Raw genomic sequence first — 227,964 nt, 5'->3', positions numbered from 1 at the left:
CCAGGGAGTCGAGGAAGTGCTCCGGGTCGGTGATGGTCTTCTCGGTCGCGGCGGGCATGCCCGTACGGCCGAGGAGCGCGCGGACCTCCTCCGGCGGGTGGTTGGCCAGCAGGGCCTTGCCGACGCCGGTGGAGTGCGGCAGCACGCGGCGGCCGACCTCGGTGAACATCCGCACCGCGTGCCGGGACGGGACCTGCGCGACGTAGACGATCTCGTCCCCGTCGAGGAGGGCCATGTTGGCGGTCTCGCCGGTCTCCTCCACGAGACGGGCCAGGAACGGCCGGGCCCAGGTGCCCAGCAGGCGGGAGGCGCTCTCGCCGAGCCGGATCAGGCGCGGGCCGAGGGCGTACCGGCGGTTGGGCTGCTGGCGGACGTAGCCGCAGGCGACCAGCGTGCGCATCAGGCGGTGGATGGTGGGCAGCGGCAGGCCGCTGCTGGCCGAGAGCTCGCTCAGGCCCACCTCGCCGCCGGCGTCGGCCATCCGCTCCAGGAGGTCGAAGGCGCGCTCGAGGGACTGGACCCCGCCGCTGGCGCCTGCAGGCTTGGCATGGGCGGCGGAGGTGCTGGCGCTGGACGGCGGCACGTCGCGTTCCTTTCGGGGCGGGTCGGATCGGTCTCGGCTCTTCATCCTTGCGGGCGCCGGGCCCGACCGGAGCAGCCTACCGGTCACACCGCGCAGGTACACCGCCTATCGCACAGTCGTTCCCGCCGGTCAGCGCCCGTATGTCCCAAGGTGCCACCTCCTTGCCGCAGATCTCTTGACGGTGCCAGTGGCCGTAGCTACGTTCTGCTGCGCGAAACCTACTGTCCATTCTGTGGAATCCTCCAAATCGTTGGAGCGTCATGCGCATTCTCGTCATGAACCCGAACACCACGGCTTCCATGACCGCTTCGATCCGCGCCACCGCCACCGCGGTCGCCGCGCCGGGCACCGAGATCCTCGCCACCGAACCCCTCTGGGGGCCGGAGTCCATCGAAGGCCACTTCGAGGGCTACCTCAGCGCCGCCGCCGTCCTGGACCGGCTCGCCACCCTGGACACCCCGTTCGACGCGCTGGTCATGGCCGGCTTCGGCGAACCCGGTCGGGAGGGCGCCCAGGAACTGCTGGACGTCCCCGTCCTGGACATCACCGAGTGCGCCGCACAGATGGCGCTGATGCTCGGCCACTCCTACGGCATCGTCACCACCCTCGACCGTGCCGTGCCGCAGATCAGGGACCGGCTGCTGACCGCCGGGCTGCTCCAGCGCTGTGCCGGGGTCCGCGGCACCGGGCTCGGGGTGCTGGAGTTGGAGGAGGACCCGGAGCGCACCGTCGAGGTGATCCTTCGGACCGCCCGCGCGGTGGTCCGCGACGGTGCGGAGGTCATCTGCCTGGGGTGCGGCGGGATGGCCGGACTCCAGGAGCGGGTCGCCGCGGAACTCGGGGTGCCCGTCGTGGACGGCGTCGCCGCCGCGGTGAAGTTCGCGGAGGCGGTGGTCGGCCTCGGCCTGACCACCAGTGCGCAGCGCAGCTTCGCCCCGCCCCGCCCCAAGGCCATCGGCTCCTGGCCGCTCAGCCGCCACCTCGCGCGGAGCGCGGCGGGGGAGCGGTCCCGCATGCACGATTCCGCACGTCACACCGACTTTTCCAGTGAAACGTCAGGCATCTGACGACTGATGCCTAAGCTCCACCCGACCTGCCTGGGAGGACTCATGAGCACATCCCCGCAGCACCGTCCGGGACCGCCGGACCCGAGGCTCTTCAACGAAGACCTCGCACCGGCGGCGAAGCGCACCTGGGGCACGTACAGCATCTTCGCGCTGTGGATGTCCGACACCCACGCGATCAGCAACTACGCCTTCGCCGCCAGCCTCTTCGTGCTGGGGCTGCCGGCCTGGGAGGTGTTCCTCGCCCTGCTGGTCGGCATCACGATCGTCTACTGGCTGATGAACCGGATGGGACACGCCGGGCACCGCACCGGCGTCCCCTACCCGGTGCTCGCCCGGGCGAGCTGGGGCGTCTACGGCGCCAACATCCCGGCGCTGTTGCGCGCGGTGATGGCGGTGGCCTGGTACGGCATCCAGACCTGGCTGGCCTCCACGGCCGTGGTGCTGCTGACGTTGCAGATCGCACCCGGTCTGGACGCGTACAACCACAACTCGGTGCTGGGGCTGTCCACCCTGGGGTGGATCGCCTTCATGGTGATGTGGGGGCTGCAGGCCGCGCTGCTGACCCGCGGCATGGAGTTCATCCGCAAGGTCCAGGACTTCGCGACCGGGCCGGTGGTCTGGCTGGTGGTGCTGGCGCTGGCGGTGTACCTCGTCATCGCGGCGCACGGCGACATCTCGCTGACCCGCAGCCTGACCGGGCTCAGCGGCACCGCGCAGGTCCGGCAGAGCCTGATCGCGGTCAGCCTGACCGTGGCCACCTTCTTGACCCTGGTCCTCAACTACGCCGACTTCGCCCGCTTCACCCCCGACCACCGCTCCTACCGGCGGGGCAACCTCGTCGGGCTGCCGGTGAACTTCACCGCCTTCGCGGTGGTCGCCGTCCTCGTCACCGCCGGCACCATCGCGGTCTTCGGTGAGGCGATCTACGACCCGGTGAAGGTGATCCAGAAGATCGACAACCCGGTGGTCACCGTCATCGGCGCGCTGGCCTTCATCGTCGCCACCATCGGCATCAACGTCGTGGCCAACTTCGTCTCGCCCGCCTACGACTTCGCCAACCTGCTGCCGAAGTACCTGGACTTCAAGCGCGGCGGCATGATCACCGCGGTGCTCGCGGTGCTGGTCATGCCCTGGAAGCTGTACTCCTCGGCGCTGGTGATCCAGTACTTCCTGGGTGCGCTGGGGGCCTTCCTCGGCCCGCTGGTGGCGATCCTGCTCGTCGACTACTACCTGGTGCGACGGGGGCGGATCGACGTCGATGCGCTGTTTTCGGCCGATGCCGCCGGGGTCTACTTCTACCGCCGGGGCTACAACCCGAAGGCCGTGATCGCCTTCCTGCCGGCGGCCGCGGTCTCCGCCTCGCTGGCGCTGATACCGGCCTTCGACGCCGTGGCGCCGTTCTCCTGGATCTTCGGCATGGGGATCTCGGGGCTGCTCTACGCCTTCGTCTCGCGGCGTGAGCGGGCCGCGGCCGGTGCCGGGCCGATTCCGCAGGACATCCTCGCGTCGCAGGTCAGGGGCGAGATGGTCGCGTCGGTCGAGGAGCCGGAGCGGTCCGGTGCGATCGCCGGGCCGGCCGCCGCATCGGGGTCTTGACGGGCCGCGGTCCTGAGTGAAGACTCATTCAACAGACTGTTGAATTCCGTATACCAGTGGTCCACTCCGACATTCCGGGGTGCTGGAGAATCCGCGCCGGCGGCGGCACGGCCCGCGTCCGTCGTGCCCCGCAGGCGCCGGCCCGCGACCATGAAACAACGATATGGGAGGTACTGGGTGTCCGAAATAGAGCTGGTGCTGCGTTCCACGCGCGTCGTCACCCCGGAGGGGACGCGGGCCGCGTCCGTCACCGTCCAGGACGGGAAGATCGTCGCGGTCCTGCCGCACGACGCCGAGGCCCCGGCCGGCGCCCGAGTGGAGGACTTCGGCGACGACGTCCTGCTGCCCGGCCTGGTGGACACCCACGTGCACGTCAACGACCCCGGTCGCACCGAATGGGAGGGCTTCTGGACGGCCACCCGCGCGGCCGCCGCCGGCGGCATCACCACGCTCGTGGACATGCCGCTCAACAGCCTCCCGCCGACCACCACCGTCGACAACCTCGACACCAAGCGCGCGGTCGCCCGCAGCAAGGCCCACATCGACGTCGGCTTCTGGGGCGGTGCCATCCCCGGCAACGTCAAGGACCTGCGCCCGCTCCACGAGGCCGGCGTCTTCGGCTTCAAATGCTTCCTGTCGCCCTCCGGCGTCGACGAGTTCCCGCAGGTCGACCAGGAGCAGCTGGCGGCGGCGCTCGGCGAGATCGCGGCCTTCGACGGCCTGCTGATCGTGCACGCCGAGGACCCCGGCCACCTGGACGCCGCCCCCGAGCCGCACGGCCCCAAGTACGCCGACTTCCTCGCCTCCCGCCCCCGGGTCTCCGAGAACGACGCCATCGCCGGCCTGATCGAACTCGCCCGGAAGCTGGACGCCCGGGTGCACGTGCTGCACCTGTCCTCCAGCGACGCCCTGCCGACGATCGCCGCCGCCCGCGCCGACGGCGTCAAGATCACCGTCGAGACCTGCCCGCACTTCCTGACCCTGACCGCCGAGGAGATCCCGGACGGCGCCACGGAGTTCAAGTGCTGCCCGCCGATCCGCGAGGCCGGCAACCAGGACGCGCTGTGGCAGGGCCTGGCCGACGGCACCATCGACTGCATCGTCTCCGACCACTCGCCGTCCACCACCGACCTGAAGACCCCCGACTTCGGAACGGCCTGGGGCGGCATCTCCTCCCTCCAGCTCGGCCTGCCGGCCATCTGGACCGCCGCCCGGGAGCGCGGCCATAGCCTGGAGGACGTGGTCCGTTGGATGTCCGCCGCCCCGGCGGAGCTGGTCGGCCTCGGCAGCAAGGGCGGCATCGCGCCCGGCCGGGACGCCGACTTCGCAGTGCTGTCACCCGACGCGACCTTCACCGTCGACCCCGCCGAACTCCAGCACCGCAACAAGATCACCGCGTACGCCGGAAAGACCCTCTACGGCGTCGTCCGCTCCACCTGGCTGCGCGGCCGGAAGATCAACGACGGCGCCACCCTCGCCGAGCCCACCGGCGAGCTCCTCGAAAGGCCGCGCGCATGACCACCGGCGAGCTCCCGCGCTACACCGGGGACGCCAGCCCCTACGGAGGCGGCGACCCCTACGCCGACTACCGGACCCCGGGCCCGGCCGGCTTCCCCTTCTCCCACCTGCCCGACCTCGCCGACCGGCGGCTCGGCGCCGGAGTGCTCGCCGCCAACGACGAGTTCTTCGCCGAACGGGAGAACCTCCTCAAGCCCGACGCCGCCCACTTCGACCCCGAGGCGTTCGGCCACAAGGGCAAGGTCATGGACGGGTGGGAGACCCGCCGGCGCCGCGGCACCGACGGCGAACACCCCTTCCCGACCGAGGAGGACCACGACTGGGCCCTGATCCGGCTCGGCGCCCCCGGCGTGATCCGCGGCATCGTCGTCGACACCGCGCACTTCCGCGGCAACTACCCGCAGTCCGTCAGCGTCGAGGGCACCTGCGTGGAAGGCTCGCCGTCGCCCGCCGAACTCCTCGGCGCCGGCACCACGTGGACCCCGCTGGTCCACCGCACCGCCATCGGCGGGCACGCCGCCAACGGCTTCGCCGTCCACGTCGAGCAGCGCTTCACCCACCTGCGGCTCAACCAGCACCCCGACGGCGGCGTCGCCCGCCTACGGGTCCACGGCGAGGTCGTCCCGGCGCCCCGCTGGCTGGCCACCCTCGGCACCTTCGACCTCGCCGCCCTGGAGAACGGCGGCCAGGTCGAGGACGCCTCGGACCGCTTCTACTCCTCGCCCACCAACACCATCCAGCCGGGCCGGTCCCGCAAGATGGACGACGGCTGGGAGACCCGGCGGCGCCGCGGCACCGGCAACGACTGGGTCCGCTACCGCCTCACCGAGCAGTCCGCGATCCGCGCGGTGGAGATCGACACCGGCTACCTCAAGGGCAACGCGGCCGGCTGGGCGGCGCTGTCCGGACGCGACGGCGAACAGGGCGACTGGGTCGAACTACTGCCCCGCACCCGGCTCCAGCCCGACACCGTCCACCGCTTCCTCCTGGACGACGCGCCGGCCGTGACCCACGTCCGGTTGGACATCTTCCCCGACGGCGGAATCGCCCGACTCCGGCTGCACGGCTCGCTCACCGACGACGGCGCGGCCCGACTCACCACCCGCCACCGGGAACTCGGCGGCTGACGGTTCGCTGCGCGCTTGGTTGGGCTTCCCACGTTGTCGGCTTTCCCGCCGTGCGGGTTGCTGTTGTTTGCGCCTGCGGCGCGGGGCGGGTCCGCTGCGCGGGGCGGGTCCGCTGCGCGGGGCTGTTAGGGCGCGGTGACGGGTCTGCGGGGTTGGGGGTTGCCGGACTGCTGCGCTTTACGTCCGGCAACCCCCAACCCCGCAGACCCGTCCCCTCCCGTGGGTGGGTGGGAAAGAGGGAGGGTGGGGGTCTGGGTGGGTGGGCTGCTGCGGGTTCGGTGCGGTGGTGCGGGCCGAGGATGAGCAGCGTGGCCGGGTCGGGCCGGTGCGGCGGAGCCGTGACGGGCACGGCCCTGTCATGACCGACGGATGACCGGCACCACACCATCTACCTCAAGTCCCACCCACCCGTCTTTCCCCCACCTTCAACGGGAGGGGGCGGGCCGGAGGGGGTGGTGTGCAGGACGTAAAGCGCAGCAGTCCTGCACACCACCCCCTCCGGCCCGTCACCGGCACCCAACAGCCCCGCGCAGCGGACAACGCCCGCGCCGCAGGCGCAAACAGCAACCCCCACGGCGGGACAGCCGACCACGTACGTCAAAGCCCCGCGCAGCGGCAACGCGCCGCAGGCGCAACGGCAAAACCCCTACGGCGGGACGGCCGACCACGTGGGAAGAAGCCCCGCGCAGCGGCAACGCGCAGCGGCACCGTTAACGACCGCCCCGTCCCGCCAACGCGTCCGCGACGAAGGTGTCCAGTACTCCGTCGCCGACCACGACCGGGATCCGCTTGCCCTTCAGGTCCACGTAGACGTACGACTTCGCTTTGGTCACCAATTCCGGGATGTGGGCGCGTAGTTGCCGGGCCTTGGCCGTGTCGCCCGACCGGTCCGCCTCGATGAGACGTAGGGCGTCGCGCGCCGCGACCGCCCAGGCGTGGGTGGCGTCCAGCCATGGCGTCGCCTCTCGGGCGAAGCCGCGGTCCGGGAGGCGGTCGCGCAGCACGCCCGGGGCGTCCTGGAGGTCGTGCAGCACCGCGTCCAGCCGCCGGGCGTCGCCGCTCTTGCGGAACCGGTCGAGGGCGGCGGACAGTTCGGGCGCCTGCTTCGGGTTGATCGCCGAGGTGTAGTTGACGTCGGCGAAGGCCCGCAGGGCGCGGGCGGCCCGGGCGTCGCCGCCGGCCAGTTCCTCGATGGCCGTGCTCCAGGAGTCCCGTGCGTCGTAGGCCCGGTCGTTCCAGGCGTAGTCGGCGACGGTGGCCAGCGCCAGCTTGGACGCCGAGGGCTGGATCATCGGGTTGGCGGTGATCCCGGCCAGCCGGCCCGGGACGCCCGGTGCCCGCCCGTTGTACGGCCCGAGCATCAGCCGCTTGCTGACGTAGTCGTTGACGGGGTAGTTGTCCCAGAGCAGGATCGGGTGGCCGAAGAGCTCCCGGGCCTGTTGGGCCTGTGCGGCGGTCATGGTGGGTGCGATGACGCCCACGCCCGTCCACTCCACCAGCACGTTGGCGTCCAGCTTGGTGGCGAGCGCTGCCTTGTACGGCGTGGCCTTGAGGTCGTAGTACTCGGTCGGCACCATCTGGAGCGGCCGGGCGCCCGGGTGGCGGGCGATGAACGCGCGGTTGACCTGGTTGAGCAGTTGGGCCTGCGCGGTGCCGGCCGCTGCGCCGCCGGTCCCGAACTTCTCCTTGTCCGCGGCGCAGTTCCACTTGGTGTAGCTGATGTCGTCCAGCGGCACCGCGAAGGTCCGTACCCCGATGTCCCACAGGGTCGCGAACTTGGCGGTCAGTGCCTTGACGTCGGCGGCCGAGCTGTAGCAGACGGACAGTCCTGGGGAGAGGGCGTAGGTGAACTCCACGTGCCGGGCCCGGGCCCGGTCCACCAGCTCCTTGATCCGGTCCAACTGGTGCGCGGGGTAGCGGTCGCGCCATTTCTCCCGCAGGTAGGCGTCGTCCTTGGGGGAGTAGACGTAGATGTTCATCTTGTGCCGGGCGGCGAAGTCGAGTTGGTCGAGGCGGGCGGTGTGCGACCACGGCGTGCCGTAGAAGCCCTCGATGACGCCGCGCAGCGGGGTCGCCGGCCAGTCCCGTACGACGGCGCCGGGCACCCGGGCGCCCGGGCGGTCCCGGTGTGGCAGCAAGTGGGCCAGCGTCTGTGCGGCGTAGTAGGTGCCGGTGGCGTCCTTGCCGGCCAGGGCGATCCGACCGCGGCCGACGGCCAGCGCGTAGCCCTCGGCGGGGAGGCCGGCGGTGCCGCGGGCCCCCAACGCCGTCAGGGCGCGCGCCGCACCCGGCCCGTCCACGTAGACGGTCAGCCGCCCGGCCTGCGGGGCGACCCGGTCGGTTCGTACGACGCGCTGGGCACCCGCGGCCTTCAGGGACGTGGTCACCAGCGCCAGCGCCGGGGCGTCGGTCTTCGGCCCGGCGACGAGGGTCACGGTGCCGGTGACGGTGAGGTGGTCGGAGCGGTCGTGGACGGACTGCGGGGCGGGGGAGAGGGTGGCGGTGGCGGGTCTGGCCCGGGAGCCGTCGGCCCCTCGGGCCGGCGCGGCGCCGGACGGCCCGGCCATGCCCGCCAGGGGGATCACGGCGAGGGTCACGGCGAGGCCGGTGACGGCCGCGGTGCGCGTACGGTGCATCCTTCGGTCCTCCTCGGTGCAGCGAGGTTCACGGACGAGTCTGGTGCGTGCGTCGCGCCGCGGGTGCGCTGCCGGGCGCGCGTCGGGCAGGGTGTGGCAGCAGGGTTCACCCGATCGCGGGGGTGGGGCAAGGGGGCCCGGCCCGGCGCGGCCTAGGTCGTTTCTGATGGCTCTTGGACGGTGTCGCGGAGCCAGATGACGATTGCTGTGACGGTGAGGGTGCCGTTGAAGATGTAGTCGCGTTTGTCGTACCTGCTGGCCGCTGCGCGGTGCTGCTTCCACTTGCTGACGCAGCGCTCGACGGCACTGCGGCGGCGGTACTGCGTCTTGTCGAAGGCCGGAGGACGTCCGCCGGCCTGGCCCTTGCGCCGGCGGTTGGCCCGCTGATCCTCGGGCTGGGCGATGGTCGCCTTGATTCCCCGCCGTCGCAGGTAGGCACGGTTGTCGTAGCTGGAGTACGCCTTGTCACCGCGGACACGATCCGGACGACTGCGGGGCCGACCCGACCCACGCCGTCGGATCCGCAGCCCCTCCAACACAGGGATGAACATGGGACTGTCGCCTCGCTGGCCTGGAGAGGTCTGCCAGGTCAAAGGGCGAGCCCGGTCATCGGCCAGCAGATGGACCTTGCTGGTCAGTCCGCCTCGTGAGCGCCCCAGCGCCTCACGCCCCTCTGCGTCCACACGCGCACCGCCCCCTTTTGCGGAAAGTCCCGCGGTGGCCGACGGCGCGCACCGGCCGCGTGCTGGTGGGCCCGGCAGGACGTGGAATCGATGTTCACCGCCCACTCCCGCCGGCGCTGCACGCCTTCCTTCTCTACGTCCTCGGCCAGGGTCCCGTCGGGGTCGGTGGCGTCTGCCTCGATCTGTAACTCGGTCAGGATGTGCTGCCAGGTTCCGTCAGCTGACCAGCGGCGATGTCGTTCGTAGACGGTCTGCCAAGGGCCGTACCGCTCCGGCAGGTCCGGCCAGGGAACACCGGTACGAGCCCTGAACAGCACCCCGTTGATCACTGTGCGGTGATCGGCCCACTGCCCACCAGGCCTGCCATTGGCGGGCAGTAAACCTTCGATCTTCTGCCACTGCGCGTCCGTGAGCTCATGTCGCCGCACCATACGACGCAACTGCCCAGCCAGAGCACTGATCCACCACCCCAGCAAGAGCCATCAGAAACGACCTAGCGGGACTTGGCGACGAGGACCAGCACGCTCATGAAGGCGAGCAGCACGTGGGTGGCGACGACGTAGATGAAGACCCGCACGTACAGACCGCGCGGCGGCTTGTTCTCGACGTAGCGACGGGGGGCCGCGGCGTCGGACGCGGCTCCGGCGGTCGGGGGCGTGGCGGGGTCGGGGGTGGTGTGGTCGGGCACGGCGGACGGTCCTTCCCTTCCGAAAACGGTGGACGGCGGGTGACGGCTCGGGCGGGGTCAGCCGCCGCGACGGTGCGGGGTGCGGTCGCCCAGGCACAGCTCGGCCGCGCCGCTCTGCAGCAGGGTGTGCACGAACAACAGTTCCGTCCCGCCGCGGGCGGCTGCGGCCAGCCGGTGCGGGGTGAGCGAGTCGAAGTGCGCGGCGTCGCCCGGCTCCAGTACGTGCACCGCCTCGCCGAGCGTGAGCCGCAGCCGTCCGGTGAGGACGTAGAGCCACTCCTCGCCGGGGTGCACCCGCACCAGGTCGCCCTGCGCCCGCTCCGGCACGTGCACCCTCAGTGCCTGCATGGCGCGACCGGCCCCGCCGACGGTCCGGTACGTCCAACCGCCGGCCTCCGAGGGCTCGGCGCGGGCGGCCCGCACGATCGGGTCGTGCTCCGGGGCGGTCTCGCCGAGCAGGTCGGATACCGTGGTTCCGTATGTCCGCGCCAGGGCCAGCAGCATCGGCAGCGACGGTTGCCGCTGACCGGTCTCCAGCCGGGACAGGTGTGCGGGCGACAGGCCCACCCGCCGGGCCGCGGTCTCCAGCGTCAGTGCGCTGTGCCGCCGCAGCTCGCGCAGGCGCGGTGCGACGGCGGTCGACAACTCCTCCGGGGCGGGGTCGGAGGGCGGGTCGGGGAGCTCGGTCATGCTTCCGGTATAGCCAGCGTTCGCCTCAGAGGCAAAAGTTTTGCCTCTGAGGCAAATCCGCCCAGAAGGCCGGCCGGGCCCGCTACTGGACGTCCTGCGGGTACCAGCGCAGTTCGACGGTGTTGCCGTCCGGGTCGGCGACGTAGATCGACTGTGCGTCGCCGCGGGCGCCGTAGCGGCCCACCGGGCCCTCCAGCATGGTGAAGGCGCCGGAGTCGATGACTTCCTGCCAGTCCAGCGGATCGACGACCAGACAGATGTGGTCCACGTTGGTGCCGGCCCGGTCGCCGGTGACCAGGTCGATGATGGTGGTCGGGGTCACCCGGACCGACGGGAACGGGGCCTCGCCGGCCCGCCAGGCGTCCACCCGGACCGGCTCCAGGCCGAGCGGCCCGCAGTAGAACTCCAGGGAGCGTTCGATGTCCTGCACCGTGAGGACGAGGTGGTCGAAGTCCTTGACGCGCATGGGGGTTCCTCCTGTGGGTTTGGCTTTGGGTTTGGGTGTTGTGGGTTTGGGTGTGGGTGTCGGTGTGGCTCGGGGGTGGTGGGGGCGTGGGTGGTGAGGGGGGCGGGGGGTGGTTGGCGTCGGGGTGGTGGCGGCGGAACATTCAGGGCGTCTTGGGGTGACCCTGCGGGGTCCGTGTGAACTCCCGGGAAACATCGGCTCCTTGGGATTGACAGGGCCATGTCTACGCGCGTCATGCTGGTTCGCATGAGAATCCCCCCACGGATGACCAGGATCGGCGCCGCCGGCGCCCTCGCATCGGCCCTTCTCCTCGGTGGCACGGCGGTCGCCGCGACGCCCGCCGCCCCGACGCACCACGCCGCGGTCCACACGGCGACCGTCCACGTCAAGTCGGTCGGCAGCGTCTGCTATTCCAAGCTGCCGTCCCAGGCGCACGACACCCTGGACCTGATCGACAAGGGTGGCCCCTTCCCGTACCCGAAGGACGGCACCGTCTTCGACAACCGCGAGGGCATCCTGCCGTCCCAGAAGTCCGGCTACTACCACGAGTACACCGTGGTCACGCCGGGCTCGCCGGACCGTGGCGCCCGGCGCATCGTCGCCGGTCAGAAGCAGCAGGAGGACTACTACACCGCCGACCACTACGCCACCTTCAACCTCGTCAACTTCGGCTGCTGAGCCGACGGACGACCCAGCCGCACGAGCGGCGCACACGGCGGCCGGGGTGCCCATGCACCCCGGCCGCCGTCGTGCTCCCCCGAAAACCCCGGTCCCACCTGCCACTCGCCCCTCTCCTTCGCCCATTCTCGGCAGAAGGGGCGCACGGGGGCGCACCCCGAGAGAGGATTGTCAGTGGTTGCCGGTAGCGTTTCGGTAGAAACGAGGAACGGGCGGGCATCGGCGGCAAAGGGGCCATGAGTGGTCGGCCGGCGTGGCGCGCCCCGGATGGTGCTGGGTCAGTCATGAGCCGCCTCGCCGCGGCGCGGGCGTCGGAGCAGAAGGAAGGACGGCGAACTGCCGTGTATCGCTGGGAGATCACCCGGGCCGCACTGGCGCAGCGCGTTTTCGCCATCGTCCGCAGCAAGACCTACGACGAGGCGAGCGCCACCGCCGACACCCTGCTGTCGGCCGGCATCACGAGCCTGGAGATATCCCTCACCACGCCCTTCGCGCTGGAGGCGGTCACCACCCTCTCCCGCGAGTTGGGGGACGACGCGGTCATCGGCGCCGGCACCGTCCTCGACGCCGCATCGGCCCGGATGGCGGTCGACGCCGGCGCCCGCTTCCTGGTCTCGCCGAGCCTGGACGCCTCGGTGATCAGCGCCGGCCACCGCTACGGCGTCCCGGTCTTCGCCGGGGTCTCCACCCCCACCGAGATCGTGCGCGGCCTGGAGCTCGGCGCGGACGCGCTCAAGCTGTTCCCGGCCGCCGGCCACCACCCCTCCTGGGTCAGCGACGTCCGCGCGGCCCTGCCACAGGCCCCGTTGGTGCCGACCGGCGGGGTGACCACCGAGACCGCACCGGAGTGGATAGCCGCCGGCGCCGTCGCCGTGGGCATGGGCTCGGCCCTGTCGGAGGGCGACCGCGAGACGGTAGCCAAGCGCGCAGCGGACCTCCTGGCGCGGCTCGCCGACGCGGTGCCGGAGCAGCCGGGCCAGGCCGGCGCGCTGGACCCGTACGGGGCCTGAGCGGGCGGGACCGGCGGGGGCCCGGGCGCGGCCCGAGCGGGCGTCGTCGGGGCGTCCCAGGGGCCGGTCGGGGGCTTCACCGGGCGGCCGGGCTCTGCCACCCTGAGCGCTCCGCCCACCTGATCAGGAGTCAGCCCACGATGAAGCGCGCCGCGACCCTCCCCGCCCTGGCCTGTCTGCTCGTCGCCACCGCCGCTGCCCCGGCGGCCTCCTCCGCCCCGACCGCCGGCAGCGCCGCCGCGGCCGCCGCCCAGCGGGACCGGCGGCCGGCCACGCTCCTGGACGAGGTCCCGCGCCGCGGCGTGCTGCGGGTCTGCACCACCGGCGACTACCGCCCCTTCAGCTACCGCGACCCCGCCACCGGCGACTACCGCGGCGTGGACGTCGACATGGCCCGGGACCTCGCCAAGAGCCTGGACGCCACGCCCCGTTACGTCCCCACGACCTGGTCCGGGTTGGTCGGCGACCTGACCGCCGGCCGCTGCGACATCGGCATGGGCGGCGTCTCGATCACCCTGGCCCGGGCCCGCTCGGTGGCCTTCAGCGAGCCGACCCGCACCGACGGCAAGACCCCGATCGTCCGCTGCGCCGACCAGGACGCGTACCGCACCCTGGAGCAGATCGACCGGCCCGGCGTCCGGGTCGTGGTCAACCCCGGTGGCACCAACGAGCAGTTCGCCCGCGCCCACGTCAAGCGGGCCACCCTCACCGTGCACCCGGACAACACCACGATCTTCGACGAGATCATCGCCGGCCGCCAGGACGTGATGATGACCGACGCCAGCGAGACCCGCTACCAGGCCAAGATCCACCCCGAGCTCTGCGCGGTCCACCCGGACCAGCCGTTCACCTTCTCCGAGAAGGCGTACGCCCTGCCCCGCGGCGACGCCCAGTTCACCGCGTACGTCAACCAGTGGGTCCACCTGGCCACCCACGACGGGACGTACCGCAGGTACGAGGACGCCTGGATGAAGTAGCCCGGCGGCGACCGGCCGACGCGGCCGAAGCTCCCGGTTGGCGGGGCGTCACGCGGCGGGCCGGGCCTGCCGGACCGCTTCGAGGACGTCGCGCAGCACGGTGCGGTGGTCGTCCGCGCGCCAGGCCAGCGCCAACCGGCTGGGGGGCAGGCCGCTCACGGGCCGGGTGACCACCCCGGGGCGGCGGTAGATCGTGGCGTTCCCGGCGGCCAGCAGCACCACGCCCAGCCCCTCCGCCACCGCCTCGAACGTCTCGTCCGCACCGGCCACCACGGCCCCGACCCGCACCAGCCGGCCACCCCGCTCGGACACCGCGAGCCAGTGGTCGCGCAGCGCGCCCGCGCTCTCCGGCAGCGCGAGGAACGGCTCGTCGAGCAGTTCGGCGAACGGTATCTCGGCCGCGTCCGCGAGCCGGTGCCCGGCCGGGAGCGCCACCCAGCGCGGTTCGGTGGCCACCACCTCGACGGCGAGCGCCTCCTGACCCGGACACGGCAGCCACAGCAGCGCCAGGTCGGCGGTGCCGTCGGCGAGCCCGGCGGTGCCGTCGTCCCAGGTGATCTGCCGCACCCGAATACGCCAGTTGGGGCGGCGCTCGGCGAACCGGGCCCGGATGGCGGGGAGGAGACCGCGACCCACACTGGTGGAGACCCCCAGGGTCAGCTCGGCGGCCTCGGCCGCCGCCGCGTCGCTCACCGCCCGCTGGGCCTCGTCCCAGAGGCCGACCAGTTCCCGGGCCCTCGGCAGCAGCGCGGTGCCGGCCGCGGTCAGCGTCACGGTGCGCCGGTCGCGGTGGAACAGCCGGACCCGCAGGCCCTCCTCCAGCTGGCGGATCTGCTTGCTCAGCGCCGGCTGCGAGACGAAGAGCCGCTCCGCGGCCCGGGTGAAGTGCAACTCCTCGGCGGTGGCGAGGAAGTAGCGAAGATCGCGGATGTGGGCGTCCATAACCCCTGGTTATCAGAAAGGGTCTTGGACGGGGCACGGGAGGCGGCGGCACGATCGCCCCATGGACTCCTCATCGCCGCACCAACTGCCCGCCCGCAAGCCACCGTTGGGACGCCGGTCGGTGTCCGCGCCGCCGTCGGCGGGGTCCGGTGCCGCCGGCGGCGACAGCCGTTGGGGCCGGCTCGTCGCCACCGTCGTGGTCACCGTCGGCGCCGTCACCCCGGGCCTGATGGTGCCCGCCCTCGCGGCCCCCGTGCCGGGCGCGCCGCCGCTGTCCGCCACCGCCTACGGCGCCGCCGTCACCTGCTTCTTCGCCTGCACCGCCGCGGGCGCCCCGCTCGCCCGCCGGATCGTGCCGCGGATGCCCGTGCGGGCCGTGCTCGGTGCCGTCGGGCTGCTGACGGTCGGGGTCTTCGCCGGTCTGGCGGTGGCCGGGCGGGCGTGGCAGCTGTGCCTGTTGCTCGCCCTGGCCGGCCTCGGCAACGCCTTCACCCAGCCGGTCGCGGCCCGGGTGATCGCCGCCGACGTCGCGCCCGGGCGGCACTCCTTCGCCGGCGGCCTCTTCGGCGCCTCGCTCGGCGCCGGACCGTTCCTGCCGGGGCTGTTGGTGACGCTGGTGGGCGCGCCGTACGGGTGGCGGCCCGCGCTGTGGACCGCGGCCGGCCTGGCCCTGCTGACGCTGGTCGCGGCGGCGCTGGCCCGCCCGGCGGCGGGTGGCCAGGCCGTGCCCGAGCAGGGGCGCGCGGTGACCGCCGCGGGGGCCCCGGCCGCCGTCGCCGCCCCCGCGCCGCGCACCGTGGGCCGGGTCGTGGTCGCCTGGAGCGCCGCCGCGGCCCTGGCGACCATCGGCAACAACGTCGGCGCCGCGTACTTCATCCAGATCGGTTCCGCCTCCGGGTTCTCCGCGGCGACCGCCGGGACGCTGCAGATGGTCGCCAGCGTGCTGGGCATCGCGGTGCGCCTCGGCTCGGGCGGACTGGCGGACCGGGCACCGCACCGGATCCCGCGGACCGTCGCCGTGATGATGCTCACCGGCACCGTCGGGCTCGCGGTGATCGTCGTCGGCACCCCGGTGGCGTTCGTGGCCGGCGCGCTGCTCGCGGTGGCCGGCGGCTGGGGCTGGACCGGCCTGTTGCTGGCCGCCACCATGCGGCTGCTGCCGGGGGAGAGCGCCCGGGCCGGGGCGGCGATGCAGGGCGGGCTGTTCGCGGGCGCGGCCGTCGGCCCGCTGTCGTTCGGGGTGCTCTCCGGTCACCTCGGCATCCCGACGACGGTCGGCATCGCCGCCGTCGGCCCGCTGCTGGGCGCGCTGCTGCTGGGCGTCGGCATCCGCGCCCTGGCGAAGGACGGGGCGGGACGGGCCGCCCCGGCCGCCCCGCCCGCGTCGGCGGCCGTCCGGGCGGACGAGGCCCGGTGACGGTGCCCGCCTGCCCGTGACCGGCCGGCCACGTCCGCACCCCCACCCCCCGACCGACTGCCCGCCCGCCACCGCCTCCAGGAGCACCCCGTGCCGTCCTCCGCCGCCAGCACACCCGCCCCCTCCGCCGCCCCGACCGCACGCATCGCCCTCGTCACCGGCGCCACCCGGGGCATCGGCCGCGAGGTGAGTCGCCAACTGGCCGAGCGCGGCCACACCGTGCTGCTCACCGGCCGTGACCCGGACGCCGTCCGACGGGCGGCCGACGAACTGCGGGCCGCCGCCGGCACCGCGGACGTCCGCCCGCTCCCGCTGGACGTCACCGACGACAGCAGCGTCGCCCGTGCCGCGGCCCGGGTCACCGCGGCGTTCGGCCGGCTGGACGTCCTGATCAACAACGCCGCGATCACCTACGACACCTGGCAGCGGGCCGTCACCGCCGACCTGGCGGTGGTGCGCGAGGCGGCCGAGACCAATCTGTACGGGCCCTGGCGGATGGCCACCGCCTTCGCCCCGCTGCTGCGCGCCTCGGCCCACCCCCGGCTGGTCAACGTCTCCAGCGAGGCCGCCGCGCTGACGAACATGGGCGGCGGCACCCCCGCGTACACCGCCTCCAAGGCCGCGCTGAACGCGCTGACCCGGATGCTCGCCGCCGAGCTGCGCGCGGACGGCGTGCTGGTCAACGCGGTCTGCCCGGGCTGGGTGGCCACCGACATGGGAGGGCCGGGCGGCCGACCGGTGGCGGCGGGCGCGGCGAGCGTCCTGCACGCGGCGACGCTGCCCGACGACGGACCCACCGGCGGTTTCTTCCGCGACGGCCGCCCGCTGCCCTGGTAGGCCGGCGTCCTCACGGCCCCCGCACGGCCCGGCCACGCCGGGGAGATCCCGTCCTTCGAGACGCCCGACCGCCCTTGTCCGGACAATGTGACCTGAAGACTTCCCGTCATCTGTGCGGACGGTTACGCTCGCGAGCGTGGGGAAACGCGATGCAGATGCCGCGGGCGCCGAGGGCCCCGTCCAGTTCAGCGTGGACCGGAACAGTCCGGTGCCGCTGTATTTCCAGCTGTCGCAGCAGTTGGAGGCCGCGATCGAGGACGGCCGGTTGGCCCCCGGCAGCCTGCTCGGCAACGAGATCGAACTGGCCGGTCGGCTCGGCCTGTCCCGGCCCACGGTGCGCCAGGCCATCCAGTCACTGGTCGACAAGGGCTTGTTGGTCCGCCGCCGCGGCATCGGCACCCAGGTCGTGCACAGCCAGGTCAAGCGCCCGCTGGAACTCAGCAGCCTCTACGACGACCTGGAGGCGGCCGGGCAGAAGCCGGCCACCCGCGTCCTGCTGAACACCACCACCGCGGCGGACGCCGAGGTCGCCGCCGCCCTGGGGATCGCCGAGGGCACCGAGGTCGCCCTGGTCGAGCGGCTCCGGCTGACCCACGGCGAACCGGTCGCCCACCTGCGCAACCACCTTCCGGTCGGGCTGTTGAAGCTGGCGACCGCCGACTTGGAGGAGACCGGTCTGTACCGCCTGATGCGGGCCGCCGGGATCACGCTGCACAGCGCCCGCCAGGCGGTCGGCGCCCGCGCGGCGACCGCCGAGGAGGCCGCCCGGCTCGACGAACCCGAAGGCGCGCCGCTGCTCACGATGGAGCGCACGACCTTCGACGACACCGGTCGCGCGGTGGAGTTCGGCTCGCACGTCTACCGGGCGACCCGCTACGCCTTCGAGTTCCAACTGCTCGTGCGGCCGTAGCCGCGCGGTGTCGGTCGGGCGGCGTGCGACCGTAGGGTGCCGGGGGCGGAACGCGCGCCGACCCTCTCGTCAGAATGTTCTGACAAACCATTGACGCGGCTCGACGCGCGCCGCTAGAACTCCTCCAGCCGCAATCCGGCGGCGGGGGAGCGAAGGCGGTCCACCATGATCTGCGTCAGCACGGCCCGGCCCGGGAGCGGTCGGCCGGGCACCCTGCGAGCCCTTATCACCCGGTGCACCTCGGCCGGGGCCAGGACCCCATGAAACGGTACAGAACGCCGGTAACGGATACTTGCAAGGTTGCCCGGTCCGGCCGCCGGCCGGCGCCGCGGCGACACCAGACAGAGCCGGGACAGCGGCTAGAGCGGGAAAGGCAAGTCCTCGTGGCAAGGGTTCGAAGAAGAGGACGCGTCGTGGGCGCCGTGCTGGCGGCGGTGCTCGGCGCCTCCCTGGCGGGGTGCAGCAGCACCGGCGGCAAGCGTGCCGAGGAGGAGCGCGCCGCGCAGACCGCGGGCGGGAGGGCCGCCGTGCACACGCCCCGGTGGACCTTCGCGATGGTCACCCACTCGGGAGACGGCGACACCTTCTGGGACATCGTGCAGAACGGCGCCGAGCAGGCCGCCGTCAAGGACAACATCAACTTCGTCTACGCGCACGACAAGGAGGCCCAGCGGCAGAGCCAGCTCGTGCAGTCCTACATCGACCAGAAGGTCGACGGGCTGATCGTCTCGCTGGCCAAGCCGGACGCGATGAAGGACGTGGTCCTCAAGGCCGAGAAGGCCGGCATCCCGGTGATCACGGTGAACTCCGGCGCCGAGGAGTCCAAGGCGTTCGGCGCGCTCACCCACGTCGGGCAGGACGAGACGGTGGCCGGCGAGGCGGTCGGCGAGGAGCTGACCAAGCGCGGCAAGAAGAAGGCCCTGTGCGTCCTGCACGAGCAGGGCAACGTCGGTCACGAGCAGCGCTGCGACGGTGCCGCGAAGACCTTCAAGGGACAGTTCCAGAAGCTCTACGTCGACGGCACCAACATGCCCGACGTCCAGGCGTCCATCGAGTCCAAGCTCCAGGCGGACCCGGACATCGACGCCGTGGTCACCCTCGGCGCACCGTTCGCCCCCACCGCCGCCAAGGCCAAGGAGCAGGCCGGCAGCAAGGCCGAGGTCGACACCTTCGACCTCAACGCGCAGGTCGCGGGCGGACTGGAGGACGGCTCGCTGGGCTTCGCCGTCGACCAGCAGCCCTACCTCCAGGGGTACCAGGCGGTCGACCTGCTGTGGCTGTACAAGTACAACGCCGACGTCCTCGGCGGCGGCAAGCCGGTGTTCACCGGACCCCAGGTGATCACCAAGAAGGACGCCGCCGCGCTCCAGGAGTACACGAAGCGGGGGACCCGATGAGCACGGCCGACGCGCCGACCCGGCAGCCCGCGCCGTCCGGCGGCGCGGGCGACGAGCGGCTGCTGCACCGTTCCCTGGCCCGCCGGCTGATGGGCCGCCCCGAGCTGGGGTCGGTGGTCGGCGCCCTCGCGGTCTTCGTCTTCTTCTCGCTGATCGCCGAACCGTTCCTGCGGCCGGCCAGCCTCTCCACGGTCCTGTACGCCTCCTCGACGATCGGCATCATGGCCGTGCCGGTGGCGCTGCTGATGATCGGCGGGGAGTTCGACCTGTCGGCCGGCGTGATGGTGGTCAGCTCGGCGCTGATCTCGTCGATGTTCAGCTACCAGATGACCGCCAACACCTGGGTCGGCGTCGGGGTGTCGCTGCTGGTCACCCTCGCCATCGGGGTCCTGAACGGGGTGCTGCTGACCCGGACGAAGCTGCCCAGCTTCGTGATCACCCTGGGCACCTTCTTCATGCTCACCGGCCTCAACCTGGGCTTCACCAAACTGGTCAGCGGCACCGTCTCGACCAAGTCGATCGCCGACATGGAGGGCTTCGACTCCGCCCGCGCGGTCTTCGCCTCGCACCTGGACCTCGGCGGCGTCGACATCCAGATCACCATCGTGTGGTGGCTGGCGCTGGTGGCCGTCGCCACCTGGATCCTGCTGCGGACCCGGGCCGGCAACTGGATCTTCGCGGTGGGCGGCAACGCCGACGCGGCCCGGGCGGTCGGCGTCCCGGTCACCCGCACCAAGATCGGCCTCTACATGGGCGTCGCGTTCGCCGCCTGGATCTCGGGCCAGCACCTGCTGTTCTCGTACGACGCGATCCAGTCCGGCGACGGCGTCGGCAACGAGTTCCTGTACATCATCGCGGCGGCGGTCGGCGGCTGTCTGATGACCGGCGGCTTCGGCTCGGCGATCGGCGCCGCGGTCGGCGCGTTCATCTTCGGCATGGCCAGCAAGGGCATCGTCTACGCGCAGTGGAACCCGGACTGGTACAAGTTCTTCCTGGGCGCGATGCTGCTGCTCGCCACGCTCCTGAACGCCTGGGTCCGCAAGCGGGCGGAGGACAAGTCATGACGGCGCTGGTCGAACTCGACGACGTCAGCAAGTTCTACGGCAACGTCAAGGCGCTGACGGGTGTGTCGCTGGAGGTGCACGCGGGCGAGATCACCTGCGTCCTCGGTGACAACGGCGCCGGCAAGTCCACCCTCATCAAGATCATCGCGGGGCTGCACCGGCACGACGCCGGCGCCTTCCGCATCGAGGGCGAAGAGGCCCGGCTCGGCTCCCCGAGGGAGGCCCTGGACCGCGGCATCGCCACGGTCTACCAGGACCTGGCCGTGGTGCCGCTGATGCCGGTGTGGCGGAACTTCTTCCTCGGCTCCGAGCCGAGGACCGGCGTCGGTCCGTTCCGCCGGCTCGACGTGCGCACCATGCGCGAGACCACCCGCGCCGAGCTGCTGCGGATGGGCATCGACCTGCGCGACGTCGACCAGCCCATCGGCACCCTCTCCGGAGGCGAACGACAGTGCGTCGCCATCGCCCGCGCGGTCTACTTCGGTGCCAAGGTCCTCGTCCTGGACGAGCCGACCGCGGCGCTCGGCGTGAAGCAGTCCGGGGTGGTGCTCAAGTACGTCGCGGCCGCCCGGGACGCCGGCCTCGGGGTGGTGTTGATCACCCACAACCCGCACCACGCCTACCTGGTCGGCGACCGCTTCGTCCTGCTCAAACGCGGCACGATGGCCGGCAGCCACCTGAAGTCGGAGATCGCGCTGGAGGAGCTGACCCGCCAAATGGCGGGCGGCAGCGAGCTGGAACAGCTCAGCCACGAACTGGCCCGCACCGGCCCGACGGAGTTCCCCGGCGGTCACCGGCCCGAGTGAACCCGCGCCGCGCCCCGCACCGGCCCCCGGCCGCAGAGCCGTCCGGCGCCCCGCACCGCGGTGCGCCGGACGGTGCGGTTGATGCACAATCGCAGCGGACCATCCACCGAGGCCCCTGGCCTCCCCGACACCCGCAGGGACGAGACGACTCTTGCGCGCACGCAGCCGTCGAGACCGTAACGGCAGCCGCCCCGGCTGTCCCGGCCGCCGTACCGGCGACGAGGTCCGGGGGGTGATCCGATGAGCATGTACCGGGACCGGGCGCACCGCGGGAGCGCCCGCGCCACCGTCCTGCGCACCGTCGGGGCCAGAGAGCGCCGCTCCCACCTGACCGCCCCCCGGGTGCCCACCGTCGGCATCGACATCGGCGGCACCAAGGTGATGGCCGGCGTGGTCGACGCCGACGGCACCATCTTGGAGAAGGTCCGCACCGAGACGCCGGACAAGTCCAAGAGCCCCAAGGTCGTCGAGGACACCATCACCGAGCTGGTTTTGGACCTCTCCGACCGGCACGATGTGCACGCGGTCGGCATCGGCGCGGCCGGCTGGGTCGACGCCGACCGCTCCCGGGTGCTCTTCGCCCCGCACCTGAACTGGCGCAACGAGCCGCTGCGCGACCGGCTCGCCGGCCGGCTGGCGGTTCCGGTGATGGTCGACAACGACGCCAACACCGCGGCCTGGGCGGAGTGGCGGTTCGGCGCCGGCCGCGGCCAGGACCACCTCGTCATGATCACGCTCGGCACCGGCATCGGCGGCGCCATCCTGGAGGACGGCGCCGTCAAGCGCGGCAAGTACGGGGTGGCGGGCGAGTTCGGCCACATGCAGGTGGTCCCCGGCGGGCACCGCTGCCCGTGCGGCAACCGCGGCTGCTGGGAGCAGTACAGCTCCGGCAACGCCCTGGTCCGCGAGGCCCGGGAGCTGGCCGCCGCCGACTCCCCGGTCGCCTACAACATCATCGAGCGGGTCGGCGGACGGGTCGGTGACATCACCGGGCCGCTGATCACCGAGCTGGCCCGGGAGGGCGACGCGATGTGCGTCGAACTCCTCCAGGACATCGGCCAGTGGCTCGGCGTCGGCATCGCCAACCTCGCCGCCGCCCTCGACCCGTCCTGCTTCGTCATCGGCGGTGGCGTCAGCGCCGCCGACGACCTGCTGATCGGCCCGGCCCGGGACGCCTTCCGACGCCACCTCACCGGCCGCGGCTACCGCCCCGAGGCCACCCTCACCAAGGCCCAGCTGGGCCCCGAGGCCGGCATGGTCGGCGCCGCCGACCTGGCCCGCCTGGTGGCCCGCCGCTTCCGGCGCGCCAACCGCCGCCGCGTGGAGCGCTACGAGCGCTACGAACGGTCCGGCCGCCGATGACCGAACCGGACCCCGCCGCCATGCCCGACGAGCACCACCCCACCACCGCGCCCCGCCCCCGGCCGCGTCGGCCCCTGTTGATGGCGCTGGTCATCTTCCTGCTGATCACGATCCCGGCCGGCTACTTCGTCATCTCGGCCGTGCAGAGCCGGGACAGCGGCGAGGACAAGGAGTCCGAGGCCGCCGCCAGCGGCCTGACCAACGCCTTCCCCTCCAAGCTCCAGCAGCGGATCTACGACGTCCCGGTGCCCATCGGCTCCACCCCGGTCTACTACTACGAGACCAACTCCTGGCAGACCAGTTCGCTGTTCGTGCAGTTCCGGACCAACGACTGGGGCCTTGCGAAGTACCTCGCGGCCGTCGGCACCAGCACCGCCGCCCTCAAGAAGGGCGCGGTCCCGATCTCCCCGGAGCAGGCCGCCAAGGTCGGTTGGGACTTCAGCGCCAACTGGCCCTGGCGGGGCGCCACGGTCAACCGCCCGGCGCCGCAGCCGTCCCAGCGCATCGTGGTCAGCGACGACGAGCCGGGGCACCCGGTCGTTTACACCGTTTCGACCGTGCACTTCTGATCTGTTCCCCCCCGCTTCCTTACCCGGGTGTCAGGACCGCGTCACGGCGTCGGTTAGCGTGGTCGGGTGAGCGAGAAGACCCTGCAGCACCGGATCGACGGTCCCGACGGCGCCCCCGTCCTCGTCCTGGGGGCTGCCCTCGGGACGACCTGGCACATGTGGGACCGGCAGATCCCCGACCTGACCCGCCAGTGGCGCGTGATCCGTTTCGACCTGCCCGGGCACGGTGGATCCCCCGCGCACGCGGCGAGTTCCATCGCCGAACTCGCCGACCGGCTCGTCGCCACCCTCGACGCCCTGGGCGTGGAGCGGTTCGGCTACGCGGGCTGCGACATCGGCGGTGCCGTCGGCGCCCAGCTCGCTCTCACCCGTCCGCACCGCGTGACCTCCCTCGCGCTGGTGTCCTCCTCGCCGCGCTACGGCACCGCCGACGCCTGGCGCCAGCGCGGCGTGGTGATCCGCACCAACGGACTCGACCCGATCGCCCGCACCGCGCCCGAGCACTGGTTCACCCCGGGCTTCGCCGGCGCCCAGACGGCCATCGTGGAATGGGCCGTCCAGATGGTGCGGACCACCGACCCCGGCTGCTACATCGCGGCCTGCGAGGCGCTGGCCGCGTACGACGTGCGGTCCTCCCTGGGTCGGGTGGGCGTGCCCACCCTCGTCGTCGTCGGTGCGGAGGACCAGGTCACGCCGACCACCGACGCCCGCACCCTGGTCGCCGGCATACCGGACGCCAGCCTGGCGCTGATCCCGGGCACCTCGCACCTGGCGCCCGTCGAGCAGCCCGCCGCCGTCAGCGAACTCCTGATCCGCCACTTCAGCACCGCCTGGCACGACAAGCCCGGCCCGCCCGCGCTCGGCGCGGCCGCCCCCAAGCCGCAGATCGCGCCGCCGATGCCGACCCACGCCCCGCCCGCCATCGAGTCCGGAACGTCGCAGCCCGCCCAGGTCAGGGGCGGCACGTACGAGCAGGGCGTCAAGGTCCGGCGCGAGGTGCTCGGCGACGCCCACGTGGACCGTGTGGAGGCCGGCACCGACGACTTCAACGCCGACTTCCACGACTTCATCACCCGCTACGCCTGGGGCGAGACCTGGACCCGGCCCGGCCTGGACCGGCGCACCCGCAGTGTCATCACCCTCACCGCGCTGGTCGCCCGCGGCCATCGCGAGGAGCTCGCGCTGCACACCCGCGCCGCCCTCCGCAACGGCCTCACGCCCGCGGAGATCCGCGAGATCCTGCTGCACACCGCGGTCTACTGCGGCGTCCCGGCGGCCAACTCCGCCTTCGCGGTGGCCCAGAAGGTGATACAGGAGGAGACGACGCCGGAGGCGTGAGGCCCCGGCGGGGTTCCGCAGCGGGGCCGGGCGGTTGTCCACAGGTCGGCCGGCAGGCCGTCCCCGCGCGGCAAGATGACCTTCATGGAACTCACCAAGAAGACCCACGCCTGCGTCCGGATCGAGAAGGCCGGGCGCACGCTGGTCATCGACCCCGGGGTGTTCAGCGAGGAGGACGCGGCCGTCGGCGCGGACGCGATCCTGGTGACGCACGAGCACCCGGACCACTTCCACGAGGACCGCCTGCGCCGGGCCATGGAGGCCGATCCGGCGACCGAGATCTGGACCCTGGCCAGCGTCGCCGAGCAGATCGCGGCGGCCTTCCCCGGCCGGGTGCACACCGTCGGCGAGGGCGACGCCTTCACCGCCGCCGGTTTCGACGTCGAGGTGCACGGCCAGCTGCACGCCGTGATCCACCCGGACATCCCGCGCATCACCAACGTCGGATTCCTGCTGGACGGCACCGTCTTCCACCCCGGCGACGCGCTGACCGTCCCCGAGGGCCGCACCGTCGACACCCTCCTGCTCCCGGTCCACGCGCCGTGGAACAAGGTCGCCGAGATCATCGACTACGTCCGCGAGGTCGCCCCGCGCCGGGCCATCGACATCCACGACAGCCTCCTTCAGGACCACGCCCGCCCGATCTACGACTCGTTGATCGGCGCGCTGGGCGGGACCGACCACGGCCGCCTCGCCCCGGGCGCCCGCTCGGCGGTGGGCTGACCGTCAGTGCCGCGCGGTAGGTTTACGGACATGCGCATCGCGACCTGGAACGTCAATTCGATCACCGCCCGCCTCCCCAGGCTGCTGACCTGGCTGGAGCAGTCCGGCACGGACGTGCTGTGCGTCCAGGAGACCAAGTGCTCCGACGAGCAGTTCCCCTACGCCGAGCTCCGCGAGCTCGGCTACGAAGCCGCGGTCAACGCCACCGGCCGGTGGAACGGCGTCGCGCTGCTCTCCAAGGTCGGCCTGACGGACGTGGTCACGGGGCTGCCCGGCGGCCCGGAGTACGAGGGCGTGCAGGAGCCCCGCGCCGTGTCGGCGACCTGCGGCGCGGCCCGGGTCTGGTCGGTCTACGTGCCCAACGGCCGCGAGGTCGACCACGCGCACTACGCCTACAAGCTCGGCTGGTTCGAGGCGCTGAAGACGGCGGTCGCCGAGGACGCGGCGGGCGGCCGCCCGTTCGCGGTCCTCGGTGACTTCAACGTCGCGCCCACCGACGACGACGTCTGGGACCCGGCCGTCTTCGAGGGCCTCACCCACGTCACGCCGGCCGAGCGCGCCGCCCTGGCCGCGCTGCGCGAGGCCGGCCTGTCGGACGTGGTGCCCCGCCCGCTGAAGTACGACCGGCCGTACACCTACTGGGACTACCGCCAGCTGGCCTTCCCCAAGAACCGCGGGATGCGCATCGACCTCGTCTACGGCAACGCCCCCTTCGCCAAGGCCGTCTCGGACGCCTACGTCGACCGCGAGGAGCGCAAGGGCAAGGGCGCCTCGGACCACGCACCCGTGGTGGTCGACCTCGACGTCTGAGCCGGCCGTCCTCCCCGGCGCGCACCGGGGAGGCGTGCGGCGGAGGCGTGCGGGGCACCGGGGCGGCCCCGCAACCGTGCCGCGCGCCTGTGGCCGCGGCGCGGGGGCGGGTGGGACCCTCGCAGCATGAACCTGTCTTTCCTGGACAAGTGGCGAAGGCGCACCGGCGCGGGGGGCTCGGTGCCGCTCGCCGAGTCGGTGCGTGCGGATCCCGAGAGCGTCGTCGAGCTGCTCTCCGAATGCGAGCTGCTACGCGACCAGGCGGCCACCGCCGGCGTCGAACTCGACGACTCCGCACGGTCGTTGGAGGAGCTCGACCAGCTCCAGCCGGTCTGGCGGGACGACCCCGAGGTGCTGCCCTGGCTCGGCAACGACGCCGGGCTCTACCTCGGCACGGTCCTGGTGCGCACGGTGCGCGGCGCGGTCTGGCATGTCTGGCCGGACGGCCAACCGGTGGTGCGGCTGCCCTCCGGCCGGGAGCTCGACGTGGTGGCCGCCGGGCACTCCTGGGCCGACGACGGCGCCCCCGAACTCTCCCAGGTCTACGCCGAGGTCGCGGAGGGCTGACGCACCGGTCCGCGCGTCGCCGCCGTCCGGGGCGGGGGCCGGCGGGTCAGACCCGCCAGGCGCCGTCCCGCATCAGCTCCCGGCCGGCCAGTTCGTTCTCCTCGCGCCAGACCAGCAGCCGGTGCGGGGTGAAGCGGAGGAAGACCCACGCCTCGCGGCCGCGGGGGTTCCAGCCGAGCTTGGTCGCCAGGGCGTCCGCCGCGTCCTGCGGCAGTGCGGCGTTGGCCAGCACCTCGACGGTGCAGTCGGCGAGCACCACGTCCCGGGTGGTCCCCACCGCCACCCGGCTCTCGCCGCGGGCCGCGAGGTTGCGGACGGTGGCGTTGGTGCGCTTGGTGGACATCACCAGGCGTTCGCGGTGCCAGACGAACGACAGCGGCACCAGGGTGGGCGCGCCGTCGGGGGAGGCGGACGAGACCCAGGCGTCCTCTTCGGCGGCCAGCAGCCGCAGGGCGTCCTTCTTGCGTTGCCCGGCGTCGCGGGGCGGGGGGAGCGAGCGCATGGCGGGGAGCGTAACCGGGCGAGTCCGCCGGGCGCTTCGGGCGCGAGCCGTAGGGCGGCGGTCGTAGGTCGCGACCGCCGCCGCGCCGCTCAGTCGCGGACCGGCACCGAGACGTACGAGGGGTCCTCCGCCGGGGAGGAGAACGTCAGTCGGGCGCCGGCGGGGTTCTGGGAGATGTAGAGCGGGTCGACGGTGTCCACGACCACGGCGAGCCGGTGTCCGGCGGGCACGTCGTAGGCGGTGGCGGAGAGGTCCAGGTCCGTGCCGAACGGCCGGCCCGGGGTCTTGTCGTGGAAGGTGAACGGCGCGTGGGTGACCAGCTTGCCCAGGCCCAGCGGGCCGACGTCGTAGAGGTAGGCGATGGCGGTGCCGCTGGCGGCGGTGGGGGTCACGGTGGTGTGCAGGCGGGTGGTGCCGCGCACCCGTTGGCCGCTCTCGTAGGGCGCGGACTGCCAGACGGCGGCGGCCGAGCGCGGCAGCAGCGGGATCGATGCCATCGGCGGCAGCCGGAGGAACTGGTCCAGCATGCTGGAGAGGAAGATCAGGCCGCCGTCGGCGCCGGAGTCGATCCCGGTGCGGATGCGCTGGGTGTTGTCCAGGGCGATCCGGCGGTGTGCGGAGGGGACGTCCTGCCAGCTCTTGTAGCCCTCGTAGGCGCCGGTGGAACGGGACTTGAGCAGGACCGGGGACTCGCGGTCGATGCCGTTGTCGACGTCGCGGAGGTAGTGGTCGAACCAGCGCTGGGCGTCGTTCCAGGTGTCGTTGGGCAGTCCGAGCAGCCCCAGGCCCTCGGCGGTGGCGTGGTCGCCGGGGCGGAACTCCAGTCGCTTGGGGCCCTTGAGCTTCTCGAAGAACGCCGCGTACTGGTCGGGCGGGAAGAGGGAGTCGCCCCAGGCGTTGCCGAGCAGGATCGCGGCGCCGTTGGCGTTGATCCGGTCCAGGTAGGTGGCGGGGGAGCGCTTCCGGCCCCACGCGATCATGTCCTTTTCCTTGGCCATGTTGGCGGTGAGGAAGTCCTTGAGGATCTGCTGGAGTTCGGGGCTGGGGCGTCCGGTCAGCGCGCCGGCGCCGCCGAGCATCGCCGCCGCCTGGAGGTGCGGGGTGCGTCCCCCGTAGATCGAGCCGATGAGGTCGGCCCAGCCGCTGAGCGCCGCGACCGCCTTGATCCGCTTGTCGGACGCGGCGGCCAGCAGGCTGATCCCGGCGCCGTAGGAGACGCCGGCCATCCCGACCTCGTGCGGGTCGGCGGGGGTGTGTGCCAGCGCCCAGTCGATGACCTTGGAGGCGTCGGCGACGTCCTGCGGGCCGGCGGTCTCTATCTGGCCGCCGGACTGCCAGAAGCCGCGCGAGTTGTAGCCGACGACGACGTAGCCGGTGGCGGCCAGTTTGCGGGCCTGCGCGAGGTATTCGACCTGCGGCATCGCCCAGCTGGTGGGCAGCACGATCAGCGGGTGGCGCCGGTCGCCGTCGGCGCCGGCCGGGGTGAAGACGTTCGCCTTGAGGGTGATCCCGCCCGCGCCGGTGATGTCGACGAACCGCAGGGTGGGGGAGGCGCCGGCGGCCGACGGCGCGGAGGCGTCGGGGCGGGCGGGGGCCGGTGCGGCGCTCGCCGGGGCACCGGTGAGGACCGTGGTGGCGAGCACCGTCGCGCAGACGGTGCCGATCGCGGCGCGCAGAGTGGTGCGGGAGGGCGTCATCTTCTGCTCCAGATCTCGACGCGAGCCGCGCGGGACGCTGTCCCAAGGGCCCGGGGGACAGGAGGGGCGCCCGGCGGCTCGATGTGACTGGAGAGTAAGGTCCACCGCTTACCTCTGGTAACCCGTCGGTAGGTTACGGCTGGGTAACGTCGTTGTGCGGCCGGTGAGTTCGAGCTGGCCCCGAGCGTTGGAAGAGGACACGGTGCGGGACGAGGCGCGAGGGAAAGGCCGGGCGGGCATGGCGAACGAGGAGGAGGTGCCGGTGCCCGGCGCGGTGGCGACCCCGTTCGACGCCGGTGAGCGGCGGGCCTGGGCCGGACGGGCCGCGGCCTACGCGCCCGGTTTCGGCCGGCTGTGCGCCTACACGGTGCCGCGCCTGCTGGACGCCGCCGGCGTCGGCGACGGCACGCGGGTGCTGGACGTCGGCACCGGCACCGGCACCGCCGCGGCGGCGGCCTGCGCCCGCGGCGCCCGGGTGACCGCCGTGGACGCCGAACCCGACATGGTGCGCACCGCCGCTGCCGCCGCCCCCACGGCCACGGTCCAGCTCGCCACCCTCCCCCAACTCCCCTTCCCGGACGCCACGTTCGACGCGGTCGTCGGCAACTTCGTCCTCAACCACGTCGGGCGGCCCCGGACCGCCCTCGCGGAACTGCGCCGGGTGACCCGGCCGGGCGGCCGGATCGCGCTGACCGTCTGGGCCGCACCGCCCGCGGCGGGCCAGGCGCTCCTCGGCCGCGCGGTGCGGGCCGCCGGCGTGCCCCGGCCGCCGGACGCCCCCGCCCTCGCTCCCGAGGACGACTTCCCGCGCACCGCGGACGGCTTCGCCACGCTGCTGCGCACCGCCGGCCCGCTGTCCGCGGTCGAGTGCGCCGTGGTGTCCTGGGAGCACCGCACCACGCTGGCGGAGTGGTGGCACGGGCCGGCCGCCGGCGTGGCGACCATCGGCCGGGTCGTCGCCTCCCGGGGGCCCGCCGCCACCGAGCGGATCAGGCGCCACTTCGTCGCGCTGGCGGCCGAGTTCACCGCACCGGACGGCCAACTGGTGCTGCCGCACGCGGCGTTGCTGGCGTCCGGGCGGGTCGCGCCGTAGTCGGCGTGCCGGCCGTCCGCCGGGGCCCGCGGCGCCCCGGGGCGGGCTTCAGTCCTGTGGGGCGGCCGGGGTCGGCAGCGCTGACAGGAACTCCGCCAGCGCCGCGTTGAACTCCTCCGGGCGCTCCAGGTTCGGCATGTGGCCGGCGTCCTCAATGATGGTCAGGCGGGCCTCGGGCACCGCATCGTGGATCACCCGCGCGTCCGCGACCGGCGTGAACTCGTCCGCCGCGCCCACCACGACCAGGGTCGGCACGGTGACCCGCGGCAACAGCCCGGTGTAGTCCGGGCGTTCGGCCCGACCGCGCAGGGCCGCCGCCGCGCCTTCGGGGGAGGCGCCCCGCATCATGCCCAGGACGTGTGCGGCGACCGCCGGCAGCGCGGTGACGTTGGCCGGCGCGATCATCTTGGACAGCACCTCGTGCGCGTAGCCGTCCATGCCCTCCGCGAGCAGGCGTTCCGCGGTCCGCAGCCGTACCGCCCGGTCCTCCGCGGTGTCGGCCGCCGCGAAGGTGTCGGCGAGCAGCAGCGCCCGGATCCGCTCCGGGAACTGCCGGTAGCACTCCATGACGATCTGCCCGCCCATGGACAGTCCGCCCAGGACGCACCGCTCGATGCCGAGGTGGTCGAGCAGGGTGGCGACGTCCCCGGCGAAGGTCTCCAGCGGGGTCTTGCCGGGCACCACCGAACTGCCGCCGTAGCCGCGGAGGTCCGGTGCGATCACCCGCATCCCGGCGCGGCTGAAGTGCGCGGTCTGCGGGCGCCACATCGAGCGGTCGAAGGGGTGCCCGTGGAGGAGCACCAGCGGTTCGCCGCTGCCCTCGTCCTCGTACTCCACCGTGATTCCACCACATTGCACCGATGCCATGACACGCCTCTCCTAGCCGCATCACCTGCGGCCTTCTGCATAGGGAGTTGACGCACCGATGCTATGAGGGGCATTGTCTCGACACAATAGGATCAATGCACTCGGTGCAATGTTGGGGAGGGCGTGCGCATGACGGCGGACGACTACCGGGCCATCGCCGACGAATTCGCCGCGGCCATCGCCGCCGGCCGGCTCCGACCGGGGGACCGGCTGCCGCCGCTGCGCCGGTTCGCCCAACGGCGGCGGATCGCCGACTCGACCGCGGCCCGCGTCTACCGCGAACTGGGCCGCCGCGGCCTGACGGTGGGCGAGGTCGGCCGCGGCACCTTCGTCCGCACGGCACCGCCGGCGACCGAGCCGGCGCTCGCCGAACCCGGCGGCCACCGCATCGACCTGGAGCTCAACTTCCCCGTCCTGCCCGGCCAGCCCGCACTCCTCGCGCGCAGCCTCGGCACGCTGCTCCAGCAGGACGACGCGCTGGCCGCGGCGCTGATCCCGGCCGGCGCCGCCGGCACCCCGGCCGCCCGGGAGCTGGCCGCCGCCCACCTGGCCCGGGCCGGCTGGGCCCCCGACGCCCGCCGGTTGCTCTTCGCCGGCAGCGGCCGCCAGGCGCTCGCCGCCGCCTTCGCCACCCTGGTCCCGCCCGGTGAACGCCTCGGCGTCGAAGCGCTCACCTTCCCCGTCGTCAAGGGCATCGCGACCCGCCTCGGCATCACCCTCGTCCCGCTGGCCATGGACGCGCACGGCGTCACCCCCGACGCCGTGCGCGCCGCCGCCCCGCTGCGCGCGGTCTACCTCCAGCCCGCCCTGCACAACCCGCTCGGCATCACCATGCCGGCCGCCCGCCGCGCCGAGCTCGCCTCGACGGTGCGCGCGCTGGACGTGTCCGTGGTGGAGGACGCCGTCTACGCCTTCCTGCGCCCCGACCTGCCGCCGTTCGCCGCCCTCGCGCCGGAGCGCACGGTGCTCGTCGACAGCCTCTCCAAGCGGCTCGCCCCCGGGCTGACCCTCGGCTTCCTGGTGCCTCCCGATCACGGCGCCGCCCCGGACTTCGCGGCCGCGCTCCGCTCCGGCGCCTGGACGGCCGCCGGTTTCGCGCTACAGGCGGCGGTCCGCTGGCTGGGCGACGGCACGGCCGCCGCCGTCGAAGCGGACAAGCGGGCCGACGCGGCGGCCCGCCAACGGATCGCCGCGGACCGCCTCGCCGGGCAGCGGCTCCGCGCCGACCCGCGCTCCTACCACTGCTGGTGGGAGCTGCCCGAGCCGTGGCGGGCCGACACCTTCGTGGCCGCGGCGGCCCGGCACGGCATCGCGGTCACCCCGTCCGGCGCCTTCGCCGCCGGCCCCGGCCACGTCCCCAACGCGGTCCGGCTGGCGCTGGCCTCCCCGCCCGTCGACGTCCTGGCCGACGCCCTCGACGTGCTGGCCGGGCTGGCCCGCCGGACCCCGGAGGACGCGACGCCGGAGTAGTCGCAGCCCTCGCTGAAAGCCGACTTCCTCGCGGAGGGGCAGTGTTGACGGTGTCACGGTTCGGAGGTCGCCTCCGTGCCGTCCGGGCGGTCGACGTGCGCCATGGCTTCGTTCAGCCGCTCCGGCACCTCGGGCTCTCTCCTTCCGGTCGTTCACGCCGGGGAAGGACCGCTGTGCCGGACCCGACAATCGGTGCCCCCTACGGTCGGGTGGTCAGGGGCGCCCCGACGGCGGGACCTCCTCGCCGGGCCGGACCGGACCCGGCGGCGTGCCGTCGCCGAACGGCCGGCCGCCCAACTCCTCGCGGTGGTGCGGGGTCAGCCAACCGGACAGGTCCGGACCGAGTGGGACGATGCCGGTGGGGTTGATGCCGGTGTGCACCCGGTAGTAGTGCTGCTTGATGTGGTGGAAGTCCACCGTGTCGCCGAATCCGGGGGTCTGGAAGAGGTCCTTGGCGTACGCCCACAGCACCGGGTCCTCGGCCAGCTTGAACCGGTTGCACTTGAAGTGGCCGTGGTAGACGGGGTCGAAGCGGACCAGCGTGGTGAACAGGCGGACGTCCGCCTCGGTGAGCGTGTCCCCGACCAGGTAGCGCCGGTCGGACAGCCGGTCGGCGAGCCGGTCCAACCGCGCGAAGAGCGCGCCGAACGCCTCGTCGTACTCGCCCTGGCCGGTGGCGAATCCGGCCCGGTACACGCCGTTGTTGACGTCCCGGTAGACGTCCGCCATCACCGCGTCGATCTCCGCGCGGTGGGCTTGTGGATAGAGGTCGGGCGCACCGGGCCGGTGCAGCGCCGTCCACTCGGTCGCGAAGTCCAGCGTGAGCTGCTGGAAGTCGTTGGTGACGAGCTGCCCGCTGGGGACGTCGACGAGCGCGGGGACGCTGACGCCGCCGGGGTAGTCGCGCTCGCGGGCGTCGTACGCCTCGCTGAGGAAGCGGATGCCGAGGACCGGGTCGCGCCCGTCGGCGTCGAGGGTGAAGCGCCAGCTGCGGTCGTCCTGGAGCGGGTCGACGACGGCGAGCGACACGGCGTCTTCGAGGCCGAGCAGCCGTCGGGAGATCACCGCGCGGCTCGCCCAGGGGCAGGCGCGGCTGACCACCAGCCGATAGCGGCCGGCCGCCACCGGCCAGCCGTCGCGGCCGTCGGCGGTGACCCGGTCGGCGAAGTGGCTCCGGGAGCGCGTGAAGGGCCGGTGGCCGTACGCGGGGTTGCCGGCGTCGGCGGGAGCGGGGTCGGGGGCGGGCATCGCCGGGTCCTTCCGTAGGGGGCCATGGGGTGGCGTCCCCCCATGACTTCCGCCCCGACGGGGGATTCTCCCGGTGCGTCAGCCGCCCGGCGCACGGTGAATCCTGAGGGAATGTCCGGAGCCCCGCGGAATGCGAAAGCGCCAACTCACCGGTAATTGACGGGATTCACCTATCATCGCCCGATGATCAAGAAGGCAATAGGTGTGGCCCTCGCCGGTGTCGCGTTGCTGGCGCCGACGACGGCCACCGCACAGGAGCAGCATCCGGCCGCCGCGTCCCGCCCCGGCGGCACCGACTGGCAGCGGGTCGGGGACGGCATCACGGCCGGCATCAGCGGCCTGGCGATCGAGGGTCGGCACGGCGCCGCGATCGACGCCGTCGGCGTCCGCGACAACAAGAAGCCGGACCAGAACCGGCTGGTGGCGATAGGTCTGCGCCCCGACGCCGGACCGCAGGTGCAGCCGCTCGACTGGGTCGGCGACCTGCCGGTGGACCTGGAGGCGATCGACGCGGTCCCCGGTCGCCCGCACGAGTTCGTGGCGCTGGCCAGCAGCGGCACCGCCTACCGCGTCGTCCGGGAGGGCGACACCGCGCGGGTGCTCGGCACGTTCCAGCTGCCCGGCATTTCGCCGGACGCCAATTACGAGGGTTTCGCGCTCTTCGTCAGCCACGGGAAAACCGTCGCGGTGTGGGCGGACCGTGGCCAGGACGACCGTCCGGCGACGTTGTCGGCGGCCGTGTGGAATACGGCGGACAACTCCTTCGAAAAGCCGGTCTCGGCGGAATTCCGGGCGCCCTATCCGACGGCTGACGTCCGGCACGTCTCGGACGTGAAGGTCGCCGCGGACGGCCGGTTGACCGTGTCGTCGGCGTCCGACCCGGGGGACGACGGCCCGTTCGCCTCCGCGCTGTACGACGCCGGACGGGTCGGCGTCACCGCGGACGGCCGGGTCCGGCTGACGGTGTCCGAGCGTCCGCGGCGCCTGGCGACGGTCGTCGGCCACAAGGTCGAGGCGCTGGCCTGTCTGCCCGGCTCCCGCAGCGGCGTCCTCGGCTCGGACGACGAGAACGCCGGGGGCTCGGTCGCGGTGGCGGCGTTCTGCCGCCCGTGACGGCGCCGGGCCGCCGGTGAGGCGACCCGTACCGGTGGTCACGTCCGTGCCGTCCCACGGTCGTGCCCCCGTCCGGGCCCCGCGGCCCCTGTGCCGGCAGGTCCGGGCGGCTCAGCCCAGCCGGGTCAGGTCGGGCCGCAGCCGGTGCCAGACCGGATGCCGGATCCGGCCCGCCGAGGTCCAGCCGCTGATGGTGATCTCGGCCACCAGCCGGGGTTCCGTCCAGTGCACCCCCGTCTGGTCCACGGGGTTGACGAACGGCGAGCGGTCCAGCGGGATCACGCCGAGGTAGCTCGCCAGTTCCCGTCGCTCGGCGTCGGACAGGCCCGACCCGACGGCGCCCACGAACCGCAGCCCACCCGGTTCCACCACGCCCGCCAGTACCGACCCGGGCAGCCCGCCGAGCGCCCCGTGCCCCTCCGTCCAGCCGCCGATGACGACGTCCAGCGTCTCCACGTGCTTGGTCTTGACCCAGTCGGGCGAGCGCACCCCGGGGAGGTAAGGCGAGGACAACCGCTTGGCCACCACGCCTTCCAGGCCGCCGCGCAGCGCCGCCTGCCACGCCCGGTCGCCGTGGCCGGCCAGGTACCCCGGCACCGACCAGTTGGGGCCGGCCAGCCCGAGGCCCTCCAACACCGCCCGCCGCGCGTGGTACGGCGCGTCCACCAGCGGCCCGGCCAGGTACATCACGTCGAACAGCACCAGCTGCGCCGGCACCTCCATCGCCAGCCGGGCGGTGCGGCGCGGGTTGAGCACGCCCATCCGACGCTGCAACAGCCCGAAGTCCGGCCGCCCGGACGGGTCCAGCACCACCACCTCGCCGTCCAGCACGGCGGGGCGCCCGCGCAACTGCTGCCCGAGCGGTCCCAGCTCCGGGTAGGTGGTGGTGGCGTCGTTGCCGGCCCGGGTGACCAGCCGGACGGTGCCGTCGCCCGGCGCGTTGACCAGGCACCGGGCCCCGTCCCACTTGGCTTCGAACGCCCAGTCGACCTGCTCGTGCTCGGGCGGCAGCGGCCCGAGCACGGCCAGCATCGGCCGGATCACGGGATACGGGGGCGGGGCCGCGCCGCCGCCCCCGGGGGTCGGGGCCATACTCCGATGATCGGCGGCCCCGCTGGTCCCCGCAGGGCGGGCCGCGGCCGTTCGGCCCGCGGTCAGCGCGGTGGCACCCCGGACCGTCCGACCGGTTCCGCGGGCCGCGGGGGCTCGGGGCGCGGTGACTCCACCGGCCCGGGGGCCCGGGCCGGCACGGCCCGCGCCAGCCACCACGGCGTCCACCAGGCCCGCCGCCCCAGCAGCGCCAGCAGCGCCGGCACCAGCACCAGCCGCACCACCGTCGCGTCGAGCAGCACGCCCACCGCCAGACCCAGCCCGAGCATCCGCACCGCCACGTCGTCGCTCAGCACGAAGGCGGCGAAGACGCCCGCCGTCACCAGCGCGGCACCGGCGAGGACCGCCGGGGCGGGGGAGCGGCCCGGGGGCGGGTCCGCGTGCCGCGGCCGGCCGGGGCGGACCGGGGAGAGCGCGAGGAGCGCGGAGCCCGTGCTCACTCCGGCGAGGACCGCGCACAACGTCACCGGGACGTGCCCCTCCACCGGAACGGGCCCGGCGACGCCCAGCACCGGGCCGCCCCAGCCCCACTGGAAGACGGCCACCACCACCCCCACGGACGCCGCGAGCGTCAGCCCGGTGCACACCGCGGCCTGCACCGCAATCAGCACGCCCCGGCACAGCAGCAGGACGTTCAGGAACGCCAGGCCGACCAGCACCACGATGATCAGCGGCTGCCGGGCGGCGAGCAGGGCCACGAAGTCGACCCGCGCCGCGGTGGCGCCCGTGACGTAGCCGTGCGCCTCGTACCCGCGGACCGCCCGCGGCAGCACGGAGTCCCTCAGCCGCCGGGTGAGCGCGGTGGTCGCCGCGTCCTGCGGGTCCGTCAGCGGTTGGGCGGTGGCGGAGAGCACCGCGCCGTCCGGGGACGGCCGCAGCGGGGTGACCGTGGCGGTGCCGGGGATCCGCCCGAGGACGCGCCGGGCCTGGTCCGCGAGCGCCGGGCGGTCCGCCTCCGGCACCGCGGTGCGGTCGATGACCAGCGTCAGCGGCCCGTTCGCGCCGGGGCCGAACGCGGCGGCCATCAGGTCGTGCGCCCGGCGGCCGGTGGACGACGGCGGGTCCGCGCCCTCGTCGACGTGCCCCGGCCGCAGCGACCACGCCGGGACCGCGAGCACCGCGAGCACCAGCACCGCGCCCACCAGGTACGGCCACGGGTGGTGCGCCGCCCGGCGTGGGCCGGGTGCCGGGACCCCCGCGGCGCCCGGACGGGGCACCCGGAACCGTTCGATCCGCCGGCCCAGCAGCCCGAGCAGGGCGGGTACCAGGGTCAGCGCCGTGAGGACCGCGGTGACGACGGCGAGCGCCGCGGCGACGCCCACCCCGGTGAGGAACCCGATGCCGGCCAGCGGCAGCCCGGCCAGCGCGAGCAGCACCGTGCCCCCGCAGCGCAGTACCGTCCGGCCGCTGCTCGCCACCGCCCGCCCCGCGGCGACCGCCGCCGGCGCGCCGTCCGCCAGGTACTGCCGGTGACGGGCGATCAGGAGCAGCGCGGCGTCGATCCCGACGCCGAGGCCGAGCATGGTGGCCACCGCGGGGGAGCGGGTGGCGAAGGGGAAGGCGGCGCCGAGCAGCCCCAGGCAGCCCAGTCCGCCGACCACGCCGATCAACGCGGTCAGCAGCGGCACCCCGGCGGCCAGGGCGCTGCCGCACCCGGCCAGCAGCACCAGCAGCGCCACCGCGCACCCGACCAGTTCGCCCGGCCGGTCGTCGCCGGCCGGCCGTGCCAGGTCGCCGAGCACCCCGCCGTACTCGACGCGGACGCCCGCGGCGCGCAGCGGTGCCACCGCCCGGTCCACGCCGGCCAGGACGTCCGTCCCCAGGTCGGCGGGGGTGTCGCGGAGGTGGAGCGTGAGGTAGCCGGTCCGGCCGTCGGCGGTCAGTGGCCCGGTGTGCGCCGGGCCGGGCGGCGGGGCTGCGGGCCGGGCGCCGGGCGGTGGCAGCGGGCTCTGCGCGGACCGCACCGCCGGCAGCCGGGCCAGCGCCGCCCGGGCGTTCGTGATCCGGTCGGCGACCTCGGTCAGCGGTCGGTCGGCGTGCAGTACCACCTGGCCGGTGTCCCCGCCGGCGGTCGGGTGGTGGGCGGTGAGGACCGCGCGGCCCCGGGTGGACTGGGCGCCGGGGAGCCAGAAGTCGTCGGCGTACCGCCCGCCGCACGTCCGCTGGAGCACCTGGACCGCGGCCAGTCCCACCAGCCACAGCACGACGACGACCACGGCGTGCCGGGCACACCACTCCCCGAGGCGTCGCAGTGCGCCCTCGGGACGCCGGCGGTCCGGCGCTTTCGGTGACGACATGCCTCGCATTCAAGGCGCGTTCGGCCGCGGCGGCATGCGGGGGGAGCGAGACGGGTGGTGCGGCCGCGGGCGTACGGGGCGGGGCGCCGCCGTACCGGGGCACGGGGGGGGAGGGGGAAGCCCCGGCCGGACGGGGGAACCCAGCCGGGGCTGCTCGTGGGGCGCGGCCCATGGGGCACGCCGCCAATTGAACGATAAACCATTCTTCGGCGTTCCGACGCCCCGGGTGACCACGCTCACGCCCGCCCCGTCAGGGGCTGACCGCCAGCACGAGGTACGCCGCGAACAGCGTCAGGTGGACGCTGCCCTGGAGCACGGTGGCCCGGCCGGGCACGACCGTCAGGGTGCCGACGGTGACGGTGAGCGCCAGCAGCACCATGTGGCTGGCGCCCAGGCCCAGCACGAGCGGGCCCTTGAGCCAGATGGTGGCCAGCGCGACCGCGGGGATCGTCAGGCCGATGCTGGCCATCGCCGAGCCCAGGCCGAGGTTGATGCTGGTCTGCATCCGGTCCCGGCGGGCCGCCCGGACCGCCGCGATGGTCTCCGGCAGCAGCACCAGCAGCGCGATCACCACGCCCACCACCGACGACGGCAGGCCCGCCGAGGCCACCCCGGTCTCGATGGTGGGCGAGACCGCCTTGGCCAGCCCGACCACCGCGACCAACGCCAGCACCAACAGTCCCAGACTGCTCAGTGCGGCCCTGAGGGACGGCGGGTCGGCGTGGTCCTCGGTGTCGATCACCTCGCCGGCCGTGGTGAGCGGCAGGAAGTAGTCCCGGTGCCGGATGGTCTGGGTGGTGACGAACAGGCCGTACAGCGCCAGCGCCGCGAGCGCCGCGAAGACCAGCTGCGGACCGGAGAACTGCGGCCCGGGCGTCGTGGTGGTGAAGGACGGCAGCACCAGGCTCAGTCCGGCCAGCGTGGCGACCGAGGCCAGCTCCGCCCCGGTGCCCTCGGCGTTGAAGACCGCCACCCGCCGCTTGAGCGCGCCGATCAGGAGGCAGAGCCCGACGATGCCGTTACAGGTGATCATGACGGCGGCGAAGACCGTGTCCCGCGCCAGCCCGGCGCTCTTCTCCCCGCCGTCGACCATCAACGTGACGATCAGCGCCACCTCGATGATGGTCACCGCGACCGCCAGCACCAGCGACCCGAACGGCTCGCCCACCCGGTGCGCGATCACCTCCGCGTGATGGACCGCGGCCAGCACCGCCGCGGCCAGGAACAGCGACACCACGCCCACCAGCGCGCTGGGCAGCGTCCGGCCCCAGATGAAAGCGAGCAGCACCACCGCCAGGACCGGCAGCACACCGGTCCAGTGCACCAAGGGCGTTCGCGGCCGGGGAGTCATGCCCCGAGCTTGGCAGAGAAGCCGGACCCCCGCCCGTCGGTGAAGCCGCCTCAGGCCGTCGCCCGGTGCTGCCCCTTGGTCTCCGGCGGAGCCAGCGCCGCCTTGCTGACATCGGCCACCAGCTCCACCACATCGGGCCCGTACGCCTGCGAGTTGACGACCTTCAGCAGCAGCGCGAACTGCCCGTCCGCGCCGTACCGGCGGGCCAGCCGGGACCGGTTGCGGACCAGGTGGCGCACCGCCGCCCGGTGGGTGACCGGCCGCTGACCGGCCGCCAGGAACACCGGCCGACCGCCCTCCCCGGCCGTCAGCCGGGCCAGCAGTACGTGCTCCACCGCCCCCGGCTCCACCCGGTACGCCGTCCCGCCGATGGTGAGGGTGCCCCGGCCGGCGCCGGTCGCGTCACCCGGGTGGACCGCGACGCCCGGCAGCAGGTTCGCCATGTGGGCCGCCAGCCGGCGGTGCGCGGTCGGGTCGCCGACGCAGAACTCGGTCCGCGCCCCGAAGCCCTGGAGCCCGGTGTCGTGCGGGGCGACCTCCGGGTGCGCACCGCAGTTCTCGACCACCGAGGCCAGCCCCAGCAGCGCCAGCGCGTCGTGCCGCGGGATGCTCCACTGGGCCGCGGCGCTGTCCCGGTGGGTGACCAGGACGCACTCGGAGCCGTCGGGCAGCCCGAAGAAGTCCTGTTCGCGGGCGTGCTTCCGGCGGGCCACCGCAGAGGGTCCGGCCCAGCCGGCGGCCAGCCCCACCAGGAGGGCGACCGCCGCGGTCAGGAGCAGCAGGGTGTCGTTCATGGCGGGCGAGCGTAGCGGCTGTCGGGCGGGTGTTCGAGGCCGGCCCGCCGGTCCGCGCCGCTTGCCCGGAACCGTCCCGAATCGGCGGGAGCGTACGCCTTCGGCCCCGAACCGTCCCCGCGTCCGCGCCGCCCCGAACGGCGCAGCCGCACCCTGAAGCACCCCCTGTCGGCACGGTGTTGGCCCCGGTAGGCTCCGGCCCCTGCCGCCCCCCATCGCGCAGCCCTTGGAGGAATTCCAGGTATGTCGAACGCCCGACGTCTCACCGTCCTGGGAGTCGCGGCCGCACTGGCCGGTTCCCTGATGGCCGTCCCGGCCGCCGCCCGGACCGCGGCACCCCGCCCCGGCCCCGCCGCCGAACACGCCGAACACGCCGAATACGCCGAAGACACAGCCGCCCCCGCCAAGACCCCGGTCGCCGTCGGCTACGGCGGAGCGGTCTCCAGCGTCGACGCGGACGCCTCGGCCGCCGGCATCGAGGTGCTCCGCAAGGGCGGCAACGCGGTCGACGCCGCGGTCGCCACCGCCGCCGCCCTCGGCGTCACGGAGCCCTACTCCGCCGGCGTCGGAGGCGGCGGCTACTTCGTCTACTACGACGCCAAGTCCAAGACCGTCCGCACCCTCGACGGCCGCGAGACCGCCCCCCGCTCCGCCACCAAGGCCCTCTTCCTGGAGAACGGCAAGCCGATACCGTTCGACGACGCGGTCACCAGCGGACTCAGCATCGGCACCCCCGGCACCCCCGCCACCTGGGACAGCGCCCTCAAGAAGTGGGGCAGTCGCTCCCTGGCGCAGGTGCTCCAGCCGGCCGAGAAGATCGCCGCGAACGGCTTCACCGTCGACGCGACCTTCCGCCAGCAGACCGCCGACAACGAGGCGCGGTTCCGCGACTTCCCGGCCACCGCCGACCTCTTCCTGCCCGGCGGCAAGCTCCCCGTCGTCGGCTCGACCCTGAAGAACCCCGATCTGGCCCGCACCTACCGCGAGTTGGGGCAGCAGGGCGTCGGCGCGCTCTACCGCGGCGACATCGGCCGGGACATCGTCCGCACCGTCCAGCAGCCCCCCGTCCGCTCCGGCGCCACCCGCAAGGTCCGGCCCGGCGACCTGACCGCCGCCGACCTGCGCGCCTACCGCACGCTCAGCCACCGCCCGACCCACACCACCTACCGCGGCCTGGACGTCTACGGCATCGCCCCGTCGTCCTCCGGCGGCACCAGCGTCGCCGAAGCCCTCAACATCCTGGAGAGGAGCGACCTCTCGCACCTGTCCGAGGCGCAGTTCCTGCACCGCTACATCGAGGCCAGCCGGATCGCCTTCGCCGACCGCGGCCGCTGGGTCGGCGACCCGGCCTACGAGAACGTCCCCGTCAAGGGCCTCACCTCCAAGCGGTTCGCCGCCTCCCGGGAGTGCCTGATCCACGACGACAAGGCGCTCACCAGCCCGCTCGCGCCCGGCGACCCGCGCCACCCGACGCCCTGCGGCACCACCGGCAAGGCCGCGCCGACGACGTACGAGGGCGAGAACACCACCCACCTCACCGCCGCCGACAAGTGGGGCAACGTCGTCGCCTACACCCTCACCATCGAGCAGACCGGCGGCAGCGGCATCGCCGTCCCCGGCCGTGGCTTCCTGCTCAACAACGAACTGACCGACTTCTCCTTCGCCCCCGCCGACCCGGCCGTGCACGACCCGAACCTGCCCGGCCCCGGCAAGCGGCCGCGCTCCTCCATCTCCCCGACCGTCGTGCTGCGCCACGGCGACCCCGTACTGGCGCTGGGCTCGCCCGGCGGCGCCACCATCATCACCACCGTGCTGCAGACCCTGGTCAACCACCTCGACCGCGGGATGTCGCTGGTCGACGCCATCGCGGCGCCGCGCGCCAGCCAGCGCAACGCCGCCGCCACCGAGCTCGAACCGGCACTGTGGAACAGCCCGCTGCGCAAGCAACTCGAAGCCCTCGGCCACACCTTCAAGCTGAACCCGGAGATCGGCGCGGCCACCGGGGTGCAACGCCTGCCGGACGGCCGCTGGCTCGCGGCGGCCGAGAAGGTCCGGCGCGGCGGCGGCTCGGCGAGGGTCGTCCAGCCGGCGCCGTGACGCTCCCGCGCGGGGCGGCCGGCGACCGGCGAGGCGCCTGCGAGGCCGCCCGGGCGGGCCGTGTGTGCCGTCCGTGTGTCGTCGGCGTGTCGCGCCGCGCGGCGTCGTTGCCGCCCCCAGCGGGTCCTATTAGCCTCCTGGGACCGTTCGTTGGCATGAGCGGTCCCAGGGAGGGCACGCAGCGTGAGCGTTGACGAGAGCCAGGAACGCCGGACCGGATCGTCCCCGGAACGCCCCCGCCGCCCGGCGTCCGCCCCGGCCGGGAACCTGGACGGACAGTGGGAGGGGCTCGCCGATCAGGCCCGGGCACTGGCCGACGGGCGGGTCACCGCCACCGCGCTGGTGCAGCGCTGCCTCGACCGCATCGCCGCCACCCAGGAGACCGTCAACGCCTTCCGCCGGGTCCGGGCCGAGGCCGCCCTCGCCGAGGCCGCGGAGGCGGACCGCCGGCTCGCCGACGGGGAGCGGCTGCCGCTGCTCGGGGTGCCGGTCGCGGTCAAGGACGACACCGACGTGGCGGGCGAACCCACCGCGTTCGGCTGCGCCGGGGTGTTCCCGCCCAAGCCGCACGACGCCGAGGTCGTCCGGCGGCTGCGCGCGGCCGGCGCGGTCATCGTCGGCAAGACCAACGCCTGCGAACTCGGGCAGTGGCCGTTCACCGAGGGCCCGGCCTTCGGCGACACCCGCAACCCCTGGAACCTCGCGCACACCCCCGGCGGCTCCTCCGGCGGCTCGGCCGCCGCGGTCGCCGCCGGACTGGTCCCCGCCGCACTCGGCACCGACGGCGCCGGCTCGGTCCGGATCCCCGCCGCCTGGTCCCACCTCGTCGGCATCAAACCGCAGCGCGGCCGGATCTCCACCTGGCCGGACCCCGAGGCGTTCCAAGGCATCACCGGCATCGGCCCGCTGGCCCGCACGGTCCAGGACGCCGCGCTGCTGCTGGACGTCGCCAGCGGCAACCACGCCGGCGACCTGCACCGGCCACCGGCCATCGCGGCCCACGAGGCGGCCGGCCGGGACCCCGGGAAGCTGCGCATCGCGCTCGCCTGGAAGGCCCCCACCACCTTCACCCGCAAACCCCTGCACCCCGACGTGCGGACCGCGGTCACCGCGGTGGCCCGCACCCTGGCCGGCCTGGGCCACTTCGTCGAGGAGGCCGAACCCGACTACGGGCTGGTCGGACTGGCCTTCGTCCCGCGCGCCACGGCCGGGGTGGGCGAGTGGGCCGCCCGGGTCCCCGACCCCCGGCTGCTGGACCGCCGCACCCGGGAGGCGGCGCGGCTGGGCCGCCTGCTCGGCGGACCGGTGCTGCGCCGCGCCCGGGCCGCGGAACGGCGCCAGCAGAGCCGCATCGGCGCGCTGTTCGGCCGCTACGACGTGCTGCTGACCCCGACCACCGCGACCCCGCCGCCGCGCGTGGGCACCCTGGCCCGGCTCAGCGGCTGGCAGACCGACCGAGCCATGATCGCGGCCTGCCCGTACGCCTGGCCGTGGAACGTGCTGGGCTGGCCGGGCATCAGCGTGCCGGCCGGCTTCAGCGCCGACGGCCTGCCGCTGGGCGCGCAACTGCTCGGCCCGGCGCACGGCGAACCGCGGTTGATCTCACTGGCCGCCCAGTTGCAGGACGCCCTGCGGTGGCACGAGCGGCACCCCGAACCGCACCCCGTACCGGACGCCGCCCTCAGCCCAGGAGGCCGATGATCGCCTCGGTGGTGTCGGTCTCGCCCAGCCGCGGGAAGATCCGCTCCACGCTGTTGCGGTGCGCCTCCGGGTCCAGGTCGGTCACCGCGTCGACGGCGATCGTGACGTGGTAGCCGTGCGCGTACGCGGCGCGGGCGCTGGACTCCACGCCGATGCTGGTGGCGATCCCGCCGAACACGACCTGGGTGACGCCGCGCCGGCGCAGCTCGGCGTCCAGCTCGGTGCCGTGGAAGGCGCCCCACCGCTCCTTGGTGACGAGCACGTCGCCCGGCTGCCGGTCCAGTTCCCCGACCAGCTCGGCCCAGTCGGCCGGCGGGGTGCCGCCGCCGGCCCGCCCGGCCTCGGTGCGGCCCGGCGCCCCACCGGTGACGTTCACCAGGACGACCGGCAGGCCGTGGGCGCGGAACGCCGCGGCCAGCCGGGCCGCGCGGGCCACGACCTCGTCGGCGGGGTGGACGGTGGGCAGCCCGGTGATGCCCTTCTGAAGGTCGATCAGGACCAGGGCGGTGTTCGGGTCAAGAGTGCTGGCAGGCACGGTAACTCTCCATGGTGGGTCGGTGGTTGGTGGTGGGTCAGCCGAAGCTCCGGTCGCCCGCGGTGCGCAGCGTCCGGTCGGCGAGGGTGACGGCGAGCAGGAGCCCGCCGAGGATCACGCCGGTCAGCGCGATCGAGTGCAGTCCCGGGTCCGTGGCCCGCTGCCCGTACCAGAGCCCGATCAGGCTGGACGCGGTGATCGCGCCGAGGTACTGGGCGGTGCGCTGGAGCCCGGCGGCCGCGCCCACGCCGTCGGCCGGGGCCTGGGCGTAGACGGCGGCTTGGTTGCCGGTGGAGGCCAGCCCCTGCGGGATGCCGAACAGCGCCCCCGCGACGAGCAGCAGTGGCAGCGGACTGGTGCCGTGCAGCAGCAGGAAGACGGCGCTGCCCGCGGTCAGGCAGGCCGCGGCGACGGTCAGCGGGGCGCGGATGCCCTTCGTCCGGGCGCCGGCCAGCGAGCAGACCGCCGCCGCGCCGGACATGGGCAGCATCACCAGTCCGGCGTGGAACGACGAGAAGCCGTGCCCCTGCTCCAGCCACTGGCTGTAGCCGTACAGCACGCAGTAGATGACCAGGTAGGTCAGCCCGTGCCGGAGGTAGGTCAGCGCCAGGGCCCGGTTGCGGGCCAGCATCCGCAGGTCGATGAAGGGTCGGGGGTGGCGCAGCTGCCACCAGACCAGGACGGCGGTCAGCGCCGCGGTCGGCGCGAGCAGCGGCCACCGCGGGGCGTCCAGCCGCAGCAGGAAGAACATCGCGCAGGTCAGTGCGGAGGCGAAGAGCGCGATGCCGAACGGGTCCAGGCCGCCGCGGGCGGCGTCGGCCGGCGCGGCACCGTGCGCGGCCCGGGCGTCCCGGTCGGCCGGGAGCCAGGCCAGCGCACCGACCAGCGCCAGCAGCGCGAGGGGGATGTTGACCGCGAAGACCGCCCGCCAGCCCGCGGTCGCGGCCAGCAGCCCGCCGAGGGTGGGGCCGACCGCGGCACTCGCCAGCGCGGCCAGGGAGAGCCGCCCGAGCACCGCCCGGGGGGTGGGCCGGCCCACCCGCCGCGACTCGGCGCGCAGCATCGCCATCGCCGCCGGGTAGGCGGCCGCGGTGCCGATGCCGAGGACGATCCGGGAGACGACCAGCAGCGTGAAGGTCGGCGCCAGCGCGCCGATCAGTCCGGCTGCACCGACCGCCACGGTGCCGGCGACGAACACCCGGCGCGGCCCGATCCGGTCGGCGACCCGGCCCAGCGTCGGCTGGCCCACCGCGCTGGCGAGGTACATCGCCGAGATCAGCCACGCGGTGTCGGCGGCGCCGACCCGGAAGTCCCGGCCGATCGCCACCAGCGCGGTGGCGATCATCGTCGAGTTGATCGGATTGAGCAGCGACCCCAGCAGCAGCGGCGTCATCAGCCGGGCGCCGAAGCCGCGGTCGGCGGCCGGGGGCGCGGGGCGGTGCGCGGCCGGGCCGGCGGTGTCGGCGGTGGTCCGGCCGGCGGTCTGGCCGGCGGTCCGGTCCGGGGCGTCGGGGGCGCTCATTCCTCGGTCAGCCGTCGTATCAACGCGGTCGCCTCGGCCAGTGTCCGCCGCTCGTCGGCGGTCAACCGCTCGGCGACGGCCACCGCGAGCCAGTCGTGTTTGGCGGCCCGGACGTCCCGGAGCACCCGGCGGCCCTCCTCGGTGAGCGAGAAGACCACCTGCCGCCCGTCGGTGGGGTGCGGGCTGCGGGCGAGGATCCCGTGCTCCTCCAGGGCGCCGACGGTCACCCGCATCGACTGCGGGCGCACCAGCTCGGCGCGGGCCAGTGCCGCGATGGTGGACGGCCCGTCGGCGTCGATCCGGGCGAGCACCGCGCGCTGCGTGGGGGACAGCTCGCCCTGCGGCGAGGCGGCGCGCAGCCGGCGCATCAGCAGGGACACCGTCGCGCCGAGATCGGTGGCGAGCCGTTCCTGGTCCTTGTCGGGCATGCTCCGAGCGTAGAAGCCCGACAGGCAAACTTGCAAGTTTGCCTGTCGTTCTTGCTGTCCTCCCGGTGCTCCCTCCCGCCCGCGCCGTCGCGCTGAGCGGCCCGCTCGGCCCCGGTCCGGACCCGCGCACCCGATCGCCGCGCCGTGCTGGGAGATGGTCTTGCCACGGTCGGTGACGGGGCTTACGGTCGCCTCCACACGCGTAGATCCGCGCACCGCAGGCTGACGCAGCGACAAAGGAGCAGCTCATGGCCGATGTTGTGCGTGCCGCACTGGTCCAGGCGACCTGGACGGGCGACACCGAATCGATGATCGCGAAACACGAGGAGCACGCCCGGGCGGCGGCCGCGCAGGGTGCCAAGGTGATAGGCTTCCAGGAGGTCTTCAACGCCCCGTACTTCTGCCAGGTCCAGGAGCCGGAGCACTACCGCTGGGCGGAGCCGGTGCCGGACGGCCCGACCGTGCGGCGGATGCAGGACCTCGCCCGCGAGACCCAGATGGTGATCGTCGTGCCGGTCTTCGAGGTCGAGCAGTCCGGCTTCTACTACAACACCGCGGCCGTCATCGACGCCGACGGCACCGTCCTCGGCAAGTACCGCAAGCACCACATCCCGCAGGTCAAGGGGTTCTGGGAGAAGTACTACTTCCGCCCGGGGAACGTCGGCTGGCCGGTCTTCGACACCGCCGTCGGCCGGATCGGCGTCTACATCTGCTACGACCGGCACTTCCCGGAGGGCTGGCGGCAGTTGGGCCTCAACGGCGCCCAGCTCGTCTACAACCCGTCCGCCACCTCGCGCGGACTGTCGGGGTACCTCTGGCGGCTGGAACAGCCCGCGGCCGCGGTCGCCAACGAGTACTTCGTCGCCGCGATCAACCGGGTCGGCGTGGAGGAGTACGGCGACAACGACTTCTACGGCTCCAGTTACTTCGTCGACCCGCGCGGCCAGGTCGTCGGCGATCCCGCCAGCGACTCCAAGGAGGAACTGGTCGTCCGCGACCTGGACTTCGGCCTGATCGACGAGGTCCGCCAGCAGTGGGCGTTCTACCGCGACCGGCGCCCCGACGCCTACGAGGGGCTGGTGCAGCCGTGACGTCCGACGCCGCAAGCCTGCACGCCCGCCACCAGGCCGTCATGCCGTCCTGGTTGAGCCTCTACTACGACCGCCCCCTGGAGCTCACCCACGGCGAGGGCCGGTACGTCTGGGACGCCGACGGCACCCGCTACCTCGACTTCTTCGGTGGCATCCTCACCACGATGACCGCGCACGCCCTGCCGGAGGTCACCAAGGCGATCAGCGAGCAGGCCGGCCGTCTCCTGCACTCCTCCACGCTGTACCTCTCCCGCCCCATGGTGGAGTTGGCGGAGCGGATCGCCGCGCTCTCCGGCATCCCCGACGCCCGGGTCTTCTTCACCACCTCCGGCACCGAGGCCAACGACACCGCACTGCTCCTGGCCACGACCCACCGCCGGTCCAACCAGATCCTGGCGATGCGCAACAGCTACCACGGCCGTTCCTTCTCCACCGTCGGCATCACCGGCAACCAGAGCTGGTCACCCACCAGCCTCTCGCCGCTGCAGACCCTCTACGTCCACGGCGGGGTCCGCTCCCGCGGCCCGTACGCCGACCTCGACGACGCCGCGTACACCGCGGCCTGCGTCGCCGACCTGGAGGACGTGCTCCAGCAGGCCGCGGGCGGCGTCGCCGCGCTGATCGCCGAACCGGTGCAGGGCGTCGGCGGCTTCACCGCACCGCCGGACGGGCTGTACGCGGCGTTCCGCGAGGTCCTGGCCCGCGAGGGGATCCTGTGGATCAGCGACGAGGTGCAGACCGGCTGGGGCCGCACCGGCGAGCACTTCTGGGGCTGGCAGGCGCACGGCGAGAACGGCCCGCCGGACCTGCTCACCTTCGCCAAGGGCATCGGCAACGGCATGTCCATCGGCGGGGTGGTGGCCCGCGCCGAGATCATGAACTGCCTGCCCGCCAACTCCATCTCGACCTTCGGCGGCAGCCCGATCACCATGGCCGCCGGCCTGGCCAACCTCACCTACCTCCTGGAGCACGACCTCCAGGGCAACGCCCGGCGGGTCGGCGGACTGCTCATCGAGCGGCTGCGGGCGGTGACCGCCGGCCTCGACGTGGTGCGGGAGGTGCGCGGGCGGGGCCTGATGATCGGGGTGGAGCTGGTCCGACCGGGCACCGACGAGCCGTCCCCGGAGGCCGCCACCCTGGTCCTGGAGGCCGCGCGGGAACGCGGGCTGCTGGTCGGCAAGGGCGGCCGGGGCGGCGCCTCGCTCCGCATCGCCCCGCCGCTCACACTCACCGTCGCCGAGGCGGAGCACGGTGCCGAACTGCTCGCGGACGCCCTGCGGTGGACGCGGGCGAACCTCGCACGGCGCTGACCGACGTGCGCCGCGCCCGGCCCGCGCCGCCCCGGTCACCCCGAGGGGTGCCCCGGCCGCGGCGCCGCGCGCGTCGACCGGACACCCCCGTGCTCCCTCGTGCGCGTGGTTCCCCGGCGTGTTGCTTGTCCGGCCGGGGCGCGGCCGGAACGGTGGGACCGTGCGCACCCCTCCCCTCCTCGTCCTGACGGCCGCGGTGTTGGCCACGGTCACCGGCTGCATGTCCGTCCCGGCGTCCCGGACGGCGCCGCCCGGGCCCCGTCCGGCGCCGTCCGTGCCCGAACGCCCCGCGACCCGGGCGCCGTCCGAAGGGACCGCGCACGAACAGGTGGTGACCGCACCGCGGCCACCGGAACCGCCCGAGGACGCCGCCGTCGCGGAAGCGGACGGGGCCGCGGCGGACGCGCCGGCCCCGCACCGCGGACGGCTCCCCGCCGCGCCGCATCCGCAGCACCCCCGGCCGGCCCACCACCGCGAACGGCCACGGCCCGCGCAGGCCGCACCGCCCCCGCACCATCCCGCGGTGCGCGCCCCGGCCGCGCACCGCTCCGTGGACCCACGGGTGATCTGCCAGATGGCCGCCGGCAAGGTGCGCCCGGACCTGTTGACGCTGTGTCAGGGAAGCTTCGGGCAGTGACGCACCGCGGTGCCTGCCGCAGCACACGAGAAAGGGCCCCCGCTCGATGAGCGGGGGCCCTTCGTGTGGAGCGCCCGGCAGGCCTTGCACCTACATTTCCCATCGGATGATGGGCGTCTTTCCTTGGACCACAGACGCGTGACTCCCGCCCGTGGGCCGGAGTTACGTGATGATCTTACAGTCTCGGCGGGTGGTCGCGCACCCGCCGCCCGGCCGGCCGCGGAAGGGCCGCGGCCGGCCCCGCCCCGACCCGCCGGGCGCATCCGGGCCCACGCGGTGCCCCACGGTCAGCCCTTGGGTGCCACCTCCTCGTAACGGCCGCCCACGGCCGGGGAGTTGAGCCAGGCGGTGGCCGGCCCCTTGATGCCGTCGGAGCGGTAGACCCCCCACTTGTCGGTGACCCAGGAGGCGCGCAGGGTCGCCGCGGGGTACTGCTCGGAGCCGCCGGGCAACTGCTGGGCCGCGCCGTCGTGCCAGAGCCGCACCCAGCCGCGCCCCGGGTCCTTCGAGACCTTGATGCCGAGGACGAAGTCGTGCCAGGTGTTCAGGGCGATCGGCGCCTGCCAGAGCCGGGTGGTCCGCAACTGCGGGTCGCAGTACTCCAGGTCCACGGTGCCGTCGCCCCGGGCGCGCAGCGACAGCGGTGGGGTGGCGGCGCCCGGACCGTAGTCCTTGAGCTGCCACAGGACCACCCAGTCGCCCTTCTTCGTCGGCAGCGGACCCCACATCGAGCGCCAGCCGACGTAGACGACGTCGCCCTCGCGGGAGAAGCGGAGCGGGCCGTTGGCGGTGCGGTGGCCGCGGGTCTCCACCCGCACCCGGGTGGGGCCGTCGAGCTTGTCGCCGGAGGTGTGCAGCGTGAAGGACTTCCCGTGCCGCCCGGTCGGATCGTCGGCGACCCGCACCGTGCCCGGTTTGGTCTCCGTGCCCTCGAAGTCGGCGGTGCCCCGCGCCGGATCGGCGCGCCACGGCGCGGCCGCGCGCGCGGCGGACGGGTGCGCGCCGCCGGGCCGGGCCGCGGGCGGGGCCAGCTGGGCGGCCGCGGAACAGGCGCCGGTCAGCGCGATTCCGACGAGGAGGGCAACTCCCCTACGGAGGTGGGGGGTTAGGGGTTGCTCCATGGGTGGACTCCCGACGTGGAGGTGGGGGACGGGAGTGAAAGTTAGGTTTGTTGCCAGTTGCCGTCAAGGGGGTGGCCGGGCCGCCGACGTCCGGTGCACCGCGGGAGCCCGGACGCTACTTCCGCGCGGCGGCCGCCCGCACCGCGCCGGCCACCTCGGTGAAGAAACGGGTGTGGGCGCGCCGGCTGACCGGGGCCTCGGGGTTCCACGGCAGCAACTGCACCCGGGACTCGATCGCCCGCCAGTGCTCGTCCGTCCGCAGCGCCTCGACCCGGGCGGCGTTGGCCCGGACGTCGATCAGGACCACGTCCGGGGCGAGCGCGGCGGCCTCCGCCCAGCCCACCGTCGACCAGTTGGTGCCGGCCCCGGCCACCGGTTCCGGCAGCTCCACGCCGTGCTCGGCCAGCGCCCGCAGGTCCGGCCAGGTGCCCGGGCGGGCCAGGTGCACCCTGTCCGACCCGGCGGGGGAGAGCGCCACCACCCGCGGCCGCACCGGACCGCCGCCGGCCCGTCGCAGCTCGTCCTCGGCGTCGTCCAACTCCTTCGCGAGCGTGCGTGGTTCACCGTGCCCCAGGGAGCCGGCCAGTGCCGCGAAGCGCTCCCGCACTTCGGGCAGGCTGCGCCCCGGACCCACCGCGACGGTCGCCACCGGGACCTGCTCCTCCAGCTCCTGTGCGACCTTCGCCTCCAGGCCGTACACCTGCTCCCCGTCGTAGGTCACCGCCACCACGAGGTCCGGGCGGGCCGCCAGCACGGCGTCCGGGTGCAGTGCGCTGCCCGATCCGAGGTACGGGATCTCGTCCAACGGCAGCTCACCGGCCTTGGCCGGGTCGGCCGCCACCCCGTCGTGCTGGGACCCGAACAGGCCCGCGGGGCGGATGCCGTGGTCCCACAGCGTCGCCCCCGCCGGTATGTACGCCACGATCCGTTCCGGCCGGCTTCCGGCCACCACCAGGCGCCCGCGGTCGTCGGAGAACTCCCACGGCGTGCTCTGCTCCATGGCGCATCGCCTTTCTGGCGTCATCCGTGAGCCTTTTGACGCCCTCAGTGCCGATTGTGAAGGTGTGGTTCCGTCATCGCTTTCGAAGTTGTGGGTCGGAGTCTGTTACCTGCCCATCCGGTCGCCCCCGCACCCCTCCCGGCGCCGCCCCCGGCGCCCCTCCCGCACCGCCCGTTCAACCACCCGACTGACCGCCGCCGCGACACCCGGTCGGTGGCCGATCTGCCGTCACGGTATTGCCACGGTGGGTGACATGCTTCTACGGTGTCTCCTTCCCGTCCGGAATCTACGGGTGTAGACCAGCTTGTGACGTAGCGTCAGGTAGGGAGCCGAGATGAGCCGTACGGTCGTCCGGGGCGGACTGGTCATCACCGCCGCCGAGGAGATGCACGCCGACGTCCTGATCGAGGACGGCCGCGTCGCCGCCCTCGCCGCCCACGACAGCGCGACCGCCGACGGCTGGACCGCCGGCGCCGACCGGGTCCTCGACGCCACCGGCACCTACGTCATCCCGGGCGGCGTCGACGCCCACACCCACCTGGACTTCCCGTTCGGCGGCACCGCCTCCTCCGACACCTTCGAGACCGGCACCCGCGCCGCGGCCTGGGGCGGCACCACCACCCTCGTCGACTTCGCCGTCCAGAGCCGCGGCCAGGCACTCCGCGCCGGCCTGGACCTGTGGCACGCCAAGTCCGACGCCCAGTGCGCCATCGACTACGCCTTCCACATGATCCTCTCCGACGTCAACGAGCACTCGCTCAAGGAGATGGACCTCCTGGTCGCCGAAGGCGTCACCTCCTTCAAGCTGTTCACCGCCTACCCCGGCGTCTTCTACAGCGACGACGGCCAGATCCTGCGCGCCATGCAGCGCGCCGCCGGCAACGGCGGACTGGTGATGATGCACGCCGAGAACGGCCCCGCCATCGACGTCCTGGTCGAGCAGGCCCTCGCCGCCGGCCACACCGACCCCCGCTACCACGGCGAGGTACGCCACGTGTTGCTGGAGGCCGAGGCCACCCACCGCACCATCCAACTCGCCCGGGTCGCCGGCGCCCCCCTCTACGTCGTCCACGTCTCCGCCGAGCAGGCCGCCGACGAGATCGCCCGGGCCCGCCACGCCGGACTCAACGTCTTCGGCGAGACCTGCCCGCAGTACCTCTTCCTGTCCACCGACAACCTCGCCGAGCCGGACTTCGAAGGCGCCAAGTACGTCTGCTCCACGCCGCTGCGGCCCCGCGAGCACCAGGCGGCACTCTGGCGGGCCCTGCGCACCAACGACCTCCAGGTGGTCTCCACCGACCACTGCCCGTTCTGCTTCCGCGGCCAGAAGGAACTGGGCCGCGACGACTTCTCCAAGATCCCCAACGGGATGCCGGGCATCGAGAACCGCATGGACCTGCTCCACCAGGCCGTCGTCGACGGCCGCATCAGCCGCCGCCGCTGGATCGAGATCGCCTGCGCGACCCCGGCCCGGATGTTCGGCCTCTACCCGAAGAAGGGCACCATCGCGCCGGGCGCCGACGCCGACATCGTGCTCTACGACCCGCACGCCGAACAGACCGTCTCCGCACGGACCCACCACATGAACGTCGACTACTCGGCCTACGAGGGCAAGCGTCTGACCGGACAGGTCGTCACCGTGCTGTCCCGCGGCGAACCCGTCATCGACGGCCGCGAGTTCACCGGCCGCGCCGGCCACGGCCAGTACATCCCGCGCGGCACCTGCCAGTACCTCATGTGAGCACCCCGCGCCCACCCCACCCGGCCGGCACCGGACCGGCCCGCACCCCAAGGAGCGCCGCAGTGGACTTCGGAGTCGTCCTCCAGCCCGATCCGCCCGCCTCCGCCGTCGTGGAGCTGATGCGCCGCGCCGAGCGCAACGGCTTCCGCTACGGCTGGACCTTCGACTCGGCCGTGCTGTGGCAGGAGCCGTTCGTCATCCACAGCCGCATCCTGGAACACACCGACCACCTGATCGTCGGCCCGATGGTCACCAACCCCTCCACCCGCACCCCCGAGGTCACCGCCTCGACCTTCGCCACCCTCAACGACATGTACGGCAACCGCACCGTCTGCGGCATCGGACGCGGCGACTCCGCGATGCGGGTGGCCGGCCGCCCGCCCAACACCCTGGCACGGCTGGGCGAGGCGATCGGCCAGATCCGCGACCTCGCCGAGGGACGCGAGGCCGACGTCGGCGGCCACCGCATCCGCATCCCCTGGATCACCAACGGCCACCTGCCGGTGTGGATGGCCGCCTACGGCCCCAAGGCGCTGGCCATGGCCGGCCGGCTGGCCGACGGCTTCATCCTCCAACTCGCCGACCCCTTCCTCACCGAGTGGATGATCAAGGCCGTCCGCCGGGCCGCCGCGGACGCCGGCCGCGACCCGGCCGCGGTCACCATCTGCGTCGCCGCCCCCGCCTACGTCGGCGACGACCTCGACCACGCCCGCGAGCAGTGCCGCTGGTTCGGCGGCATGGTCGGCAACCACGTCGCCGACCTCGTCGCCCGCTACGGCGAACACTCCGGCCTCGTCCCCGACGAACTCACCGACTACATCAAGTCCCGCGAGGGCTACGACTACTCCCACCACGGCCGCACCGGAAACCCCGACACCGCCTTCGTCCCGGACGGGATCGTGGACCGCTTCTGCCTGCTCGGCCCGGCCGAGGCGCACCGCGAGAAGCTGCGCGCCCTGCGCGACCTGGGCGTCGACCAGTTCGCGCTCTACGCCATGCACGACGCCAAGGAATCCACCCTCGACGCGTACGGCGCGGAGGTCATCCCCGCTCTCCGCTGAGGCCGGAGCACCCGGCCGACCGTTCCACCGGCGCGGCCCCGAACAGGAGAGCCACCCTGCTCGGGGCCAGTCGCAGGACCAGCACAGGATCACGCGCCCCGGTGGCGAGGCCGAGCCCGTTCAACGGTCAGGGCAGGCTCGCAGCGCCTCTGACGATCTGCCCGGACCGTGCTCCGCAGAGCCCCTGCAGTTCCTCCCGGCCCAACGCCCCGTTCGTACGCGGACTCGTGTGTCTGGAGTTGTCTCAGCGCGCCGTTCGACCGTTGCCTCTGAAGTCAGCCAGCACACGTCTGCTGGCAGTGGTGAACGGATGGTCGGGCCCCAAACTGCTGGCTCGCTTCTGCACGACCTCGTCCATGAGGTCTACCGCTGCCTCGACGTTGCCAAGCTTGTGGTGGATGCGGGCGTGCAGCTGTTGTGCGGAGAGCGCGATAGGGTAATCGGCCCCGAAGCGATGCTCGTACATCTCCGAGACGAGTCGAATTTCTTCATCTGCCTCGCGGAGCCGGTGCAGTACGTAGAGCGCCCACGCGTGATTGTGTCTCGCGCCCAACGTGACCGTGTGATCGGCGCCGAGGTGGCGCTCGCAGTCCGTGGGCAGGGAAAGCAGCGGGACGTTTTCCGGCATTTCGAGTTCGGGCTTCGACAACATGGTCAACAAGCTGGCCTGGGAGCGCAACGTCAGCGGGTGAGCAGGTCCGAGAGATGCCAGCCGGCCGGTGATCGTGGCACGGAGCAGCGAAAGGGCCTCCGGTCTTTTGCCGACATTCCCCAAGACCAGCTGGAGTCCGTGGCTGCTGTCCAGAGTGTCCGGGTCGTGAGCTCCGAACAGTTGCTCCTGAGCGCCTCTTACCTGACGTAGCACCCGCTCGGCCTCGGGGTACCTGCCCAAACGAAAAAGCGCCCGGCCGGCCCTCGAATCCGCTGCCAACACCAAGCGGTGCTCTGCGCCCAGGGTTTCCCGGGAGAGCTGCGCTGCGCCATGTGCAGTCTCCCAGGCGGTGAGGTAGTCGCCCGTGCGGTGTAGGGCGGTGGCCAACCGTGTCGCAGTGCCGACCAGTTCAGCCATCGTCGGGGGAGGCGCGCCGTGCCGCAACATGGCGATGGCGTGGGGGCTGAGAAGACGTAACCGAGGGTCTTCCGGGCCGGCGTCCGGTTGCTCCGGAACGGCGGCGTTCAGCAACTTGCCAGCTGTCGTGCTGAGCACCGCGAGTGTCTCAGGCGGCGTCGCGGAAGCAACGCTGTCGAGCAAAACGCCGTGGGTCTGCACACACCGTACGCCGACGTCGATGAGCTCGGTGAGTGATTGATCGAGCAACGCGCGGAGCGCCGCTTCCGTACGAGCACGGGGAAACGCGCGGCCGACTTCCGGGTGATTCAGGAGAGATACCGGCAACGGCTCCGGCGCGAAACGCGCGAGCAAGCGAAGAAGCGTCACCGCTTCAGGCAATCCGCGTGCCTCGAAGCTGTCGAGCGTCAGTTGCCAGGTGCGCGCCACCAGGTGGCGCGGGTCGTCGTCAGACAAGATGTCAGCTCCTTGGTCTATCAGCTCGACGCCTTCTCCTTCCTCGAGGTGGCGCCGGTAGGCATCCATCGTCCAGGGGTCGAGCACTTGGTGGGAGAGGAAGCCGCCTGCCAGCGTCAGTGCGAGGGGCAGGCGACCCAGCTTGTCCGCGATCTCAGCGGCCTGCTTCAGCGTGCCGCTCTGTGGTGCGAGGTCGCACAGCACCCTCGCGGCGTCGTCCCGCGGCAGCACCCCGATGTACTGCAACTCTGCTCCCGGCCACCAACGAGGCGCCGCTCGACGGGTCGTGACCACGACGATGCCGTTGGGGCTGGTGCGCAGCCAGCTCCCGTCCCGCAAGATCTCGGGGTCGTCCGCGTTGTCCAACACCAGTAACCACGGCTCGGTGGAACGGTTGAGGCGTTCCCAGACCAGGTCGGCTCCGGGCCGCAAGCCGTTCCTGGCTGCCAGGAGTTCGCCGTCCGCAGCCCCGCGGTCAGCGGCCACCGCGAGCATCCCGGAGCGGAGGCTGGCCCGGTCGGAGGCGTTCACCCAGAGCCCGACACGGCAGTTGCCCTCGGTGGCGAAGTGGAAGAAGGCGTAGGCAACGGCGGTTTTGCCGCAGCCTCCCATACCGTGGAGCACGAAGGCCCGGCCACCATGTCGCGCGGCGGTGCTTGATCGCAGGCGTTCCAGCACTTCGGCGCGGTCCCGCAGGACCACCGGTGCCCGACCGACTGCCGGGCGCCTCACGGAGTCGGGCCCGGCGAGGCCGAGTTCCGCACTGCCGTGGTAGTGGTACTCGCTGATGTGCTGGTCGCGGGATGACTGGTAGACGCGGCCGCCGTCCTCGGCACGGCCGTCCATCGCTCCTCTCATCGCTCATTGATGTGCATGTCGCGGCCCGCTTGATAGATGCGAGCTCGCCCGGACGCGGTGCCGTGCTGAGCCACGGACGGGGCACTCGCGTCGGCGTGGGGGCTGAGCTCGCTGAGCAACGTGCGCAGATCCTCGATGGCTTCCGGATCGGACAGCAAAAGCCGGCGGAGATATCCCACCCACTGCATTCGCAGTTCACCCAGCATCTCTTGGTCGTCTGCCGAGTGGGCGCGCAGTACTTCCTCTTGGCTCACGTCCAACGCGCGGGAAATGTCTTGTGCTCTTTCGGGCTGCCAGCGCTGCCATAAGCGTGTGAAACTATCGCGAGCGTGTTGCCAGGCTTCAGTTGTCATCAGAGTGACCAGGGTGGTTCCAGCGGCCTGTGCGAAGGACGTTAATTCTGCATCCATAGTTCCCCCATTTGGATGATTGGCGGGCTAAAACTTTTCCCATAAGGCTACAAATCGGGCCATCGGCGCCCATGGGTGAGTTGCGTTTCCTCCTTGTGGTCAGCATGGTGGCATCGGCAATCCGAACCAGCAAGTGTCTTCGGGGAGGTATGACTATGGCATATGCCGTTGTCGATTTTCCCCGGATGGCTTAGTGGTTGCTCTAGTGGGGCAACGCTTCAACCGTTACGCTCGGTACGTTCTAGTCATCTCTGGGAGGGGTGTTATGTCCAGGCCGTGGGAAGCTGACCCCATGACGACATTTAAGAGGCGGCTGGGGAAGTCGCCGCAAGAATTAGGTCACACGACCGATAATCCCGACTGCCCGGACATCTGGGAGCTTGAGAACGGAGACGTCGCCATCATCGGTCGAGACCTCACGGATTCGCTGGGGGAAGTGCTTCCCGCAGGCGTTTCGATCGGGAGTGACGAACGTCTGGTGGTCATCCCGAGGAGCATGATGGTCGCAGCGAAGCCGGACATTCCCAGTGTTTGAATCGTTCCGGCGTAGTACCTCAGAGCATCTGGACCGCCCTCGGTATCACGAAGACTTTCGTCGCCATTATGGGAGCGGCATCCGCTCCTTGCGCAAGCTTGAACGTGGGCAGAACTTCAAGGAGCGAGGCTTTCCCAGTTGGGAAGCTTTTGCGGTTGGTGAATGGCGCACGGCGATCTCTCTGATCGAGGAGAAGCGAGAGATCTATTCCGCGCAGTTCCGGAAGGCCGCCGAATTGGGGATTCTGGAGCGCCGCATTCGCGTGGTCGAATTCCCCGTCACCCCGTACGTGCAGTGGGAGCTCTTCGTGCTTCGTCTGCGCGTAGAACTGGGGGACAATATCAGGGTGCTGGACTCCCGTGCCATCGCGGAAATTGAAGCAGAATCCCTGGTCCCCGAAGTCGTGATCCTTGGCGACGAGGTCATGTACGAGGTGGCTTACGATGACGACGGGAACGCTGCCGGAGCAAACCGCATCGTGGATCGAGCGGCAATCGAGGACACCTCTGCGAGTTTCGACGTGCTGTACCAGCGCAGTGAGCCGTTTGGTGAATTCTTCGCTCGCGAAATTGCGCCACTCGAACCTCCGGTGGTCAATGATCAAGTCGCCGCTCGCTGAGCGGTGGCTCACATCCCCTCCGCTGTTTCCGGGAGCATTGTCTCGTTCAGGCATGCTCGGTCATGGTGCGCGAAGACGGATTCCCCGTCAGTGCTGAACGAGCCTGCTCGCGAGTGAACAGGTGGTTCCCCTTGTCCGAAGGGCAGTTGCCCGGGCACGGCAGGCCCTCCGCGGCGCGGCGCCAGTCACGTGCGAACCCTCCCGCGAGGTAGTTGAGTCGTCCGCCACGCAGGCGAATGCCTGCCGGTGGGCGACGGCACGGCTGATCGTGCGGATGCCACGACTCTCACCGCACGCCCCCGATCGCCCGCCGGCGCCCGTCGGCCCCGGCTACGGCACCCGCGTCAGCCACTCCCGGGAGCTGAACTTGGCGGCGGCCAGTTCCTCCGCCCGGGCCAGTTCGCGAGGGGACACCGAACCCGTCGAACCGCCGTACCGGGTGCGGAACGAGGCGATCATCCGGGCGATGACCTCCGCCCGCGGCAGGCCCGTCTGCCGGCGCAGGGGATCCACCCGCTTCTTCGCGCTGGTGGTGCCCTTGTCCGAGAGCTTCTCCTTGCCGATGCGCAGCACCTGGACCATCTTCTCGGCGTCGATGTCGTAGGACATCGTCACGTGGTGCAGCACCGCGCCGTCGCCCGCCGCCATGCGCTTCTGCGCCGCACCGGCGATCTTCCCGGCCTCGGTGGCGATGTCGTTCAGCGGCTTGTACCACGCGGTGATGCCCATGTCGCCGAGGGCGCCCAGCACCCAGTCGTCCAGATAGGCGTAGCTCTCCGCGAAACTCAGGCCCTGGACAAGGGAGTTGGGGACGCAGAGCGAGTAGGTGATGGTGTTGCCCGGCTCCACGAACATCGCGCCGCCGCCCGAGATCCGGCGGACAACCGTGACACCGTGCCGGGCGGCGCCCTCCGGGTCGACCTCGTTCGCCAGCGACTGGAAGCTACCGATGATCACCGCCGGGCGGTCCCACTCCCACACCCGCAGCGTCGGCGGTCGCCGCCCCGCCGCGACCTCGGCCGTCAACACCTCGTCCAACGCCATGTGCAGGGCCGGCGACTGCGGCCCCTCGTGGATGATCTGCCAGTCGAAGTCGGTCCACTCCCGGGCGCCGGCCACCGCCCGTCGCACCGCGACGCCCACCGCCTCGCTGCTGAACCCGAACAGCACCGCACCGGCGGGCAACGCCGCGTCGATGCGGGCGGCCAGCCCCCGCGCGTCGGTGTCCGCCGGCGCGCCCTCCAGGGCGCCGTTGATGGCGTCCAGCGCCTCGTCCGGCTCCAGGAAGAAGTCCCCGGCCACCCGGACGCCGCGCAGCGCCCCGTCCACCACCTCCAGGTCGACGACCACCAACTTGCCGCCCGGCACCTTGTACTCACCGTGGTGCTTGCCCTGCACGGCCCTACCGCCTTTCCCGCTCCCCGCTGCCGTTCCCCCGCACGGCGCGCGGCCGGCAGCGGCGTCAACCGTAACGCGGGCCGCAGCATTCCCGACGAAAGGGACCGATCCGGGCGCGATCCGGGACGATCCCGGATGCTCCGGGACCACGTCGGCCAAGGGCGGTGCCGCGCCGAGGTCAGACGAGGGCGTCCAACAGGCGGGGCAACGCCGACCCGATCGGCTCGCGCACCAACTCGGCGGCCAGCGCGTCGTACGGCGTCGGCTCGGCATTGACGATCACCAGACGCGCGCCGTGCTCCACCGCCACCCCGGCGAGCGAGGCCGCCGGCTGCACCTGGAGCGTGGTGCCCACCGCGAAGAACACCTCGGCCGCCTTCGCCACGCCCAACGCCTCGCCGAGCACCTGCGGATCCAGCCGCTCCCCGAACATCACCGTCGCCGACTTCAGGATCCCGCCGCAGACCAGGCACGCCGGATCGGGATCGCCGGCCGCCACCCGCTCCAGCGCCTGCGCCATCGACGACCGGGCGTGGCAGCGGGTGCACGCCACCTCCCGTGCGGTGCCGTGCAGTTCGAGCACCTTGCGGGCCGGCATCCCGGCGAGTTGGTGCAGCCCGTCCACGTTCTGGGTGATCACCCGCACCGGCGTCCCGGACCGCTCCAACCGGGCCACCGCCTCGTGCGCGGCGTTCGGCCGGGCGCGGAAGGCCGGGCTCTCCTGCCGCATCCGCCACGACCGCCGGCGGATCTCCGGATCCGCCATGTACGTGTCGTAGGTGACCAGCTTCTCGGCCTCCGGGTCGCGCCGCCACAGGCCGTTCGGCCCGCGGTAGTCGGGGATCCCGGAGTCGGTGGAGATCCCGGCGCCGCTCAGGATCGCCACCAGGGGGCGGCGCGCGGGCCCGTCGTCGGTGCTGCTCATGGGGCGAGCGTACGGAACGGCGCGCGGCACGGCGACCGGGTTCGCCGGCCGGCCGGTCCGTCCGCGACCGGCGTCAGCCCGCCCCAACGGGCCCCGCGGACGGCACCGGGGAGCGAGGTGAGATCCCGGAGCATGGGGGGAGGGTACGGGGGACAGCCCCGCCGCGACGACCCGTGACGCCGCACACCGACCCACGACTAGGAGCCCCCGTGTTCACCACCCGCCCCACGCTCCAAGGCACCTTCGGCATGGCCGCCACCACCCACTGGTTGGCGTCCCAGTCTGCGATGGCCGTCCTGGAGGACGGCGGCAACGCCTTCGACGCCGCCGTCGCCGCCGGATTCGTGCTGCACGTCGTCGAACCGCACCTCAACGGCCCGGCCGGCGAAGTGCCCATCCTCCTGGCCCCGGCGGGCGGACCGGTGCGGGTGCTGTGCGGCCAGGGCCCGGCCCCGGCCGGGGCCAGCGTGGCGCACTACACCTCCCTCGGCCTCGACCTGGTGCCCGGCACCGGGCCGCTCGCCGCCGCCGTCCCCGGCGCCTTCGACGCCTGGATGCTGCTGCTGCGCGACCACGGCACCAAGTCCCTGGCCGAGGTGCTCCGTTACGCCATCGAGTACGCCGAACACGGACACCCCGCCGTCGAACGCATCGGGGAGACCGTCCAGACCGTCCGCACGCTCTTCGCGACCGAGTGGACCTCCTCCGCCGAGCTCTACCTGCCCGGCGGCCGCGCCGTCCGCCCGGGCGAACTCCTCACCAACCGGCCGCTGGCCGCCACCTGGCGCCGCCTCCTCACCGAGGCCGGGGCCGCCGCCACCGACCGCGCCGCCCAGATCGACGCCGCCCGCCGCATCTGGCGCGAGGGTTTCATCGGCGAGGCGCTCGCCGCCTTCGCCGCCCGCCCCGCCATGGACACCTCCGGCGAACGCCATGCCGGCACCCTCACCGGCGACGACCTGGCCGCCTACCGCGCCACCTACGAGGACCCGGTGACCTACGACTGGCAGGGGTGGACCGTCGCCAAGGCCGGCGGCTGGACCCAGGGCCCGGCCCTCCTCCAGCAACTCGCCCTGCTCCCGAACGAGTTGCCCGCCCACGGCAGTCCCGACTACGTCCACCTGCTCGTCGAGGGCAGCAAACTCGCGATGGCCGACCGCGAAGCGTGGTACGGCGACGCCGCCGACGTCCCCCTCGCCACCCTGCTCGGGGACGACTACAACGCCGCCCGGCGGGCCCTGATCGGCGACCGCGCCTCCGCCGCGCTGCGGCCCGGCAGCCCCGACGGCCGCACCCCGCGGCTGAGCAAGCACGCCCTGGCGGTGGCCACCGGCACCGGTGGCTTCGATCCGCTCGGCGTGTCGGCGAGCGGCGCCGGAGAACCGACCGTGGCCCGCGGCACCGGCGAGCCCCGCCACGGCGCCCCGCCGGCCGTCGCCCCCGAGGTCGACCGTGACGGCACCACCCGCGGCGACACCTGCCACATCGACGTCGTCGACCGCTGGGGCAACTTCGTCTCCGCCACCCCCTCCGGCGGGTGGCTGCAATCCAACCCCGTCGTCCCCGGCCTCGGCTTCCCGCTCGGCACCCGCCTGCAAATGGCCTGGCTGGAGGAGGGCCTGCCCAACTCCCTCACCCCCGGGCGCCGCCCCCGGACCACCCTCACCCCCTCCCTCGCCCTGCGCGACGGCGTCCCCGTCATGGCGTTCGGCACCCCGGGCGGCGACCAGCAGGACCAGTGGCAACTGCACTTCTTCCTGTCCGTCGCCCTGCGCCCGCAGGTCCGCGGCGGACTCGACCTCCAAGGCGCCATCGACGCCCCGAACTGGCACAACGACTCCTTCCCCGGTTCCTTCTTCCCGCGCGGCATGCGCCCCGGCAGCGTCACCGTCGAATCCCGGATCGGCGACGAGGTCATCGACGGACTGCGGGAGCGCGGCCACGACGTCACGGTGGGCGCCGCCTGGTCGGAGGGGCGCCTGAGCGCGGTGGCCCGCGACCCCCGCACCGGAGTGCTGTCGGCCGCCGCCAACCCGCGCGGCATGCAGGGGTACGCCGTCGGCCGCTGACCCCTCCCGGCTCGGCCCCCCCATCCCGGCGTCACCACCGACATGGGGTCTGACCTGCAACGACACCGAGGGGGGCGGGTGCGGACGGGGCCCTCAGCGGGGCCTCCGGCCGCACCCGCCCGTGGCCCGGAGGGCACCGGGAGTTCACCCGGCGTCCGGCTGGAGTGTCAGTGGCTCGTGGTTCGATGGACGCATGATCGAAGCACTGCACACCCGCAATCAGGGAGACACCACGGAGCTCACCGACGCCGTCACCCCCCTCCCCACCACCACGACGCCCACCACCACGACGCCCGGCGCCACCGAGCCCGCCGCGTCCGACCCCACCGGCCTCGACCTCTCCGGCCTGGACCTGGCCGCCGTCGAGACCGCCGTCCGACAGGCCGCGGCCGACGAGATCACGCCCCGCTTCCGGCAGCTCGCCGCCGAGGACATCGTCCAGAAGAACGGCCCGCACGACCTCGTCACCATCGCCGACCGCCGCGCCGAGGAACACCTCACCGCCGCCCTCACCGCCCTGCTGCCCGGCTCCCGGGTGGTCGGTGAAGAAGCCGTGCACGCCGACCCCACGGTCCTCGACGCGCTCCACGGCGACGCCCCCGTCTGGATCGTCGACCCGGTCGACGGCACCCGCCAGTTCGTCCACGGCGACCCCGGCTTCGCGACCTTGGTCGCCCTCGCCCACCACGGCGAGGTCCTCGCCTCCTGGACGTACGCCCCGGCCCTCGACCAGATGGCCGTCGCCCGCCGCGGCGCCGGCGCCTGGCTCAACGGCGAGCGGCTGCACGCCGGCCACCCCGCCCCCGGCGCCACCCTCGAAGTCGCCACCTCCCACCCCGACTTCACCACCGACGACCAAAAGCGCGTGCTCGCCGGCCTCGACGCCCCCGGCATCGCCCCCCGCCCCTGCGGCTCCGCGGGCCTGGAGTACCTCCACATAGCCCTCGGCCGGCTCGACGCCACCGCCTTCAGCTGGCAGAACGCCTGGGACCACGCCGCCGGACTCCTCCTCGTCCACGAAGCGGGCGGCGCCAGCGGCACGGTCGCCGGCCAGCCCTTCCGCATCGAAGGCGGCAACGCCCTGCCCTTCACCGCGGCCCGGGACGCCCAAACGGCCCGGCGTATCCTCGGACTGCTGGCTGCCGCCAACTGACCCTCACCGACGAGGGTCGGACACGAGGGGAGTGGCGCAGGTGCCGACGATGCTCGATGCCGTCGTGATCGGAGCGGGACCCAACGGCCTGACGGCGGCGGTCGAACTCGCCCGCCGCGGCATGTCCGTAGCGGTCTTCGAAGCCCGCGACACCATCGGCGGCGGAGCCCGCACCGAGGAACTCACCCTCCCGGGCTTCCGCCACGACCCCTGCTCCGCGGTGCACCCACTGGGCGTGGGCTCACCCGCCTTCCGCGCCATGCCCCTGGAGCGGTACGGCCTGCAATGGCTCCACCCCGACCTGCCCATGGCGCACCCCTTCCCCGACGGCACCGCCGCCGTCCTCGCGCACTCCGTCGGCGAGACGGCCATGTCCTTCGGCCCCCGCGACGCCGGCACCTACCGCCGGCTCGTCGCCCCCTTCACCGGCAAGTGGGACGCCATGGCCCACGACTTCCTGCGCACCCAGTGGCTGGGCCTGCCCCAGGCTCCGGTCACCTACGCGCGCTTCGGCCTGGTCGGCATGCAGCCGGTCACCCTCCTCAACCGCCGCTTCCAGGACGAGAAGGCCCGCGCCCTGCTGGCCGGCCTCGCCGCCCACGCCATCGCCCCGCTCCGCGGCCTCGGCACCAGCGGCCTGGCCCTGATGTTCGCCCTGGCCGCCCACGCCAACGGCTGGCCGGTGCCCCGCGGCGGCTCCCAGGCCATCTCCGACGCCCTCGCCGGACTGCTCCGCGCCCACGGCGGCGCCGTCCACACCGACTTCGAGGTCAAGCGCCTGGACGACCTCCCGCCCGCCCGCGCCTACGTCTTCGACACCTCCCCGACCGCCCTCGCCCGGATCGCCGGCCTCGGCAACGCCTACCGCGACGTCACCTACGGCCCCAGCGTCTTCAAGATCGACTACGCGCTCTCCGGCCCCGCCCCCTGGACCGCCGAGGAAGCCCGGCGCGCCGGCACCGTCCACATCGGCCCCACCAGCGGCGAGATCTCCGCCGCCCTCAACGCCGCCAGCGAAGGCCGCGCCCCCTCCGTCCCCTTCCTCATCACCGCCCAACCCAGCCTCATCGACCCCACCCGCGCCCCCGACGGCAACCACACCTTCTGGGCCTACGGCCACGTCCCGAACGGCTGGGAAGGCGACGCCACCGACGTCGTCGAGCGCCAGATCGAGCGCTTCGCCCCCGGATTCCGCGACCTCGTCCTCGCCCGCGCCGTCGCCGGCCCCCCACAACTCGCCGCCCGCAACGCCAACTACGTCGGCGGCGACACCGCCACCGGCTCCGCCGCCGGCCTCCGCCTCCTCATCCGCCCCAAGCTCACCCGCGTCCCCTACGAGACCGCCCACCCCGCCGTCTTCCTCTGCTCCCAGGCCACCCCACCCGGCCCCGGCGTCCACGGCATGTCCGGCCACTACGCCGCCAAGGCGGTCTGGCGCCGCCTGCGAAGCAGCCACCGCTAGGGCGTGTCCGATGGGTCAGGGTCGGGCCCGGCCCATCGGACACGCCCTGGGCCCGCCGCCCTGCCCTTCACCGGCGCGCCCCGACGGGCGACGGACGGAGACGGGGACGGAGCACCGCACCACCTACGCTCAGCACCATGAACACCCGTCTCACCCTCACCCAGGGCGACATCACCGAGCAGGCCGTCGACGCCGTGGTCAACGCCGCCAACTCCTCGCTCCTGGGCGGCGGGGGAGTGGACGGCGCCATCCACCGCCGTGGTGGCCCGGAGATCCTCGCCGAATGCCGCGCCCTGCGCGCCGGCCGCTACGGCCGCGGCCTGCCCACCGGCCAGGCCGTCGCCACCACCGCCGGCCGACTCCCCGCCCGCTGGGTGATCCACACCGTCGGCCCGGTCCACTCCGCCACCGAGGACCGCAGCGACCTCCTGGCCTCCTGCTACGTGCAAGCCCTCCGCACCGCCGCCGCACTCGGCGCCCGCACCCTCGCCTTCCCCGCCATCTCCACCGGCGTCTACCGCTGGCCGATCGCCGACGCCGCCCACACCGCCGTCGCCACCGTCCGCGCCGCCCTCGCCACCACTCCCGACGCCTTCGACGAGATCCGCTTCGTGGTCTTCGACGACCGCGCCCACGCCGCCTATCAGACAGCCCTGGCCGAGCACTGACCCACAGCGGCCCACAGCGGCCCACAGCGGCCCGCAGCGGCCGACATCGGCCCATGGCGGCCGGTCCGGAGCCGCCCGAAGACGACCCCGGAGGCCACCCGGGCGACGCCCGAGCCGGTAACCGGCGTCCAGGCTGATGAGCCGAGGTTCATGTCGGATTTCCGCCAGCCCACCCCACCCGGCTGAGGAATCCTGGAGGACATGCACACCGACACCGAGCGCTGTCTGCGCGCCGTGCAATCCAAGGACGCCCGCTTCGACGGATGGTTCTACACCGCGGTCCTCACCACCGGCATCTACTGCCGGCCCAGCTGCCCGGTAGTGCCCCCCAAGCCCGAGAACATGCGCTTCTACCCCAGCGCCGCCGCCGCCCAACAAGCCGGCTTCCGCGCCTGCAAACGCTGCCGCCCCGACGCCAGCCCCGGCTCCCCGCAGTGGGACGAACGCGCCGACCTCGTCGCCCGCGCCATGCGTCTGATCGGCGACGGAACCGTCGACCGCGAAGGCGTCCCCGGCCTCGCCGCCCGCCTCGGCTACAGCCCCCGCCAGATCGAGCGCCAACTGCGCGCCGAACTCGGCGCCGGCCCCCTCGCCCTGGCCCGCGCCCAGCGCGCCCAAACCGCCCGACTGCTGATCGAGACGACCTCGCTCCCGATGGCCGAGATCGCCTTCGCCGCCGGATTCGCCAGCATCCGCGCCTTCAACGAGACCGTCCGCGAGGTCTTCGCCCTCTCCCCGACCGAACTCCGCGGCCGCGCCCGCCCCGGCCCCCGCACCGCCGCCCCCGGCACCCTCACCCTGCGGCTCCCCTTCCGCCAGCCGCTCAACCCCGACAACCTCTTCGGACACCTCGCCGCCACCGCCGTCCCCGGCGTCGAGGAATGGCGCGACGGCGCCTACCGCCGCACCCTCGCCCTCCCCTACGGACACGGCATCGTCGCCCTCGCGCCCCACCCCGACCACATCGACTGCCGCCTCGCCCTCACCGACCTCCGCGACCTGGCCGGCGCCATCGCCCGCTGCCGCCGACTGCTCGACCTCGACGCCGACCCCGAAGCCGTCGACGGACTCCTGCGCACCGACCCGCAACTCGCCCCCCTGGTCGACAAGGCCCCCGGCCGCCGAGTACCGCGTACCACCGACCCCGACGAGTTCGCGGTCCGCGCCGTCCTCGGACAGCAGGTCTCCACCGCCGCCGCCCGCACCCACGCCGGCCGTCTGGTCCGCGCCCACGGCGAACCCGTCGACGACCCCGCCGGCGGCCTCACCCACCTCTTCCCGACCCCCGCCGCGCTCGCCGGACTCGATCCGGAAACCCTCGCCATGCCCCGCACCCGCCGCGCCACCCTCACCGGCGTCGTCGCCGCCCTCACCGACGGCACCCTCCACCTCGACGTCGGCAGCGACCGGGACGAGGCCCGCGCCCGCCTCGCCGAACTCCCCGGCATCGGCCCCTGGACCGTCGAATGCATCGCCATGCGCGCCCTCGGCGACCCCGACGCCTTCACCCCCACCGACCTCGGCCTGCGCCGCGCCGCCGCCGGCCTCGGCATGCCCGCCACCCCCGCCGCCCTGATCCGGCACTCCGCCCGCTGGCGCCCCTGGCGCGCCTACGCCGTCCAGTACCTCTGGGCGACCGACGACCACCCCATCAACCACCTCCCAGCGAAGTGAGCCCCACCATGCCCGCACCCAGCACGGCCCCCACCAGCCCCGTCACCCACACCGTCCTCGACGACACCCCCGTGGGCCCGCTCACCCTCGTCGCCGACGGCGACGCCCTCACCGGTCTCTACATGACCGACCAGCGCCACCGCCCGCCCCAGGAGAACTTCGGCCCCCCGGCCGACCCCGCCGAACCGCCCTTCGCCCGGACCATCACCCAACTCCGCGCCTACTTCCGGGGCGAACTGACCGCCTTCGACCTGCCGCTCGCACTGCACGGCACCTCGTTCCAACGCCGCGTCTGGGCCGCCCTGTGCACGATCCCGTACGGCGAGACCCTCTCCTACGGGCAGCTCGCCGAACGGCTCGGCAACCCGGCCGCCTCCCGCGCCGTCGGCCTGGCCAACGGCCGCAACCCGGTCGGCATCATCGTCCCCTGCCACCGCGTCGTCGGCGCCAACGGCAGCCTCACCGGCTACGGCGGCGGCCTCGACCGCAAGCGCCGCCTGCTCACCTTCGAACGCGCCGCCGACGGCCTCTTCCCCGCGGAGGCGTGCGTCTGAGCCACGACCGCACCACCCCGGACGGCGCCCCGGCCACCGCCGGGCCGCCCCGTCCTCCCCGGCGGCCCCGGAATTCCGTGGAACTCCCCGAACTCCTGGGCCGGCCGTCCCCGGCACGACCGCGCCCTCCCGGGTGCTCAGGCCCCCGCGCGGCCCCTGCCGCCCCCGCGCTCGACCCTCACGTGTCGTCCGACGGTGCGAGCCCGCCCAGCAGCGCCCGCACCGTCTCCGCCGCGAACTCCGCCTCGCCCGCCGGCCGCAGCGCACCGGCCGGTGCCTCCCCGTCGAAGAACAGGTCGAGGAACGCCCGGTGGAAGCAGGCCCCGATCAGCAGGTTGGCCGCCGCGTGCGGATCGACCGCCGCCGAGACCCGACCCAGCTCCTGCTCCGCGGCCAGGTACGCCGCCACTTGCCGGCTCGCGTTGTGCGGCCCGACGGTACCCAGCTCGTCGAGCTTGCGCCGGTGCGTCGCCAGCAGCTCCGGACTGGCGAACAGCGAGGCCGCGATCGGGAACGACCGTCGGTAGAAGCGCACGGCCGCCAGCGTCACCTCCGTGAGGTGCTCGGCCGGACCGCGTTCGTCCCCCGCTCGGTCCGGCAGCTCCGCCAGGGCGTCCGCGAGCTGCGGCACCCGCTCGCGCAGCACCTGTACGAAGATCTCCTCCTTGCTCCGGAAGTGCTTGTACAGGGCCGCCTCGGAGCATCCCGCCTGCTTCGCGAGCTGCTTGGTCGTGGTGTGCGCCAGTCCGACGCTCGTCATCAGCGCGGCGGCGGCGTCGAGGATGCGGGAGCGCGTCAGAGCGCCTCCGGACAGCGGGGCGGCGGCTTCGGGGCTCATGGGGCGACTCTACATTGACAGGTGAGTAAGCACTCACTCACACTGGTGGGTGAGTGCTCACTCACCCTCGTGTTCCTTCGGGGGTGCCCAGGACAGAACACCGGAGGAGCCATGAGAATCACCGTCGTCGGGGCCTCGGGCGGCATCGGCCGGCACCTCGTCAGCCAGGCACTGGCCGACGGGCACGAGGTGACCGCCGCACTGCGCAGCCCGGAAAAGCTGACCGAGCGCCACCCACGCCTGACGGTCGTCCGCGTCGACGCCCTCGACGCGACCTCCGTCAAGCCCGCGGTCGAGGGCGCCGACGCGGTCCTCTCCGGCATCGGCCAGTTGGGCCGGCACGATCCGCTGCGGCCCGCCTCCACGTCGGCCCGCGCGGTCACCGAAGCCATGGCGGCGACCGGCGTGCGCCGCCTCCTCGTCGTCAGCGCCGGCCCGCTCAACCGCACCGGCACCGGCCAACCGTTCCTCAGCCACCGCGTCTTCAGCCCCTTGCTCTGGGCGATCCTCAAGGAGCTCTACACCGACCTGGAACGCATGGAGGCCGTACTCCGCGGCACCGACCTCGACTGGACCGTCGTACGCCCGCCCCGCCTGCTCGACCAGCCGGGCACCGGCCGCTACCGCCACGCCGTCGAAGCCGGTCCGGCCGGCAGCTCCGTCCCCCGCGCCGACGTCGCCCGTGCCATGCTCGACCTCGTCCCCGACGCCACCACGTACGGACGTGCGGTGGGGGTCAGCAGCTGACCTGCCGTCTGTTGCCCCGTCGGTTCGCCCCCTACGCCGTTACGCCTCACCCCTCACGCCTCACCCCCCACCCCTCACGCCTCGCCCCTCATCCCTCCGCCGTGACCACCTCCCGGACCTCGTCCACCAGGCGTTCGGCCAAGGTGAGGGAGTGGTGCAACTGGGTCTTGGTGCGGCCGAGTTCGCCGAGGACGGTGTTGGCGCGGGTGGCGAAGTCCGGTGGGGTGTGGGGGAGGGCGGCGGTGGTGGCCAGGGCGCCCTTTTCGTTGAGGCACCAGACGCGGTGGTGGGCGTGCAGGGCCTGGACGAGCGCTCCCATGGCCCGGGAGAGGCACAGGGAGGCGTGCAGGACGTCGGTGGCGGCGGACGACTTGGCCGCCATCGCCACCGAGAATCCCGCGTCCCAGACGGCGGCACTGGTCAGTGCCTCGCGCAGGGGCTCCGGGTACGTCCGGGTCTCGTCCTTGAGGGCGCTCAGCTCCCCGGTGTCGTCCACCAGGACCTGGCCGAGGGCGACTTCGCCCGGATAGGCGGGGGACCAGAAGCCGAGCGGATGCCCGGCCTGTATGCCGGTTTCGAAGCGGCCGGCGCGACAGTCCTTCCACACCTGTCGCACCCGGTCGACGTCCCGGAAGATCCAGTCCACGTGGCTGCCGTCGGGGAGCACCAGCCACGCTCCGCCGTTCACCCAGGGGCCCCAGGCGCCCGGTGGGTGGATCTCGACGGGGCTGCCGGTCACGTCGGCGGCCAGTGCCTCCAGGGTCGGGAGGTCGGGGGTCGCCCGGTAGTAGATCCCCAGATCCCAGTCGGAATCGGGGCGGTTGGTTCCTCGTGCGCGGCTGCCACCGAGCATGACCCCGATGACGCCCGGCACCCGCGCGATGCGTGCCGCGATTTCTTTCATGGAATGAGGCTAGGCGGCGGGCCGGTGGCAGGAATCGGCCCACGGTTCTCACACTGGGGTATGAGGCGTTCGGCGAGGGGCCGTTTTCCGATGGTGCGAGCCGTGTTCTTGGGCTCGTTCGGTGTCCCGGCATTTCGCGGGGCGCGGCTTCCGGGCGGGCGTCGCCGAGCGCTGGCACGGGAGTTCGTCCGCATGTCGGAGGCGACGCCGTCCGGGCCAGTCGGACCGGGGCCCGTGGGTGCGGCAGCGCCCCGTCGCGGTCGCCGGCGCACGGCGCTCGCACGCCGCCGGCGGAGCGTCCCGCGTGCGGAGCGGTCAGGCCGGTGGCAGGCCGTCCTCGAGTTCCAGGGGGCCGTGGCCGTGTTCCAGGGCGTTCAGGGCGCCGCGGATCCGCAGTCGCAGGTCGTCGGCGAGCAGCGGCGCCGCCTCGTCCCAGTGGAGCAGGCGCCAGGAGAGCAGTTCCTCCTGCTGCAACCGGATGGCGGCGAACTGGTCCGCGTCCAGCACCCCGCCGTCGAAGACGTAGCACACCAAGGGTGGCCGGGCCGCACTGCGGACCCAGTCGACGGCGAGCAGCCGGCCGAGTTCCACGTCGAGGCCGATCTCCTCGACGGTTTCGCGACGGGCGGCCTGGCGCGGCGATTCTCCGGTGTCCGACTCGATGGTGCCGCCGGGCAGGAGCCAGGTGTCGCGGTAGTTGGGCTCCACGAGCAGGAGGCGGCCTTCCGGGTCACGGAAGAGTGCCGCCGCGCCCGCGAGGACGCGGGGGAGGCCGGCGATGTAGGTGGCGTAGTCGTCGTCCGTGGTCGTCACGGCGGCGAGCCTAGGGGGTGATCGGGCTGGAGGCGAAGCGAGGGCCAGAGGTGGGAGGGGGTGCGGACGCGCGGGTGATCTTGGTCCGCTCTGTTCGCCGGGGCGCCGGGCGGATAAGGTCTCAACGGCGCGACTGCCAGTTCGAAAGCAAGGGGAAACACGGTGGCGGACGCAGCAAGGACAAACACAGCACACGTGCTGATCGCCGCGGACAAGTTCAAGGGCTCGCTCACGGCCGTCGAGGTCGCCGAGCACGTCACGGCCGGGCTGCGGCGCGTGGTTCCCGAGCTGGACGTGGCGGCGGTGCCGGTCGCGGACGGCGGCGACGGGACGACCGCGGCGGCCCTCGCGGCCGGTTTCACCCGGCACGAGGCGCGGGTCACCGGGCCCACCGGCGAGCCGGTGACGGCCACCTTCGCGCTGCGCGAGGACGGTACGGCGGTGGTGGAGATGGCCGAGGCATCCGGTCTCCAGCACCTCCCGAAGGGCGTCTTCGCGCCGCTCACGGCCACCACGTACGGCACCGGTGAGCTGCTGCTCGCCGCGCTGGACGCGGGGGCGACCTCGATCGTCTTCGGGGTGGGCGGCAGCGCCACGACGGACGGCGGCGCGGGCATGCTGTCGGCGCTGGGCGCCCGGTTCCTGGACGCCGACGGGGCGCCGGTCGGTCCGGGCGGTGGCGGGCTGCGCGAGCTCGCCACGGCCGACCTGTCGGGGCTCGACCCGCGGCTGGCCCGCACGGAGATCGTGCTCGCCAGTGACGTCGACAATCCGCTGACCGGCCCCAAGGGCGCGCCGGCGGTCTACGGTCCCCAGAAGGGCGCGAGCCCGGAGGACGTCGCCGTCCTGGACGGCGCGCTGGCGCACTTCGCCGAGGTGCTGGAGCGCGTCGTCGGTTCCAAGGCCGCCGAGCACGCGCTGGCGCCCGGTGCCGGTGCCGCGGGCGGCATCGGCTACGGCGCGCTGGTCGGGCTGGACGCCGCGTTCCGGCCGGGCATCGACGTGATGCTGGACGTGCTGGGCTTCGCGCCGGCGCTGGCCCGGGCCACGTTCGTGATCACCGGTGAGGGGTCGCTGGACGAGCAGACCCTGCACGGCAAGGCGCCGGCCGGGGTCGCCGCGGCGGCGCGGGCGGCGGGCATCGACGTGGTCGCGGTCTGCGGGCGGCTCCAGCTGTCCGAGGAGGCGCTGTCCGGGGCCGGCATCCAGCGTGCGTACGCCCTGACGGACCTGGAGTCGGACCCGGCGCGCTCGATGGCCGAGGCGGGTCCGCTGCTGGAGCGGTCCGCGGAGCTGCTGGCGCGGGATTTCCTGGTCTGAGCCGGCTCCCGCGGCGGGCCTCGTCAGCCACCGACGAGGCCCGGCGCCGGGGCCGTACGGGGCCCTGCCCCGTAGGGCACAGGCCCCACCTGCCGCGCGTCGCACGAACGGTGCCCCATGGCGAAGAGGCCCCGAGCGGAATGTTCCGCTCGGGGCCTCTCGGCGTCCTCGGTGGGTGCCGCCGGGGCGGCCCGCCGTCAGGGCTGGTGCGCGGCGTGCGATTCGGCGCGCGACTCGCGGCGGTTGTCGCGGAAGGTGTTGACCCTCCGGGCCGTCGCGAAGACCGGGATCATGGCGCCCAGAACGATCTGCAGGGAGCAGCCGGTCTGCAGGAGCAGCTGACCGCCGGGGGCGTCCAGGGCCCAGGCGGCGAGCATGCCCATGCTGAGCACGATCCAGCTGAGCATGGCGACCGCGAGCCGGCCGCGCGGCTTGGGGTACTCGACCCGGCTCACCATCAGCCAGGCCACCCCGATGATCGCCAGCAGGGTCGGCAGGAACGGCAGCTCCAGCAGGACGATGGCGACGACGGTCAGGGCGCCGAACGGGCTCGGCATCCCCTGGAAGATGCCGTCACGGATCGTGACGCAGGAGAAGCGGGCGAGGCGCAGCACGACCGCCAGGAGGACGACGACCGCCGCGACGACCGACACCTTCTGGTGCGCGTCCTGGGCGACCATGCCCCAGGTCACGACGAAGTAGGCGGGCGCCAACCCGAAGCTGATCAGGTCCGAGAGGTTGTCGAGTTCGGCCCCCATCGCCGAGGCCCGCAGCTTGCGGGCCACCAGCCCGTCGAAGAGGTCGAAGATCGATGCCAGGAGCATCAGGATCACGGCCATCGCCGCGCTGTGCCGCGCCATCCCGCCGTCCTCGGTGCCCGTCAGGTGCGGGATGAGGACGCCGGTGGTGGTGAAGTACACGGCCATGAAGCCGCAGATGGCGTTGCCGAGCGTGAGGGTGTCCGCTATTGACAACCGCGTCGACAGCGGCATGTCATCGTCGTCCCCGTCGTTCTCCGGCGCCCAGCCCGCCTGGGTCTCGGGATCAATCACGGTCAAGGCGAGTCACCCCCGCGGTCGTGGTCTGGCCGACCTCGACGGCCGGCTCGACGCCCTCCGGAAGGTAGACGTCCACCCGCGAGCCGAAGCGGATCAGGCCGATGCGCTCGCCCTGCTCGACCTTGGTGCCCTGCGGCACGTAAGGCACGATGCGGCGGGCGACCGCGCCGGCGATCTGCACCATCTCGATGTCACCGAGCTCGGTGTCGAAGTGCCAGACGACCCGCTCGTTGTTCTCGCTCTCCTTGTTGAACGCGGGAACGAATCCGCCGGGGATGTGCTCCACGGAGGTCACCGTGCCGGCCAGCGGCGCACGGTTGACGTGGACGTTCAGCGGGCTCATGAAGATCGCGACGCGGGTGCGCCCGTCCTTCCACGGCATGATGCTCTGCACCACGCCGTCGGCCGGAGAGATGACGCGCCCCTGCGCGATCTCTCGCTCCGGGTCGCGGAAGAACCACAGCATGCCCGCCGCGAGTGCGGTGGTGGGCACGGCGACGGCGGCCCAGCGTCCCGAGCGACGGGAACGGGCCAGGCTGACCGCTGCCGTTGCCACGGTCGGGAGGAGCCACGGCGATGCTCCGCGCGCGAGGCGGACGCGACCGCGTTGTGCAGAGGATTGGCTGTGGGGCATGGATGACCTTCGTAGCGGAGGATGCCGCGTATGGATACGGGGGACGGCGGCTTTCCTGGGATGCTATCGGTTGCGAGCGGCAACTGGCCAAGAGCCAGAGCCAATCCGTGGCCGAAGAACGATGACACGGTGTGATCTTTATCTAGCGGAAAACGGCCCAAATGGGACGTTCAGCCCTGGATTCGGTACTCCTCAAGTAGCCGTCGCCCGATGATCATTTTCTGGATCTCGGCCGTACCCTCGCCGATCAGGAGCATCGGGGCCTCCCGGTAGAGGCGCTCGATCTCGTACTCCTTGGAGAAGCCGTAGCCGCCGTGGATGCGGAAGGAGTCCTCGACCACCTCCTTGCAGTACTCGGAGGCGAGGTACTTGGCCATGCCCGCCTCAAGGTCGTTTCGTTGCCCCGAGTCCTTTTTGCGTGCGGCATTAACCATCATGGCATGCGCGGCCTCCACCTTTGTCGCCATTTCGGCGAGTTTGAACTGAATTGCCTGGTGCTGGGCAATCGGCTTGCCGAAGGTGTGTCGCTGCTGCGCGTACGACACGCCGAGCTCGAAGGCGCGCTGGGCGACTCCGCAGCCACGCGCAGCCACATTGACCCGGCCCACCTCGACGCCGTCCATCATGTGATAGAAGCCACGCCCGGTCTCGCCGCCGAGGACCCGGTCCGCCGGAATGCGTAGCCCATCCATGATCAGCTCAGTGGTGTCGACGCCCTTGTAGCCCATCTTCTCGATCTTGCCCGGAATGGTCAGGCCCGGTCGGACCTCGCCGAAGCCCGCCTCCTTCTCCACCAGGAAGGTCGTCATCGACTTGTGCGGGGCGGTGCCTTCGGGGTGTCCCTCGTCCGTTCGGCACAACACCGCCACGAGGGTGGAGGAGCCGCCGTTCGTGAGCCACATCTTTTGGCCGTTGAGGACGAAGTCGTCACCGTCCCGGACGCCCTTGGAGGAAATGGCCGACACATCGGAACCGAGCGCCGGCTCCGACATCGAGAAGGCGCCCCGGATCTCACCCGCCGCCATCTTCGGAAGGAAATGGTCCTTCTGCTCCTGCGTGCCGTGCTGCTTGAGCATGTACGCCACGATGAAGTGGGTGTTGATGATGCCGGAGACGCTCATCCAGCCGCGGGCGATCTCCTCGACCGTCAGCGCGTAGGTGAGCAACGACTCACCGAGACCCCCGTACTCCTCGGGGATCATCAGGCCGAACACGCCGAGTTCCTTCAGGCCCTCGACGATCTGCGTCGGGTACGCGTCGCGGTGCTCCAGTTCCGTGGCGACCGGAAGGATCTCCTTGTCCACGAAGTCGCGGACGGTGGAGAGGATTTCTTGCTGGACGTCGTTCAGACCCTCGGTCCGTGCCAGGCGTGCCATCCGGTCACTTCTCCTTCCGGGCCGCGGGGGCCTTGAGCTCGGGGCGGCCGGGCTGCTCGCCGCCGCGCTCCTCGATGTAGGTGGCGGTGGGCACCATCACCTTGCGCCGGAAGACGCAGACCAGGGTGCCGTCCTGCTTGTAGCCCTTGGTCTCGACGTGCACGATGCCGCGGTCGGACTTGGACTTCGACGGCGTCTTGTCCAGCACCGTGGTCTCGCCGTAAAGCGTGTCGCCGTGGAACGTGGGCGCCACGTGCTTCAGCGATTCGATCTCCAGATTGGCGATCGCTTTTCCGGAGACGTCCGGCACCGACATGCCCAGCAGCAGGGAGTAGACGTAATTGCCGACGACGACGTTCTTCCCGAAGTCGGTGGTCCGCTCCGCGTAATTGCTGTCCATGTGCAGCGGATGATGGTTCATGGTCAGCAGGCAGAACAGGTGGTCGTCGTATTCGGTCACCGTTTTACCCGGCCAGTGCTTGTAGACGTCGCCGACGGTGAACTCTTCGTAGGTGCGGCCGAACTGCATCGCGCTCATGCCTCCGGGGCTTCGAAAGTGGACTTGCGGACCATGCCGGCGGCCCGGCCCTTTCCGGCGATGACCAGTGCCATTTTGCGACTCGCCTCGTCGATCATTTCGTCGCCGAGCATCGCCGAACCCTTCTTCCCGCCCGCCTCGGACGTGCACCACTCGTACGCGTCCAGGATCAGTTCGGCGTGGTCGTAGTCCTCCTGGGACGGTGCGAAGACCTCGTTGGCCGCCTCGACCTGGCCCGGGTGCAGCACCCACTTGCCGTCGAAGCCCAGCGCGGCTGCCCGGCCGGCCACCTCGCGGAACCCGTCGACGTTCTTGATCTGGAGGTAAGGGCCGTCGATGGCCTGGAGGTTGTGGGTGCGGGCCGCCATCAGGATGCGCATCAGGATGTAGTGGTAGGCGTCCGCCGGGTAGCCGGGCGGCTGCTCGCCGACCACCAGGGACTTCATGTTGAGGGACGCCATGAAGTCCGCCGGGCCGAAGATGATGGTCTCCAGGCGCGGCGACGCGCCGGCGATCGCGTCGACGTTGACGAGGCCCTTGGCGTTCTCGATCTGCGCCTCGATGCCGATCCGGCCGACTTCGAGGCCCATGGTCTTCTCGATCTGCGTCAGCAGCAGGTCCAACGCGGTCACCTGCGCGGCGTCCTGCACCTTCGGCAGCATGATGCAGTCGAGGTTCGCGCCGGCGCCCTCGACGACCGTGACGACGTCCCGGTAGGTCCACTCGGTGGTCCAGTCGTTGACCCGCACCACCCGCGTCTTGCCGGTCCAGTCACCCTCGTTGAGGAACCTGACGATGGTGTGCCGGGCTTCCGGCTTGGCCAGCGGCGCGCAGGCGTCCTCCAGGTCCAAGAAGACCTGGTCGGCGGCGAGGCCCTGGGCCTTCTCCAGGAAGCGGGGGTTGCTGCCGGGCACCGCCAGACACGAACGGCGCGGACGCAGACGCTGAACGGGGGGCGTCATGCGAGGACCTCCAGAGGGTCGAGTTGGTTCGCTGTGCGGATCTCGTCGACGATACGGCCGATGATCTCCGTGATCCCGAAGTCCTTCGGGGTGAAGACGGCGGCGACACCCGCTTCGCGCAGCGCCGCGGCGTCCGCCGACGGGATGATGCCGCCCACGATGACCGGTAGGTCGCCGGCGCCGGCGCGGCGCAGCCGGTCCAGGACGTCCGGCACCAGCGCGGCGTGCGATCCCGACAGGATCGACAGCCCCACGCAGTGCACGTCCTCGCTGACCGCCGCCGTCACGATCTGCTCCGGGGTGAGCCGGATGCCCTGGTAGACGACCTCGAAGCCGGCGTCCCTGGCGCGCACCGCGATCTGCTCGGCGCCGTTGCTGTGCCCGTCCAGGCCGGGCTTGCCGACCAGTAGGCGCAGCCGGCCGCCGCCGAGGTCGGTTGCCGTCCTGGCGACCTTCTCGCGGACCGCCGCCAGCGTCGAACCGGCCTCCGCGGTCACCGCCACCGGCGCGCCGGAGACCCCGGTGGGGGCCCGGAACTCGCCGAAGACGTCCCGCAGTGCCCAGGCCCACTCCCCGGTCGTCACGCCGGCGCGGGCGCATTCCAGCGTCGCCGGGAAGAGGTTGGTGTCGCCCGCCGCGGCCTTCTTCAGGGCCGAGAGCGCCTCCTGGGCCCGCAGTTCGTCGCGGTTGTCCCGCCAGTTGTGCAGGGCCCGCACGACGCCCGCTTCGTTGGCCGGGTCCACCGTCATGATCGCGGTGTCCAGGTCGGCGGTGAGCGGGTTGGGCTCGGTGCCCTCGAAGCAGTTGACGCCGACGATCTTCTCGTCGCCGGACTCGATGCGGGCCCGGCGCTCGGCGTGCGCCGACACCAACTGCGACTTCAGGTAGCCGGACTCCACGGCCGCCATCGCGCCGCCCATCTCCTGGATCCGGTCGATCTCCGCCAGGCAGTCGGCCACCAGGGCGTCCACCTTGGCCTCCACGACGTGCGACCCGGCGAAGATGTCCTCGTACTCCAGCAGGTCCGACTCGTGCGCGAGGACCTGTTGGATGCGCAGCGACCACTGCTGATCCCAGGGGCGGGGCAGCCCCAACGCCTCGTTCCAGGCGGGGAGTTGGACGGCGCGGGCGCGGGCGTCCTTGGAGAGCGTGACCGCCAGCATCTCCAGGACGATCCGCTGGACGTTGTTCTCCGGCTGCGCCTCGGTCAGTCCCAGGGAGTTGACCTGCACGCCGTAGCGGAAGCGGCGCTGCTTGGGGTCCTCGATGCCGTAGCGCTCCCGGGTGATCCGGTCCCACAGGCGACCGAAGGCGCGCATCTTGCACATCTCCTCGACGAAGCGGACGCCCGCGTTCACGAAGAACGAGATCCGGGCGACCACGTCGCCGCGCCGCTCCTGGGGCACCTGGCCGGACGCGAACACCGCGTCCAGCACGGCGATCGCCGTGGACATCGCGTACGAGATCTCCTGGACCGGCGTGGCGCCCGCCTCCTGCAGGTGGTAGCTGCAGATGTTGATCGGGTTCCACTTGGGGAGGTGGTTGACCGTGTACGTGATCATGTCGGTGGTCAGCCGCAGCGAAGGACCGGGCGGGAAGACGTGCGTCCCGCGGGAGAGGTACTCCTTGACGATGTCGTTCTGCGTGGTGCCGGAGAGCTTGCCGACGTCGGCGCCCTGCTCCTCGGCGACCACCTGGTAGAGCGCCAGCAGCCACATGGCGGTGGCGTTGATGGTCATCGAGGTGTTCATCTGCTCCAGCGGGATGTCCTGGAACAGGCGCCGCATGTCACCCAGGTGGGACACCGGGACCCCGACCCGACCGACCTCGCCGCGGGCCAGGACGTGGTCGGGGTCGTATCCGGTCTGCGTCGGGAGGTCGAACGCGACCGACAGGCCCGTCTGGCCCTTGGCGAGGTTGCGCCGGTACAGCTCGTTGGACGCCTCGGCGGTGGAGTGCCCGGCGTACGTCCGCATCAGCCACGGACGATCCTTCTGACGCTCAGTCATGTGATCCCGGTCCTCAGGCGTTCCGGTCGGGGGTGCCGGTCCGCTGCGCCGGCGCGTCGTTACGGAACAGGTTGATCGCGTCGAGGTGCCGGGCGCGCTTCTCCTCGTCGCGCACGCCCATGCCCTCCTCGGGGGCCAGGCACAGCACGCCGACCTTGCCCTGGTGGACGTTGCGGTGCACGTCGTGGGCGGCCTGGCCGGTCTCCTCCAGGCGGTACGTCTTCGACAGGGTCGGGTGGATCTTGCCCTTGGCGATCAGCCGGTTGGCCTCCCACGCCTCCCGGTAGTTGGCGAAGTGCGAGCCGACGATCCGCTTCAGCGACATCCACAGGTATCGGTTGTCGTACTCGTGCTGGTATCCGGAGGTCGAGGCGCAGGTGACGATGGTGCCGCCCTTGCGGGTGACGTACACCGAGGCGCCGAAGGTCTCCCGGCCGGGGTGCTCGAAGACGATGTCCACGTCCTCGCCGCCGGTCAGCTCGCGGATGCGCTTGCCGAAGCGCTTCCACTCCCGGGGGTCCTGGTTCTGCTCGTCCTTCCAGAACTTGTAGCCCTCGGCGTTGCGGTCGATGATCGCCTCGGCGCCCATCTTCCGGCAGATCTCCGCCTTCTGGTCGCTGGAGACCACGCAGATCGGGTTGGCGCCGCCGGCCAGCGCGAACTGGGTGGCGTAGGAGCCGAGGCCGCCGCTGGCGCCCCAGATCAGGACGTTGTCGCCCTGCTTCATCGCCGCGCCGTTCTGCGAGACCAGCTGCCGGTACGCGGTCGAGTTGACCAGGCCCGGCGCCGCCGCCTCCTCCCAGCTCAGGTGGCGCGGCTTGGGCATCAGCTGGTTGGACTTGACCAGCGCGATCTCCGCCAGGCCGCCGAAGTTGGTCTCGAAGCCCCAGATCCGCTGCTCGGGGTCGAGCATCGTGTCGTTGTGGCCGTCGGAGGACTCCAGCTCCACGGAGAGGCAGTGCGCGACGACCTCGTCGCCGGGGTGCCAGGCGTTGACGCCGGGGCCGGTGCGCAGCACCACGCCGGCCAGGTCCGAGCCGATGACGTGGTACGGCAGGTCGTGGCGCTTGGCGAGGGGCGAGAGCCGCCCGTAGCGCTCCAGGAAGCCGAAGGTCGACATCGGCTCGAAGATCGAGGTCCAGACCGAGTTGTAGTTCACGGAGGAGGCCATGACGGCCACCAGCGCCTCGCCCGGCCCGAGTTCGGGCACCGGCACGTCCTCGACGTGCAGCGACTTGCGGGGGTCCTTCTCGCGGGTGGACAGGCCGGCGAACATGTCGACCTCGTCCTTGTGCACGGTGACCGCGCGGTACGACTCGGGGAGGGGGAGGGCGGCGAAGTCTTCGCGCGTGCTGTCCGGCGCGAGGATCGCATCGAGTATCTGGTTCACGGTATGCCTCCGGCGAAGCGCGTATGGAACGGCTTGAGGGAACGTCGGGGGTGGAGCGGCTGTGGTGCCGTCGGTTCGGCCGGTGGTGCTTGGCATTGCGCTGGTGGGCGCGGGGCCCCTGCGGTAGCTGGGGGAGTGCCTGTGACGCAGGCGTCCGGGCGCGCAAGTTCTTGCGGGGACAGTCGGCGCACCGGGGTTTCACGAGGTGCGCCGGCCGCCCGGACACCTCCAACGTATGACACCCGGTGCCAGCAGACAAGACACTGAGTGCCAAGAATTTCTCTCAGATGTCATGCGTTGGGCACGCATGAGCAAAGAACGGGCCGTTTTGGAGAGGCTTCGTCCCACTATGTGAGGCGCTGTGAGCGGACGGTGCGCGGAGGTCCCTTACGCCAATCGGGTGAGGCCGGGGGGCGCGCGTGTGGCGGACGGCCTTCGCCGGCCGCACCGCGAAAGGGGGAGGGGCGGGCGCGCGACACACGGGGCCGCGTTCGGCAGGCCGTCCGTGGGGCGCAGGGCCGGGGCCGGCGTCCGTGCGGCGGCGTCCCGCGGGGAAAAGCGCGGCGAGGCGCGGGGCGGCGGCGGGAAGCGGCAACTGGCCGCGGGGCCAGGTGACTTCGGTGGGCGGCGGCGCCCCGCTCGCGTCCGTCACGCGTCGGTGGACGGGGGAGCGGGGCGGTTCCGTCAGGCGCCGCGCGGACCGCGGCCCGGCCGGCGCCCGGCGGCCCCGGTCAGCGGTTCTCCTTGAGCGCCTTGCGGATGGTGCGCATGACCTCGTCGAGCGGGGCGTCCGTGCGGGCGACCGTCACCAGCACCTCGCCCTCCCGGGAGACCGTCGCCGGGGGCGTCTCGGTGGACGCGGTCCGGCCCGCGCCGATCCCCGCGCCGAAGGTCTCGCGGACGATCTCGAAGGCGTGGTCGAGCTGGCTCTCGACGTCGCCCTCCGCGCCGGCCCGCAGCCAGCGGCGCAGGACGTGGTTGTGCGCGGTGACCACGGCGGACGCGGCGACCTCGGCGAGCAGCGGGTCGTCGTCGCCCTCGCGGTGCGCGCCCTCGTCGAAGTGGCCCAGCAGGTACCTGGTGAACAGCCGCTCGTAGCGGGCCACCGAGGCGATCTCGGCCTCCCGGAGGGTGGGTACCTCGCGGGTGAGGCGGTAACGGGCCACCGACACGGCCGGCGCGGACGCGTACATCCGCATGACTTCCTTGATGCCGCGGCAGACCGTGTCGAGCGGGTTCTCGTGCGGCGGTGCGGCGTCCAGGACGGCCTCGGCGCGCACCAGCGTGTCGTCGTGGTCGGGGAAGATCGCCTCTTCCTTGGAACGGAAGTGGCGGAAGAAGGTGCGCCGGGCGACGCCCGCGGCGGCCGCGATCTCGTCGACCGTGGTCGCCTCGTAGCCCTTCGTCGCGAACAGCTCCATGGCGGCGGCCGAGAGTTCCCGGCGCATTTTCAGGCGTTGGGCGGCCGCCCGGCGGGTGCCGGGAGTGGGGGCGTCGGAGACGTCGGAGGACTGCGGGCGAGCGGGCTGGGACATGTGGGGAAGGTACTGCATATTCCCGCGGCCTGCGGCATGAGGTACCGCTCGGACCCCCGTGACCTGGGGCGGGCTGTCGGAACCGCCGTTCGACGGCTCCAGCAGCCCGCCCCAGCCGCCCCGGGCCCGAGGGCGCCGCCGCGGGTCAGCGCCGGGCGTACTCACGGAAGCCGCGACCGGTCTTCCGGCCGAGGCAGCCCGCCGCGACGAGGTGTTCCAGCAGGGGCGCCGGGGCCAGCCCCGGGTCGCGGAACGCGGCGTGCAGGACCTTCTCGATGGCGAGCGAGACGTCCAGTCCGACCACGTCCAGGAGCTCGAACGGGCCCATCGGGTAGCCGCCGCCCAGCTTCATCGCGGCGTCGATGTCGTCCAACGAGGCGTAGTGCTCCTGGACCATCTTGACCGCGTTGTTCAGGTACGGGAACAGCAGCGCGTTGACGATGAAACCGGCCCGGTCGCCGCAGTCCACCGGGTGCTTGCGGACCTTGGCGCAGACCGCGCGCACGGTGGCGTGCACCGCGTCGTCGGTCAGGACGGTACGGACCACCTCGACCAGCTTCATGGCCGGCGCCGGGTTGAAGAAGTGCATCCCGATGACGTCCTGCGGGCGCGAGGTGGCGCGGGCGCAGGCGACGACCGGCAGCGAGGAGGTGGTGGTGGCCAGCACGGCGCCCGGCTTGCAGACCGCGTCCAGCGTCCGGAACAACTGCTCCTTGACGGCCAGGTCCTCGGCCACCGCCTCCACCGCCAGGTCGACGTCGGCGAACGCGTCCAGCGAACCGGCCGGGGTGATCGCCGCCAGCGCCGCGTCGCGCGCCTCGGCGGTCATCCGGCCCTTGTCCACGGAGCGGCCCAGCGACTTGGCGATCCGGTCCTTGGCCCGGTCGGCCTTCTCCAGGCCGCGGGCGGCGAGCACCACCGTGAAGCCGGCCTTGGCGAAGACCTCCGCGATGCCGCTGGCCATCGTCCCGGAACCGGCCACGCCCACGCTGCGGACCGGCCGGCCGACCGGCGCTCCGGCGCCGTCGCCGGCACCCGGGGTCCAGGCGTCCGGCACGACGGTCGCGGAGCCGGGCGCCTCGTAGGTGTAGAAGCCACGGCCCGCCTTGCGGCCGGTCAGTCCGGCGTCCGCGAGCTGACCGAGGATCGGTGCGGGCGCGTGCAGCCGGTCGCGGGACTCGGCGTACATGGCCTCCAGGACCGTGCGGGCGGTGTCCACGCCGATCAGGTCGAGCAGCGCCAACGGGCCCATCGGCAGCCCGCAGCCGAGCCGCATCGCCGCGTCGATGTCCTCCCGCGTCGCGTACCTCGACTCGTACATCGCGGCGGCCTGGTTGAGGTACCCGAAGAGCAGGCCGTCGGCGACGAACCCGGGTCGGTCGCCCACCGCGATCGGGTCCTTGCCCAGCTCCCGGGCGAGGTCGGTGACGGCGGCGACCGCGGTCGGCGCGGTCAGCACCGAGGAGACCACCTCGACGAGCTTCATGGCCGGCGCCGGGTTGAAGAAGTGGACGCCGAGCACCCGCTCGGGGCGCTGCGAGTCGGCCGCGAGCCGGGTCACCGACAGCGCGTTGGTGCCGGTGGCGAGGATGGCGTCCGGGCGGACGACGCCGTCCAGGGTGGCGAAGACCTCCCGCTTGAGGGCGTAGTCCTCCGGCACCACCTCGATGACCAGATCGGCGTCGCGCGCGGCCTGGAGGTCACCGAACGTGCGGAACCGGGACAGCACGTCCTGCCGCTCCTGTTCGGTGAGCCGGTCACGTGCCACCGCGCGGGCGGTGGAGGCTTCGAGGGCGGCCCGGGCCCGCTTCACCGCCGCCTCGTCGGTGTCGATGCCGATGACCTCGCGGCCGGCCCGGGCCAGCACGTCGGCGATGCCGGTGCCCATGGTGCCCAGACCGACGACGGCGATGGTGGCGAGCGCCGCGGCGGGTGCGGCGGGTGCGGCAGAGGGGACAGTGGAGAGATCAGGGGTGGACTGACGGCCCATCGCGAGACTCCTGAAAGTGTTCCCCCGGAACGGGGGACGTGACGACTGAGGGGTGGGGCGCACGGGCAGGGCTGCGGCATCGGGCGGCCGACCGGCGGGAAGGGCCGCGGGAAGCCACGGCACTGCGAGCAGCGCCTGTGGTGGAGGAGCGCGGCGGGCCCTGTCCCGAGGCCGTACCACTTCCCCCGTGAGGGGCGTGCTGTGAGGGTGTGCACGGCGCGGGGCTGCGGTGCCCGCGCACGCGTGGTGCTGTGTGGTGTGCCGAACCGACGTCACACTCCGGCGGCTGCGTCACCAGGCCGCCCGAGCAGGGGTGCTGCTCGTTCCAGCAGGTTAACCGGTGGGTAACCGAAGCGCCAGGGGTAATGCGGGTCATTAGGTTGTGGTGCCGGCCACGCCCTGCGAACCAGGGCCGCCGGCAGGGAGGGGAGCAGTAAATGGAAGACGAATTCCACGAGTTGACGGACCGGGTGCGGGCCGAACTCCGCTCTCCGCAGGACCTGGTCGCCTACGAACGGCTGCTGGGCCTGGCCCGCAAGAACACCCCGGCGGGCCGGGAGGAACTGGCCCGGATGCTCACCGCGGTGGAACGCCCCCTGTGGGCCCGGGAGATCGCCGCCTTCATCCTCGGCTGCGCCGGCGACAAGCGCGCCTTCGAGACCCTGGTCCTGCTGCTCAACTACCGCGAACCGGTCCGCTGCGCCACGGCCGCGCACGCCCTGGGCAAGCTCGGCGACCCGCGCACCGCCCGGGCCGCGGCCGCCCTCGCCACCAACCCGCTGCGCACCGCCTACGCGCTGCACCCCGTCCGGCTGCTCGCCGAACTCCGCGCACCGCAGTCCGTCCCCGCCCTGATCGCCACCCTGGAACGGCTGCTGACCCCGCACAACCCGTACTGGCGGGTGGCGCTGGCCTGCGTCGAGGGCCTGGGGGCACTCGGCGACAAGCGGGCGGTGCCGGCGCTGCGGGCGGCCGCCGGCCACTCCAGGCTCGCCGCGGCCGCCTCGGCGTCGCTGGCCCGCCTCGGCGTCCACGAGGACCCGCCCGGCGTGGGCGCCGGCCCGCCGGCCTGAAGGTCCCGCGTCGGACCGCCGGCCTATGGCAGCGGCCGCCGGTAGCGCAGCTCAGGGACGCGCCGCCCGCCCACGTCGGACGCCTCCTCGGCCCCGTCCGGGACGAATCCGGCCCGCTCGTAGAAGCGTTGGGCCCGGGCGTTGCCGCGGACCACCCACAGGTACAGCGCGCCGTACCCGAGGGACCGCGCCCGAAGCGTGCCGGCGTCCAACAGCGCCCGGCCGACGCCCGTCCCGAGGAGCTCGGGCGCCACGTACAGGGCCAGCAGCTCGGCCGCGGGACGCCGGCCGGCCGGCAACTCACCGTCGTGTGGCGCGAGTTCACCGCCCGCAGGGCTCCCGTCGCCCCGGGCGAGGTCGGCGTCCCGGGCGGGGCCGGCGGCCGACCAACCGACGACCCGACCGGCCCGTTCCGCCACCAGCTCCCACACCTCGGGGCGGCGGCGCGCGAACCACTCCCGTCGCCGCGCGGCGTCCTGCGCCACATCCATCGCGTCCAGATACGCCTGCGGCATCAGCCCCGGGTACGCCGCCTGCCAGCTGCGCACCCGCACCGCCGAGACCGCGTCGATATCGGCCTCCGTCATCTCGCGTACGCGCACTTCCGACAGCGGCTGCTCCGCCCTCCCCCCACCAGCCCCATCCGTCCCCCGCATCTCGACCCGTGCCATGTCCGCCTCCCCGGTCCGGTCCGTTTCATCGAGCGTCGAATCCACCGTGGACACCGGTCAACCGGATTTCTCACACCGGACGGCAGCCCTCCGGACAGTGCGTTTGACCTTGCCCCTGAGGGCAGGGTCGAAGACTCCCGACATGGCACACGCACCTCTTGAGACCACACCGAACCCACCCGCCCCGCACCCCACACCGAACCCACCCGCCCCGCGCCCCGCACCGGAGCCGTCCGACGGCCCGCGCCGGGTCGTCGTCATCACCGGCGCCGGTACCGGCATCGGCCGGGCCACGGCCCGCGCGTTCGCGGCGCAGGGGGCGCACGTGGTGGCCGTCGGCCGCCGCCCCGAGCCGCTCGCCGAGACCGCCGCCGCGGCAGCCGACGCCGACGGCGCGATCGTCCCGTACCCCGCCGACATCACCGCGGACGGCGCGCCCGAGGACCTCGTCGGGCACGTCGTCGACACCTACGGCCGATTGGACGTCCTGGTCAACAACGCCGCGGTGGTCGGCAACGGCGCGCTCGGCAGCCACACCAAGGAGTCCATGGCACCCCAACTGGCCACCAACCTCCTCGCGCCGGTCCTGCTCACCCAGGAGGCCGTGCCCCACCTGGAGCGCACCGGCGGGGTGGTGGTCAACCTCAGCACCTCGGTCGGCCAACGGGGCTGGCCGGGCAACTCCGTCTACGCCGCCACCAAGACCGGGCTGGAACTGCTCACCCGCAGCTGGGCGGTGGAGCTGGCACCGCGCGGCGTCCGGGTCGTGGCCGTGGCCCCCGGCGCGATCGACACCCCGATCGCGGACCACCAGGGCTGGTCCCCGGAGCACCGCGCTGCCCTGCGTGCCTGGCAGATCGAGCACACCCCGATGGGCCGCATCGGCCGCGCGGAGGAGGTGGCCTGGGCGATCACCGCGCTGGCCGCCCCGCAGGCGGCCTTCGTCACGGGCGTGGTCCTCCCGGTGGACGGGGGCGCCGTGGTCGGCTGACCGGAGTCGGTAGCGTACGTGCCCTCCGGCCGCACGGCCGGTCCACGGCGCCGGACCGGCCCGTACGAGGGAGGCGATCCGGTGCGGATCGGAGAACTGGCGGACCTGACCGGGGTCTCGCCGCGGGCGCTGCGCAAGTACGAGGACGAGGGCCTGCTCTCCTCGGAGCGGGCGGCCAACGGCTACCGGGTCTACGACGCGCGCGCCGCCGTCCGGGTCCGCAACATCCGGCACCTGCTGGACGCCGGCCTCACCCTCGCCGACGTCGCCTGCTTCCGGACGTGCCTGGACGGCGACCTGACCACCGCGCCGCCCTCGCCCGAGGGCCTGCGCATCGCCCGCGAGCGGCTCGCCGTCATCGACCGGCGGATCGCCGCCCAGGCGGCCGCCCGCGACCGCCTGGCACGCGCCCTGGACGCCGTCGCGCACCCGGCGGCCACCCGGCCCTGAGCCCGCACCACGGGCCCTTCGACGCCCCGCCGCACCCTCAGAGCAGCGTCAACTGCGTAGCCTGGGCACGCGGTTCGGGCGGCGTGGCGGGCTCCGGCGGCAGCCTGCGCGCCCGGTCCCTTCGGAACGGCCCGAGGCCGTGCTCGGCCGCCAGCTCGTGGACCTGCCGGGTGATCCGGCGCTGGTACCAGGTGGGCGCGTACGAGCCGCCGGCGTACAGCTCCTCGTAGCGCCGCACCAGGTGCGGATGGTGGCGGCCCAACCAGGCCAGGTACCACTCGCGGGCGCCGGGCCGAAGGTGGAGCGCCAGCGGCGTGACCGAGTCGGCGCCGGCCTCGGCGACGGCCCGGACCGTGGCGCGCAACTGCTCCGGGGCGTCGGACAGGAACGGCAGCACCGGGGCCATCAGGACCCCGCAGGGGATGCCGTGGGCGGTGAGCGTGCGCACCACGTCGAGCCGCCGCCGGGGCGCGGGCGTGCCGGGCTCGACGGTCCGCCACAGCGCCTCGTCCAGGAACCCGACGGAGACCGAGACGCCGACGTCGGTGACCTCGGCGGCCTGCCGCAGCAGGGCGAGGTCGCGCAGGACCAGGGTGCCCTTGGTGAGGATCGAGAAGGGGTTGGCGTGATCCCGCAGGGCCGCGAGGATGCCGGGCATGAGCGCATACCGGCCCTCGGCCCGCTGGTAGCAATCGACGTTGGTACCCATCGCGAGGTGCTCGCCGCGCCACCGCGGCGCCGCCAGCTCCCGGCGCAGCAGCTCCGGCGCGTTGACCTTGACCACGATCTGGGAGTCGAAGTCGCGGCCGGTGTCCAGGTCGAGGTAGCCGTGGGTCTTGCGGGCGAAGCAGTAGACGCAGGCGTGGCTGCAACCGCGGTAGGGGTTCACGGTCCATTCGAACGGCATCCGGGAGGCGCCCGGCACGCGGTTGACGAGGGAGCGGGCGCGCACCTCGTGGAAGGTGATGCCGCGGAATTCGGGGGTGTCCACCGTTCGGGTGACGACATCCGTGCCGAACAGCGCGGACGGGCTTTCTCCCAGATTGTCCCAGCGCATCGGGCCTCCTGTTGCGATCCTGCCGAGCCCCCACCTCGATATTAGAACATCTGTTCGCTTCCGGGTTGTCAACCCGGATTTGGGTGCGCTGCCCAGTGGTGGTTGGCTTGGCGGCGCACCGCAGGTTGGCGGCGCACTCAGGTCCGGCAGCCGACTACTGGAGGAAGGCACACATGGGGCAGGTAGAGGCCACCACGCAGCGGGAGATCGCGGCGGACCCGGAGGACGTGTTCGACGCGCTCGCCGACTACAACGGAACGCGCCGGCAGCTGCTGCCCGAGCACTTCAGCGAGTACGAGGTCCGCGAGGGCGGCGACGGCAAGGGCACCCTCGTCCACTGGAAGCTCCAGGCCACCAGCAAGCGGGTGCGCGACTGTCTGCTGGAGGTCGACGAGCCGACCGACGGCCAGCTGGTGGAGAAGGACCGTAACTCCTCCATGGTGACCACCTGGGTCGTCACCCCGGCCGGGGAGAACCGCACCAAGGTCGTCGTCACCACCACCTGGCAGGGGGCCGGCGGCATCGGCGGCTTCTTCGAGCGGACCTTCGCCCCCAAGGGGCTCGGCCGCATCTACGACGCGATCCTGGCCAACCTCGCCGCCCACATGGAGAAGTGAGGGGGCGTCGCCCCCTGACCCGTTCGCGGCGCCGGCAGACTCACCGGTTCGAGTGGTTTCCCCCGCGCGGCGCCGTCCGGCCTCCCGGACGGCCCGCCGGTGGAAACCCCTGATCGGAGCCCAAGAGGCGCCCCGGACACGGCACTTGACGCCCGACACCCCGTCGAGGACATCAGGGTCACCCTCCTCGATGCCGCCGGCAACGTCGTCGACACCGCCACCACCGGCTCCGACGGGCTGTTCCGCTTCGTGGACCTCCCTTCGGGCGAGTACACCGTGGTCGCCGCCGGGTACCCGCCGGCCGCCACCGTCCTGAGGGGGCGGGCGGCAGCCGCACCGAACGGGACCTCCACTTGGAGCACGAGGACTGACGCGCCGTCACCCACCAGGTCGGGGGGGCGACGGCCGGGGCCGCACGGTCACCGTGCCGGGCGTGCCCCGCGCCGCCTCCTGCTACTGCCCCTCGGCCTCCTCCTCCTGCTGGCGGGCGGCGAGGATCGCGGCCACCGCCTCGCCGATGAACGCCTCGGCGGCGGCCTTCTCGACGCCGAGGTCGGTGAGCGGACCGGAGCCGTTCTCCTGCTCCAACAGGGCCAGCAGGAGGTGTTCGGTGCCGATGTAGTTGTGGCCCAGCCGCAGTGCCTCGCGGTAGGTGAGTTCCAGCGCCTTGCGGGACTGGGCGTCGAACGGGGTGAGGGCGGGCAGCTCCTCGACCGCGGGCGGCAGCGCCGCGGTCGCGGCCTCGCGGAGGGCCTGGGGCGACACGCCCTGGTCCGCCAGGGCCCGCACGGCGAGCGCCTCCGGTTCGCGCAGCAGGCCGAGGACGAGGTGCTCGGGGCGGATCCTGTCGTTCCGGGCGGCGTGGGCCTCGTTCTGCGCCCCGACCACCACGTTCCGGGCCCGTTCGGTGAAGCGGCTGAAGCCCTGGTAGGGGTCGAGGTCCGAGCCCGCGCCCGAAGCCTTGGACACGAAGCGCTTCTGCGCGGCCTGCTTGGTGACCCCCATGCTCTTGCCGATGTCGGTCCAGGATGCGCCCGAGCGCCGGGCCTGATCCACGAAGTGCCCGATGAGGTGGTCGGCCACCTCGCCGAGGTGGTCCGCGGCGATCACGGCGTCGGAGAGCTGCTCCAGCACGTCGGAGTGGGTCTTCTTGATGCCCTCGATCAGATCGTCGAGGCGGACGGGATGCGTCATGCGCGCGGATTCTGTCATGCGTCAACCATAGGTTGACGATCATGTGTCGTCAACCAGAAGTTGACGACGAGATGGTGTGGCGATTACCGTCGGCCACCTCCCGGTCGGCCACGGGGCCATCCGTTCAGGCGCCGGACGCCTCCGTGGGGGCGGTGTCGGCGGTGGCCCCCCGGTGGTCGGCGGCGCCCGCCAGGTCCCGGTGGATGACCTTGGCGGCCGCCTCCACCGTGGCCACCCCAGAGCCCATGCTGCCGCTGCCCGTGGAGAGGAGGGCCATCCCGTAGTCGTTGCCGTTGCCGCGGAACACGCCGACGCTGTGCACCCGCCAGCCCTGGTGGGCGCGCGACAGCCAGCCGTTCTTGAGGTGCGCGGTCGCCGACGCCGGCGCGCCCGCGGGCACGCCCCAGCGCTGCTCGGGGACGACCCTCTGCATCAGGTCGAGGGCGTAGGCGCGGGACGCCGTGCCCAGTACCGCGTTGTCCGTCGTCAGCAGCCGCAGCAGGGTGAGTTGGTCGGCGGCGGTGATCTGGGTGAGGCCCCAGGAGCCGCCGGGGCCGGGCACGGTGTGCCGCATGCCGGCCAGGTCCAGGAAGTGCTGGACCGCGGGCCGGCCGACCTGGTGCCACAGCGCGTCGGTCGAGGCGTTGTCCGACTTCGTGATCATGGCCGTGGTCAGCGCGACCTCGTGCGGCGTCAACGTCCGGTGCGCCTCCTCCGCCTGCCGCAGCAACGTCCCGAGGACCGTGACCTTGACGACGCTCGCGGAGTCGAACGACGTGCCCGACTGGAACTCGCAGCTGGTCCCGGAGGGTCGGTCGTAGAGGGCGACCGCCGAGGTGCCCTGGCGGCCCTGGAGCGCATCGGCGAGGTCATGGGACAGGGCGGGGGCCAGGCCCGGCCGGTCGGAGGTGCAAAGGACGCGGGCGTCCCCCACGGTGTCGCTGCCGGTGCTCGCCGAGGCGGGGCTCGCCGTGCTCCATGCCGTGAGCGCGGCGCCGGCGGCCACGAGGGCGGCCAGCCCGCGACGCGTGCGGCGTGCGGTGCGTGATGCGTGCATAGGCGTGGTGTCCTGTCCCACTGTGCGCGCCACCCGCCTGGCATCCCTTGGGGAGCCCACCCGGTATCCCACCGGCTACGGCGATCAAGCGGCGACCGTGCCCTGGTAGCGGGCACCCCGCAAGAATGCGGGCCGATCGACCGATGGGAAAAGACCGGACGGGTGTGATATGCGCCAAACGGGCATTGGCGTCATCGCGCCCGGCGGGCCGGAGCGCCGCTCGGCCCGCGGCCCGCCCCGACGTCCCTGTGGGCGCCGTCGCCGGCTCGGGCGGACCGCCGCGGCATCGTCCGGCGGCGGCCGCCTTCCCGTGCTCCCACAGGCCACCGCGCACCCCGTTTCGCGCAGGCCCTGACGCGCCATCGGGGCGCCGGGCGACGCCACCGCCCCGATGCGCCCCGATCTCGCGGCGAACCGCTGCCCGTCTACGGCAGCAACGGCTGGACCGGGTCCATCCACCAGGCGGCGGTGGCCCCCGGCAGCGTCCCGGCCGGACAGTCGCCGCTGGCCAGCAGGGGTGCACCGGTCACCGGCGCCGGCACCGGCCCGGTGCCGAAGTTCACCGCGCAGACCAGACCGTCACCGCGGACGAACGCCAGCACCTGCGGCGGCGATTCCAGCCAGCGCAACGTGCCGTCCCCCAACTGGGGAAGGCCCCGGCGCAACTGGAGCGCCTCGCGGTACAGGTGCCAGAAGGACCCGGTGTCGGCCACCGCCCGCTCCGCGGTGTGCGCCGCGAACGAGGCCGGCTGCGGCAGCCAGGTCGACGCCGCCCCGGGCGCGCTGAAGCCGTACGGGGCGGCCTGCCCCGACCAGGGCAGCGGCACCCGGCAGCCGTCGCGGATGTGCTGCCGGCTGCCCGTGCGGTGGAAGATCGGGTCGGTGAGCACGTCGTCCGGCAGGTCGTCGACCTCGGGTAGACCCAACTCCTCGCCCTGGTAGACGTACGCGGCGCCGGGCAGGGCCAGCATCAGCAGCGCCGCGGCGCGCGCCCGGGCCGGGCCCGACGCGCCCGCCGGGGTGCCCGCTTCGCCGGCGTAGCGGGTGACGGTGCGCACCTGGTCGTGGTTGTTGAGCACCCAGGTGACGGTGGAACCGGTGTCCGCGATGTCGGTCAGCGCCTCGGAGATCACCTTGCGGAAGAGGTCGACGTCCCAGCGCGCGGTCAACAGGTGGAAGAAGAACGCCTGGTGGAGCTCGTCGGGCCGTACGTAGGCGGCCTGCTCGCCCGGGGTGCGCACCGAGACCTCGCCCACGAGCAGCCGGTCGTGGCCGTCCCGGGCGGTGTACTCCTCGCACAGCGCCCGCCACTCGCGCCACACCTGGTGCACCTCCGGTTGGTTCCAGGCCAGCGGGTTGACCGAGTCGCGGGTGCGCTCGTCGGCCTCCGGGTCGGGGGAGTCGGGGAGCTCTGGGTGCTTGAAGAGGCCCGCGGCCACGTCGATGCGGAAGCCGTCCACGCCGCGGTCCAACCAGAAGCGCAGCACCTTGTCGAAGTCGGCCGCCACGTCGGGGTTGCGCCAGTTGAGGTCGGGCTGCTCGGGCGTGAACATGTGGAGGTACCACTGCCCCGGGGTGCCGTCCTCCTCGGTGACGCGGGACCAGGCGGGCCCGCCGAACATCGCCCGCCAGTTGTTGGGCGGCAGCTCACCGTGCTCCCCGCGCCCGTCGGCGAAGTGGAAGAGCGCCCGCGACGGCCCGCCGGGTCCCTCTTCCAACGCCGATCGGAACCAGGGGTGTTCGCTGGAGCAGTGGTTGGGGACGATGTCCAGCAGCACCTTCAGGCCGAGGCGGTGGGCGTCGGCCATCAGCCGGTCGAACTCGTTGAGGTCGCCGTAGGCGGGGTCGACGTCGCGGTAGTCCGCCACGTCGTAGCCGTGGTCGTGCTGCGGGGACGGGAAGAAGGGGCTGAGCCAGATCCCGTCCACGCCGAGCTTCTTGAGGTAAGGCAACCCCTCCCGGACGCCGGCCAGGTCTCCAGTACCGTCTCCGGTGGTGTCGCGGAAGCTGCGGACGTAGACCTGGTAGATGACCGCATCGCGCCACCAGCGCTGGGCCGTGTCCTGGGCGGGGGTCGGAAGGCCGCGATCTGCGGTGGCTGTGAGCATCTGCCGGATCCACTTCTTACGGTGCAAGTCGGCGCGGCGGCTTGCGAGTTGCTGTTATGCATGCATGTTAGGTAGCCGCATCTTTTCGGTGTCAACTGAATGTCGAAAGTCGAACGGTACGTGCCCGGATTTGTGGGGTATGGCGTCTCGATCCCGTCTGGAATGTCATCCGGCGGATGCCCACGTGATCCTCAACTCCCTTGCCCTGTAAGCGAGTAGGGAGTAGCTACATGAGTGCGGACCGTAGGGGCTCACCTCACGGAACGTGGTGCGGTCGCCACCCGGCGTCGGCCCCGATACCGCCTTCCGGTATACCTGTTAGCCGTTGTGGAGGGGGCTGCGCGCCCTCCACAGGAACGGCCTCCGTGCGAGGACTTGGGGACAAGACTTCCGGAGGAAGACCTCCGAGGCGGGACGGTCACCGGCCGGGCCCGCTCCGGGCCGGACGGTCGTTTCGGCAACCGCCGTTGCGGCAGCAGGCGTTGTCGTGCACGCCGATGCGGGTAACGGGGCGGGCGGGGCGCGCCGAGGGGCGGACGCCGCGCCCCGGGCGGCGGGGACCGGGCAACGGATGACGACTACGACTACGGGCAACGGGCGTCGAGGGCTCAAGGAGAGGGAGAGCGTGCGACTGCCACTCCTGGCACTGCTGGTCAACGGACCTGCGCACGGATACGAACTCAAACAGGCCCTGGAGGCGCTCCTGGGTGCGGCCTACCCCCGGCCGAACGTCGGCCAGATCTACGTGACCCTGGGCCGGTTGGAGAAGGCGGGCCTCATCGAGGGCGAGGACGTCGAACAGTCGGACCGGCCGAACAAGCGGACCTACCGGATCACCGCGTCCGGCCGCGAGGCGGTGGAGGCGTGGTTCGAGGACGCCACCGTCGAACCGCGGGTCCGCGACGAGTTCTTCATGAAGCTGGCGCTGGCCTCCCGCGCCGGGACCACCAGCCGGGTCGCCCTGATCGACCGCCAGCGTCGGCACTACCTCAAGAGCATGCGCGAACTGTCCCGCCTGGCCGCCTCGGAAGACCGCGACAACCGGGTCGCGCACCTGCTGATAGAGGGCGCGATGTTGCACATCCGGGCCGATCTCGCATGGTTGGAACGCTGCCAGGAGGACCTGGGGTGAGGGGGCGGGCGGCTTAGGGTGGGCGGCTTGGCGGCTTGGCGGTGGCGGTGGCCGTGGCGGTGGCGGTGGCCGGCTTGCTGGCGTGCGCCTCCGCGTTGGTTTTTTCCCCTCCGCCCACCCCCCTTCGGGGGGTGGGCGGGTATGGACGGCCGACGGGCCTGCCGCGGCCGCGCCCAGGCGAACGTACACGGCCAGCCGCCCCCGCCCCGCGGGCCGGATGATCTTCAGTGGTCTGGACCTCCGGAGTTATCCACAGCCCTGGTCGCGGGGTTCTGCCCCGCGTAACGTGATCAGTCAAGGGTCGGGCACATGCCCCCTCACCTGCGATGGGACTGATAGACGTGAAGATCCTGATCTCCGCGGACATGGAGGGAGCCACGGGCGTGACGTGGCCCGCGGACGTGCTGCCGGGTACGCCGCAGTGGGAGCGCTGCCGCCACATGTTCACCTCCGACGTGAACGCCGCCATCGCCGGCTTCTTCGACGGCGGGGCGGACGAGGTGCTCGTCAACGAGGCCCACTGGACGATGCGCAACCTGCTGCTGGAGCAGCTCGACGAGCGCGCCGAGATGCTGACGGGACGCCACAAGGCCCTGAGCATGGTCGAGGGCGTGCAGCGCGCAGATGTCGACGGCATCGCCTTCGTCGGCTACCACACCGGTGCCGGGACGGAAGGCGTGCTGGCGCACACCTATCTGGCCAACACCCTCACCGGCGTCTGGGTCAACGGGACACGCGCCAGCGAGGGACATCTCAACTCCCTCGTCGTGGCCGAGTACGGGGTGCCCGTGGTGCTGGTGACGGGCGACGACCGGACGTGCGTCGACGCGCAGGCGTACGCCCCGCAGGCGCCCGGCGTGGCGGTCAAGGACTACGTCTCGCGCTACGCGGCGGTGTGCCGTCCGCCGGCCCGCACGGCGGCCGACATCCGGGCCGCGGCCTGCAAGGGCGCGGCGCTCGCGGTGCGTCATGACCCGGTCCGGGGCGGCCCGTTCCGGTTCGAGTTGGAGTTCGACGCCGAGCATCTGGTGGGGGCCGCGACATGCGTGCCCGGCGTGGAGCGCTGCGGCGAGCGCCGGGTGACGTATACCAGTCAGGAAATGTACGAAGCCATCCGGTGTTTCAAGGCGGTCACCACGGTCGTCTCGTCCGCCGTGGAGGAACAATATGGCTGAGATCCAATGGGCACAGGACGCGTCCGACCGGGACGCCGAGACGGTCGATCAGCAGGCGCTGGACGAGGCGGTGCGGTTCACCTCGGACCTGATCCGCATCGACACCAGCAATACCGGGGACGGCACCTGCCGGGAGCGCCCGGCGGCGGAGTACGTCGCCGAGCGGCTTGCCGAGGTGGGCATCGAGCCGGTCCTGCTGGAGCGCACCCCGGGACGCACCAACGTCGTCGCCCGCATCGAGGGCAGCGACCCGTCCGCGGACGCGCTCCTGGTGCACGGGCACCTCGACGTGGTCCCGGCCGAGCCCGCCGACTGGCAGGTCCACCCCTTCTCCGGGGAGGTCCGCGACGGTGTGGTCTGGGGCCGCGGCGCCATCGACATGAAGAACATGGACGCGATGATGCTCGCCACCGTCCGGCAGTGGGCCCGCAACGGTGTGCGGCCCCGGCGGGACGTCGTCCTGGCCTTCACCGCAGACGAGGAGGCCAGCGCCGAGGACGGCGCGGGATTCCTCGCCGACCACCACGCCGACCTCTTCGAAGGCTGCACCGAAGGCATCAGCGAATCGGGCGCCTTCACGTTCCACGCCGGCGGCGGAATGCGGATCTACCCGATCGCGGCGGGGGAGCGGGGCACCGCCTGGCTGAAGCTGACGGCCCGGGGCCGGGCCGGCCACGGCTCGAAGGTCAACCGCGACAACGCGGTCAGCCGGCTGGCCGACGCGGTGTCCCGGATCGGTGCGCACGAGTGGCCGGTGCGGCTCACCCCCACCGTCCGGGCGGCGCTGCGTGAGCTCGCCGCGCTGCACGACGTCGACGTCGATCCCGAGCGCCCCGACTTCGACGTCGACGCCCTCATGGCGAAGCTCGGCCCGACCGCCAAGCTGATCGAGCCGACGGTCCGCAACAGCGCCAACCCGACGATGCTCACGGCCGGCTACAAGATCAACGTGATCCCGGGGTCCGCCACGGCCTACGTGGACGGCCGGGTCGTCCCCGGAGGCGAGGCGGAGTTCCGCACGGCCATGGACGCGCTCACCGGGCCCGACGTCAGCTGGGACTACCACCACGGTGAGGTGGCGCTCCAGGCCCCGGTCGACTCCCCGTCGTTCGCCGCGATGCGGGCCGCGATCGAGCGGTTCGACCCGGACGGGCACGTCGTGCCGTACTGCATGTCCGGGGGCACGGACGCCAAGCAGTTCTCCCGGCTCGGCATCGTCGGATACGGCTTCTCGCCGCTGCGGCTGCCGGAGGGGTTCGACTACCAGGCGCTCTTCCACGGCGTGGACGAGCGGGTGCCCGTGGAGGGCCTGCACTTCGGCGTCCGGGTCCTGGAGCACTTCCTGCGGGGCGTGCCGGGGAGTCGCTGACCGACCTTCTGGGGTGCGGTGGTCCGAGCCGGCCGTCGACGCGCCGGCCGGCTCGGTCGCCGGACCGTCCGCCACGGAGCAGCCGACGGCCTGGCACGGCCGTGGGCCGCTGGCGTGTGAGGTCGACGGGGGAGGGACCCGCCTCGTCGAGGTGCGGTGTGGCACGTGGCCGGCGCCAGGGGAGTGGACTGAGGCCCCGGAAGGCCGTCCGCCGTGCGCCCGCGCCCCGGGGCTCGCCGTGACGTCGCGTCAAAACGTGGCCCCTGGTCGGCGCTGCGCACCGGCGCGTCTCGTGGCCGTATCCGCGCCCACCGCACCCCGGCGAAGGGCGTGCCATCGCCTCATTTCCCGCCCAGATGCGCTGAACTGACGTCCTATCACCGACGCACGTCACGAGCGTTGACATGTCCGTTACTCGTGTCACAACATGAGCGCGCCGTTACCGACTGGTTGGTACGACGTGTCCTTCTGGAGGTCTGCGTGCCCAGCGTGTCCCGAGCCGTGTCCCGCCCCGTGCTCCGCATGTCCCTCGCCCTGCTGACCGGCACCGCCCTCACCGCCCCCCTCGTCCTGAGTGCCCCCGCCGCCGCTGAGGGGGACGCCGCAGAGCCGTACACGGTCACCGCGTTGAAGGTCACCATGCGGGCGGGCGACCGCCTGTGCGCGGTGGACGCGGACCTCTACCGCCCGACGGGCGTCAACGCCGCGCACCCGGCGCCGGCCGTGCTGACCACCAACGGCTTCGGCGGCAGCAAGGCGGACGGCTCGACCAACGCCACCGCCCGGGCGTTCGCCGACCGCGGCTACGTCGCGCTCGCCTACTCCGGCCTCGGATTCGGCAAGACCGGCTGCCCGATCTCCCTCGACGACCCCCAGATCGACGGCAAGGCCGCGAGTCAGCTCATCGACCTGTTGGCCGGGACGCGGACCGCCGACGACGGCACCCGCATCGACTTCGTCGCCAAGGACCGCCCCGGCGATCCCCGGGTCGGCATGATCGGCGGGTCGTACGGCGGGGCGATCCAGATGGCCACCGCCGCGGTCGACCACCGCGTCGACGCACTGGTCCCGCTGATCACCTGGAACGACCTGTCCTACTCCCTCGACCCGAACAACGCCGGTCGCACGGACGGCGTCAGCGGTCCGGTCCCCGGTGCGTACAAGTACCAGTGGACGAACGGGTTCTTCCTCATCGGGGAGGCGCAGGGGCTGCTCCACCCGGGGCTGGACTCGTCGCGGGTCGGCGGCGCCTGGTGCCTGCACTTCGTCGCGCCGGCCTGCCGCACCAAACGGCTGCTGGACTCCCGCGCCTACCCGGCCGACGAGACCCGGACGATGCTCGCCTACGCCCGCAGCGTCTCCCCGGTCTCCTACCTGAAATCCGTCAAGGCGCCCACCCTGCTCGTCCAGGGCCAGGCCGACACCCTCTTCAACCTCAACGAGGCCGCGGCCACGTACCGGACGCTCGCCGACCAGGGCACGCCCGTCAAGATGATCTGGCAGTCCTGGGGCCACAGCGGCGGGATGAAGGACCCGGCGCCGGGCGAACTCGACCTGGGCAAGGGGAATCTGGACACCAGTTACGTGGGTCGGCGGATCCTCGCCTGGTTCGACCGCTACCTCCGGCACCGGACGGCCACGAGCACCGGACCGGCCTTCGCGTACTACCGGGACTGGGTGAGCAGCGGCCCCACCTACGCCTCCTCGTCCGACTTCCCGGCGGGTGACGACCGTCGGCTGTACCTGTCCGGGGACGGCAAGCTCGTCGACGACCGCGCCAAGGTGGCTCGCGGAAGCCGCGACTACCGCAACCTGCGGGTCCCCACCAGTCACTCGGAGAACTCCCTGGCCGGCATGCTCGGGCTCCCCGACCCGGAGCCCTACGACATCAAGGGCACTTACCTGGACTGGACCTCGGAGCCGGTGACGGGCGGGCCGTTGGACGTCGTGGGTGCCCCGAAGGTGACGCTGAAGGTCGTCTCGCCGCAGGCCGAGCAGGTGCAGAACTCCTCCGACGCGGCGGACAAGCTGGTGCTCTTCGCCAAGCTCTACGACGTCGCGCCGGACGGTCACAAGACGCTGGTGCACCGGTTGGTGGCCCCGGCCCGGGTGCCCGACGTGACCCGGAAGTTCACCGTGGAGCTCCCGGGCATCGTGCACCGCTATCAGCCGGGACACCGGCTGCGGCTGGTGATCGCCGCGAGCGACTCGGCCTATGTGGGCAATCGCGGCGTGAAGCGGGTGACGGTCACCAGCGCGCCCGGGGACGCCGGTGTCCTCGAACTGCCCGTCACCCAGGGGGCCGTGCCGTAACGGGCGGACGGCTGCCGCGACGGGGGCGGCAGGGCCACGTGAGGTGCGCGCCGCGACACCCGACGCCGGTGGCCGGCCGGGCGCCGGCGTCCGCACCGGCGACCGCTCGGGGCGGGTGCCGGTGCGGGGCGGTCCGTCGGCGTCAGTCCTCCGTGACCTCGATGGCCTGTACGGGGCAGGCGCGGGCGGCTTCGCGCACCAAGGGGTCGCCCCCGCCGTCCTCCCGGCCCGGCAGCAGGGCGCTGAACCCGTCGTCGTCCTGAGTGAACACCGACGGGGCGGTCAGTGCGCACTGGCCGGAACCGATACAGACGCCGGTGTCGATGGTGATCCGCATCTTCGGAGCCCTTTCCTTGGCGTGCCGCGTGCGGTGGGCCGAACGGCGCTACCAGATCAGCGGCAGTTCGATCATTCCTTGGAGAGTTTCCCCCGGTTTGAAGGGAATTTCAGCAGCCGGCACGGCGAGTCGCAGGTCGGGCACTCGCCGGAACAGCGAGCGTAGCGCGATCTCCAACTCGGCGCGGGCCAGATTCTGGCCCAGGCACTGGTGGATGCCGAAGCCGAACGCGACGTGGTGGCGGGCCGAACGGTCGACGTGGAGTTCGTCCGGTGACGGGTAGGCCGTCGCGTCGCGGTTGATCAGGGAGGTGGAGAACACCACGCCGTCGCCGGTACGGATGGTGTGCCCGGCGATCTCGATGTCGGCGGTCGCGACCCGCAGCATGCCGTCGGCTATGGACAAGAACCGCAGCAACTCCTCGACCGCGCCCGGCATCAGGCTCTCGTCGGACCTCAACTGGTCCAACTGGTCGGGGTGTTCGAGGAGGGCAAAGGTGCCGAGGGAGATCATGTTGGCGGTGGTCTCGTGCCCGGCGACCAGCAGGACCATGGCCATCCGGACCAGTTCCTGGTGTTGGAGCGTGCCGGCCCGGAGCCGCTCGGCGATCAGCTCGTCGAGCAGTCCGTCACCCGGATCCGTCTCCTTGCGGGCCATCAGATCCGCGAGGTATCCCTCCAGTTCGCTTCGGGCCTGCTCGCTCTCCTCGGCCGTGCCTCCGCGGAGGATGCGGCGCGACCGGTCCTCGAAGAAATCGTGGTCCGCGTACGGGACGCCGAGCAGCGAGCAGATCACCATCGACGGGACGGGGAGCGCGAACGCGGAGACCAACTCGGCGGGTGGGCCCTGCTCCAGCATCCGGTCCAGGAGGCCGTCCACGATCTGTTGGATCTGCGGTCGGAGCGCGGCGGTCCGTTTGACGCTGAAGCTGGGGATCAGCATGCGGCGCTGAGTGTTGTGCTCGGGATCGTCCACGCCGATCAAGGGGGTGCGCACCCGCCGGACGGCCTCGAACCGTTCGACCGGGATGGGGAAGGCCGGATTCTGCCGGTCGGACGACAGGCGGGGGTCGACCAGCAGCGTCCGCGCCTCCGCGTGCCCGGTCACCGCCCAGACCTTGCGGCCGTTGTAGAAGCTGACGTGCGAGAGCGGACCGGATTCGCGCAGCGGCCGGTAGTTCGTCGGCGGGTGGTAGGGACAACTGCGGTCTTGGGGGAAGGGGATGGTTCCGGTCACGGTTCCTCCCGTGCGGGTGGGGAGTGAGTTGCTCGCCCGGGGGCACCGCCTGCTGCTGCGGGCTGGCGTGCCTGCCGCGGGACGAGTCGTGCGCGCCGCGCTGCTCTCCGTGGGGGCGGGTACCGGTCACCTCTGCACGCCGGCCGTCCGGCACAGGCGATGGCGGTCCCGTGGGGTGCGTCCGGTCGGTGTCTTCACCCCCTCTCGGCGGTGGCGTCCGCCGCTCGGCGCGGCGGGTCCGATGGTCGAACGTCCGGATCGGCCCCGGAGGTTCCCGCCGGATGCAGCAGGGTCTCCAGCACCGCGTCCAGGTGGCGCTCGCGGGCGGGGCCGTCCGGTAGGGAGCGGGGGACCGAGTGGCTCAGCTGGGTGTGCCCCAGGTAGGCGGTGTACGCGAGCAGGCCGCGGCGGTGCGCCTCGTCCTCGGGGAAGCCCAACTCGACGAAGAGGTCGGCGATGTGGCCGATCCGGCGGTCGGTCACCCGGGCGAGCACGGCCGACACTCGTGGATCGCCCGCGGAGGCCAGCAAGGAGACCTCCAGCGGATCCTCGGCGGCCCGGCGGGTGGCCCGCAGGAACAGGCGGCGGAGCCGTGCGCCCGGGTCGGGTTCGTCGGCCAGCTCGGTGATCGCCGCTTCGGTGCGGGCTTGTGCCCAGCGGTCCAGGGCGGCCTCGATCAAGGCGTCGCGGTTGGCGAAGTGCCAGTAGAAGCTGCCCTTCGTGGTGCCCAACCGGGCCGCCAGCGGCTCGACGGCGACCGCGGAGAGGCCCCCTTCCCCCATGGCCGCCAGTGCCGCGTCCGCCCAGTCCTGCACGGTCAGTCGCTGCCGTGCGGCGCCGCCGCCGGTCTCCTTCGTCCGCTCTCGCACCATGACCATACGCTACCGTACGGTAAAAACATACGCCACCGTATGGAGGTGCTCCGTGCGCACGATCCGCGATGCCCATGCCCGCACCGTCCACGCCCCCCCCGCAGCGACCGCGGGGCCCCTCCTCGACCACGTGGGCGGCGCGTCCGACCCGCTCTTCCCGGCACCCGCCTGGCCGCCGCTGCACCTCGACCGACCCCTGGGCGTCGGAGCCGACGGCGGGCACGGAACCGTCCGCTACCGCGTCGTCGCCCACGAACCGGGCCGCCGCATCCGCTTCGCCCCGGGCCGCTCCGGAGCGAGCCCGGGCCACCACGAACTCACCGTGCGCCCCCTGGGGCCGGACCGCTGCCGGGCCGGGCACGTCCTGGAGTCCCGGCTCCCCCTCGCCCGTCGGATCGCCTGGCACCTGGCGATCCGCCGCGCGCAGGCCACCGGCAGCGAGGAACTCCTCGACAACCTCGAACGCGCCGCCACCCGACGTCTCCGCACCCCGGTGCACCGCCCACCCCGCGCGCGACTGCTCAACCGCCTCCGATGGGATCGCCCGACGGCCGCACCCCTCCCGGTAGGCGGCGCGACCCTGGCACGCAGTGCCTTCTCGGGTGTGGACTTCCGCGACGCCTGGCAGTTGCCGCTGCGACCCGGCATGCCGCGCGAAGCAGAGGCGTGGCAGCGGGCGTTGCGCCGGGCCCCGTTCCCCGTCCTCGCCCGGCAAGGTGGCGAGACACTGCTCGGCAAGGACGCCGGACACCTCGACTTCCGCGCGTCCCTGCTGGTCACCGACGACCACGTCACCCTCGGCACGGTGTCCGCATCCACCACCGCGGCGCGCTCCACTGGGCCGCGCCACGCCGACTCCACCCCTTCGTCGCCCGCGGCGTGCTGCGCAGGGCCCACCGCGAGGTGGCACTGTCCGCGCCCACCGCGGGAAAGCGCTGGTGGACGCACCGTCCGTAGGCGCGTCACGGGCGCCCCACCTACTAGTCAAGAGTGGCACTCAGTGCCAGACTCGGTTCATGGTGCAACGAGACGACACACGACGGCGGACCGCCGGCACGGACCAGGCATGGGCGGCGCTCGGCGGCGCCCCCGGGCTCACGGCGCGGATCTCCTACGACGGCCCGCCCGGCCTGCTCGCGGCCCGCCTCCCGGTCATGGCCCTGGCCCGCTCCACGGTGGCCGTCTGCGCGCTCGCCGCGGCCGAACTGGCCGCCCGGCGCGACGGCGTCCCGCTGCCCGCGGTACGGGTCGACGACGGCGCCGTGGCCACCGCCTTCGTCAGCGAACGGCACCTGCGGATCGAGGGCCGCGCCCCGACCGCCTTCGCACCGCTCTCCCGCTTCTGGCGCACCACCGACGGCTGGCTGCGCACCCACGCCAACTACCCCCACCACCGCACCCGTTTGCTCGACGCCCTGGGCCTGTCCGCCACCGCGACGCCCGCGGACGCCGAGGCCGCCATCGCCGCACGCCGCTGCGAAGACCTCGAAGAGGCCGTCCACGCGGCGGGCGGCCTGGCCGTCGCCGCCCGCACCCCCGAGGAGTGGTCCGCCCACGAACAGGGCACCGCCGTCGCCCGCCATCCCCTGGTGACCCGGGAGGCCCTCGGCGCCGACGCCCCGCCGCACCCCCTGCCGGCCCGCGCCGGTGACCCCCTGCTGCCCGCCGCCGGGCTGCGGGTGCTGGACCTGACCCGGGTGATCGCCGGCCCGGTGGCCACCCGCACCCTCGCCCTCCTCGGAGCCGACGTCCTCCGCATCGACGCCCCGCAGCTGCCGGAGAGCCAGGACGCCCACTGCGACACCGGCTTCGGCAAGCGCTCCACCACCCTCGACCTGGGCTCGCGCAGCGGCCGCACGTCCTTCGAGGCGCTGTTGGCGGAGGCCGACGTCGTGGTGACCGGCTACCGCCCCGGCGCCCTGGACCGTCTCGGGCTCGCCCCCGAAGCCCTCGCCGAGCGCCGCCCCGGCCTGGTCGTGGCCCGCCTCTCCGCCTGGGGCGACGACGGCCCCTGGGGCGAACGCCGCGGATTCGACAGCCTCGTGCAGGTCGCGACCGGCATCGCCGCGGTCGAAGCCGGCGCGGACGGCACCCCGGGCGCACTGCCCGCGCAGGCACTGGACCACGGCACCGGCTACCTGCTGGCCGCGGCGGTCCTGCGGGCACTGACCGAGCAGTCCCTGACGGGCGGCTCACGCCTCGCGACGCTGGCCCTCGCCCGTACGGCGCGCTGGCTCATCGAGGGCCTCACGGACGAGCCCGAGCCTGCCGGCCCCGAGGGCACCACGGACCCGACGGCCGCTCCCGGCCACGACCCCGCCCGCCACCTCAGGGAAACCCACAGTCCCGTAGGGCGGCTGCGGCACGCACTGCCTCCGGTGTCCTTCGCCGGAGGACCGACCAACTGGTGCACGCCGCCCGGCCGTTGGGGTGCCGATGCGCCCGCCTGGCGCCCCTCCGCACACCCATAGGGCCCTGACCGCACCCGCCCCGTACACCGGCCCCGACGAGCCGCACCGACGCCGTGGCCTACGGGCGGGTAGCGAGTTTGCCCGTAGGCCACGGGACGGCCGGTCACCAGGCGGAAGAACGCGGTTGGTCCGGTCTCGCCGGCCCTCGTACGATCTGCGGATGACGAGCACCGACCGCTATCTCGCACGTGGCCCCCGGGTGGGCATCCGGCACTTCACCGCCGCGGACCGGGCGGAGTTCACCGCGCTCAGCCGGCAGAGCGCCGACCTGCACCGGCCCTGGCTCTTCCCGCCGGACGACGATGCCGCGTTCGACGGCTACCTGGCGCGGCTCCAGGAACCGCTCCGGGAGGGCTTCTTGATCTGCGAGCACGACAGCGGCCGGATCGCGGGCTACCTCACGATCAACAACATCGTGCACGGCGCCTTCCGTAGCGGCGCCATCGGCTACGGCGCCTTCGCGCCCGCCGCCGGCCGCGGCCTGATGAGCGAGGGCCTGCGGCTGGTGCTCCGGTACGCTTTCGACCACCTGGGGTTGCACCGCCTGGAGGCCAACATCCAGCCGACCAACAGACAGTCGATCTCCCTGGTCGAGCGCGCGGGCTTCCGCCTGGAGGGGTTCTCCCCGGACTTCCTCTTCGTCGACGGCGCCTGGCGCGACCACGAGCGCTGGGCCGTCACCCGTGAGATGGTCCCTGAGGACGCAGACGACCAGACGGACCGGAAGGACCCGGCCGACCGGGCGGTCCAGGAGGGCGACCGGGCGGACCGGGACGTCCGGAGAGGCGGCGAGGCGGAGTGAACGAATCCAAGGGCGCGGGGGACGTCGTCGTCCGACGCGCCGTACCGATCTTCCGGATCTTCGACGTGGCCAAGGCGCACGACTTCTACGTCGACTACCTCGGCTGCACCATCGACTGGGAACACCGCTTCGCACCCGACATGCCGCTCTACACCCAGGTCTCCCGCAGCGGCCTGGCGCTGCACCTCTCGGAGCACCACGGCGACGCCACGCCCGGCTCCACCGTCTACGTCGAGCTGACCGGCGTGCGGGCCCTGCACACCGAACTGACCGCCAAGGACTACCCCTACCTGCGGCCCGGCCTGGAGGAGGACGAGTTCGGCACCGGCCTCACCCTGATCGACCCCTTCGGCAACCGGCTCCGCTTCAACGAGCCGCGCCCCGACGAACCGGGGAAGTGACGCACCCCCACGCGATGCCCTCCCACGGGAGCGCCCCTAGCGGCCCTTCCGATTGATCTTCATCGTGTCCATGTCGGTCGCGGTGGACCGCAGCTCCCGATGGCCCAGCCCCGCCGCCCGCAGCGCGTCCTCCGCCTTCTCCTCCCCGAGCGCGGCGGCCATCTCCTCGCCGTACTCGGCGTCCGAGACGATGACGAAGCGGTAACTGAAGGCGTGCAGCGCGGCGTCGTAGGAAAGCGAGCCCTCGGCGGTGAACTGCATCCGCGCGAGCCCGTGGTCCTCGACCTCGGCGAGCAGCGTCGCCCGGGCCTCCTCCGTGAGCTGGTCCCACTTACCGCGGACGATCACTCGGTAGGTGTGCTGCGTGGCCATCTCCACCGCTTCCGTTCTGCTCGCCGTTCCCCGTGTGCAGCAGTAGAGGCTATGCCGCACCGACCTCGCACCGCCCGGCAATTACCGTGCAACCCCCTGCAACGACCGGCCGTTTGTACGCCGCCCGTTACGATCGCCGCATGCGCCGGAACGTGTTGATCGATGCTCCGTCCAACCTGGGACTGCGACCGCCCGCCCCCGGTGTGGTGCCCGGCTGCTACAAGCTCGCCGGGGCGCTGCGGGAACAGGGACTGCTGCGACGGCTCGGCGCCCTGGAGGGCGGCGTGGTGGTGCCGCCCCGCTACGGCCTGGGGGACTGGCGCGAGGGGGACGGGGACTTCCACGCCCCGGCGATCGCCTCGTACAGCGCGCGACTCGCCCGCCGGGTGCAGGGCCACGTGCGCAGCGGCGACTTCCCCGTCGTCCTCGGCGGCGACTGCAGCATCCTGCTCGGCGCGGTGCTCGCCCTGCGGCGACTGGGCCGGTACGGCGTCGCCTACCTGGACGGGCACGGTGACTTCCGGCACCCCGACAACACCGCGGTGGCCGGCCCGGTGGGCGCCGCCGCCGGAGAGGGCGTCGCACAGATCACCGGGCGCGGCCAGGCCGAGCTGACGGACATCGAGGGACTGCGCCCGTACGTCCGCGACGAGGACGTGTGCCTCCTCGGGGTCCGCGACGCGGCCGTGGACCAACCCGAGCTGGCCGGACTCGGCATCAGTTGCACCAACGTCGGCGGGATCCGGCGGCACGGGTCGGAAGCTGTCGCCCGGGAGGCACTGCGACACCTGCAGAACTCCCCACTGGACGGCTTCTGGATCCACCTGGACGCGGACGTGCTGGACCCCACCGTCATGCCCGCGGTGGACAGCCCCGACCCCGGCGGCCTGTTCACCGAGGAACTCCGTTCGCTGCTCGCCCCGTTGGCCGCCTCCTCGCGCTGCGTGGGCGTGACCGTGTCGATCTACGACCCGGACCGCGACCCCGACGGCTCCGGGGCGGTCCTGCTGGCCGACCTCCTGACGGACGTTTTTGCGCAACCCTGACCCCAGCTGGCCAACAGCAGCCCTGTTCAGACGGGCCGTCACGTTGTTCCATGGTCAACAAGGGGCCGCCACAGCCGAGGTGGTCCGGTCCGACCTTGCGAGGCAGCCGTGGCCACCAGCGTGCACCGCACCACCCTCACCCTCCCCATGGCCGCCCTCGGCCCGGACAATCCGCTGCCCGCACTGCACGGGGTCGGCGACGCACACCGCGTCGAGATCCCCCAGGACGCCGCGCTGCCCGCCGACATGGCACGGCAGACCGGCTACGCACCACTGCGCTCGATCCTGCCCACCCAAATGCGGGACGGTTACGGCCGGGAGCGCCACCTGACCGACATCGACGCGCTGGTGATCGAGAACGACCGGTTGCGCGCCACTGTCCTCCCCGGACTCGGCGGCCGGGTGCACTCCCTCCACCACAAGCCCACCGGCCGCGAACTCCTCTACCGCAACCCGGTGGTGCAGCCCGCCGCCTTCGCCCTCAACGGGGCGTGGTTCTCCGGCGGCATCGAATGGAACGTCGGCGCCACCGGCCACACCACCCTCTCCTGCGCCCCCCTGCACGCCGCCCGAGTACCCGCACCCGACGGCGGGACGATGCTGCGCCTGTGGGAGTGGGAACGCCTGCGCGACCTGCCCTTCCAGGTCGACCTGTGGCTGCCCGACGACGCCGAATTCCTCTACGTCGGCGTGCGCATCCGCAATCCCCACCACCACACCACCCCGGCTTACTGGTGGTCCAACACCGCCGTACCCGAAGACGCGCACACCCGCGTACTGGCCCCCGCCGAAGCCGCCTGGCACTTCGGATACCAACGCACCCTGCACCACGTCCCGGTGCCGGAGTCCGACGGGGCCGACCGCACCTACCCGCTGCGCAGCGAGTTCCCCGCCGACTACTTCTACGACCTGCCCCAGGGCACGCGCCCCTGGATCGCCTCCCTCGACCGCGACGGCCACGGCCTGGTGCAGACCTCCACCGGCACCCTGTCCGGCCGCAAGCTCTTCCTGTGGGGATCCGGCCGGGCCGGCCGCCGCTGGCAGCGCTGGCTCACCGAGCCCGGCACCGCCGGCTACGCGGAGATCCAGGCCGGTCTCGCCCGCACCCAACTGGAGCACGTCCCACTCGAAGCCGGCGGCCAATTCACCTGGCTGGAGGCGTACGGACCGCTGAGCGCCGACCCGTCGGCGGTGCACGGCACCGACTGGGCGGCGGCGCGCGACGCCGTCGAGACCCGACTGTCCGAAGTCCTGCCGCGGGCCGACGTCGACGCCGCGTACGCCGCCTGGCTCCCCCACGCCGACCAGGAACCCAAGGAACACCTCGCCACCGGCTCCGGCTGGGGCGCCCTCGAAACGGCCCGGGCGGGCCTGGACCTCCCCGGCACGCCCTTCGACCCGGCCACGCTGAGCGCCGCGCAGCAGCCCTGGCTGACTCTGCTCAGGACCGGGGAACTGCCCGCCGCCCCGCTCCCCGGACCCGCGCTGGTCTCCCCGGCCTGGCGCGACCTCCTGGAATCCGCCCGCCCTGGTGCGGCCGCCGAGTACCACCTCGGACTCGCCCAGTGGCACGCCGGCGATCGCGCGCAGGCCGTCCGCAGTTGGGAACGCGCCCTGGCCCACGGCGCCGGCTGCCTTCCGCTGTACTGCCTGGCCGTCGCCGAATCCGCGGCGGGCGAAGCCGCGCACGCCGCCGACCGCTTCGCCGAGGCGTTCGCCTGCGCCACCAGGTCGGCCGCCTCCGACGATCCGACGACCGCCCGGGTCTGGCAGGAGACCCTGCCGGCCCTCGCCCGCACGGCGGTCCCCGCGCTGCTTGCGGCGGAACGGGCCGAAGAGGCCGCGGCGATGCTGGCGGCACTGCGCCCGGCAGAGCGTGCCGGCGGCCGCTTCCGGCTGCTGACGGCGCAGGTCCTGCTCGCCCAGGGGCAGCCGCGGGCGGCCCGGGAGGTCTTCGACGAGGGCTTCGAGATCGCCGACCTGCAGGAGGGCGCGGAGGTGCTGAGCGACACCTGGTACGCCATCGCCGAACGACTGGTCGTGGCGGACGGTCCGGTGACCGCGGAGGCCGCGGAACGGGCCCGGGCGGAGCATCCACTGCCCGAACGGTACGAGTTCCGGATGCGCCCGACGGATCCGGCGTAGCGGAGCGGCGTGGGACTCCCGGCGGGCCGTCCCGCCGGGAGCCCGCCCCGTTTCCGCGCTGGCATATGCCATTTGAAAAAGAGTGCCGGACTCCGGAATCCCCGCCGATCGTCACGCGTTGTGACGGTCATGAAGGCAATCACCACGAACAGTTACGGTGGACCCGAGGTCCTCACCCACTCCGAGCAACCCGAACCCAAGGTCGGACCCGACTCGGTGCTGATCCGAGTGAAGGCCGCCGGCGTCAATCCGGTCGACTGGAAGATCGTCGCCGGCCACCTCGACGGCATGATGCACGTCCACTTCCCCCTCATCCCCGGCTGGGACGTCGCCGGGGTGGTCGAGGCCGTGGGCGCCGACGCCTCCGAGTACGCGGTCGGCGACGAAGTCATCGGCTACGTCCGCAAGGACGAGGTACAACACGGCACCTACGCCGAACTCGTCGCCGCGCCGGTGCGCACCCTGGCCCGCAAGCCCGACTCCCTCAACTGGCACCAGGCCGCCGGTCTGCCCCTGGCCGGGCTGACGGCCTATCAGTCGCTCAAGCGGGCCCGGACCAGAGCGGGCGACCTGGTGCTGGTGCACGCCGCCGCCGGCGGGGTCGGCTCACTCGCCGTGCAGATCGCCGTCGCCGAGGGGGCCCGCGTGATCGGCACCGCCAGCGAGCGCAACCACGACTTCCTCCGCTCCCTGGGCGCCGAACCCGTCACCTACGGCGACGGCCTCGCGGACCGGGTCCGCGACCTGGCGCCCCAAGGTGTCGACGTGGCACTGGACTTCGTCGGCGGCGGGGCCGTCGACGTCTCCCGGGCCCTGCTCAAGGAGCCGAGCCGCGTCGTGTCGATCGCCGACGGCGAGGTCCGGGCGAAGGGCGGGCACATGGTGTGGGTCAGACCGGACAGCGCCGACCTGACCGCACTGGCCATCCTCGCCGACGCGGGAAAGCTGACCGTGCCGGTCGACGCGGTGCTTCCCCTGCCGGAAGCCGCCGAGGCGTTCCGACTCAGCATGGCCGGCCGCACCCGCGGCAAGATCGTCCTGGAGGTGTGACCGACGTGCGGGCGCGATCACCTCGGCGGCGAGATCCACCGGGGCACCACCGAGCGGAACGCACGGGAGGCGAGGGCGCGACGGGCGACGCCGCGCGGAGCGCGACGCCGCCTAGACGCCCTGGCTGCGGTCGACGTACTCGAAGACCGAACCGTCCGGATGACGGGCGATCAGGTTGCGGCCGATGGGGGTGGCCAGCGGCCCGGCGATGATGTCCGCGCCGACCGCGGTGAGATCGGCCACCGCCACGTCCACGTCCTGCACGGCGATGGTCGCGGCGATCTTGCGCAGCACCGACAGTTCCGCTTCCGGGCCGCTCATCAGGAAGAAGCACCCGACCGCCGCGACCGCCACCCCACCGCGTTGGAAGCGGATCGCCTCGGCGCCGGTCAACCGTTCGTACGTCGTGACCGCGGCATCGAGGTCGCCGACACATACCCGAAGTGAGGTCCCCAGAATGTCCATATGGATCAGCCTAGTTGGGCTCCCCGCGGCTGCGCTAACCCCAGGTCGCGGTGTGATCACACCGTGCCCACGCAGTGGAGACGGCGTGACGGCGAGCGGGGGCTGACGCTACGTCACACCCGGCACAGCACCTCGCCGTGCAGCATCGCGAACCACCCGTCCTCCTGGGCTCCCCATTCCCGCCACGCCGCGGCGATGCGGGACAGCTCCTCGGTGGTGGCGTGCCCGCCGTCAACCGCCAGCTTGGCGTAGGAGGAGGCGACCGTACGGTCCGCCCACAGCTCCGACCACCAGATCCGCTCCTCCGGGGTCCGGTAGCACCAGGTGCTCGCGGACGCCGTGATGTTCTCCGGCGGGAAGCCGGCCTGGCGCGCCCAGGCGTGCAGTCGGCGTCCGGCGTCCGGCTCGCCGCCGTTGGCGCGCGCCACCCGCCGGTACAGGTCCAACCAGCCGTCCATGCCCTCGACTTCCGGATACCAGGTCATGGTGGCGTAGTCCGAGTCGCGCACGGCGACGATGCCGCCGGGCTTGGTGACGCGACGCATCTCGCGCAGCGCCTGCACGGGATCGCCCACGTGCTGCAGCACTTGGTGGGCGTGCGTCACGCAGAAGCTGTCGTCGGGGAAGTCCAGTGCGTGGACGTCGCCGACCGCGAAGCGGATGTTCTCCACTCCGCGGGCGGCGGCCGTGGCGCGGGCCTGCTCCAGGACGGCGGGTGCGTGCTCCAGGCCGGTGACGTGACCGTCCGGCACCAGGCCGGCCAGGTCGGCGGTGATGGTGCCGGGGCCGCAACCGATGTCCAGGACCTGCATGTGCGGGCGCAGTGAATCCAGCAGGTAGGCAGCCGAGTTGGCGGCGGTGCGCCAGGTGTGCGAGCGCAGTACGGACTCGTGGTGGCCGTGGGTGTAGACGGCGGATTCCTGCGGCATGGACGGCTCCTTCGCGGGCATCGGGGGGCTGTCGCGCGCGGCCGTGACGGGCCACGACCGGGTGCGGAAGCCCCGTGGTGTGCTGCCCTCACACCGTACGCGGGTGTCTCGTATCGCGAGAGTGGCGTCTTGTAATGTGGACGCGAGTGGGTGGAGTGAGGGGCGAGGAGCGGGAATCGGGGTGCGGGGAGGAGGCGCGCGCAGGGGTGGGATGGGGTGCGCGGAGGGGCGGGGTGGGGTGTTGAGGGAGGGGTGTGGGTGGGGAGGGGGCGGGGCGGGGCCCCGGGGGGGGGGAGGCCCCCGGGGCAAGAGCCGGAGCGTCAACCGCCTCCGAGGCGGGCCGGGGCAGGCCGACCGGCCGGCAAGCAGGCAAGCCGGCCGGCCGCAGGTGAGGCGAAACGTGCGGTTCAGGCGGGAAGGAGGCGGTAGACGGTGAGGGCCTCGTTCTTCTTCTCCAGGGCCAACTCGCCGTTCACCGTGGTCACTTCGCCGTCGAAGGCGAGCGGGGCGTCGTCCGGGAGGCCGCCGATCCGCAGTCGGGGGAGGCGGGCCTCGCCAAGGACCGGGGAGCTGCGCGGGGTGCCGAGGAGGGCGGCGGCGAGGAGTCGGGTGCGGGCCAGTCGGCCGCCGTGCACCACCCGGACGTCGAGCACGCCGTCGGCGAGGTCGTGACGGCGGACCGGGGCGGTGCCCAGGCCGCGGTACTGGCAGTTGCCGACGAACAGCAGCCAGACCGAGCGTCGTTCGCCGTTGATCTCCACGTTCAGCGGTGCGGCGGTGCGCAGCACCTCCCACGCGGCGAGGACGCCGGCGGGCCAGGCGCCGATGCGGTGCGCCCACCGTTCCCGGATCCGTACCAGTTCCGGATACGCGCCGATGGAGAAGGTGTTGAGGAAGTGTTGGCCCTCCTGGTGTGGTCCGGCCCGGAAGCGCGCCACGTCCACCGCGACGGCCTCGCCGGTCTCCACGGCGCGTGCCGCCTCCGCGTAGGTTTCGATGCCGAGGTCGTAGGCGAAGTGGTTGAGGGTGCCGCCGGGCAGGACGGCGAGTGGCAGGCCGTGCCGCACCGCGACCGTGGCCGCCGCGTTGACGGTGCCGTCGCCGCCCAGCACCCCGAGGGCGCCGCCGTGCGCCTTGGCCTGTTCGGCGGCTTCCTCCAGGGCCTTGTCCAGCGGCGGCCCGTCCGGATTGCCGCAGACCACGACCTCGGCGTGCGGGAGGACCCCGAGGACCTCCGAGGCCCGGTCGGGGCGCGGGCCCGAACGTTGGCCGGAGCCCGCGTTCGCGACCACGAACAGTCCGCGCCCACCGGGCAGCGCGGGCGCCTCGGCGCGCGGCCGGGCGGGCGGGGCCAGTTGGGCGCGGGTCGGCGCGAAGCCGCGGACCGCGAAGGCCGCGCCCACGCCGAGCGCGGCCCCCGCCACCACGTCGCCGGGATAGTGCACGCCTGTGTAGACGCGGGAGAAGGCGACGGAGGCGGCGACCGGGGCGAGGGCCAGCCCCCACCACTTGTTCTCGAAGGCGACGCCGGTGACGAAGGCGGCCGCCGAGGCCGCGTGCCCGGACGGGAACGAGGAGGTGAAGGGCTGGCGTTGGAGCCGCCGCATCGCCGGGACGACGTCCAGCAGCGGCCTGGCGCGGCGCACGGAGCGCTTGCCGAGGGTGTTCACCGTCGCGGAGGCCACGGCCAACGAGGCGATGCCGCGCACGGCGGCCCGTCGTGCGGGCCGCCCGCCGAGCGCTGCCGCTCCGGCCGCCACGCCGAACCACAGGAGTCCGTGGTTGGCGCTGCGGGTCAGTTTGGGCAGGACGCGCTGGGCGCCCGGCCACTCGCGGGTGGCGATCCGGTCGAAGGCCCACCGGTCGAGGTGGGTGAGGAGCGTTGGCGTTCGCATGGGTCACCTGTACCCCGGGAGGGGCGGGGCAGGCCGGGGAGCCGGTGCGAAGGAAGGGAGGAGGGAGGGGAGGGGGAGGAGAGAGGCGGACGCATGGGTCTGGGGCGGATGTTTTCCGCGGGGCTCGGGTGGCTGGCGCGGTGGGGAGGGAGGGGGAGGTGGAGGCGGAGAGGTGCGGCTGTGAGGATGGCGGGGAGCGGTGCAGACGGGGCCGGTCGAGGCCGGGGACGGATGAGCAGGGGGCGGCGGCGATGAGTGGGACGCGTGGTGGTGCGGCGGGCGACGGGGGAGGGCCGCCGGAGGTGGTGCGACGGCGGTGCGATGCGGATCTCGATGACTGCGTCGCGGTCCTCGCCGACGTGCACGCGGACAGCGGTTATCCCCATCACTGGCCCGCTGAGCCACAGCGGTGGCTCACTCCTGACGGGTTGACCGCCGCCTGGGTCGCCGAGGCGGGCGGGGTGCTGCTCGGCCATGCCGCGCTGTGCGGGCGTGAGGTCAGCCGTCTCTACGTCTCGCCCGGTGCGCGCGGCCGTGGTCTCGGCGCGCGGCTGCTGGCTGCCGTCGAGGCGGAGGCGGCGGACCGCGGGGTGCGGCTCGTCCTGGAAGTGAAGACCTCCGACTCCGCGGCGGTCGCGCTGTACGAACGGCGGGGCTGGGTGCGGCGCGGCACCGAGCGGCAGGAGTGGAGCGCGCCGGGGTCCGTCGCGGAAGTGGTGAGCGTGCACCGGTACGAGGCGCCGTAGGGCGGACGGGACGTGCATCTCGGCGGGGCGGGCGATGCCCCGTCTGGCTGTGGGCAGCCCCGTTTGGGCGCAGCCGGCCGTTGCCTCTCCGGGGGCGCCGGGTGCGTCGGCGGCCCGTGGCGATGCACCGGCTGTAACCGCCGGGCGCCCGGTGGGCCCGGCGGGCGCCGCACGAGGACGGACCCGCTCGGCAAGGTCGTGCCGGAACGTTCCCGCACGACAGCGTTCCCGTACGGCCGGGAGACGCCCCCTTACGGCCCCGTCCCCGCGCGGCCACGGCGCCGTTCGGCTCAGGGGGCAGCGGTCACCCTCCGTTGACGTGTCGTCCGCGGTCGCCACCCGCGTGATCTGCGAAGGTGGTCGGGGCCGTTCATCATGTGATGGGCCCACGATCGACCGGCCGCCGGGGAGTGGAGGTACGGATGCAGCGGACCGCATCGGATCCGCAGCGGGAGCCGGACCCCGCCCCGCCGGCGGGCCTGCCGGTCCTCCCGGAACTCGCCGCGCACCTCGCCGCCGCCGCCGGTCGCACCGCCCCCGAACCTCCCGGTGGCTCCGCGCCGCTGCGCACCGCGGCCTGCGGCTACTGGGAGCGCCGCGGCCTGTTCACCCCGCCCGACCGGGTGCTCGCCGCGCCCGGGGCGGCCGCCCTGCTCCTCGCCCTGTACGCCGCGGTGGACGGCGCGGTGCTGCTGACGCGGCCGTGCGCCGAGTGGTACGCGCCGCCCGCCCGGCTGCTCGGCCGGCCGGTCCACGTGACGCCGGTGCCGGCCGAATCGGGCGGGCTGCCGGACCCGTTCGCGCTGCTGGAGACCGTACGGCGGGCCCGGATGCACGGTGACACGCCGCGCGTCCTGGTGCTCTCGGTCGCGGACGACCCGACCGGCACCTGTCCGCCACCGGAGCAACTGCACGAGGTGTGCGAGGCGGCGGCGGAGGAGGGGCTGTGGCTCATCAGCGACGAGTCGCGCCGGGACCTGCTGCACGATCCGCACGACACCGTGGTGCTCAGCCCGGCCGAGATGCTGCCCGGTGAGGTCGTGGTGCTGACCGATCTGCGGGCCGCGCTGCTGCCCGTTTCCTGGCCCGTCGCGCTGGCCCGTTTCCCCGGCACCCGCCGGGGCGCCGTCCTCCGGGACGCCGTGTGCCAGACGCTCGCCCGGCTGCACACGCCCCTTCCCGGGCCGCTGGCCGGCGCGGTCACCCACGCGCTCGGTGAACCCGACGCCGTGCGGGAACGGACCGCGGTCGCTGCCCGGGTGTACGGGGCGCTGACCGGGGCGCTGCATCGCGCGCTCGCGGGGGCCGGCGCACTGTGCCGTCCTCCGCACGCGGGCAGTCACCTCTACGCCGACCTCGAACCGCTGCGGCGGCCGCTCGGTGACCGCGGGATCGTCGGATCGGCGGCCTTGGAAAGGGAGTTGGCGCCGTGGGCGGCTCGTGGCGGCCACCGTTTCGAGGACGACCCGGAGGCCCTGCGGGTGCGGCTGGGGGTGGACGGGCTGCTCGGCGCCGACATGGCGCTGCGCCAGCGGACGTTGGACGCGGCGGACCCCCTGACGCTGCCGCACGTGCGGGCGGGGGTGCGGGACCTGGAGCGGACGCTGGCCGCACTGGGCGGGGCGCAGGGGCGGCCGCACCGTTCCACGGGAGTGGCGCGCGCCGGGGAGGCACCGGCGGCGGGGGGCTCCGGCGCGGTGCGGGGGCCGGACGCGGAGGGGGGCGAGGACCGCTGAGCCGGCGGCCGCAGCAGGGCCCGGGGCAGTGGCGCGAGGCCGGTGCCGCCCCGGGGGTGCGGCGTTGCGTCACCCGCCCGCGGCCCGGTTCCGGTTCCGATCCGGTGACCGGCAAGCCTGAGCCCTCGTCATCGTCGCCGCCGTCGCCTGCCTCGCGGAGCGCTTCTTTCCCCGCTTCTTCCCCCCGCTTCTTTCCCTGTCTCTTCCCCCGTCCTTTCCGTTCCCCCTCCGTCGTCGCGTGCGCGCCATGGCCCACCCGCCCGCCTCGTGACTCCGGTTCCGCACTCCGGTTCCGCCCGGCCATCGAATGGAGCCCCTAGATGACCGAACAGACCGAGCGTTCTCCCGCCGGGCGCTCCCTGGACGAGCCCGCCCGCGCCGAGCCGCGTGCGGGTGCCGACGACCGGCACGGCGACGACGGGCACGGCGGCGCCGGCGGCACCGGACACGGGGGCGTGGCCGTGGACGCGGCGGGGCACACCGCCACCGTGGCGCTCCCGGCCACCGCGCCGCCACCGCTCGCCGAGCCGCGCCCCCTGGGCGAGCCGCGCACCTGGCCCCGGGACTTCACCGACCGGTTGACGGCGCCGCTGCCCGGTGTCCGCGCACTGGCCCGGATCGCGCGGGAGGGCAAGCTCCGCCCGTCCCCCGAGATGCTCCGGCAGATCCAGCAACTCCCCTTCGAGCCCGGCCCGATGCCGCGGGTCGGACCGTCGACCCTCGCGCTGACCTGGGCCGGGCACGCCAGTTGGGTCGTCCGGATCGGCGGGCTGACCGTCCTCACCGACCCGGTGTGGTCGCGCAAGATCCTCGGCACGCCCGCCCGGGTCACCCCCGTCGGGGTCCGCTGGGAGGACCTGCCGCCGGTCGATGCCGTCGTCATCAGCCACAACCACTACGACCACCTGGACGCCCCGACGCTGAAGCGGCTGCCGCGTGACGTCCCGTTGCTGCTTCCCGCGGGGTTGGCGGTCTGGGCCCGGCGGCGCGGTTTCACCCGGGTCACCGACCTGGACTGGTGGGAGGCGGTGGAACTGCCGGGCCCGGACGGCCCGGTGCGGATCGACTTCGTGCCCGCGCACCACTGGAGCAAGCGGACGCTGACCGACACCTGCCGGTCCCTGTGGGGCGGCTGGGTGCTCACCGCCCCCGACGGGCGGCGGGTCCACTTCGCGGGGGACACCGGCTACGGCCACTGGTTCGAGGAGATCGGCCGCCGCTACCAGGACGTCGACCTGGCGCTGTTGCCCATCGGGGCGTACGACCCGCGCTGGATGCTGCGGCCGGTGCACACCGACCCGGAGGAGGCGGTGCGGGCCTGCCAGGACGTGGGCGCGCGGGTCCTGGCACCGATGCACTGGTCGACGTTCCTGCTGTCCGCCGAACCTCCGCTGGAGCCGCTGCACCGCATCCGGGCCGCGTGGGCGGCGACCGGCCGTCCGCGGTCGGACCTGTGGGACCTCCCGGTGGGCGCCTCGCGGGTGTTGGAGGAACGGTGAGGGAGGCGTACGGCTGAGGCGGAGGGGCGGCCGTGGTCCGGGGGACCGCGGGGACCGTTCCGACCCTGCCGCTGCCGTGCCGCGTCGTCGGGCGCAACCGTCGCGACCGTTCCCTCAGCCGTCCCCGTCCGCCGTTCGCCCCTCGCTGACCGCCGGTGCCGGGCGGAGGCGGCGCCAGGCGGCCGGTGCGGCGCCGAACAGTACGGTCAGGCCGATCGCGGCGGCCACGCCCTGCCAGGGCTTGGGGAAGAGGGAGCCGCCCAGCACGCCGATCAGTTGGTACGTCGCCGCCCAGGCCAGGCACGCCGGCAGGTCGCCGCGGGCGAAGCGCCGCGGCGGCATGGCGGCGAGCAGACAGGCCAGCATGACCGGGATCCGGCCGGCCGGGACCAGCCGGGACAGGACCAGGACCAGCACGCCGTGTTCCCGGAGCCGTTGCTGCGCCTGCGCCAGGCGTTCCGGTGCGGCGCGGGCCCGGAGCCGGGCCAGCCAGCGCGAGCCGTTGCGGGAGCGGACGCCGCGTCGCCCGAGCCAGTACAGGCCCAGGTCCCCGAGGAACGCGGCGCCCGACGCGACCACGAAGACGAACAGCAGCGCCAGCGGCGAACTGTGGTGGAAGGCGACCGCCGCGGCCGAACTGACCACCGCGCCGGTGGGGACGACGGGCACCAGCGAGCCCAGCACCACCAGGAGGAACAGCGACGGGTAGCCCACCGCCTGCTGGGTCGACTCCGGCGGGACGTGGGCGACCACCTGGTGGAGGCCGTTCGCCCACGCCGCCCCGGCCAGGGTGCCGGCGGCCGTCATCGGCGGGTCCTCGGGCGGACGGACTCGCCGTGCGCCAGCCGGTGCACCGTGACCCCCGGGGCGAGCAGCCCGGCCTGTCGTTCGAACTCCTGGCCCGGCGCGTGGAACTCGTGGGGTCGCACCGCGTCCAGACCGAGGGGCCAGTAGGTGCCGTAGTGGACCGGTACGGCGCTGCACGGCGCCAGTCGGGCGGCGGCCACCGCGGCCCGGCGGGCGTCCAGGTGCCCGTGGCCGAGGAACGGGCCCCAGCCGCCCACCGGCAGCAGCGCCAGGTCGCACGGCCCGACCTCGTCCGGCAGTTCCTCGAACAGGCCGGTGTCGCCGGCGAAGTAGGTGCGGGCCGTGCCGTGCACGACGTAGCCGAGGGCCGGGACGCGATGCGGGCCGTAGGGCAGTCGCCGGCCGTCGTGCGCGGCGCGCACCGCGCGGACGGTCAGGGCGCGCGGAACGGACGTGCCGTCCGGGGCGGTGGTGGCACCGGGGCCCGCGGGAGGCGGTTCGCTCGTCGGGGCGATGCGGCACTCCTCGCCCGGCCGCAGTTCGATGACGGGCAGGCGCCTGGCCGCCGCCACCCGGCGCAGCCCCGGGACGGCGGCCGGCGCGCCGTGCGGCACGACCAGTCGGGTGCCGGGGGCGAGCCGGGCCAGCGACGCCGGGTGCAGGTGGTCGGCGTGCAGGTGGGAGATCAGGACCACGTCGGCGCGGGCCGCCTCGGGCGGCGGCAGGGCGCCGCGTCGGCGCCGCAGGTGGGCGAGGCGGGCCACGAACAGCGGGTCGGTGAGCACCCGCACACCGGAATCCTCGACCGTCACCGTGGCATGTCCCCACCAGGTGACCTCCAGCGACACGCTCCGTCCACCTCCCGGTCCGGCCGGGGCGTTCGCCGCCCGGCGTCGGATGTGCGGGCGGCGCCGCTCCGCTCCGGAGCCGGCCGTCCCCGCTTCGATCCCTACCGATCCTCCCCCATCGCCGGGGAAGCGGAGCCCCGGTCCCCCGGGAAGCCGGTGTCGCCCGTAGGCGCGGCGGCCCGCCCCGACGCCCCGCCCGCTCGTCGCCGCCGCCCGCTTTATGACACCCGACCGGTTTGATGACACCCTTGGCCGGAATGCCCGCCCGGCCGGTGCGGTGGGCCGGAGTGCGGAGGACGGGACGGCGTGCGGACCGCGCGGTGGAAGGCCCTGGGCGGCGCCCTCCTGAGGGTGCTGGCCGTCTGGGCGGTCTCCAGCCTGACCCTGCTCGCCCTGGCGGCGGTGCTGCCCGACTTCCGGCTCCAGGCCGCCGGTGGCGACAGCCTCACCCGCACCGCGCTCACCGCGGCGCTCGGCGCCGGCGCGTTCGGCCTGCTCAGCGCCCTGGTGTGGCCGCTGCTGGTGCGTGCGCTGCTGTTGGTGCCGGCGCTGGTGCTCGGGTTGTTGGTGTTCTTCCTCAACGGCTCGCTGCTGCTGGTCGCGCTGGATGTGATGACGGCCGGTCGGGGGCGGAGCACACCGGAGACCGCGGTGATCGTCGCGGCGGTGATGTCCGCGGCGTCGTCGGCGACCTCCACCTTCCTGGCGGTGCGCAACGACGAGGCGTACCGGCGGCGCCTGGTGCGGCTGGCCGGACGGCGGGGCAGGCGGGCCCGCGCGGACCGCGGACCCGTCACGCCGGGCACGGTCTTCCTCCAGATCGACGGCGTCGGTCACGACGTCCTCCAGGCGGCGACCCGCGGTGAGCAGCCGCTGATGCCGACCGTCGCCCGCTGGATCGACACCAGTCACCGACTCACCCCGTGGCACACCGACTGGTCCAGTCAGACCGGTGCCAGTCAGCTCGCCCTCCTGCACGGCAGCAACGAGGACCTGCCGGCCTTCCGCTGGTACGAGAAGGAGACCGGCGGCCTCATCGTCAGCAACCGGCCCAGCAGCGCCGCCGAACTCCAACGTCGGGCCGTCGCCCGCACCGGCGACGAGGGACTGCTCGCGCACGACGGCGCCAGCCGCGGCAACCTCTTCAGCGGCGGCGCCGACCAGGTCGCCCTGGTGATGTCGGTGGCCGCCCGGCGCGGTCGCCGCAACCGCTCCCGGGCCGGCTACTTCGCCTACTTCTCCGACCCGGCGAACGCCACCCGCACCGCGGTCTCGTTCGTCGCCGACGTCCTGCGGGAGATCGGGCAGGCGCTGCGCAGCCGCTGCCGCCGCGAGCGCCCGCGCGTGGGGCGCGGCGGCCTGTACCCGGTCATCCGGGCTTTCGCGACGGTCGTCGAGCGGGACGTGGTGGTCGCGGCGGTCGTCGGCGACCTGCTGGCGGGCCGCACCGCCGTCTACGCCGACCTGGTCGCCTACGACGAGGTGGCCCACCACTCCGGGCCCGCGCACCGCGACACCCACCAGGTGCTGCGCCGCCTGGACCGGTGCATCGCCCTGATCGCCGAGGCCGCCCGGCACGCGCCCCGGCCGTACCGCATCGTGCTGCTCTCCGACCACGGCCAGAGCCCCGGCGCGACCTTCCGGGACCGCTACGGGCTGACCCTGGGGGACCTGGTCCGCGCCGGGTGCGGGCTGCCGGTCCGCGGGCGGGCCGGGCGCACCCCCAGCGGCGCCGAGGCCCGGGAGGCGGCGCGGGCGGCGCTGGGCCGGCCCGAGGGCCCGTCGGACGGGGACCGGCGCGGTGCGCAGCCGGTCGTCCTGGCCTCCGGCAACCTCGGTCTGGTGTCCTTTCCGGACGTCCCCGGCCGGATCACCCGCGAGGAGTTGGACCGCCGGCACCCGGCGCTGCTCGACACGCTCGCCGGTCACCCGGGCATCGGCTTCGTCCTGGTGCGCTCGGCCGTGCACGGCCCGGTGGTGCTGGGGCCGGACGGCGGTGAGCACCACCTCGACGGCGGGCGGGTGATCGGCGCCGATCCGCTGGCGCCCTTCGGGCCCGGTGCGGCCGCCGCGGTCCGCCGCACCGACCGGTTCCCGCACGTCGCCGACCTCATGATCAACTCCGTCTGCGAGCCGGCGACCGGGGCGGTGCACGCCTTCGAGGAGCAGATCGGCTCGCACGGCGGGCTGGGCGGCCCGCAGAGCCGGCCCTTCCTGCTGTGGCCCGCGGAACTGACCCCACCGGTTGCCGACGGCACGCCCCTGACCGGCGCCGAGCAGGTCCACCAGGTGCTGCGCCGCTGGCTGCGGGAGGCGCACGGCCCGCACCTGCCCGTCGGCGCCGGGACGGAACGCCCGCGCCACGAGCCCGAGCCCGGGTCGGATCCGGGGCCGGAGCCGGCCGACCGGTTCACCGCCTGACCCTCGGCCCTCGGCACCGGCGCGGGACCTCCCGCCCCCCCCGACCAGCGACGACACGTTGTGCCACCCCGGCGGACCGTTCGGTAGCCGGGCGGCGCCGCCGAAGAAATTCGCCCGGCGAGCGGCTTCGGCAGGACGATTCGCGGCGATTTTGAGTGGTTGCGTGCGGCCGGTGACCATGGGCTCAGCCGGCACCCCGGCGAGCCCGCACGATGAGAGACGCGTCACACCACCATGCACCGCGATCCCACTGCAGAGGCCACCCCTGCCGCCTCTGACCTGCAACCATCAGCACAGCGTCCGTTCCGGATGAACCTCCTGACGGCCACCGCCCTGGTGATGGGCAACATCATCGGCGGCGGCATCTTCCTGCTGCCGGCCTCGGTCGCCCCCTTCGGCACCATCAGCCTGGTCGCCTTCGGCGTCCTCACCCTCGGTGCGATCTCCCTCGCCCTGGTCTTCGGGCGGCTCGCCCAGCGCCATCCCGACACCGGCGGCCCCTACGTCTACGCCCGCGAGGCGTTCGGCGACTTCGCCGGGTTCCTCTCCGCCTGGTCGTACTGGACCATGACTTGGGTCAGCAACGCCGCACTGGCGGTGGCCGCCGTCGGCTACGTCCACGTGCTCTTCCCCGGCCACGCCTCCCGCGGCGTCGACCTGATGGTCGCGCTGGGCGCACTGTGGCTGCCGGCGCTCGCCAACTTCGCGGGCACCCGCTACGTCGGCGCGGTCCAACTGGTCGCCACGGTCCTGAAGTTCGTGCCGCTGCTGTTCATCGCGATCGTCGGCCTGTTCTTCTTCGACCCGCACAAGCTCGGGGCGTTCCACGAGGGCGGCGGCAGCACCCTGGGCGGGCTGTCCGCGGCGGCCGCGATCCTGCTCTACAGCTACGTGGGCGTGGAGTCGGCCGCGATGAGCGCCGGCGAGGTCCGCGACCCCGAGCGCAACGTCGGCCGGGCCACCGTCCTGGGCACCATCGGCGCCGCCGTGGTCTACCTCCTGGGCACCGTGTCGGTCTTCGGCACCGTTCCGCACGACAAGCTGGTCCACTCCAAGGCGCCGTTCTCCGACGCCGTGGACGCGATGTTCGGCGGCCACTGGGGCGGAACGCTCATCGCGGCCGCCGCCGTGATCTCCATCATCGGCGCGCTCAACGGCTGGACGCTGATGAGCGCGCAGTCCCCGTACGCCGCCGCCAAGGACGGCCTCTTCCCGGCCGCGTTCCTCACCAAGCGGCGCGGCGTGCCGACCTTCGGGGTGCTGGCCGCCGCGGTGCTGGCCAGCGCCCTGACCGTGATCAACTACTTCACCGGCAGCGGCGGGGTCTTCGAGATCCTGGTGCTGATCACGACCTTCTCGGCCACCGTCCCCTACCTCCTCGCCGCCGGCGCGCAGATCTACTTCCTGCTCACCGGCCGCCGCGACCGGGTCCGCCCCGGCCGCTTCGCCCGGGACATGACGCTCGCGCTGGTCGCCTTCGGCTTCACCTTCTGGCTGGTGGCCGGCGCCGGCTACGCCGCGATCTACCAGGGCGTGCTGTTCCTCTTCGTCGGGATCCTGGTGTACGCGCTGATGGCCGCCCGCCGGTCGACGGGCCGCGGACGCCGCTCGGACGCCGCCGGGGAGGCCCCCGCGGAGCCCGCTGAGGGCGCCCCGGTGGACCAGGGCGCGCGCACCGGCCCCGCGACGGACTGACCACCCCGCCGCGGCGTCCCGCCCGGACTAATGCCCCTGGCCGCACCGCTGCGACCAGGGGCATTACCTTGCGGGTAATCGACCGGCCCCCGTCGCTCCGGCAGAGTCGGGGCATCGGTTCACGGGCCGGCGCACTCCGGCCCGTGGACCGGTGCTGACGCTCCGTCAGTCACCTGTCCGCCGGATCCGTTCCGGAACGCGCGTCGGACGGGCGCCGGGTCCGTACCCGACGCCTCCGCCGCCAACCACCAGGAGTTCGTGATGTCGCAGAACGTGCAGCAGGTCGCCCCCGCGCCGGCCATCGACCACGCGGCCGCCGCCGAGCGCTACCTCGCGGCCTGGAACGCCACCGAGGCCGGGGCGCTCGCCCGGGCCGTGACGGCGGCCTTCACCGCACAGGCCACCTACACCGACCCGCTGGCCGACGTCGCCGGGCACGACGGGCTCACGGCGCTGATCACCGGGGCGCACCAGCAGTTCCCGGGCTTCGTGTTCCGCCCGCTCGGCGCGGTGGACGGCCACCACGACATCGCCCGGTTCGGTTGGGAGCTGGTCGCGCCGGACGGGTCGGCGCCGGTCGCCGGCTTCGACGTGGTGCGGCTGGCCGAGGACGGCCGGATCGTGTCGGTGCTCGGCTTCCTGGACCGCGTCCCGGGGGCCTGAGCCACCCTCACCCGGCGACGTCGCGCAGGTGCGCGGCCGTTTCGGGGTCGGCCGGCAGGAACGCCTCCAGCGCCAGCTCCGAAACGGTCACGTCCATCGGCGTGTTGAAGGTGGTGATGGTCGAGAGGAAGGACAGCACCGCACCGCGGTGCTCGATCACCAGCGGCAGGGCGAACGGCGGGTGTTCGCCGGCGGCCGCGGCCCGGTGTTCGCCGTCCGGCATCGGATAGGAGCGCAGCTCGTCGTGGAGCGCGCGCAGCGGTGCCGACCGCATGAGCGCCAACTGCCGGTCCAGTTGGGCGAAGAGGTGCTCCCGCCACTCCGGGAAGTTGCGGATGCGGGGTGCCATGCCGCGCGGGTGGAGGGTGATCCGCATGGCGTTCATCGGCGGGCGGAGCAGTTCCGGATCGACGCCTTCCAGGAGTACGCCGATGCCCCGGTTGGCCGCCTGCACCTGGTACGTCCCGTCGACCACCAGGGCGGGATAGGGCTCGTAGCCGGCCAGGAGGCGGTCCATGCCGGCCCGGAGGGCGGACATCGACGGGTCGTCCAATGGGGTCTCCGGGAAGGCGGGGGCGTAACCGGCCGAGATCAGCAGGGCGTTGCGTTCGCGGACGGGCACGTCGAGGTGTTCGGCCAGCCGCAGCACCATCTCCTGGCTCGGACGGGCGCGGCCGGTCTCGATGAAGCTGATGTGGCGGGCGGAGGAGTCGGCGCGCAGTGCCAGTTCCAACTGGCTGATCCGGCGCCGGTCGCGCCACTCGCGCAACAGGGTGCCCACACCCGTGGTTTCCGGCGCGAACGCCGTGGCAGTCGTCATGGCGCCGACGGTAGCCGACCTGCCAGGCATTACCCTGGGTAACTCGGGGGGCGGGGGCGGCTGCGACGCGCGGCGGGCCAGGGCCGCACCCCGTTGCCGGACGCGGAACCGCCCCCGGCGTGCCAGGCTGTAACTGCCGCGTTCCAGCGGCGGTGACCGGCACACGGCGGGAGGCGACATGGGCGCGCAGGTGGTACCACTCGACGACGCGGAGATCGAGGACCGCCTCCTCGACCTGCCCGGCTGGACGCTCGACGAGGACCGGCTGAACCGCAGCTACCGCTTCGACCGCCACTTCCAGGCCGCCGCGATGGTCATCCACATCGCGCAGATCCAGGAGGAGTTGGGCCACCACGCCGAGCTGACCCTGGGGTACAACCAGCTCACCGTCGCGGTCAACACCCACAGCGCCGGCGGCCGGATCACCCACCTCGACTTCGGCCTGGCCCGCCGCATCGAGGAGATCGCCGCCGGACACGGCGGGCTCTGACCGCTCCGGCGTCAGCTCGGGCGGCGCGGCCCGATCACCCGTCCGGCCCGCGCCAGCTCCACGTTGAACTGCGCGCCCGACAGCAGCGACAGGTTCGAGAACCACAACCAGATCAGGAACACCACCGGCCCCGCCAGTGACCCGTACAGCCGGTTGAACGTGCCGACGTACGACGCGTACAACGCGAAACCCGCCGATGACACCAGCCACAGCAGCACCGCCAGCACCCCGCCCGGCCCGGCCCGTCGCACCCCGCGGGAGTGCGGCGGCCCGGATCGGAACAGCACCATCGCCAGCACCGTCGCAAGCACCAGCAACAGCGGCCACTGGAGCACGTTCCACAGCGTCTCGCCCGCTTCGCCGAACCCCAGCGCGCGCCCCAACGCCGTCGCCACCGGCCCGCTCACCAGCAGCGCCACCGCACTGGAGATCAACAGCGCCATCAACAGCAGCGCGGTGACGATGATCCGCGGCGCCTTCCGCCACGGCGGCCGGTCGTCCTTCGTCCGGTGCATGGCGTGCAGGGCCCGCCGGAACACCGCCAGATAGCTGCACGACGACCACAGCGCACTGACCGTCGCACCGCCCACCACCACCCACGCGGCGGTGCGCTGGTGCGCCATCACCACCAGCGCGTGCCGGACGGTCGCCCCCGACTCGGCCGGCGCCAGCGAACTGAGCCGGTTGATCAACTGCTCGGTACCGGCCGGATCGGCCAACCCGATCAGCGAGACGGTGAGGATCGCCGACGGCAGCAGCGCCAGCACCGAGTAGTACGTCAGGCTCGCCGCGTAGTCCGTCACGTCGTCGTGCCACACGGACAGCGGCGTCCGGCGCAACGCCGTGCGGTACCGCTTCCAGCGCGGTCGGCGGGCCGGGCGCCGCGCTCCGGTCCGTACCGGGGACGCGGACGGTGCGGTCTCAGCTCCCATGCCGGACCTCCGTCGCGCCGGCCGCCCGCCGCCCTGCGACGCCCCCCATACCGCTCCCGTCCATCGCCCATCCGTCCTCTGCGCCGTACCGGTCCGGCATCCTCCGGTCCCGGTCCTGCATCATGCCCCGGTACGTCGGCCGCCGGCGAGCCGCCGGCCGACGACCCACCCGGGGGCGTGAACCGGCCCCGTCAGGCGAACGGCAGCGTCCGCCACGGCGACGCCGGATCCTGCGTCAGCACCCGGTGCAGGTACACCGCCTCGCCGTACGCCGGCCCGAACCAGCCGTTGTCGAACGCCAGCACCCGGCCGAGCGCGTAGCCCGCGGCGAACTCCTCCCACGAGCCGTAGACCTCCGCGGCCCGCGCCGCCACCCGCGCCACCGCCTGCTCGGCCTGCGGCGGCGCGCACAACCGCGCGCCCAGGCCCCAGCGGACCAGGCCCACGGCGTGCGCCAGGTCCATCGCGACCAGCGACACCACCCGACCGTCGGCCGGCAGCAGCCCGTCCGCCCGGAACCGCTCCTCGTACCGGCCGACCAGCTCCGGGACCGTGGGCGCGGCGCCGCCGTCGGCCGCCGCGTCCCCGGCGGGCTCCGCCCCGGCACGTGACCGGGCGCGGGCGCGCAGCGCCGTCTCGGTCTCCGCCGGCACGAACTGCCCGCCGAGCAGCTGCTCGAACCGCTGCTGCCAGCTCACCGGGTCGCCCACCGACCACTGGGCGCGCAGCGTCTCGGCGTCCGTCGAGTAGTCCAGGAACGCCGTCCCCAACTCGTTCCAGGGCACGCTGTGGTGCACGGCGAGCGGGGCCCCACAGGCCAGCCCCCGCGCCACCGGACCGTGCGGCGGCCCCCCGACGGCAGCACCTCCCATGCCGTGCAGGCCAGGGGAGAGGCTCACCAGGAGCCCGCCCGGCCGCGCCCCGACCTGCGCCCGCATCCGCAACCAGCCGGCACGGTGGGCCGGCGTCGCGGACAGGTACGAGGCGTACGGGGTGCCCGGGTTGACGGCCAGTCGCCACTTGTCGTGGGGCCAGTCCTGGGCCAGTTCCTCGACGGTGACGCGGTCGAAAAGTCGCTGTGGTTCCCACGGCGGCAGCATGCCGCGCGTCAGCACGGGAATGCACTTACCGCCCGCCACCGGATCGTGGTAGACGGGCAGCGGTTCCTGACCCTGCTGCGGCACCGCCAGGTACAGATCCTCGCCGGCGATCGCCGCGACCTGTCCGTCTCCGTCCCCACGCGCCGTCGCCTCATACAGCCGCCGCTCGGTCTCCGTCGGCGGCATCCATCCCGGAGTACCCACAGGCCAAGACCCTACGGTGATCCCGTCCCCGGCCGGAACCAGGGGCCGCGCACGGGCCGCCGACCCGGCCCGGCCGCTTGCCGGCACCCACCCCGTACCGGAGGCTCGATGCCATGAGCAGTCACGACCACCCCGTGCCCGGGCACCTTCCCCCGAACCCGCCGCGCCCTTCGAGCCCGGGCCACCACGCTTCCCACGCCGGCCAGGACGGCACCACCATCGACTGGGAGGTGCTCGGTCCGCACCTCGAACGGGGCGCCGAGATCCAGACCCCGCTCTACGAGCAGGCCGCCGCCTGGCTCCGCGAACTGCTCGGTCCCGACGTCCCCGGCGCCCTCGATGGTGGGTCGGCGCCCGTGCGCCGCATCCTGGACGTCGGCAGCGGCCCCGGCGTGGTCAGTTGCCTGCTGGCACTGGCCTTCCCGGACGCCGAGGTGTGCGCGGTGGACGCCACCGAGGCCCTGTTGGACCGGGCCCGCGCCCGCGCCGAGCGGCTCGGGCTGGGCGACCGGATCCACACCCACTGCGCCGAGGTCCCGCACGGCCTCGATCCGCTCGGCGGCGCCGACCTGATCTGGTCCAGCAAGGCGCTGCACCACGTCGGCGACCAGCGCGGTGCGGTGGCGGCCCTCGCCGGCCACCTGCGGCCCGGCGGACTGCTCGCGGTCTGCGAGGGCGGCCTCGCGCCGCGCTTCCTGCCGCGCGACATCGGCATCGGCCGCCCGGGACTCCAGGCCCGCCTGGACGCGGCCGCCGAGGACTGGTTCGCCGACATGCGGGCCGCCCTGCCCGACGCCACCGACGCCCTGGAGGACTGGCCGGCCTTCCTGGCCAACGCCGGTCTGCGCACGCCGTGCACCCGCAGCTTCCTGCTGGACCTGCCGGCGCCGCTCGCCGAGGACGCCCGCCACTACATCCAGGCCAATCTCAGCCGCGCCACCGAGGAGTACGGCGACCAACTGGACCCCGAGGACGTCACCACCCTCACCCGACTCACCGACCCCCACGACCCCGCCGGCATCACCCGCCGCCCGGACGTCTTCCTGCTCTCGGCGCAGACCGTCCACACCGCTCGCGCCCTGGAGTCGTAGCCGACGGCGGGGTGCGGGCGGCTGCGACGTCCGGCTCGTTCCGGCGTCGACGGGCCGGGCTCCGCCACTGGCGTCGTGCGGATATCAGGCGGCCGGTGGCGGAGCGGCGAGCGCCGGGCGGACCTTGGTGAGCATCAGGTCGAGGAACTGGTCCGGGTGCCGGAAGCCGGCGAAGTGGCCGGCGTCGCGGATCAGTTCGCACTCCTTGTGGGGCGCGCTGACGTCGTCGAAGAACCGGCGGGCGGGCCCCGGCGGGGTCAGCACGTCGCCGTCGCCCTGGAAGAGGAAGAACGGGATCGCGAACGTGGTGCCTTCGGCGCGTTCGTCGACGGTCGCGGCCTGGAGCTGGAGCCGCTCGGAGAAGCTCATGGCCCTCAGGTAGGTCCGCAGGCCGCGCAGGGTGTGCAGGGGCGAGAACCACAGCGAGCGGAACACGACGGTCTTCATGGTGTCGTAGGACAGCGGGTCGCTGGTGAGGACCAGCTTGTTGAACTCGGCGACCTGCCGGACCGTCCAGGCCCGCCGGTCGGCGCCCATGGCCAGCACCGCGGCCAGCTCCTTCCGCTTTCCCGCCGTCCGCAGCCGGTCCACCACTGCGGTGTACGCGGCGCGCTCGCGACCGCCGTCGACGATGTTCTGGTCGGTGCCGACGTAGCCGGAGTACAGCTCGGGGTGGTTGCGCGCCAGGCGCAGGCCGAGCACGGTGCCGAAGGAGTTGGCGAGCAGCAGCACCTTCGGCACGCCGAGCCGGGTCCGGACGTACGCGGTGACCTCCAACGCATCGCGGTGGAGCCGTTCGAGGCTGAGTTCGCCCTGTCCGTCGGGGCCGCCGGCGGCGAAGGTGAAGCCGGCGCCGCGCATGTCCCAGCGCACGAGCGTGAAGTGCTTCTCCCACACGTGGGTGCGCGGCAGGAACACCAGGTTGGACGCGCCCGGGCCGTCCAGGACCTCCAGGACCACCGGATTGGCGAGGTCCTCGCCACGGATCGAGACCCACTGGTCGATGCCGCCGATCTTCACCCCCGACCCCGCCGACCCGCTGGACTTCGCCCTGGCACGCGTCCTCGACGGCGTGCAGGCACTCGTCGCGCCCGCGTGACGGAGCGCCGGAGCGGGCCCGTGCACGGCCCCGGGCCCCTTCCGCGCAGGGCGGTGCGGAGCGCCTTCGGATCGCAACCGACACCGGGCGACGTCACCGCGATGGCCCGCACCGACCGGCGGAACCCCCCGACCGCGATGAGGATGAGCGGGACAAGAGGGGGGCAGCGAAAGGGATTGATCATGTTCCGCTCGATTGCCACGGTACTGGCCGCCACCGCCGTCACCGGATTCCTGAGCACCGGCATAGCCAGTGCCGCGCCCGACCGGCCCCAGGCCCCTGCAGCCGTCACCCAGCACGCGCAAGGCGGCGACGGAGGCGGCGGAGGCGTCGGGGTCGGCGGTGTCGGCGACGGCAGCCGTGACCACGGCGTCGGCGTCGGCGGCGTGGGCGCCAGGGGCACGGTCGGGGTCGGCGGCGTCGGCCCCAACGGCAACGAAGGCGTCGGCGTCGGCGGCCTGTGAGGCTCGCGCCGCCGTTCCGTCCCGGCACCCGCCTCGTGCGGGGGCCGGGACGTCGCGACTCCACCGGCGGTGGCCCCGCCTCCACCGGCACCTCGCCGGTGGAGGCGGGGCCACCGCTTCCGCTCACTCCATCGGCTTCGGGCGGATCAGGGCGAAGACCGCGCCCTGCGGGTCGGTGAGCACGGCCATCCGGCCGGCGACCATGTCGAACGGTTCCACGATCGCGTTGCCGCCGGCCGCGGTGACCCTGGCGACCGCCGCGTCCGGGTCCGCCACCGCGAAGTACGTCAGCCAGTGCGAGGGCGTGTCGGCCGGCAGGTGCTCCGGCATCGGCTGCATGCCGCCCACGGCGCCCCCGTTCACCTGGAGCGCGTAGTAGTGCTCCACGCCCTCCATCGTGGCGGATTCGATGCCGAAGGCCGCGCGGTAGAAGGCGGAGGCGGCCGACCGGTCGGAGGTGTTGAGCTCGTTCCAGATCAGCGCGCCGGCCTCGTTGACGACACCGGCACCGGGGAAGTCGACCGCTTGCCAGACGCCGAAGACCGCTCCGGTGGGGTCGGCGGCGATGAACATCCGACCCAGCGACATCACGTCCATGGTCGGCATCAACACGGTGCCGCCGGCGGACTCCACCGACCGTTGACTGGCCTCCGCGTCGGCGCTGGCCAGGTAGGTGGTCCAGACGGTCGGCGGGGCGGGCTGGTCGCCCATCGCGACCGCGGCCATGATGCCGGCCACCGGCCTGCCGTTCAGGTGGCAGACCGCGTAGCCGCCGGTCTCCGGAGGTCCGACCTCCCCGCGCCAGCCGAGGAGCTCGGAGTAGAAATCGATGGCGGCCTTCTGGTCGGGGGCCGCCAGGTCGACCCAGCAGGGTGTCCCGGGTGCGTAGGGAGTGGTGACGTCGGGCATCGGTGCCTCCTCGGCGCGGAGTTTCAGCTGCCCAGCGGCAGCGCCCGGCGGCCGGGTCGTGCTGCGGCCGCCCCCTCTCCACATTTGCCGCCACCCGCCGCCCCCGCCACTCGGGGCGGCGTCCGGCCAGCTCACGCCGCCGCTTCGCCGCGCCGACCGGCACCCGGGATCGCGGACGCGCAGCGGCGCCGCCCGCCCCGGACGGGACGGACGGCGCCGCTGCGGGGCCTTGAGACCACTGGACCACGTCGAACGCGGCCGGGTCGGGTCAGACCACGTCGAACGCGGCCGGGTCGGGGCCGAGGCGGTTGCCGGAGTCCAGGCCGGCCAGGGCCGACAGGTCGGCGTCGTCCAGGGCGAAGCCGAAGACGTCGAAGTTCTCCCGGATCCGCGATGGGGTGGCGGACTTGGGGATCACGACGTTGCCCAGCTGGAGGTGCCAGCGCAGGACCACCTGGGCCGGCGTCTTGCCGTGCTTCTCGGCGATCTTGGCGATCGTCGCGTCCTCCAGGAGGCCCCGGCCCTGGCCCAGCGGCGACCACGCCTCGGTCGCGATGCCGTGCCGGGCGTGGAAGGCGCGGGACTCGCCCTGCTGGAGCTGCGGGTGGAGCTCGATCTGGTTGACCGCCGGGACGACGGAGGTCTCGCCGAGCAGCCGCTCCAGGTGCGCGGGGAGGAAGTTCGACACCCCGATGGCCTTCGCGCGGCCGTCGGCGTAGATCTTCTCGAACGCCTTGTACGTGTCGACGTAGGTGTCGCGGGAGGGCAGCGGCCAGTGGATGAGGTACAGGTCGACGTAGTCCAGCCCGAGCTTGGCGAGCGAGGCGTCGAACGCGCGGAGGGTGGCGTCGTAGCCCTGCTCGGAGTTCCACAGCTTGGTGGTGACGAAGAGCTCCTCGCGCGCGACGCCGGAGGCGCTGAGGGCCTTGCCGGTACCCACTTCGTTCCCGTAGATGGCCGCGGTGTCGATGCTGCGGTACCCGGCCTCCAGGGCGTGGCCGACGGCGGCGAACGCCTCGTCGTCGGGGATCTGCCAGACACCGAAACCGAGCTGGGGCATCGTGACGTCGTTGTTGAGCGTGATGGACGGAACCGTGCTCACGGGGGATTCGATCCTTACGTCGGTTTTCGTGTTCTGTGCCGACAACGATCATCCGTCCTCGGACATTCCCGCGCACGCGGACGGATTTCGCCCGCGGGTCCGCCCGCCCCGCCTCACCCCCGGTACAGCGCCTCCACCTCCGCCTCGTACGCCGTCTCGATGGCCTTGCGCTTGAGCTTGAGCGAGGGCGTCAGCAGCCCGTGCTCCTCGGTGAACTGATGGGCCAGTATCCGGAACGTGCGGATCGACTCGGCCTGCGAGACCAGGGTGTTGGCGGCGACCACGGCGCGCCGGATCTCGGTCTCCAGGTCGGGGTCGCGCACCAGGTCGCGCGGCGGCATCTCCGGCTTGCCGCGCATCGTCAGCCAGTGGGCGACCGCCTCCGGGTCCAGCGTCACCAACGCCGCGACGAACGGCCGGTCGTCGCCGACGACGATGCACTGGGCGACCAGCGGATGCGCCCGCACCCGCTCCTCCAGCGGCACCGGCGAGACCGACTTGCCGCCCGAGGTGACCAGGATCTCCTTCTTCCGGCCGGTGATCGTCAGGTAGCCGTCCTCGTCCACCGCGCCGAGGTCCCCGGTGGCGAACCAGCCGTCGTGCAGCACCGCGTCGGTGGCCTTGGCGTCGTTGTGGTAGCCCTGGAAGACCTGGCCCCCGTAGAGCCAGATCTCGCCGTCTTCGGCGAGGTGGACGGTGGTGCCGGGGATCGGGGTGCCGACGGTGCCGAACCGGGTCCGCTCCGGCGGGTTCGCGGCGGCCGCCGCGGTGCTCTCGGTCAGGCCGTAGCCCTCGAAGATCCGGACGCCGGCGCCGGCGAAGAACAGGCCGAGCCGGCGTTCCATGGCCGAGCCGCCGGACATCGCGTGCCGCACCCGCCCGCCCATCGCGTCGCGGACCTTGCTGTACACCAGCTTGTCGAAGAGCTGGTGCTGCATCCGCAGGGCGGCGCCGGGGCCGGAGGCGGTGCCGAACGCCTTGTGTTCCAGCGCCTCCGCGTAGCGGACCGCGACCTCGACCGCCTTGTCGAACGGGCCGACCTTGCCGTCGGTCTCCGCGCGCCGCCGGGCCGCGGCGAACACCTTCTCGAAGATGTACGGCACCGCGAGGATGAAGGTGGGGCGGAAACTCTGGAGGTCGGGCAGGAGCGCACGGGCCGCGAGCTCCGGCTGGTGCCCCAGCTTGACCCGGCCGCGGACCGCCGCGACCTGCACCATCCGGCCGAAGACGTGCGCCAGCGGCAGGAAGAGCAGGGTCGCCGCCTCGTCGCCGGGCTTGGAGCGGAAGACCTTGTCGTACCGCAGCACGATGTTGTCGGCCTCGGCCATGAAGTTGGCGTGGGTGATCACGCAGCCCTTGGGGCGGCCGGTGGTGCCCGAGGTGTAGATGATCGTCGCGACGGCTTCCGGGGTGACCGCCATCCGGTGCCGGTGCACCACCTCGTCGTCGATGTGCGCGCCGGCCGCCGTCAGCTCGGCCACCGGGTCGGCGTCCAACTGCCACAGTTTCCGCAGCTGGGGGAGTCTGCCGATGACCGAACCGATGGTCATCGCGTGGTCCTCGTGCTCCACCAGGCAGGCCGAGACCTCGGCGTTGTGCAGCATCCAGAAGACCTGCTCCGCCGACGACGTCGGATAGAGCGGGACGGACTGGGCGCCGATCGACCACAGGGCGTAGTCGAAGAGGGTCCACTCGTAGCGGGTGCGGGACATGATGCCGACCCGGTCGCCGAACCGCACGCCCTCGGCGAGCAGGCCCTTGGCGAGCGCGATGACCTCGTCGCGGAACTGCTCGGCGGTGACGTTCTGCCACTGCCCCGCGGCGTCCTTACGTGCCAGCGCGGTCCGTCCGGGGTCGGATTCCGCGTTGTCGTACACCGAGTCGGCCAGCCCGCCGACCCGGGGCGCGGTCGCCAAAGGGGGGACGGTGAACTCGCGCAATTGCCCAGCTCCTCGTGGTGCTCCTCACAAGGCCGCGACCGTACCCCACGGGGGCGGTGGGCGGGAGTGCGCTACCACGCCGTGCCGGGGGAGTAGCCGGAACCGGCCAGGCAGGGAAATCGGGTTACTTGGGGTAACCGCGGACAATATCCGGTCCATCCGTGCCCGGACGAACACCGGGTCGGGACCGGATCTGCACCGAATCTCTGCATCTGTCGCAACGTCGGAGCGGCCCGGAAACCCCCTCCCAGCTGCTGCGACGATCCGCGGGAGGTTCCCGGGAGATCTCGGGGAGCTACGGCATCTGCAGCCGGTCGCCGCCCGCCAGGATCGCCTCGGCCAGCGCCTCCGCCGGGCCGCGCGCCGCCCCCGCGCGCTCCCCGTGCAGCAGTGCGAAGTCCACCCCGCCCAGTTCCGGCAGCCCGGCCCGGGCCGGTATCCGCACCAGGCCCGGCGGGATCATCCCGAGCGTGTGGGCCATCACGCCCAGCCCCGCCCGGGTCGCCGCGATCAGCCCGTTCAGGCTTCCGCTGGTACAGGCGATCCGCCACTGCCGGCCCTGGCCCTCCAGCGCCTCCAGGGCTCGCGCCCGGGTCACCGCAGGTGGCGGGAAAACGACCAAGGGGACCGGTCGCCGGGGGTCCAGGCGCAGCCGTTCGCCGCCCACCCACACCAGCCGGTCCCGCCACACCAGCCGGCCCTGCCGGTCCTCCGGTCGCCGTTTCGCCAGGACGAGATCGAGCCGGCCGGCCGCCAGCAACTCGTGCAGGGTGCCGGACAGCTCCACGGTCAGTTCCAGGTCGACCTCGGGGTGGTCGCGCCGGAACCCCTCCAGCACCTCCGGCATCCGGGTCAGCACGAAGTCCTCGGACGCGCCGAAGCGCAGCCGCCCGCGCAGCCGGGTCCCGGCGAAGAAGCTCGCCGCCCGTTCGTTGGCCTCCAGGATGGTGCGCGCGAACCCCAGCATCGCCTCGCCGTCCTCGGTCAGCTCCACGGCGTGGGTGTCCCGGGCGAACAGCCGCCGCCCGGCGGCGTCCTCCAGCTTGCGCACGTGCTGGCTCACCGTGGACTGGCGCAGTCCCAGCCGGTGCGCGGCCTGGGTGAAGCTCAGCGTCTGGGCCACGGCCAGGAACGTGCGCAGTTGCGCGGGCTCGAACACCGGTGACGCCTCCCTCTCGACGCGTCCCCACCGTCCCGCCGTGCGCGACCGTCGCGGCGACGCTCCCCGTTATCGCGGTCATTATCGCAGTTCATGATGACAGTGACCACGGTGAGAGGGGTTCCCGATCGCCGTTCCGCCCGGCAGTCTGGAGAGGGCACCGTCCATGCCACCGTCCGTGAGTCGTCGACCCCGAAGAGAGACCATGCGCCGCCCTGTCTTCCGCCTGCCCTCCTGGCTCCCCGTGGACGGTTACCTCCTCGCGTTGCTCGGCACGGTCGGGCTGGCCGCCCTGCTGCCGGCCCGCGGCGCCGCCGCCACCGCGGCGGACGGTGCCTCCACCGGGGCCGTCGCCCTGCTGTTCTTCCTCTACGGAGCCCGGCTCTCCACCCGGGAGGCGATGGACGGGCTGCGCCACTGGCGCCTCCACCTCACCACCCTGGCCTGCACGTTCCTGGTCTTCCCGGTGCTCGGCCTGGCCGCGCGCGGCCTGGTGCCCCTGGTACTGCCGCCCGCGCTGTACACCGGCCTGCTGTTCCTGTGCCTGGTGCCGTCGACGGTCCAGTCCTCCATCGCCTTCACCTCCATCGCCCGCGGTAACGTCGCGGCGGCGATCTGCGCCGGCTCGTTCTCCAGCATCGTGGGCATCGTCATCACCCCGCTGCTGGCCGGGCTGGTGCTGCACGGCGACGGCGGCGGCTTCTCCGCGCACTCCCTGGTGTCGATCGTCTGCCAACTGCTGCTCCCGTTCCTCGCCGGACAGGCCCTGCGGCGTTGGGTGGGTGGTTTCCTCACCCGGCACAAGAAGGTCCTCGGCTACGTCGACCGCGGCTCGATCCTGCTGGTCGTCTACGCCGCGTTCAGCGCAGGCATGGTGCAGGGCATCTGGCACCAGGTCTCCCCGCTGCGGCTGCTGTGCCTGGTGGGCGTGGAGGCGGTGCTGCTGGCGGTCATGCTGACGCTGACCTCGTACGGCGCGCGGAAGCTGGGCTTCTCGCGGGCCGACCGGATCGCGATCACCTTCGCCGGCTCCAAGAAGAGCCTGGCCGCCGGGCTCCCGATGGCCAGCGTCCTCTTCGGCGCCCAGGCGGGGCTGGCGGTGCTGCCGTTGATGCTGTTCCACCAGATGCAGCTGATGGTGTGTGCGGTGCTCGCCAAGCGGTACGCGGCACAGGCGGACGCCGACGGGCGGCCGGTGGTCGGGCCCGGCGGGGCCGGACCCGACCGGGCCGCTCAGCGGCCGCCCGCCACCCGGTCCAGCGGCAGCCCGAGCACCAACGGGCCGGCCACCGACGCGTCGTCGACCCGCACCCGGGAGAGCTCGGCGTCGGTCAGGGCCCGTCGGTAGACGCGGACCTCCGCCAGCGCCCCGGTGAACTGGGCCCGGCCGTCCGGCCGCTGGCCCAGGTGCACGCCGAACGTCGTGGTCCGGCTGACCGACCCGGGGACGTCGGCGGTGCCGGTGGTCGCGGTGCCGTCCACGGTCAGCAGCAGCCGGCCGGCCGCCCGGCGCACCGCGAGGTGGTGCCACTTCCCGTCGTTGGCGGCACCGACGCCGGAGACCTGGGCGGTGGCCGGCGGCCGGGCGCCGTCGACGGCCGTCAGCCGCGCGGTGATCCGGCCGTGCGCCGGATCGGCCTCGACGGCGACCTGCGGGGCCCGGCTGCCCACGCCGCCCATCCACAGCAGCGGCTGTTCGCCGGTGGTGGCGCGGTAGCGGAACCACAGGGTGCAGGTGAAGTCCGCGCGGCCCAGCGGGAGCGCATCGCGGTAGGGCAGGCGCACCGCGTCGTCGGTGCCGTCGAAGGACAGGGCGCGGCCGAACGGGCCGTCGGTGAGCCGGGCGCCGCCGAGCACCAGCGCCGGCCGGGCGCCGCGGGCCCGGTCGGGCGTGGTCGGGTCCGGGCCGCGGCGCGGACCGAGCCACTGTTCGGTGAAGCGGGCGAAGCGGATCTCGTCCCGGGCGTCGGCGGCGCCGCCCTCGTAGAGCAGGCCGGTGACGGTGGGGGAGATCGCGACCAGGTCGGAGTACCCGGACCAGTCGGTGGTGACCCGGGCGCCCCGGTCCACGCCCTCCCAGGTGCGGCCCTCGTCGTAGGAGGACCGGAGGGTCATCGTCCGGCGGCGGTCGGGGTCGGCGGGGGCGGCGAGCAGGGTGCGACCGGGTCCGGCGGCGGCGGTCGAGCGGGGCAGGCGCAGCGCCGACGCCTGCACCATCGGGGCGTAGAGGTCGGGGAGGGCGCGGAAGGGGGTGGTGAAGGTGTCGCCGCCGTCCCGGCTGACCGCGGCGGTGCGGTTGCCGAGGTCGGTGCCGTCCTGGTCGCGGCCGTTGACGTAGAGCGAGCCGTCGGAGCGCTCCAGGAGGGTCATCTCCGACGGCTTCTGCCGGAAGGTGCCGTCCGGTGCGATCGGCCAGCTGTCCAGTGCGCCGACCTTCCAGGTGGCGCCCCCGTCGTCGCTGTGGACGAGGGCGGCGTGGTTGGCGGTGATCCGGTTGCCCGCGTAGCTCTCGGCGTTGACGCCGAAGACCAGCCGCCCCGCGTGCCGTCCGTGGGCGAGCTGGATGCCGTGCACCGGCCCGGTGGCGTACCAGGAGTTCCACTGGCGCGGGCGGATGCTGCGGGTCAGGTCGCGGGGCGCGGACCAGGTGGCGCCGTCGTCGTCGCTGTACTGGAGGTGCGGGGTGCGGTCGCAGGGGACGTCGCAACTCAGGCCGTCGGTGCGGCCCTTGTTGTAGGTCTCGGCGAGGACGATCCGGCCGGTGCGGCGGTCCACCAGCGGTGCCGGGTTGCCGTGGGTGTCGCCGTCGCCGTGGTTGACGACCTCCAGCGGGCCCCAGGTCCGGCCGCCGTCGGTGGAGCGTTTGAGGACGAGGTCGATGTCGCCGGCGTCCCCGCAGTCGTGCACCCGGCCCTCGGCGAAGGCGAGCAGGGTGCCGCGGACGGTTCGCACGATGGCGGGTATACGGAAGCACGCGTAGCCCTTCTCGTGGGCCGCCTTGAAGAGGACCTGCTGCGCGAAGCCGCCCGACGGGGCGTCGGTGGCGGCCCGGGCGGGCGCGGTCGCCAGGGCGGCGAGCGCGGTGGCGGTGAGCGCGGCGACGGCGGACGGGGCGCGGCGGCGCCGGGGTCTGCGGCGGGGGAGGGGGTGCGCGCGGAGATCTGACGTCATGGTCCGGCCTGCCCTTCGAGGCATCGGGTCGGGTCATCAGGACATCCAACGTCCTATGTGCAGATGCGACGGAAGCTACTGCCGTGCGGGGAGCGCGACAAGGAGCCTGCGTCGGTTCTCCGCGCCCGGCCCGGAATTCACTCTCCCGGGCCGGAAGCGCTGCGCCGTGTGCGCCGTGCGGGACCGGTGGGGCGGAACCGGTGCGCCCGCTTCGGCCGGGGCCGAGGCCCGGCCGGTCACGGTCGGAGCACCACCTTCCCGAGGTTGGCCCGCGCCTCGATGATCGCGTGGGCCTTCGCGGCGTCCGCCAACGGCAGTTCGGCGTGGACCACGGCGCGCAGCCGGCCGGCGGTGGCCAGCTCCCACAGCTGCGCCCGGTGCTGCGCGTACCGCGCGCGGTGCACGGTGGCGAAGCGCCGCATGGTCAGCCCGGTGATGGTCTTCGCGCCGGCGAGCAGCTCGTACGCCGGGACCGTGCCGCCGCCGGAGCCGAAGAACACCAGCCGCCCGCCCGGCGCCAGCGCGGCCAGCGCCCGCGGCAGCAGGTCCCCGCCCACCCCGTCCAGCACGACGTCGACCGGCTCGCCCCAGGACTCCCGGTCGTAGGTGACCACGTCATCGGCGCCCAGCCCGTACAGGAACTCCGCCTTGGCCGGCGAGCCGACCGCGGCCACCACCCGCGACACGCCCTGGAGCTTGGCCAGTTGGACGGCGAGGTGGCCGGTGCCGCTGGCCGCCCCGGTGATCAGTACGGACTCGGCGGGGGACGGTGCGGCGGTGCTGAGCGCGGCCAGCGCCACGTGCCCGCTGCGCACCAACGCCACGGCCTGCACCGCGCTCGCGCCGTCGGGGATGCGGCTGGCCAGGGCGGCCGGCGCGAGGGCCAGGTCGCCGTAGGAGCCGGTGAAGGTGAGGGAGGTGATCCGGTCGCCGACCGCGACGTCGGTGACGTCCGGGCCCAGGGCGATCACCTCGCCCGCGATCTCGCCGCCGATCACGCCGGGCAGGGGGTCGCCGCCGCCCTTGCCGTCGCCGCGCACCCGGCGCACCGACGGCAGGGTGACGCCGATCGCCTCGGTGCGGACGAGGAGTTCGCCGGGGCCGGGTGTCGGGTCCGCGGCCTCTTCCAGGCGCAGGACCTCGGGGCCGCCGTAGGCGTGGTAGCGGACACGGCGCACGGGCCGTCACCTCCGGGGAAGGGTGGTCGCACCGCGACCGGTTTCATTGGGTGCCCCAACGATACGCGCGAACCGTTGGGTCTGCCAATGGTTTTTCATGGGGGAGCCCTACGTTGGTGGACCCCACGGATTCCCGGGTACGGTGCCCCCATGGCCGACACCCCCGCCCCCTACGCCCCCAGCCGGATCCGCACCCTGCCCAGTTGGCTGCTGGGCCGCGCCGCCGCCCGCGGCCACCGGCTCGTCGCCGAGGCGCTCGCCACCGAGGGCCTGCGGATGATGCACCACGCCGTACTGTGCGCGGTCGCCGAACTCGGCCCCGTCTCCCAGGCGGAACTGGGGCGGACCGTCGGCATCGACCCCAAGGACGTCGTCGCGCTCGTCAACGACCTCCAAGAGGACGGGCTGGTCACCCGCACCCCCGACCCCAAGGACCGTCGGAAGAACGCCGTCGAGATCTCGGCGGAGGGGGAACGGCGACTGCACCGCACGCAGCGGCTCGGCGACGAGGCCAACGCCGCACTCACCGCCGCACTGACCGACGAGGAGCGCGCGCAACTGATCGCCCTGTTGACCCGGATCGTGACGCCGGGGGAGTGAGCCCCAGGGCTGCGCCGCCGAGGCGCGCCGGGCGGCCTCAGCCCGCGCTTGCCGTGGTGTCCAGCGCCAGCCGGTGCGCGCCCGCGTAGACGTTCATCGACTTCCCGCGGAGGAAGCCGACCAGGGTCAGACCGCTCTCGACGGCGAGGTCGACGGCGAGCGAGGAGGGTGCGGAGACCGCGGCCAGCACCGGTATGCCGGCCATCACGGCCTTCTGCGCCAACTCGAACGAGGCCCGCCCGGAGACCATCAACACGCAGGACGACAGCGGCAGCCGACCCTCCTGCACCGCCCGCCCGACGACCTTGTCCACCGCGTTGTGCCGCCCCACGTCCTCGCGGACGTCGAGCAGTTCGCCGTCCGCGGTGAAGAGCGCCGCCGCGTGCAGCCCGCCGGTCCGCTCGAAGACGCGCTGGGCGGCCCGCAACCGGTCGGGCAGGCCCGCCAACGTCTCCGGGGCTATCCGCAGCGCGGGCTCCGCGGCCGTGTCCAGGCTCCAGCGGGCCGTCGTGCGCACCGCGTCCAGACTGGCCTTGCCGCACAGCCCGCACGACGACGTCGTGTAGAAGTTCCGCTCCAGCGTGAGGTCGGGGACGGCGACCCCGGCCGCCAGCCGGACGTCCACGACGTTGTAGCTGTTGCCGCCGGCGGTCTGCTCCCCGTCCGATCCGGGGGCGCCGCCGCTCGTCGCGCCCGCGCAGTACACGATGTTCGCCACCTCGTCGGCGCGCGCCAGGACGCCCTCGCTGACCAGGAAGCCCGCCGCTAGCGCGAAGTCGTCGCCCGGGGTGCGCATGGTGATCGCCAGTGACTTGCCGTTCAGCCGGATCTCCAACGGCTCCTCGACGACCAGGGTGTCCGGGCGGCTGCTCACCGCACCGTCGCGGATCCGGATGACGCGGCGTCGCTCGGTGACCCGTCCCATGTCTGATCAGCCCCGGTTCTGTCTGAGGTGGTGGCCGTGGTTGCCGATGTCCCTTGTCCGGCGCGGGCGTTCGTCCGCCTCCGCCGTGCGGACCGTCCCGGCGGATCGCCGCGGTGGCCTGTGGCGGAACGGAAGCGCTCAGTAGACTGTAGACGATAGCCAATTACGGAGGGGACCCCGATGCTGTCCAGAGGTCTGCCGCAGGGCGCCGTACCGAAGCTCGAACGTCCCGGACCGCTGCGCGAGCGCGTCTACGAGGCACTGCTCGACCTGATCACCACCCGTGCGCTGCGCCCCGGCCAGCACCTGGTCGAGAGCGAACTGGCCGGTCACCTCGGGGTCTCCCGCCAGCCGGTCCGCGAGGCGCTCCAGCGGCTGAACACCGACGGCTGGGTCGATCTGCGCCCCGCCCAGGGCGCCTTCGTCCACGAGCCGACCGAGGAGGAGGCGGACCAGCTCCTGACGGTCCGCACGCTGCTGGAGGCCGAGGCCGCCCGGCTCGCCGCGACCCATGCCGACCCGACCGGGATCGCCGCACTGGAGCGGCTCTGCGAGCAGGGCGAGCGCGCCGTCCAGGACGATGACGTCGATGCCGCGGTGGCGCTCAACGCGGCGTTTCACGCCAAGGTGACCGAGCTGGCCGGCAACGCCGTGCTCGCCGAACTCGCCGCGCAGGTCGGACGCCGGGTGCGCTGGTACTACACCCCGGTCGCCCGGCAGCGCGGCCAGCGGTCCTGGGTCGAGCACCGCGAACTGATCGCCGCGATCGCCGACGGCGACGGGGCCCGCGCCACCTCCGTGATGCGCGCGCACACCGAGCACACCCGGCGGATGTACCACGAACGCGACCGCGAGGACGCCTGAGCCGGCCGCTACCGCGGATGGCCGATCCTCGCCCCTGTCGGCGGTGCCCCGTCCGATCCGCGAGACCAGCGGCGAGGACCGGCCCGCCGACGGGTAGGGTGCAGGCGATCACGCACCAGCTGATCAGGGACGCACCACCACGAACCGACCAGGAACGGCGAGACGCACATGAGCGAAGGGACAGCACCGGCGGCCGGCGACGCGGCCTCCGTCGCGGACGAGGCGGCCCGCGAGCGGCTGCTCTACCTGCGCGGCAGCATCGACAACCTCGATGCCGCGCTGGTGCACCTGCTCGCCGAGCGCTTCAAGTGCACCCAGCAGGTCGGTGAACTCAAGGCCCGGCACAGCCTGCCGCCCGCCGACCCGGCCCGCGAGTCCGCCCAGATCGCCCGCCTGCGCCGCCTGGCCGAAGACGCCCGCCTGGACCCGGCGTTCGCCGAGAAGTTCCTCAACTTCATCATCGGAGAAGTCGTCCAGCACCACCGCGCCATCGCCGACCGGGCCGTGAGCGGCGGCGACGCGAAGGCGTTCTAGGCCCGCGCCCCGCACGTTCGGTCCACGCCCGGGTCCCGCCCCGGGGTGCGCCGCCGAGGCAGCGAGACGCCCCGCCCCTGCCGCGGCAGGGACGGGGCGTTCGTCGTGCGGGCGCCGCGCGGGCGCGACCGTCAGTGGTGCGTGCGGGCGGTCCGGCGGACCGGGGCCTTGGGCGCGCCGCCCTGGGTCGGCTTCAGCTTGTCCGCGGTCTTGGCGACGGCGTTGACCACGGCGTCGACGTTGACGTTGGGCTTCTTGACGACGCCCTTGGAGACCGTGTCGTTGTTGAGGAGGTTGTCGGCCGCTGCCGCGACCCCCCGGTGGCCGTCGGCGAACGCGGGGGCGGCGACGCCCAGTGCCATCACCGCGCCGGCAACAACCGCAGCGGCCTTGGAGTACGTCATGGTGGACAGTCCCTTTCTGGGTCAGTGATCGAGCGGTGTCTTCCGCCGGCGCGACGGTCGTACCGGCCGGGCACTCTCGCGCCCGGCACGCTCCCCGTCGGCACTCACCCAAACGGACTTGCCGCCCCCAGGACACGGCACGGTTCCCAACTGCCCTGGAAAGCACCCGAACGTGTCGCCGTCCGCTCACGTCATTTCGCGGCTGATCGGCCGGGGATTGGGCGCCACGTCCCGCAGGCGGGGGCGGCCCGGCTGGTGCAGCAACAACGTGAACGCCGCCGCCACCAGGGACAGGCCGCCCGCCAGCAGGTACGCGCCGTCGTACCCCCAGGCACCGACCACCATCGAGCCCAGTCCGCCGCCGAACAGACCGCTGATCAACTTCCCGCTGTAGACCAGTCCGTAGGTGGAGGCGTTGTAGTTCTCGCCGAAGTAGTCCGGGGTCAGGGCCGCGAAGAGCGGATAGAAGGCCCCGCCGCCGAAGCCGGAGAGGAAGGCGAAGACCAGGAACAGCCACTGGCTGTGGAGCTCCCCGGCCCACAACACCCCGAACTGCGCCAGGCCCAGGACCACGATGACCACGACCAGGGTCGTCTTGCGGCCCCACAGGTCCGACAGCCAGCCGACCGCGGCCCGCCCGACGCCGTTGACGACCGACATCACGCCCATCGACGAGGCGGCGACCAGCGGGCCGAACCCCACCTCCTTCGCGAAGTCCACCTGGAACGAGATCCCGAAGATCGAGACGCCGGCGGTCAGCACCACACTCACCCACATCAGGGGCAGCATGCCGCTGCGGATCGCCTCCTTGGGCGTGAACTGGCGGACCGCCGGCGGGTTCTTCACCAGGTACGCGGGGCGCCGCCCGGGGTCGTCGGTGTGCGGCGGGGCGACGTCGACGGGCCACCAGTTCTTCGGCGGGTCCTTGAAGAACCAGGCACAGCCCGCGACCACCAGGAGCACGTAGACCCCGATGCCGTCCAGCACCTCGGTGACGTCCGAGGTGTCGAAGGCGTAGTTGAAGACGAAGATGAACGGCAGCGCGCCGTAGGCGAATCCACCGTTGACGAATCCGGTCTTCGCGCCGCGCCGCTCCGGGAACCACTTGCCGACCATGTTGATGCAGGTGGCGTAGACGAGTCCGGAGCCGATGCCGCCGACGACCCCGAAGCCGCAGATCGCGGCCAGCACGTCGTGAAGGTGCCCCAGGGCCACGAAGCCCACCAGGCTGAGCGCCGCCCCGACGAACATGGCGCGGCGCGCGGTCAGCAGCCCGCGCTCCCGTAACCAGCCCGCCGGGAAGGCGATCCCGGCCTGGAAGAACACCCAGACGCTCAGGATCCAGAAGGTGTCGCTCTGGGACCAGCCGTGGGCGTGCGACAGGGTGCCCTCGGCCGATCCGTAGGCGTATTCGGAGACGCTGATGGCCATCATCGCCAACCACGGCAGATACACCATCAGTTTCCGTGAGTGACCGCCGAGCAGCTCCCGGTCGGTCTCCCCGATCCGGTACACCCGGCCCTTCGCGTCGGTGACCTCCCGATACGCGATTCCCGTCGTCGCCGTGCCGTGCCGTCCGCCGTCGTCCATACCGTTCACCTCGGAATCGAAAAAGCCGGTCAGCGCGCCCTCGGTCCGCTCTCCCGGTGCTCCAGGAGGACGGGCCTCAGGTGTCGAGCAGCCCCGCGGCCCGCGCCCAGCGGTACTTCGCGCCGAGCACCGCCACCGGCTTCTCGGTGGTGTACGGATAGGCGACGACGCCGTGCGCGAAGAGCCGGGCGGCCGCCTCCTCCACCTCGGTGTCCCCGGCCAGCGAGGCCACCACCGGCTTGTCGATCCCGCGCGCCCGGAACTCCTCGACGACCCGCCCGGTCAGCTCGGCGAAGACCGCCGGCGGAGTGACGAGGGTGTGCCAGTAGCCCAGCACCAGCGCATGGATCCGCGGATCGGAGAGCCCCAGCCGCAGTGCCGCCTCGTAGGTCGCCGGTGGCTCGCCGCCGGTGATGTCGATCGGGTTGCCGGCCGAACCGAACGGCGGGATCAGGCGTCGGAACGCCGCGTCGAGGTCCGCGGGGACCTCCATCAGCCGCAGCCCGTTGTCCACCAGCGCGTCCGACAGCAGCACCCCGGAGCCCCCGGCGCCGGTGATGACCAGCACGTTGTCGCCCCGGGGGACGGGCAGGACCGGGAGCGCCCGGGCGTACTCCAGCAGCTCGTTCAGGCCCGGCGCGCGGATCACCCCGGCCTGCCGCAGGACGTCGTCGTAGACCGCGTCGTCGCCCGCCAGTGCGCCGGTGTGCGAGCCGGCGGCCCGTGCCCCGGCGCCGGTCCGCCCCGCCTTCAACACCACCACCGGCTTCTTCGGCACGGTCTCCCGGGCCGCCGCGACGAACGCCCGGCCGTCCTTGAGGTCCTCCAGGTGCATCGCGATGCAGTCGGTGTGCGGGTCCTCGCCGAAGTACGTGAGCAGGTCGTCCTCGTCGACGTCCGCCTTGTTGCCGAGCCCGACGATCGCCGAGACCCCGGTGCGGGTCGTCCGGGCGAAGCCGAGGACGGCCATCCCGATCCCGCCGGACTGCGAGGTCAGCGCCACCCCGCCCTTGACGTCGTACGGGGTGCAGAACGTGGCGCACAGGTCCTGCCAGGGCGAGTAGTAGCCGTAGATGTTCGGTCCGAGCAGCCGGACGCCCCACTCCGCGCCGATCGCCACGATCCGTTCCTGTAGGGCGTGTTCACCGGTCTCGGCGAAGCCGGACGGGATCAGCACGGCGTTCGGCACGCCCTTGCGGCCGACCTCCTCCAGCGCCGCCGGCACGAGGGGCGCGGGGATGGCGAACACCGCCACGTCCACCTCGCCCGGCACGTCCAGCACCGACCGGTACGCCTTGCGGCCCAGGACGTCGTCGGCGGTGGGGTGCACCGGATGGATCTCGCCGGGGAAGCCGCCGTCGAGCAGGTTGCGCAGCACCGAGTGGCCGATCTTGCCCGGTGTGCCGGAGGCCCCGATGACCGCCACCGAGCGCGGGCGCATCAGCCGCCGCATCGCGGCGAGGATCTCGTCCCGACCGTGGCGCGGGCGCTGCGGCGGCGCCCCCGTGCCCAACAGGATCCGCACGTCAGCGGCCGTCGCGCCGTCCGCCGAGGCGAACACCGGATTGAGGTCGATCTCCGCCATCTCCGGGAAGTCCGCGGCCAGTTGGGAGGTGCGGACGATCAGGTCGACGAGCGCCGAACGGTCCACCGCCGGGGCGCCGCGCACGCCCCGCAGCACCTCGGCCGCCCGGATGCCGTCGAGCATCGACGCCGCGTCCGCGGCCGTCGCCGGCGCGAGCCGGAACGTGACGTCCTTGAGCACCTCCACCAGGACCCCGCCCAGCCCGAACGCCACGACCTTCCCGAACGTCGGATCGGTGACCGTCCCGACGATCACCTCCTGCCCTTCCGTCACCATCTGTTGCACCTGCACGCCGATGATCCGGGCCTGCGGCGCGTACGCCCGCGCGTTCGCCACGATCGCGGTGAACGCGCCGCGCACCTCGGCCGCCGAGCCCAGTCCGGTCCGCACCCCGCCGGCCTCGGTCTTGTGCGGGATGTCCGGCGAGACGATCTTCAACGCCACGGGGAAGCCGATCCGGTCGGCGAGCGCCACCGCGTCCTCGGAGGTCTCCGCCAGCCCCTCGGCCGGCACCGCGATCCCGTACGCCTCGGCGATCACCTTGCCCTCGGGCGCGGTGAGCACGGTCCGCCCCGCGCTGCGCACCGCCGCCAACACCCGTTCCACCGCGTCGCGTTGAGGCACCATCAGATCACTCCCGTCGTCTTCAACCGCTCCAGTTCCGCCTCGCCCAACCCCAGTTCCGCGCCGTACACCTCGGCGTTGTGCTCGCCCAACAACGGCGAACGATGCACCTCGACGGGGGAGTCGGAGAGCTTCAGCGGCGAACCGACCGTGGTGAAGGAGCCCCGCTGCGGATGCTCCACCTCGACCACCATCCCGTCGGCCGCCAGCGAGGGGTCCTCGATGATCTCCTTGGTCGACAGGATCGGCCCGCAGGGGACGTCACGGGCGGTGAGCCTGGCCAGCACCTCCCACTTGGGCAGCGTGCTGCTCCACTCCTCGATCAGTTGGAACACCTTCGTCAGCTTGGGCAGCCGGGCCTCCGGCGTCGCCCAGTCCGGGTCCTCGGCCAGTTCCGGCCGGCCGATCAGCTCGGTCAGCGGCCGCCAACCGACCGGCTGCACGATCACGTAGACGTAGTCGTTCGGTCCCCCGGGCGCGCACCTCACCGCCCACCCCGGCTGACCGCCGCCGCTGGCGTTGCCGCTGCGCGGCACCTCGGTGCCGAAGTCCTCGTTCGGGTACTCCGTCAACGGGCCGTGCGCGAGGCGCTGTTGGTCCCGCAGTTTGACCCGGCACAGGTTGAGCACCGCGTGCTGCATGGCGACGTTGACCCGCTGGCCGCGGCCGGTCCGGGTGCGCTGGAAGAGCGCGGCGAGGATGCCCGCGACGCAGTGCACGCCCGTGCCGGAGTCGCCGATCTGCGCGCCGGTCGCCAGCGGCGGACCGTCCTCGAAGCCGGTGGTCGCCATCGCCCCGCCCATCGCCTGCGCCACCACCTCGTACGCCTTGAAACCGGTGTACGGGCCCTCGCCGAAGCCCTTGATGCTGGCGTAGACGATCCGCGGGTTGATCTCCCGGATGCGCTCCCAGGTGAAGCCCATCCGGTCGACCGCGCCGGGCCCGAAGTTCTCCACCAGGACGTCGCTGCGGGCGATCAGCTCGGTGAGCAGCTCCTTTCCCCGCGGGGTCTTGGTGTTCAGGGTGATGCTGCGCTTGTTGCAGTTGAGCATCGTGAAGTAGAGCGAGTCGGCGTCCGGGACGTCCCGCAGCTGACGCCGCGTGATGTCACCGCTCACCGCCTCCAGCTTGATCACGTCCGCACCGAGCCAGGCGAGCAACTGGGTTGCGGAGGGCCCGGACTGAACGTGCGTCATGTCGAGGACGCGAATGCCGTCGAGTGCCTTGGACACGGCCGACCCCTCCTACTTGTACATGGTCTGGTTCATCGTTCCGGGGGCGTAGGCGTCCGGATCGATCCACACGTTGATCAGCGACGGCTTCCCCGACTCGCGGGCGCGCCGCAGCGCGGGGCCGATGTCGGCGGGGTCGCGGACCTCCTCGCCGTAGCCGCCCAGCATCCGCGCGAACGCGTCGTAGTGGACGTCGCCGAGGGTGTTGCCGACCCGCTCCCGCGCCGCGCCGTACTTGGCCCGCTGGCCGTAACGGATCTGGTTCATCGAGGAGTTGTTGCCGACGACGCCGACGAACGGCAGGTCGTAGCGGACCAGCGTCTCGAAGTCCCAGCCGGTCAGGCTGAACGCGCCGTCCCCGAAGAGCGCCACCACCTCCTTCTCCGGCCGCGCCTGCTTGGCCGCCAGGACGAAGGGGACGCCGACGCCGAGCGTGCCCAGCGGCCCCGGGTCCATCCAGTGCCCGGGCGACCTCGGCTGGACGACCTGGCCGGAGAAGGTCACCACGTCCCCGCCGTCGCCGACGAAGAGCGAGTCCTCGGTGAGGAAGTCGTTGATCTCGCTGACCAAGCGGTACGGGTGGATGGGGGAGGCGCCCGACCGCAGCTGCGGCAACCGCTTGTCCAGTGCGACCTGTTCGGCGGTGCGCAGCTCGTCCAGCCATGCCTTGCGCTTGGCGGCGCCCGCGTCGATCCGCCCGGACGCGGCCTGCGTGACCGCCTTCAGGACCAGGCCCGCGTCGCCCACGATCCCCAGGTCGACGTCGCGGTTCCGGCCCACCGTGCGGTAGTCCAGGTCGATCTGGACCACCGTCGCGTCCGCCGACAAGCGCTTGCCGTACCCCATCCGGAAGTCGAACGGCGTCCCCACGATCACGATCACGTCGGCGTGCGCGAACGCGTACCGCCGCGACAACTGGAAGTGGTGCGGATCCCCGGGCGGCAGCGTGCCGCGGCCGGCCCCGTTCATGTACGCGGGGACGTTCAGCGTCCGGACGAGCTCCACCGCGGCGTCGGTCCCGCGCGTCGTCCACACCTGGCTGCCCAGCAGGATCGCCGGCTTCTCGGCGCGGACCAGCAGGTCGGCCAGGCGCTGGACGTCGTCGGGGTCGCCCGGGGAGCGGGTCGAGGCCCGGTAGTGCCCGGCCCGCGGGACCCGGGCCGCGGCGGCCGGCACCTCGGCGTCCAGCACGTCGCGCGGGATCTCCAGGAACGACGGCCCCGGCGCCCCGTGGAAGCACTCCCGGAACGCCATCGACACCATGTCGGCGACGCGTGCGGTGTCCGGCACCGTCGCCGCGAACTTGGTGATCGGCGTCATCATCTCGACGTGCGGCAGGTCCTGGAGCGAGCCCATCTTGTGCTGGGTGCGCGCCCCTTGACCGCCGATCAGCAGCATCGGCGACTCGGCCCGGAAGGCGTTGGCGACCCCGGTCACCGCGTCGGTGGTGCCGGGGCCGGCGGTGACCACCGCGCAGCCCGGCCGCCCGGTGAGCCGCGCGTACCCGTCCGCGGCATGGGCGGCGACCTGCTCGTGACGGACGTCCACCACCTGGATGCCCTCGTCGACGCAGCCGTCGTAGATGTCGATGATGTGGCCCCCGCAGAGGGTGTAGACGACCTCGACGCCCTCCGCCTTGAGCGCCTTGGCGACCAGGTGCCCGCCGGAGACGAGGTCCTGGGCGCCCGCCGCCCGGGTCACGTCCTGCGCGTGCGTTGCGTCGTCGGGCATGTGCATCGCTTCCTTTCGGACCGCCCGCGGTTGCCGCTGCCGCTCCGCCGTCGCGCACCCCGACGCCGAGTCCCACGTGCACACCTCGACGGCGCGAGAAGAACGGCCACGTCCCCACGGGAAGGGAGATTGAAGACTGTATACAGTCGTCGGTCGACGAATACTGTATGAACCCGTTATCCCGCATCGCCCGGCCCTTGTCCAGAGGAAGCGTCGGCCGGCGAGGTGATCGCGCCACCCGACCGCCGGTCGTCCCACGGGCCGCGGCCCTCCTCCCGCGCCCCACCCGGACCTCACCGGCGCCTCCCCGCGAGCGCCGCCGCCCGCCCCGCGCGACACTCGCCCTATCCGGCGCCGCGCGCCTCGCCCCGTCCGTCCCCGGCCCGGCCCCCGGTCGCGCCCCGACAACGGAGACACCGATGGCCCCCACCCCCGTCCCCGCTCCGCCCCCCACCCCCGACGAGGCCCCGCCCCTGATCCGCAAGCCCGGCACCTCCTGGTCGGACGCCTGGCAGCGCAGCCTGGCCGTGGCCCCCGAGGCGTTCCACGGCGACCAGGCCGGCAACCTCTGGGCCGGCACCTGGCACCGGGACGGCCACCCCCAACCCGCCGCCAGCCCCGTCGACGGCACCCCGATCGCCGGCCCGCCCCGCCTCGACGCGGACGCCGCCCTGCGGGCCGTGCGCGCCTCCCTCGACCAGCACCGCGCCTGGCGCGACGTCCCGCTGCCCGAGCGGAAGGCCCGGATCACCGCCACCCTCGACGCCCTCGCCGCGCACCGCGAACTCCTCGCGTTGCTCCTGGTCTGGGAGATCGGCAAGCCCTGGAAACTCGCCCAGGCCGACGTCGACCGCGCCATCGACGGCGTCCGCTGGTACGTCGCCGAGAGCGACCGGATGCTGGTCGGTCGATCCCCGCTGCCCGGCCCGGTCAGCAACATCGCCAGCTGGAACTACCCGATGTCGGTCCTCGTCCACGCCATGCTCGTCCAAGCCCTGGCCGGAAACGCCGTCATCGCCAAGACGCCCACCGACGGCGGCCTGGTCTGTCTCACCCTCGCCAGCGCCCTGGCCGCCCGCGAAGGCGTCCCGATCGCCCTGGTCAGCGGCAGCGGCAGCGCCCTGTCCCCCTCCCTCGTCCGCTCACCGGAGATCGGCTGCGTCTCCTTCGTCGGCGGCCGCGACACCGGCGCCCGGGTCGCCACCGCCGTCGCCGACCTCGGCAAGCGCCACGTCCTCGAACAGGAGGGCCTCAACACCTGGGCCGTCTGGAACTTCACCGACTGGCCCGCCCTCACCCCCCAACTCCGCAAGACCTTCGACTACGCCAAGCAGCGCTGCACCGCCTACCCCCGCTTCGTCGTCCAGCGCGACGCCTTCGCCGACTTCCTCGCCGCCTACCTCCCCGCCGTCCGCAGCGTCCGCTTCGGCCACCCCCTGGCCGTCCCCGACCCCGCCGCCCCGCTCCCCGACCTCGACTTCGGCCCCCTGATCAACGCCACCAAGGTCAAGGAACTCGCCGACCTCACCACCGAGGCGATCTCCCGCGGCGCCGTCCCGCTCCACCGCGGCACCCTCGCCGACGGCCACTTCCTGCCTGCCCAGGACACCTCCGCCTACCTCCCCCCAACCACCCTCCTGGCCCCGCCCCCGTCCTCCCCACTGCACCACGCCGAACCCTTCGGCCCCGTCGACACCATCGTCCTCGTCGACACCGAGGCGGAACTCCTCGCCGCCATGAACGCCAGCAACGGCGCCCTGGTGGCCACCCTCTCCTGCGACAACGAGGAGACCTTCGACCGCCTCGCCCCACAGATCCGCGCCTTCAAGGTCGGCCACAACGCCCCCCGCTCCCGCGGCGACCGCGCGGAACTCTTCGGCGGCTTCGGCAATTCCTGGCGCGGCGCCTTCGTCGGCGGCGACCTCCTCGTCCACGCCGTCACCCAGGCCCCCACCCCCGAACGCCTCCCGGGCAACTTTCCGGAATACCAGCTGATGCCTTGAGGGGGGTGGGTGGTGGGTGGTGCCTTGGAGGTGGTGGGTGGTGGGGGCGATCCGTGGTGCGTGGTCCGGGGCGGCGGGTGGCCAGCAGGTGAGTGCGCCGCTGCCCTCCCGCCCCCGCACCTGCTGCCCATAAGCGTGACTTATGCCCGGCATGGATACGCAGGTGAAAGCCACTCCGAAACCTTGGTATTGTTGTCCATGTCGCCGCGGGGAACGCCCCGCGAAGATCACCTGAGTCCGGGTGGCGGAATGGCAGACGCGCTAGCTTGAGGTGCTAGTGCCCTTTATCGGGCGTGGGGGTTCAAGTCCCCCCTCGGACACCAGCGAAAACCCCAGTTGTTCTGGGGTTTTTGCGTTTCTGGGGTGTGGGGTGCCCTCTTGCGGGACTGGGGCCCGCCGAATTGCCTGGCTGGATCGGGATGGCTGGTCGAACCTGGTGGCTCCCGAGACGCGCAGGCGAAGACCACGTCGCGATCCGTCCACGTGGAGCCTAGACGTTCGTGCTCCACTTCCTGGCGCTCCCTCTGCCCGCGACCACGACCCGCCAACCGACCGACACCTGAGCGCGCCCCGGAACCGACGCAGGGCACCATGAGCCGGTCCGAACCGCTGGGTGTCTCCAACCCCTTCATTGCTTGGTCCCACAGGCCGAGCGGTACCTATGCCGCATCCTGCATCTGGGATCTGTGCTCAATCCGCAGGCGCAGGCGCTCTTGATCGCGCAAGTAGCGCACTTCGTCGCGCATCTTGCTCATGACGAACTCGCCGAGAGTGGCGCACAGGTCCATTCGTTGGATGCACACCCCGACCATGAACGGACCGTTCTGCGCGCGGTACAAGCGGATTCCGTAGTAACCCTCTTCGCAATCGGTGCCGTTGTTGAAACGGCATCCCTCGCAGGTCTCGGGCAGTCGTACCGCCGAGGCCCGGGGCGAACGCGTCTACACCGGCAACCGGCTGGACCGTGCAGGAGAAATCCGCTATGTCTACGACGCGGCCGGGCGCACCGTCCTCCGCCAGAAGACCCGCCTCTCTCGTAAACCGGACACCTGGCACTACACCGGGGATGCGAACGACCGGCTGATCGGCTGCACCACTCCCGACGGCACCTGCTGGAAGTACACCTACGATCCTCTCGGCCGCCGTTCGTCAAAACAGCGTCTCGCCGACGACAAGCAAACGGTCCTGGAACAGGTGGACTTTACCTGGGACGGTGCCATCCTCTGCGAACAGACCACCACGGGCGGCCTGACCCTCACTTGGGACCATCAGGGGTTCGTCTCGCTGGTCCAACGGGAATGCAAACGCCTCTCCGACGCTCAGGTCGACGAACGCTTCTTCGTGATCGTCACCGATCTCATCGGTACGCCCACCGAACTCCTCGACGAACCGGGCAACATAGCGGCCCGTACCCGATCCACCCTGTGGGGCTCCACGACGTGGAGCGCCGACGCGACCGCCCACACTCCCCTCCGCTTTCCGGGGCAATACTTCGACCCGGAAACCCAACTCCACCACAACTACTTCCGGACCTACGATCCCGAAACCGCCCGCTACCTCACACCGGACCCCCTCGGGCTCGGGCCTGCGCCCAACCCGGCGGCGTACGTCAGCAACCCGCACACATGGAGCGACCCGTTCGGGCTTTCCCCGGAGAGCGAGCACGAGTGGGCAGATCCGGCGGACATCAATTTCTCGCAGCGTACGGTTTCGCCGCACGACTACGCCGACCGCATGCGTGCGGGGGAATGGGACTGGACGCGCCCTGGGGCAGGACTGACCGTCATGGAAGTCGACGGTCAGCTCGTCAGCTACGACAACCGACGACTCGATGCCGCCCGGGAAATAGGTGAGCCTGTACCATCCACCGGGTCAATCCCAATGATCCGTACCCGCCATCACCCAACGGCGTCACCTGGAAAGAGGCGTTCCGGAAGCGCATGAATTCCGGTCTCAACAGGGATGCGGAAGGTAATCCCGTGCCGCCTACGGGACTTACGGAACGGCCGCCACATACGCACGTCTCAAAACGTAAGAAGAAGAGCGGATGCAAGAAGAAGAATTGAGCATCATCGAGGGCCTCTGGGCGGACTACTGTCTGCCGGACGTGGACGGCCTGTACTTTTCTGACGGGCGATCGTACGAGGTCTCCCTCGATGCGGATGCGACGAACGGGATGAGATTCGGGGATTCCTTCGATCTCGAAGCGGTGCTGGCGGAGGACCCGGATTGGGTGACTGACATCGGCAAGAACAGATCGGTTCCCCTGGCGGATGGAGGGTTTCTCTGGGGAGGTGAGGGAGTCTCTCACGGGTCGTACGGCTTCTGTGGAAGGCTCCGCGCCGATAACACCCTGGTCTGGGCCCTCTTCTTTGAGGAATCCAACCCTTTCACCGAAATCCAGGTTTCGGGGAGCACTGCCGTTTTTCGCTCCACTTCGGGGGTGTCGATCACCGTTGACATCGAGGATCCGCTGCGTTTCGGGGGCGCGTAGGCGTCCCATCGGGGAATCGATGCGGGCGGCCTCAGGCGGCCGTGACGCCGGTGTTCTGGCCGGCGGAGACGCGCCATTGGCCGTCCTGTTTGACCAGTACCCAGGTGCCCACGTTGACGCGTTGGTGCTGGGCCATGGCGACGGGCTGGCGGAAGAAGACCACCGCGACGTCGGGGCCGGGAAAGGTGATCCGCTCGATCTCGTACCAGGTCTCGATGCCCTCCGCGTGCTGACCTAAGCGTTCCCGGTGGTAGGCGTGCAGGGCCTCCCAGCCCACCAGGCGCATCCCGTTGACCGCGGTGAAGACCACGTCGTCGGTGAAGCGGCGGTCGAACTTCGCCGCGTCCTGCTGGGCGAAGGCCGACTCCAACTCGTCGAAGAGGTCGGCGATGTGGCGCGCGTCGTCGTTCTGGAAGGCCGGTGTGCAGGAGTGGACGGCCATGGTCGTGCTCCTTCGGTGGGGGGGTGGGCGGCGTGCGGGCGGATAGGCCACCGCCCGTGTCACGCTAAGTGGACCGGGTCAGGCGCGCGCAAGTCGGTATGCGCGACACGCATCAACTGTCAGCCACCGTCGCCTCGTTGCTGCTTCCAGGGGTGTCTCCGTGCGGCGCGGCCGCGCAAGCGGAGCCCCGGCTGAGCCGTGTGCGGCAACGGCGTCGGGCCCTCGGCGGTGGTCGCCGCCCCGTGTCGGGCCGCTGGCCAGCGCGCATGCGGACACCGACCGGTTCATTGCGAAAGGGGTGGTTTGTGGGGTGGTGGTGATGGCGCAAGGTGATCGGTGCATCCTGCACTGTCATGGGCGTACGGTGGCCGGAATCCTTACCCGAGACGGGAATCGAGCGGTGCCCGGCGCACGGGCACCTCGGCATGCAGGGGGATGGACATGAAGATTCTGGTGACCGGTGCATCGGGCAGCGTCGGCCGGGTGGTCGTCGAAGGGCTCCTCGCGGCAGGCGTCCAGGTGCGGGCCCTGACGCGGGATCCGGACCGTGTGGACCTGCCCGCCGGCGTGCAGGCCGTCGCCGGTGACCTGGCCCAACCGGCCGGCCTCGACGCCGCGTTGGAGGGGGTGGACCGGATGTACCTGTTCCCCGTTCCCACCGCGGTCCGCGAGGTGGTCGCGGCCGCGGAGCGCGCCGGGGTGCGGCGCATCGTCACGCTGTCCTCGGGCGCGGTGACCGCCGGCTACGACACCGTCCACCACCTGCCGGTGGAGCAGGCGGTCGAAGCCGCCGCGGTGGAGTGGACCCATGTGCGCCCGGGGGAGTTCGCCATGAACAAGGTCGCGCTGTGGGGGCCCGACGTCCGCGCCGAACGCGTGGTGCGCCATCCCGCTCCGGAGGCGATCTGGTGCCCCGTGCACGAGCGGGACATCGCCGACGTGGCGGTGACGGCCCTGCTCGAAGACGGCCACCACGGTGCGGCCCACACCGTGAACGGGCCGCCGATCAGCCTGCGCGACCAGGCGCGCGCCCTCGCCGAGGCGCTGGGGCAGGAGGTCCGCTTCGAGCAGGTCACCCCCGAAGACGCCCGCCGGCGCTACCGCGCGCAGGGCGGGTTCGCCGCGGCCGCCGCGGACTTCCTGCTCGGCTTCGTCGATCACGCCGGCAACCCCACCGACCCGCACGCGCTGGCCGACTTCGACCTCACCGCCTTCGGCCCGCAACCCACCGTGCGCGACGTCACCGGCGCCGCCCCGCGCACCTTCGGGCAGTGGGCCCGCGACCACGTCGCGGACTTCCGCTGACCGCGGGGCGGTGGCGCGCGGGCGGGCCCGATCCGAGCACGGGGCCCGCCCGCGCGGGGTCGTGGGGCGCCAACCGCGAGGCGTTCGCGGACGGTTGACACGTTCGTTCCTTGACGGTGCTTCGCGCGTCGCCCTAAGGTCGACCAGTAACTGACCTGTCGGAAAGTAAGTTGGTGGGTGAGGTCGTCTCGCCACCGGCGCAACGCCCTGCCGAGGAGAGGACGACCGTGTCACAAGGCCAGCCCGCGAACGGAGAGTTACTGCGGGGTCCCCGGCTGTACGTGGTGATGGCCGCCGCGGTGCTCGCCATGCTGCTGGGCTCCCTGGACAGCATGATCCTCGGCGCCGCGATGCCCCGGATCGTCGGCGAACTCGGTGGCCTGGACCGACTGTCCTGGCTGGTCACCGCCTACATGTTGACCATCGCCGTGTCGACGCCGGTCTGGGGCAAGCTCGGTGACATGTACGGCCACAAGGGCGCCTTCGTCTGGGCGATCGTGCTGTTCCTGGCCGGCTCGGTGCTCTCCGGCGTCGCCCATTCGATGAGCCAACTCATCGCCTTCCGCGCGCTGCAGGGACTGGGCGGGGGCGGGCTGATGGTCGGTGCGCTGGCCATCATCGGCACGCTGGTCCCACCCCGCCAACAAGGCAAGTACCAAGGCGTCATCTCCGCCGTCATGGGACTGGCCATGGTCGGCGGGCCCCTGATCGGCGGCGTGATCGCCGACCAACTCGGCTGGCGCTGGTGCTTCTACGTCAACGTTCCCGTCGGCGCGGCGGCCCTGGTCATGGTTGCCTGGCTCCGCCTGCCCCGCCGGCGCACCGAGGCCCGCATCGACATCGCCGGCGTGATCCTGCTCACCGTCGCCATCAGCGCCGTGGTGTTGATCACCACCTGGGGCGGCAAGGAGTACGCCTGGACCTCGCCGCCTCTGCTGGGACTGTTCGTCCTGGCCCTGGCAGCCGTCCTGGCGCTGCTCCGCGTCGAGCGGCGGGTCGCCGAACCCCTGTTGCCGCTGGCCCTGTTCAAGAAGGCCAACTTCTCCCTGATCACGGTGGCCGGGCTGTTCCTGGGCTGCGTGATGACCAGCGGGGTGACCTTCCTGCCGATCTTCCAGCAGGTCGTCCAGCACGCCTCGGCGACCAACGCGGGTCTGCTGCTGCTCCCGATGTTCGCCGCCATGGTCGCGGTCAGCGCCTTCGGCGGCCAGTTCATCACCAAGAGCGGCAAGTACAAGGTGTTCGTGATCGTCGGCGGTGCGGCGCTGACCGCCGGCTCGTTCCTGCTGAGCTGGACCGACCGCGACACCAGCCCCGTGGTGCTGGGCGTGTTCATGGCCGCACTGGGCCTGGGCATGGGCCTGTTGACCCAGACCACCTTGCTCATCTCCCTGCAGAGCGCCGAACTCGACCAGCTCGGCGTGGCCGCCTCCACGGCCACCCTCGCGCGCTCCCTGGGCGGCTCCGTCGGCGTCGCGATCAGCGGTGCCCTGTTCGCCGGTGCCGTGACCGGCGCCCGCACCGCCGACGGCACGCCGGTGAGCGGCGCCGGCGGTGCGCAACCCGACCCCGAGGTCCTGGCCCGCCTGCCCCACGCCCTGCGCCTCGCCTACGAGAACGCCGTCGCCGACGGCACCGGCCGGATCTTCCTGTTCTGCACGGTGCTGGCCGCCCTCGCGCTGGTGGCCGGGTGCTTCGTCAAGGAGGTGCCGCTGCGCACCGCCAACGTCCCCGAGGGTGCCGACGCCGACGCCCTCGCGCCCGATCCCGCACAGCCCGGCTCACCGGCGAACCCCTGAGTCCGTCACGCCCCCGACGCCTACCGCCGACCTGCACCACTCCGGCGACCCCACTCCCCCCACGGGGAACCGGATAGGGCGCGTCCCGTGCCTGTGAGGTCGTGACCTGGTCATTGAGGAGTAAAGGACTTCCCTTGTCACTGGACGCCGCGCCATACTGGCGCGGCGCCGTGACCTGGAGCTGGGGAGAGTTCTACGGTGACGGCCAGGCGGGCGCCGCGTGCGCGGTGGGCCTGCGCAACGAAGGGGTGTCACACGGTACTTGGCGGGGCAGTGGGTATCCCTGCCCCGGTGGCCCGGGCCGGCACGCGACCTGACGGTTCGAGGTCGGTCCTGGTGGTTCCTGGTGCCTGTGCACGAACTCAAGGGGGGACATGGCTCAGCAACATCGGGGGATGAAGACGCGGCGCCTGATCGTTCAGACGGCGGCCGAGGTCTTCTGCGAGCGGGGCTACGACGGGACGAGCACCACCGAAATCCTCACCCGTTCCCAACTGACGCGGGGGGCGTTGTACTTCCACTTCGATTCCAAGCAGCAGCTCGCCGAGGCGGTGGCGAGCGTTCCGGCGGAGGTGTTCGTTCCCCCGGACGGGCCGGTGGCGCTGCAGTGCCTGGTCGACTTCAGCCTGCGCCACGCCGAGCGGCTCGCCACCGACGTGGTGCTGCGGGCCTCGATGCGGCTGAGCGCCGAGCACGGCACCGGATGTGCCCAGGGCACCGCCCCGCACGAGGCGAAGTTACGTGCCGTGCTGCTGCGGATGCTGCAACAGGCCGACCGGGCCGGTGAGTTGGTGCCGGAGGCCGATCCGGTGGAGGTCACGGAGGTGTTGATGGGGTTCTTCACCAACGTCCAGCCCTACTGGGCCAAGACCACCGCGGGCCTCACCCACCGCCTGGCCACCTTATGGCGCTATCTGCTGCCGTCCATCGCCACGGCCGAACTGCTGCCGCGCCTGCGCCTCCATCCCGATCCCGGCCGCGCGCCGCAACCGGCCGGCTACGGCGAGGGGACGGCGCCGGCGATGAGCGGTTCGATGAGCTGACCGGCGCGGCCGCCCGCCCCCACCGTCGCCGCCCTTGTCCGGCCGGGGCGGTGGGGGAGCGGCGGGTCCGGTCGCGAACGTGTCGGACCGGGGCCAACTGCCCCCGGCCACCCGCGCTTCGCCGCGGTGCACGCACACCCTTCGCCCCCTGCCGCTCGTGGACATCTGCACAACTGCGCGACGACTGCCCTTGGCAGATCGCACCGTCCGAAAGGATAGGTCCCCGAGCGGGGAGCGGTCATCCCTATTTGTCCGGGCAACTTCGCGCGGGGCGCCGTTCCACTGTGGAATCAGCACTTCCGGTTGGTTGGCGCGGCAACTAACCCACGATTCCTTACGGTTCACGCGCCAAGCGTCGTAAGGGTGGCTCCTGTCGGTTTAGTGCGATTCCTGCGGGGTGCGGCCCGGGAAAGTCGCGCTATTCCTCGGGTGTAGAGCTCCCTTTGTCGCACTCTGCGACGGGTTTATGCGTGTACATGCCATCCTTGGGTGATCGTTTCCTTGACAAACCGACAAGTCTGCTTGCTATTTTGCTTGCAGGGCAGGCGGGAGCCGCGCTTAGGGTGGCGGTTCGGGTTATGCGGTTGTTTGTGCCGCCGGGGACAAGGGTATAGGCGTCCCTCACGTCAACAGGGATGGGGGACTTGTGGACGGGGATCATACAGTGCTGTGTGATGATTCCTCCGCCGCCCCTCAGGTAATGACCACTTTCTTGAAATCCCTGGCCCATAGCGGAAATCGCGCTCGCCTTATCATTGACGTTCAGGCGCCCATGAACCGGGGGATTGATGCATGTCTTGCTGGCGGAATCCGACAGGCAATCCGGAGATATTCTGCGACAGGCCATGAGGAGACACGGCTATGAGGTCGAGCTCACCGACAGCGGCGCCAACGCCCTAAAATCCTACGAGGGATACGACCTCATTCTCCTCGACCTCGAACTTCCCGACATCGATGGTCTGGAGGTCTGTCGCAGCATTCGGGAATCCAGCGACGTACCCATCATCGCGTTCACCGGACACGGGACCGAACTCGACCGGGTCCTCTGCCTCCAGGCCGGTTGCGACGACTGCATGGTGAAGCCCTACGGACTGCGGGAACTCCTGGCCCGCATCGAAGCCGTCATGCGCCGGGTGCGACCGCGCCCGGCGGAAGGCCGCAGCATGGCCTACGGCCCCCTGCAGATCGACCGGGACGGCCGCGAGGTCTTCCTCAACGAGGAGCCCGTCAAGCTGACCCGCAAGGAGTTCGACCTGCTCCACCTGCTCGCCTCGCAACCCGCCCGGGTCTTTTCCCGCGAGCAACTCATGGACAAGGTGTGGGGCGCCCAAGGCGCCCGCGGCACCCTCGGCGCCAAGCTGACCCGCACCATCGACACGCACGTCAGCTCGTTACGGGGCAAGCTCGGGTCCAGTGAATGGATCATCACCGTCCGAGGGGTCGGCTTCCGCTTCGGCGGATGACGTCGCACCGTGGGGCGACGGCTCGCCGTCGCCCCACCGTCATCCCCGCCCCTACCCCCGCGTCCCGGCCGCCACGTCCGTCACCGCGGTCGACCGGCCCGCCATCCGCGCGCTGAGGGTCCGTCGCACGTCCGCCTCGTCGTAGTGCGAGCGCCCGCCCACCCGCCGCCGCCCCCACGCGTTCTCGCTGGCCAGCCGGTACACGCTGCCCAACGACACCCGCCAGATCCGTGAGACGTCCTGCGGCGAAACCCACTGGGTGCGTCGCGTGCCGCCCGTCCCCGGCGGCGTCATCCGGCCCCGCAACTGCGCCCACTCGTACTCCGCCCACCGGTGCCCGGCGTCGGCGTCGCACCGGATCTCCGCCGCCCCCGCCGACGGGCCCCCCGTCCGCGCCACCAGCGTCCCGCCGCACCCCGACTCCACGCACGTCCCGAGCGGCACCCGGCGCACCGCGCCCGACGACGTCACCCGGCGGGCGGCCCGTACCCAGCGGTGAAGCTCCGCCGAGAACTCACCGGCCGCCGGATGCGCCGCCAACCACTCCAGCTGATCCACCAGCCACCGGGCCAACGCCGGCACGGTCCGCGCCGGCGCCGCCACCCCGCGCTCCTGCGCCACCAGTCCGCTCCACGACGCCAAGGTGGTCACGATGCCGGAACGGACCTCCGTGGCCGCGGTGTTGAACGGCATTCCCGGCAGCGGGCCCCCGCTGGTCCGCTCCCGCGGCCCGCCCGAACTGCTCAACATCCGTCCGCATTCCTCGTACAGCTGCGGCAAGGCCCGCAGCAATTCCGCGGTCGACTCCCGGCACGCACCGCACAGCGAAATACCGTCGTCGCCCGCTCCCCGTACGTGCGCGTTCCCCGCGGCCCGGCACGCGGCTCCCTGACACCGCTCCGCCACGGGCACCGCACGCATCGACTCTGCCACCGAAGGTCAACTCCTTTTCCGAAGTGGACGTCCAGCAAAACCGAAGCCGTCGCCGGTCGGCAAGTGATCTTCGTATTCCTGGAGAAGAGTCAGCACGCAGCACGCTTAATACAGAGGACTCACAAATAACGGTGCGGACCACGTCAGATGGCAATCCCCGCCCGCCTCGGAGTGTGGCCGACGCCACGATCTGACACTCCTCTGACCTTCCCCTTGGCTTGCGCTATGAATGCTGAGCCTCTTCTGAGCAATCTTGCGAGCTTCCTGGAAAAATAGGGTTGATCTCTGAAGCCGCACCGAAGAAGCTCATTACTAGCTTCCGCTGCACTGTGTTCCGGAACCGCCAAGCGCGCCTTTTCCGGGGCCGTTCAAGCGCCTAAGGGCCCCTTTCGCAAAGGCTGTGCCCGGCCGTCACGAAGTCCGCTCCGCACAAGGAGCCACATGCCGACGCGGCCCTCGCCGGAAGGTTTTTCCGAACCTTCGCCACGTGCCGCGAAGAAGGATGTGCAGCACCTACCGCGGCACCGTGCAGGTGCCGCCCGCGGCGCCCCTCGGCGGCCGGACCGCCTATTCCGCCTTCCTTTCACACAGGGGCCCCACCAGCCCAAGGGAGAGACACACATGGATGCTTCCGTCATCGTCGTCGGCGCCGGCCCGGCCGGACTCATGCTGGCCGGCGAACTGCGCCTGGCCGGCGTCGACGTCATCGTTCTCGAACGCCTTCCGCAGCGCACCGGCGAATCCCGCGGCCTCGGATTCACCGCCCGCACCATGGAGGTCTTCGACCAGCGCGGCCTGCTCCCGGGCTTCGGCGAGATCGAGACCAGCACCCTGGGCCACTTCGGCGGCCAGCCCGTCGACTTCGCCGTGCTGGACGGTGCCCACTACGGAGTCAAGGGCGTCCCCCAGTCCACGACGGAGACCGTCCTGGAACAGTGGGCCACCACGCTGGGCGCCGACATCCGCCGCGGCCACGAAGTCCTCGCCCTCGCCGAGGACGCCGACGGCGGCACCGTGACGGTGACCGTCGCCGGCCCCGAGGGCACCCACCACCTGCGCGCCGGCTACCTGGTGGGCTGTGACGGCGGCCGCAGCACCGTCCGCAAAGCCGCCGGCTTCGACTTCCCCGGCACCGCACCGACCCGCGAGATGTTCCTGGCCGACGTCCGCGGCTGCGACATCACCCCCCGGCCGATCGGCGAGACCGTCGCCGGCGGCATGGTGATGTCCGCCCCGCTCGGCGACGGCGTGGACCGCATCATCGTCTGCGAACGCGGCGCCCCGCCCCGCCGCCGCACCGAGCCGCCCGCCTTCGACGAGGTGGCGGCCGGCTGGCAGCGCCTGACCGGCCAGGACATCTCGCACGGCACCCCGGTCTGGGTCAGCGCCTTCGGCGACCCCGCCCGTCAGGTGACCGCCTACCGGCGCGGCCGCGTCCTGCTGGCCGGCGACTCCGCCCACGTCCACCTGCCGGCCGGCGGCCAAGGCATGAACACCAGCATCCAGGACGCCGTCAACCTCGGCTGGAAGCTCGCCGCGGTCCTCCACGGCACCGCCCCCGCCGGCCTGTTGGACACCTACCACGCCGAACGCCACCCCGTGGGCCGGCGCCTGCTGATGAACACCCAGGCACAAGGCATGCTCTTCCTCAGCGGCGACGAGATGCAGCCCGTCCGCGACGTGCTGGCCGAACTCATCCGCTACGACGTCGTCAGCCGCCACCTGGCCGGCATGGTCTCGGGCCTGGAGATCCGCTACGACGTCGGCCCCGGCGACCACCCCCTGCTCGGCATGCGCATGCCCCACCTGGAGCTGATCACCGCCGACGGCCGGAAGACCAGCACCACCCGACTGCTGCACCCCGCCCGCGGCGTCCTCCTCGACCTGGCGGACGACGCGGACCTGCGCCGCGCCGCCGCGCCGTGGACCCACGCCGTCGACGTGGTCACGGCCACCCCGCACGCGCTCGCGCCCGCCAGCCCGCTGGTCGGCACCACCGCCGTCCTGCTACGCCCCGACGGCCACCTCGCCTGGATCCACCCCGCCGGCCCCGCCGCGCCCACCGACGCCCTCACCCGCTGGTTCGGCCCCGCCCGCTAGCCCGAGTTCGAAAGCAGGCACACATGCACACCACCCTGATCGTCGCCCGCATGGACCCCGCCTCCGCCGCCGACGTCTCCCGACTCTTCACCGACTTCGACACCACCGACCTGCCGCACCGCATGGGCACCCGCCGCCGCCAGCTCTTCTCCTACCGCGGCCTGTACTTCCACCTCCAGGACTTCGACGACGCCGACGGCGGCCAACGCATCGAGGAGGCCAAGGCCGACCCGCGGTTCGTCGCCATCAGCGACGACCTCAAGCCCTTCATCCAGGCGTACGACCCGGCCACCTGGCGCTCGCCGGCCGACGCCATGGCGCACCGCTTCTACCACTGGCAGGCCCGTTCATGACCGCCCGCCGCGTCGTCATCACCGGCATCGGCGTCCTCGCCCCGGGCGGCATCGGCACCAAGGACTTCTGGAGCCTGCTCAGCGAGGGCCGCACCGCCACCCAGGCCATCACCCTCTTCGACCCCGCCCCCTTCCGCTCGCGGGTCGCCGCCCAAGCCGCCTTCGACCCCGAGGAACACGGCCTCGGCCCGCAGGAAGTCCGTCGGATGGACCGCGCCGCGCAGTTCGCCGTCGTCACCGCCCGACAGGCCCTCACCGACAGCGGCCTGGACCGCGGCGAGCACCCCCCGCACCGCATCGGCGTCACCCTCGGCAGCGCGGTCGGCGCCTCCATGACGCTGGACCAGGAGTACCGCGTCGTCAGCGACGGCGGGCGCCTCGAAAACGTCAGCCACGCGTACGCGACCCGCCACCTCTACGACGCGTTCGTGCCCAGCTCGTTCGCCGCCGAGACCGCCTGGGCGGTGGCCGCCGAGGGCCCCACCACCGTCGTCTCCACCGGCTGCACCTCCGGCATCGACGCCGTCGGCCACGCCGTCGAACTCATCCGGGACGGCTCGGCCGACGTGATGGTCGCCGGCGCCACCGACGCCCCCATCTCGCCCATCACGCTGGCCTGCTTCGACGCCATCAAGGCCACCACGCCCCGCAACGACGACCCCGCACACGCCTCCCGGCCCTTCGACGGCACCCGCAACGGCTTCGTCCTGGGCGAAGGCGCCGCCCTCTTCGTGCTCGAAGAACTCCAGGCGGCCCGCCGGCGCGGCGCCCACATCTACGCCGAGATCGCCGGCTACGCCCAACGCTGCAACGCCTTCCACATGACGGGCCTGCGCCCCGACGGCGCCGAAATGGCCACCGCCATCGACGCCGCCCTCGCCGAGGCCCGCACCAATCCCACCGACATCGACTACGTCAGCGCCCACGGCTCCGGCACCAAGCAGAACGACCGGCACGAGACCGCCGCCCTGAAGAAGAGCCTCGGCGACCACGCCTACCGCGTCCCCGTCAGCTCCATCAAGTCGATGGTCGGCCACTCGCTGGGCGCCATCGGCTCCATCGAGATCGCCGCCTGCGCCCTGGCCATGGAGAACCACGTCGTGCCCCCCACCGCCAACCTCCACACCCCCGACCCCGAGTGCGACCTGGACTACGTCCCGCTGACCGCGCGTGACTGGCGCACCGACACCGTGTTGACCGTGGGCAGCGGCTTCGGCGGGTTCCAGAGCGCCATGGTGCTGACCCGGCCCGGAAGGAACGCCGCGTGAGCCCCGCCACCGTGGTCACCGGCATCGGCATCACCGCCCCCAACGGCCTGGGAACCAGGCACTACTGGGACGCCACCCGCACCGGCCGCAGTGCCATCGCACCGGCCACCCGCTTCGACCCCACCGGATATCCCGCCCAACTCGCCGGCGAAATAACCGACTTCACCGCCGAGGACCACCTGCCGGGACCGCTGCTCGCACAGACCGACCGCGTCACCCGCCTGGCCCTCCTCGCCGCCGACTGGGCACTCGCCGACGCCGGCATCACCCCCGGCACCCTCGACCCCTACGCCATGGGCGTCGTCACGGCCAGCTCCTCCGGCGGCTTCGAATTCGGGCAGAACGAACTGAGGGCCCTGTGGAGCAAGGGCAGCCGGCACGTCAGCGCCTACCAGGCGTTCGCGTGGTTCTACGCCGTCAACACCGGCCAGATCTCCATCCGGCACGGCATGAAGGGGCCCAGCGGCGTCGTCGTCAGCGACCAGGCCGGCGGCCTGGACGCCCTCGCCCAGGCACGACGCCACATCCGCAAGGGCACCCCGCTCGTGCTCTCCGGCGGTCTCGACGCCTCCCTGTGCCCGTGGGGTTGGGTCGCCCAGCTCGCCAGCGAGCGCCTGAGCACCTCCCGGGACCCGCACCGCGCCTACCTGCCCTTCGACGCGGCCGCACACGGCCACGTACCGGGCGAGGGCGGTGCGCTGCTCCTCCTCGAAGACGCCGACGCCGCGCGGGACCGCGGCGCGCACGTCCACGGCGAGATCGCCGGCTACGGCGCGACGTTCGACCCGGCCCCGACCAGCGGCCGACCCCCGACCCTGCGCCGGGCCATCGAACTGGCCCTGGACGACGCCCGGACGGCACCGGCCGACATCGACGTGGTCTTCGCCGACGCCGCGGCCCTGCCCGAACTGGACCGCATCGAGACCCGGGCGCTCACCGACGTCTTCGGCGCCCACGCCGTGCCCGTCACCGCCCCCAAGACGATGATCGGCCGCCTCAACTCCGGCGCCGCGCCGCTGGACGTGGCCGCCGCCCTGCTCGCCCTCCGCGACGGGCTCATCCCCCCGACGGTCAACGTCACGCCCGACCCCAGTCACCCCATCGACCTGGTCACCGAGGCCCGCCCGGCCGCCCTGCGCACCGCGCTGGTCCTGGCCCGCGGCCACGGCGGCTTCAACTCCGCACTGGTCGTCCGCGCCGCCGACCCCGGCCAGCACGACGCACCAGCCGACCCGCGAGAGGGACGCACATGACCCGACCCACCTTCACCTTCGACGACCTCAAGGAGATCCTGCGCGAGGGCGCCGGAGCCGATCCGGAGACGCTGGCCGAGACGACCCTCGACGCCACCTTCGGCGACCTCGGCTTCGAATCGCTGGCCCTGCTGGAGACCCTCGGCCGCATCGAGCGGCAGTACGACCTCGCCCTGGACGACGCGGCGTTCACCGGGGCCACCACCCCCAGGGCCCTGATCGCCCTGGTCAACGAGCAGCTCAACAGCGCCGTCGCCTGAAGCCGTCGGCGCCGTGCCCGCCCGTCGATGCCCGGCACGGCGCCGACACCCCCCGCCCACCCCCTTCGTGAAGGAGAACCGTGCCCGACCAGCAGCCCGTCGCCCTCATCACCGGCGGCACCAGCGGAATCGGACTGGCCACCGCCCGCCTCCTGGCCACCCAGGGCCACGCCGTCTACCTCGGCGCCCGCACCCCCGAGGACGTCACCCGCACCGTCGCGGAACTGCGCGCCGAGGGCCTCACCGTCGACGGCAGCAGCTGCGACGTGCGGGACGGCGCGCAGGTCACCGCCTTCGTCCAGGCCGCCGTCGAGCGCTTCGGCACCGTCGACGTCCTGGTCAACAACGCGGGGCGCAGCGGCGGCGGCGTGACCGCCGACGTCCCCGACGACCTGTGGGCCGACGTCCTGGCCACCAACCTCACCAGCGTCTTCACCGTGACCCGCGAGGTCCTCAACGCCGGCGGCATGCGCAAGAAGAACCGCGGCCGCATCATCAACATCGCCTCCACCGCGGGCAAGCAGGGCGTCGTCCTCGGCGCCCCCTACTCGGCCTCCAAGCACGGCGTCGTCGGCTTCACCAAGGCCCTGGGCAACGAACTGGCCCCCACCGGCATCACCGTCAACGCGGTCTGCCCCGGCTACGTCGAAACCCCGATGGCTCAACGCGTCCGGGCGGGCTACGCCGCCGCGTACGACACCACCGAGGACGCGGTCATGAAGAAGTTCACCGCCAAGATCCCCCTCGGCCGCTACACCACCCCGGAGGAAGTGGCCGGCCTGGTGGGCTACTTGGCCTCCGACACCGCCGCCGCCATCACCGCCCAGGCCCTCAACGTCTGCGGCGGCCTGGGCAACTTCTGACCGTCCGGCGCACCAGCTAAGGAGACCCACCATGACGCAACCGGGCCCGCGCACCGTCGAGCACGAGATCACGATCTCGGCCCCGGCCCGCGCCGTGTACCAGCTGCTCGCCCAGGTGGCGAACTGGCCCAGGATCTTCCCGCCGACCCTCCACGTCGAGCAGCTCGAACAGGACGGGCACAGCGAGCGGATCCAGATCTGGGCCACCGCCAACGGCGAACCCAAGAACTGGACGTCCCGCCGCACCCTGGACCCCGAAGGGCTCCGCATCGACTTCCGCCAGGAGGTCTCCGCCCCGCCGGTGGCGTCCATGGGCGGTGCCTGGGTCATCGAACCGCTCGCCGCGGACCGCTCCCGCGTCCGCCTCCTGCACGACTACCGCGCCGTCGACGACGACCCCGACAAGCTCCAGTGGATCGACCGGGCCGTCGACGACAACTCCCGCCAGGAACTGGCCGCGCTCAAGACCAACGTCGAAGCCGACCGGGCCGCGGGGGAGTGGACCTTCTCCTTCGAGGACACCGTGCACATCGACGGCGCCCCGCGCGACGTCTACGACTTCATCAACGAAGCGGACCGGTGGCCGCAGCGGCTCCCGCACGTCGCGGAGGTCGACCTCGCCGAAGCCACCCCCGGCCTCCAGCACCTGACGATGGAGACCCGGGCCAAGGACGGCTCCACCCACACCACCCAGTCCTACCGCGTCTGCTTCCCGCACCGGCAGATCGCCTACAAGCAGACCACCCTGCCGGCACTGATGACCCTCCACACCGGCCGGTGGACCTTCCAGGAGCACGGCAGCGGCGTACGGGCCACCTCCCAGCACACGGTCGTCCTCAACCCCGCCAACATCTCCGCCGTCCTCGGCCCGCAGGCCGGCATCCCCGAAGCCACCGCGTACGTGCGCGGCGCCCTGAGCACCAACAGCCGCGCCACCCTCGGCCACGCCAAGGACTACGCCGAAGCCCGGCGGCAGTGACCATGACGGCACCCGCCCTCGACACCCCCGTCGTCGTGGTCGGCGCCGGACCGGTCGGACTGATGCTCGCCGGCGAACTGCGGCTGGGCGGCGCAGAGGTGACCGTGCTGGAACAACGGCCCGCGCCCACCACCGAATCCCGCGCCTCCACGCTGCACGCCCGCACCATGGACATCCTCCACCAACGCGGTCTGCTCGCGGAGTTGGGTGACCCGCCCCGTGGCGGCCCCGGCCACTTCGGCGGCATGCGCCTGGACCTGACCGGCCCCAGCCCGCACAGCGGCCAGTGGAAGGTCCCCCAGGCCCGCACCGAGGCCCTCCTCGCACGGTGGGCCACCGGCCTGGGCGCCCGGATCCTGCGCGGCCACCGCCTGGTCGGCCTGGCCCAGACGGGCGACCACGTCCGCGCCGACGTCGTGGCGGACGGCGTCCACCGCACCGTGCGCGCCCGCTACCTCATCGGCTGCGACGGCGAGACCAGCACCGTGCGGGAGTTGGGCGGGTTCGCCTTCCCCGGCCACGACGCCACCAAGGAGCTGCTGCGCGCCGACGTCGCCGACGTCACCGTGCCCGACCGGCGGTTCGAACGTCACCCGGGCGGCCTGGCCATCGCCTCCCGCGGCCCCGGCGGCGTCACCCGCGTCATGGTCCACCGTTACGGCACCCCGGCCGCGCCCCGGACCACCGACCCCACCTTCGAGGAGGTCACCGCAGCCTGGAAGCACGTCACCGGCGAGGACCTCACCCACGGCCGCCCGCTCTGGCTCAACGCCTTCGGCAACGCCTGCCGCCAGGCCGACCGCTACCGCAACGGCCGGATACTGCTCGCCGGTGACGCCGCGCACCACCAAATGCCGGTCGGCGGGCAGGCGTTGAACCTGGGCCTGCACGACGCGGTCAACCTCGGCTGGAAACTCGCCGCGCACCTCGGCGGCACCGCCGGCGACGGCCTGCTCGACAGCTACCACGACGAACGCCACCCGGTCGGCGCCCGCATCCTGGGCAACATCACCGCCCAGGCACTGCTCCTACTCGGCGGCCCCGAAGTGGAACCGCTGCGCGCCGTGTTCGGCGAACTCCTCGCCCTGCCCGAGGCCCGCACCCACCTCGCCGCCATGATCAGCGGCCTGGACCACGCCTACCCACCCGACCCCGGCCACCACCCCCTGGTGGGCACCCCCGTGCGCCACCACGCACTGCGCACCACCACCGAGGCCACCGACACCTTCACGCCGCTCCAGACAGGCCGCGGCCTGCTCGTCGACCTCACCGACGACCCGGCCCTCGCCACGTGCGCCGCCCCCTGGGCGGACGGCCGGGTCCGGGCCCTGCGCGCCACCGTGCCGCCCGGCACCGCACCACCGCCCTTCACCGCCGCACTCGTCCGGCCCGACGGCCACCTCGCCTGGGTCGACGGCACGCCCGACAGCCTGGCGGCCGCCCTGCGGCGTTGGTTCGGGCCACCCCACGTCAGCCCCCGGGCCACCAGGCGCTGACCGCACACCACCCCCACCACGACACCAAGGAGGACACCGTGGGCAAGCTCGCGGGAAAGACCGCACTGGTCACCGGCTCCAGCCGCGGCATCGGCCGCGCCACCGCCCGGCGCCTGGCGCGCGAGGGCGCCACCGTCGCCGTGCACTACACCGCCGACGAACGGGCCGCCGCGCAGACGGTCGCCGACATCGAGGCCGACGGCGGCCGGGCCTTCGCGGTCCGCGCCGAACTGGGCGTCCCCGGTGACGTCGAGACCCTCTTCGAGGCCCTCGAAGCCGGGTTGAAGGACCGCACCGGCACCACCACCCTGGACGTCCTGGTCAACAACGCGGCCATCATGGGCGGCGTGGCGCCCGAAGAGGTCACCCCGGAACTCTTCGACCGCCTGGTCGCCGTCAACGCCAAGGCGCCGTTCTTCATCGTGCAGCGCGCGCTGACCCTGATCCCCGACGGCGGGCGCATCGTCAACATCTCGTCCGGCCTGACCCGCTTCGCCAACCCCCAGGAGGTCGCCTACTCGATGACCAAGGGCGCCGTCGAGCAGCTCGCCCTGCACTTCGCCAAGCACCTGGGGCCGCGCGGCATCACCGTCAACAGCGTCGCCCCCGGCATCACCAACAACGGCAGCCCGGTCTTCGACATCCCCGAAGCCGTCGAGCAGATGGCCCAGATGTCGGCCTTCGGCCGGGTCGGCGACCCCGGCGACGTCGCCGACGTGGTCGCCTTCCTCGCCTCCGACGACGCCCGCTGGATCACCGGTGCCTTCCTCGACGCCACCGGCGGAACCCTCCTGGGCTGACCCCCAACCCGCCCGCCCCGCCGCCCCGCGCGGCACCGGCCGCGGCCCCTCCGGGGCGTCGCGGCCGGCCCACAGCCCACCCCTTGGCGGTGACACCATGGCGCACCCGCACGCCTCACCCGCACACCCCGCCGCACCCCACGACCCGCCCCGCGCCCGCGGTGGTTGGGCCCTGTTGCTCGTGCTCGCCGGCAACATGCTGATCGACGCCCTGGAAGTCTCCGTCGTCATCGTCGCCCTGCCCCCGATCAGCGCCGGCCTGGGCCTGACCCCGCTCGCCGTGCAGTGGGTCATGGGCGGCTTCGCACTCGGCTTCGCCGGGCTGCTCCTCGTGGGCGCCGCCCTGGTCTCGCGCTTCGGACGCCGCCCCCTCTACCTCGGGGCCCTCGCCGTCTTCGTCCTGGCCTCCCTGGCCGGCGGACTGACCAGTGACCCCACCCTGCTGGTCGTCACCCGCGTCCTGAAGGGCGTCTGCGCCGCCCTGACCGCACCCACCGGCCTGGCCATCATCACCACCACCTACCGCGAGGGCCCCGAACGCCGGCGTGCCGTCTCCGTGTACACCTTCTTCGGCGCCATCGGCTTCACCGCCGGACTGCTCCTCTCCGGAGCTCTGGCCTCCCTCGACTGGCGGCTGACGTTCCTGTGCACGGCACCGGCCGCCCTGCTCCTGCTGTGCCTGGCCACCCGCGCCATTCCCCGCGACCCCCGCCGCGGGACCGGCCGGCCCCGCACACCGTTCCGGCCCCCGTACCACCTGCTGACCAACGGGCGCCTGCTCCGCAGCGCACTGGGCGCCGCCACCCTCAACGGCACCTACCTCGCCCTGTTGGTCCTGGCGGCCTTCTACCTCCAGACCGCCTGGCACTGGTCCCCGTGGCAGACCGCACTGGCCTTCCTGCCCGCCTGCACGCCCCTGGCCGTCGCCGCCCTCTTCGCCGGCCCGATGGTCGCCCGCTTCGGCGCCCCGCGGCTGATCGCCCTGGGCGCGGTGGCGCCCCTGGCCGGGTACCTCCTCGCCCTCGCCGCCACCCCGCCGCACTCCTATGCCGCCGGTCTGCTGCCCACGTTGGTGCTGGTCGGCACGGGATTCGTGCTGTCCTTCACCGCCTTGAACCTGCATGCCGGCAGCGCGTTGCCGGCCATCGACCGCCCCGCCGCCACCGCGCTGTACCAGACCGCCGTCCAACTGGGCGCGGTCCTTGTACCCACGGCCAGCGCCGCACTGCTGACGGCGCAGCTGGCCGGCCGGCCACCCGGCGCACCCGGCACCGCGGGCGCCTACCGGGCGCCCCTGGTACTGGTCAGCGTCGTCGCAGCCATCGGTCTCGCCCTCGCCCTGTGGGGGTTGCGCGCCGTCAAGTCCTCTCGCAGCACGGCACGTTGAGGCAGTCGGCGGGTGGTCGGGCGGGTACCGCCGCCCCAGACTGTTGCCCATCACCCGCCCGCCACCGACGCACCGGCCGAACGGTTTTCCCCGGCACCGCATGCCCAGGCACCGAACTCCCGAAGGAAGGCACCCGCCCATGACGCCCCCCGCCCCACCCTCCAGACTGCCCTCGCTCACCGGCATGCGGTTCCTGGCCGCCGCGATGGTCTTCGCGGTGCACGGCGCCGCCGCCGGCGCCTTCCGTGACATCGGCGCGGCCGCCGACTACTTCCGCTTCTTCGGCAACGCGGGCGCCCTCGGGGTCTCCTTCTTCTTCGTCCTCAGCGGTTTCGTGCTGACCTGGTCGGCCCGGCCCACCGACACCACCACCGGGTTCTGGCGCCGACGACTGTTGAAGATCTTCCCCAACCACCTGGTCACCTTCGTCGTCGCACTGGTGCTCCTGGCCCTGATCGGCACCACGGTCGCCACCAAGCAGACCGTGGTCACCCTGTTCCTGCTGCACGCCTGGATGCCCGACAGCTCCTACGTCGAGGCCGCCAACAACGTCAGCTGGTCGCTGTCGGTGGAGCTGCTCTTCTACCTGTCCTTCCCGCTGCTCATCAAGGCGGTCAACAAGATCCGGGCCGGCCGCCTGTGGTACGCCGCCGGGATCAGCGCCCTGCTGGTCGTCCTGATGCCGGTGATCGCCCAGCACCTGCTCCCAGGCACCCCCCACTACTCGTTCCTGCCGGTGTCCTGGACCCAGATCTGGTTCGTCTACGTCTTCCCGGCCGTCCGCCTCCTGGAGTTCCTGCTCGGCATGATCATGGCCCGGATCCTGCTCACCGGCCGCTGGATCAACCTGCCGATCGTCCCGGCCGCCGTCCTCACGGTCGTCGCCTACCTGGTCCCGATCTACGTCGACCACAACCCGCTGTTCAACTACGCGGCCTTCACCATCGTCCCGCTGGCCCTGCTGATACCGGCCGCCGCCGCAGCCGACGTCCAAGGCCGCCGCACCCTGGTCAGCACCCGGCCCATGGTGTGGCTGGGCGAGATCTCGTTCGCCTTCTACCTCGTCCACTACCTGGTCCTGAAGTTCGGCCACCGGGCCTTCGGCTCCCAACCCAACATCTTCGGCCAGCCCTCCGGACCCGCCTGGAGCACGCCGGTCGCCCTCGCCTTCCTCCTGGGCTGCTTCGCCGTCTCCGTCGTCGCGGCCTGGGCGCTGTACGCAGGCGTCGAACGCCCGGCCATGCGCCGGTGGTCCCGGCCCAAGAACCGCCGCCCGCGGCAGGACGAACCGCAACCCCACGGCGTCCCCGCCGACGCCCGCTGAACCACCACCACCCCGCCCTCCGAGAGGACCCCCCATGTCCGCACAGCAGCCCCTGCGCCTGGCCGTCATCATCGGCAGCGTCCGCGACGGCCGGTTCGGCCCCACCGTCACCGAGTGGTTCACCCGGCTCGCCGCCCAGCGCCCCGACCTGGACGTCGACGTCATCGACCTGGCCGACGTCCCCCTGAGCACCACCGGCCCGACCCGCGAACCCTCGCCCGAGATGACCGCGGTCCTCGCCACCACCCGCCCCCGGCTCGCCCGGGCCGACGCCTTCGTGGTCGTCACCCCCGAGTACAACCACAGCTTCCCCGCCGCCCTGAAGAACGCCATCGACTGGCACCTGGCCGAATGGCAGGCCAAGCCCGTCGGCTTCGTCTCCTACGGCGGCATCGCCGGCGGCCTGCGCGCCGTCGAACAGCTCCGCCAGGTCTTCGCCGAACTCCACGCCGTCACCGTCCGCGACACCGTCAGCTTCCACGGCGGCGTCGCCGCCTTCGACGACCAGGGCCAACCCAAGGAGCCCGAGGGCTGCGAGACCGCCGCCAAGGCCCTGCTGGACCAGCTCACCTGGTGGGCCCACGCGCTGCGCCGGGCACGCGCCGAGCGTCCCTACGGCGCGTGACCGCCATGCCCATGAAGTACGACGTCCTGGGCAGGACCGGGCTACGAGTCTCCGAACTCGCCCTGGGCGCAGGCACGTTCGGCGTCGACGACTGGGGCGCCTCCACGGAGGTCGCCGCCCGACTCGTCGACACCTACGCCCAGGCCGGCGGCAACTTCCTCGACACCGGCAACGTCTACGGCGGCGGACGCTCCGAGGAGTGCCTGGGAACCGTCCTGGCCGGCGGCCGCCGCGACCACTTCGTACTGGCCACCAAGTACAACGCCATGACCAGGCCGGGCGACGTCAACTCCGCCGGCAACCACCGCAAGAACCTCGTCGCCTCTCTGGAAGCCAGCCTGCGCCGCCTGCGCACCGACCGCATCGACCTGCTCTGGCTGCACGCCCGGGACGCCCTCACCCCCGTCGAAGAGGTGATGCGCGCCCTCGACGACCAGATCCGCGCCGGAAAGGTCCTCTACGTCGGCGCCTCCAACTGGCCCGCCTGGGAGGTCTCCCGCGCCAACATGCTCGCCGACCTGCGCGGCTGGTCCGCCTTCGCCGGCCTCCAGGCCCGCTACAACCTGCTGGACCGCACCCCCGAGCGGGACCTGCTCCCCATGGCCGCGGCCTGCGACGTCACCGTCTTCGCCTGGGGCGCACTGGCCGAAGGGCGACTGACCGGCAAGTACCTGCGCGGCGAGCGCGGCCGGCTGTCCGTGGAGAACTGGGCCGGCGACAGCGACGACGACACCGCCCTGGTCCGCGAGGTCGTCCGCATCGCCGACGAAGGGGGCTGGACGCCCGCCCAGGTGGCCCTCGCCTGGCTGCGCACCCGCCCCCACCCGGTCCTCCCGATCCTCGGCGCCACCCGCCCCGAACAGCTCCACGACACCCTGGCCAGCCTGGACGTGACCCTGGACCGCGCACACCTCACGCGCCTGGACGACCTCAGCGCCCCCACGCTGGGCTTCCCCCGCGACCTGATGCGCCACCCCAAATACACCCGCGGCGCCTACGGAGACCGCTGGCAGGACATCGAACGACGCCGGCCCCCGGCCCGTACCGTGACCGACGTCCTGTAACCCCCAGCCCACACCGGGCCGGGCCCGGGCCCGCCCCGCGCCCCGTCCGGTCCGGGCCCGCCCGCCCAAGGAGAGCCACCAGATGACTCCCGCTCGCGCCGCCGGCCCCAGCAGAAGGCAGCCGCCCCGCACCCCCACAGGAGGCACCACCCGATGAAACTCCTCGTCACCGGCGGTGCCGGCTTCATCGGCTCGCACTTCGTCCGGATGCTCCTCGATGACCGCTTCGCAGGTTGGGAAGGCGCCCGCGTCACCGTCCTGGACAACCTCACCTACGCCGGCAACCGCGCCAACCTGCCCCCCTCCCACCCGCGCCTGGAGTTCGTCCGGGGCGACATCTGCGACACCGACCTGCTGTGCGACCTGCTCCCGGGCCACGACGCCGTGGTCCACTTCGCCGCCGAATCCCACGTGGACCGCTCGATCTCGGGCCCGGCCGACTTCTTCCGCACCAACGTCCTGGGCACCCAGTCCGTGATGGAGGCCGCCCTGCGGTGCGGCACCGAACGGGTCGTCCACGTCTCCACCGACGAGGTCTACGGCTCCATCGAGGACGGTGCCTGGACCGAGGACTGGCCGCTGCTGCCCAACACCCCCTACGCCGCCTCCAAGGCCGGCTCCGACCTGGTGGTCCGCTCCTACTGGCGCACCCACGGCATCGACGTGTCGCTCACCCGTTGTTCCAACAACTACGGCCCCTACCAACACCCCGAAAAGCTCATCCCGCTCTTCGTCACCCACCTCCTCCAAGGCCAGCCCGTACCCCTGTACGGCAACGGCCACAACGTGCGCGAATGGCTGCACGTCGAGGACCACTGCCGCGCCATCGGCCTGGTCCTCAACAAGGGCGGGGCGGGGGAGACCTACAACGTCGGCGGCGGCAACGAACGCACCAACCTCGACATCACCCAGGCCCTCCTCGACCTGTGCGGCGCCGACTGGTCCCAGGTACGGCGGGTCGCCGACCGCAAGGGCCACGACCTGCGCTACGCCCTGGACGACAGCAAGATCCGCCGGGAACTGGGCTACGCGCCACGGATCGGTTTCGACCGGGGACTGGCCGACACGGTCGCCTGGTACCGGGACAACGCCGACTGGTGGCAGGACACCGGCACCCGGGTGTCGCGGTGAGCGAGGAAGTGACCATCCGCGTCCGGACATCAAGGAGACCAAGTGGACACCCGCGACGCTAAGGCGCTGCTGCTGGACGACGTACGCACGTACCACCGCCAGACCCAGGCCGACCAGCGATTCGTCCCCGGCCAGACCGAGATCTGGCCCTCCGGCGCCGTCCTCGACGAAGACGACCGGGTCGCCCTCGTCGAGGCGGCGCTGGACCTGCGCATCGCCGCGGGACGCAGCGCCCGCAAGTTCGAATCCGCCTTCGCCCGGACCCTCAAGCGCCGCAAGGCCCACCTGACCAACTCGGGATCCTCGGCCAACCTCCTGGCCCTCTCCGCGCTGACCTCGCACCTCCTGGAGGACCGGCGACTGCGTCCGGGCGACGAGGTCATCACCGTGGCCGCGGGGTTCCCGACCACCGTCAACCCCATCCTGCAAAACGGACTGGTCCCCGTCTTCGTCGACGTCGAACTGGGCACCTACAACACCACCGCCGACCGCGTCGCCCAAGCCATCGGGCCCCGCACCAAGGCGATCATCATCGCGCACGCCCTCGGCAACCCCTTCGAGGTCGCCGCAATGGCCCAACTCGCTGAGGAACACGACCTGTTCCTCATCGAGGACAACTGCGACGCGGTCGGCTCCACCTACGACGGCCGACTCACCGGCACCTTCGGTGACCTGGCCACCGTCAGCTTCTACCCCGCCCACCACCTCACGATGGGCGAGGGCGGCTGCGTCCTGACCTCCAACCTCGCCCTGGCCCGCATCGTGGAATCGATGCGCGACTGGGGCCGGGACTGCTGGTGCGAGCCCGGCGAGAACGACAAGTGCCTCAAGCGCTTCACGTACCAGATGGGCGACCTGCCGGCCGGCTACGACCACAAGTACATCTTCTCCCACGTGGGCTACAACCTGAAGGCGACCGACCTCCAGGCCGCCCTGGGCCTGACCCAGTTGACCAAGCTCGAGGAGTTCGGCGCCGCCCGCCGCCGCAACTGGCGGCGCCTGCGGGAGGGTCTGGACGACGTGCCCCACCTGCTGCTCCCCGAGGCCACTCCGCGCAGCGACCCCAGCTGGTTCGGCTTCGTGCTCACCATCGACCCCGACGCCCCCTTCCGGCGCGCCGAGCTCGTCGACTTCCTCGAAGGCCGCAAGATCGGCACCCGCCGCCTGTTCGCCGGGAACCTCACCCGGCACCCCGCCTACATCGGCCAACCGCAGCGCGTGGTGGGGGAGTTGACCAACAGCGACCTGATCACCGAGCACACCTTCTGGATCGGCGTGTACCCCGCGCTGACCGACGAGATGCTCGACTACGTGATCGACTCGATCCGGGAATTCGTCAAGACGCACAGCTGACGGACCCCGCCGGGCCGACGGCGAACGTGCACACCCGTCCCCCGCACCACCCCTCGCCCGCCCCGCCGGTGGCTCAGGACCTCGCGTGACGGCGCGGCCGCAACGCATCCCGGGGTGACGCCGCGACGCGCCGCGAGCCCCGCACGACACGCTCCCCGGCCCAGGCCGAGGGCCCCCTTCGAGAGGTTCCGATGGACATAGTGGGAAACGGGTTCCTCGCCCGCCACCTGACACCCCTGGCCGAGCGCCACCCCGACACGGTGGTGCTGGCCGCCGGCGTCTCCTGGGCCAGTCACACCTCGGACGCCGACTTCGCCCGCGAGGCCGCCCTGCTGCGCGAAGTCGCCGCGGAATGCCGGGCCACCGCACGTCGCCTGCTGTTCTTCTCCACCGCGTCCACCGGGATGTACGGCACCGCGGACGGCCCCGGGCACGAGGACCTCACCATCACGCCGTGCACCCCCTACGGCGCCCACAAGATCGCCATGGAGCGCCACCTGCGCGCCTCGGGCACCGACTTCCTGGCGCTGCGCCTGGGCCATCTGGTCGGCCCCGGACAACCGCCCCACCAACTCCTGCCCACCCTGCTGCGCCAACTCCACCTGGGCTCCGTGGCCGTCCACAAGGACGCCACCCGCGACCTGATCGACGTCGACGACGTCATCGCCATCGTCGACCACCTGCTGACCCGCGGCGCGAGCCGGCAGATCGTCAACGTGGCCTCCGGCGTCGCGGTGCCCGTCGACCGCATCATCGACCACCTTGAGGAGCGCACCGGGCTGCACGCCACCCGCAGCTACGTCGACGTCGGCGGCCACCACACCATCTCCATCGCCAAGCTCCGCAGCCTCGTCCCCGAGGTCGCCGCCATGGGGTTCGGCCCCGACTACTACCGAGGCGTCCTCGACGACTTCCTGGCCGCCGCCACCCCGGCAACCCCCTGATCCCGCCCCGGGTCCGTCCCGACCGACAGGAACTCCCGCCGGAGTTCGGAAAGTTGGATCATGCCGTCCCACGCCGACGCCTCCCACGCCGCGCCGCCCACGGTGCGGCCCCGCGCCGACGCCACGACCGCCGAACGGTTCGCCCGCTCCGCAGCCGCCCTCGAACCCACCGCCCCCGCCGCCTCCGGAACCCCCGACGTCCCCGCCTGGCTCGGCCGGCGACGACGCGCCCACGACTTCCGCGTCGAACGGATCCCGCTGGCCGACCTGGAGGGCTGGACGTTCGCCCCCACCACCGGCAACCTCGGCCACCACAGCGGCAAGTTCTTCACCGTCGAGGGGCTGGACGTCACCGCCGTCGACGACGAGGGCCACCAGCACTGGCAGCAGCCCATCATCCGCCAGCCCGAAGTCGGCATCCTCGGCATCCTGGTCAAGGAGTTCGACGGCGTCCTGCACTTCCTGATGCAGGCCAAGATGGAGCCGGGCAACCCCAACCTGGTGCAGCTCTCGCCCACCGTCCAGGCCACCCGCAGCAACTACACCCGGGCCCACCGCGGCGCCGCGGTGAAGTACATCGAGTACTTCACCCGCCCCGGCCGCGGCCGGGTGCTCGCCGACGTCCTCCAGTCCGAACACGGTTCCTGGTTCTTCCGCAAGAGCAACCGCAACATGATCGTGGAGGCCGACGGCGACGTCCCCCTCCTGGAGGACTTCCGCTGGCTGACCCTCGGTCAGATCGACGACCTCCTCCATCAGGACAACGTCGTCAACATGGACGCCCGCACCGTCCTGTCCTGCATCCCCCTGCCCGACGCCCACGGCCGGGCCCACCTCTCGGACACCGAGCTGCTGTCGTGGTTCACCGAGGAACGCGCCCGCCACACCGTCACCGCCACCCGCATCCCCCTGGCCGACGTCAGCGGCTGGAAGCGCGGCCCCTACGTCGTCGAGCACGAGGAGGGCCGCTACTTCAAGGCCGTCGGGGTGTCGGTGCGGGCCGGGAACCGCGAGGTCACCGGCTGGACCCAACCCCTCTTCGAACCGGTCGAACCCGGCGTCGTCGCGTTCCTGACCCGCACCTTCGACGGCGTCCCGCACGTCCTGGCCCACGCCCGCGTCGAAGGCGGCTTCCTGGACGCCGTCGAACTCGGCCCCACCGTCCAGTACACCCCCGCCAACTACGCGCACCTACCGGCCCGACGCCGGCCCCCCTTCCTCCAGCACGTCCTGGCCGCGCCCCCCGAGGCCGTCCGCTACCAGGCCGTCCACTCCGAGGAGGGCGGCCGCTTCCTCAACGCCGAGAGCCGCTACCTGATCGTCGAAGCCGAGCAGACCACCGCCCCGCTCACCCCGCCGGCCGGCTACCAGTGGGTCACCCCCGGCCAACTCACCTCGCTGGTCCGCCACGGCCACTACGTCAACGTCCAGGCCCGCACCCTCCTGGCCTGTCTCGGCGCGATGCGGCCGGCCCGATGACCCGCCCGCTGCGCCTCGGCGTCCTGGGCCTGGCATCCATCGCCCGCCGCCGCATGCTGCCCGCCATGGCCGCCTGCCCCGACGTGCAGATCACCGCCCTGGCCAGCCGGGACGTGTCCGCCGCCGAGCAGGCCGCCGCCCAGTACCGCTGCCAGGCGGCCCCCGACTACACCGCGCTGCTGGCCAGGCCGGACGTCGACGCCGTCTACGTCCCGCTGCCCGCCGCCCTGCACGCCACCTGGACCCGGGCCGCCCTCGACGCCGGCAAACACGTGCTGGCGGAGAAGCCCACCACCACCAACGCCGCCGAAACCCGCGCACTGCTGTCCCTGGCCCGCTCCCGCGGCCTGGTCCTGGCGGAGAACGTCATGTTCCTCCAGCACGCCCAACACGCCACCGTCCAATGCCTCGTCCGCGACGGCGCGATCGGCGAACTCCGTTCGTTCGCAGCCCAGTTCAGCATTCCCGTGCTGCCCGACGACGACATCCGGCACCGCCCCGAACTGGGCGGCGGCGCACTGGCCGACGTCGGCGTCTACCCGCTGCGCGCCGCCCTGCACCTGCTCGGCGCGGACCTCGACGTGGTCGGCGCCGCCCTCACCCACGGCGCCGGCCGCCGGGTGGAAACCGCCGGCGGCGTCCTCCTGCAGAGCGCCACGGGCGTCACCGCGCACCTCACCTTCGGCCTGGACCACGCCTACCGCTCCTGGTACGAGCTGTGCGGCAGCACCGGCCGCATCGTCGTCGACCACGCCTTCACACCGCCGGCCGACCACGCCCCCGTCCTCCGCATCGAACGCGGCACGGGGAGCGAAGAGCTGCACCTCCCGCCCGACGACCAAGTCACCAACACCCTGACCGCCTTCGCCGCGGCCGTCCGCACGCCCACGCAGCGTCCCGCACCGGACCCGATGGTGCTGCGCCAGGCGGAACTGCTGGACGCCGTCCGCCACCGCGCCGTCGTCCACCACGCCCGGCCCGCCACCGCGCACGGCGCGGCCCGCCACCCGGCGTGAGACCGCACCCGCACCCACCGACCCCACCCCGTCAGGAGCCCGTGATGACCGCGACCCTTCCGTGGATCCCCGAGGACATGGACCGCCACACCGCCAGCGCCGCCCGCGCCTACGACTACCTCCTGGGCGGCACCCACCACTTCCCCGCCGACCGCGAACTGGGCGACCAGGTCCTGTCGGTGCTGCCGGCCAACGTCATGGCCCGACAGAACCGGGACTACCTCCAGCGCGTGATGGGCTTCCTGCTGACCGCCGGCGTCCGCCAGTTCATCGACCTCGGTTCCGGCCTGCCGGTCATGGGCAACGTCCACGAGATCGCCCGACAGGCCGATCCGCACGCCCGCGTCGTCTACGTCGACAACGAACCGGCCACCGTCGCCCACAGCGCGCTGCTCCTGCGCGACGAGGAACGCACCGCCATGGTCGCCGCCGACATCCGTGACCCGAAGGCCGTCCTGGAGGCCGAGGCCACCACCCGGCTCATCGACTTCTCCCAGCCCGTCGGCTTCCTCATGCTCGGCGTCACCCAGTTCCTGCCGGACGACGCACAGCTGTGGGAGATCACCGCCCGCTACCGCGACGCCCTGCCCGCCGGCAGCTACCTCGCCCTGTCCTGCTTCACCTGGGACAACGACGCCGACACCATGCGCCGCACGATCGAGATGTTCGAGAACAGCGGGCGCGCCCCGATCGTGCCCCGCACCGGCGCCGAAGTCACCCGCCTGCTGGGCGACTTCGAACTCCTCGACCCCGGGCTGGTCTTCACCCCCCAGTGGCGCCCCGACGCCACCTCCGGCGACGCCGACGAGCGCTCCAACCTCTACGCCGCCGTCGCCCGCAAACCCTGACCCCCCGGCTCAGGCGCCCTCGCCGTGGGCGGTCTCCACCATGTCCGTGGCGATCGCCAACAGCGCCGTGCGCTTGACCTCCGGATCCCCCTCGAAGTGCCCCAGCGCGAACGTCCCGAAGTGCAGCGTGAACAGCGCGCCCATGCACCGCAACTGCTCGATCAGCGGAGTCTGCGGATCGGTGAGCATCTCGCCGATGGCCGTCATCTGCTGGTTGAACTCCTGACCGACCTTCAAGTCCCGCAGCGTCGCCTCGTTCTCCCGCATGAACCGGAACAACGGGACCGTGGCGTCCATCGCCGCCCCGTACCGGCGCAGCAGCTCCTTCTTCGTCTCCAACGTCGGCGGCTGCTGCCGCCCCCAGGCGATGAGGTCGTCCACCGGACGTCCCAGGTCCTCGAAGATGCTCTGGAGGATGTCCTCCTTGGACCTGAAGTGGTAGTAGATCGCGGGCTTGGTGACCCCCAGGACCTCCGCGATCTCCCGCAGCGAGGTCTTCTCGTAGCCGTGCCGCACGAACAGCTCCAGCGCCACTTCCTGGATGCGCTTGCGGGTGTCCCCCCGGTCCTTCCTGGCGCCACTGCCGGCCACGGTCGTCACTCCTCGATCTCCTCGCACCCACGGGCGAAAGCCGCCCCTCCAGAGGCCACTTGCGCTCCACCGGAGGGCAGGCGGCCAGGCCCGAGTCTACGTCCGACCACCCGCACCGCCGCCGGCGGTGACCCCGCACGACCATGCGAAAGGAACGCGATGCGCGTTGTGTTCTCGGTGTCCAACTGGCCCGGGCACTGGTTCTCCATGGTGCCCCTGGGCTGGGCCCTGCAAGCCGCCGGTCACGAGGTCAAGGTCCTGTGCACCCCCTGCCAGACCGAACCGCTGACCCACGCCGGACTGCTCGCGGTACCCGTCCTGGAGGCGATGGACATGACCGTGCGGGGCCGGCTGCACAACTACCGCAAGGCGCGCGCGGGCACCTGGGCCTTCGCCGGCCTGCCCCCGCACCCCCTGACCGGCGAACAGCTCACCTCCCTCGACGCGTTCGACATGGACACCTGGTCCAAGGAGAACCACGACTGGGCCGTCGGCGTCACCGCCCGCAGCTGCGACGCGGCCGTGGACTTCGCCCGCTGGTGGCGGCCCGAACTGGTCGTCAACGACCTGATGAGCCTGGAAGGCCCCCTGGTCGGACGGGCCCTGAACGTCCCGGCGCTGCTCCACCTGTGGGGACCGATGGGCCCCCAGGACCCGGTTCCCGGCGCCCCGCCCGGCGCCAGCTTCGTCCCCATGGACCCCAGCGACGCCTTCTCCCGGCACCACGCGGGTCGGATGGGACCGGACGTCTACGAGCACGTCATCGACCCCTCACCCACCACCGCCCGCCCGCCGCTGGACGCCCACCGCATCCCCGTGCGCCACGTCCCCTACAACGGCCCCGGCGCCGTTCCGCCCTCCCTGACCGGCCACCACGGCACCAAGCCGCGCGTCTGTGTGGTGTGGGGGACCTCCGTCAGCGGCGTGTACGGACCGGCCTCCTTCGCCGTGCCGCGCATCCTCGAAGCCCTCGCCGACCTCGACGTCGAGGTCCTGCTGACCCTCACCGGCGCCGACCGCGCCCGCATCACGCAGGCCGGCCCGCTCCCGCCCGGCGTGCGCCTGTTGGAACGCACCCCCCTGCACCTGCTGCTGCCGGCCTGCGACGCGGTGATCCACCACGGCGGTGCCGGCTGCACCATGACCGCCCTGGCCGCCGGCACGCCGCAGCTCGCGATCCACGCCGGATCCGACCAGGAAGTGATCGCCGAGCGGCTCGCCGGCGTCCGCGCCGCCCAGTCCCTGCCCAACGCGCACGCCGACCCCGAGGCCATCCGGACCGCCGTCCGCCGCCTCCTGGACGACCCCGTCCACCGCGACACCGCCGCGCGACTGCGCCGGGAGATGACGGACCTGCCCACCCCGGCGGAACGCGTCGACACCCTCACCGCCCTCGCGCGCTGACGTCCACGTCGGCAGCCAGGACCCACCCGTCCCCCGCCGAGCCCGCCCCGACCGCCCGCCCGGGACCCGGCCCCGCCCCGCGCCTGCGCAGCCCCAAGGAGAACCCGATGCGCGTCCTGGTGATGACCACCCCCGACCCCAGCCACCTGCCGCCCCTGGTCCCCGTGGCGTGGGCCCTGCGCGCCGCCGGCCACGACGTCCTCGTCCTCGGCCAACCCGACAGCGCCGAGTCGGCCCGCACCGCCGGACTGAACTTCGTGAGCCTGGGCGACTGGTTCCGCACCGAGGAACTGGTGCTGCGCGCCCTGGCACCCGGCAAGCGCCCCCTGGAGTCCCGCCCCCGCGCCGACCCCCGGATGAAGGGCGGCTTCGGCGGCGTGTGGATCGAGCACGCCAAGGACATGGCCGGCACCTACCTCGACTTCGCCCGCGCCCACCGCCCGGACCTGATCCTCTCCGACCCGCTCAACTACAGCGCCCTGATCGCCGGCGGGGTCCTGGGCGTCCCGGCCGTCCACCACCGCTGGGGCGTCGACCCGATCGGCACCCCCCGCCTGCCGGCCGCCCGGCAGGAGCTCCAGGCGACGTGCCAGGCCCTGGGGCTCGACGCCCTGCCCGACCCCGCCGCCGTCCTCGACCCTTGCCCCACCGCCCTCCAACTGCCCGAACTGACCGGCCAAACCCCCCTGCGCTACGTGCCGTTCAACGGCAGCGGCACCGTCCCCGACTGGCTCCGCGCCGAGTGGGGCCGGCCCCGCACCGGCCCGCACCGCGTGGTGGTCTCACTGGGCCGACGCACCCTCGCCTACCACGGCGTCCCCTTCACCCGGACCCTCCTGCACGCGCTGGGTGAGCTGCCCGACGTCGAACTCCTCGCCACCGTCGGCGCCGACCACCGCCAGCAGATCGGCCCGGTGCCCGACGCCGTCCGCATGGTCGACCCCTTCCCGCTCCATCTCGCCCTCGACTCCTGCGACGCGATCGTCACCCACGGCGGCTCCGCCACCACCATGACCGCCGCCCTGTACGGACTGCCCCAACTCGCCCTGCCCCAGATGGCGGACTGCTTCGCCCACGGCGACCGCCTGGCCGCCACCGGCGCCGGTCTCACGCTCGACACCGTCGCCGCCCAGGACGACCCCGACCAGCTGCGCCGGTCCCTGACCCGCCTGCTCACCGACCCCCAGCACGCCGAGGCGGCCGCCGCACTGCGCCAGGACATGGAGCGGATGCCCACCCCCGCCCAGACCGTCGGCACCCTCGAACGGCTCGCCGGACACCGCACCCGTTGACCCCCCACGCCACACACCCCGAGCACCCCGGACCGAAAGGCACGACCGTGACGAACGCCAGCACGCAGTGGACCTTCCACGAGGACCAGTTCTGGATGCGGGGCGAACTGCCCCCGGGCAGGGTCTGCTACGACGAGAAGAAGGGACTGTGGAACGTCTACGGATACGCCGAATGCCTCCAGGTCCTGGGCGACGCGGAGACCTTCTCCTCCGACCTGAGCATCCTGGCCCCCGAAGGCAAGCGGCAGATCTTCCCCGGCAACCTCACCACGATGGACCCGCCCGAGCACACCAAGATGCGCAAGATCGTCAGTGGGGTGTTCACCCGCGGCGTGGTCGCCGCCCTCGAACCCCGCATCAAGGCGATCACCCACGAACTGCTCGACCAGGTCGAGCCCGGCGACGCCTTCGACCTCGTCGAGGTCCTCGCGCACCCCCTGCCCGTCATCGTCATCGCCGAACTGCTGGGCATCCCCGCCGGCGACCGCCACGTGTTCCGCGAGTGGGTCAGCAAACTGCTGGAGAACAACCAGAGCTTCTCCACCGGCGAGGACACCGAGGAACTGCGCAAGCAGCGCGAAGAGACCTTCGTGCAGATCAACAACCTCTCCACCTACCTGCGCGAACACGTCGAGCAGCGCATCGCCGAGCCCCGCGACGACCTCCTCACCAAGCTCGTCCAGGCCGAGGTCGACGGCGAACGCCTCTCCACCGCCGAGATCGTCAACTTCGCCTTCGTCCTCCTGGTGGCCGGCCACATCACCACCACCATGCTGCTGGGCAACACCATCCTGTGCCTGGACGCCCACCCGACGGCGCTGAAGAGCGTCCGCACGGACCGCAGCCGCATCCCCGCGGCCATCGAGGAGTCCCTGCGCCTCTTCGCCCCGCTGGCGGCCCTGCGCCGGGTCACCCGCAAGCCCGCACGGATCGGCGACGTCGAGATCCCCGAGCTCCAGGTCGTCATGGTCTGGACGGCCGCCGCCAGCCGCGACCTCGACCAGTTCCGCGACCCGAACACCTTCGACCTGGACCGCGGCAACAACCCGCACCTGTCCTTCGGCCGCGGCTCCCACTTCTGCATGGGCGCCCCGCTGGCCCGCCTGGAGGGCCTCCTCGCCCTGGACATCCTCTTCGACCGCTTCCCGGCACTGCGCTGCGATCCCGACCAGGCACCCGTCTTCATGCCCGGCGCCAACGTGATGGGCGTGGAGTCCCTGCACCTGCTCACCTGACCGGCCACCGGAGCCCACCCGTCCCGCGGCGTCCCGAAGGAACACCCCACATGAAGCTGCTCTTTGTCGCCGGGCCCACGCCCTCCAACATCTTCGCCCTCGCCCCCCTGGCCGCCGCCGCCCGCAACGCCGGCCACCAGGTGTTCATGTCCGCCCCCAAGGAACTCACCTCGGTGGTCACCGGCGTCGGGCTGCCCGCCATCGCGGCCACCACCACCGACCTGACCGCCCTCAAGGCCACCCGCCGCTCCGGCGAACCCGAACACGTCCCCGATGACGTCGACCACCCGGACTTCATCCAGTACACCGGCCGTTGGTTCGGACGCCTGGCCGCGCACAGCCTCGTCCGGCTGCGCGAGGTGGTGGCCGCCTGGCGCCCCGACGCCCTCGTCGGCGGCCCGCACGCCTACGCCGCGGCCCTGCTGGCCCACGAGTACGACGTCCCCTGGATACGCCACTCCTGGACCGCCCTGGACACCGTCGGCATCCACACCGGCAGCGAAGGCGAACTCACGCCCGAACTGGCCGAGTTGGGTCTGGGCCGGTTGGTCCTGCCCGACCTGCTCGTCGACAACTGCCCGCCGGCCATCCGCCCCGCCGGCGCCGCCCCCGCCCAACAGATCCGCTGGACCCCCCTCAACACCCAACGCCCCCTCGAACCGTGGATGTACACCCGTCCCGCCCGGCGCCGGGTCTGCGTGACCGGCGGCAGCATGGCCACCACCAGCAACAACTTCGACCTGATCCGCAGCATGGTGCAACGCCTGACCGCACTCGACGCCGAGATCGTCATCCCCGCCCCGGCGGAGGTCGCCGACGAACTCCACGCCCAGTTCCCGCAGGTCAGGGCCGGCTGGATCCCCTTGGACGTCCTCATGCCGACCTGCGACCTCATCGTCCACCACGCCGGCGGGCTGACCGGACTGACCGCCTCCCTCGCCGGCGTCCCCCAGCTCCTCCTGCCCCAGGAGGCCAAGGTGCACGAGGCCGCCCGCCTGGTCGCCGACTACGGCGCCGCCCGCAGCCTGCTGCCCCACGAAGTGGACCCGGACAGCGTCGGCAAGGCCCTCGACGCGCTCCTGGACGACCCCGCCTACACGGACCGCTCCCACGACCTGGGCCGTGAGATCGCCGCCATGCCCAGCCCGGCCGAGGTCGTCGCCGTACTGGAAGACCTCGCCGCCCGCTGAACCCGCGCGCCCGGGGCCGGGGGAGCGGTCACCACCCCCGGCCCCACCCCACCCCCACCCCACCCCCAGGCACCCACCCGTGAAGAAGGACCGATGAGAATCCTGTTCGTCACCGGCGGCGGGCCGGCCACCGTCTTCGCCCTGGCACCACTGGCCACCGCCGCCCGCGGTGCCGGCCACGAGGTGTTCATGGCCGGCAACGCCGATCTGCTGCCCGCCATCACCGCCTCGGCGCTCCCGGCGATCCCCACCACGGACCTGCCCGTCCAGCACTTCACCACCCAGGACCGCGCGGGCCGCCCGGTCGACTCCCCGCTGGGCAAGTCCCTCGCCGAACAGGGCCACTTCACCGGCCGCTGGTTCGGCCGCCTGGCCGCCGCGAGCCTCCCCGCGCTGCGGCAGTTCAGCCGGCACCGGCGCCCGGACCTGATCGTGGGCGGCACCACCACCTACGCCGCCGCCCTCCTCGCCGCCGAACTCGGCGTCCCCTACGTACGGCAAGCCTGGGACGCCATCGACGCCCGGCACATCCACCCCGGCGCCGACGAGGAACTCCAGCCGGAACTGGCCGAGTTGGGGCGCGGCCGGCTCCCCGAACCGGACCTGTTCCTCGACGTCTGCCCGCCCAGCCTCCGCCCCCGTCACGCGGCCCCCGCCAGACCCCTGCGGTTCGTCCTGGGCAACCAACACCGCCCCCTCGAACCGTGGATGTACACCCGCACCGACCGCCCCCGCATCTGCTTGACCGCCGGCAGTCAGGTCACCCGCGACGTCCGGCACCGCCTCTACGAATTCCTCACCCGCGCCCTCGCCGAAGTCGCCCCGCTGGGCGCCGAGGTCCTCGTCGCGGCCCCCGAAGCCCTCGCCCCCGACCTCCGCGCCAGGCACCCCGACGTGCACGCCGGCTGGGTCCCCCTGGACGTCGTCGCCCCCACCTGCGACCTGCTCGTCCACCACGGCGGCGGCGTGACCAGCCTGACCGGCATGTGTGCCGGCACCCCCCAAGTCATCGTGCCGGGCGCCGAGATGCTCGCCGGTGCCGCCCGCGCCCTGGCCGACCACGGTGCCGCCCTGACCCTGCCCACCGGCGACGACACCCCCGAGGCCCTCGGCCGGGCCTGCCGGCGGATGCTGGCCGACGACGCCCCGCGCCAGCGCGCCCAGGCCCTGCGCGAAGAGATCCAGGCCATGCCCACGCCCGCCGCCACCGTGCGGGTGCTGGAAGACCTGACGCGCCGGTAGGGCGTGTCCGAGGGGCCGGGGCCGCGGCCGCCCGACACTGCCTTGACCTTCCCCTGACACGGGCTGACCTTCCCCTGACACCAGCCGGAAGGTCCCTGACACCGGCCGCAAAGTTCCCTGAAATCAACGCCGTTGACCCCGTACGCCCCCGAAGATAGATTTCCTAGGGTTCGCGGTATTCCTCGCTCGTCGCCGAATACCGCACCGCGCAGTGCCCAGGCACCGCGCCCGGCCGGCCGCGGCGGACGCCCATCCCGCCCCCGGCCCCCACCCCGCGCACCCCACCACGGCACCACCACGCCACCCGCAGCGCGGACCCGGGGCCGTACACCGCATGCATCAGGGCCCGAAGCCCCCATCCCGCAATCCGGAGGGACACCTTGCAAGCGCGCAAGCTCGCCGTGCACGGCGCATTCGAATTCACCTCGCAGACGTTCTCCGACGACCGCGGGGTCTTCGTCGCGCCCTTCCAACAGCAGGCATTCCAAGCCGCCAAGGGCGGACCGCTGTTCTCCGTCGCCCAGAGCAACCACAGCGTCTCCCGACGCGGCGTCGTCCGCGGCATCCACTACACCGCCGCACCGCCCGGCGCCGCCAAGTACGTCTACTGCGCCAGCGGCCGGTCCCTGGACATCGTCGTCGACATCCGCCGCGGCTCACCGACGTACGGCACCTGGGACGCCGTCCTCCTGGACCAGACCGGCTTCCGCTCGGTGTACCTGCCGGTCGGCGTCGGACACGCCTTCGTCGCCCTCACCGACCACACCGTCATGGCCTACCTCACCTCCGCCCCCTACGTCGCCGAACAGGAACTGGCCCTCTCCCCCCTCGACCCGGCACTGGCCCTGCCCCTGCCCGACGACATCGACCCGATCCTCTCCGAACGGGACGGCGCCGCCCTCACCCTCGCCCAGGCCGCCGACCGCGGCCTGCTCCCCGACTTCGCGCGCTGCCAGGAGCTCGAAGCCCGCCTCGGCACCCCCGCCCAGGCACCGCACGACCTGACCGGGACCCGGGCATGAAGGGCATCCTGCTGGCCGGCGGCAGCGGAACCCGCCTGCGGCCCCTGACCGGCGTGGTCTCCAAGCAGATCCTGCCCGTCTACAACAAACCGATGGTCTACTACCCCCTGTCGGTCCTCATGCTCGCCGGCATCCGGGAGATCCTGGTCATCTCCTCGCCCGCCCACACGGAGAGCTTCCGCACCCTGCTCGGCGACGGCTCCGACCTCGGCCTGACACTGGACTACGCCGAACAGAAGGAACCCAACGGCATCGCCGAAGCCTTCCTGATCGGCGCCGACCACATCGGCACCGACGACGTGGCCCTCATCCTGGGCGACAACATCTTCCACGGCCACGGCTTCTCCGAACTGCTGCGCACCACCACCACCCGCCTCGACGGCTGCGCCCTGTTCGGCTACCCCGTGAAGGACCCCTGGCGGTACGGCGTCGCCGAACTCGACGCCGACCGGCGCCTGACCGCCCTCGCCGAGAAGCCCCGCGAACCCCGCTCCAACATCGCCGTCACCGGCCTGTACATGTACGACCACACCGTCGTCCACCTCGCCCAGGACCTCATCCCCTCCGACCGCGGCGAGTTGGAGATCACCGACATCAACAAGGCGTACCTGGAGCAGGGCCGCGCCCACCTCGCCGAACTGGGGCGCGGCTTCGTCTGGCTCGACATGGGCACCCACGACTCGCTCCTGGAAGCCGGCCAGTACGTGCAGATGCTGGAACAACGCCAAGGCATCCGCATCGGCTGCGTCGAGGAAGTCGCCTACCTCAAGGGCTACATCACCGCCGAACAGTGCCACCGGCTGGGCCGGGAACGGGCCGGCACCGACTACGGGGACTACCTGGTCAACCTCGCCGAAGAAGGCGGGGCACTGTCCCGCACCGTCGGCGCCGGCCACTCCTCCCGCACCGCCTGACCACCCCGGGCACCCCACCGCCACCGCACTCCCGCCCCTTCCTCTCCCACCCTCCGGAGGTCCCATGCAGAACCGCTCACCGGCCCCGCCCCCGGACCCCGACGCCCCCGGCGTCGTCGTCCTGGGCGGCAGCGGCTGCATCGGACGGCACGTCTGCGCGGCCTTCGCCCGGCACGGCTACCGCGTCACCGTCGTGGCCCGCACCCCCGCCCCGCACGTCGCCGCACACGCCTTCCAGTCCCTGGACCTGCTCACCGCCCCCGCCGACGCCCTGACCCGGCTCCTGACCGACACCGGTGCGCAGGCCGTGGTCAACGCCACCGACATGGCCGGCGCCACCGACGTCACCAGCGCCGCCGACGGCGGCGAACAGCGCGCCGCGGAACTGCTGGCCGCCAACGCCGGCCTGGCCCGCACCCTGACCCAGGCCCTCCAGCAGTGCCCGAAGCCACCCCGCCTGGTCCACCTCGGCACCATCCACGAGTACGGCCCCGGCCAGCGCGGCGTCCCCCTCGACGAGGACCTCACCCCCCGCCCGACCAACGCCTACGCCCGCGCCAAACTCGCCGGCTCACAAGCCGTCCTGGCCGCCGCCAACACCGGGGTCGTCGACGCCGCCGTGCTCCGCCTGGTCAACACCGTCGGCCCCTACCCGACACCGGCCAGCTTCCCCGGCAAGCTCCTGCCCCGGATGCGCGCCGCCGCCCTCGGCGGCGAACCCCTCACCGTCGACGTCGCCGCCGCCGTGCGGGACTGGGTCGACGTCCGCGACGTCGCCGAAGCAGCCGTCCAGGCCGCCAGGCGACCCCTGCCCCAACGGGTCTTCAACATCGGCAGCGGCGCCGCCGTCCCCATGCGGGAACTGGTCACCCACATGCTGGTCGCCGCCGGCCTACCCCTCACCGCCCTCAACGACGACCACGGTCCCGTCCGCAGCCTGGGCGCCGACTGGGTCCAGGCCGACATCCGCCGCGCCCGCACCCTCCTGCACTGGCAACCCCGCATCCCCCTCCACCAGACCTGCAAGGACCTGTGGGACGCCGGCCAGACCAGCCGCTGACCCCGCCGCCACCCGCACCCAGCGCCCTCCACGAAAGGACCACCATGACCGACTCCCCCTACAAGGACCCGCGCGTCGTCCCGCACGAGTCCGAGCCGGAACGCGACTCCCGGCTGCGCCTGACCGAACTCCTCGCCCAGACCCCCATCCCGCCCGAGTACCTGATCGACAACCTCCCCGTGTACCTGCGCCGCCCCCAGCTCGCCGACCTCCTGGCGATGGACGCCCTGTACCGCAAGATCGTCGACGTGCCCGGCGTCATCATGGAGTTCGGCGTCCTGCACGGCCGCCACCTCGCCGCCTTCACGGCCCTGCGCAGCATCTACGAGCCCTACAACTCGCTGCGCCGCGTCATCGGCTTCGACACCTTCACCGGCTTCCCCGACATCGCCGACGTCGACCGCGCCACCCCCAGCGCCGTCGAAGGCCGCTTCGCCGTCCCCGCCGACGAGGTCGACCACCTGCGCGCCGTCCTGGCCGCACACGAAGCCAACGAACCCTACGGCCACACCCAGCGCAGCTTCGTCGTCCAGGGCGACGTCCGCAAGACCGTCCCCCAGTACCTGGCCGAGAACCCCGAGACGATCGTGGCCCTCGCCTACATCGACCTCGACCTGTACGAACCCTCCCTGGAGACCCTGCACGCGATCCGCCCGCACCTGGCCAAGGGCAGCATCATCGCCTTCGACGAACTCGCCCACCCCAAGTGGCCCGGCGAGACCAAGGCACTCACCGAGTTCCTGGACCTGGGCAGCGTCACGCTCCACCAGCTGCCGCACCGCGAGTCCCCGATCATCTACCTGGTCTGGGGCGAGGACTAGACCCCGCACCCCGACCCCCGCACCCCGCGTCCCACACCCACCCCGCGTCCCGCCGGACCCCCGACCGGTCGCCCGTCGCCGGCCGAGCTCGACTTGGAGAACCCATGCCCATCGACACCTGCCGCGCCTGCGGCAACAGCGAACTGCTGCCCGTGCTGGACCTGGGCCCGCAGGCCCTCACCGGCGTCTTCCCCCGCAGCCGGGAGGAGCACGTCCCGCAGGTCCCCCTGGAGCTCGTCAAGTGCTCACCCGCCGGCTGCGGCCTGGTCCAGCTGCGCCACACCGCCGACTTCTCCCTGATGTACGGCGAGGGCTACGGCTACCGCTCCGGCATCCGCGAATTCATGATCAACCACCTGCACGGCAAGGTCTCCCAACTCACCGAGTTGGTCCGGCCCGCCGCCGGGGACCTCGTCCTCGACATCGGCAGCAACGACGCCACCCTCCTGCGCGGCTACGCGAGCGGCCCCACCCTGGTCGGCATCGACCCCACCGGCGAGAAGTTCCGCTCCTACTACCCGGCCCACATCGACCTGATCCCGGACTTCTTCTCCCGCCGGCTGTTCCAGGAGCACTTCGGCTCCCGCCGCGCCAAGATCGTCACCTCCGTCGCCATGTTCTACGACCTGCCGCGGCCGCTGGAGTTCATGCAGGAGGTCCACGACATCCTCGACGACGACGGTGTGTGGCTGATGGAACAGAGCTACCTGCCGGCGATGCTGGAGGCCACCGCCTACGACGTGGTCTGCCACGAACACCTGGAGTACTACGCGCTCCAGCAGATCGAATGGATGGCGCACCGCGTCGGCCTGAAGGTCATCCGCGCCGAACTCACCGCCGTCTACGGCGGCAGCATCAGCATCACCCTCGCCCGCCGCGACAGCCGGCACCGCGTGGAGGAGGCGGCCCTGGCCCGCATCCGGGCCCGCGAGGTGGAACTGGGCCTGGCCACCATGGCCCCGTTCGAGGCGTTCGCCAAGCGTTCCCTCGCCGCCCGAGACCAACTGCGGGACTTCCTCGACCAGTCCCGCAAGGACGGCAAGCTCACCCTGGGCTACGGCGCCTCCACCAAGGGCAACGTCATCCTCCAGTTCTGCGGCCTCACCGAGGCGGACCTGCCCTGCATCGGCGAGGTCAGCCCGGAGAAGGCCGGCGCCTTCACCCCCGGCACCACCATCCCCATCGTCTCCGAGGAACAGGCCAAGTCCCACCGGCCCGACCAACTGCTGGTCCTGCCCTGGATCTACCGCGAGGGATTCCTGGAGCGCGAGGCCGACTACATGGCCGCCGGTGGCCAACTCGTCTTCCCCCTGCCGGAGTTGACCGTCGTACCCGGCCGCGGAAAGTAACCCCACCGCCCCAGGACGGGCCGCCGGCCGGACACCGTCGGCCCGAGGCCGGGTCCTTCGCTGCGTACCCGCCCCGGCCTGGGGCGGTGCCGGCGCGACCCGGCACCACCCCACCCCTTCACCACTGCCCGGCAGGCGAGGTCGACGCCGTTCCCCCTTCGGACGCGCGGCGTCCACCCGGCCCGCCCGCAGGAGTTCCACGCCTCTCCCGGCAACCCCACCGGGGGCATCCACGGAGGAATCCCGATGATCATCCTGGGCTACAACGGCTTCTCCCAGGTCGCCGACCTCTTCGCCCGGCTCTACGGCCACGCCCCCGACGGCGTCGACCGCCACAACCTCATCGGCCACGACGCGGCCGCCGCCCTGATCATCGACGGCGAGCTGGTCGCCGCCGTCGAGGAAGAACGCCTCAACCGCAACAAGAAGACCAGCGCCTTCCCCCTCAACGCCATCCGCTGGTGCCTGGCACAGGCCGGCCTGGACTACGACGACGTCGACCACTTCGCCTTCGGCTGGAACCACGACAACACCTACGCCGACACCACCGTCACCGCCGTCGCAGGCGCCCCCCTGACCGCCGAGGAGAAACTCACCGTCCTCACCACCTTCGGCGAGCTCTACCTCGGGGCGCTGGGCCGCACCGCACTCATCGAGGACTTCACCCGCCACACCGGCTACGCCCTCCCCGACCACAAGCTGGTCACCGTCCCCCACCACCGCGCCCACCTGGCCTGCGGCCGCACCTTCGCCGGCCTGACCGACGCCGCCTTCCTCATCAACGACGGCCAGGCCGAACGGGACAGCGCCATCATGGGCGAGATCCGCAACGGCAAGGTCGAGGTCTTCGACCGCTTCACCATCGACTTCGGCAACTCCCTCGCCCAACTCTTCGGGGAGATCACCCGCTACCTCGGCTTCGTCCCCAACAACGACGAGTACAAGGTGATGGGCCTGGCCGGCTTCGGCACGCCCCCCGCACCCGAGGACAACCCCCTGCTCGGCAACGTCGTCACCCTCGAAGACGACGGACGCTACGCGCTGGCCCTGGCCCACGACCGACGCGGCCCCCGCGCCTACGCCGAACTGCTCGACAAGCTCTTCGACGGCCACGACGGCAACCGCGAAACCTTCGAGTTCCGCGTCCGCCTGGCCACCGCGGCCCAACAGTTGGTCGAGGTCGTCACCGCCCACCAACTGCGCGCCCTGGCCGCCGCCACCGACCTGCGCGACCTGATCTTCGAAGGCGGCCTGGCCCTCAACTGCGTCAACAACACCAAGCTCCTCGAAGACCTGCCGTTCGACCGCATCGAAGTCAGCTTCGGCGCCAGCGACCCCGGAGTCTCCATCGGCGCAGCCGCCCACGTCGCCCAGTCCCACGCCGCACCGCTGACCCACACCTCCCCCTACCTCGGCCCGGAATACGACACCGAGCAGATCCGCACCGCGCTGGAGGCCCACGCCTCCGCCGTGACATGGGAAGAGCTCCCCACCGACCGGATCGTGGAGCGGACCGCCGAACTGCTGTCCGGCGAGACCGTCATCGGCTGGTTCCAGGGCCGCACCGAATACGGCCCGCGGGCACTGGGCAACCGCAGCATCCTCGCCAACCCGTCCTACCCGGACATGAAGGACATCATCAACAACCGGGTCAAGCACCGCGAGCCCTTCCGCCCCTTCGCCCCCCTGGTCCTCGAAGAGGACGCCCCGACCGTCTTCGACCTGGGCAAGAAGCACCGCTCGCCCTACATGACCTTCGTCTTCCCGGTCCGCCCCGCCTACCGGGAGAAGATCGCCGCCGCCACCCACGTCGACGCCACCTCGCGCATCCAGACCCTCACCGACGAGAGCAACCCCCTGCTGGCCCGTCTGCTGCGCGCCTTCACCGCCCGCACCGGCGTGCCGTGCCTGATCAACACCTCCTTCAACGTCGCCGGCGAACCCATCGTCTGCGCCCCCGAGGACGCCGTCGCGTGCTTCCTGGGCACCGACATCGACCACCTGGTCATCGGCAACTTCCTGGTCACCAAGCGCTGACCCCACCCAACGGCCCGCCACCCCGGCGGGCCGTTTTTTCGCTGTCCGCCTCCCGGACCCGACCCGGGAACACGCCCGGCGGGCCCCCGCACTCAACCGGACGCCCCCCGCCGACCGACGGTGCTGCGCGACGACCCCTGTACACGCGTGCGGCGGTGCGCGATTCTTATGCGTCTGCGTCAAGTGGCCGATTGTCGCCGGTAGTACGCCAGGTGTTGTACCGGGTCCCGAGGAGGATGACGTGCCGCTGCTCACCACGGTGGACGCCCGGCCCCGCGCCGGCGCCGCCCGCTTCGCCTCACGGGAGCCCCGGCACGGCACGGACGGCGACCCGTCACGCCCAGGTCGTGCGTGACGGGTGCGGACGGCCTGCTCCCTCGCGAGTCCCGCCTTGAGGAAGGACCAGTTGCATGCGTCGTGTGGTCTGTCTTCCGTCGACGGTGGAAAAAGGCGCTGCGCCCCGGCCCGCGCCGACCTCCGACGGCCTCCTGGCGCAGCTCTCCCGAAGAGTCCACGCGGCAGGCAACTCGGCCGAAAACAACGATACGTGGGACACGGCGGCCTTCGACGTGCTGTGGCTCCCCAAGCGCGAGGCAGGGTCCCCGCTCGACGCCCACCTGACAACGGTGCAACGGAGTCCCCACGGCCCGCAGCGCGGGCGAGCCGGCGGTGAGGCGTGGCAGTACGCGCCGGAGGAGACCCTCGCAGCCACCCTCAACGACCCCCACCGCCTGGGTGAGCGGTTCACACCATGGTCACGTGCGTGCGCGGAGATGGCCGCCCGCGGCCGGGAGTTGCTGACCGAGATCCACCGCACGCGCTCCGGCGGCCCCGCGGGCGAGCAGGTCCGAAGGACCCCGGTGACGATCGGACAGGACCGGATAGGGGACATCTGCGCCCGGGCCCGTGCCGGCGCCAACGCCGGGCGCTCGACGAAGTCGACGCTGCCCTCCTGCACCGCGCCCTCGTGGTTGACGGTGCGGGACGAGTTCGGGCTGCGGGGCGTCGCGGGCTACCCGAACTTCGCCATGGGCTCGTGGTGGATGGGCCTCCTCTCCGACGACTACGGAGACTGGCGCCAGGCATACCTGCCCCTGTTGGACTACGCCTTCTACCTTGAGTACAACGTCGACACCGCCCGCCCCGGTCCGGCCGGTGGCAACGACCTGATGCACGACGTCCTCGCCCTGTGGGACATGCCCGGCCTGCCGGCCGAGCTCCAGGCCCGCCGGCTGCACGTCGCCTGCGACATGGCGTTCTTCGACCTCAAACGCCGCCACGAGGCCAGCCTCAGAACACACCCGACCGACGGACTGACCACCTGGGTCCACACCGATCGGGACGACTGGCGCGACTTCAAGGCCGTTGACAGCGGCATCTTCGCGCACTACCTGTCGTTCGCCGAAGGCCCCGCGGGCCGCGACGACATGATGCTCACCGGGCTCGTCAACGACTGGGTGGACCTCGGCCCGGACCTGCGCCACGAGGAGTGCGGCCAGGGTGTCCTGGCACTCACCCGCGGTTCGCTGGTCCTGACGGACCTGCTGGACTGCTACGAGCGGACCGTGTGGATGATCAACACCCAGCTGACCCCGGACGCCGGGGTCCGACCCGAGCGGTACGCGGGGTGCATGGAGACCCTCGGCACCTGCGTGTGGCAGATGTGCAACCACCGCCAGGACCTGTGGCGCTACTACGCACTCGCCCACGACCTGTGCGACCGGGCCGCCGCACGGGACCTGTACGCGGCCGGCCAACTCGCCGAGTGCTACACCCCCGCCCTGGAACCCCGGACCCCCTCGTGGGGAGAACGCGTCTGCGTCCCGCGCTGCGACCTGGAGTACGCGGTGCGCGTCGGGGGAGCGCTGCACCGCGGCACGCTGACCGTGCACCACGCCGTCCGCGCGGCCGTCGAAGACGGTCTGCTGCCGATGAGCGTTGTGGAGTACGCACTGGTCGTGCCCCTGCTGCTCCGCGACCGACGGATCACCGAGGGCGTCTTCCTGCGGCACATGGACGGTGGCTACTGCGACCACTTCGCCTCCGTCATGCACGCGAGCCACGCCAGCGGGTTCTCCCGTGCCTACGGCACCGCCGTGGCCGCACTGGTGATGGAGCAGTGGTGGCACGGCATCTGGTTCGCGATCGGGGCGGGAAGCCTCATCGAGGCCCAGCCGGACCGCATCGCGGCGGACCGCGATTACGGACCGTCCGGGAGCCGCACCTAGCCGTACGGTGCCGACGCCCCGGCGTCCGCCTCCCCGCCCGTGGGGGAGGCGAACGCCGGGCGTCCCCGGCGGCACGGTTACTGTCCCGACAGCCACCGCGTCAACCGGGCCCACCACGAGGAGCGGGACCTCGGCGCACCTGCGGGCGGCGTCGACGCGTCGGCGTCGCCCGCGACCAGCGGCCCGCCGCCCGCGGATTCCCGGAGGTCGTGCGGGCCGTCGGCGCCGTCCCCGGACGCGTCGGCGGACGCCGGGAGGCCCGGGGTGAACTTCACCGGCAGCGCGCGCAGATGGCGGGCGATCCAGTGGGACACCCACGTCAGGTCACCCTCGGGTACGGCCAGGTCGATGTCGGGCAGCCGCATCAGCAGGACGTCGATCCCCGTGTCGACGATGGCCCGACCGATGTCCTGGCCGGGACATTCGTGCGGTCCGCTGCTGAAGGCGAGGTGGGACCGGTTGCCGTGCATGGGCACCGAGCGATCGGGGCGGATGACGGGATCGCCGTTGCCCGGGGCCAGGCCGAGGAGGAGCATGTCCCCGGCCCGGACGGACTGGCCGCCGAGCTCCGTGTCGCCGGTGGCCCACCGGGCGGGCAGCACCGAGGTCGGCGGCTCGTCCCAAAGCATCTGTTCCAGGGCGTCGGGCAGGGTCATGCTGCCCCCCGTGAGCGACGCCCGGAAGCGGGGATCGGTGAGCACCATGCGCAGGGTGTTCGCGGTGAGGTTGGTGGTGTTCTCGTTCGCGGCGAGGGCGACGATGCGCAGGTGCTGGGCGACTTCCTCGTCGGTGAGCCGCGTGGGGTGGCTCATCAGCCACGAGGTGAAGTCGGGGCCGGGGGCGTCACGCTTTCGGGCGACGAGCTGTTCCAACGCCGCCATGAGGAACGCGTTGCTCTCGACGGCCGTCTCCGACCCCTTGAGGAGGTCCCGGGTGGCCTCGACCAACCGCGGACCGGCCTCGTCGGGCATGCCGAGGAGCTGCATCAGCACCAGCATCGGCAGTTGCTCCGCGAACTGGCGCACGAGGTCGGCCCGTCCGTCGGCGACGAAGGCGTCGATCAACTGGTTGGCGGACCGGGTGACGCAGCGACGGATCCCGCGGCGGTCGAACCGCGCCATGCTCTCGTTGATCGCGAGGCGCAGCCGCTCGTGCTCCTTGCCGTCCATGAAGAGGCAGACGGGCTGCCAGGCGAGCGCGGGCATCAGGGGCGAGTCCGCGGGGACCCGGCCCTCCTGGAAGCAGTGCCAGAGGCGCGAGTCGTGGGAGAAGCGGGTGGGCGTGCGGAGGACTTCGAGGTTCTCGCGGTACCCGAGGACCAACCAGGCCGGCAGGTCACCGTCCACCAAGACGGGCGCCACGGGGCCGTGTTCGCTCCGCAGCCGTTCGAAGAAGCCGGGCGCATCGTGGGCGACCTCGGGCCCGAAGAGCCGCGCCAGATGGTCGGTGCCGCCCGCTCGGGCATGCGCCGGGCACCCCTGAGGGGGGCCGGACGCCGACGTCGTACCGGGCTGGTGTGAGGGAAAGGCGGTCACCGGGACTCCGAGGCTGTGGTGGTGAGGGCGTACAGATGGCGCACGAGGGTCAGCAGGGCGTCGCGGCTGGAGGAACGCTCCCGGGCGTCGCAGTCGACCATGGGCACGTCGTCGGGCAGGTCCATGGCGGCGCGGAGCTCCGACATGGGGTAGAAGGGTGCGTCCGGGAAGGCGTTGACGGCGACGACGAACGGCAGTCCGCGTTCCTCCAGCCGGCCGAGTACGTCGAAGCTGTCGTCGAGGCGCCGGGTGTCGATCAGCACCACAGCGCCCAGCGCGCCCTCGAAGAGGCCGTTCCACAGGAACCAGAACCGCTGCTGGCCCGGGGTGCCGAAGAGGTACAGCACGAGCTCTTCGCTGAGGCTGATCCGGCCGAAGTCCATCGCCACGGTCGTCTGGGTCTTGCGCTCGACGCCGGCGAGGTCGTCGACCCCCACCCCGGCCTGCGTCATGGTCTCCTCGGTGGTCAGCGGACGGATCTCGCTGACCGATCCGACCAGGGTGGTCTTCCCCACCCCGAAGCCACCGACGATCACGACCTTGACCGCGGTGGAGACCGAGTCCGGCAGGACGTCCTCGCTCCGCGGACCGACGACGGGTTCAGAGATTTTGCAGTCCATGCATCACCGCCTCCAACAGTTCGGCATCGGGCAACGACGCGGCCGGGATCGGTGCCCTGGCTTCGACGTGGCCGTTGTCCAGCAGGTCCGCGAGCAGTACCGTGACCACGCTGATCGGCAGGTGGACATACGCGGAGATCTCGGCGACCGACAGCGGGTAGTCGCATATGCGGAGGATGGCGGACTGTTCCGGCTGCAGGCTCGACGAGGGCCGGTGCCGGGTCACGATCAGCGTGACCATGTCCAGCGTGCTCGACCGGCCCGGCGCGCTCCGCCCGGACGTGAGGACGTAGAGACGCTCGGGGCCGCCCTCTTCCCACCGCTTGTGTTCTTCCGGTTTCGAGTCGCTCACGGGACCTACCGGTCGGCCCGCGGCGGGCTGGTGAGGTGCTGACCGATGCGGGCGACCAGGTCCCGCATGCCCTGCCCCATGAGGCCGGCGTCCACGTCGTCGTCGGCCAGCACCGCCAGGTACGCCCCGGCGCCGGCCGCCATGAGGTAGAAGAAGCCGCCGTTGACCTCGATGACGACGAGTTTCATCCGCCCGTCGCCGTAGGGGAATTCGGTGGCGATGGCCGCCGACAGGCTCTGCAGCCCGGCGCAGGCCGCGGCCAGCCGATCCGCGGTCTCCTCGTCCGTGCCGTACTGGGCCATGCACAAACCGTCCGAGGACAGCACCACGACATCACGGGTGTGCGGAACGCTGGACGCCAGGCCCTCGAGCATCCAATTCATATTGAGTCGCTGCTGTGTCGCCACTTACTTACTCATCCTTACCTAATGACTCAGTAACGCTCGGACTCTTCATCGCTCGGGCCGTCGGGACGGCGCGCGGGGGAGTCGACCCGGGGCTCCCCGGAGATGCCCTCCTGGAAGGCGGCCAGCCACAACCCCGCCTGCGGGGGCGGAGCGGCCGACGCCGGGGTGCCGCATCCCGTGGCGGAGGTCGCGGGCTTCTGACGCAGGGGCGGGATCACGGTGCGCGTGCGGCGCCTGCGCTGCGGGAGCCCGTTGGCGCCGCGCGAAGCGGCGACGGGCGCGGCCGCCTCGTCGGCCCCCTGGGCGTGGCGCGCCGGACCGCCGAAGTGCCGGGGCGGCGGAAGGACGGCGGCCTTGGCCATGGCTCCGCCGGGGACGGGAGTCGCGGTGATCAGCTCCGGCGGGACGATCAGGACGACGCGCACCCCGCCGTACGCGGAACTCCGGAAGGAGACCTTGAAGTTGTTCGTGCGGGCGAGCCGACCGACCACGGCCAGACCGAGTCGCGGTGACTCGCCCAGGTCGTCCAGGTCGAGCCCCGTGGGGGAGTCCTGCGCCAGGGCTTGCTCCGCGCGCATACGGGCCTCATCGGTCAGGCCGATCCCGGCGTCCTCCATCTCGATGGCCACGCCGTTCTGGATCCCGGTCGCGGTCAGGTGGACGCGGGTCTGCGGCGGCGAGTAGCGGGTGGCGTTGTCCAGCAGTTCGGACAGGGCGTGGATCAGCGGCTCGACGCCCCGTCCGAGAATGCCGACCTCGGCCACGGAGTGCAGATCGACGCGTTGGTAGTCGAGGATGCGGGACATCGCACCGCGCAGCACGTTGAACAGCGGGATGGTCTGCTGCCACTGACGGCCGGGCCGCGCCCCACCGAGTACCGCGATGCTGTCCGCGAGCCGGCCGACGAGCGCGGTGCGGTGATCGAGGCGCAGCAGGTCCCCGAAGACGTCCGGTTCGTGACCGTGCTTGTCCTCCATCTCCCGGAGTTCTTGGGACTGTTGGTGGACGATGGCCTGGACGCGCCGGGCGATGTTGACGAAGGCGCGCTGGGCGGAGTCCCGCAGGTCCTCCTCGGCCTCGACGGCCTGCAGGACGTAGCGCAGCACCGCCCGGTACGCGGCTTCGAACTCCGGGCTGACGCGGGAGACGTGGACGACCCTCTGGAGCACTTCCTCGGCCCGGGCGCCCTGTTGGAGCTGTCCCATCGCCGTGGGCAGGGTCTCCTTGGCCATCCGTACGGTTTCGGCCTCCTGTTGGGACAGGTGCCCGCGGAGGACGGCCTCCCGCTCGGCGCACTCCTGACGCAGCCTTTCGAGCGCGCGCCCTCGGCGGGCGGTCTCACCGGTCGCGAGGGCCACCGCCACCGTGGCGACGACGCCGATGGAGACGACCGGCGCACGGGCCATCGGCGGTGTCAGTGACACGGCCACGGCCGTGCACACGGCCAGGAGTACGGACGGGAGCAGCCATATGGGGGTGGGTGCCGCCCCCGGCCGCCCGGGGGGCGAATCAGCTTGAACCATCGGCGTCCTCAGAGCGCTAAAAGGGATGGACAGGGCGACGTGCAGGGTGGAGAGGGGCACCGCGAGGAAGGCCGCCTGCGCAAGGTCGACCACGAGGGGGTCGCGCTCGCCAATTGCTTGGCCGCGGCGCATGACTAAGGCGGCGTTCCGCACGCATGGGGCCGGGTCCCAGGACGCCCGAGCTCTTGTGCGATTGGCGGCACCACGACAGTTGGTCGCGACGGATCGTAATCGCCGCAACTCGCTGCGCGACAGCGAGCATAGCGGGGGCGGGATGATTATGTGGCTTGAGTGCGCATAACACATAAATGTACTCGTGTGCGAAATACGGAAGGAGTGTTCGGGTTCGGCGCCGGGCGACGTCGGAGCTCGGGCGGACCGCGTCCGCGTCGGGAGACGACGCTGTGGGGGGAGTGGTGACGGTGGCCTTCTGTGGTCTGCCGGCTGGCAGTTGGGGGCTCACGGGCAGCGCATGAGGTCGGTGCATGAGGTGGGCGCATGAGGTGCCCGCTTCGGAAGGACCGGTGAGGGGGCTGCGAACTCTTCCCGGATCTCGGCGAGTTCCTCAAGGAATTCGCGGATCAAGGGCGCGGCGGCTCTGGTGGCGTTCCGGGAATTCGACACCGTGCCGCAGCCGGAATTCCCGTGAATCACCGTGCAAGGAATGGCCTGTTGTGGACCGCGCTCGTGCCTGATTGTCGAACGCGGGGGGAATCTCGGCATGTGCCTCTTTGGCGAGAAGGGGCGGGCGATGCTCCGTGCCGTACCTGCTGCCGGACGCGTGTGGCGCGTGGACCTCGCCCTCAGTCCCAGGCGGCCCACGCCGTCACCGTGAACCGGTCGCCGACGCGCTGCACTTCGGCCGCCCCCGGGCCGGGGAAGTGCGCGGGGAACACCAGGGCGCCCCGGTCCGCGGCCTCCGCCAGTACCCGGCGGCGGCTGTTGCGTGCGCGGGGCTCGTCCTCGTCGAACCGGGGGCAGTCGTCCGGTTCCGCGATCTGCAACGGGCTGTGCACCAGGTCCCCGGCGAACACCGCCCGTTCCGTGCCGGACCGCAACCACACGACGCAGGAGCCCGGCGTGTGGCCGGGGGCGGGCTCGATACGGAGGTGGGCGTCGACGACGTGCTGGTCGCCCTCCCACAGGGTGGTCTGCCCTGCCTGGTGCACGGGGGCGACGCTGTCCTCGAAGACGTTGGCCATCTGGCGGCCGGAGCGGGTCCGGTGCCCGGCTGCCGGGTCCCAGTAGTCGAAGTCGGCGCGCGGGATGACGTAGCGGGCGCGGGGGAAGGTCGGTTGCCAGGCGCCGTCCTCGGTCCGGCGGGTGTTCCAACCGACGTGGTCGCTGTGGACGTGGGTGCAGATCACCGTGTCCACGTCGGTCAACCGGACTCCGGCGGCGGCCAGTTGTGCGAGGTAGTCGGTGTGCAGGTGGTGGAAGTTCGGCATGGCCGGGCGTTCCCGGTCGTTGCCGACGCCGGTGTCGATCAGGATCGTCCGGCCCTCGCTGCGGACGAGCCAGGTCTGGATCGTCAGGGCGACCTCGTCGGCGGCCGGGTCCAGGAAGGCGGGGGCGAGCCACTTCTCGTGCGCCCGCCAGTGCTCGACGGGCACGTCGGGGAAGACGTAGTCGCGGGGGCGGCCCCTCGCCGGCAACTCCACGACGCGGGTGATCTCGACGTTGCCGAGCACCATGCTGTCCATGCCTCCAGCCTGCGTCCCGGACGAAGCGGGCGCTATCGCTCGCCGGACCGCACTGCCGGGCCCTCCGGGCGCCCGGATGCGGGAGCCGGGGCCTGCCCGGGCGGGGCGGGCGCGCCAGCGTCGTCGGGACGCGGGATCCGGTGGCCGTGCGCGCCAGGTGGCACGTCGGCGCCGTTCTTCGTGGTGCGGCGATCCGGCTGACTTTCCGCTCAGAATTTCTCGGCCCGGGCGGAGGGGGTGCACGGGCGCCGATTAAGCTGGGTGATCGTGAGCGACCGTAGAACAGCGATCATGGAGGCGGCCGCGCGGGTCATCGCCCGGCGCGGGGTCCGCGGACTGCGGGTCGAGGAGCTGGCCGCCGAGGCCGGGGTGTCCACCGCGCTGATCTACTACCACTTCAAGGACCGGGCCGGCATCCTGCGGCGGACCCTGGAGTTCATCAACGACCGGGCCGCCGCCTACACCACCGAGCGCGACCCGGACGCCGCTCCCCTCGACCCCCGGCAGGAGCTCGAACAGGCACTGCTGTTGGAGCTGCAGGACGACGAGGCGGTCCGCGAGAACAGCATCGCCTGGGGCGAGCTGCGCGCCAGCGCGATCTTCGAACCCCACCTGCGCGAGGACCTGGCCAAGGCCACGCTGATCTGGGTCCAGGAGGTCGCCGACCTGCTCGGCCGGGTGCGCCCCATGGCGACCGCCGCGGGCCTGGCCGTCGCCGCCGAACGCCTCACGGCCGTGGTGGAAGGGCTCAGCATGCGGTGGCTCAGCGGCATCCTGCCGCTGGGGCACGCCCGCGAGCTGGTGGTGGACGCCATCGACGCGGAGTTGGAGCGACTGGGACACCGGTAGGTCCAGGCGCCGTGCGGTTGCGGAGAGGGCGGGACGTGAATGCCTGCCGCATTGACTGAAAAGTCAGTCAGTGGGGTCGGATGCATCGCGGACGTTCGCGGCACCGGTGTGGGGAAGGCCGCGACGCCCGCGTGCGGGGGGGGGGCGTGCTCGCCGCCTCCCGGCGCCGCGCGCGACCCTCGGTGCACCCGCACCCCTCCCGGGAACACCAGGAGCGGGGGCCGAACGCCGGTGAACCGCCCGGTGCGTGTCCTAGCATCCCGGCATGCGCCACAAGTCTGCTGCCGCAGTCGCCCTGCTCGCCGCTCTGGCCGCCGTGTCGGGCTGCGCCAGCGGGGACGTACCGGCCCGGAACACCCTGATCCCCGCGCCGACGGCGTCCTCCTCCTCCGCGGCGTCCTCGCCGTCCGCGTCCGCCACCGGTTCGGCACCCGGTTGGTCCGCGCAGCGGATGCGCGGCGCCAAGCCCTTCCGCCACCCGCCGGGGGTCTCGCACACCCCGCCGCCGACCACGTCCAACGCCCGGGTGGGCGCCCTGTTCAGCCACGGCGGCACCGGCGACCACTTCTGCACCGGGAGCGTCGTCGACAGCCCCGGCAAGTCCGTGGTGATCACCGCGGCGCACTGCATCCACACCGGCGCGGGCGGCGGCTACCAGACGGACCTGGCGTTCGTCCCGGGCTACCGCGACGGCCAGGCACCCAACGGCACCTGGCCGATCGAGAAGCTGGTGGTGGACGACCACTGGGCGCGGTCCTCCGACCCCGGCTACGACGTGGGGTTCGTCATCGTGGGCAAGGTAGGCGGCAAGCGGATCGCCGACGTGCTCGGCGCCAACCGCTTCGGGTACGACGCCGGCTACGACAACACCGTGCGGATCACCGGCTATCCGGCGAGCGGCCAGGACCCCATCTCCTGCGGCAACAAGACCACGAAGTTCCAAGCGGACCAGATGAAGGTGGACTGCACCGGGTACAGCGGCGGGACCAGCGGCAGCCCCTGGCTGACCCACTTCGACCGCGCCACCCGCACCGGCGAGGTCATCGGCGTCATCGGCGGCTACCAGGCCGGCGGCGACACCGACGACGTCTCCTACAGCCCCTACTTCAACGCCGCCATCAAGTCCCTCTACGACAAGGCCGTCAGCGCGGAGGGCTAGGCGTGTCCGCTGGTCAGGGCCGGGCCGCGCGCCCGGTCCGTGCGCCCCGGCCTCAGCCGTGGCCGAGCACGTTCACCACGCGGCCGTTCGGGTCGCGCACGAAGAAGCGGCGGACGCCCCACTCCTCGTCGGTGAGCGGATGGACGATCTCCGCGCCCTGCGCGCGCATCGTGGCGTAGGCGGCGTCCACGTCCTCGACCTCGATGCTCATGTCCGGTGCCACGGGGGCCGTCTTGTCGTCGGTCATGAAGCTCACCTGGACGGCGGGGTTGTCGGCGGAGGCCAACGTCATGATCCAGCCGTGGTTCATCACCTCCTCGAACCCCAGCAGGCCGTAGAACCGCGCGCTCTCCTCCAGGGTTTCCGACTGCACGTTGGGGACGATCCGGCGCACGTACATCTCACGGCACCTCCGTGATGCGGGACGAAAGGGCGCCAGCAGCGTAGCGAAGGCGGGGCCGGCACACGGGGTCTTTCGGCTGTCCGTCGGGTGCCTGTCCGCGACCCGTCACCGGCCCGTGCCGCCGCCGCTGCGCGGTCGGTTATTGTGCGCGGATGTCACACGCACGCACGCACTGCGGCTACCGGACCGGCGGTCTGTGGCGCGCGGCCGGCATCTCGTTCGGCTTGTTGGTGGTCGGTTCGGGACTGGCCCTGTTCGCCATGGTGGAGTTCGACGAGCGGTGCATGCAGGGGCTGACGCGGGGCCCCGGCCGCTTCCTGCGGACCCGCGACCAGGCGTTCCCGCCCGCCACCGTCTGCGAGTTCGACCAGGGAGAGGTGGCGTCCTTCGGCGGCCGGGCGGTGCCCGGCACGCTGCTGTGGGCGGCCCTGGCGGTCATGGTCGGCTGCCTGCTCGTGGCGCTCCTCGCGGAGTGCCTGGACCCGCGCCCCGGCAGTCGCCTGGTCGTCCCGATGTCCAGGGGACAGAAGGTCGTCCGCACCGGTACGGCGTTCTTCGTGACCGGCTCGGTGTTCCTGCTGTGCTACGCGCCGGCTGCCTGGCGGCTCTTCACCGGTCCCTCGTCGGCCTGTTCGGCGGGCGCGGGCTGGAGCAGCCATCCGCCCAGGACCCTGGAGTACAGCTTCCTCCCGCCGCAGGCGTCCTGCCAGTACGGCAGCGGCCTGGTCCGGCCGCTGAACCCCGAGTGGATGGCGTCGCTGGCAACCGAGTTGGTCGTCCCCGCGGCACTGGCCGGCGTCGGCTTCGTCCTCGCCTGGCGACGCCGGCGGGCCGAACGGCGCGCGGCGTGGGGGTCGTCGACCGGCGGCGGTGGGTACCTCGACGTGCGCTCAGTGGCCGAAGACGGTGCTGGCCAGGACCACGTTGACCACGGTGCCGCCGAGGATGCTCAGCAGCGCGTTGCGGCGCCACAGGTGCAGTCCGACGGTGACGGCCAGGGCCGCGAGGGGGGCCACGGCCTGGGGCCGGGACAGCGGTAGGTCGCGCAGGCAGTAGACGCACAGGATCACCATGACGCCGGCCGGCATGCGGGCGCCGAGGTACCGGACCACGGCGCTGGCGCGCAGCGGCGCCAGGACGGTGAACGGGAGGGCGCGCAGGGCCCAGGTGACGGCGGCCGAGACCGCGACGGCCAGGAGCAGGTACCGGGTGTCAGGCATGGGACGGCCTTGAGCGGGTGACGAAGTGGCGGACGAGGAGGGCGCCGGTGAACAGGGCGAAGGCGCCCAGCATCAGCTGCCCGGGAACTATCAGGCGGGCGATCAGCGCGCTGAGCAGCGCCAGCAGGGGAGTGGGCAGGTCGCCGCGCCGTTCCCGGACGGCGTCCAGGGCCAGCACGGTGAACAGCGCGGTCAGCGCGAAGTCCAGGCCGGTGACCGTGTCGGGCACCACGGAGCCCAGCAGGGCACCGGCGGTGGCGCCGCCGACCCAGTACGCCTGCATGAGCACCTGGAGCCACAGCAGGCGCGCGCCGCTCCAGTCCCGGGCCTGCGGGCCGGTCGCCAGCGCGTAGGACTCGTCGTTGAGTGCGAAGGTGCTGTAGGCCCGCGCGGGGCGCCCGGACACCTTGTCCAGCGGGAAGGACAGCGCGTAGAACACGTGCCGGACGTTGACCAGGAAAGCGGTCAGCGCGATGGTCGCCAGCGGTACGGCCGCCAGGACCAGGCCGACGAGGATGAACTCGAACGAGCCGGCGTAGATGACCGCGGTGGACAGGCTCGCGCACCACCAGGGCAGGCCGGCATGGGTGATGAGCACCCCGAGGGCGAGACCGAGCGGCAGCAGTCCCAGGCCCACGGACGTCGAGTCCTTCAGGGCCGCCAGCGCCTCGGACCGCTGCCGGGGCGGGGGGACGGGGGCAGGACGAGGAGGGCCGCTGACGGCGACCGGAGAGCCAGGCATGCTGAAATTTTACGTGGAGATCCGCCACATATGGTTGCTAACCATTCCCGTATCATGGGCCCGTGAGCAATGAAATGCACCTCGATGCCATCGATCGAGAAATCTTGTTTCACCTGCGCCAGGACGGGCGGCTGACCAACGTGGAGCTGGCCAAGCGGGTCGGCCTGACCCCGCCACCGTGCCTGCGGCGCCTCAAGCGGCTGGAGGAGACCGGCGTCATCACCGGCTACCGCGCCGTCATCGACCCGGAAGCCGTCGGCCGCGGCCTGGAGGTCATGGTCGACGTCGAGGTCTACGCCAACGACCTCAAGACCATCGAGACGCTGGAGGAGACACTGGCCGGCTACGAGGAGGTCGTGGAGCTGCGCCGGATGTTCGGCCGCCCCGACTACTTCCTCCGCGTCGCCGTCGCCGACCACGCCGCCTACAACGCCTTCCTGACGAGCAAGCTCACCGGCCTCCCCGGCATCCTGCGCGTCGAGTCCCACCTGACGATGAAGAAGGTCAAGACCGGCGACTGACCATCGCCCGACACCCGGCGCGGCAGCCGGCGGGGACCTTACGATCGAGGCGTGACGATCGAGTACGAGTGGCGCGGCGACTTCGACGACGACGCGCTCGACGCGCTGCACGCGGACGGCTTCGGCCCCCCGGCCACCGCGACGGACTGGCGCGCCCGCCTGCACCGGCACAGCCTCGGCTGGGTCTGCGCCCGGGAGGACGGCGCACTGATCGGCTTCGTCAACGTCGCCTGGGACGGCGGCCGCCACGCCTTCGTCCTGGACACGGTGGTCGCACCGCACCGCCGGTCGCACGGCGTGGGCACCGCCCTCCTCGCCACCGCGGTCGACCGGGCCCGCGCCGCGCACTGCGCCTGGCTCCACGTCGACTTCGAGGAACACCTGCGCCCGTTCTACTTCGCCGCCTGCGGCTTCGAGCAGACGACGGCCGGCCTGATCGCCCTCTGACCCCGACGCACGGCACGACGGCGAGAACCGACGGCGCCGGAGCGGCGACCGGTCGCCGCAGGGCACCGCCGCCGACGCCTGACGCACGGCCCGTTCGCCGGCACGCCAGGCAACGGGGCGGCCCGCACCACCGGCCGGCTCAGCGGTGCTGGACCGGCGGGCACTCACCGGTGTTCTCGCCGATCGAGTTGATCTCGGCGTTGGAGCGCGGGTCGCCCGCGTAGTCGATCTGGTTCGTGCAGCTCTGCCCGGGCTTCTTGGGGGTGCCGGTCGTCGCGCTGCCCTTCGTGGGCGCCGGGCAGTGGCCGGTCCGTTCGCCGATCGAGTTGATCTCGGCGTTGGAGCGCGGGTCACCCGCGTAGTCGACCTGGTTCGTGCACCGCACGCCCGCCTTCGTCGGAGCACTCGACGCCGTGCTCTTGGCCCCGCTCTGGGAGGACTTGGCCGTGGACGCGCCGGACTGCGGGGCGCTCGCGTCCCCCGCCGCGCCGGACGTCCCCGAGGCGGCGGACGAGGCGGCGGACGAGGAGACGGACGAGGCCGGTGTGCTGGTCCCGCCCCCCTGGCAGGCGGTCAGCCCGAAGGCGGCGATGGTGATCACCGCGGCGGCGGCGGCCTTGCGGACGTGGCTCAGTGCGGCCCGGTGCGACATGGTCTTTCGTCCCGTTCTCTGAAGAGTGTGCGAGGCGGAGTTGCCTTCCCGAGAAAGAGGCTGCCGGGCCCTGCTGACGCTCCGACGCCGTCCCGCTAACGGCTCGCTAACGTCCCCGAGCCGCCGGCGGGCGGCCCCGTCACGGTCGCACCACCGCCTTGAGGGAGCCGGGCGTGCGGTCGGCGTCGAGGGCGTCCGCGGTGTGGTCGAGGTCGAAGCGGGCGGTGACGAGGGCGGCCGGGTCGACCTGTCCGGACGCGGCGAGGTGGGTGGCGAGCGGCCAGGTGTCCGTGTAGCGGAAGACGCCGGTCACCGTGAGCTCGCGGCGCTGGATGACCGGGAGGGGCATCGGGACCTCGTCCGCGCCCATGCCCACGAGCACGACGGTGCCCGCGCCGCGGACGGCCGCGAGGCCCGACCGGACGGCCGGCGGCGCGCCGGAGCAGTCGATGAAGGCGTCCACGTCGAGCCCGGCGACGGCATCGGTCGCCGGGTCGAGCGTGGCCGTCGCGCCGTACCGGGCCGCCCGCGCGCGCCGCTCGGGCATCGGGTCGGAGACGAGCACCTCGGCGGCGCCGAACGCCTGCGCGGTGCGGGCGGTCAGCATGCCGATCGGTCCCGCGCCGGTGATCAACACCCGTGATCCTGGGCCCACTTCGGCCTTGCGGTTGGCGCTGACGGCGACCGAGAGCGGTTCGAGCAGGGCGGCGGCGTCGTCCGGGACGGAGTCCGGCACCGGGTGCGCGAACGGTGCCTGGATCGTGACGTACTCCTGGAAGGCACCGTCGACCGGCGGAGTGGCGTAGAACTCCATGGCGGGGCAGAGGTTGTAGCGGCCGGCCGTGCACTGTCGGCAGACCCGGCAGGGGCGTTGGGGCTCGATCGCGACGCGTTCGCCGATCCGGGCTTCGGGGACGCGGGCGCCGACCGCGACGATGCGGCCGGACGCCTCGTGCCCGAGCACCAGTGGGGCGTCGACGACGAAGTCACCGATCCGGCCCTCCCGGTAGTAGTGCACGTCGGAGCCGCAGACTCCGACGGACGCCACGTCGATCAGGACATCGTCCTCGGCGGGGACCGGCACCGGCCGTTCCTCGATGCGGATCTCGCCCTTGGCGACCAGGACCGACGCGCGCATCGTGCGCGGCACGCCCGCGCCGCCCGTGGTGGTGCTCATGGAGGCTCCTCGTCTCGTCGTCTCGGGTTCCGTGCGTGCCCGGGTTCCGGCCGGTCGGCCGCGCACCGGGACGCTGCTCGAAGAGGATGTACCGCGGCGGGTGCGCGGGCCGGTAGCCCGCGTGGGCGCGGTGGGGCGTTTCGCGCCGCGCCGGCTGCGGCCGGGGGACGTACCGGCGCATGGCCCGCGCCCCGGTCGTAGGCTCCGCCCCGTACCTGCCCGCGTGCCGAACTCGGCTGAAATGCCGCCGGTACCGACCGGGCGGTGGGCATCAACCCCTCGCAGTCCTTCATCCCCGCGGTCAGGAGGCACCAGTGACGCCCACGCACAGCAGTCCGACGCAGTCCGTGGACTTCGACGTACTGATCATCGGCGCCGGGATCTCGGGCATCGGCGCGGCCTGCCACCTCAAGGCCCGCCGCCCGGGCACCACGTTCGCGGTCCTGGAGGGGCGCGACGCGATCGGCGGTACGTGGAGCCTGTTCCGCTACCCCGGCGTCCGCTCCGACTCGGACATGCCCACCTTCGGCTTCGGCTTCCAACCGTGGACCGCGCACACGTCGATCGCCGACGGGCCCCTCATCCTGGACTACCTGCGACGGACGGTCCGCGAGCACCACCTGGCCGACCACCTGCGCTTCGGGCACCGGGTGGTCGGCGCCGCGTTCTCCTCGGCGACGGGCCGGTGGACCGTCACCTCCCGGCTCGCCGGCAACGGCCGGGAGACCACGCACACCGCGCGGTTCCTCTTCCTGGGCACCGGCTACTACGACTACGAGACGGGCTTCACGCCCGCCTTCGACGGCGTCGCGGACTTCACCGGCCAGGTGGTCCATCCGCAACACTGGCCGGCGGACCTCGACCACGCGGGCAAGCGCGTCCTCGTGATCGGCAGCGGCGCCACGGCCGTCACGCTGATCCCCGCGCTGGCCGCCACCGCGGCGCACGTCACGATGGTGCAGCGCTCGCCGAGCTACGTGTTCTCGACGGCGGCCGAGGACCCGATCGCCCGCGTGCTGGGCCGCGCGCTCGGCCCTCGGCGCGCGCACCGGATCGTCCGGCGCAAGAACCTCCTGCTCACCCGGGGGATGTACCGGCTGTGCCGGCGCGCCCCGAGGCTGATGCGCCGGCTGCTGATCGCCCGGGTGCGCCGGCAGTTGCCCGCCGACTTCGACGTCGCGACCCACTTCACCCCGCGCTACGACCCGTGGGACCAGCGGCTGTGCGTGGTGCCGGACGGCGACCTGTTCAAGGCGATCTCGGCCGGCCGGGCCTCGGTGGTCACCGACCGGATCGAGCGGTTCACCACGACGGGCCTTCAGTTGGCGTCCGGCCGGGAACTGGCCGCCGACCTGGTCGTGACCGCGACCGGCCTGACCATGTGCCCCTTCGGCAAGGTCCGGTTGAGCGTGGACGGGCGCCGGGTGAACCCGGCGGACACGACGGCGTACAAGGCGGTGATGCTCTCCGGGGTGCCCAACCTCGTGTTCGCGCTGGGCTACACCAACCTGTCCTGGACGCTCAAGGTGGACCTGGTCTGCGCGTACTTCTGCCGGCTGCTCGACCACATGGACGTGCACGGCCACACCACCGTCGAACCGGTGCCGGCCGACCCGGACATGGCGCGGGTGCCTTACATGGACCTGAGCGCCGGCTACATACGACGGGGCATCGGACAGTTCCCGCGGGCGGGCACCCGCGGCCCGTGGACGGTCGAGATGGCCTACGAGAAGGACGTCGAACGGCTGCGGAACGGTCCGGTGGAGGATCCCGCACTGAAATTCACGGCACCGGCGCCGGCACCGGCACCCGACGCCGACCGCTACGGCAGGTTGAAGTAGATCATCGGATTGTGGTCGCTGTGCCGGACCGGCTCGTCGAGCCCCAACTCAGCTTTCACTGCGGCGAGTTGACGAGTGACCTCGGGGGCCTTGGCGGTGGACGGGGTGAAGAACCCGATGTTCTTCTCGGCCAACCACTTGACGATGACCGAGCCCTCGCTGAAGGGCTTGGGGCGCCGCCCGTGGAAGACGTCGTGGACGCTGGTGGGCGTGCCCGCGGGGACACCGGGGAAGAGGTTGTCGACGTACCAGTGGGCGAACCGCGCACCGTGGTCGGCGTCGATGAAGAGGTAGTCCACCTCGGTGGGGACCGCTTCGAGGTGCCGGCGCACGTCGCCCTTGGTGAACGACCAACGGTCCTCGGCGAGTTCGGCCGGCACGGTGCGCACCACGTGGTCCACGATGTCGAACGAGTGCAGCCGCCCGGTCCCGTTGTCCCGCAAGGCGCGGAGGAGCCACGTCGTGGACCATCCGTGGAACGTGCCGATCTCCACCACGACCTCGGGGCGCAGATCGCGCAGCAGCAGATAGGTTATCTCGGCCTCGTAGTCGTCGAGTTGGGCCTTCATCGACGGGCCGCGGTCCGCCAGGAGCCGGCGCTGGGCGTCCCGCGCCGCCCGCAGGTCGTCCTCGTACTTCCCGTACAGGGCGGCGACGTGGTCGGTGGTGATGGTGTCCATGCTGTCCTCCAACGAGCGGGCAGGTGCTGCCCGGGTGTTCCTGGCGCGGCCCGCGCCGATGAGAACCTAGGGTCCCGAGGACCTCGACCACGTCACACTCGGGAGCCATGTTCCGGCGTAGCTCTGAGGTATGACGTCCGGCCGGGGACCGGCCCCTACGGACGACTCCGGCGTGCGCCACCCGTCCGTACCATGGTCCGGTGATCCCGGAAGAGTCGAACGCACCGACCGGGCCGGACCCCCGACGCGACGGCCTGCGACAGATCGGGGCCGTGCTCAGGGCGGTGCGACGCGAGGCGTGCGACGTCTCCCGCCGGGCTTCGCCGCCCTTTCGGAACGCCGAGCGCCGGTTCCTGCGGTACCTCCCGCTCCTCGCCGTCGCCTTGGTCGCGGCCGACCTGGGCATCGGCGGGACGCTGATCGTCGCGGACGGGCTGGGCCTGCCGTGGTGGGGTGCGGGGCTCGTCGCCGGCGTCCAGGGGCCGCCGTTGGTGCTCGCCCTGTACCGGCCGGTGCTGGCCTGGTGGTCGTCGCTCGCCGCGTCGCTGCCGTACGCGCTCCTCGCGGCCCTCGCCGAGCCGGCGGGGCGCGCCGACGAGCCGTGGCCGTGGACGGCACCGGGACTCTGGGCGCACCTGGGGGTCACGCTGTTGGTGGCCTGCCGGGTGCGGACCGAGACGTACGTGGCGCAGTGGCTGCTGACGATGGCGCTCGGCGGCGCGCTCGCCGCCGGGCTGGCACCGCCGTCGTCGGTCGGTGACCTGCTGCTGTGGGGGCTGTTCTCGGCGCTGGGGCTGGCGGTCGTCACCGCCGTGCGCGGGCGGAGCCGGGCCCGTCGTGCGTTGCGCGCGCAGGAGGCGCTGACGGAGTTCGAACGGGGCCGGCGCGCGCTGTTGGAGGAGCGCACCCGCATCGCCCGCGAGTTGCACGACGTCGTCGCGCACCACATGTCCGTCGTGGCGGTGCAGGCGGAGGCGGCACCGTACCGGGTGGCCGAACCGCCGCCGGAACTGAGCGAGAGCTTCGCCAGCATCCGGGAGAACGCGCTGGCCGCCCTCACCGAACTGCGGTACGTCCTGGGCATGTTGCGGTCGCCGGAGGAGCGTCCGGAAGCCCGCTACACACCGCAGCCGACACTGGAGAACCTCGACGGCCTGGTGGCCAACGTGCGGGCGGCGGGGCTGCGGATCGACACGGTGGTCACCGGCGAGGCGCGGGCGGTGCCGCAGCGGGTCGCGTTGTCGGCGTTCCGGATAGCGCAGGAGGCGCTGAGCAATGCGCTGCGGCACGCCCCGGGGTGCCGGGTCGAGGTGGAGCTAACCTACGGTCGTGGCGAGCTCGCCATACGCGTGGCCAACAGCCCGGCGCCGGCCGGTGCGCCACGCCAGCGGGGCACCGGACACGGTGTGTTGGGCATCCGCGAGAGGGCGTTGCTGCTCGGCGGTTCCGTGCGGATCGGCACCCGGGAGGACGGCTGGTTCGAGGTCGCGGCTTCCCTCCCCACCAGTGAGCAGGAGTGAGGACGCATGACGATCCGGGTGTTGATCGCGGACGACCAGCAACTGATCCGGCAGAGCTTCGGGATCCTGCTGAACGCCCAGCCGGACATCGAGGTGGTGGCCGAGGCGGTCAACGGTCAGGACGCGATCGACCGCATCGCCGCCCGGTGTCCGGACGTGGCCCTGATGGACATCAGGATGCCGGTGCTCGACGGTCTGGAGGCGACCCGGCGCATCACGCAGGACTTCCCGGACGTCAAGAGCATCATGCTGACGACGTTCGACCTCGACGAGTACGTGTACGAGGCGCTGCGGGCCGGCGCGCACGGCTTCTTGTTGAAGGACTCCTCCGCGCAGCAACTCGCCGATGCGGTACGCACGGTGGCCATGGGCGGCGCGCTGCTGGCCCCCTCCGTCACCAAGCGGCTGATCGAGGAGTTCGCCAGGGGCGGCGCGCCGCGCGCCGTGCCGCGCGGCCGGGTGGCGGATCTGACGGAGCGCGAGACGGAGGTGCTCTCCCTGATCGCGCGGGGGCTGTCCAACTCCGAGTTGGCCGCACACCTGGTCATCGCCGAGCAGACGGTGAAGACCCACGTCAGCCGCATCCTGGTGAAGTTGGGGTTGCGGGACCGCACCCAGGCGGTGGTCTTCGCGTACGAGACGGGCCTGGTGCGCGCCGGGGAATGACAGGGTGGCGGCGGCCCGGGCGGGGCACCTTCCGGGGCGCAGCCGGAAGGTGCCCCGACGGCTCCGTGGCCGTCGGTCGGGCCCGGGCGGTCAGGAGTGGGTGGCGAAGTCCTGCGTCCACCACGGCCCGTTGGAGCTGAGGTTCACGCCCACACCGGTGGCCTTGTAGGCGCAGTTGAGGATGTTGGCGCGGTGCCCGGGGCTGTTCATCCAGCCGTCCACCGCCGTCGCCGGGTCCTTGGGGCTCTTGAAGATGTTCTCGCCCCAGCTCATCCAGGGGAATCCGGCACGGGTCATCCGGGTGCCCGGGTCGACGCCCTCCGGGGTCTCGTGGGCGTAGTAGTTCCGGGCGGCCATGTCGTCCGAGTGTCCCTGGGCCGCCGCCGTCAGGTGCGGGTCGGCGGTGAGCGGGGCGCAACCGTGCTGGGCCCGCTGGGTGTTGACCAGCTCGACGACCTTCCGGGCGAACTCCGCCGCGGTGCCGGTCGCGGTGCGCGCGCCGACCGGGGCGCCCGCGCCGCCGCCCGCGCCGGACGCGACGCGGGGCGGGTGGCCGGCGGTCCGGGGGGTCGGGCGCGGTGCGGCGGGGGTGGGGGTCGCCCGGGGCGTCGCGGCCCGCTCGCCGTCCCCTGTCGTCTCCTTTGCCGACGGGGACGGGGACGGGGACGGCTTGTGGCGGCGGGGGGAGTGCGCGTCGCCGCCGGACTCCGGCAGGACGGAGGTTCCCGCGGCGGTCCGCACCGGGGCGGCCGGATCGGCGGCGAGCGCCTGGTCGGCCCCGGAGCCGGGGCGTATCAGCACCAGGCACGTACCGGTCACGGCGAGGACCGCCGTCCCCGTCAGCAGCGCGGCCCTCGTCCGCGGCCGGGCGGTGTCGGCGCGGTGGTTCCCGCTGCGGCCGGCGGGGCGGGGCGCGGCGTGCCGCCGGGGTGCCGCGGGCGGTGCGGTGCGGTGTCCGGGGTCGGTCGGGGCCTGGTCGTGCGGGGCGGGGCGGAGGCGGTCGTCGTGGTGCATGCTCGGGGTTCCGTTTCCGGTCCGGTCGGCGGGCCGCGCGGTCGGTGACGGGTGGACCGTCACCGGTGGCCGACGCCGCCGACCTGGGGGGACGAGGGGTCGTGCGGGCCGCGTGGTGCACGGTCCGCAGTGGGGAGACCCCCGGCGGGCCCGCGGACAACGAAAATCCCGGGGATTTTTTTCCGCGGTGTCGAGGCGGCGTCGAGGCGGCGTCGAGCGGGTGCCCGCCGGTGTGCGCCGGTGCCCGGCGGCGGGCTCCGGCGCCTCCCCGGCGGCGGGGGGAGCCCGTGCCGCGACGGCGTCCGACCGGCACGTAGTTTTTCTGTTATCGCCGTGCGCCGAACGGGTCACCTGAGCACGGGGGCCATGACGGTGTACACGGATGAACGGGAACGAACAGGCGTGAAGTGGGAAAACGGTACGGCGACCGTGGAGGCGGCCAGGGCGGGTGACGACGCTGCCCGGGAACAGCTGCTCTCCGCGTACCTGCCCCTGATCTACAACGTCGTGGGACGGGCGCTGGACGGCCATGCGGACGTCGACGACGTGGTGCAGGAGACCATGGTGCGCGCCCTGGAGTCGCTGGCGGACCTGCGCGAGCCGGCGTCCTTCCGTTCCTGGTTGGTGGCGATCGCCATGAACCAGGTGCGGCGCCGCTGGACCGGCGCCCACCGGCACCCCGTCGTCGGCCTGGACCAGACGGCGGAACAGCCCGACCGGGGCGCCGACTTCGTGGACCTGACGATCCTGCGGCTGGGCCTGTCCGGCCAGCGCCGCGAGGTGGCCGAGGCCACCCGCTGGCTGGACGACGGGGACCGCGCGCTGCTGTCGCTGTGGTGGCTGGAGGCCGCCGGCGAGATCGACAGACCGGAACTGGCCGCCGCCCTGGGGTGCGGGACGCGGCACGCCGCGGTCCGGGTCCAGCGGATGAAGCAGCAGTTGGAGACCGGGCGGGTCGTCGTCCGCGCCCTCGCCGGGAACCCGCCCTGCCCGGAACTCGTGCGACTGACCGACGCCTGGGACACCCGCCCCGCGCCGCTGTGGCGCAAACGCATAGCCCGCCACGCGCGGGACTGCGCGGCCTGCTCCGGTCACGCACGCGACCTGCTGCCCGCCGAGGGGTTGTTGGCCGGTCTGGCGATGCTGCCGCTGCCCGGGCACCTGACCCCGCCGCCGGTCCCCACCGCCACGGCCACCACCACCACGTCCGCCACCACGTCCGCCACCTCCACCGCCTCGGCGTCGGGCGGTCACCGGGCGCACCACCTGCTGCGTCGGCCGCCCCGCCCGCGCGGGGCCGTCGCGACCACCGCCGTGGCCGGCACCGCGGCGCTCACCGCGGCCGTCGTCGCCGCCGTGTGGTGGGGCTCCGGCGCCCCGCGGGACGAGCAGCCCACCGCGCCCCGGGCCGAGCCGACGGTGCGACGAACCACCGCCGTTCCCACCCCCACCCCCACTCCGACGCCCACCCCGACGCCCACACCCACCCCGACGCGCACCGCGTCCGCCACCCCCACCCCCGCGCCGCCGTCTCCCACGGCCACCCCGCCCGACCTGGAGGAACAGGCCACCGCGCTGATCAACCGCAAGCGGGCGCAGGTCGGTTGCGGTCCGCTGCGCATCGACCCGCGGCTGCACGCCGCGGCGCAGCGGCACTCCGCCGACATGGCCGCCCGCGGCTACTACGAGCACGTCTCGCCGGAGGGCGTCGGCCCCGATGCGCGGATCACCGCCGCCGGATACCAGTGGAGCAGTTGGGGCGAGAACCTCGACCGCGGCCCGCAGAGCGCGGCCGCGGCGGTGCGGGACTGGATGGGCGACGCGCCGCACCGCGACAACCTGCTCGACTGCCGGTTCACCGCGGTCGGCATCGGGATCGTCCACGGGGCCGGTGGCCCGTGGTGGACCCAGGACCTCGCGGCCCCCCGCTGAGCGAGCGGACCGCCCGGTGACGGGCCTGGCCCGGCCCGGCCCGTCACCGCAGCATGGTCTCCACCAGGTCCGTGCCGATCCGTGCCGTCGCCTCCAGGTCCAGCTCGTGCAGGACGTAGCGGCCGCGCCGGCGGGTGCGGAGCAGACCGGCCCGCTTCAGCACGGCGAGGTGGCGGGAGACCTCCGGGGCCGTCAGCTTCCAGGACGCGGCCAGTTCGAGGGTGGTGCGCGGGCCGCGGGAGAGCGTGTGGGCCAGCCGCAGCCGGGTGGGGTGGGCCAGCGCCGCCAGCCGACGGCTCGTCAGGTCCAGCGGCATCGGCTGCGGCAGCCCCGGTTCCGGGACGGGGTAGTGGACTACCGGCTGCCAGCCCGCGGCGTGGACGACCAGGAGGTGCGGATGGCCGAACGCGGTCGGCACGAAGGTGAGGCCGTCGCGGGCGCTGGTGGTGCCGTCGTAGATCTTGTCGACGACGATGCGCTGCCCACTGGCGTCGAGGGACAGGCAGGCGGAGACGGCCGGGAGGGCGCCGGTCAGGCCGAAGCGGCGGAAGAGCTCGGTCTTGTGCCGGGCGTCGGCGGCCAGTGCCGGCCGCACCCGCTGCCAGTGCTCCGCGAAGAACGCGCCCTCGCAGTCCTCCCACAGGCGGCGCAGCCGGCCGCGCACGGCGGGCGGGTCGGCGAGCAGCGCGTCGAGGAACGCGGCGGCGCGCGGACCGTCGGCCTGTGCCAGGGTGCGGGCGCGCTCCCGGGCGGCCGGGTCGGTCAGCGGGGACCCGTCCGGCCGCGTCGGGTCGGCATCGACGGCCAGGCACAGCGCCCCGGCCACGAACTTCTCGTCGGTCAGCCGGTCCAGCGCGTCCAGCTCCTCGGCGAGGGTCGCGGCGGGCGCCGGCGGGAGCAGGAAGTCCGCACGGGTGGTGCGCCACAGGCAGTCGGCGGCCGACAGCCGGGCGGCGAGGGACGCGTCCAGACCGGCGCGGACCGAGCGGGCCCAGTCCTGCCGCGGCGGATGGTGCCCCGGCTCGGACAGCACGTGCAGCATCGCGGTCAGCTCGGCGAGTGGGGAGGGCGCGAAGCGGACGCCTCCGGGGGCGAGGGTGCTGATGTCGACGGTCAGGCTCACCCGTCCATACTGGCGGACCGGGCGGGGCGGCGGCCGACGGGAGCGAACGCGATGTTCTGCTGGTCCACGGGAACCCCCGCCTCTTCGGGTGCGGCCGGCCCCTTCCGGCGGGACGTGCGATGCGGTGCAGGGGATGCGACGCCCGGGGGCCGGACGCGTTCCGCGTGACCCCACATTCAGGTCGGTGGGCACCGCATGACGGTATTCCCAGGTAATCGTGCGATGTCAAGCCGGAACGAAGACGGACCGGAAAACCCTCTCCAAGGGCGAGTGGTTTGACTGGTTTGTCCTTCCAGGCGCGGGAATTGCCGGGCGCTTCCGGGCGCGTGGCGAAGAGTCGGCGGTGCGAATCCGCCAACTGTCCGGCGCGGCTTGACGACGCCGAACGGAAAAAGATCAAGTGGTGGTGCTTCGCCCGGACCGCATCGTTTCGTTGACCGACAGGAGGAGCCCCCTTGAGCACCGTGAACCTTCCGCCGGCCGGCACCCCGGCCGATGACGAAGGCTTCCGCCGCAGGGCCGGCGCGCTCCTGCACAGCGCCGCCGACGACCTGCAGCGCACCTCCCGTTCGGCCGCCGCCGACCTGGGCCTGACCGACGCGGACTACGCGGCTCACCTCGCCCCTGAACAGGGCTTCTCCTGGGACCTCGCGCAGCGGGCGGCCACCGTCTGGCCCCTGAACGAACGCGATCTGGTGCCCGTCCGCAACGACTGCCCGCGCGGCGTGCGGGTGCTGCGCGCCACCGAGTCCGCATCCTCCGCCCGGGTTTTTCAGCGTGGCGGGATCGACTATTACGAGTACCGCGACACGGCGATGTCGCGCCTGGCCTCATTCCGCCCCGCGTGGATCCGGATGCTCTCCGCCGTGACCGACGACGATCCGCACAACGCCGACGTGCACTGGAACAACGGCCATGTGCTCTATCAATTCACCTATTGCGTGGGGCCGGTTAACTACTATTACCGATGGAACGGACGTGATCACGTACTGCGGATGAACACCGGCGACTCCATCTGGGGCCTGCCCTTTTCCCCGCACACCTTCACCGCCCGCAATGCCGAGGAGCCGGCATACATCCTCGCGCTCACCTACGGCGGTGAACTCATGGGCGACGCGCGGCACGAACTCGCCGCCCTGGGACCGGACACCGCCCGCGGATTCGCCCTCGACACCGACTCCGCCGCGGCCGCCCAGGGCCGCCTGCTCCGCTCCTACCTGGACGCCTCGGCGCTCCCCCTGGAGCACGCGGCCGAGCTCTCCGGAATTCCGGCGGACCGCCTGGCCGGCGTCGCCGACGGCGGCACCACCCTCACCCCCGACGAGGTCACCGCGCTCGCCGCCGCACTGCGCCTGTCCCCGCGCGACCTGCTGCCCGTCGTGCCCGACGCCGTCGACGGCGTGAGCTTCTGCCCCGCCGCCACCTCCCGCTCCTGGTACCACCCCTCCGCCGGGCACCGCGACTACCGGGTGCGCGAACTGGCCGGCGACCGGCTGCACCCGCACACCCGCGCCCTGGAGATCCACCCGCAGCGCGCCGACTCCGACTCCGCCGACCAGGCCGTCACACCCCTGCGCACCCACCAGCACCAGTACCTCCACAACGTCGGCGGCGGCCCCGTCCGGATGGCCTGGCAGCACGGCGGCGAGCGGTACGAAACGCTGCTGGAACCCGGCGCGTCGGCCTACGTCACGCCGTTCGTCCGCGCCGAGTTCACCCGCAGCGGTCGCGGCGACCCCACCGACCCCACCCGCCTGCTCGCGCTGCGCATCGGCGGCCGGGTGACCACCGAGGCCCGCTCCGCCCTGGGCTCGATGTACCCGGGCAGCCTGGAACGCTACCTGCACGAGGACCGCCAGTGGTACGAGGAGCGCGACACCGGCGGGAGCTGGACGTGAGCGCACCCGCGCCCGCCGGCCCGCCCCCGACCACCGGCGCACCGCCGGCACCGGCCCGCTCCGAGGAGCCCGCGGCGCTCGCCGGCACCGCGCCGCTGCTCCCGGCCCAACACCGCTTCTTCGGGGCGGCCTTCGGCGAGATCGGCCACGACGACGAGCCGCTGCTGTTCGCCGTCGACCACTGCCTGGACCGGGCCGCGCTCGCCCGCTGCCTGACCCGCCTCGCGGACCGCCACCCGGCGCTGACCTCGCGCTTCGTCGAACTGGTCGGCGAGCGCCGGGTGCGGCCGGGCGATCCCGCCGTGGCCGTCCCGCTGGAGTGGCACGACCACACCGGGCTCGACGAGGCCGCCGCCGACCGGGCGTTCACCGGTGCGGCCCGGCGCCTCCACGACCGCCTGGACCTGCGCGAGGGACCCGTCTGCCGGGCCGCCTACTTCCGCCGGGACGGCGGGGACCGCCTACTGCTCCTGCTGCACCACCTGGTGTGCGACGGCGTCACCCGGCACACCCTGGCCGAGGAACTCCCCACGCTCTACCGGCAGGCCGCCGCAGGACTGGACGACACCCTCGGGCCCCCGCCGCCCTCGGCCCTGGGCCACGCCCGCGAACTCCAGGACCTCGCCGACGCACTGCCCCGCGAGACACCGCAACTCGACGCCTGGTTGCGCCTCCCGTGGGACCGGGTGCGCCCCTTCCCGACCACGGCCGAGGGCCCGGGCAGCCTCGCCCGACCCCACCTCCGCACCCTGCGCACCAGCCTGGATCCGCGCACCGCGCGGACGGTCCGCACGGTGGCGCAGTCCTCCCCGTACACCACCGAGGACCTGCTGATCGCGGCGGTGGCCCGCGGCGTCGCGGAGTTCTCCGGCGCCTCGACCGCCTGCCTGGACGTGGTGCGCCACGGCCGACTCTCCCCGCTGACGGCGTCCGACCTCAGCCGCACCGTCGGCCGGCTCTCCACGATCACCCCGTTCGTCCTCGACACCGCGGCCGACGGCACGCCGCCCGGTGCACCGTCCGCCGCCGGCGCCCTCCCCGACCTGCGCGCCCTCAGCGCCCAGATCGGCCGGCTCCACGCGATCGAGCACGTCTGGGGGGTCCTGCGCCACCTCCACCGGGACCCGGCCGTCACCGGCCGCCTGGCCGCGCTGCCGAAGCCCGAGGTGTACCTCGACTTCCGCGGCACGGGCCTGCACGACCTTCCGGTCGGGCCGCCGTTCTCCCTCGTCACGGGCGACACCGGCGTGACCCGGACCCCCACGCACCCCCGGCCCTACCCCCTGGAGATCCGGATCGACGTCGCGGACGAACGACTCGACCTGCGCTGGAAGTTCAGCCTCCGGCGCAACGCCGAGGACGACGTCCGCCGGCTGGCCCGCCGCTGCACCGAGCTCCTCGTGTGCCTCGCGGAGTCCGCCACCGGCGCCTGAGCCGCGCCCGTCGTCGTGCGCTGACACCCTGGGCGGGGCCGGCGACCAGAGCCCGACGGCCTCGCCCACCCCCACCGCGCCGGCGCTGCTCGCGCCCGCTCCTCTCGTCCCGGTGGCGGGCCCTCACGCCGGTGGCGCGGTGGACCCGCGCACCACCAGGGAGACCGGGACGTCGGCCGGGCGGACGGGACGTTCGTCGGCCAGTACGGAGACCAGGGCGGTCATGCCCCGCCGGCCGGCTTCCTCGGCGGGCAGGCGGACCGTGGTCAGTTCCGGTTCCACCGCCGAGGCGAGGGTGAGGTCGTCGAAGCCGGTGATCGACAGGTCCGCCGGCACACGGAGCCCGAGCCGACGGGCGGCCTTGAGAGCGCCGACCGCGAGGACGTCGAAGTCGCACAGCAGCGCCGTGGGACGGCGCCCGGGGGCCCGCAGCACGGTCTCCGCGGCGTGCCGTCCGGCGTCCATGGTGAGGGCCGCGCGCACGGTGCGCAGTTCCGCGCCGGTGCCCTCCAGCGCCGCCGCGAGCGCCCGGGAGCGGACGGCGAACGTCCAGGACTCCACCCCGGCGGCGAGGTGGGCGATCCGCCGGTGGCCCAGGGCCAACAGGTGCTCCGCGACCTGGTGCATGCCGTCCGCCACGTCGAGGTTGACGGTGGTGGCGGCCCGGGAGTTGGCGGGGTCGCTGTCCAGCATCACCAGCGGACGCCCGCCGTCGTCGAAGTCGGCGAGCACGTCGGCTGCCATCGACGACGCGAGCACGCCGTCGAGGCTGGCCGGTGCGGACCCGAACGGGTTGCGGGCGGGACCGCCGTCCGCGGGGGAGGGGTACAGCACCACGCCGAATCCGTGCTGGGCCGCCACCCGCGCGGCACCGGTGTACAGGCGGGCGTAGTACTGGTTGGTGAGGGCCGGCACGATCAGCATGACGGTCTTGGTCCGTCCGGTCCGCAGGTTCCGGGCCGCGAGGTTGGGCCGGTATCCCAGTGCGTCCGCGGCGTCGCGGACCGCCGTGGCGATCCGCTCCGAGACCCGTCCGTGCCACTTCCCGCCGCACACCAGCGAAACCGTCGCCTGGGAGACGCCCGCCTCCCGGGCCACGTCGCGTGAAGTCGGGCGTGCCTTGTCGGTCACGGGGGCGATCCTTTCCGATACGACCGGAGCCACTGGACCGGCTCACACCCAACATGCTAGACATCTCGCGGGAGTTATACGTACTACCGGGGTACGGAATTCCGTCGCCCGGCGGGCCGGGGCGGGAAATGGCCGGGGCCGTGGGGGAGTTCGCCCGGCCGAGTGGTTCGCGGGCACGTCGCACCTGTCACAGGTATGCGCTTTGGCCGATTTTCCCCGGTGTCAAACCGTGTCACATCGCAGCAAAACGGTTGTGGTGAACGAGTTGAAAAGAAGTCAACTTCCGTTCCGGTGGGTAAGGCTCCGCAACAAAATCGTCGACCGCAATGCGGGTTGAGATGCCACGTCGGTGAGGGGGGCGGTTGCGTGCGAGGGGGCGTCGAGCCGTCCCGGTGACGTGACCGAATGGGGCGAGCGATGCCCGATGCGGGCCAACCGCTGGTTCCGGACAATCGCCGATCGAGCCGTGTTCCTCTGTACACGGTTGTGATCAAATGTGAATATGACATGGCCATGGGCGGCGCAGAGAGTTATTCAGGAGTGCGCAACGTCCTGATGGTCGGTGCGGGGGCTGGTCGGAGAGTGTGGCATGCAGAGGGGACACATGAGCCGGATATCCGCAGTTCCTTGACGATTCTCTTGCCTGAACTGGTTTCGCACGGCTGATCCTTGCTGGAAGCTTGGGCTTTGCAAAGCTGATCGGGTACCGGGGGATTGCGCTGCGTGTCGCACGCAGGAGTTGGCGAACCCGTTTGCTGGAAAGCCAAGTTGCCGCATGGCGCACGGCAACATGGAGAAAAGCGAATGACGAAGCGAGTAGTTTTTTCGGATGCCTCGTTCGGCTCGTCGTTGCGGCTCTTGCGCGAAGAGCGGGGACTTTCTCTCGGCGACCTGTCCCGACTGGTGAATTATAGCAGGAGTCACCTGAGCCGCGTGGAAACGGGAAAGAAGCAACCGGCCGAAGGACTGGTGCGGTTGTGCGACGACGCCCTGGACGCGAAGGGGAGTCTGCTCGCCCTTTTGGTGCGGGCTCCGCGGCGCCAGAGCGGGCGCAACTGTCCCATTCAACTGCCGCGGAGCATTTCCGACTTCACCGGCCGGGAGGGCGCGCTCGACGAACTCGACGCCCTGCTCTCCGAGGTGCACCGGCAGAGTGACGGGCAGGCCGTGGTCACGGTGGTCGAAGGAGCCGCGGGCGTGGGGAAGACGGCCACCGTCGTGCACTGGGGGCACGGCGTGCGGAGCCACTTCCCGGACGGCGTGCTCTTCGCCGACCTCCAAGGATTCGGCCCCGGCGGCCGCCCGGTCAGCACCCGTCAGGTGCTCCGGAACTTCATGACGGCACTGGGCGCCGAACCGGTCGAATTCTCCGGTGAAATCCACCACTTGGCCGCCAGCTATCGCAGCCTGCTCACCGGACGACGGCTGCTGATCGTCCTCGACAACGCCGCCACTGCGGAACAGGTGCGCCCCCTCTTACCGGCCTCGCCCCGCTGTATGACGGTGATCACCAGTCGCAGTCGACTGACCGGACTCGTCACCCGGGACGGCTCCCACCGCATCACCGTGCCGCCGTTGAACGCGAGCGAGTGCGACGCGCTGTTGTCCCGTCTCGGGGGCGCGTCCCGACCGCCGAAAAGCGCGAGCCCGTGCGCCTGCCAATACCTGCCGCTCACCGTGCGGATCGCGGCGGAACGCCGGGAGACGGTCGGCGGCATGGACATTTGCGAGCGCTGCGGATCGGATGCGTTGCTCACTTACCTCTACAACACGGGCGACGACGTCAGCAACATGTACACCGCGCTCTCCTGGTCGTACCGGTATTTACCGCCGGCGGTCGCCAGGGCATTCCGGGTGCTCGCGGCCGAGGTGCGCGACACGGTCACCGTTTCCGCGGCGGCGCGGTTGCTGGGCGTCGAGGTGATGGCGGCACGGAAAATGCTCGAATCCTTGGCTGACATCCATCTGTTGCAGTGCCTCTCCTCTGATGAGTACCGCTTCGAGAAGACCGTGCGGGGATTCGCGCGGGAACTCGACGGGCGGGACGTGGCGCGCTTCGCCCGTGCGGGTCACGACGCCGAGCGGGTCATGAGCTACTGAACGCCTCCCGAGTGTCGGCCCTGCCGCCCGCGCCGGACAGGGGTTGCCCGGTGTCCCTTCCCGCGGGCAACGGGCGACGGGCCGTGCCTGGGCTTCCTGCGCCGCGCCGACCGCCGGGACACCGCGCAGGACGCCGGTTCGGTGCCGCCCGCAACGACTCTCGGTAGGCCCGGACCCCGGTCACGGTCGTGGCCGTGATGTGCCCGCGGAGCGCCGAACGGACCATGGGGCGGTGCACTTCGCCGGACGTCGGGTGCGACCCGGCGCGGCGAGCGGTCCTATCCCAGCAGGAGGGTCTGCATGGCTTTTCGGATCACCAAAGAGTTCCACTTCTCGGCCAGTCACCGGCTCGCCGAGCTGCCCGACGGGCACCCGTGCGGCCGGATGCACGGGCACAACTACATCGTCGAACTGGAGCTCGCGGCCCCGGCCGACGGCCTGGACAAGGCGGGCTTCGTACGCGACTACGGCGACCTCAAGCAGTTCAGCCAGTGGCTGGACGCCGAGGTGGACCACCGTCACCTCAACGACGTGCTGGACCGCAACCCCTCGGCCGAGCACCTCTCGCAGTGGCTGTACGAGCGGTGGCTGCCGCACTACCCGCAGTTGAGCGCGGTGCGGGTCTCCGAGACCGCCAAGACGTGGGCGGAGTACCGGCCGTGACGCACCTGCCCGCCGCACCGTCGCAGCACGGGGGAGGTGGTGCCGCGGTGGAACCGAAGCTCGTCGTCAACGAGATCTTCGGCCCCACTTGAGGGCCGTGCAGGGAGAGGGCCCCTCGGCCGGGCAGCGGTGCGCCTTCGTGCGGTTGGGCGGCTGCAACCTGTCCTGCCGCTGGTGCGACACCCCGTACACCTGGGACTGGACCGGAGTGGGCGACTCCGGGGTCGCCTACGACCCCAAGCGGGAACTGCGGCCGATGCCGTGGACCGACGTGCTGCACGCGCTGCTCGCCTACGAGGTCCCGCTGATCGTGGTCTCCGGGGGCGAACCCCTCAGCCAGCAGCGCCGGTTGCTGCCGCTGCTGCGCGCGCTGACGGACGCCGGCCGCAAGGTGGAGATCGAGACGAACGGCACCGTGGTGCCGCAGGACGACCTGGTGGCGCTCGGCGTGCGGTTCAACGTCTCGCCCAAGCTGTCGCACTCGGGCGATCCGCAGGCGCGGCGGATCGTGCCGGACGCGTTGCGGGCGTTCGCGGCCGTCCCGGGGACCGCCTTCAAATTCGTCTGCCGCACCACCAGCGACCTCGACGAAGTGGCGCAGCTCGTCGACCGGTACGGAACCCGCCCGGTGTGGATCATGC

At 72.7% G+C, this 227,964-nt stretch carries 200 protein-coding genes, 1 tRNA gene and 3 pseudogenes (2 of these 204 cut by a window edge); 119 read left to right on the top strand and 85 right to left on the bottom strand.

Annotated features, from left to right (window positions below; translation table 11 throughout):
• Nucleotides 1-583 carry the 5' portion of an IclR family transcriptional regulator gene (locus ACLJT4_RS12440; protein ID WP_411122324.1) on the bottom strand. Its footprint begins 221 nt before the window's first position, so 583 of the gene's 804 nt are visible here — the first part of the coding sequence; its start codon is at nt 581-583; its stop codon lies beyond the left edge, outside the window.
• A 260-nt stretch (nt 584-843) separates the two neighbouring features.
• Here ACLJT4_RS12440 and ACLJT4_RS12435 point away from each other — a divergent pair, with 260 nt between their 5' ends.
• The 4 genes from ACLJT4_RS12435 (at nt 844) to alc (ending at nt 5,891) form a co-directional block, all read left to right on the top strand.
• On the top strand, nt 844-1,650 hold the full coding sequence (locus tag ACLJT4_RS12435) for an aspartate/glutamate racemase family protein (protein WP_411122323.1): 807 nt from the start codon (nt 844-846) through the stop codon (nt 1,648-1,650).
• A 42-nt stretch (nt 1,651-1,692) separates the two neighbouring features.
• Nucleotides 1,693-3,246, top strand: a complete 1,554-nt coding sequence (locus ACLJT4_RS12430; protein ID WP_411122322.1) for an NCS1 family nucleobase:cation symporter-1 — start codon at nt 1,693-1,695, stop codon at nt 3,244-3,246.
• A gap of 177 nt (nt 3,247-3,423) precedes the next feature.
• On the top strand, nt 3,424-4,764 hold the full coding sequence (gene allB / locus ACLJT4_RS12425; RefSeq protein ID WP_411122321.1) for an allantoinase AllB: 1,341 nt from the start codon (nt 3,424-3,426) through the stop codon (nt 4,762-4,764).
• Complete coding sequence (gene alc, locus ACLJT4_RS12420) at nt 4,761-5,891, top strand: allantoicase (protein WP_411122320.1); 1,131 nt, start codon at nt 4,761-4,763, stop codon at nt 5,889-5,891. The genes allB and alc overlap by 4 nt, the downstream gene beginning before the upstream one ends.
• 710 nt (nt 5,892-6,601) lie before the next feature.
• Here the strand turns inward: alc and ACLJT4_RS12415 are convergent.
• The 5 genes from ACLJT4_RS12415 to ACLJT4_RS12395 all read right to left on the bottom strand — a co-directional run bounded on the left by ACLJT4_RS12415 (nt 6,602) and on the right by ACLJT4_RS12395 (nt 11,054).
• On the bottom strand, nt 6,602-8,527 hold the full coding sequence (locus tag ACLJT4_RS12415; RefSeq protein WP_411122319.1) for a beta-N-acetylglucosaminidase domain-containing protein: 1,926 nt from the start codon (nt 8,525-8,527) through the stop codon (nt 6,602-6,604).
• 152 nt (nt 8,528-8,679) lie between these two features.
• Nucleotides 8,680-9,641, bottom strand: a protein-coding gene (locus tag ACLJT4_RS12410) for an IS5 family transposase (protein ID WP_411122318.1) whose coding sequence is annotated in 2 segments (ribosomal slippage) — nt 8,680-9,248 and nt 9,248-9,641 — 963 coding nt in all. Because the reading frame shifts where the segments join, the coding sequence is not laid out codon by codon here.
• 62 nt (nt 9,642-9,703) lie between these two features.
• The gene (locus ACLJT4_RS12405) at nt 9,704-9,898 is read right to left on the bottom strand and encodes a DUF6126 family protein (RefSeq protein WP_275462359.1); all 195 of its coding nucleotides are present in this window, start codon (nt 9,896-9,898) and stop codon (nt 9,704-9,706) included.
• Between the two features lie 57 nt (nt 9,899-9,955).
• The gene (locus ACLJT4_RS12400) at nt 9,956-10,588 is read right to left on the bottom strand and encodes a helix-turn-helix domain-containing protein (RefSeq protein ID WP_411122317.1); all 633 of its coding nucleotides are present in this window, start codon (nt 10,586-10,588) and stop codon (nt 9,956-9,958) included.
• 82 nt (nt 10,589-10,670) lie between these two features.
• A complete protein-coding gene (locus tag ACLJT4_RS12395; RefSeq protein WP_411122316.1) occupies nt 10,671-11,054 on the bottom strand; it encodes a VOC family protein in 384 nt (127 codons plus the stop codon).
• Nucleotides 11,055-11,300: 246 nt separating this feature from the next.
• Here ACLJT4_RS12395 and ACLJT4_RS12390 point away from each other — a divergent pair, with 246 nt between their 5' ends.
• From ACLJT4_RS12390 to ACLJT4_RS12380, 3 genes are all read left to right on the top strand, one after another.
• Nucleotides 11,301-11,732 carry a ribonuclease domain-containing protein gene (locus ACLJT4_RS12390; RefSeq protein ID WP_411122315.1) on the top strand — a complete coding sequence of 144 codons (432 nt, stop codon included), beginning with the start codon at nt 11,301-11,303 and terminating at the stop codon, nt 11,730-11,732.
• Nucleotides 11,733-12,073: 341 nt separating this feature from the next.
• A complete protein-coding gene (locus tag ACLJT4_RS12385) occupies nt 12,074-12,742 on the top strand; it encodes a bifunctional 4-hydroxy-2-oxoglutarate aldolase/2-dehydro-3-deoxy-phosphogluconate aldolase (RefSeq protein WP_038522865.1) in 669 nt (222 codons plus the stop codon).
• A gap of 140 nt (nt 12,743-12,882) precedes the next feature.
• Nucleotides 12,883-13,719 (top strand): transporter substrate-binding domain-containing protein, encoded by an 837-nt coding sequence (locus ACLJT4_RS12380; RefSeq protein WP_411122314.1) that lies wholly within the window; start codon nt 12,883-12,885, stop codon nt 13,717-13,719.
• A gap of 48 nt (nt 13,720-13,767) precedes the next feature.
• On the opposite strand, the gene ACLJT4_RS12375 is transcribed toward ACLJT4_RS12380, so the two are convergent.
• Nucleotides 13,768-14,661, bottom strand: a complete 894-nt coding sequence (locus ACLJT4_RS12375; RefSeq protein ID WP_411122313.1) for a LysR family transcriptional regulator — start codon at nt 14,659-14,661, stop codon at nt 13,768-13,770.
• 61 nt (nt 14,662-14,722) lie between these two features.
• Here ACLJT4_RS12375 and ACLJT4_RS12370 point away from each other — a divergent pair, with 61 nt between their 5' ends.
• The 12 genes from ACLJT4_RS12370 to ACLJT4_RS12315 all read left to right on the top strand — a co-directional run bounded on the left by ACLJT4_RS12370 (nt 14,723) and on the right by ACLJT4_RS12315 (nt 26,461).
• Nucleotides 14,723-16,078, top strand: coding sequence for an MFS transporter (locus ACLJT4_RS12370; protein WP_411122312.1), 1,356 nt, complete (start codon nt 14,723-14,725; stop codon nt 16,076-16,078).
• Between the two features lie 90 nt (nt 16,079-16,168).
• Nucleotides 16,169-16,915 (top strand): SDR family oxidoreductase, encoded by a 747-nt coding sequence (locus ACLJT4_RS12365; protein WP_411122311.1) that lies wholly within the window; start codon nt 16,169-16,171, stop codon nt 16,913-16,915.
• Between the two features lie 136 nt (nt 16,916-17,051).
• Entirely contained in the window at nt 17,052-17,825 is a 774-nt protein-coding gene (locus tag ACLJT4_RS12360; protein WP_233661558.1) for a GntR family transcriptional regulator, read from the top strand.
• 422 nt (nt 17,826-18,247) lie between these two features.
• Nucleotides 18,248-19,222, top strand: a complete 975-nt coding sequence (locus tag ACLJT4_RS12355; protein ID WP_411122373.1) for a sugar ABC transporter substrate-binding protein — start codon at nt 18,248-18,250, stop codon at nt 19,220-19,222.
• Entirely contained in the window at nt 19,219-20,286 is a 1,068-nt protein-coding gene (locus ACLJT4_RS12350) for an ABC transporter permease (protein WP_411122310.1), read from the top strand. The genes ACLJT4_RS12355 and ACLJT4_RS12350 overlap by 4 nt, the downstream gene beginning before the upstream one ends.
• Complete coding sequence (locus tag ACLJT4_RS12345) at nt 20,283-21,092, top strand: ATP-binding cassette domain-containing protein (RefSeq protein ID WP_411122309.1); 810 nt, start codon at nt 20,283-20,285, stop codon at nt 21,090-21,092. Before ACLJT4_RS12350 ends, ACLJT4_RS12345 begins: the two co-directional genes overlap by 4 nt.
• A gap of 240 nt (nt 21,093-21,332) precedes the next feature.
• Nucleotides 21,333-22,454 carry an ROK family glucokinase gene (locus ACLJT4_RS12340; RefSeq protein WP_233661560.1) on the top strand — a complete coding sequence of 374 codons (1,122 nt, stop codon included), beginning with the start codon at nt 21,333-21,335 and terminating at the stop codon, nt 22,452-22,454.
• Complete coding sequence (locus ACLJT4_RS12335; protein ID WP_411122308.1) at nt 22,451-23,023, top strand: hypothetical protein; 573 nt, start codon at nt 22,451-22,453, stop codon at nt 23,021-23,023. Before ACLJT4_RS12340 ends, ACLJT4_RS12335 begins: the two co-directional genes overlap by 4 nt.
• Nucleotides 23,024-23,089: 66 nt before the next feature.
• Nucleotides 23,090-24,361, top strand: a complete 1,272-nt coding sequence (pcaC, locus tag ACLJT4_RS12330) for a 4-carboxymuconolactone decarboxylase (RefSeq protein ID WP_411122307.1) — start codon at nt 23,090-23,092, stop codon at nt 24,359-24,361.
• Nucleotides 24,362-24,445: 84 nt separating this feature from the next.
• Nucleotides 24,446-25,084: an MBL fold metallo-hydrolase gene (locus tag ACLJT4_RS12325; protein ID WP_411122306.1), complete on the top strand. Its 639-nt coding sequence runs from the start codon at nt 24,446-24,448 to the stop codon at nt 25,082-25,084.
• A 30-nt stretch (nt 25,085-25,114) separates the two neighbouring features.
• On the top strand, nt 25,115-25,894 hold the full coding sequence (locus ACLJT4_RS12320) for an exodeoxyribonuclease III (RefSeq protein ID WP_411122305.1): 780 nt from the start codon (nt 25,115-25,117) through the stop codon (nt 25,892-25,894).
• A gap of 126 nt (nt 25,895-26,020) precedes the next feature.
• The gene (locus ACLJT4_RS12315; protein WP_411122304.1) at nt 26,021-26,461 is read left to right on the top strand and encodes a DUF6278 family protein; all 441 of its coding nucleotides are present in this window, start codon (nt 26,021-26,023) and stop codon (nt 26,459-26,461) included.
• Between the two features lie 46 nt (nt 26,462-26,507).
• On the opposite strand, the gene ACLJT4_RS12310 is transcribed toward ACLJT4_RS12315, so the two are convergent.
• Both ACLJT4_RS12310 and ACLJT4_RS12305 read right to left on the bottom strand, forming a co-directional pair.
• On the bottom strand, nt 26,508-26,963 hold the full coding sequence (locus ACLJT4_RS12310; protein ID WP_411122303.1) for a pyridoxamine 5'-phosphate oxidase family protein: 456 nt from the start codon (nt 26,961-26,963) through the stop codon (nt 26,508-26,510).
• Nucleotides 26,964-27,052: 89 nt separating this feature from the next.
• The gene (locus tag ACLJT4_RS12305; protein WP_411122302.1) at nt 27,053-28,660 is read right to left on the bottom strand and encodes a CocE/NonD family hydrolase; all 1,608 of its coding nucleotides are present in this window, start codon (nt 28,658-28,660) and stop codon (nt 27,053-27,055) included.
• Between the two features lie 238 nt (nt 28,661-28,898).
• Here ACLJT4_RS12305 and ACLJT4_RS12300 point away from each other — a divergent pair, with 238 nt between their 5' ends.
• Nucleotides 28,899-29,753, top strand: coding sequence for a class I SAM-dependent methyltransferase (locus tag ACLJT4_RS12300; RefSeq protein ID WP_411122301.1), 855 nt, complete (start codon nt 28,899-28,901; stop codon nt 29,751-29,753).
• A 48-nt stretch (nt 29,754-29,801) separates the two neighbouring features.
• Here ACLJT4_RS12300 and ACLJT4_RS12295 read toward each other — a convergent pair whose 3' ends face one another.
• Nucleotides 29,802-30,620, bottom strand: a complete 819-nt coding sequence (locus ACLJT4_RS12295) for an alpha/beta fold hydrolase (RefSeq protein ID WP_411122300.1) — start codon at nt 30,618-30,620, stop codon at nt 29,802-29,804.
• Nucleotides 30,621-30,749: 129 nt separating this feature from the next.
• Here ACLJT4_RS12295 and ACLJT4_RS12290 point away from each other — a divergent pair, with 129 nt between their 5' ends.
• Nucleotides 30,750-32,090, top strand: coding sequence for a PLP-dependent aminotransferase family protein (locus ACLJT4_RS12290; protein WP_411122299.1), 1,341 nt, complete (start codon nt 30,750-30,752; stop codon nt 32,088-32,090).
• A gap of 213 nt (nt 32,091-32,303) precedes the next feature.
• Here the strand turns inward: ACLJT4_RS12290 and ACLJT4_RS12285 are convergent, their stop codons facing one another.
• Nucleotides 32,304-33,338: a glutathione S-transferase family protein gene (locus tag ACLJT4_RS12285; RefSeq protein ID WP_411122298.1), complete on the bottom strand. Its 1,035-nt coding sequence runs from the start codon at nt 33,336-33,338 to the stop codon at nt 32,304-32,306.
• A gap of 183 nt (nt 33,339-33,521) precedes the next feature.
• Here ACLJT4_RS12285 and ACLJT4_RS12280 point away from each other — a divergent pair, with 183 nt between their 5' ends.
• Nucleotides 33,522-34,451, top strand: a complete 930-nt coding sequence (locus tag ACLJT4_RS12280; protein WP_411122297.1) for a hypothetical protein — start codon at nt 33,522-33,524, stop codon at nt 34,449-34,451.
• Between the two features lie 111 nt (nt 34,452-34,562).
• Here the strand turns inward: ACLJT4_RS12280 and ligD are convergent, their stop codons facing one another.
• The 4 genes from ligD to ACLJT4_RS12260 all read right to left on the bottom strand — a co-directional run bounded on the left by ligD (nt 34,563) and on the right by ACLJT4_RS12260 (nt 40,003).
• On the bottom strand, nt 34,563-35,543 hold the full coding sequence (gene ligD / locus ACLJT4_RS12275; protein WP_411122296.1) for a non-homologous end-joining DNA ligase: 981 nt from the start codon (nt 35,541-35,543) through the stop codon (nt 34,563-34,565).
• A gap of 62 nt (nt 35,544-35,605) precedes the next feature.
• Complete coding sequence (locus ACLJT4_RS12270) at nt 35,606-37,858, bottom strand: MMPL family transporter (protein WP_411122295.1); 2,253 nt, start codon at nt 37,856-37,858, stop codon at nt 35,606-35,608.
• A 250-nt stretch (nt 37,859-38,108) separates the two neighbouring features.
• A complete protein-coding gene (locus ACLJT4_RS12265; protein ID WP_411122294.1) occupies nt 38,109-39,209 on the bottom strand; it encodes a calcium:proton antiporter in 1,101 nt (366 codons plus the stop codon).
• Nucleotides 39,210-39,259: 50 nt separating this feature from the next.
• Nucleotides 39,260-40,003: a hypothetical protein gene (locus tag ACLJT4_RS12260; protein WP_411122293.1), complete on the bottom strand. Its 744-nt coding sequence runs from the start codon at nt 40,001-40,003 to the stop codon at nt 39,260-39,262.
• Nucleotides 40,004-40,246: 243 nt separating this feature from the next.
• On the opposite strand from ACLJT4_RS12260, the gene ggt reads away from it, so the two are divergent.
• Together ggt and ACLJT4_RS12250 are read left to right on the top strand one after the other, a co-directional pair.
• Nucleotides 40,247-42,100, top strand: coding sequence for a gamma-glutamyltransferase (gene ggt, locus ACLJT4_RS12255; protein ID WP_411122292.1), 1,854 nt, complete (start codon nt 40,247-40,249; stop codon nt 42,098-42,100).
• Between the two features lie 183 nt (nt 42,101-42,283).
• On the top strand, nt 42,284-43,801 hold the full coding sequence (locus ACLJT4_RS12250) for an amidase (RefSeq protein WP_411122291.1): 1,518 nt from the start codon (nt 42,284-42,286) through the stop codon (nt 43,799-43,801).
• Here the strand turns inward: ACLJT4_RS12250 and ACLJT4_RS12245 are convergent.
• From ACLJT4_RS12245 to ACLJT4_RS12235, 3 genes are read right to left on the bottom strand one after another with little or no spacing between them, the layout of a single operon-like run.
• Nucleotides 43,782-44,336 (bottom strand): isochorismatase family protein, encoded by a 555-nt coding sequence (locus tag ACLJT4_RS12245; RefSeq protein WP_411122290.1) that lies wholly within the window; start codon nt 44,334-44,336, stop codon nt 43,782-43,784. The genes ACLJT4_RS12250 and ACLJT4_RS12245 overlap by 20 nt on opposite strands.
• Before the next feature lie 37 nt (nt 44,337-44,373).
• A complete protein-coding gene (locus ACLJT4_RS12240) occupies nt 44,374-45,858 on the bottom strand; it encodes an MFS transporter (protein ID WP_411122289.1) in 1,485 nt (494 codons plus the stop codon).
• The gene (locus ACLJT4_RS12235; RefSeq protein ID WP_275462194.1) at nt 45,855-46,286 is read right to left on the bottom strand and encodes a MarR family winged helix-turn-helix transcriptional regulator; all 432 of its coding nucleotides are present in this window, start codon (nt 46,284-46,286) and stop codon (nt 45,855-45,857) included. The genes ACLJT4_RS12240 and ACLJT4_RS12235 overlap by 4 nt, the downstream gene beginning before the upstream one ends.
• 248 nt (nt 46,287-46,534) lie before the next feature.
• Here ACLJT4_RS12235 and ACLJT4_RS12230 point away from each other — a divergent pair, with 248 nt between their 5' ends.
• The 3 genes from ACLJT4_RS12230 to ACLJT4_RS12220 all read left to right on the top strand — a co-directional run bounded on the left by ACLJT4_RS12230 (nt 46,535) and on the right by ACLJT4_RS12220 (nt 49,324).
• A complete protein-coding gene (locus tag ACLJT4_RS12230) occupies nt 46,535-47,377 on the top strand; it encodes a nitrilase-related carbon-nitrogen hydrolase (RefSeq protein WP_016578982.1) in 843 nt (280 codons plus the stop codon).
• The gene (locus ACLJT4_RS12225; RefSeq protein WP_411122288.1) at nt 47,374-48,687 is read left to right on the top strand and encodes an aspartate aminotransferase family protein; all 1,314 of its coding nucleotides are present in this window, start codon (nt 47,374-47,376) and stop codon (nt 48,685-48,687) included. Before ACLJT4_RS12230 ends, ACLJT4_RS12225 begins: the two co-directional genes overlap by 4 nt.
• Before the next feature lie 160 nt (nt 48,688-48,847).
• Complete coding sequence (locus ACLJT4_RS12220; protein WP_411122287.1) at nt 48,848-49,324, top strand: hypothetical protein; 477 nt, start codon at nt 48,848-48,850, stop codon at nt 49,322-49,324.
• A 287-nt stretch (nt 49,325-49,611) separates the two neighbouring features.
• Here the strand turns inward: ACLJT4_RS12220 and ACLJT4_RS12215 are convergent, their stop codons facing one another.
• Both ACLJT4_RS12215 and ACLJT4_RS12210 read right to left on the bottom strand, forming a co-directional pair.
• Nucleotides 49,612-50,445, bottom strand: coding sequence for a heparin lyase I family protein (locus ACLJT4_RS12215; protein ID WP_411122286.1), 834 nt, complete (start codon nt 50,443-50,445; stop codon nt 49,612-49,614).
• 115 nt (nt 50,446-50,560) lie between these two features.
• Nucleotides 50,561-51,445: an ABC transporter substrate-binding protein gene (locus ACLJT4_RS12210; RefSeq protein WP_411122285.1), complete on the bottom strand. Its 885-nt coding sequence runs from the start codon at nt 51,443-51,445 to the stop codon at nt 50,561-50,563.
• 334 nt (nt 51,446-51,779) lie between these two features.
• On the opposite strand from ACLJT4_RS12210, the gene hydA reads away from it, so the two are divergent.
• Both hydA and ACLJT4_RS12200 read left to right on the top strand, forming a co-directional pair.
• Nucleotides 51,780-53,186, top strand: a complete 1,407-nt coding sequence (gene hydA / locus ACLJT4_RS12205; RefSeq protein ID WP_411122284.1) for a dihydropyrimidinase — start codon at nt 51,780-51,782, stop codon at nt 53,184-53,186.
• A gap of 62 nt (nt 53,187-53,248) precedes the next feature.
• Nucleotides 53,249-54,247, top strand: coding sequence for a TIGR03842 family LLM class F420-dependent oxidoreductase (locus ACLJT4_RS12200; RefSeq protein WP_016574989.1), 999 nt, complete (start codon nt 53,249-53,251; stop codon nt 54,245-54,247).
• Between the two features lie 244 nt (nt 54,248-54,491).
• On the opposite strand, the gene ACLJT4_RS12195 is transcribed toward ACLJT4_RS12200, so the two are convergent.
• Together ACLJT4_RS12195 and ACLJT4_RS12190 are read right to left on the bottom strand one after the other, a co-directional pair.
• Nucleotides 54,492-56,618 carry a tetratricopeptide repeat protein gene (locus ACLJT4_RS12195; protein WP_411122283.1) on the bottom strand — a complete coding sequence of 709 codons (2,127 nt, stop codon included), beginning with the start codon at nt 56,616-56,618 and terminating at the stop codon, nt 54,492-54,494.
• 8 nt (nt 56,619-56,626) lie between these two features.
• The gene (locus tag ACLJT4_RS12190) at nt 56,627-56,983 is read right to left on the bottom strand and encodes a hypothetical protein (protein ID WP_411122282.1); all 357 of its coding nucleotides are present in this window, start codon (nt 56,981-56,983) and stop codon (nt 56,627-56,629) included.
• A 322-nt stretch (nt 56,984-57,305) separates the two neighbouring features.
• On the opposite strand from ACLJT4_RS12190, the gene ACLJT4_RS12185 reads away from it, so the two are divergent.
• Both ACLJT4_RS12185 and ACLJT4_RS12180 read left to right on the top strand, forming a co-directional pair.
• Nucleotides 57,306-57,575, top strand: coding sequence for a hypothetical protein (locus ACLJT4_RS12185; RefSeq protein ID WP_016574986.1), 270 nt, complete (start codon nt 57,306-57,308; stop codon nt 57,573-57,575).
• Entirely contained in the window at nt 57,568-58,194 is a 627-nt protein-coding gene (locus ACLJT4_RS12180) for a DUF6879 family protein (protein WP_411122281.1), read from the top strand. The genes ACLJT4_RS12185 and ACLJT4_RS12180 overlap by 8 nt, the downstream gene beginning before the upstream one ends.
• Before the next feature lie 330 nt (nt 58,195-58,524).
• On the opposite strand, the gene ACLJT4_RS12175 is transcribed toward ACLJT4_RS12180, so the two are convergent.
• Complete coding sequence (locus tag ACLJT4_RS12175; RefSeq protein ID WP_411122280.1) at nt 58,525-59,592, bottom strand: biotin/lipoate A/B protein ligase family protein; 1,068 nt, start codon at nt 59,590-59,592, stop codon at nt 58,525-58,527.
• Nucleotides 59,593-59,770: 178 nt separating this feature from the next.
• Nucleotides 59,771-60,517, bottom strand: coding sequence for an SIR2 family NAD-dependent protein deacylase (locus tag ACLJT4_RS12170; protein ID WP_411122279.1), 747 nt, complete (start codon nt 60,515-60,517; stop codon nt 59,771-59,773).
• A 209-nt stretch (nt 60,518-60,726) separates the two neighbouring features.
• On the opposite strand from ACLJT4_RS12170, the gene ACLJT4_RS12165 reads away from it, so the two are divergent.
• The 6 genes from ACLJT4_RS12165 to ACLJT4_RS12140 all read left to right on the top strand — a co-directional run bounded on the left by ACLJT4_RS12165 (nt 60,727) and on the right by ACLJT4_RS12140 (nt 68,097).
• Nucleotides 60,727-62,586, top strand: a complete 1,860-nt coding sequence (locus tag ACLJT4_RS12165) for a gamma-glutamyltransferase family protein (RefSeq protein ID WP_411122278.1) — start codon at nt 60,727-60,729, stop codon at nt 62,584-62,586.
• A gap of 193 nt (nt 62,587-62,779) precedes the next feature.
• Complete coding sequence (locus ACLJT4_RS12160; protein WP_411122277.1) at nt 62,780-63,739, top strand: inositol monophosphatase family protein; 960 nt, start codon at nt 62,780-62,782, stop codon at nt 63,737-63,739.
• A 40-nt stretch (nt 63,740-63,779) separates the two neighbouring features.
• Nucleotides 63,780-65,201, top strand: a complete 1,422-nt coding sequence (locus ACLJT4_RS12155) for a phytoene desaturase family protein (RefSeq protein WP_376558342.1) — start codon at nt 63,780-63,782, stop codon at nt 65,199-65,201.
• 137 nt (nt 65,202-65,338) lie between these two features.
• Nucleotides 65,339-65,869 carry an O-acetyl-ADP-ribose deacetylase gene (locus tag ACLJT4_RS12150; RefSeq protein WP_411122276.1) on the top strand — a complete coding sequence of 177 codons (531 nt, stop codon included), beginning with the start codon at nt 65,339-65,341 and terminating at the stop codon, nt 65,867-65,869.
• A gap of 201 nt (nt 65,870-66,070) precedes the next feature.
• Nucleotides 66,071-67,543 carry an AlkA N-terminal domain-containing protein gene (locus tag ACLJT4_RS12145; protein ID WP_411122275.1) on the top strand — a complete coding sequence of 491 codons (1,473 nt, stop codon included), beginning with the start codon at nt 66,071-66,073 and terminating at the stop codon, nt 67,541-67,543.
• Between the two features lie 8 nt (nt 67,544-67,551).
• Nucleotides 67,552-68,097, top strand: coding sequence for a methylated-DNA--[protein]-cysteine S-methyltransferase (locus ACLJT4_RS12140; RefSeq protein WP_411122274.1), 546 nt, complete (start codon nt 67,552-67,554; stop codon nt 68,095-68,097).
• 178 nt (nt 68,098-68,275) lie between these two features.
• Here the strand turns inward: ACLJT4_RS12140 and ACLJT4_RS12135 are convergent, their stop codons facing one another.
• Nucleotides 68,276-68,935, bottom strand: coding sequence for a TetR/AcrR family transcriptional regulator (locus ACLJT4_RS12135; protein WP_411122273.1), 660 nt, complete (start codon nt 68,933-68,935; stop codon nt 68,276-68,278).
• A gap of 111 nt (nt 68,936-69,046) precedes the next feature.
• On the opposite strand from ACLJT4_RS12135, the gene ACLJT4_RS12130 reads away from it, so the two are divergent.
• Nucleotides 69,047-69,682, top strand: a complete 636-nt coding sequence (locus tag ACLJT4_RS12130) for an NAD(P)-dependent oxidoreductase (protein ID WP_411122272.1) — start codon at nt 69,047-69,049, stop codon at nt 69,680-69,682.
• An 88-nt stretch (nt 69,683-69,770) separates the two neighbouring features.
• Here ACLJT4_RS12130 and ACLJT4_RS12125 read toward each other — a convergent pair whose 3' ends face one another.
• Nucleotides 69,771-70,586, bottom strand: coding sequence for a DUF4037 domain-containing protein (locus ACLJT4_RS12125; protein WP_411122271.1), 816 nt, complete (start codon nt 70,584-70,586; stop codon nt 69,771-69,773).
• 315 nt (nt 70,587-70,901) lie between these two features.
• Nucleotides 70,902-71,399, bottom strand: coding sequence for an NUDIX domain-containing protein (locus ACLJT4_RS12120; protein WP_411122270.1), 498 nt, complete (start codon nt 71,397-71,399; stop codon nt 70,902-70,904).
• Between the two features lie 195 nt (nt 71,400-71,594).
• Here ACLJT4_RS12120 and ACLJT4_RS12115 point away from each other — a divergent pair, with 195 nt between their 5' ends.
• Entirely contained in the window at nt 71,595-72,719 is a 1,125-nt protein-coding gene (locus ACLJT4_RS12115) for a glycerate kinase (protein ID WP_411122269.1), read from the top strand.
• Nucleotides 72,720-72,916: 197 nt separating this feature from the next.
• Here ACLJT4_RS12115 and pssA read toward each other — a convergent pair whose 3' ends face one another.
• The 9 genes from pssA to ACLJT4_RS12070 all read right to left on the bottom strand — a co-directional run bounded on the left by pssA (nt 72,917) and on the right by ACLJT4_RS12070 (nt 84,211).
• Nucleotides 72,917-73,777, bottom strand: coding sequence for a CDP-diacylglycerol--serine O-phosphatidyltransferase (gene pssA, locus ACLJT4_RS12110; RefSeq protein ID WP_016573360.1), 861 nt, complete (start codon nt 73,775-73,777; stop codon nt 72,917-72,919).
• Nucleotides 73,764-74,411: a phosphatidylserine decarboxylase gene (locus ACLJT4_RS12105; protein ID WP_016573361.1), complete on the bottom strand. Its 648-nt coding sequence runs from the start codon at nt 74,409-74,411 to the stop codon at nt 73,764-73,766. Before ACLJT4_RS12105 ends, pssA begins: the two co-directional genes overlap by 14 nt.
• A gap of 170 nt (nt 74,412-74,581) precedes the next feature.
• Nucleotides 74,582-75,787: an acyl-CoA dehydrogenase family protein gene (locus tag ACLJT4_RS12100; RefSeq protein WP_411122268.1), complete on the bottom strand. Its 1,206-nt coding sequence runs from the start codon at nt 75,785-75,787 to the stop codon at nt 74,582-74,584.
• Nucleotides 75,788-75,791: 4 nt separating this feature from the next.
• Nucleotides 75,792-76,316, bottom strand: coding sequence for a MaoC family dehydratase (locus ACLJT4_RS12095; protein ID WP_233660690.1), 525 nt, complete (start codon nt 76,314-76,316; stop codon nt 75,792-75,794).
• A 5-nt stretch (nt 76,317-76,321) separates the two neighbouring features.
• Nucleotides 76,322-77,287, bottom strand: a complete 966-nt coding sequence (locus ACLJT4_RS12090; RefSeq protein ID WP_411122267.1) for an HpcH/HpaI aldolase/citrate lyase family protein — start codon at nt 77,285-77,287, stop codon at nt 76,322-76,324.
• Nucleotides 77,284-79,296 carry a protein meaA gene (locus ACLJT4_RS12085; protein ID WP_411122266.1) on the bottom strand — a complete coding sequence of 671 codons (2,013 nt, stop codon included), beginning with the start codon at nt 79,294-79,296 and terminating at the stop codon, nt 77,284-77,286. Before ACLJT4_RS12085 ends, ACLJT4_RS12090 begins: the two co-directional genes overlap by 4 nt.
• 13 nt (nt 79,297-79,309) lie before the next feature.
• The gene (ccrA, locus tag ACLJT4_RS12080; protein ID WP_411122265.1) at nt 79,310-80,686 is read right to left on the bottom strand and encodes a crotonyl-CoA carboxylase/reductase; all 1,377 of its coding nucleotides are present in this window, start codon (nt 80,684-80,686) and stop codon (nt 79,310-79,312) included.
• A gap of 731 nt (nt 80,687-81,417) precedes the next feature.
• Nucleotides 81,418-82,221, bottom strand: coding sequence for a TetR family transcriptional regulator (locus ACLJT4_RS12075; RefSeq protein WP_411122264.1), 804 nt, complete (start codon nt 82,219-82,221; stop codon nt 81,418-81,420).
• A 145-nt stretch (nt 82,222-82,366) separates the two neighbouring features.
• A complete protein-coding gene (locus ACLJT4_RS12070; protein WP_411122263.1) occupies nt 82,367-84,211 on the bottom strand; it encodes a 3-hydroxyacyl-CoA dehydrogenase family protein in 1,845 nt (614 codons plus the stop codon).
• A gap of 437 nt (nt 84,212-84,648) precedes the next feature.
• Between ACLJT4_RS12070 and ACLJT4_RS12065 the strand changes: the two genes are divergently transcribed.
• Nucleotides 84,649-85,284 carry a HEAT repeat domain-containing protein gene (locus ACLJT4_RS12065; RefSeq protein WP_020930000.1) on the top strand — a complete coding sequence of 212 codons (636 nt, stop codon included), beginning with the start codon at nt 84,649-84,651 and terminating at the stop codon, nt 85,282-85,284.
• 23 nt (nt 85,285-85,307) lie between these two features.
• Here ACLJT4_RS12065 and ACLJT4_RS12060 read toward each other — a convergent pair whose 3' ends face one another.
• Nucleotides 85,308-85,871 (bottom strand): GNAT family N-acetyltransferase, encoded by a 564-nt coding sequence (locus ACLJT4_RS12060; RefSeq protein WP_411122262.1) that lies wholly within the window; start codon nt 85,869-85,871, stop codon nt 85,308-85,310.
• Nucleotides 85,872-86,097: 226 nt separating this feature from the next.
• Here ACLJT4_RS12060 and ACLJT4_RS12055 point away from each other — a divergent pair, with 226 nt between their 5' ends.
• Together ACLJT4_RS12055 and ACLJT4_RS12050 are read left to right on the top strand one after the other, a co-directional pair.
• Nucleotides 86,098-86,946, top strand: a complete 849-nt coding sequence (locus ACLJT4_RS12055) for an SDR family NAD(P)-dependent oxidoreductase (protein WP_411122261.1) — start codon at nt 86,098-86,100, stop codon at nt 86,944-86,946.
• Between the two features lie 81 nt (nt 86,947-87,027).
• Nucleotides 87,028-87,396: a MerR family transcriptional regulator gene (locus ACLJT4_RS12050; protein WP_411122260.1), complete on the top strand. Its 369-nt coding sequence runs from the start codon at nt 87,028-87,030 to the stop codon at nt 87,394-87,396.
• Nucleotides 87,397-87,433: 37 nt separating this feature from the next.
• On the opposite strand, the gene ACLJT4_RS12045 is transcribed toward ACLJT4_RS12050, so the two are convergent.
• Entirely contained in the window at nt 87,434-88,453 is a 1,020-nt protein-coding gene (locus tag ACLJT4_RS12045) for an Rv2578c family radical SAM protein (RefSeq protein ID WP_411122259.1), read from the bottom strand.
• A 173-nt stretch (nt 88,454-88,626) separates the two neighbouring features.
• On the opposite strand from ACLJT4_RS12045, the gene ACLJT4_RS12040 reads away from it, so the two are divergent.
• Both ACLJT4_RS12040 and ACLJT4_RS12035 read left to right on the top strand, forming a co-directional pair.
• On the top strand, nt 88,627-89,070 hold the full coding sequence (locus ACLJT4_RS12040; protein ID WP_411122258.1) for an SRPBCC family protein: 444 nt from the start codon (nt 88,627-88,629) through the stop codon (nt 89,068-89,070).
• 156 nt (nt 89,071-89,226) lie between these two features.
• Nucleotides 89,227-89,441 (top strand): annotated as a pseudogene (locus ACLJT4_RS12035) (carboxypeptidase regulatory-like domain-containing protein); the annotation flags it as partial.
• A gap of 82 nt (nt 89,442-89,523) precedes the next feature.
• On the opposite strand, the gene ACLJT4_RS12030 reads toward ACLJT4_RS12035, so the two are convergent.
• From ACLJT4_RS12030 to ACLJT4_RS12020, 3 genes are all read right to left on the bottom strand, one after another.
• On the bottom strand, nt 89,524-90,282 hold the full coding sequence (locus tag ACLJT4_RS12030) for a Clp protease N-terminal domain-containing protein (RefSeq protein WP_411122257.1): 759 nt from the start codon (nt 90,280-90,282) through the stop codon (nt 89,524-89,526).
• Between the two features lie 106 nt (nt 90,283-90,388).
• Nucleotides 90,389-91,321, bottom strand: a complete 933-nt coding sequence (locus ACLJT4_RS12025; RefSeq protein ID WP_411122256.1) for a serine hydrolase — start codon at nt 91,319-91,321, stop codon at nt 90,389-90,391.
• Nucleotides 91,322-91,746: 425 nt separating this feature from the next.
• A complete protein-coding gene (locus tag ACLJT4_RS12020) occupies nt 91,747-93,429 on the bottom strand; it encodes a glycoside hydrolase family 13 protein (protein ID WP_411122255.1) in 1,683 nt (560 codons plus the stop codon).
• 625 nt (nt 93,430-94,054) lie between these two features.
• Between ACLJT4_RS12020 and ACLJT4_RS12015 the strand changes: the two genes are divergently transcribed.
• The 4 genes from ACLJT4_RS12015 to ACLJT4_RS12000 all read left to right on the top strand — a co-directional run bounded on the left by ACLJT4_RS12015 (nt 94,055) and on the right by ACLJT4_RS12000 (nt 99,418).
• On the top strand, nt 94,055-94,561 hold the full coding sequence (locus ACLJT4_RS12015) for a PadR family transcriptional regulator (RefSeq protein WP_411122254.1): 507 nt from the start codon (nt 94,055-94,057) through the stop codon (nt 94,559-94,561).
• A gap of 341 nt (nt 94,562-94,902) precedes the next feature.
• Nucleotides 94,903-95,736: a M55 family metallopeptidase gene (locus tag ACLJT4_RS12010; RefSeq protein WP_411122372.1), complete on the top strand. Its 834-nt coding sequence runs from the start codon at nt 94,903-94,905 to the stop codon at nt 95,734-95,736.
• A complete protein-coding gene (locus tag ACLJT4_RS12005; protein WP_411122253.1) occupies nt 95,729-97,105 on the top strand; it encodes a M20/M25/M40 family metallo-hydrolase in 1,377 nt (458 codons plus the stop codon). The genes ACLJT4_RS12010 and ACLJT4_RS12005 overlap by 8 nt, the downstream gene beginning before the upstream one ends.
• A gap of 522 nt (nt 97,106-97,627) precedes the next feature.
• Nucleotides 97,628-99,418, top strand: coding sequence for a CocE/NonD family hydrolase (locus tag ACLJT4_RS12000; protein ID WP_411122371.1), 1,791 nt, complete (start codon nt 97,628-97,630; stop codon nt 99,416-99,418).
• A 142-nt stretch (nt 99,419-99,560) separates the two neighbouring features.
• Here ACLJT4_RS12000 and ACLJT4_RS11995 read toward each other — a convergent pair whose 3' ends face one another.
• The 3 genes from ACLJT4_RS11995 to ACLJT4_RS11985 form a co-directional block, all read right to left on the bottom strand.
• Complete coding sequence (locus tag ACLJT4_RS11995) at nt 99,561-99,755, bottom strand: ferredoxin (protein ID WP_016573271.1); 195 nt, start codon at nt 99,753-99,755, stop codon at nt 99,561-99,563.
• A gap of 48 nt (nt 99,756-99,803) precedes the next feature.
• Nucleotides 99,804-100,991 carry a cytochrome P450 gene (locus ACLJT4_RS11990; RefSeq protein ID WP_411122252.1) on the bottom strand — a complete coding sequence of 396 codons (1,188 nt, stop codon included), beginning with the start codon at nt 100,989-100,991 and terminating at the stop codon, nt 99,804-99,806.
• A gap of 194 nt (nt 100,992-101,185) precedes the next feature.
• Entirely contained in the window at nt 101,186-101,869 is a 684-nt protein-coding gene (locus ACLJT4_RS11985; RefSeq protein ID WP_411122251.1) for a TetR/AcrR family transcriptional regulator, read from the bottom strand.
• Between the two features lie 1,010 nt (nt 101,870-102,879).
• Here ACLJT4_RS11985 and ACLJT4_RS11980 point away from each other — a divergent pair.
• The 3 genes from ACLJT4_RS11980 to ACLJT4_RS11970 all read left to right on the top strand — a co-directional run bounded on the left by ACLJT4_RS11980 (nt 102,880) and on the right by ACLJT4_RS11970 (nt 105,537).
• The gene (locus ACLJT4_RS11980) at nt 102,880-104,334 is read left to right on the top strand and encodes a CoA transferase (protein WP_411122250.1); all 1,455 of its coding nucleotides are present in this window, start codon (nt 102,880-102,882) and stop codon (nt 104,332-104,334) included.
• Between the two features lie 160 nt (nt 104,335-104,494).
• The gene (locus tag ACLJT4_RS11975; protein WP_016573266.1) at nt 104,495-105,136 is read left to right on the top strand and encodes a GNAT family N-acetyltransferase; all 642 of its coding nucleotides are present in this window, start codon (nt 104,495-104,497) and stop codon (nt 105,134-105,136) included.
• Entirely contained in the window at nt 105,133-105,537 is a 405-nt protein-coding gene (locus tag ACLJT4_RS11970; protein WP_411122249.1) for a glyoxalase superfamily protein, read from the top strand. The genes ACLJT4_RS11975 and ACLJT4_RS11970 overlap by 4 nt, the downstream gene beginning before the upstream one ends.
• A gap of 36 nt (nt 105,538-105,573) precedes the next feature.
• Here the strand turns inward: ACLJT4_RS11970 and ACLJT4_RS11965 are convergent, their stop codons facing one another.
• Nucleotides 105,574-105,909, bottom strand: a complete 336-nt coding sequence (locus ACLJT4_RS11965) for a DUF6204 family protein (protein ID WP_411122248.1) — start codon at nt 105,907-105,909, stop codon at nt 105,574-105,576.
• Between the two features lie 140 nt (nt 105,910-106,049).
• On the opposite strand from ACLJT4_RS11965, the gene ACLJT4_RS11960 reads away from it, so the two are divergent.
• The 3 genes from ACLJT4_RS11960 (at nt 106,050) to ACLJT4_RS11950 (ending at nt 110,150) form a co-directional block, all read left to right on the top strand.
• Nucleotides 106,050-106,955, top strand: coding sequence for an arginase family protein (locus ACLJT4_RS11960; RefSeq protein WP_411122247.1), 906 nt, complete (start codon nt 106,050-106,052; stop codon nt 106,953-106,955).
• A gap of 108 nt (nt 106,956-107,063) precedes the next feature.
• On the top strand, nt 107,064-109,100 hold the full coding sequence (locus ACLJT4_RS11955) for a DUF5107 domain-containing protein (RefSeq protein WP_411122246.1): 2,037 nt from the start codon (nt 107,064-107,066) through the stop codon (nt 109,098-109,100).
• A 129-nt stretch (nt 109,101-109,229) separates the two neighbouring features.
• Entirely contained in the window at nt 109,230-110,150 is a 921-nt protein-coding gene (locus ACLJT4_RS11950) for an NADP-dependent oxidoreductase (protein WP_411122245.1), read from the top strand.
• Nucleotides 110,151-110,261: 111 nt separating this feature from the next.
• On the opposite strand, the gene ACLJT4_RS11945 is transcribed toward ACLJT4_RS11950, so the two are convergent.
• From ACLJT4_RS11945 to ACLJT4_RS11935, 3 genes are all read right to left on the bottom strand, one after another.
• Nucleotides 110,262-110,615, bottom strand: coding sequence for a VOC family protein (locus ACLJT4_RS11945; protein WP_411122244.1), 354 nt, complete (start codon nt 110,613-110,615; stop codon nt 110,262-110,264).
• Between the two features lie 113 nt (nt 110,616-110,728).
• Nucleotides 110,729-111,544 (bottom strand): methyltransferase domain-containing protein, encoded by an 816-nt coding sequence (locus ACLJT4_RS11940; protein ID WP_411122243.1) that lies wholly within the window; start codon nt 111,542-111,544, stop codon nt 110,729-110,731.
• A gap of 407 nt (nt 111,545-111,951) precedes the next feature.
• Nucleotides 111,952-113,439 (bottom strand): bifunctional phosphatase PAP2/diacylglycerol kinase family protein, encoded by a 1,488-nt coding sequence (locus tag ACLJT4_RS11935; protein ID WP_411122242.1) that lies wholly within the window; start codon nt 113,437-113,439, stop codon nt 111,952-111,954.
• 251 nt (nt 113,440-113,690) lie between these two features.
• On the opposite strand from ACLJT4_RS11935, the gene ACLJT4_RS11930 reads away from it, so the two are divergent.
• The 3 genes from ACLJT4_RS11930 (at nt 113,691) to ACLJT4_RS11920 (ending at nt 117,420) form a co-directional block, all read left to right on the top strand.
• Nucleotides 113,691-114,185: a GNAT family N-acetyltransferase gene (locus ACLJT4_RS11930; protein ID WP_411122241.1), complete on the top strand. Its 495-nt coding sequence runs from the start codon at nt 113,691-113,693 to the stop codon at nt 114,183-114,185.
• A 422-nt stretch (nt 114,186-114,607) separates the two neighbouring features.
• Nucleotides 114,608-115,921, top strand: coding sequence for an aminotransferase class I/II-fold pyridoxal phosphate-dependent enzyme (locus ACLJT4_RS11925; RefSeq protein WP_376556419.1), 1,314 nt, complete (start codon nt 114,608-114,610; stop codon nt 115,919-115,921).
• Nucleotides 115,922-116,241: 320 nt separating this feature from the next.
• Nucleotides 116,242-117,420, top strand: a complete 1,179-nt coding sequence (locus tag ACLJT4_RS11920; RefSeq protein ID WP_411122240.1) for an MBL fold metallo-hydrolase — start codon at nt 116,242-116,244, stop codon at nt 117,418-117,420.
• A gap of 114 nt (nt 117,421-117,534) precedes the next feature.
• Here the strand turns inward: ACLJT4_RS11920 and ACLJT4_RS11915 are convergent, their stop codons facing one another.
• A complete protein-coding gene (locus ACLJT4_RS11915; RefSeq protein ID WP_411122239.1) occupies nt 117,535-118,227 on the bottom strand; it encodes a DedA family protein in 693 nt (230 codons plus the stop codon).
• Nucleotides 118,224-119,075, bottom strand: coding sequence for an MBL fold metallo-hydrolase (locus ACLJT4_RS11910; RefSeq protein ID WP_411122238.1), 852 nt, complete (start codon nt 119,073-119,075; stop codon nt 118,224-118,226). Before ACLJT4_RS11910 ends, ACLJT4_RS11915 begins: the two co-directional genes overlap by 4 nt.
• Before the next feature lie 306 nt (nt 119,076-119,381).
• Between ACLJT4_RS11910 and ACLJT4_RS11905 the strand changes: the two genes are divergently transcribed.
• The 3 genes from ACLJT4_RS11905 to ACLJT4_RS11895 all read left to right on the top strand — a co-directional run bounded on the left by ACLJT4_RS11905 (nt 119,382) and on the right by ACLJT4_RS11895 (nt 123,854).
• Entirely contained in the window at nt 119,382-121,496 is a 2,115-nt protein-coding gene (locus ACLJT4_RS11905; protein WP_411122237.1) for a phage holin family protein, read from the top strand.
• A 309-nt stretch (nt 121,497-121,805) separates the two neighbouring features.
• On the top strand, nt 121,806-123,191 hold the full coding sequence (locus tag ACLJT4_RS11900) for an amino acid permease (RefSeq protein WP_411122236.1): 1,386 nt from the start codon (nt 121,806-121,808) through the stop codon (nt 123,189-123,191).
• 261 nt (nt 123,192-123,452) lie between these two features.
• The gene (locus ACLJT4_RS11895; protein ID WP_411122235.1) at nt 123,453-123,854 is read left to right on the top strand and encodes a nuclear transport factor 2 family protein; all 402 of its coding nucleotides are present in this window, start codon (nt 123,453-123,455) and stop codon (nt 123,852-123,854) included.
• Between the two features lie 7 nt (nt 123,855-123,861).
• On the opposite strand, the gene ACLJT4_RS11890 is transcribed toward ACLJT4_RS11895, so the two are convergent.
• Nucleotides 123,862-124,674 carry a helix-turn-helix domain-containing protein gene (locus tag ACLJT4_RS11890; RefSeq protein ID WP_165479671.1) on the bottom strand — a complete coding sequence of 271 codons (813 nt, stop codon included), beginning with the start codon at nt 124,672-124,674 and terminating at the stop codon, nt 123,862-123,864.
• A gap of 178 nt (nt 124,675-124,852) precedes the next feature.
• Here ACLJT4_RS11890 and ACLJT4_RS11885 point away from each other — a divergent pair, with 178 nt between their 5' ends.
• Nucleotides 124,853-125,164: a 4a-hydroxytetrahydrobiopterin dehydratase gene (locus ACLJT4_RS11885; RefSeq protein WP_376556410.1), complete on the top strand. Its 312-nt coding sequence runs from the start codon at nt 124,853-124,855 to the stop codon at nt 125,162-125,164.
• 11 nt (nt 125,165-125,175) lie between these two features.
• Here the strand turns inward: ACLJT4_RS11885 and ACLJT4_RS11880 are convergent, their stop codons facing one another.
• Both ACLJT4_RS11880 and ACLJT4_RS11875 read right to left on the bottom strand, forming a co-directional pair.
• Nucleotides 125,176-126,096 (bottom strand): YihY/virulence factor BrkB family protein, encoded by a 921-nt coding sequence (locus ACLJT4_RS11880; RefSeq protein ID WP_411122234.1) that lies wholly within the window; start codon nt 126,094-126,096, stop codon nt 125,176-125,178.
• Between the two features lie 191 nt (nt 126,097-126,287).
• A complete protein-coding gene (locus tag ACLJT4_RS11875) occupies nt 126,288-127,382 on the bottom strand; it encodes a DUF1266 domain-containing protein (protein ID WP_411122233.1) in 1,095 nt (364 codons plus the stop codon).
• 131 nt (nt 127,383-127,513) lie between these two features.
• Here ACLJT4_RS11875 and ACLJT4_RS11870 point away from each other — a divergent pair, with 131 nt between their 5' ends.
• Nucleotides 127,514-128,491 (top strand): class I SAM-dependent methyltransferase, encoded by a 978-nt coding sequence (locus ACLJT4_RS11870; protein ID WP_411122232.1) that lies wholly within the window; start codon nt 127,514-127,516, stop codon nt 128,489-128,491.
• An 84-nt stretch (nt 128,492-128,575) separates the two neighbouring features.
• Here ACLJT4_RS11870 and ACLJT4_RS11865 read toward each other — a convergent pair whose 3' ends face one another.
• On the bottom strand, nt 128,576-129,511 hold the full coding sequence (locus ACLJT4_RS11865) for an alpha/beta fold hydrolase (RefSeq protein ID WP_411122231.1): 936 nt from the start codon (nt 129,509-129,511) through the stop codon (nt 128,576-128,578).
• 261 nt (nt 129,512-129,772) lie between these two features.
• Here ACLJT4_RS11865 and ACLJT4_RS11860 point away from each other — a divergent pair, with 261 nt between their 5' ends.
• A complete protein-coding gene (locus ACLJT4_RS11860) occupies nt 129,773-130,054 on the top strand; it encodes a hypothetical protein (protein WP_411122230.1) in 282 nt (93 codons plus the stop codon).
• A 123-nt stretch (nt 130,055-130,177) separates the two neighbouring features.
• Here ACLJT4_RS11860 and ACLJT4_RS11855 read toward each other — a convergent pair whose 3' ends face one another.
• From ACLJT4_RS11855 to ACLJT4_RS11840, 4 genes are all read right to left on the bottom strand, one after another.
• Nucleotides 130,178-130,963, bottom strand: a complete 786-nt coding sequence (locus ACLJT4_RS11855; RefSeq protein ID WP_411122229.1) for a VOC family protein — start codon at nt 130,961-130,963, stop codon at nt 130,178-130,180.
• A gap of 268 nt (nt 130,964-131,231) precedes the next feature.
• Nucleotides 131,232-132,065: an aldo/keto reductase gene (locus tag ACLJT4_RS11850; RefSeq protein WP_411122228.1), complete on the bottom strand. Its 834-nt coding sequence runs from the start codon at nt 132,063-132,065 to the stop codon at nt 131,232-131,234.
• A gap of 113 nt (nt 132,066-132,178) precedes the next feature.
• On the bottom strand, nt 132,179-134,005 hold the full coding sequence (locus ACLJT4_RS11845; protein WP_411122227.1) for an AMP-dependent synthetase/ligase: 1,827 nt from the start codon (nt 134,003-134,005) through the stop codon (nt 132,179-132,181).
• Nucleotides 134,006-134,300: 295 nt separating this feature from the next.
• The gene (locus ACLJT4_RS11840; RefSeq protein ID WP_411122226.1) at nt 134,301-135,164 is read right to left on the bottom strand and encodes a LysR family transcriptional regulator; all 864 of its coding nucleotides are present in this window, start codon (nt 135,162-135,164) and stop codon (nt 134,301-134,303) included.
• A gap of 205 nt (nt 135,165-135,369) precedes the next feature.
• Between ACLJT4_RS11840 and ACLJT4_RS11835 the strand changes: the two genes are divergently transcribed.
• Nucleotides 135,370-136,512 carry a bile acid:sodium symporter family protein gene (locus ACLJT4_RS11835; RefSeq protein ID WP_411122225.1) on the top strand — a complete coding sequence of 381 codons (1,143 nt, stop codon included), beginning with the start codon at nt 135,370-135,372 and terminating at the stop codon, nt 136,510-136,512.
• Here the strand turns inward: ACLJT4_RS11835 and ACLJT4_RS11830 are convergent.
• Nucleotides 136,398-138,335, bottom strand: a complete 1,938-nt coding sequence (locus ACLJT4_RS11830) for an exo-alpha-sialidase (protein WP_411122224.1) — start codon at nt 138,333-138,335, stop codon at nt 136,398-136,400. The two genes, ACLJT4_RS11835 and ACLJT4_RS11830, sit on opposite strands and share 115 nt — an antisense overlap.
• A gap of 236 nt (nt 138,336-138,571) precedes the next feature.
• Nucleotides 138,572-139,513, bottom strand: a complete 942-nt coding sequence (locus ACLJT4_RS11825; protein ID WP_411122223.1) for a quinone oxidoreductase family protein — start codon at nt 139,511-139,513, stop codon at nt 138,572-138,574.
• Nucleotides 139,514-139,663: 150 nt separating this feature from the next.
• On the opposite strand from ACLJT4_RS11825, the gene ACLJT4_RS11820 reads away from it, so the two are divergent.
• Nucleotides 139,664-140,113, top strand: a complete 450-nt coding sequence (locus ACLJT4_RS11820) for a MarR family winged helix-turn-helix transcriptional regulator (protein ID WP_411122222.1) — start codon at nt 139,664-139,666, stop codon at nt 140,111-140,113.
• 37 nt (nt 140,114-140,150) lie between these two features.
• On the opposite strand, the gene fdhD is transcribed toward ACLJT4_RS11820, so the two are convergent.
• Nucleotides 140,151-141,038: a formate dehydrogenase accessory sulfurtransferase FdhD gene (gene fdhD / locus ACLJT4_RS11815; protein WP_411122221.1), complete on the bottom strand. Its 888-nt coding sequence runs from the start codon at nt 141,036-141,038 to the stop codon at nt 140,151-140,153.
• A gap of 180 nt (nt 141,039-141,218) precedes the next feature.
• On the opposite strand from fdhD, the gene ACLJT4_RS11810 reads away from it, so the two are divergent.
• Nucleotides 141,219-141,902: a GntR family transcriptional regulator gene (locus ACLJT4_RS11810; protein WP_411122220.1), complete on the top strand. Its 684-nt coding sequence runs from the start codon at nt 141,219-141,221 to the stop codon at nt 141,900-141,902.
• Between the two features lie 168 nt (nt 141,903-142,070).
• Nucleotides 142,071-142,436, top strand: a complete 366-nt coding sequence (locus ACLJT4_RS11805) for a chorismate mutase (RefSeq protein ID WP_411122219.1) — start codon at nt 142,071-142,073, stop codon at nt 142,434-142,436.
• Between the two features lie 131 nt (nt 142,437-142,567).
• Here ACLJT4_RS11805 and ACLJT4_RS11800 read toward each other — a convergent pair whose 3' ends face one another.
• The 5 genes from ACLJT4_RS11800 to ACLJT4_RS11780 all read right to left on the bottom strand — a co-directional run bounded on the left by ACLJT4_RS11800 (nt 142,568) and on the right by ACLJT4_RS11780 (nt 149,602).
• The gene (locus ACLJT4_RS11800) at nt 142,568-142,840 is read right to left on the bottom strand and encodes a hypothetical protein (protein ID WP_411122218.1); all 273 of its coding nucleotides are present in this window, start codon (nt 142,838-142,840) and stop codon (nt 142,568-142,570) included.
• A 186-nt stretch (nt 142,841-143,026) separates the two neighbouring features.
• Nucleotides 143,027-144,430, bottom strand: a complete 1,404-nt coding sequence (locus tag ACLJT4_RS11795) for an OFA family MFS transporter (protein ID WP_411122370.1) — start codon at nt 144,428-144,430, stop codon at nt 143,027-143,029.
• 76 nt (nt 144,431-144,506) lie between these two features.
• Nucleotides 144,507-146,642 (bottom strand): acetate--CoA ligase family protein, encoded by a 2,136-nt coding sequence (locus tag ACLJT4_RS11790; protein WP_411122217.1) that lies wholly within the window; start codon nt 146,640-146,642, stop codon nt 144,507-144,509.
• Entirely contained in the window at nt 146,642-147,871 is a 1,230-nt protein-coding gene (gene frc, locus ACLJT4_RS11785) for a formyl-CoA transferase (RefSeq protein ID WP_411122216.1), read from the bottom strand. Before frc ends, ACLJT4_RS11790 begins: the two co-directional genes overlap by 1 nt.
• Before the next feature lie 12 nt (nt 147,872-147,883).
• Nucleotides 147,884-149,602 (bottom strand): thiamine pyrophosphate-binding protein, encoded by a 1,719-nt coding sequence (locus ACLJT4_RS11780; protein WP_411122215.1) that lies wholly within the window; start codon nt 149,600-149,602, stop codon nt 147,884-147,886.
• Nucleotides 149,603-150,021: 419 nt separating this feature from the next.
• Between ACLJT4_RS11780 and ACLJT4_RS11775 the strand changes: the two genes are divergently transcribed.
• Nucleotides 150,022-151,605, top strand: coding sequence for an aldehyde dehydrogenase family protein (locus ACLJT4_RS11775; RefSeq protein WP_411122214.1), 1,584 nt, complete (start codon nt 150,022-150,024; stop codon nt 151,603-151,605).
• Nucleotides 151,606-151,840: 235 nt separating this feature from the next.
• Nucleotides 151,841-151,928, top strand: a tRNA-Leu gene (locus tag ACLJT4_RS11770).
• 336 nt (nt 151,929-152,264) lie between these two features.
• Here ACLJT4_RS11770 and ACLJT4_RS11765 read toward each other — a convergent pair.
• Nucleotides 152,265-152,522: pseudogene (locus tag ACLJT4_RS11765) on the bottom strand (radical SAM protein); the annotation flags it as partial.
• 1 nt (nt 152,523) lies between these two features.
• Between ACLJT4_RS11765 and ACLJT4_RS11760 the strand changes: the two are divergent.
• A pseudogene (locus ACLJT4_RS11760) lies at nt 152,524-153,315 on the top strand (RHS repeat domain-containing protein); the annotation flags it as partial.
• Nucleotides 153,316-153,667: 352 nt separating this feature from the next.
• A complete protein-coding gene (locus tag ACLJT4_RS11755) occupies nt 153,668-154,099 on the top strand; it encodes a hypothetical protein (RefSeq protein ID WP_411122213.1) in 432 nt (143 codons plus the stop codon).
• 31 nt (nt 154,100-154,130) lie between these two features.
• On the opposite strand, the gene ACLJT4_RS11750 is transcribed toward ACLJT4_RS11755, so the two are convergent.
• Complete coding sequence (locus tag ACLJT4_RS11750; protein ID WP_411122212.1) at nt 154,131-154,541, bottom strand: SgcJ/EcaC family oxidoreductase; 411 nt, start codon at nt 154,539-154,541, stop codon at nt 154,131-154,133.
• Between the two features lie 441 nt (nt 154,542-154,982).
• On the opposite strand from ACLJT4_RS11750, the gene ACLJT4_RS11745 reads away from it, so the two are divergent.
• From ACLJT4_RS11745 to ACLJT4_RS11730, 4 genes are all read left to right on the top strand, one after another.
• Entirely contained in the window at nt 154,983-155,846 is an 864-nt protein-coding gene (locus tag ACLJT4_RS11745; protein ID WP_411122211.1) for an SDR family oxidoreductase, read from the top strand.
• Between the two features lie 227 nt (nt 155,847-156,073).
• Entirely contained in the window at nt 156,074-157,645 is a 1,572-nt protein-coding gene (locus ACLJT4_RS11740) for an MDR family MFS transporter (protein ID WP_411122210.1), read from the top strand.
• A 395-nt stretch (nt 157,646-158,040) separates the two neighbouring features.
• Nucleotides 158,041-158,688, top strand: coding sequence for a ScbR family autoregulator-binding transcription factor (locus ACLJT4_RS11735; RefSeq protein WP_411122209.1), 648 nt, complete (start codon nt 158,041-158,043; stop codon nt 158,686-158,688).
• A gap of 788 nt (nt 158,689-159,476) precedes the next feature.
• A complete protein-coding gene (locus ACLJT4_RS11730; protein ID WP_411122208.1) occupies nt 159,477-160,151 on the top strand; it encodes a response regulator transcription factor in 675 nt (224 codons plus the stop codon).
• 51 nt (nt 160,152-160,202) lie between these two features.
• On the opposite strand, the gene ACLJT4_RS11725 is transcribed toward ACLJT4_RS11730, so the two are convergent.
• Nucleotides 160,203-160,901, bottom strand: coding sequence for a hypothetical protein (locus ACLJT4_RS11725; RefSeq protein ID WP_411122207.1), 699 nt, complete (start codon nt 160,899-160,901; stop codon nt 160,203-160,205).
• A gap of 804 nt (nt 160,902-161,705) precedes the next feature.
• Between ACLJT4_RS11725 and ACLJT4_RS11720 the strand changes: the two genes are divergently transcribed.
• From ACLJT4_RS11720 to ACLJT4_RS11630, 19 genes are all read left to right on the top strand, one after another.
• Entirely contained in the window at nt 161,706-163,184 is a 1,479-nt protein-coding gene (locus ACLJT4_RS11720) for an FAD-dependent monooxygenase (protein ID WP_411122206.1), read from the top strand.
• Between the two features lie 23 nt (nt 163,185-163,207).
• Entirely contained in the window at nt 163,208-163,537 is a 330-nt protein-coding gene (locus tag ACLJT4_RS11715; RefSeq protein WP_016573121.1) for a TcmI family type II polyketide cyclase, read from the top strand.
• The gene (locus tag ACLJT4_RS11710) at nt 163,534-164,805 is read left to right on the top strand and encodes a beta-ketoacyl-[acyl-carrier-protein] synthase family protein (protein WP_411122205.1); all 1,272 of its coding nucleotides are present in this window, start codon (nt 163,534-163,536) and stop codon (nt 164,803-164,805) included. Before ACLJT4_RS11715 ends, ACLJT4_RS11710 begins: the two co-directional genes overlap by 4 nt.
• Nucleotides 164,802-166,058 carry a ketosynthase chain-length factor gene (locus tag ACLJT4_RS11705; RefSeq protein WP_411122204.1) on the top strand — a complete coding sequence of 419 codons (1,257 nt, stop codon included), beginning with the start codon at nt 164,802-164,804 and terminating at the stop codon, nt 166,056-166,058. The genes ACLJT4_RS11710 and ACLJT4_RS11705 overlap by 4 nt, the downstream gene beginning before the upstream one ends.
• The gene (locus ACLJT4_RS11700; protein ID WP_411122203.1) at nt 166,055-166,318 is read left to right on the top strand and encodes an acyl carrier protein; all 264 of its coding nucleotides are present in this window, start codon (nt 166,055-166,057) and stop codon (nt 166,316-166,318) included. Before ACLJT4_RS11705 ends, ACLJT4_RS11700 begins: the two co-directional genes overlap by 4 nt.
• Before the next feature lie 80 nt (nt 166,319-166,398).
• Nucleotides 166,399-167,181 (top strand): 3-oxoacyl-ACP reductase FabG, encoded by a 783-nt coding sequence (gene fabG, locus ACLJT4_RS11695; protein ID WP_411122202.1) that lies wholly within the window; start codon nt 166,399-166,401, stop codon nt 167,179-167,181.
• 31 nt (nt 167,182-167,212) lie between these two features.
• Entirely contained in the window at nt 167,213-168,160 is a 948-nt protein-coding gene (locus ACLJT4_RS11690) for an aromatase/cyclase (protein WP_411122201.1), read from the top strand.
• A gap of 2 nt (nt 168,161-168,162) precedes the next feature.
• Nucleotides 168,163-169,656 (top strand): FAD-dependent monooxygenase, encoded by a 1,494-nt coding sequence (locus tag ACLJT4_RS11685; protein WP_411122200.1) that lies wholly within the window; start codon nt 168,163-168,165, stop codon nt 169,654-169,656.
• Nucleotides 169,657-169,694: 38 nt separating this feature from the next.
• Nucleotides 169,695-170,456 carry an SDR family oxidoreductase gene (locus ACLJT4_RS11680; RefSeq protein WP_162483936.1) on the top strand — a complete coding sequence of 254 codons (762 nt, stop codon included), beginning with the start codon at nt 169,695-169,697 and terminating at the stop codon, nt 170,454-170,456.
• A 97-nt stretch (nt 170,457-170,553) separates the two neighbouring features.
• The gene (locus tag ACLJT4_RS11675; RefSeq protein ID WP_411122199.1) at nt 170,554-171,843 is read left to right on the top strand and encodes an MFS transporter; all 1,290 of its coding nucleotides are present in this window, start codon (nt 170,554-170,556) and stop codon (nt 171,841-171,843) included.
• Nucleotides 171,844-171,982: 139 nt separating this feature from the next.
• Nucleotides 171,983-173,167, top strand: coding sequence for an acyltransferase family protein (locus tag ACLJT4_RS11670; protein WP_411122198.1), 1,185 nt, complete (start codon nt 171,983-171,985; stop codon nt 173,165-173,167).
• Between the two features lie 34 nt (nt 173,168-173,201).
• Entirely contained in the window at nt 173,202-173,792 is a 591-nt protein-coding gene (locus ACLJT4_RS11665) for an NADPH-dependent FMN reductase (protein ID WP_411122197.1), read from the top strand.
• 11 nt (nt 173,793-173,803) lie between these two features.
• Nucleotides 173,804-174,856: an aldo/keto reductase gene (locus tag ACLJT4_RS11660; RefSeq protein WP_411122369.1), complete on the top strand. Its 1,053-nt coding sequence runs from the start codon at nt 173,804-173,806 to the stop codon at nt 174,854-174,856.
• Between the two features lie 153 nt (nt 174,857-175,009).
• Nucleotides 175,010-175,987: a dTDP-glucose 4,6-dehydratase gene (rfbB, locus tag ACLJT4_RS11655; protein WP_411122196.1), complete on the top strand. Its 978-nt coding sequence runs from the start codon at nt 175,010-175,012 to the stop codon at nt 175,985-175,987.
• Nucleotides 175,988-176,029: 42 nt separating this feature from the next.
• Nucleotides 176,030-177,340, top strand: a complete 1,311-nt coding sequence (gene rfbH / locus ACLJT4_RS11650; RefSeq protein ID WP_411122195.1) for a lipopolysaccharide biosynthesis protein RfbH — start codon at nt 176,030-176,032, stop codon at nt 177,338-177,340.
• 191 nt (nt 177,341-177,531) lie between these two features.
• Nucleotides 177,532-178,284: an NAD-dependent epimerase/dehydratase family protein gene (locus ACLJT4_RS11645; protein WP_411122194.1), complete on the top strand. Its 753-nt coding sequence runs from the start codon at nt 177,532-177,534 to the stop codon at nt 178,282-178,284.
• Between the two features lie 60 nt (nt 178,285-178,344).
• Nucleotides 178,345-179,763: an NDP-hexose 2,3-dehydratase family protein gene (locus ACLJT4_RS11640; RefSeq protein WP_411122193.1), complete on the top strand. Its 1,419-nt coding sequence runs from the start codon at nt 178,345-178,347 to the stop codon at nt 179,761-179,763.
• Nucleotides 179,760-180,779: a Gfo/Idh/MocA family protein gene (locus tag ACLJT4_RS11635; protein WP_411122192.1), complete on the top strand. Its 1,020-nt coding sequence runs from the start codon at nt 179,760-179,762 to the stop codon at nt 180,777-180,779. Before ACLJT4_RS11640 ends, ACLJT4_RS11635 begins: the two co-directional genes overlap by 4 nt.
• 44 nt (nt 180,780-180,823) lie before the next feature.
• Nucleotides 180,824-181,627 carry an SAM-dependent methyltransferase gene (locus ACLJT4_RS11630; RefSeq protein ID WP_411122191.1) on the top strand — a complete coding sequence of 268 codons (804 nt, stop codon included), beginning with the start codon at nt 180,824-180,826 and terminating at the stop codon, nt 181,625-181,627.
• A gap of 9 nt (nt 181,628-181,636) precedes the next feature.
• On the opposite strand, the gene ACLJT4_RS11625 is transcribed toward ACLJT4_RS11630, so the two are convergent.
• Nucleotides 181,637-182,227: a TetR/AcrR family transcriptional regulator gene (locus tag ACLJT4_RS11625; RefSeq protein ID WP_411122190.1), complete on the bottom strand. Its 591-nt coding sequence runs from the start codon at nt 182,225-182,227 to the stop codon at nt 181,637-181,639.
• Between the two features lie 150 nt (nt 182,228-182,377).
• On the opposite strand from ACLJT4_RS11625, the gene ACLJT4_RS11620 reads away from it, so the two are divergent.
• The 12 genes from ACLJT4_RS11620 to ACLJT4_RS11565 all read left to right on the top strand — a co-directional run bounded on the left by ACLJT4_RS11620 (nt 182,378) and on the right by ACLJT4_RS11565 (nt 198,012).
• Nucleotides 182,378-183,622 carry a nucleotide disphospho-sugar-binding domain-containing protein gene (locus ACLJT4_RS11620; protein WP_411122189.1) on the top strand — a complete coding sequence of 415 codons (1,245 nt, stop codon included), beginning with the start codon at nt 182,378-182,380 and terminating at the stop codon, nt 183,620-183,622.
• A 107-nt stretch (nt 183,623-183,729) separates the two neighbouring features.
• The gene (locus tag ACLJT4_RS11615; RefSeq protein ID WP_411122188.1) at nt 183,730-184,914 is read left to right on the top strand and encodes a nucleotide disphospho-sugar-binding domain-containing protein; all 1,185 of its coding nucleotides are present in this window, start codon (nt 183,730-183,732) and stop codon (nt 184,912-184,914) included.
• A 47-nt stretch (nt 184,915-184,961) separates the two neighbouring features.
• Entirely contained in the window at nt 184,962-186,149 is a 1,188-nt protein-coding gene (locus ACLJT4_RS11610; protein ID WP_275462006.1) for a cytochrome P450, read from the top strand.
• A 50-nt stretch (nt 186,150-186,199) separates the two neighbouring features.
• A complete protein-coding gene (locus tag ACLJT4_RS11605) occupies nt 186,200-187,339 on the top strand; it encodes a nucleotide disphospho-sugar-binding domain-containing protein (RefSeq protein ID WP_411122187.1) in 1,140 nt (379 codons plus the stop codon).
• Between the two features lie 93 nt (nt 187,340-187,432).
• Entirely contained in the window at nt 187,433-188,581 is a 1,149-nt protein-coding gene (locus ACLJT4_RS11600; protein ID WP_411122186.1) for a nucleotide disphospho-sugar-binding domain-containing protein, read from the top strand.
• Nucleotides 188,582-188,961: 380 nt separating this feature from the next.
• Nucleotides 188,962-189,603, top strand: coding sequence for a dTDP-4-dehydrorhamnose 3,5-epimerase family protein (locus ACLJT4_RS11595; RefSeq protein WP_275462004.1), 642 nt, complete (start codon nt 188,962-188,964; stop codon nt 189,601-189,603).
• The gene (rfbA, locus tag ACLJT4_RS11590; protein ID WP_411122185.1) at nt 189,600-190,517 is read left to right on the top strand and encodes a glucose-1-phosphate thymidylyltransferase RfbA; all 918 of its coding nucleotides are present in this window, start codon (nt 189,600-189,602) and stop codon (nt 190,515-190,517) included. The genes ACLJT4_RS11595 and rfbA overlap by 4 nt, the downstream gene beginning before the upstream one ends.
• Before the next feature lie 64 nt (nt 190,518-190,581).
• A complete protein-coding gene (locus tag ACLJT4_RS11585; RefSeq protein ID WP_411122184.1) occupies nt 190,582-191,577 on the top strand; it encodes an NAD-dependent epimerase/dehydratase family protein in 996 nt (331 codons plus the stop codon).
• Nucleotides 191,578-191,621: 44 nt separating this feature from the next.
• Nucleotides 191,622-192,398 (top strand): class I SAM-dependent methyltransferase, encoded by a 777-nt coding sequence (locus ACLJT4_RS11580; protein WP_411122183.1) that lies wholly within the window; start codon nt 191,622-191,624, stop codon nt 192,396-192,398.
• A gap of 104 nt (nt 192,399-192,502) precedes the next feature.
• On the top strand, nt 192,503-193,747 hold the full coding sequence (locus tag ACLJT4_RS11575; protein ID WP_411122182.1) for a class I SAM-dependent methyltransferase: 1,245 nt from the start codon (nt 192,503-192,505) through the stop codon (nt 193,745-193,747).
• 246 nt (nt 193,748-193,993) lie between these two features.
• Nucleotides 193,994-195,784, top strand: coding sequence for a carbamoyltransferase (locus ACLJT4_RS11570; RefSeq protein ID WP_411122181.1), 1,791 nt, complete (start codon nt 193,994-193,996; stop codon nt 195,782-195,784).
• 626 nt (nt 195,785-196,410) lie between these two features.
• On the top strand, nt 196,411-198,012 hold the full coding sequence (locus ACLJT4_RS11565) for a hypothetical protein (protein WP_411122180.1): 1,602 nt from the start codon (nt 196,411-196,413) through the stop codon (nt 198,010-198,012).
• Nucleotides 198,013-198,089: 77 nt separating this feature from the next.
• On the opposite strand, the gene ACLJT4_RS11560 is transcribed toward ACLJT4_RS11565, so the two are convergent.
• The 6 genes from ACLJT4_RS11560 to ACLJT4_RS11535 all read right to left on the bottom strand — a co-directional run bounded on the left by ACLJT4_RS11560 (nt 198,090) and on the right by ACLJT4_RS11535 (nt 204,152).
• A complete protein-coding gene (locus ACLJT4_RS11560) occupies nt 198,090-199,547 on the bottom strand; it encodes a cytochrome P450 (protein WP_411122179.1) in 1,458 nt (485 codons plus the stop codon).
• Complete coding sequence (locus ACLJT4_RS11555; protein ID WP_233656356.1) at nt 199,544-200,167, bottom strand: GTP-binding protein; 624 nt, start codon at nt 200,165-200,167, stop codon at nt 199,544-199,546. The genes ACLJT4_RS11560 and ACLJT4_RS11555 overlap by 4 nt, the downstream gene beginning before the upstream one ends.
• Nucleotides 200,148-200,519, bottom strand: a complete 372-nt coding sequence (locus ACLJT4_RS11550; RefSeq protein ID WP_411122178.1) for a DUF742 domain-containing protein — start codon at nt 200,517-200,519, stop codon at nt 200,148-200,150. Before ACLJT4_RS11550 ends, ACLJT4_RS11555 begins: the two co-directional genes overlap by 20 nt.
• 5 nt (nt 200,520-200,524) lie before the next feature.
• Complete coding sequence (locus ACLJT4_RS11545; RefSeq protein ID WP_037633891.1) at nt 200,525-200,902, bottom strand: roadblock/LC7 domain-containing protein; 378 nt, start codon at nt 200,900-200,902, stop codon at nt 200,525-200,527.
• Nucleotides 200,903-200,952: 50 nt separating this feature from the next.
• Nucleotides 200,953-202,449: a sensor histidine kinase gene (locus ACLJT4_RS11540; RefSeq protein ID WP_411122177.1), complete on the bottom strand. Its 1,497-nt coding sequence runs from the start codon at nt 202,447-202,449 to the stop codon at nt 200,953-200,955.
• A gap of 803 nt (nt 202,450-203,252) precedes the next feature.
• Complete coding sequence (locus ACLJT4_RS11535) at nt 203,253-204,152, bottom strand: MBL fold metallo-hydrolase (protein ID WP_411122176.1); 900 nt, start codon at nt 204,150-204,152, stop codon at nt 203,253-203,255.
• 291 nt (nt 204,153-204,443) lie between these two features.
• On the opposite strand from ACLJT4_RS11535, the gene ACLJT4_RS11530 reads away from it, so the two are divergent.
• Both ACLJT4_RS11530 and ACLJT4_RS11525 read left to right on the top strand, forming a co-directional pair.
• Nucleotides 204,444-205,001, top strand: coding sequence for a TetR/AcrR family transcriptional regulator (locus tag ACLJT4_RS11530; RefSeq protein WP_411122368.1), 558 nt, complete (start codon nt 204,444-204,446; stop codon nt 204,999-205,001).
• Nucleotides 205,002-205,266: 265 nt separating this feature from the next.
• Nucleotides 205,267-206,160 (top strand): trypsin-like serine peptidase, encoded by an 894-nt coding sequence (locus tag ACLJT4_RS11525; protein WP_411122175.1) that lies wholly within the window; start codon nt 205,267-205,269, stop codon nt 206,158-206,160.
• Nucleotides 206,161-206,212: 52 nt separating this feature from the next.
• Here the strand turns inward: ACLJT4_RS11525 and ACLJT4_RS11520 are convergent, their stop codons facing one another.
• From ACLJT4_RS11520 to ACLJT4_RS11510, 3 genes are all read right to left on the bottom strand, one after another.
• Nucleotides 206,213-206,560, bottom strand: a complete 348-nt coding sequence (locus ACLJT4_RS11520; protein WP_411122174.1) for a VOC family protein — start codon at nt 206,558-206,560, stop codon at nt 206,213-206,215.
• Between the two features lie 893 nt (nt 206,561-207,453).
• Nucleotides 207,454-207,783, bottom strand: coding sequence for a branched-chain amino acid transporter permease (locus ACLJT4_RS11515; RefSeq protein ID WP_351467843.1), 330 nt, complete (start codon nt 207,781-207,783; stop codon nt 207,454-207,456).
• Nucleotides 207,776-208,420, bottom strand: coding sequence for an AzlC family ABC transporter permease (locus tag ACLJT4_RS11510; protein ID WP_411122367.1), 645 nt, complete (start codon nt 208,418-208,420; stop codon nt 207,776-207,778). The genes ACLJT4_RS11515 and ACLJT4_RS11510 overlap by 8 nt, the downstream gene beginning before the upstream one ends.
• A gap of 209 nt (nt 208,421-208,629) precedes the next feature.
• On the opposite strand from ACLJT4_RS11510, the gene ACLJT4_RS11505 reads away from it, so the two are divergent.
• Both ACLJT4_RS11505 and ACLJT4_RS11500 read left to right on the top strand, forming a co-directional pair.
• The gene (locus ACLJT4_RS11505; RefSeq protein WP_411122366.1) at nt 208,630-209,046 is read left to right on the top strand and encodes an Lrp/AsnC family transcriptional regulator; all 417 of its coding nucleotides are present in this window, start codon (nt 208,630-208,632) and stop codon (nt 209,044-209,046) included.
• A 51-nt stretch (nt 209,047-209,097) separates the two neighbouring features.
• Nucleotides 209,098-209,493: a GNAT family N-acetyltransferase gene (locus ACLJT4_RS11500; protein WP_411122173.1), complete on the top strand. Its 396-nt coding sequence runs from the start codon at nt 209,098-209,100 to the stop codon at nt 209,491-209,493.
• Between the two features lie 139 nt (nt 209,494-209,632).
• Here ACLJT4_RS11500 and ACLJT4_RS11495 read toward each other — a convergent pair whose 3' ends face one another.
• Nucleotides 209,633-210,145, bottom strand: coding sequence for a hypothetical protein (locus tag ACLJT4_RS11495; RefSeq protein WP_411122172.1), 513 nt, complete (start codon nt 210,143-210,145; stop codon nt 209,633-209,635).
• A gap of 139 nt (nt 210,146-210,284) precedes the next feature.
• Complete coding sequence (locus ACLJT4_RS11490) at nt 210,285-211,322, bottom strand: NAD(P)-dependent alcohol dehydrogenase (RefSeq protein ID WP_411122171.1); 1,038 nt, start codon at nt 211,320-211,322, stop codon at nt 210,285-210,287.
• Between the two features lie 314 nt (nt 211,323-211,636).
• Here ACLJT4_RS11490 and ACLJT4_RS11485 point away from each other — a divergent pair, with 314 nt between their 5' ends.
• Nucleotides 211,637-213,163 (top strand): flavin-containing monooxygenase, encoded by a 1,527-nt coding sequence (locus ACLJT4_RS11485; RefSeq protein ID WP_411122170.1) that lies wholly within the window; start codon nt 211,637-211,639, stop codon nt 213,161-213,163.
• Here ACLJT4_RS11485 and ACLJT4_RS11480 read toward each other — a convergent pair.
• On the bottom strand, nt 213,145-213,843 hold the full coding sequence (locus tag ACLJT4_RS11480) for a class I SAM-dependent methyltransferase (protein WP_411122169.1): 699 nt from the start codon (nt 213,841-213,843) through the stop codon (nt 213,145-213,147). The genes ACLJT4_RS11485 and ACLJT4_RS11480 overlap by 19 nt on opposite strands.
• A 200-nt stretch (nt 213,844-214,043) precedes the next feature.
• On the opposite strand from ACLJT4_RS11480, the gene ACLJT4_RS11475 reads away from it, so the two are divergent.
• Complete coding sequence (locus ACLJT4_RS11475; RefSeq protein ID WP_411122168.1) at nt 214,044-215,363, top strand: sensor histidine kinase; 1,320 nt, start codon at nt 214,044-214,046, stop codon at nt 215,361-215,363.
• A 6-nt stretch (nt 215,364-215,369) separates the two neighbouring features.
• A complete protein-coding gene (locus tag ACLJT4_RS11470) occupies nt 215,370-216,029 on the top strand; it encodes a response regulator transcription factor (protein ID WP_016573486.1) in 660 nt (219 codons plus the stop codon).
• A 90-nt stretch (nt 216,030-216,119) separates the two neighbouring features.
• Here the strand turns inward: ACLJT4_RS11470 and ACLJT4_RS11465 are convergent, their stop codons facing one another.
• Entirely contained in the window at nt 216,120-217,043 is a 924-nt protein-coding gene (locus ACLJT4_RS11465; RefSeq protein WP_411122167.1) for a CAP domain-containing protein, read from the bottom strand.
• A gap of 402 nt (nt 217,044-217,445) precedes the next feature.
• On the opposite strand from ACLJT4_RS11465, the gene ACLJT4_RS11460 reads away from it, so the two are divergent.
• Nucleotides 217,446-218,975, top strand: coding sequence for a sigma-70 family RNA polymerase sigma factor (locus ACLJT4_RS11460; RefSeq protein WP_411122166.1), 1,530 nt, complete (start codon nt 217,446-217,448; stop codon nt 218,973-218,975).
• A 43-nt stretch (nt 218,976-219,018) separates the two neighbouring features.
• Here the strand turns inward: ACLJT4_RS11460 and ACLJT4_RS11455 are convergent, their stop codons facing one another.
• Nucleotides 219,019-220,098: a DUF5937 family protein gene (locus ACLJT4_RS11455; protein ID WP_411122165.1), complete on the bottom strand. Its 1,080-nt coding sequence runs from the start codon at nt 220,096-220,098 to the stop codon at nt 219,019-219,021.
• Nucleotides 220,099-220,553: 455 nt separating this feature from the next.
• Here ACLJT4_RS11455 and ACLJT4_RS11450 point away from each other — a divergent pair, with 455 nt between their 5' ends.
• Both ACLJT4_RS11450 and ACLJT4_RS11445 read left to right on the top strand, forming a co-directional pair.
• Nucleotides 220,554-221,996, top strand: coding sequence for a hypothetical protein (locus tag ACLJT4_RS11450; protein ID WP_411122164.1), 1,443 nt, complete (start codon nt 220,554-220,556; stop codon nt 221,994-221,996).
• Nucleotides 221,993-223,429, top strand: coding sequence for a condensation domain-containing protein (locus tag ACLJT4_RS11445; protein WP_411122163.1), 1,437 nt, complete (start codon nt 221,993-221,995; stop codon nt 223,427-223,429). Before ACLJT4_RS11450 ends, ACLJT4_RS11445 begins: the two co-directional genes overlap by 4 nt.
• Before the next feature lie 123 nt (nt 223,430-223,552).
• Here the strand turns inward: ACLJT4_RS11445 and ACLJT4_RS11440 are convergent, their stop codons facing one another.
• Nucleotides 223,553-224,560 carry a LacI family DNA-binding transcriptional regulator gene (locus ACLJT4_RS11440; RefSeq protein ID WP_411122162.1) on the bottom strand — a complete coding sequence of 336 codons (1,008 nt, stop codon included), beginning with the start codon at nt 224,558-224,560 and terminating at the stop codon, nt 223,553-223,555.
• A 723-nt stretch (nt 224,561-225,283) separates the two neighbouring features.
• Between ACLJT4_RS11440 and ACLJT4_RS11435 the strand changes: the two genes are divergently transcribed.
• The 3 genes from ACLJT4_RS11435 to ACLJT4_RS11425 form a co-directional block, all read left to right on the top strand.
• Nucleotides 225,284-226,660 (top strand): helix-turn-helix domain-containing protein, encoded by a 1,377-nt coding sequence (locus ACLJT4_RS11435; RefSeq protein WP_411122161.1) that lies wholly within the window; start codon nt 225,284-225,286, stop codon nt 226,658-226,660.
• A 300-nt stretch (nt 226,661-226,960) separates the two neighbouring features.
• Entirely contained in the window at nt 226,961-227,323 is a 363-nt protein-coding gene (locus tag ACLJT4_RS11430; RefSeq protein WP_351467788.1) for a 6-pyruvoyl trahydropterin synthase family protein, read from the top strand.
• 97 nt (nt 227,324-227,420) lie between these two features.
• Nucleotides 227,421-227,964, top strand: partial view of a 7-carboxy-7-deazaguanine synthase QueE gene (locus ACLJT4_RS11425; RefSeq protein ID WP_411122160.1) — the 5' portion only. 128 nt of this gene lie beyond the right edge of the window; 544 of the gene's 672 nt are visible here — the first part of the coding sequence; it begins with the start codon at nt 227,421-227,423; its stop codon lies beyond the right edge, outside the window.

The organism is Streptomyces sp. x-19 (assembly GCF_046549115.1).
GTDB lineage: Bacteria > Actinomycetota > Actinomycetes > Streptomycetales > Streptomycetaceae > Streptomyces > Streptomyces albulus_C.
This window is presented reverse-complemented; position numbering and strand designations above follow the sequence as displayed.

Bases quoted from the DNA above. Each gene is read 5' to 3' on its own strand.
- ACLJT4_RS12435 (WP_411122323.1), top strand. From the start codon at position 844: ATGCGCATTCTCGTCATGAACCCGAACACCACGGCTTCCATGACCGCT.
- ACLJT4_RS12430 (WP_411122322.1), top strand. From the start codon at position 1,693: ATGAGCACATCCCCGCAGCACCGTCCGGGACCGCCGGACCCGAGGCTC.
- alc (WP_411122320.1), top strand. From the start codon at position 4,761: ATGACCACCGGCGAGCTCCCGCGCTACACCGGGGACGCCAGCCCCTAC.
- ACLJT4_RS12415 (WP_411122319.1), bottom strand. From the start codon at position 8,527: ATGCACCGTACGCGCACCGCGGCCGTCACCGGCCTCGCCGTGACCCTC.
- ACLJT4_RS12400 (WP_411122317.1), bottom strand. From the start codon at position 10,588: ATGACCGAGCTCCCCGACCCGCCCTCCGACCCCGCCCCGGAGGAGTTG.
- ACLJT4_RS12395 (WP_411122316.1), bottom strand. From the start codon at position 11,054: ATGCGCGTCAAGGACTTCGACCACCTCGTCCTCACGGTGCAGGACATC.
- ACLJT4_RS12390 (WP_411122315.1), top strand. From the start codon at position 11,301: ATGAGAATCCCCCCACGGATGACCAGGATCGGCGCCGCCGGCGCCCTC.
- ACLJT4_RS12380 (WP_411122314.1), top strand. From the start codon at position 12,883: ATGAAGCGCGCCGCGACCCTCCCCGCCCTGGCCTGTCTGCTCGTCGCC.
- ACLJT4_RS12375 (WP_411122313.1), bottom strand. From the start codon at position 14,661: ATGGACGCCCACATCCGCGATCTTCGCTACTTCCTCGCCACCGCCGAG.
- ACLJT4_RS12370 (WP_411122312.1), top strand. From the start codon at position 14,723: ATGGACTCCTCATCGCCGCACCAACTGCCCGCCCGCAAGCCACCGTTG.
- ACLJT4_RS12350 (WP_411122310.1), top strand. From the start codon at position 19,219: ATGAGCACGGCCGACGCGCCGACCCGGCAGCCCGCGCCGTCCGGCGGC.
- ACLJT4_RS12345 (WP_411122309.1), top strand. From the start codon at position 20,283: ATGACGGCGCTGGTCGAACTCGACGACGTCAGCAAGTTCTACGGCAAC.
- ACLJT4_RS12340 (WP_233661560.1), top strand. From the start codon at position 21,333: ATGAGCATGTACCGGGACCGGGCGCACCGCGGGAGCGCCCGCGCCACC.
- ACLJT4_RS12335 (WP_411122308.1), top strand. From the start codon at position 22,451: ATGACCGAACCGGACCCCGCCGCCATGCCCGACGAGCACCACCCCACC.
- ACLJT4_RS12325 (WP_411122306.1), top strand. From the start codon at position 24,446: ATGGAACTCACCAAGAAGACCCACGCCTGCGTCCGGATCGAGAAGGCC.
- ACLJT4_RS12320 (WP_411122305.1), top strand. From the start codon at position 25,115: ATGCGCATCGCGACCTGGAACGTCAATTCGATCACCGCCCGCCTCCCC.
- ACLJT4_RS12315 (WP_411122304.1), top strand. From the start codon at position 26,021: ATGAACCTGTCTTTCCTGGACAAGTGGCGAAGGCGCACCGGCGCGGGG.
- ACLJT4_RS12310 (WP_411122303.1), bottom strand. From the start codon at position 26,963: ATGCGCTCGCTCCCCCCGCCCCGCGACGCCGGGCAACGCAAGAAGGAC.
- ACLJT4_RS12305 (WP_411122302.1), bottom strand. From the start codon at position 28,660: ATGACGCCCTCCCGCACCACTCTGCGCGCCGCGATCGGCACCGTCTGC.
- ACLJT4_RS12300 (WP_411122301.1), top strand. From the start codon at position 28,899: ATGGCGAACGAGGAGGAGGTGCCGGTGCCCGGCGCGGTGGCGACCCCG.
- ACLJT4_RS12295 (WP_411122300.1), bottom strand. From the start codon at position 30,620: ATGGCATCGGTGCAATGTGGTGGAATCACGGTGGAGTACGAGGACGAG.
- ACLJT4_RS12290 (WP_411122299.1), top strand. From the start codon at position 30,750: ATGACGGCGGACGACTACCGGGCCATCGCCGACGAATTCGCCGCGGCC.
- ACLJT4_RS12285 (WP_411122298.1), bottom strand. From the start codon at position 33,338: ATGCCCGCCCCCGACCCCGCTCCCGCCGACGCCGGCAACCCCGCGTAC.
- ACLJT4_RS12280 (WP_411122297.1), top strand. From the start codon at position 33,522: ATGATCAAGAAGGCAATAGGTGTGGCCCTCGCCGGTGTCGCGTTGCTG.
- ligD (WP_411122296.1), bottom strand. From the start codon at position 35,543: ATGGCCCCGACCCCCGGGGGCGGCGGCGCGGCCCCGCCCCCGTATCCC.
- ACLJT4_RS12270 (WP_411122295.1), bottom strand. From the start codon at position 37,858: ATGTCGTCACCGAAAGCGCCGGACCGCCGGCGTCCCGAGGGCGCACTG.
- ACLJT4_RS12265 (WP_411122294.1), bottom strand. From the start codon at position 39,209: ATGACTCCCCGGCCGCGAACGCCCTTGGTGCACTGGACCGGTGTGCTG.
- ACLJT4_RS12260 (WP_411122293.1), bottom strand. From the start codon at position 40,003: ATGAACGACACCCTGCTGCTCCTGACCGCGGCGGTCGCCCTCCTGGTG.
- ggt (WP_411122292.1), top strand. From the start codon at position 40,247: ATGTCGAACGCCCGACGTCTCACCGTCCTGGGAGTCGCGGCCGCACTG.
- ACLJT4_RS12240 (WP_411122289.1), bottom strand. From the start codon at position 45,858: ATGAGCGCCCCCGACGCCCCGGACCGGACCGCCGGCCAGACCGCCGGC.
- ACLJT4_RS12235 (WP_275462194.1), bottom strand. From the start codon at position 46,286: ATGCCCGACAAGGACCAGGAACGGCTCGCCACCGATCTCGGCGCGACG.
- ACLJT4_RS12230 (WP_016578982.1), top strand. From the start codon at position 46,535: ATGGCCGATGTTGTGCGTGCCGCACTGGTCCAGGCGACCTGGACGGGC.
- ACLJT4_RS12215 (WP_411122286.1), bottom strand. From the start codon at position 50,445: ATGGAGCAACCCCTAACCCCCCACCTCCGTAGGGGAGTTGCCCTCCTC.
- ACLJT4_RS12210 (WP_411122285.1), bottom strand. From the start codon at position 51,445: ATGGAGCAGAGCACGCCGTGGGAGTTCTCCGACGACCGCGGGCGCCTG.
- hydA (WP_411122284.1), top strand. From the start codon at position 51,780: ATGAGCCGTACGGTCGTCCGGGGCGGACTGGTCATCACCGCCGCCGAG.
- ACLJT4_RS12195 (WP_411122283.1), bottom strand. From the start codon at position 56,618: ATGGACGGCCGTGCCGAGGACGGCGGCCGCGTCTACCAGTCATCCCGC.
- ACLJT4_RS12190 (WP_411122282.1), bottom strand. From the start codon at position 56,983: ATGACAACTGAAGCCTGGCAACACGCTCGCGATAGTTTCACACGCTTA.
- ACLJT4_RS12185 (WP_016574986.1), top strand. From the start codon at position 57,306: ATGTCCAGGCCGTGGGAAGCTGACCCCATGACGACATTTAAGAGGCGG.
- ACLJT4_RS12170 (WP_411122279.1), bottom strand. From the start codon at position 60,517: ATGAGCAGCACCGACGACGGGCCCGCGCGCCGCCCCCTGGTGGCGATC.
- ACLJT4_RS12160 (WP_411122277.1), top strand. From the start codon at position 62,780: ATGATCGAAGCACTGCACACCCGCAATCAGGGAGACACCACGGAGCTC.
- ACLJT4_RS12150 (WP_411122276.1), top strand. From the start codon at position 65,339: ATGAACACCCGTCTCACCCTCACCCAGGGCGACATCACCGAGCAGGCC.
- ACLJT4_RS12145 (WP_411122275.1), top strand. From the start codon at position 66,071: ATGCACACCGACACCGAGCGCTGTCTGCGCGCCGTGCAATCCAAGGAC.
- ACLJT4_RS12140 (WP_411122274.1), top strand. From the start codon at position 67,552: ATGCCCGCACCCAGCACGGCCCCCACCAGCCCCGTCACCCACACCGTC.
- ACLJT4_RS12135 (WP_411122273.1), bottom strand. From the start codon at position 68,935: ATGAGCCCCGAAGCCGCCGCCCCGCTGTCCGGAGGCGCTCTGACGCGC.
- ACLJT4_RS12130 (WP_411122272.1), top strand. From the start codon at position 69,047: ATGAGAATCACCGTCGTCGGGGCCTCGGGCGGCATCGGCCGGCACCTC.
- ACLJT4_RS12125 (WP_411122271.1), bottom strand. From the start codon at position 70,586: ATGAAAGAAATCGCGGCACGCATCGCGCGGGTGCCGGGCGTCATCGGG.
- ACLJT4_RS12105 (WP_016573361.1), bottom strand. From the start codon at position 74,411: ATGCCCCACAGCCAATCCTCTGCACAACGCGGTCGCGTCCGCCTCGCG.
- ACLJT4_RS12100 (WP_411122268.1), bottom strand. From the start codon at position 75,787: ATGGCACGCCTGGCACGGACCGAGGGTCTGAACGACGTCCAGCAAGAA.
- ACLJT4_RS12095 (WP_233660690.1), bottom strand. From the start codon at position 76,316: ATGCAGTTCGGCCGCACCTACGAAGAGTTCACCGTCGGCGACGTCTAC.
- ACLJT4_RS12090 (WP_411122267.1), bottom strand. From the start codon at position 77,287: ATGACGCCCCCCGTTCAGCGTCTGCGTCCGCGCCGTTCGTGTCTGGCG.
- ACLJT4_RS12085 (WP_411122266.1), bottom strand. From the start codon at position 79,296: ATGACTGAGCGTCAGAAGGATCGTCCGTGGCTGATGCGGACGTACGCC.
- ACLJT4_RS12075 (WP_411122264.1), bottom strand. From the start codon at position 82,221: ATGTCCCAGCCCGCTCGCCCGCAGTCCTCCGACGTCTCCGACGCCCCC.
- ACLJT4_RS12070 (WP_411122263.1), bottom strand. From the start codon at position 84,211: ATGGGCCGTCAGTCCACCCCTGATCTCTCCACTGTCCCCTCTGCCGCA.
- ACLJT4_RS12065 (WP_020930000.1), top strand. From the start codon at position 84,649: ATGGAAGACGAATTCCACGAGTTGACGGACCGGGTGCGGGCCGAACTC.
- ACLJT4_RS12060 (WP_411122262.1), bottom strand. From the start codon at position 85,871: ATGACGGAGGCCGATATCGACGCGGTCTCGGCGGTGCGGGTGCGCAGC.
- ACLJT4_RS12055 (WP_411122261.1), top strand. From the start codon at position 86,098: ATGGCACACGCACCTCTTGAGACCACACCGAACCCACCCGCCCCGCAC.
- ACLJT4_RS12045 (WP_411122259.1), bottom strand. From the start codon at position 88,453: ATGCGCTGGGACAATCTGGGAGAAAGCCCGTCCGCGCTGTTCGGCACG.
- ACLJT4_RS12040 (WP_411122258.1), top strand. From the start codon at position 88,627: ATGGGGCAGGTAGAGGCCACCACGCAGCGGGAGATCGCGGCGGACCCG.
- ACLJT4_RS12030 (WP_411122257.1), bottom strand. From the start codon at position 90,282: ATGACAGAATCCGCGCGCATGACGCATCCCGTCCGCCTCGACGATCTG.
- ACLJT4_RS12025 (WP_411122256.1), bottom strand. From the start codon at position 91,321: ATGCACGCATCACGCACCGCACGCCGCACGCGTCGCGGGCTGGCCGCC.
- ACLJT4_RS12020 (WP_411122255.1), bottom strand. From the start codon at position 93,429: ATGCTCACAGCCACCGCAGATCGCGGCCTTCCGACCCCCGCCCAGGAC.
- ACLJT4_RS12005 (WP_411122253.1), top strand. From the start codon at position 95,729: ATGGCTGAGATCCAATGGGCACAGGACGCGTCCGACCGGGACGCCGAG.
- ACLJT4_RS12000 (WP_411122371.1), top strand. From the start codon at position 97,628: ATGTCCCTCGCCCTGCTGACCGGCACCGCCCTCACCGCCCCCCTCGTC.
- ACLJT4_RS11995 (WP_016573271.1), bottom strand. From the start codon at position 99,755: ATGCGGATCACCATCGACACCGGCGTCTGTATCGGTTCCGGCCAGTGC.
- ACLJT4_RS11985 (WP_411122251.1), bottom strand. From the start codon at position 101,869: ATGGTCATGGTGCGAGAGCGGACGAAGGAGACCGGCGGCGGCGCCGCA.
- ACLJT4_RS11980 (WP_411122250.1), top strand. From the start codon at position 102,880: ATGGTGCAACGAGACGACACACGACGGCGGACCGCCGGCACGGACCAG.
- ACLJT4_RS11975 (WP_016573266.1), top strand. From the start codon at position 104,495: ATGACGAGCACCGACCGCTATCTCGCACGTGGCCCCCGGGTGGGCATC.
- ACLJT4_RS11965 (WP_411122248.1), bottom strand. From the start codon at position 105,909: ATGGCCACGCAGCACACCTACCGAGTGATCGTCCGCGGTAAGTGGGAC.
- ACLJT4_RS11960 (WP_411122247.1), top strand. From the start codon at position 106,050: ATGCGCCGGAACGTGTTGATCGATGCTCCGTCCAACCTGGGACTGCGA.
- ACLJT4_RS11950 (WP_411122245.1), top strand. From the start codon at position 109,230: ATGAAGGCAATCACCACGAACAGTTACGGTGGACCCGAGGTCCTCACC.
- ACLJT4_RS11945 (WP_411122244.1), bottom strand. From the start codon at position 110,615: ATGGACATTCTGGGGACCTCACTTCGGGTATGTGTCGGCGACCTCGAT.
- ACLJT4_RS11940 (WP_411122243.1), bottom strand. From the start codon at position 111,544: ATGCCGCAGGAATCCGCCGTCTACACCCACGGCCACCACGAGTCCGTA.
- ACLJT4_RS11935 (WP_411122242.1), bottom strand. From the start codon at position 113,439: ATGCGAACGCCAACGCTCCTCACCCACCTCGACCGGTGGGCCTTCGAC.
- ACLJT4_RS11930 (WP_411122241.1), top strand. From the start codon at position 113,691: ATGAGTGGGACGCGTGGTGGTGCGGCGGGCGACGGGGGAGGGCCGCCG.
- ACLJT4_RS11925 (WP_376556419.1), top strand. From the start codon at position 114,608: ATGCAGCGGACCGCATCGGATCCGCAGCGGGAGCCGGACCCCGCCCCG.
- ACLJT4_RS11920 (WP_411122240.1), top strand. From the start codon at position 116,242: ATGACCGAACAGACCGAGCGTTCTCCCGCCGGGCGCTCCCTGGACGAG.
- ACLJT4_RS11915 (WP_411122239.1), bottom strand. From the start codon at position 118,227: ATGACGGCCGCCGGCACCCTGGCCGGGGCGGCGTGGGCGAACGGCCTC.
- ACLJT4_RS11900 (WP_411122236.1), top strand. From the start codon at position 121,806: ATGAACCTCCTGACGGCCACCGCCCTGGTGATGGGCAACATCATCGGC.
- ACLJT4_RS11895 (WP_411122235.1), top strand. From the start codon at position 123,453: ATGTCGCAGAACGTGCAGCAGGTCGCCCCCGCGCCGGCCATCGACCAC.
- ACLJT4_RS11890 (WP_165479671.1), bottom strand. From the start codon at position 124,674: ATGACGACTGCCACGGCGTTCGCGCCGGAAACCACGGGTGTGGGCACC.
- ACLJT4_RS11885 (WP_376556410.1), top strand. From the start codon at position 124,853: ATGGGCGCGCAGGTGGTACCACTCGACGACGCGGAGATCGAGGACCGC.
- ACLJT4_RS11880 (WP_411122234.1), bottom strand. From the start codon at position 126,096: ATGGGAGCTGAGACCGCACCGTCCGCGTCCCCGGTACGGACCGGAGCG.
- ACLJT4_RS11875 (WP_411122233.1), bottom strand. From the start codon at position 127,382: ATGCCGCCGACGGAGACCGAGCGGCGGCTGTATGAGGCGACGGCGCGT.
- ACLJT4_RS11870 (WP_411122232.1), top strand. From the start codon at position 127,514: ATGAGCAGTCACGACCACCCCGTGCCCGGGCACCTTCCCCCGAACCCG.
- ACLJT4_RS11860 (WP_411122230.1), top strand. From the start codon at position 129,773: ATGTTCCGCTCGATTGCCACGGTACTGGCCGCCACCGCCGTCACCGGA.
- ACLJT4_RS11855 (WP_411122229.1), bottom strand. From the start codon at position 130,963: ATGCCCGACGTCACCACTCCCTACGCACCCGGGACACCCTGCTGGGTC.
- ACLJT4_RS11835 (WP_411122225.1), top strand. From the start codon at position 135,370: ATGCGCCGCCCTGTCTTCCGCCTGCCCTCCTGGCTCCCCGTGGACGGT.
- ACLJT4_RS11830 (WP_411122224.1), bottom strand. From the start codon at position 138,335: ATGACGTCAGATCTCCGCGCGCACCCCCTCCCCCGCCGCAGACCCCGG.
- ACLJT4_RS11820 (WP_411122222.1), top strand. From the start codon at position 139,664: ATGGCCGACACCCCCGCCCCCTACGCCCCCAGCCGGATCCGCACCCTG.
- fdhD (WP_411122221.1), bottom strand. From the start codon at position 141,038: ATGGGACGGGTCACCGAGCGACGCCGCGTCATCCGGATCCGCGACGGT.
- ACLJT4_RS11810 (WP_411122220.1), top strand. From the start codon at position 141,219: ATGCTGTCCAGAGGTCTGCCGCAGGGCGCCGTACCGAAGCTCGAACGT.
- ACLJT4_RS11805 (WP_411122219.1), top strand. From the start codon at position 142,071: ATGAGCGAAGGGACAGCACCGGCGGCCGGCGACGCGGCCTCCGTCGCG.
- ACLJT4_RS11800 (WP_411122218.1), bottom strand. From the start codon at position 142,840: ATGACGTACTCCAAGGCCGCTGCGGTTGTTGCCGGCGCGGTGATGGCA.
- ACLJT4_RS11795 (WP_411122370.1), bottom strand. From the start codon at position 144,430: ATGGACGACGGCGGACGGCACGGCACGGCGACGACGGGAATCGCGTAT.
- ACLJT4_RS11790 (WP_411122217.1), bottom strand. From the start codon at position 146,642: ATGGTGCCTCAACGCGACGCGGTGGAACGGGTGTTGGCGGCGGTGCGC.
- ACLJT4_RS11780 (WP_411122215.1), bottom strand. From the start codon at position 149,602: ATGCCCGACGACGCAACGCACGCGCAGGACGTGACCCGGGCGGCGGGC.
- ACLJT4_RS11775 (WP_411122214.1), top strand. From the start codon at position 150,022: ATGGCCCCCACCCCCGTCCCCGCTCCGCCCCCCACCCCCGACGAGGCC.
- ACLJT4_RS11750 (WP_411122212.1), bottom strand. From the start codon at position 154,541: ATGGCCGTCCACTCCTGCACACCGGCCTTCCAGAACGACGACGCGCGC.
- ACLJT4_RS11745 (WP_411122211.1), top strand. From the start codon at position 154,983: ATGAAGATTCTGGTGACCGGTGCATCGGGCAGCGTCGGCCGGGTGGTC.
- ACLJT4_RS11735 (WP_411122209.1), top strand. From the start codon at position 158,041: ATGAAGACGCGGCGCCTGATCGTTCAGACGGCGGCCGAGGTCTTCTGC.
- ACLJT4_RS11730 (WP_411122208.1), top strand. From the start codon at position 159,477: ATGCATGTCTTGCTGGCGGAATCCGACAGGCAATCCGGAGATATTCTG.
- ACLJT4_RS11725 (WP_411122207.1), bottom strand. From the start codon at position 160,901: ATGTTGAGCAGTTCGGGCGGGCCGCGGGAGCGGACCAGCGGGGGCCCG.
- ACLJT4_RS11720 (WP_411122206.1), top strand. From the start codon at position 161,706: ATGGATGCTTCCGTCATCGTCGTCGGCGCCGGCCCGGCCGGACTCATG.
- ACLJT4_RS11715 (WP_016573121.1), top strand. From the start codon at position 163,208: ATGCACACCACCCTGATCGTCGCCCGCATGGACCCCGCCTCCGCCGCC.
- ACLJT4_RS11710 (WP_411122205.1), top strand. From the start codon at position 163,534: ATGACCGCCCGCCGCGTCGTCATCACCGGCATCGGCGTCCTCGCCCCG.
- ACLJT4_RS11700 (WP_411122203.1), top strand. From the start codon at position 166,055: ATGACCCGACCCACCTTCACCTTCGACGACCTCAAGGAGATCCTGCGC.
- ACLJT4_RS11690 (WP_411122201.1), top strand. From the start codon at position 167,213: ATGACGCAACCGGGCCCGCGCACCGTCGAGCACGAGATCACGATCTCG.
- ACLJT4_RS11685 (WP_411122200.1), top strand. From the start codon at position 168,163: ATGACGGCACCCGCCCTCGACACCCCCGTCGTCGTGGTCGGCGCCGGA.
- ACLJT4_RS11675 (WP_411122199.1), top strand. From the start codon at position 170,554: ATGGCGCACCCGCACGCCTCACCCGCACACCCCGCCGCACCCCACGAC.
- ACLJT4_RS11670 (WP_411122198.1), top strand. From the start codon at position 171,983: ATGACGCCCCCCGCCCCACCCTCCAGACTGCCCTCGCTCACCGGCATG.
- ACLJT4_RS11665 (WP_411122197.1), top strand. From the start codon at position 173,202: ATGTCCGCACAGCAGCCCCTGCGCCTGGCCGTCATCATCGGCAGCGTC.
- ACLJT4_RS11660 (WP_411122369.1), top strand. From the start codon at position 173,804: ATGAAGTACGACGTCCTGGGCAGGACCGGGCTACGAGTCTCCGAACTC.
- rfbB (WP_411122196.1), top strand. From the start codon at position 175,010: ATGAAACTCCTCGTCACCGGCGGTGCCGGCTTCATCGGCTCGCACTTC.
- ACLJT4_RS11645 (WP_411122194.1), top strand. From the start codon at position 177,532: ATGGACATAGTGGGAAACGGGTTCCTCGCCCGCCACCTGACACCCCTG.
- ACLJT4_RS11640 (WP_411122193.1), top strand. From the start codon at position 178,345: ATGCCGTCCCACGCCGACGCCTCCCACGCCGCGCCGCCCACGGTGCGG.
- ACLJT4_RS11635 (WP_411122192.1), top strand. From the start codon at position 179,760: ATGACCCGCCCGCTGCGCCTCGGCGTCCTGGGCCTGGCATCCATCGCC.
- ACLJT4_RS11630 (WP_411122191.1), top strand. From the start codon at position 180,824: ATGACCGCGACCCTTCCGTGGATCCCCGAGGACATGGACCGCCACACC.
- ACLJT4_RS11620 (WP_411122189.1), top strand. From the start codon at position 182,378: ATGCGCGTTGTGTTCTCGGTGTCCAACTGGCCCGGGCACTGGTTCTCC.
- ACLJT4_RS11615 (WP_411122188.1), top strand. From the start codon at position 183,730: ATGCGCGTCCTGGTGATGACCACCCCCGACCCCAGCCACCTGCCGCCC.
- ACLJT4_RS11605 (WP_411122187.1), top strand. From the start codon at position 186,200: ATGAAGCTGCTCTTTGTCGCCGGGCCCACGCCCTCCAACATCTTCGCC.
- ACLJT4_RS11600 (WP_411122186.1), top strand. From the start codon at position 187,433: ATGAGAATCCTGTTCGTCACCGGCGGCGGGCCGGCCACCGTCTTCGCC.
- rfbA (WP_411122185.1), top strand. From the start codon at position 189,600: ATGAAGGGCATCCTGCTGGCCGGCGGCAGCGGAACCCGCCTGCGGCCC.
- ACLJT4_RS11585 (WP_411122184.1), top strand. From the start codon at position 190,582: ATGCAGAACCGCTCACCGGCCCCGCCCCCGGACCCCGACGCCCCCGGC.
- ACLJT4_RS11580 (WP_411122183.1), top strand. From the start codon at position 191,622: ATGACCGACTCCCCCTACAAGGACCCGCGCGTCGTCCCGCACGAGTCC.
- ACLJT4_RS11575 (WP_411122182.1), top strand. From the start codon at position 192,503: ATGCCCATCGACACCTGCCGCGCCTGCGGCAACAGCGAACTGCTGCCC.
- ACLJT4_RS11570 (WP_411122181.1), top strand. From the start codon at position 193,994: ATGATCATCCTGGGCTACAACGGCTTCTCCCAGGTCGCCGACCTCTTC.
- ACLJT4_RS11555 (WP_233656356.1), bottom strand. From the start codon at position 200,167: ATGGACTGCAAAATCTCTGAACCCGTCGTCGGTCCGCGGAGCGAGGAC.
- ACLJT4_RS11545 (WP_037633891.1), bottom strand. From the start codon at position 200,902: ATGAATTGGATGCTCGAGGGCCTGGCGTCCAGCGTTCCGCACACCCGT.
- ACLJT4_RS11540 (WP_411122177.1), bottom strand. From the start codon at position 202,449: ATGGTTCAAGCTGATTCGCCCCCCGGGCGGCCGGGGGCGGCACCCACC.
- ACLJT4_RS11535 (WP_411122176.1), bottom strand. From the start codon at position 204,152: ATGGACAGCATGGTGCTCGGCAACGTCGAGATCACCCGCGTCGTGGAG.
- ACLJT4_RS11530 (WP_411122368.1), top strand. From the start codon at position 204,444: ATGGAGGCGGCCGCGCGGGTCATCGCCCGGCGCGGGGTCCGCGGACTG.
- ACLJT4_RS11525 (WP_411122175.1), top strand. From the start codon at position 205,267: ATGCGCCACAAGTCTGCTGCCGCAGTCGCCCTGCTCGCCGCTCTGGCC.
- ACLJT4_RS11520 (WP_411122174.1), bottom strand. From the start codon at position 206,560: ATGTACGTGCGCCGGATCGTCCCCAACGTGCAGTCGGAAACCCTGGAG.
- ACLJT4_RS11515 (WP_351467843.1), bottom strand. From the start codon at position 207,783: ATGCCTGACACCCGGTACCTGCTCCTGGCCGTCGCGGTCTCGGCCGCC.
- ACLJT4_RS11495 (WP_411122172.1), bottom strand. From the start codon at position 210,145: ATGTCGCACCGGGCCGCACTGAGCCACGTCCGCAAGGCCGCCGCCGCC.
- ACLJT4_RS11490 (WP_411122171.1), bottom strand. From the start codon at position 211,322: ATGAGCACCACCACGGGCGGCGCGGGCGTGCCGCGCACGATGCGCGCG.
- ACLJT4_RS11480 (WP_411122169.1), bottom strand. From the start codon at position 213,843: ATGGACACCATCACCACCGACCACGTCGCCGCCCTGTACGGGAAGTAC.
- ACLJT4_RS11470 (WP_016573486.1), top strand. From the start codon at position 215,370: ATGACGATCCGGGTGTTGATCGCGGACGACCAGCAACTGATCCGGCAG.
- ACLJT4_RS11465 (WP_411122167.1), bottom strand. From the start codon at position 217,043: ATGCACCACGACGACCGCCTCCGCCCCGCCCCGCACGACCAGGCCCCG.
- ACLJT4_RS11430 (WP_351467788.1), top strand. From the start codon at position 226,961: ATGGCTTTTCGGATCACCAAAGAGTTCCACTTCTCGGCCAGTCACCGG.